Source organism: Pseudomonas sp. G(2018), from assembly GCF_005502415.1.
GTDB lineage: Bacteria > Pseudomonadota > Gammaproteobacteria > Pseudomonadales > Pseudomonadaceae > Aquipseudomonas.
Window position 1 is genome coordinate 1 of record NZ_SCOO01000005.1, and the last position, 230686, is coordinate 230686.

Here is a 230686-nt window from a genome sequence, read left to right on the forward strand (position 1 = left end):
CCCCAGCCCCGCGTAACAAACGAAACAGCAAGGTTTCCGCCTGGTCATCACGGTGCTGGGCTGTCAGCAGCACTTCATTGGCCAGAGTGACCACATCGAACGCCGCGTAACGCGCATCACGGGCCGCACGCTCGAGGCTGGCTCCGGGCTGCACCTGCACACGTACGATCTGTAATGGCACGTCCAGTGCCTCACATACGGCCCGACAATGATCCGGCCACGCGTCAGCCACCGTCTGAAGACCATGATGGACATGGATGGCGCTCAGCGTCGGCAGGGATCGGGTTTTAGCGAGGTGAGCGAGAAGGTGCAGCAGAACGGTGGAATCAAGGCCACCGGAGAAGGCGATGCGCCAGGTTGTGGCATTGCGCCACGGCTCCAGGCACGACAAGAGCTTGGCAGACAAAGTAATCGCGGACTGACTCATATTGATCACTTCCCACAAATCAAATGTGGGAGCGAGCCTGCTCCGGGCGGCGCTCCGACGAAGGCTGCTTAACATTCAACGAATTTGTTGGCTGTTATACCGCTTTCGTCGGAGCGCCGCCCGGAGCAGACTCGCTCCCACATGGGTACAGCGTGGTCAGATCAGAGACCGTAACTCATCAAACGCTCATAACGACGGTCCAGCAGTGCCTTGTGGTCCAGCTTCTTGAGCATCGCCAGTTGCGAGCTCAGCTCGGCACGGATCGAGGCAGCCGCAGCGGCCGGATCACGGTGCGCGCCGCCCAGCGGCTCGCTGATCACTTTGTCCACGATGCCCAAGCCTTTGAGGCGCTCGGCGGTGATACCCATGGCTTCAGCGGCGTCCGGTGCTTTCTCCGCGGTTTTCCACAGAATCGAAGCACAACCTTCCGGCGAGATCACCGCATAGGTCGAGTACTGCAGCATGTTCAGCTGATCGCAAACGCCGATCGCCAGCGCACCGCCGGAACCACCCTCACCGATCACGGTGGCGATGATCGGGGTTTTCAGGCGAGCCATGACGCGCAGGTTCCAGGCAATCGCTTCGCTCTGGTTACGCTCTTCAGCGTCGATGCCAGGGTAGGCCCCCGGGGTGTCGATGAAGGTCAGGATCGGCATTTTGAAGCGCTCGGCCATTTCCATCAGGCGGCAGGCCTTGCGGTAGCCTTCCGGACGCGGCATGCCGAAGTTACGGCGAACCTTCTCGCGAACTTCACGGCCTTTCTGGTGACCGATCACCATCACAGGCTGGTCATCCAGACGAGCAATACCGCCCACGATGGCAGCGTCGTCGGAGAAGTGACGGTCGCCGTGCAACTCATCGAACTCAGTGAAGATGTGTTCGATGTAGTCCAGGGTGTACGGACGTTTAGGGTGACGCGCCAGGCGCGCGATCTGCCAGCTGGTCAGCTTGCCGAAGATGTCTTCGGTCAGCGTGCTGCTTTTGTCCTGCAGGCGGGAGATCTCATCGCCGATATTCAGCGAATTGTCATTACCGACCAAGCGCAACTCTTCGATCTTGGCTTGCAGGTCGGCGATCGGCTGTTCGAAATCTAGAAAATTCGGGTTCATAGGCGTCCGTCTTGGGTCGACGTCCAAGAGAGCTTGGGCCGGCCGGTTGTCTATTCGCGCCCTACCTTAAGGGAGAGGCGCGTTGAGGTCGAGATTAAAAAAATTTGGTCACGATTAAGGAAGCGTAATGCCACCTCACCGTCAACGGTATTGGAGGAAGACGTTGTCTCGCCCGAACTGGTCACGCAGGGCTTGAATCAACGCATCCGCCGGATCGATTCGCCAGCCTTCGCCGAACTGTAGCAGGGCCTTCGCATCGGGACTGGTGTAGTCCATGGTGATCGGGCACGCACCGCGGTGACGCTTCAACAGCTCACCCAGCCAGCGTAGCTGATCGCCTTTGAGGTCCTTGGCATGCAACTTCAGGCGCAGGCTCTCGGCCAGGTTGGTGCGCGCATCTTCCATGCTCATCACCCGCTTGACCCGCAGCCGCAGGCCACCGGAGAAGTCGTCGTTGCTGACTTCACCTTCGACCACCACCATCGCATCGGTCTGCAACAGCGATTGCGCGGAATGGAACGCATCGGCAAACAGCGACGCTTCGATCCGTCCGGAGCGGTCGTCGAGGGTGATGAACCCCATCTTGTCGCCCTTTTTGTTCTTCATCACCCGCAGGGCGATGATCATGCCGGCAACGGTCTGGGTATCACGCGCCGGTTTCAGGTCGATGATACGTTGGCGGGCGAAACGACGGATTTCACCTTCGTATTCGTCGATCGGGTGCCCGGTCAGGTACAGGCCCAGGGTGTCTTTCTCGCCTTTGAGCCGCTCCTTGAGGGTCAGCTCCTTGGCTTTGCGGTGATTGGCGTAGACGTCGGCGTCTTCTTCAACGAACAGACCGCCAAACAGGTCCGCATGGCCACTGTCGTGGGTCCGGGCCGTTTGCTCGGCCGCCTTGATTGCCTCTTCCATCGCCGTCAGCAGCACCGCGCGGTTGCGGTCGATGTTGGCTTGATAAGCCTTCGGTTCGTCGTGGAAATACGGTCCCAGACGATCCAGCGCACCACTACGGATCAAGCCGTCGAGGGTCCGCTTGTTGATACGCTTAAGGTCGACCCGGGCGCAGAAATCGAACAAATCCTTGAAAGGACCGTCCAGACGCGCCTCGGTAATTGCCTCGACCGGCCCCTCGCCTACCCCCTTGATCGCACCCAGACCGTAGATGATCCGGCCCTCGTCGTTCACCGTGAACTTGAACTCCGAGGTATTCACGTCCGGCGCGTCGAGGCGCAGTTTCATGGTGCGCACTTCTTCGATCAAGGTCACGACCTTGTCGGTGTTGTGCATATCCGCCGAGAGTACTGCCGCCATGAACGGCGCCGGGTAGTGCGCTTTCAGCCACGCGGTCTGGTACGACACCAGGCCATACGCCGCGGAGTGGGATTTGTTGAAGCCGTAACCGGCGAATTTTTCTACCAGGTCGAAAATGTTACCGGCCAGGTCGGCATCGATGTTGTTGGTGGCGCAACCCTCAATGAAACCGCCGCGCTGTTTGGCCATTTCCTCGGGTTTTTTCTTACCCATGGCCCGACGCAGCATGTCCGCACCGCCGAGGGTATAACCCGCCATGACCTGGGCAATCTGCATCACCTGTTCCTGATACAGGATGATGCCGTAGGTCGGCGCCAATACGGGCTTGAGGCCTTCGTACTGGTAGTCCGAGTGCGGGTACGCCAGTTCGGCGCGACCGTGCTTACGGTTGATGAAGTCATCCACCATGCCCGATTGCAGCGGGCCGGGACGGAACAGTGCCACCAGTGCGATCAGGTCTTCCAGGCAGTCGGGCTTGAGCTTTTTGATCAGCTCTTTCATGCCGCGGGATTCGAGCTGGAACACCGCCGTGGTTTCGGCTTTCTGCAGCAGGGTATAAGTCGGTTTGTCATCCAGCGGGATGAACGCGATGTCGAGCGGAGGTTCGTTGACCTTGGCGCGGTCGCGGTTGATCGTTTTCAGCGCCCAGTCGATGATCGTCAGGGTCCGCAGACCGAGGAAGTCGAACTTCACCAGGCCGGCTGCTTCGACGTCGTCCTTGTCGAACTGGGTTACCAGGCCGTCACCGGCTTCGTCGCAATAGATCGGCGAGAAGTCGGTCAGCTTGGTCGGTGCGATCACCACACCACCGGCGTGCTTGCCGACGTTACGCACAACGCCTTCAAGTTTGCGGGCCATTTCCCAGATTTCCGCGGCTTCTTCATCGACCTTGATGAAGTCACGCAGGATCTCTTCCTGTTCGTAGGCCTTTTCCAGGGTCATGCCGACTTCGAACGGAATCATCTTCGACAGCCGGTCCGCCAGGCCATAGGACTTGCCCTGTACCCGCGCCACATCCCGCACCACAGCCTTGGCCGCCATGGAACCGAAGGTGATGATCTGGCTTACCGCGTTGCGGCCGTATTTCTCGGCCACGTAATCGATCACCCGATCGCGGCCGTCCATACAGAAGTCGACGTCGAAGTCGGGCATGGAGACCCGTTCCGGGTTAAGGAAACGTTCGAACAGCAGGTCGTATTCCAACGGATCGAGGTCGGTGATCTTCTGCACGTAGGCCACCAGCGACCCGGCACCCGACCCCCGCCCTGGTCCCACCGGCACACCGTTGTTCTTGGCCCACTGGATGAAGTCCATCACGATCAGGAAGTAACCGGGGAAGCCCATCTGGATGATGATATCCAGTTCGAAATTCAACCGGTCGACATAGACCTGACGCTTGGCTTCGTAGCCTTCAGTGGTGTCTTTGGGCAGCAGAACGGAAAGACGTTCTTCCAGGCCCTCGAACGAAACCTTGCGGAAATACTCATCGATGGTCATGCCATCGGGGATCGGGAAGTTGGGCAGGAAGTGCGTGCCCAGCTTCACTTCGATGTTGCAGCGCTTGGCGATCTCGACGGTGTTTTCCAGCGCTTCAGGAATGTCGCTGAACAGTTCCGCCATTTCCTCGGCGCTTTTGAGGTACTGCTGATCGCTGTAATTCTTCGAACGCCGCGGATCGTCGAGGGCGCGGCCCTCACCGATGCACACGCGGGTTTCGTGGGCGGCGAAGTCTTCCTGCTTGATGAAGCGAACATCGTTGGTCGCGACCAGCGGCGCACCGATCTTCTCGGCCAGGGCCACCGCGCCGTGCAGTTGTTCTTCATCATTGGGACGGTTGGTACGCTGGATTTCCAGGTAGAAGCGGTCCGGAAACACCGCCATCCACTCACGCGCCAGGGTTTCGGCTTCGTCGGGATTGCCGCTGATCATGGCCTGGCCGATTTCGCCTTCTTTCGCCGCCGACAGCATGATCAAGCCTTCGTTGGCTTCGGCCACCCATTCGCGCTCAATGATGATCGCGCCATTGCGCTGACCGTCGATGAAACCGCGGGAAATCAATTCGGTGAGATTGCGGTAACCCTCGGCATTCATCACCAGCAGGCTGATCCGGCTAAGCGGGTTATCCGGGTCCTTGTTCGACAGCCACAGGTCGGCGCCACAGATCGGCTTGATCCCGGCACCCATGGCGTTTTTATAGAATTTGACCAGGGAACACATGTTGTTCTGATCGGTGACCGCCACGGCAGGCATGTTCATGCCGACCAGGGTCTTGACCAGCGGTTTGATCCGCACCAGACCGTCGACCAGGGAGTATTCAGTGTGCAGGCGTAGGTGAACGAATGAAGCCGGCATAGTGATCCTGCGTTAAGTCATGAAAACAACAAGGCCCGGATTGTACCGGGCCTTGGTAAAAAAAATCAGCCTCGCGATTAACTCTCTATGAGGCTTTCCCGTGCTTCATAAGCGAGGCGTACCGGGGCAAACGAACGCCGGTGAATCGGCGTTGGCCCAAGGCGGGCGAGCGCTTCCAGATGAACAGGTGTCGGGTAGCCTTTGTGGCCGCCAATGCCGTAGCCCGGGTAGATCAATTCGAAAGCAGACATTTCACGATCACGGCTGACCTTTGCCAGAATCGACGCTGCCGCGATGGCCGGGACCTTGCTGTCGCCTTTAACCACGGCTTCAGCGCGCATCGGCAGTTTCGGGCAGCGGTTGCCGTCGATCATCGCCAGTTTTGGCTGAACGTGCAGCCCGGCTACGGCGCGCTGCATGGCCAGCATGGTGGCGTGCAGGATGTTCAGCTCGTCGATTTCTTCCACTTCCGCGCGGGCGATGCACCAGCTCAAGGCTTTTTCACGGATTTCGTCATAGAGCTTTTCACGGCGGGCTTCGGTGAGTTTCTTCGAGTCGTTCAGACCAAGAATCGGACGGTTTGGATCTAGGATCACCGCTGCGGTCACGACTGCGCCACAAAGCGGACCTCGACCGACTTCGTCGACACCGGCAACCAATTCTTCGACTTCAGCGACCAAGGTGAAATCCAGCCCCATTTGCATGCTTGTTTTACTCATTGTACTTGGCCGATCAGATTCAGCACGGCATCCGCCGCCTGGTTGGAGGCATCCAGGCGCAAGGTACGGTGGATTTCGTCGAAACCGCGGGTCTGCTCCTGGCCATTTTCGATCAGCGGCGACAAGGTCTGGGCCAACGCTTCGACCGTCGCGTCGTCCTGCAGCAGTTCGGGCACCAGCAAGCGCTGGGCCAGCAGGTTCGGCAAGGAGACATAGGGGCTTTTCACCATGTGCTTGAGAATCCAGAACGTCAGCGGCGCCAGGCGATAAGCGACCACCATGGGCCGCTTGTACAGCAGGGCTTCCAGCGTTGCGGTTCCGGATGCGATCAGCACCGCGTCGCATGCAGCCAGGGCCAGATGGGACTTGCCATCGAGCAAGGTCAGCGGCAGATCGCGCCCGGCCAGCATTTCTTCAAGCTGCGCCCGGCGCTCGGGGCTGGCGCAAGGCATGACGAAGCGCACCCCGGGGCGCATGGCCCGCAGGCGCTGCGCGGTATCGAGAAACAGCGCACCGAGGCGGCCGACTTCACCACCACGACTGCCCGGCATCAACGCCACAAGCGGTCCGTCGGGCAAGCCCAGTTCGGCCCGCGCGGCGGCGCGATCGGCCTCGAGGGGAATCGCATCGGCCAGGGAGTGTCCGACAAACCGCACCGGGACACCCTTCTCTTCATAAAATTTCGCTTCGAACGGGAACAGCGTCAGCATCAGGTCGCAACCTTCGCGAATCTTAAGCACCCGCTTCTGCCGCCAGGCCCAGACCGACGGGCTGACGTAATGCACGGTCTTGATCCCGGCCTGACGCAGCTTGAGTTCGATATTGAGGTTGAAGTCCGGGGCATCGATACCGATGAACACGTCCGGCTTCGCGGCGATCAGGTCCGCCACCAGCTTCTTGCGGCGCGCCAGCAGTTCACGCAACCGACCCAGCACTTCCACCAGACCCATGACCGACAGGCGTTCCATCGGGAAATAGGACTGCAGGCCTTCGGACTGCATCAGCGGACCACCGACACCGATGAACTCGACTGCCGGATGACGGGTCCTGAGTGCGCGCATGAGGCCCGCGCCGAGAATGTCGCCGGAAGCCTCCCCCGCCACCAGCGCAATACGCAGATTGGCCATGGTTAGCGGGTAATGCCGCGAGTCGAAGACTGGATGGAGTCACGGAACACTGCGACTTCCGGGAACTGGGCTGACGACTCAGCCAGTTCGGCGAGCGCCTGCTCGACCGTCAGGCCCTGACGATAAACGACCTTATAGGCACGCCGCAGGGCGTGGATGGCGTCTTCGCTGAAACCCCGACGACGCATGCCTTCGAAGTTCATGCTGCGGGCCTCGGCCGGATTGCCGAACACCGTGACGTACGCAGGAACATCCTTGCCGATGGCGGTTCCCATGCCGGAAAAGCTGTGGGCACCGATGTGGCAATACTGGTGAACCAGCGTAAAACCGGACAGGATGGCCCAGTCTTCAACATGCACATGGCCAGCCAGTGCGGTGTTGTTGACCAGAATGCAGTGGTTGCCAATAACGCTGTCGTGACCGATGTGGGCGTAGGCCATGATCAGGTTGTGATCACCCAGGGTCGTTTCCGAGCGGTCCTGAACGGTTCCACGGTGAATCGTCACGCCTTCGCGGATGACGTTGTGGTCACCAATCACCAGGCGCGTTTCTTCGCCCTTGTACTTCAGGTCCGGCGTGTCCTCGCCTACCGAAGAGAACTGGTAGATGCGGTTGTGCTTACCGATTCGGGTCGGGCCCTTGAGAATCACGTGCGGCCCGATGACTGTTCCCTCGCCGATTTCCACACCTGCGCCGATGATCGACCACGGGCCGACCTCGACACCGTCAGCCAGGACGGCCGCCGGATCGATGATTGCGCGAGGGTCAATCAAACTCATAGCTTGCGTTCCGCGCAAATGATTTCAGCAGAGCAGACCGGCTTGCCATCGACCGAAGCCTGGCACTCGAACTTCCAGATCTGGCGCTTGCAGCTGATGAACTTGGCTTCAAGGATCAACTGGTCACCCGGCAACACCGGCTGGCGGAAGCGCAGCTTGTCGGAGCCGACGAAGTAGTAAAGGGTGCCATCGGCCGGTTTCACGTCGAGCATTTTGAAACCAAGGATCCCGGCAGCCTGAGCCATCGCTTCGATGATCAGCACACCCGGCATGATTGGATGCGCGGGAAAGTGACCATTGAAGAATGGTTCGTTGATGCTGACATTCTTGTAGGCGCGAATGCGCTTGCCTTCCACATCCAGATCCACTACCCGGTCCACCAGCAGGAACGGGTAACGGTGAGGCAGGTATTCGCGAATCTCGTTGATGTCCATCATTTCGGGGGGAAGCCTATGTAAAGATTGGGAACGCGCGACTGACGCGCACTCCTCTAGCAAATCAAGGACGCAGTCTAGCGGCTGTGCACACTTGATATGGAAATGGTATCAGCCATCTGATGAAGCATTACCGCCAGGGGTCACTTCCCCTGCCTGCTTTTCCAGCTGTCGCAAACGTCGCGCGATGTCATCGAGCTGACGGATACGTGCCGCGCTTTTGCGCCACTCGGCTGCCGGCTGCATTGCCGTACCGGAAGAATAGGCACCCGGCTCTGTGATCGAGTGGGTCACCATGGTCATCCCGGTAATGAAAACGTTGTCGCAAATGTCGATATGACCCACCAGCCCTACGCCACCGGCGAGCATGCAGTGCTTGCCGATCCTGGTGCTGCCGGAGATTCCCACGCACGCGGCCATGGCGGTGTGATCACCGACTTGAACGTTGTGGGCGATCTGGATCTGGTTGTCGAGTTTCACGCCATTACCGATGATGGTATCGGCCAACGCGCCACGGTCGATGGCGGTATTCACGCCGATTTCCACGTCGTCGCCGACCAGAACACCACCGATCTGGGCAATTTTCTGCCAGATACCTTTCTCGTTGGCAAATCCGAAGCCTTCGCCACCGAGTACGGCACCGGATTGAATCACTACCCGCTTTCCGACGCGCACGTCGTGATACAGGGTGACCCGCGGTGCGAGCCAGCCACCTTCGCCGATCACACTGCGAGCACCGATGAAGCAATGCGCGCCGATGGTCGTACCCGCATCCACTCGTGCTCCGCTTTCGATGACCGCAAAGGCACCGATGCTCGCCGCTGGATCAACCACCGCGTCCGCCGCAATCACCGCTGTCGGATGAATGCCGGCAGCCGCCTTGGGCTTGGGATCGAACAGGTGGGAAACACGAGCGTAAGCGGCGTACGGATCAGGCACTACCAATGCATTCCCGGCAAAACCTTCAGCGTCAGCGGCTTTGAGCAACAAAGCTGCAGCCTGGCTGCCCGCCAGATACTTGCGGTATTGGGGGTTTGCGAGAAAGCTCAACTGAGCTGGGCCAGCCTCCTGCAAGGTGGCTAGCCCAGTAATTGCTGTTTCCGGGTCGCCACGCAGGGTGGCGCCGAGGAACTCGGCCAATTGGCCGAGCTTAATGGTCGCGGTCATGGATTACTTCAGCTGATTCATGCGCTCGATAACCTGGCGCGTGATGTCGTACTGAGGCTTGACATCAATCACTGCACCACGCTCGAAGACCAGGTCGTAAGCACCTTTCTTGATGACTTCTTCCACAGCGCTGTCCAGTTTCGGCTTGAGCTGCTTCAGCATTTCACGGTCGGCAACGGCTTTGGCTTCGTTCAGCTCCTTGGACTGGAACTGGAAGTCACGAGCTTTTTGCTTGAATTCAAGTTCCAGACGCTCACGCTCGCCTTGCTGCATTTTGTCGCCACCGGCCATCAGGCGATCCTGAATACCCTTGGCGCTGCTTTCCAGCGACTTGAGTTTGGTCAGTTGAGGACCGAACTTTTTCTCGGCATCCACAGCGTATTTCTTGGCTGCATCGGATTCCAGCAGGGCCATCTGATAGTTCAGAACGGCGATTTTCATGTCGGCAAATGCCGGACCTGCTACCAGTACGGAAGCCAGGAGAACCAATTGAGTCAACTTACGCACGATGCACTCCTACAAAATCCATTGTCGTTATCTTGGGTCAGACGCTTAGAACGTCTGGCCGAGGGAGAATTGGAACACTTGAGTTTCAGCGTCATCCGGTTTCTTGACTGGCATGGCCAACGCGAAACTCAGAGGACCCAGTGCGGTGACCCAGGTCACACCCACACCGACGGAACTTGCCAGGTTGCTCAGACTGATGTCGTTGCACTTGGTGTTGGACTTCGTACCATCGGCGTTGGTGACATCCGAGCATTTGGAGTCGAAAACGTTACCCACATCCCAGAATACCGAAGTACGCAGGGAGCGTTGGTCCTTGACGAACGGCAAAGGGAACAGAACCTCCACACCACCTTGAATCAAGACGTTACCACCAAACGGCAGTGGATCCTGGTCCGGGTCTGCCTGCGTTCCGGCATTGCCTGTAATAGCCTCACCGCGACTCGGCGTACTGCGAGGCCCCAAAGTGCTGTCCTTGAAGCCACGAACCGAGTTGAAACCACCAGCATAGTAGTTTTCATAGAATGGCAAGCCATCGGTCGAACCGTAACCATCGCCATAACCCAGTTCGGTATGCAGGCGCATGGTGTAGTTTTCGGACAATGGCTGGAACAGCTGGCCACGGTAATCAAGCTTGAAGAACGACAGGTCGCTGCCTGGCGTCGTGGTTTCCAGCACCAGGCTCTGGGAATGACCACGGGTCGCCAGCACGCCCTTGTTCAGGGTGGACTCGGACCAACCGGCCGAAGCCTTGAAGTTGAGGTACTTATCGCCTTCTTTTTCTACGAAGTCGAAGATCTCATCTACCGTATAAACACCCGTTTTGATTTCATCCTGTTGAGCCGTCAGACCGAAAGTCAGACGCGACGTCTCGCTGATCGGATAGCCCACGCTTACGCCGGCACCCAGGCTGTCCACGGAATAGCTGGCTACGTCGACATCGAGATCGTCATAGTCGGTGGTACGGTAGAACGCGTTGTAGCCCAGGCTCACGCCATCAGCAGTCCAGTAGGGGTCGACATAACCGAAGTTATAGCGGCTCTGGTATTCGCTGCGGGTCAAGCCGATGCTGACCTTGTTACCGGTACCGAGGAAGTTGTTCTGGGTGATCGAACCACCGAGGATCAGGCCCGCGCTCTGGGCGAAACCGACGCTCGCGGTAATCGAACCGGACGCTTGTTCTTCCACGCTGTAGTTGACATCAACCTGGTCGTCGACACCCGGTACAGCCGGGGTTTCAACGTTGACTTCCTTGAAGAAGCCCAGGCGCTCAAGACGGGTCTTGGACTGGTCGATCAGGTAGGTCGAAGCCCAGCCACCTTCCATCTGACGCATTTCACGACGCAGCACTTCGTCTTCCGACTTGGTGTTGCCACGGAAGTTGATGCGGTTGACGTAAGCACGCTTGCCCGGATCGACCGCGAAGGTGATGTCTACAGTGTGATCTTCATCGTGAGGCTGCGGCACGCCGTTGACGTTGGCGAAGGTGTAGCCCTCGTTACCCAGACGACGGGTGATCAACTCGGAAGTGGTGGTCATCAGCTTGCGCGAGAACACCTGGCCTTTCTGTACCAGCAGCAGCGACTTGACCTGGTCTTCAGGGACTTTCAGGTCACCGCTCAGCTTGACATCACGAACGGTGTACTTGTCGCCTTCGTTGATGTTGACGGTGATGTAGACGTGCTTCTTGTCCGGGGTGATGGACACCTGGGTCGAAGCGATATCCATGTTGATATAGCCACGGTCCAGGTAGTAGGAACGCAGGCGTTCCAGGTCACCGGAGAGTTTTTCACGCGCATACTTGTCGTCGTTCTTGAAGAACGACAACCAGTTGGTGGTCTTGAGTTCGAACAGGTCGATCAGGTCTTCATCAGGGAAAACCGTGTTACCCACCACGTTGATGTGCTGGATAGCCGCAACGGTGCCTTCGTTGATGTTGACCTTCAAGCCTACGCGGTTACGCGGCTGCGGCACGACTTCGGTGTCGACGGTAGCCGAGTAGCGGCCCTGCGCAACGTACTGGCGTTGCAGCTCGTTACGTACACCTTCGAGAGTCGCGCGCTGGAAGATCTCGCCTTCGGCCAGACCGGATTGTTTAAGGCCCTTCATCAGGTCTTCAGTGGAGATTGCCTTGTTACCTTCGATCTCGATACTTGCAACCGACGGACGCTCGACTACCGTGATGACAAGGACGTTGCCATCGCGGCCCAGTTGGATATCTTGAAAGAACCCGGTTTTGAACAGCGCACGAGTGGATTCCACCAGGCGACGATCATCCGCCTGTTCACCAACGTTCAACGGCAAAGCACCAAAGACGCTACCCGCGGAGACCCGCTGGAGGCCATTGACGCGAATATCAGAGATAGTGAAGGACTCGGCGTGAACTTCGGCGATCATCAATACGGTGAGAACCGCAGTTAGCAGCAGACGTTTCATGAAGTCCTTTCTTATTCCAACTGGCAATAAACAAACTGCCGCAAAATGCGGCAGATTCGCAATTCAGCGACGTTACAGACGGCCTAGATCATTGACCAGAGCGAGCAACATCACTCCGATCACCAAACTGATACCGATCTGTATCCCCCAACCTTGCACCCGATCCGACAAGGGACGACCACGCGCCCACTCAATCAGATAAAACAACAAATGCCCCCCATCCAGCACAGGAATGGGCAGCAAATTCAGAACCCCCAGGCTAATACTCAGATAAGCAAGGAAATTCAGGAAATCAGCGACGCCCGACTGGGCCGAAGCGCCCGCCACTTTAGCAATGGTTATCGGTCCACTCAAGTTTTTTACCGAGAGCTCGCCGAACAACATTTTCTTCAATGAATCGAGGGTCAGCAGGCTCATGGTCCAGGTGCGCTGAGCCCCCTCTCCAATCGCGGCCAAAGGACCGTAACTGACCTCGCGAATCATCTCCGGCGGCCAATCGACCGCTTTCACACCAGCCCCCAGATAGCCACTCGGTGCCTTTTTCTCGCCGCGTGCAGCCAGCGTGACAGGGACGTCGATTTGAGCACCATCGCGCTCGACCCGCAGCATGATTTTGGTATCAGGACGCATACGGACGGTATCGACCACCTGCTGCCAGTCATCCAGCGACTTGCCATCGAGGGCCAGCAACCGGTCACCCATTTTCAGGCCGGCGGCCTGCGCCGGGCCTTTCGGATCAAGTTCGGCCAGGACCGGCGGCAGCGCCGGACGCCAAGGACGAATCCCGAGCGATCGAATCGGATCAGGCTCGTCTGCGCCCTTGAGCCACTTATCCAGTGTCAGTTCACGGGGCGAATCAATCGAGGAGCCTTGTTCACGGACCAGCACCTGCAGGGAACCACTTTCCCCCAGGCGACGAATCAGCTGCAAATTCACCGCAGCCCAGCCGGAAGTCGGTTCGCCGTCAATCGAGATGATTTCCTGGCCGGCGCTCAAACCGGCCTTGGCAGCAATACTGCCGGACTCGACCGCTCCGATGACCGGGCGTACCTGCTCACTACCGAGCATGGCCAGCACCCAGAAGAAGGCAAACGCCAACAAAAAGTTGGCGATCGGCCCGGCCGCCACGATCGCAATGCGTTGACGAACGGTTTTACGATTGAAGGATTGATCGAGCTGATCGACCGGGACCTCGCCTTCACGCTCATCGAGCATTTTTACATAGCCGCCCAGCGGTATCGCAGCCACCACGAACTCGGTGCCCTGCTTGTCGTACCAGCGCAGCAGCGGCATGCCGAAGCCCACGGAGAAACGCAGTACCTTGACCCCGCAGCGACGCGCGACCCAGAAATGGCCGAACTCGTGGAAGGTGACCAGCACGCCCAAAGCCACCAGGGTGCCGACAATCATATAGAGCGCGCTCATCTACTTTCTCCGCATTCCTATCTGGCGCTGCAAGGGCCAACGCATTGCAACACTTACCGCCCGTGACGACTCAGCCATTGTTCGGCCAGCACACGCGCCTTCGCATCTGCCGCGAACACTGCTTCCAGATCCTTCACTGCTACCACCGGCTCGAGATTGAGTGTTTCCTCGATGATACTCGCGATTTCCGGGTAACGAACCCGTCCGTCGAGAAACGCCGCAACGGCTACCTCATTCGCCGCATTCAGCATTGCCGGCGCGCTGTTACCCGCGTCGGCGGCCTGACGGGCCAGATGCAGGCAAGGGAAACGCTCTTCATCCGGAGCCTGGAAGTCCAGACGGGCGACGGCAAACAGGTCCAGCGGCGGCACACCCGAATCGATTCGCTCAGGCCACGCCAGCGCGTTGGCGATCGGCGTGCGCATGTCCGGATTGCCCAACTGGGCCAATACCGAGCCATCGATATAATCGACCAGGGAATGAATCACGCTCTGCGGATGAATCACCACTTCAACCTGGGACGGCTTGGCATCAAATAGCCAGCAGGCTTCGATCAATTCAAGCCCTTTATTCATCATGCTGGCGGAATCGACCGAAATCTTGCGCCCCATGGACCAATTCGGGTGAGCACAGGCTTGCTCAGGTGAAACATGCGCCAGCTCCGCCAAGGGCGTCTGACGGAACGGACCGCCGGAAGCTGTCAGTAAAATCCGACGCACACCGACCGCACTAAGACCACGAGCAAAATCCTGTGGCATGCACTGGAAAATCGCGTTGTGCTCACTGTCGATCGGCAGCAACACCGAACCACTCTTGCGAACGGCCTGCATGAACAACGCACCGGACATGACCAGTGCTTCTTTGTTGGCCAGAAGAATCTTCTTGCCGGCTTCAACCGCTGCCAGCGTCGGACGCAACCCCGCCGCTCCGACAATGGCCGCCATGACCGCATCCACTTCAGGATCGGCAGCGACCTGACACAAACCTTCCTCGCCCACCAGCACACGGGTCGAAAGGCCTGCTGCACTCAAGTCGTCCTGCAACGCGCGAGCGGCACCGGCTTCAGGCACGACGGCGAATCGCGGGGTGTGACGCACACAAAGTGCCAGCAATTCGCTTAAACGGGTAAAACCGCTCAAGGCAAACACTTGATAACGCTCGGGATGACGAGCGATGACATCGAGGGTACTCAGACCGATCGAGCCGGTCGCCCCCAGAACGGTAATCTGCTGAGGGCGGCTCACGGTGCAGCCATCCACAACAGTACAGCGAACACGGGAATGGCCGCGGTCAGGCTGTCGATCCGGTCCAGTACCCCGCCGTGACCGGGCAGCAGATTGCTGCTGTCCTTGATCCCGGACTGGCGCTTGAACATGCTTTCGGTGAGATCACCCACGACCGAGATAAACACAATCACGGCCGCACCGATCAAACCCTTGAACAGCTCGGCAACGGTCCAGTCACGAACAAATCCGACAATGACGGTAATGACCAGACTCAGGACCAAACCGCCGTAGACGCCTTCCCAGCTCTTGCCAGGACTGACCTGCGGCGCCAGCTTGCGCTTGCCGAAGGCCCGGCCGGAAAAATACGCGCCGATATCGGCCCCCCAAACCAGCACCATCACCGCCATGATCAGCCAGTTGCCCAAGGGGTATTTCTTGATCTCTACCAGGCCTTGCCAGGCCGGCAACAGAATCAACAGGCCGATTACCAGCTTGCAGGCCGCGCTTGCCCATAGCTCGCTGGAGCGTGGATACGTCAGCACCAGATAGGTGGCGACCCCCCACCAGAGTACCGAGGCGCCCAACACCCAAGGCGCGAGGCCGGGCAGAAGATGCATGACAAACAGCATCAATGCGACAACCGTGGCGTAGGCCACGCGCATCGGCTGAGCATTGAAGCCCGCCAGACGCGCCCATTCCCATGCACCGAGGGTCACGACCAACCCGATGAACAGCGCAAAACCGGATCCCTCGAGCAGGAAAAACCCGCACAGGGCAATCGGCAGCAGGATCAGCGCAGTGATGATTCGTTGTTTAAGCATTAAATCCGGGCTCCAGCCTCGACCTGCTCGCTCGTTTTACCGAAGCGGCGCTGGCGAGATGCGAAATCGGCCAGCGCGTTACGCATGGCGTCGTGTTTGAAGTCCGGCCAGAAAAGGTCGGAGAAGTACAACTCGGCATAAGCCAGCTGCCACAACAGGAAGTTGCTGATGCGGTGCTCGCCCCCGGTTCGGATACACAAGTCCGGCAACGGCAGATCACCTGTAGCCAGACAGGTTTGCAGCAGATCCGGGGTGATGTCCTCCGGACGCAAATGTCCGGCCTGTACTTCCCGCGCCAGCCGCTGAGCGGCCTGCGCGATATCCCACTGACCGCCGTAATTGGCGGCGATCTGCAGGACGAAGCGATTAGCGCCGACAGTCATCGCCTCGGCCTCACGCATGGCTGCCTGAAGCTCCGGATGAAAACGCGATCGATCGCCAATAATGCGCAAACTGATGTTGTTATCGTTCAGGCGCTTGGCCTCGCGACGCAACGCCTTGAAGAACAGATCCATCAAGGCACTGACCTCATCGGCCGGCCGTTGCCAGTTTTCACTGGAGAACGCGAACAGGGTCAATACCTCGACCCCTTCTTCGGCACACACCTCGATCACCGCGCGAACGGCATCCACACCCGCTTTATGCCCGGCGACACCCGGCATAAAGCGTTTTTTCGCCCAGCGATTATTACCATCCATGATGATCGCGACATGGCGCGGCACCGCGGACGGTGCAGTCTGCTTAGTCTTATCCATTAAAAACGTGACCCTTATACGGCCATCAGGTCTTTTTCTTTCTGCGCCAGATCCGCGTCAATCTTGGCCACGAACTTTTTGGTCAAATCATCGATTTCGCCTGTGGCGCGACGCTCTTCGTCTTCGCTGATTTCTTTTTCCTTGACCAGATCCTTGAGCTGGCTGTTTGCATCACGACGGATGTTGCGCACGGCAACACGGGCGTCTTCGGCAACATCGCGAGCCTGCTTGGTGAAGCCCTTGCGGGTTTCTTCGGTCAGGGCAGGCATGGAGATCAGCAACAACTCACCCAGGTTGGTCGGGTTGAGGTTCAGACCGGCGCTACCGATGGCCTTGTCGACGGCACCCAGCATGTTGCGCTCAAAGGCAACGACTTGCAGGGTACGGGCGTCTTTAACAGTGATGTTCGCCACTTGCTTGATGGGGGTATCGGCACCGTAGTACGGCACCATCACACCTTCCAGAATGCTTGGGTGCGCCTGACCGGTACGAATACGGCCGAAGTTGTGCGCCAGCGACTCCACGGATTTCTGCATGCGCTCTTGAGCGTCTTTCTTGATTTCATTGATCATTGTTGGCCTTCCTCGATCAGGGTCCCTTCAGCGCCGCCATGCACGATGTTCAGCAGGGCGCCGGGCTTGTTCATGTTAAATACGCGCAACGGCATCTTATGGTCGCGGCACAGGCAAATAGCCGTCAGATCCATAACACCCAGCTTGCGATCCAGCACTTCATCGTAGGTCAGATGATCGAACTTCTCGGCATGCGGGTCTTTGAACGGGTCAGCGGTGTAGACGCCATCGACCTTGGTTGCCTTGAGTACGACATCGGCATCGATTTCGATCGCACGCAGGCAGGCCGCCGAGTCCGTGGTGAAGAACGGGTTGCCGGTACCGGCAGCGAAAATTACCACGTCCTTGGAGTTCAGGTGGCGCATGGCCTTGCGACGATCGTAATGATCGGTCACGCCTACCATGGAAATGGCCGACATCACGATGGCCGAGATATTGGCACGCTCCAGCGCATCGCGCATGGCCAGGGCGTTCATCACAGTGGCCAGCATGCCCATGTGGTCACCGGTGACCCGATCCATGCCGGCCTTGCTCAGGGCCTCCCCGCGGAACAGGTTGCCGCCGCCGATCACCAGACCGACCTGTACACCGATGCCGACCAGCTGGCCAACTTCCAGCGCCATGCGATCCAGAACCTTCGGATCGATCCCGAACTCTTCCGAGCCCATCAGGGCCTCGCCGCTAAGTTTGAGTAGAATGCGTTTATAGCGAGCCTGATAACCACTGCCCTGCTGAGCCATTGCGAATCTCTCCTGCGGCGTATTTTAAAAATTCTTTGCGAGCTGTTTTCAGCTGGCGTTCACTCTAGCGTGGCGCTGCTTCAGCGCCATCGGAACATGGCTTTGTAAGCCAGTTCCAATAGGAAACCAATAAAAATTGGCGACCCATCTGAAAAGAGGCTGCGCGCGTGAGCGGGCAGCCTCTTCAGGGCGACAGTTATAAAACCGTCTTATTGCTTGGCGGCAGCCAGCTGTGCGGCAACTTCTTCAGCGAAGTTGTCTACTGGCTTCTCGATGCCTTCGCCAACCTTGAAGTAGGTGAAGGAAACGATTTCAGCGCCGGCTTTCTTGGCCAGAGCACCAACGGTGACTTCCGGGTTCATGACGAAAGCTTGCTCGACCAGGCTGGCTTCGGCCAGGAACTTGGTGATACGGCCGGCGATCATCTTCTCGACGATTTCAGCTGGCTTGCCTTTCATCTTGTCTTCGTTCAAAGACATGAAGACGCCCTTTTCGCGCTCGATGGCTTCTGGCGAAACCTGCGATGGCAGCAGGAACTCAGGGTTGCTTGCCGCCACGTGCATGGCGATTTCCTTGGCCAGCTGGACGTCGCCGCCCTTCAGGACAACAGCAACACCGATCTTGTTACCGTGCAGGTAGGTGCCGACAACGTCGCCCTCTACGCGTACCAGGCGACGGATGTTGACGTTTTCGCCAACTTTGGCCACCAGGGCTTCACGAGCCGATTCCTGAGCGGCGATCAGCGGAGCTGCGTCGGTCAGTTTTTCGGCGAAGGCTTTTTCTACGCTGGCAGCAACGAAGTTCTTGAAGTCGTCTTGCAGGGCCAGGAAGTCGGTCTGCGAGTTCACTTCCAGCAGTACGGCGGACTTGTCGTCAGCCTTGATGGCGATGGCGCCTTCAGCGGCAACGTTGCCTGCTTTCTTGGCTGCCTTGATGGCGCCCGAAGCACGCATGTCATCAATGGCTTTCTCGATGTCGCCGCCAGCCTTGGTCAAGGCCTTTTTGCAATCCATCATGCCTTCGCCGGTACGCTCGCGCAGTTCTTTGACCAACGCTGCAGTAATCTCTGCCATTTCAAAATTCCTCTTGGATAGGTTATCAACCATTCCACCCGATCGAACGGGCGTTCAATTCTTCCCGAACCACCCTTGTTAGCTGCCGCACATTACAAATAAGGCAGTGGGCGCCGACAAATGGTTTTCGAGGTGGCAAAAAGGGGGCCAAGCCCCCTTTTTGCTTACTGAGTCAACGCCAGGGCGTCAATTACTCAGCTGCAGCTGCCGGAGCTTCTTCAACGAACACTTCGGTGCCGCCAGCAACGTTGTTGCGACCACGGATAACAGCGTCAGCCATCGAACCCATGTACAGCTGGATAGCGCGGATTGCGTCATCGTTGCCTGGGATGATGTAGTCAACGCCTTCCGGGCTGCTGTTGGTATCGACTACGCCGATAACCGGGATACCCAGCTTGTTGGCTTCGGTGATCGCGATGCGCTCGTGATCAACGTCGATAACGAACAGAGCGTCTGGCAGACCGCCCATGTCCTTGATACCACCCAGGGAACGATCCAGCTTTTCCAGGTCACGGGAGCGCATCAGCGCTTCTTTCTTGGTCAGCTTGGCGAAAGTACCGTCTTCGGCTTGTACTTCAAGGTCACGCAGACGCTTGATGGAAGCACGGATGGTTTTGAAGTTGGTCAGCATGCCGCCCAACCAGCGGTGATCGACGTACGGCGAACCGCAACGTGCTGCTTCTTCAGCAACGATCTTGCCAGCGGAACGCTTGGTGCCGACGAACAGAATCTTGTTTTTGCCCTGGGCCAGGCGCTCTACGAAAGTCAGAGCTTCGTTGAACATTGGCAGGGTTTTTTCAAGGTTGATGATGTGGATCTTGTTACGCGCGCCGAAAATGTATTTACCCATTTTCGGGTTCCAGTAACGGGTCTGGTGACCGAAGTGCACACCGGCCTTCAGCATATCGCGCATGTTGACTTGGGACATGATAGTTCCTTAATAAGTCGGGTTTGGCCTCCACGTATCCCAATGACCAACCAGCAGCATCAGCTGAAGGCACCCAGGTCATCGTGTCGACACGTGTGTGGATTTAGGCTTTTCGGGGCATCCCCGGAAAGCGGCGCATTTTATATCACAGGGAAGGGAAAAACGGAACCCGGATTCTGAAATCCGGGCGGGCGTGGCGCTCCGCCCCTTGGAATCGGCCCAGAATGCACCATTCTATAGAGAGAAGCGATGTACAGAGGCGCCGAATTGCGCCGAGCGTCTGTTAGAATCGCGTTTTTCAGGGCCGCGAAATTCGATCGCGCAACGCCCATTCCGTTTGTAAAGCGCCGTCGAGCGCAGAGAGAGCCTGTATGACCGTCACCCTCAAAACCCCCGAGGACATCGCAAAAATGCGCATCGCCGGCAAACTGGCCGCCGATGTGCTGGAAATGATCGCCGAACATGTCAAACCGGGCGTGACCACCGAAGAACTCGACCGCATCTGCCACGACTATATCGTCAACGAGCAGAAGGCCATCCCTGCCCCACTCAACTACAAGGGCTTCCCGAAGTCCATCTGCACTTCGATCAACCACGTGGTCTGCCACGGCATCCCGAACGAGAAACCGCTGAAGGATGGCGACACCCTGAACATCGACGTCACCGTCATCAAGGACGGTTACCACGGCGACACCAGCCGCATGTTCCACGTCGGTACCGTGCCGGTCTGGGCCGAACGCCTGTCGCAAGTGACCCAGGAATGCATGTACAAGGCCATTCAACTGGTCAAGCCGGGCTGCCGCCTGGGCGATATCGGCGAAGTGATCCAGAAACACGCCGAGAAGAACGGTTTCTCGGTGGTTCGCGAATTCTGTGGTCACGGCATCGGTAAAGTCTTCCACGAAGAACCGCAGATCCTGCACTACGGCCGCGCCGGCACCGGCATGGAACTGAAGGCCGGCATGACTTTCACCATCGAGCCGATGATCAACCAGGGCCGCGCCGACACCAAGGTGCTGGGTGACGGCTGGACTGCGATCACCAAGGACCGCAAGCTGTCGGCACAGTGGGAACACACCCTGCTGGTGACCGAGACCGGTTACGAAATCTTCACCTTGCGCAGCGATGACACCATCCCGCGCGCATCGGCCTGATCCAACCGCACAGTTCCCAGCCTATAGAGGAAAGCCAATCGATGCCGCAGGTGGATCCCGAACTCTTCGACCGTGGCCAGTTCCAGGCTGAACTGGCCCTGAAGGCAAGCCCGATCGCGGCCTTCAAGAAGGCGATCCGCCAGGCCCGCGAGGTGCTCGACGGACGCTTTCGCAGCGGTCGGGACATTCGCCGGTTGATCGAGGATCGCGCCTGGTTCGTCGATAACATCCTGCAAAAGGCCTGGGAGCAGTTCAACTGGAGTGAAGACGCCGATATCGCACTGGTCGCCGTTGGCGGCTACGGTCGCGGCGAGCTGCATCCCTACTCCGACATCGATTTGCTGATCCTGCTGGACAGCGCCGACCATGAAGTTTTCCGCGATTCCATCGAGCGTTTTCTGACGCTGCTGTGGGACATCGGCCTGGAAGTCGGTCAGAGCGTGCGTTCGGTCGAAGAGTGCGCCGTCGAGGCCCGCGCCGACCTGACGGTGGTGACCAACCTGATGGAAAGCCGCACCATCACCGGCCCGGAACACCTGCGCCAGCGCATGCTGGATGTCACCAGCACGGCGCACATGTGGCCGAGCAAGGACTTCTTCCTGGCCAAACGCGCCGAGCAGAAGGCCCGCCACCACAAGTACAACGACACCGAATACAACCTGGAACCCAACGTCAAAGGTTCGCCTGGCGGTCTGCGGGATATCCAGACGATTCTCTGGGTGGCCCGTCGCGAGTACGGCACCCTGAACCTGCGGGCACTGGCGGGCGAAGGCTTCCTCGTGGAGAGCGAAAACGCCCTGCTGGCCTCCTCCCAGGAGTTTCTGTGGAAAGTGCGTTACGCCCTGCACATGCTCGCCGGGCGCGCCGAAGACCGCCTGCTGTTCGATCACCAGCGCACCATTGCCAAGCTACTGGGATTCGAAGGCGACGACGCCAAGCAGGCCGTCGAAAACTTCATGCAGCAGTATTATCGGGTGGTGATGAGCATTGCCCAGCTCAGTGACCTGATCATCCAGCACTTCGAGGAAGTCATCCTCGCGCCGGAAGATGAGGCGCCGCCACAGCCGATCAACTCGCGATTCCAGCTGCACGATGGTTACATCGAGGCGCGCAACGACAACGTGTTCCGCCGCACCCCGTTCGCCATGCTGGAAATCTTTGTGCTGATGGCCCAGCAGCCGGAAATCAAAGGCGTGCGCGCCGACACCATTCGTCTGCTGCGGGAAAACCGCCACCTGATCGACGACGATTTCCGCAACGACATCCGCAACACCAGCCTGTTCATCGAACTGTTCAAGTGCAAGATCGGCATCCACCGCAACCTGCGGCGGATGAACCGTTACGGCATCCTCGGGCGTTATCTGCCGGAGTTCGGGTTCATTGTCGGACAGATGCAGCACGACCTGTTTCACATTTATACGGTCGATGCACACACCCTGAACCTGATCAAACACCTGCGTAAGTTGCAGTACACCCAGGTGTCGGAAAAATTCCCGCTGGCCAGCAAACTCATGGGCAAGCTACCCAAGCCCGAATTGATCTACCTGGCCGGCCTGTATCACGACATTGGCAAGGGCCGGCATGGCGACCACTCGGAAATCGGCGCCGTGGACGCCGAGGCGTTTTGCCAGCGTCACCAACTTCCCGTGTGGGACAGCCGCCTGATCGTCTGGCTGGTGCAGAACCATTTGCTGATGTCGACCACCGCCCAGCGCAAGGACTTGTCCGACCCGCAGGTAATCCACGATTTCGCGCAGATCATCGGTGACCAAACCCACCTCGACTATCTGTACGTGCTGACCGTCGCCGACATCAACGCCACCAACCCGACGCTCTGGAACTCCTGGCGCGCCAGCCTGTTGCGCCAGCTCTACACCGAGACCAAACGCGCGTTGCGCCGTGGCCTGGAAAACCCGGTGGACCGCGAAGAGCAGATCCGCCAGACCCAAAGCGCCGCTCTGGACATCCTGGTGCGAGGCGGAACCGATCCGGACGATGTCGAGCAATTGTGGGCGCAACTGGGCGATGACTACTTCCTGCGTCATACCGCCGGCGACGTCGCCTGGCACACCGAAGCTATCCTCCAGCAACCAGCCGACGGCGGGCCACTGGTGCTGATCAAGGAAACCACGCAACGGGAATTCGAGGGTGGCACGCAGATTTTCATCTACGCGCCGGACCAGCACGATTTCTTCGCCGTAACCGTGGCCGCGATGGACCAGCTCAACCTGAACATCCACGATGCCCGGGTGATCACCTCCAGCAGTCAGTTCACCCTCGACACCTACATCGTGCTCGACACCGACGGCGACTCGATCGGCGATAATCCAGCGCGGGTCAAGCAGATCCGCGACGGCCTGACCGAAGCCTTGCGCAACCCGGACGACTACCCGACGATCATCCAGCGACGGGTACCGCGCCAGCTCAAGCATTTCGCCTTCGCACCGCAGGTGACCATCCACAACGACGCGCAGCGCCCGGTGACAGTGCTGGAGCTGACAGCCCCCGACCGCCCTGGCCTGCTGGCGCGGATCGGCACGATCTTCCTGGAGTTCGACCTGTCGTTGCAGAACGCCAAGATCGCCACCCTCGGCGAACGCGTGGAAGACGTGTTCTTCATCACCGATGCCAACAATCAACCACTGTCCGATCCGCAGCTGTGCAGCCGCCTGCAGGATGCGATCGTTGAACAACTGAGCGTCAACCAGGAACCCGATATCAAACTGTCGCGCATCAGTATCTGACTTAACAACGGCCCGCCCTTTGTAGGAGCGAGCTTACTCGCGATGAACTCAAATACGCCATGTTGTCCTGGCAAACACGCGTTATCTTTGACGACCATCGCGAGCAAGCTCGCTCCTACAGGGGCCAGCGCCGCTCCTACACCGAACGAGATTTATCGATGAACAACGCTTTGTCCCAGCTCCAGCCCTACCCGTTCGAGAAACTCCGCGCCCTGCTCGGTAGCGTCACGCCCAACCCGGACAAACGCCCTATCGCGTTGTCCATTGGCGAGCCGAAGCACCGTTCGCCGAGCTTCGTCGCCGAAGCCCTGGCCAGTAATCTGGAAAAGATGGCGGTGTACCCGACCACCCTCGGTATCCCGGAGCTGCGCGAAGCCATCGCTGCCTGGTGTGAACGTCGTTTCAACGTCCCGAACGGCTGGATAGACCCGGCGCGCAACGTGCTGCCGGTCAATGGCACCCGTGAAGCCCTGTTCGCCTTCACCCAGACTGTGGTCAATCGTGGCGATGACGCGCTGGTGGTCAGCCCGAATCCGTTCTATCAGATCTACGAAGGGGCAGCCTTTCTCGCCGGGGCCAAGCCGCATTACCTGCCGTGCCTGGATGAAAACGGCTTCAACCCGGATTTCGATGCGGTGTCGCCGGACATCTGGAAGCGGTGCCAGATCCTGTTCCTGTGCTCGCCAGGCAACCCGACCGGCGCGTTGATCCCGGTCGAAACCCTGAAAAAACTGATCGCCCTGGCCGACGAACATGACTTCGTGATTGCCGCGGACGAGTGCTACAGCGAACTGTACTTCGACGAACAAACCCCGCCGCCGGGCCTGCTCAGCGCCTGCGCGGAACTGGGCCGCAAGGACTTCAAGCGCTGCGTGGTATTCCACAGCCTGTCCAAACGCTCCAACCTGCCGGGCCTGCGTTCCGGTTTCGTCGCCGGCGATGCGGACATCCTCAAAGGCTTCCTGCTCTATCGCACCTACCACGGCTGCGCGATGCCGGTTCAGACGCAACTGGCCAGCGTGGCGGCGTGGAACGACGAAGTGCACGTGCGCGCCAACCGGGCGCTGTATCGCGAGAAATTCGACGCCGTACTGGAAATCCTCAGCCCGGTCCTGGACGTACAACGCCCCGATGGCAGTTTCTACCTGTGGCCGAATGTGGCCGGTGACGATGCAACCTTCTGCCGCGACCTGTTCGAGCAAGAGCATGTGACGGTGGTGCCGGGGTCTTACCTGTCGCGGGATGTGGATGGCGTCAATCCGGGTGCCGGGCGTGTGCGCATGGCGCTGGTTGCGCCGTTGGCCGAATGCGTTGAAGCCGCCGAACGGATTCGCGATTTCATCCAGCGCCGCCGATAAACACGGACCTGTGTAGGAGCGAGGCTTGCCCGCGAAGGCGTCTTACCTGACACACCACCTTCGCGGGCAAGTCGGGTCGCCGCACCGCTCGCTCCTACAGATTCAGGGTTCGGGGATTATTTCACCTGGCCAAGCTTGGCCTCGCTCAAATCCAGCTCCCCCAACACCTCACGCAACACGTCATCGCCAACCTGGTGCTGGCGGCAGAGGCTGTACAACTCCAGGCGCTGCGCCCGCAGCGCCTTCAAGCGTAACCGCCGCTCCAGCAGATCCATCTGAAACGCCAGGGCCTGGGCTTCGGCAGAATCGTTAAACACTTCCAGTTGATGGCGATACTCGGACATGATCCGCGCCTTGAGTTCGGCCACCAGCGCCGCCTGAGTGGCGTCCTGCGGATTGACCTCCTCGGTTTCCAGCGCATGAATGGCGGCCTCGGCCGTCTTGCGCCAGGCGTCGCGCACTTCGTTGCGGCGTTTGTCGTCCGGGCTTTTCTCGATACCGCGCAGCAGCAACGGCAAGGCGATGCACGCGGCAATCAATGACAACAAAATCACCCCGGCGGCAATGAAGATCAGCAGGTCGCGCTCGGGAAACGCACTGGCGCCCATCAGCATCGGCACCGACATCACACCCGCCAGCGTCACCGCACCTCGCACGCCTCCAACGGTCAGCAACCAGCAGGAGCGCGCACTCGGCACCCGAGTGATTTCGTCCTTGCCGCGCAAGCGCCGAACAAAAATGGACAGGCGCCAGATGCTTTGCACCCAGACAAACCGCAACACCAGCAATACCAGGAAAATCGCCAGCACATCCAGGCAGCGATAAAGCAGTGTCGGCCACAAGGAAGGTTCGTGACTGGCCACAGCCTTGATAATGTCCGGCAACTGCAGGCCCAGAAGCAGGAAGATCAAACCGTTGAAGGCGAACTCCAGCAATGACCAAACGCTGCGATTGAGCAGGCGGGTGTTGGTCTGGCGCGGCAGCAGATCGAGCCAGCTCTGCATCATCCCCGCCGCCACCGCCGACAGAATGCCCGACGCGCCCACGCGTTCGGCCAGTACGTAAGCGGCAAACGGTAGCAACAACATGAACACGACGTGGGTGGCCGGGTCATCCCAGCCGCGGGCAATAATCCACGAGCGCAAGCGCCCGACCAGCCAGCTCAACGCCACACCGATGGCCAGGCCACCGACCGCTACCAGCACGAAGGTCATGCTGGCGTTGGCCAGCGAGAACACGCCGGTCACCGCCGCTGCCAGGGCAAACTTGAAGGTCACCAGGCCGGAGGCATCGTTCATCAACGCCTCGCCTTGCAGCATATGCATCAAGGGTGTCGGCAAACGGTTCTGGGAGATCGCCGAAACCGCCACGGCATCCGTGGGCGACAACACCGCCGCCAGGGCAAAGGCCACCGGCAGCGGGATGCTCGGCAGCAGCCAGTGGATGAAGTACCCGGCACCAACCACCGTGAACAGCACCAAACCCACCGCCAGCGTCAGGATCGGCCCGCGCAAACGCCAGAATTCGCGTTTGGGCATGCGCCAGCCGTCGGAAAACAACAGTGGCGGCAGAAACAGAAATAGAAACAACTCTGGATCAAGTGCCACATGCAAACCGAGCGTCGGCCAGGCGAGCAAGGCGCCAGCGACAATCTGCACCAAGGGCAACGGCAGCGGAATCACCCGTCCGATCAGGCGCGAAACGCCAACCAACATGAGCATGATCAGGACGGTATAAGCGGTTTGCATAAAGCGGGGTTCCCGGAGAATCGACAGCATTGAGGCGTCATATTAGTCGCTTAGACTGCGCTCTGACCCTTGCACCAATGTCGCACGTGGTCACGGTAATCCCTGTGGGGGCGAGCCGGCTCCGAGCGGCGTTCCGACGAATGCGAACTGAGCGCCACATTGAAGTTGGATGTGCCGCCGTCTTCGCGAGCAGCTCGCTCCCACAGGTTTTATGCCATGGCACAATGACAAACCCGACCACAGCCGCCGCGAAACCGTCCGGTCATGGCATAATCCGACACCTTTTTTCTCCAGCACCTGTAAAGGGGGCGATTCCTTGACCGTTTCAAGCAAAACGTTGCACCTTTTCGGCATCAAAGCCTGCGACACCATGAAAAAGGCGCGCACCTGGCTCGATGAACACGCTGTCAGCTATGACTTTCATGATTACAAGGCGGTCGGTATCGACCGTGAACACCTGACCCAATGGTGCAACGAGCACGGCTGGGAAGTGGTGTTGAACCGTGCAGGCACGACCTTTCGCAAGCTCGACGACGAACGCAAAGCCGATCTCGACCAGTCGAAAGCCATCGAACTGATGCTCGCACAACCTTCGATGATCAAGCGCCCGGTGCTCGATCTCGGTGAACGAACCCTGATTGGCTTCAAGCCAGATATCTACGCGGCAGCTCTAAAGTAAGCGGCCCGTTTCAATTTGTTAGAGGTATCAACATGTCCACTACCCTGTTCAGCCTGGCCTTTGGTGTCGGCACTCAAAACCGTCAAGGCGCATGGCTGGAAGTGTTTTACGCTCAGCCATTGCTCAACCCGTCGGCCGAACTGGTCGCTGCCATCGCGCCGATTCTGGGCTACAGCGAAGGCAATCAGGCCATCGCCTTCACCACCGCCCAGGCATCGCAACTGGCTGAAGCCGTCAAAGGTGTCGACGCGACCCAGGCTGCCCTGCTGACCCGTCTGGCCGAGAGCCACAAGCCGCTGGTTGCCACCCTGCTGGCCGAAGACGCCCAGCTGTCGTCCACTCCTGAGGCTTACCTCAAGCTGCACCTGCTGTCCCATCGCCTGGTCAAGCCACACGGCCTGAACCTGGCCGGCATCTTCCCGTTGCTGCCGAACGTGGCCTGGACCAGCCAGGGCGCCATCGATCTGGCCGAGCTGGCCGAGCATCAGCTCGAAGCACGCCTGCGCGGCGAGCTGCTGGAAGTGTTCTCGGTGGACAAGTTCCCGAAAATGACAGACTACGTGGTTCCGGCCGGCGTGCGTATCGCCGATGCGGCACGTCTGCGCCTGGGCGCCTACGTGGGCGAAGGCACCACTGTGATGCACGAAGGTTTCATCAACTTCAACGCCGGCACCGAAGGCCCGGGCATGATCGAAGGCCGCGTATCCGCTGGCGTATTCGTCGGCAAGGGTTCGGACCTGGGTGGCGGTTGCTCGACCATGGGTACCCTGTCGGGCGGCGGCAACATCGTGATCAAGGTCGGCGAAGGTTGCCTGATCGGCGCCAACGCCGGTATCGGTATCCCACTGGGCGACCGCAACACCGTCGAGTCGGGCCTGTACGTCACCGCCGGCACCAAAGTGGCGCTGCTGGACGAGAAAAACCAGTTGGTCAAAGTCGTGAAGGCTCGTGAACTGGCCGGTCAGACCGATCTGCTGTTCCGCCGCAATTCGGAAACCGGTGCCGTGGAATGCAAAACCCACAAATCGGCCATCGAACTGAACGAAGCGCTGCACGCTCACAACTAAGCGTTACACGACCAACTGTGGGAGCGAGCCTGCTCGCGAAGCTTTTCGGCGACCTCAAGGACGCCTTAGCGAGCAGGTTCGCTCCCACAGTGTCAGGCGTAAAGGCCGAACACCATGATGATTGCCTCCCCCTGGCGCGCCGATTTTCCGGCCATCGCCGCTCTGCAACGGCAAGACCAGACCTATCTGGACAACGCCGCCACCACGCAAAAACCTCAAGCCCTGCTGGATGCCCTGGCGCATTACTACGCCAACGGCGCGGCCAATGTGCATCGGGCGCAACACCTGCCAGGCGCCCACGCCACCCAGGCGTTCGAGGACAGCCGTCGCAAAGCCGCGCAATGGCTCAATGCCGGTGACAGCGGGCAGATTATCTTCACCCATGGCGCGACATCTGCGCTGAACCTCCTCGCTTATGGCCTGGAACCTCTATTCCATCCGGGCGATGAAATTGTCATCAGCGCCCTGGAACATCACGCCAACCTGCTGCCGTGGCAGCAACTGGCCCACCGTCGCGAGCTGAAACTGGTGATCCTGCCATTGAATGCCGACGGCGTGATCGACCTTCAAGCCGCCACGGGATTGATCGGCCCACGCACGCGACTGCTGGCGGTCAGCCAGTTGTCCAACGTGATCGGCGCCTGGCAACCCCTGCCCGCACTGCTGGCGATGGCCAAGGCGCATAACGCCTTGACCGTGATCGACGGCGCCCAGGGCGTGGTCCACGGCCGGCATGACGTGCAGGCCCTGGGGTGCGACTTCTACGTGTTTTCCAGTCACAAACTCTATGGCCCCGATGGCCTGGGCGTGTTGTTCGGACGCAACGAAGCGCTGCAACAACTACGCCCCTGGCAGTTCGGCGGCGAGATGGTGCTGGACGCCAACTACCACGACGCGCGCTTCCGTCCCGCGCCTCTGGGATTAGAGGCCGGTACCCCGCCGATCGCCGGTGTCATCGGCCTGGGCGCGACCCTGGATTACCTCGCCGGGCTCGATCAGGACGCCGTGTCTGCCCACGAAGCAGCATTGCATGACTATCTGCTCAAGGGTCTCGAAGCGCGCAATGGCATCCGCCTGCTGGGCAAGCCGCAAGTGGCGCTGGCCAGTTTTACCATTGACGGTGTGCATAACTCGGATCTGGCGCATTTGCTGACCGAACAAGGGATCGCGGTGCGCGCCGGCCATCATTGCGCCATGCCGCTGCTCAAAAGCCTGCACCTGGCCGGAGCGATTCGGGTGTCGTTGGCGTTGTACAACGACTCCGAGGATCTGGAACGGTTCTTTGAAGCGCTGGATCAAGCGCTGGAGTTGCTGCGATGAGCTTGCCTGCCGAGGCCGTGACCGCTCTGGAAGCGTTTCAGAACGCACCTGGCTGGGAACAACGGGCGCGTCTGTTGATGCAATGGGGCGAACGTCTGCCCGCGTTGAGCGATGTGGACATGTGCGAGGCCAATCGGGTGCACGGCTGTGAAAGCCAGGTGTGGCTGGTGGGCGAGTTGCAGGATGGCCGCTGGCTGTTCAGGGCCAACAGCGATGCACGTTTGATTCGCGGCTTGGTGGCGCTGCTGCTGGCGCGGGTCAACGGGTTGTCGGCGGCCGAGTTGCAGCAGGTGGACTTGGCGGACTGGTTCAATCAGTTGGGGCTGGGCCGGCAGTTGTCCCAGTCGCGCAGCAATGGCTTGAATGCCGTTTTACAACGGATGCGTGAGTTGGCTCAATAAAAGGCTGCTTTGCAGCCATCGCGGGCTTGCCCGCGAAGAGGCCATCAGCCACACCCATCAAGCCTGAGGTTTGACCCGATCCGCCGGCCGCCGCACCCCCGCCACAATCTTGTCCACGGCTTTGGTCGCCGCGACCATGCCGAACGTCGCCGTCACCATCATCACCGCGCCAAAGCCTCCGGCGCAGTCGAGCTTCACGCCGTCGCCGACAAAACTCTTCTGCAGGCAAATGCTGCCGTCCGGTTTCGGGTAACGCAGTTGCTCGGTGGAGAACACGCACGGCACGCTGTAATGGCGAGTTACGGTGCGAGAGAAACCATAGTCGCGGCGCAAGGTGGAGCGTACTTTCGAGGCCAATGGGTCGTTGAAGGTCCGGTTCAGGTCGCAGACCTGGATCAGCGTCGGGTCGATCTGCCCGCCCGCACCGCCAGTGGTGATGATCTGGATCTTGCGGCGTTTGCACCAGGCGATCAACGCCGCTTTGGCGTTGACGCTGTCGATGCAGTCGATCACGCAGTCGATATTCGGGGTGATGTACTCGGCCATGGTTTCGCGGGTGACGAAATCCGGCACCGCGTGCACCGTGCAATCCGGGTTGATCCCGCGCAGGCGCTCGGCCATTACCTCGACCTTGGGCTTGCCGACGGTGCTGTCCAGCGCATGCAACTGACGGTTGGCGTTGCTGACGCAGACATCGTCGAGGTCGAACAGCGAAATCTCGCCCACACCGCAACGGGCCATGGCTTCCGCCGCCCAGGAGCCGACGCCACCCACGCCAACGATCGCCACATGGGCCGCGCGCAGGCGCTCGAGCCCTTCGATGCCATACAAACGGGCGATGCCAGCAAACCGCGGATCTTCTGTACTCATGACCATTACCTAAAAAACCGGCGCGCATTATAGGGCCGTCGGACGTCAAGCACATCATTGCGCTATGACCGGACATCGTCCATGAAACTGCATCGAACGAAGATTTGCCTTACACGCTCTAACGAAAGAACTTAAATCGACTTGGATTGCCCAATGTCCGGCATTTCCCTGTCCGATGTACGTTCAGTGAATTACCGGTGTAGGATGCGCGCCCTCTTGGCGGCAGCCGATCGTTCCCTCGTTCCACAGCCTTTGGAACCCGAAATAGCTATGTCATCGCGTAAATTTGGACTCAATCTGGTGGTGGTGCTCGCCATCGCTGCCTTGTTTACCGGCTTCTGGGCGCTGATCAATCGCCCGGTCACCACGCCCAACTGGCCTGAGCAAATCTCCGGCTTCTCGTATTCGCCCTTCCAGCAAGGTCAATTCCCACAGAAAGAACAGTATCCGACCGACGATCAGATGCGTCGCGACCTGGAGATCATGAGCAAGCTGACGGACAACATCCGTACTTACTCGGTCGACGGCACGCTGGAGAACATCCCCAAACTGGCGGAAGAATTCGGCCTGCGGGTGACACTGGGGATCTGGATCAGCCCGGACCAGGAACGTAACGAACGGGAAATCACCCGCGCCATCGAAATCGCCAATTCTTCGCGCAGCGTCGTCCGCGTCGTTGTCGGTAACGAAGCCATTTTCCGTAAGGAAATCACCGCTGCCGAACTGAGCGTGATCCTTGATCGCGTGCGCGCCGCGGTGAAGGTGCCGGTGACCACCTCCGAGCAATGGCACGTCTGGGAAGAACACCCGGAACTGGCCAAGCACGTCGACCTGATCGCCGCGCACGTTCTGCCTTACTGGGAATTCATCCCGATGGACAAGGCCGGGCAGTTCGTCCTCGACCGCGCCCGCGACCTGAAAAAGATGTTCCCAAAAAAACCGCTGCTGCTGTCTGAGGTCGGCTGGCCGAGCAATGGTCGCATGCGCGGTGGCGCCGATGCGTCGCCGGCGGACCAGGCGATTTACCTGCGAACCCTGGTCAACAAGCTCAACCGCCAGGGTTCCAACTACTTCGTGATCGAAGCCTTCGACCAGCCTTGGAAGGTCAGTGACGAAGGTTCGGTAGGCGCTTACTGGGGTGTGTTCAACGCCGCGCGCCAGCAGAAATTCAACTTCGAAGGCCCGGTGGTCGCCATTCCGCAGTGGCGCGTGCTGGCCATCGGCTCGGTAGTGCTGGCTCTGCTGTCGCTGACCCTGCTGATGATCGACGGCTCGGCCTTGCGCCAACGTGGCCGCACCTTCCTGACCTTTATCGCGTTCCTTTGCGGTTCGGTGCTGGTGTGGATCGGCTACGACTACAGCCAGCAATACAGCACCTGGTTCAGCCTGACGGTGGGCTTCCTGCTTGCCCTCGGCGCACTTGGGGTGTTCATCGTGTTGCTGACCGAGGCCCATGAACTGGCCGAAGCGGTGTGGATTCACAAGCGGCGCCGGGAATTCCTGCCAGTGGTCGGCGATTCGAACTATCGACCGAAAGTCTCGATTCACGTGCCCTGCTATAACGAGCCGCCGGAGATGGTCAAACAGACCCTCAACGCCCTGGCGAACCTCGACTATCCGGACTTCGAAGTCCTGATCATCGACAACAACACCAAGGACCCGGCGGTCTGGGAGCCGGTGCGTGATTATTGCGAAACCTTGGGCCCGCGCTTCAAGTTCTTCCACGTCGCGCCATTGGCCGGTTTCAAGGGCGGTGCACTGAATTACCTGATCCCGCACACCGCCAAGGATGCCGAGGTAATCGCGGTAATCGACTCCGACTACTGCGTGCACCCGAACTGGCTCAAGCACATGGTGCCGCACTTCGCCGATCCGAAAATCGCCGTGGTGCAGTCGCCGCAGGACTACCGCGACCAGAACGAAAGCACCTTCAAGAAGCTCTGCTACGCGGAATACAAAGGCTTCTTCCATATCGGCATGGTGACGCGCAACGACCGTGACGCGATCATCCAGCACGGCACCATGACCATGACCCGTCGCTCGGTGCTCGAAGAACTGGGCTGGGCCGACTGGTGCATCTGCGAAGACGCCGAGCTGGGCCTGCGGGTCTTCGAAAAAGGCCTGTCGGCGGCGTATTACCACGACAGCTACGGCAAAGGCTTGATGCCCGATACCTTCATCGACTTCAAGAAACAGCGGTTCCGCTGGGCCTATGGCGCGATCCAGATCATCAAGCGTCACACCCGCAGCCTGCTGCGCGGCAAGGACACCGAGCTGACCCGCGGCCAGCGCTATCACTTCCTCGCGGGCTGGTTGCCGTGGGTGGCGGACGGCATGAACATTTTCTTCACCGTCGGTGCGCTGTTGTGGTCGGCGGCGATGATCATCGTGCCGCAGCGGGTCGATCCGCCGCTGTTGATTTTCGCGATCCCGCCGTTGGCGCTGTTCGTGTTCAAGGTCGGCAAGATCATCTTCCTCTACCGTCGCGCGGTGGGCGTGAACCTGAAGGATGCGTTCTGCGCAGCCTTGGCGGGACTTGCCTTGTCGCACACCATCGCCAAAGCGGTGCTGTACGGCTTCTTCACCAGCAGCATTCCGTTCTTCCGCACGCCTAAGAATGCCGATAATCACGGCTTCTGGGTGGCGATTTCGGAAGCACGGGAAGAGCTGTTCATCATGCTGTTGCTGTGGGGCGCAGCGCTGGGGATCTTCTTGGTCAATGGCATGCCGAGCAACGACATGCGCTTCTGGGTGGCCATGTTGCTGGTGCAGTCGCTGCCGTACCTGGCTGCGCTGATCATGGCGTTCCTGTCCTCGCTGCCGAAACCGACCGTCGAAACCGAAACGGCGCCAGCGGTCTAAATCTTCACTGATGCACTAAACGGCGGCCAATGGTCGCCGTTTTGCTTTAAGATAACCGCCATTTTGCGCGCCTCGCCCCATTGGCCTGCCCCAATACCTGTGGGAGCGAGCCTGCTCGCGATGAGGCCGTCACATTCAACATTTATGGTGACTGTGATTACGCCTTCGCGAGCAGGCTCGCTCCCACATATACAGCTTCCGGAGTTTTCCATGACGGCCCACGCCGACCTTTCGCCGACCCTTCAACTCGCCATCGATCTGATCCGCCGTCCGTCCGTGACGCCCGTCGACGCCGATTGCCAGAAGCAGATGATGCAGCGCCTGGGCGATGCCGGTTTTATGCTTGAGCCAATGCGCATCGAAGATGTGGATAACTTCTGGGCCACCCACGGCAAACACGACGGTCCGGTGCTGTGCTTCGCCGGTCACACCGACGTGGTGCCGACCGGTCCGGTGACGGCCTGGCAGATCGATCCGTTCAACGCCGTCATCGACGAGCACGGCATGCTCTGCGGCCGCGGCGCGGCCGACATGAAAGGCAGCCTGGCGTCCATGACCGTGGCGGCCGAGCGTTTCGTCGCCGACTACCCGGACCACAAGGGCAAGGTTGCTTTCCTGATCACCAGCGACGAAGAAGGTCCGGCACACCACGGCACCAAGGCGGTGGTTGAACGCCTGGCCGCGCGCAAGGAGCGCCTGGACTGGTGCATCGTCGGCGAACCGTCGAGCACCACCCTGGTGGGTGATGTGGTCAAGAATGGCCGTCGCGGCTCCCTTGGCGCCAAGCTGACCGTGCGCGGCGTGCAGGGCCACGTGGCCTACCCGCACCTGGCGAAAAACCCGATTCACCTCGCTGCCCCGGCTTTGGCGGAACTTGCCGCCGAGCATTGGGACCACGGCAACGATTTCTTCCCGCCGACCAGTTTCCAGATCTCCAACGTCAACTCCGGCACCGGCGCGACCAACGTCATTCCGGGTGACCTGGTGGCGGTGTTCAACTTCCGCTTCTCCACCGAGTCCACTGTCGAAGGCCTGCAAAAGCGCGTCGCCGACATCCTCGACAAGCATGGCCTGGACTGGCACATCGACTGGGCGTTGTCCGGCCTGCCGTTCCTCACTGAACCGGGCGCGCTGCTCGATGCGGTGTCGTCGAGCATCAAGGACATCACCGGCCGCGAAACCAAGGCGTCCACCAGTGGTGGCACCTCCGACGGGCGCTTCATTGCAACCATGGGCACGCAAGTGGTCGAACTGGGGCCGGTCAACGCGACCATTCACCAGGTCAACGAACGCGTACTGGCGGCCGATCTTGATGTGCTGACCGAAATCTACTACCAGACCCTGATCAAGTTGCTCGCCTGATGCTCGCTTGCCCGATCTGCAGCGAACCGCTCAATGCGGTGGACAACGGTGTGGTCTGCCCTGCCGGGCATCGTTTCGACCGTGCGCGCCAGGGTTACCTGAACCTGTTGCCGGTACAGCACAAGAACAGCCGTGACCCTGGGGATAACCAGGCAATGGTCGAAGCCCGCCGCGACTTCCTCAACGCCGGGCATTACGCGCCGGTGGCCAGGCGGCTGGCGGAGCTGGCGGCAGGTGTAGCGCCGCAGCGCTGGGTCGACATCGGTTGTGGCGAGGGTTACTACACCGCGCAAATCGCCGAGGCCTTGCCGGACGCCGATGGCTACGCCCTGGACATTTCCCGGGAGGCGGTCAAGCGCGCCTGCAAGCGCAACCCGAAGCTGACCTGGTTGATCGCCAGCATGGCCCGCGTGCCGTTGGCCTCTGGCAGCTGCCAGTTCCTGGCCAGCGTTTTCAGTCCACTGGACTGGAACGAAGCCAAACGCCTGCTCAGCCCCGGCGGCGGCCTGATGAAAGTCGGACCGACCAGCGGCCACCTGATGGAACTGCGCGAGCGGCTGTACGACGAAGTCCGGGAATACACCGACGACAAGCACCTGGCCCTGGTGCCTGAAGGCATGGCGTTGCAGCACAGTGAAACCCTGGAATTCAAACTGACGCTTACCAGCGGTCAGGACCGGGCGAACCTGCTGGCCATGACGCCCCACGGCTGGCGTGCCAGTGCCGAGCGCCGGGCAGCGGTCATCGAACAGGCGGAGCCATTCGAGGTCACCGTCTCGATGCGCTACGATTATTTCGTTCTTCAATAGTTACTAATTTTGGTCTTGAGCAACGGTTCAAGACCGGCTAAATCCGCGAATGGATTTTTCAGACACGCAGTGAGGACATCCATGCGCCAGCCCGATATCGAGATTTACCTGAAAGACGCCGACGTCGACCACAAGGCCGTCTCCGCCTGGCTTGGCGAGGCATTGGGCCCGTGCACCGACTGGGTGCAGAAAGGCCAGACTTACAAGTGCAAGGCCGGTAACGTGCCGGTGACCTGGTTGCCCAAGGCCGTAGGAAAATGGAACAGCCTGTACCTGGAAAGTGACCAGACCCCGTGGGAAGACGACATCGCCTGCGCCCGCGCCGCGTTTGCCGCGCTGAACGTCGAAGTGCGCTGCGCGCCGGGCAGCTGGGTCGAGGAAGAAGGTGAGGAGACGGCTGATCGCTGGATTCGCATCAGCGCCGATGGTGAAGAAGAAATCACCTGGAAAACGGCATAAAAGCAGCTACGAGCTGCAAGCTACAAGCCTCAAGTTAAAAAGCCCTGTAGCTTGTAGCTTGTAGCTTGTAGCTTGTAGCTTGTAGCTTGTAGCTTGTAGCTTGTAGCTTGTAGCTTGTAGCTTGTAGCTGGCTTTAAAGCCCCACCACATCCTCAGCCTGCAACCCCTTCTGCCCTTCCACCACCGCATATTCGACCTGCTGGCCTTCGGTCAGTGAACGGTGGCCTTCACCGCGAATCGCGCGGTAGTGCACGAACACATCCACCCCGTCCGCGCGCTGAATGAAGCCGTAGCCCTTGGCGTCGTTGAACCACTTCACGTTGCCGGTTTCACGTGTTGCCATCTGTTCATACTCCCTTTTTATTATTGATCGGGCTTTTCGCAGGAAAGCCTCGGAACGTCAGCCTGCACATGCCGTCCCCTGAAGGGCAGCGGCGACAGAGCGCCGAGTATATGTCAGACGTTTAATCTCTCAATAGCACTTTGATTGCCGCTTTTTTGCCGATTTTCGGCGAATCCGGCACACTATCGACCGCCCGAGCAAACGCTCGGTTTTTTTCATTCACTCATGCAGATGCCGTATGACCCGTTCCCCGCTTCGCCGTCTTGTGTTTGGTACCCTGCGCCGACTGTTGTACCTCTGGGTTCGCTCGGAGACGATCAACCAGTCGTCGTTCACCCTCAACCTCGACCGCAGTCGTCCGGTGTTCTACGTCCTGCAAAACCCTTCGCTGACCGACCTCGCCGTGGTCGACACCGAATGCAGCAAGGCCGGCCTGCCACGCCCGGTGTTGCCGGTATCGGTGGGCAACCTGCTGGAACCGGCGGCGTTCTTCTACCTGACGCCAGACCCGGACTGGCTCGGTCGCCAGGACAAGCGTGGCGCACCGCCGACCCTGACCCGCCTGGTCAGTGCCCTGAGCCAGAACGCCGCCGAAGACGCGCAGATCATTCCGGTCAGCGTGTTCTGGGGCCAGTCGCCGGATAGCGAAAACAGTCCGTGGAAACTGCTGTTCGCCGACAGTTGGGCGGTCACCGGGCGACTGCGCCGCTTGCTGAGCGTCATCGTACTGGGGCGCAAGACCCGCGTGCAGTTCTCCGCGCCTATCCACCTGCGCGAGCTGATCGAGCACAACAAGGGCCACGAGCGCACCGTGCGCATGGCCCAACGTATCCTTCGGGTGCACTTCCGCAATCTGAAAGCCGCCGTGATCGGGCCGGACATTTCCCACCGCCGCAATCTGGTCAAGGGCCTGGTCAACCAGCCACTGGTCAAGCAGGCGATCCTCGACGAAGCCGAGCGCGAAAACATCTCCCCGGAGAAAGCCAAGGCCCAGGCACTGCGCTACGGCAACGAAATCGCCTCGGACTACACCTACACCGCGATCCGCTTCATGGAAGTGGTGCTGAGCTGGTTCTGGAACAAGATCTACGACGGTATCAAGGTCAACAACATCGAAGGCGTGCAGAAGGTCGCCCCGGGTTATGAAGTGATCTATGTGCCCTGCCACCGCAGCCACATCGACTACCTGCTGCTGTCCTATCTACTGTTCCGCAACGGCCTGACCCCGCCGCACATCGCCGCCGGGATCAACCTGAACATGCCCGGGATCGGCGGCCTGCTGCGCCGTGGCGGCGCGTTCTTCATGCGCCGCACCTTCAAGGGCAACCCGCTGTACACCTCGGTGTTCAACGAATACCTGCACACCCTGTTCACCAAGGGCTTCCCGGTGGAGTACTTCGTCGAAGGCGGCCGCTCGCGCACCGGGCGCATGCTGCAACCGAAAACCGGGATGCTGGCGATCACCCTGCGCAGTTTCCTGCGTTCCTCGCGCATGCCGATCGTGTTCGTGCCGGTGTACATCGGCTATGAGCGCGTGCTGGAAGGTCGCACTTATCTGGGTGAATTGCGTGGGGCAAGCAAGAAGAAGGAATCGATCTTCGACATCTTCAAAGTCATCGGCGCACTCAAGCAGCGTTTCGGCCAGGTGGCGGTGAACTTCGGCGAACCGATCAAACTGGCGGAATTCCTCGACAGCGAACAGCCGGACTGGCGTAAACAGGAACTCGGTCCGCAGTTCAAACCGGCCTGGCTCAACGAAACCACCAACCGTCTGGGCGAGAAAGTCGCGCAACATCTGAACGAAGCAGCGGCGATCAACCCGGTCAACCTCGTAGCGCTGGCGCTATTGTCCACCAGCCGCCTGGCGCTGGACGATCGCGCCATGGCGCGGGTACTCGACCTCTATCTGGCGCTGTTGCGCAAGGTCCCGTACTCGCCGCACACCACGCTGCCGGAGGGCGACGGCCGGGCGCTGATCGAACACGTGAAGGATATGGATCTGCTGTCCGAGCAGAGCGATGCCCTGGGCAAGATTCTCTATCTGGACGAGCAGAACGCCGTCCTGATGACCTACTACCGTAACAACGTGCTGCACATCTTCGCGCTGCCGGCGCTACTGGCGAGTTTCTTCCAGAGTGCATCGCGCATGAGTCGCGAACAGATCCTGCGCTACACCCGCGCGCTGTACCCGTACCTGCAAGCGGAGCTGTTCATTCGCTGGTCGCTGGACGAACTGGACGGGGTGATCGATCAATGGCTGGAGGCGTTCGTCGAACAAGGCCTGCTGCGCTTCGAGAACGACGTTTACCTGCGTCCGGCACCGAGCTCGCGGCATTTCGTGCTGCTGACGCTGCTGTCGAAAAGCATCGCCCAGACCTTGCAGCGCTTCTACATGACCGTTTCCCTGCTGCTCAACAGCGGCCAGAACAGCATCAGCGCCGAAGAACTGGAGGACCTGTGCACGGTCATGGCCCAGCGCCTGTCGATCCTGCATGGCCTCAACGCCCCGGAGTTCTTCGATAAGAGCCTGTTCCGCCACTTCATCCAGACTATGCTCGATCTCGAGGTACTCAAGCGCGACGAGGCCGGCAAGCTGGGCTACCACGAGCTGCTCGGCGAACTGGCCGAGGGCGCGGCGAAACGGGTGTTGCCGGCGGAGATTCGCCTATCGATCCGCCAGGTGGCGTTGCATCGCAGTGAAGATGCAGCCGACCAACCCGCCACACATCCCGCGAACTGATGTAAACATGTGGGAGCGAGCCTGCTCGCTCCCACATGAGAAGGAGATCCACGATGAAAAAACTCTCTCTATTGGCCATGACCGCACTGCTGGGAGCCTGCCAGTCGATGCAGCCTTCAGCCAAGGCCAGCCTCGATGGCGAAGTCTTCTACCTGCAACGCATCGCACTGCCACCGACGGCGGTCCTCAGCGTCAGCCTGCAAGACATCACACTCGCTGATGCCCCGGCCAAGGTCATCGACGAACAGCGCGGCCCGGTCAAAGGCCAGGTACCGCTGCCGTTCCACCTGAGCTACGACCCTCAGAAGATAGAGCCCAATCACCGTTATTCGATCAACGCGCGCATTGAAGTCGATGGCAAATTGCTGTTCATCACCACCGAGAATCACGCCGTGCGCCTGGACGGCTCCGACCCACAGCCTGTGAAGGTCCGCGTCGACGCGGCCCGCTAAGTCTTTTTTGAAAAAGGAAGTTGCCATGCTCCGCCCTACCCTCCGCTTTGCCGGCCTGTGCGCAGGTTTGATGATCTGCGCCAGCGCGATGGCGTTGTCGCTCAGCGACCTGTCGCAAAAAGACGCTACCGGCGGGCTCAAGGACGCCCTGACCCAAGGCGCGCAACTGGCCGTGAAACAGCTTGGCACACCAGGCGGTTTCAGCAACAACCCGGACGTGAAAATCGAACTGCCTGGCAAGCTGGGAAAAGTCGCCAGCAAGATGAAACAGTTCGGCATGGGTGATCAGGTCGATCAACTGGAAACCAGCATGAACAAAGCGGCGGAAACCGCTGTCGTCCAGGCCCAGCCAATCCTCGTCGATGCCGTGAAAAAAATGACGGTAGATGATGCCAAGGGCATCCTCAGCGGCGGCAACGACTCGGCCACCCAATACTTGAACAAAACCAGCCGCGAACAGATCCGCGCCAAGTTCCTGCCGATCGTCAAGCAGGCCACCGACCAGGTCGGCCTGGCCAAGCAATACAACGCCTTCGCCGGCCAGGCCGCGACCATGGGCGTGATCGACACCAAGAACGCCAACATCGAAAGCTACGTGACCGAACAGGCATTGGACGGCTTGTTCGAAATGATCGGCAAACAGGAAGAAGCCATTCGCAAGGACCCGGCAGCGGCGGCGACCAGTTTGGCGAAGAAGGTCTTCGGCACGCTCTAAGCATCAACAAAAAACCTGTGGGAGCGGGCTTGCTCGCTCCCACAATGGTTCAGGCCGCCGATCCGGGTCGTAGAAAAAACACCCACTCGCGCCCCAGCTTGCGCTTCTCGAACAGCTCCAGATCCACCAACCCATTCAACGTGGACGACGCCGTGTTGTAGGAGCATCCCAGGTTCTCCTTCACATTGACCGCCGTAAACTCTTTGGCCATCCCACTCTTGGCCGCCTGATAAATCACCCGTTGTTTCTCGGTCAGTCGGTCGAAAAAACCAGACTCTGACAACCATCGTTCAAAGCACTCGGCATTAACCAGACTGTTCCTATACGCCTCGGTGAAGCTACTGACAGCACGCAGTACCACCGAACACTGGAAATCGATGAAGTACGTCAGGTCCAGGTCGTCCGCTTCGGTATTGAGATAAGAGCGCCCGTACTTCACCGGCGCATTACGCAGTAAAACGCTGATGGCGATGTAGCGAAACGCCGAGAAATCATTCTTGAACATGAACCAGTAGAACAACGCCCGAGCGACGCGACCGTTACCATCGCGAAAAGGGTGCTCGTAACCCAACGCAAAATGCAGCGCAATGCCCTTGATCAGCGGATGCAGATAGTCCGTCCGATGAGGATCGTTGTGGGATTGATTGATCCATGTCGACAGCACCTGCAAACGCCCGGCGAGCCCGGCAACAGGAGGCGGCACATGAACCGTATTGCCCTGTCCGTCCTGCACCACCACGTCATCGTTGACCCGCAAATCCCCCGGCGAATATTGCGCGTCATCGATACCTGATACGCCAACACGATGCAGTGCCGTGACCAGCTCGACACTCAGCGGTTCATAACGTTTTTCCCAAGCGAAGTTCATCATCTTGTAATTGCCGATCACCATTCGCTCATCCGGCGTACGCGGCAGGCGATGTCGCTTGAGCATGTCCTTGGCCACCCGGGTGGTAGTCGCCGCGCCCTCGAGCTGACTGCTGCTGATGGCTTCGTCTTCGATCAAATCATTAAGCAGATAACTGAAATGCGCGCGCTCGCCTATCTGGCTGGTCATGTATTCCAGCGCGGCGGTGGTGGCTTGCCGGTCCACGGCGGAAATCGCTTTTTGTGCCACGGGCGTCAGTATGAAGTTTCCCCACCGCATCGGCTCACCCAATGGCAACAGGCTGGAGTACTGCGCTGTTCGGGCCTTCTTGACCAAGGCCCAGCACAGATTCGAATCCAGCCCCGGCGCCCAGCGATAGCGCAAATCATCGAACGGCTGATAGCGCCCCTGGTCGTCCAGAGGCTTGAGTAGAGCGAGGTAGTCCGAGAGGCGTTCCTTGTGCGGCGATTTTATCAGTAGATCAAAAACCGGGGCTGATCTACCCCTGAACATGGGTGGTTTTTTCATTGGCACTGTCTCAAAAACTCGTGAAACCGAGTTTTGAGTACAACATCCGGACATCCGAGTCTCAATATCGGACGGTTCTGAGATAGTTGTAGGAGTAAAGCTTGCTCTAGATGGCCATGACTCGGTTTGATTGAGCGGTAAACATCCTCAGCCGCCAAGCCGTCTTCGCAAGCAGGCTCGCTCCCACCGTAGGACCGTGCACAACCAGGAGTTATCAGTCGGCTGTCAGGCCGCCTTTGCGGGCAAGCCTTGCACCTACAAAAGCAAGAGCAAATCGCTAACACCCGCTCCGCTCTTAACCACTCATCAGGCCGAGTGTCAGCTCGCCTGCAGCTTTTGATCTTGATCCACCCGCCCCATCGGAAGGCTGAGCAGAGGTGTTCATCCGGGGATTGGCGCGCAGTGCCGTTCGACGCAGTCGAACCCATTGCATGTAGGTTCAGCGAAGCCAACCGGAGGGCAATGCCCCCGGATGAATGCCGGAGCGAAGGAACCCCGAGCCCCAGCGAGGGGCCGGACGCTCGGGGCGAGCGTTTTTTTGGTTACTTTTTTTAGGCGCTTGTAAAAAAAGTGACTCGCCGTAAGGGCGAAACCATAAGTGGCCGTTACCGCAGAAACGGATATGTACTCGATCAATCAGGAGCTTGGTCGGCCCGAAGGCCGCCAAGTCCAGCCACTCAAGCCGATTCTTTCTTGACCCTGAACCAAGCCGCATACAACGCCGGCAAAAACAACAGCGTCAACGCCGTCGCCACAATCAAACCACCCATGATCGCCACCGCCATCGGCCCGAAAAACACACTGCGCGACAACGGAATCATCGCCAGAACCGCGGCCAGTGCCGTCAGCACAATCGGCCTGAACCGCCGCACCGTGGCCTCGATGATCGCCTGCCAAGGCTTGAGCCCGGCAGCGATGTCCTGCTCGATCTGATCCACCAGAATCACCGAGTTACGCATGATCATCCCCGACAAGGCGATGGTCCCGAGCATGGCGACAAAACCGAACGGCTGACGGAACACCATCAGGAACAACGTCACCCCGATCAACCCCAACGGCGCCGTCAGAAACACCATCACCGTGCGTGAGAAACTTCTCAGTTGCAGCATCAGCAATGTCAGCACCACCACGATGAACAGCGGCACACCGGCCTTTACCGAGTTCTGTCCACGTGCAGAATCTTCCACGGTGCCGCCGACATCCAGCAAATAGCCGCCTGGCAATTCGGCGCGGACCGGATCGAGGGTCGGCATGATTTGCTGCACCAGCGTCGCCGGTTGTTCCTTACCATAGATGTCGGCGCGCACGGTCACGTTGGGCAGGCGGTTACGGTGCCAGATCACACCTTCTTCAAAGCCGTATTCCAGGGTCGCGATCTGCGACAGGGCGACGCTGCGACCGTTGTCGGTCGGTACCGCCAGACTCGGCAGCAACGACAGCTCGGTGCGTTCATGCAAGGTGCCGCGCAACAGGATCTCGATCAATTCGTTGTCTTCGCGATACTGACTGACGCTGGAACCGGTGAGCGAGCTCTGCAAGAACCTCGACAGGTTCGCCGTACTCACACCCAGTGCCCGCGCGCGGTCCTGATCGACGTTCAGGTAAACGACCTTGCTCGGTTCTTCCCAGTCCAGGTGGACGTTGGCCACGTGCGGGTTCTCTCGAACCTTGGCCGCGACTTTGCGCGCCAGCGCGCGGACTTCCTCGATATGCTCACCGGTCACCCGGAACTGCACTGGATAACCAACCGGCGGACCGTTTTCCAGGCGCGTGACCCGCGAGCGCAGAGCCGGGAATTGTTCGTTGAGCGTGGTAATCAACCAGGTGCGCAGGGTTTCGCGCTCCTCGATGGTCTTCGCCAGCACCACGAATTGGGCGAAGCTCGCTGCCGGCAGTTGCTGATCCAACGGCAGGTAAAAACGCGGCGAACCGGTACCGACATAAGCCACATAGTTGTCGATCCCGGCCTTGTCCTTGAGCAACGCTTCGAGGCGCTTGACCTCCTCGGCGGTGTTGCTCAGAGAAGCGCCTTCGGCCAGCTTCAGATCGACCATCAACTCCAGTCGGCCCGACGCCGGGAAAAATTGCTGCGGCACAAAACGGAACAGGACCACAGAGGCGACGAACAAAATCACCGTCGCCGCGATCACGGTTTTGCGTCGACGCACGCACCACTCCACCAGTCGCCGGACCCGTTCATAAAACGGAGTGCCATAAGGGTCTGGCTGATCAGGACCGTGTTTGGCCGCGTGAATTTTCGCCAGATCCGGCAGGAGTTTTTCCCCGAGATACGGCACGAACACCACCGCCGCCACCCACGACGCCACCAGTGCGATGGTCACTACCTGAAAGATCGAGCGAGTGTATTCGCCAGTACCGGATTGCGCGGTGGCGATCGGCAGGAACCCGGCCGCGGTGATCAGCGTACCGGTGAGCATCGGGAACGCGGTGCTGGTCCAGGCATAGCTCGCCGCCTTGACCCGGTCGAAGCCCTGTTCCATTTTGATCGCCATCATTTCCACGGCGATGATCGCGTCGTCCACCAGCAAGCCCAGCGCCAGCACCAGCGCGCCGAGGGAAATTTTGTGCAGGCCTATCCCTAAGTAATACATGCAGGCGAAGGTCATCGCCAACACCAGCGGAATCGCCAGGGCGACCACCATGCCGGTGCGCACGCCAAGGGAGAAAAAGCTCACCAGCAGCACAATCGCCAGGGCCTCCACCAATACCCGGACGAACTCGCCGACACCGGTCTTCACCGCCGCTGGTTGATCGGAAACCTTACGCAGCTGCATGCCGGCCGGGAGGTTTTTCTGGATGCGGGCGAATTCGATTTCCAGGGCTTTGCCCAAGACGAGAATGTCGCCGCCGTCCTTCATGGCCACGGCCAGTCCGATAGCGTCCTCAGCCATGAAGCGCATGCGCGGCGCCGGTGGATCGTTGAAACCACGACGCACGTCGGCGACATCGGAGATACGGAAGGTGCGATCCCCGACTCGAATCGGAAAGTTCTTTATCTCGTCGACGGTCTGAAAATTCCCCGAGACCCGCAGCTGCAATCGCTCGCTGCTGGTTTCGAAGAAGCCGGCGGTGGACACCGCATTCTGTTCTTCAAGCGCCTGCTGCACCGCGGCCAGCGGCAAACCCAGGGTCGCCAGTTTGACGTTGGACAGCTCGATCCAGACTTTCTCGTCCTGCAAGCCGAGCAGGTCGACCTTGCCCACGTCCTTGACCCGTTGCAGCTGGATCTGGATGCGGTCGGCGTAATCCTTGAGCACGGCGTAGTCGAACCCGTCGCCGGTCAAGGCGTAGATATTGCCGAAGGTGGTGCCGAATTCATCGTTGAAGAACGGCCCCTGAATACCCGGCGGCAGGGTGTGACGGATGTCGCTAACCTTCTTGCGCACCTGATACCAGAGTTCCGGGATGTCCACCGAGTGCATGGAATCTCGAGCAATGAACGTCACTTGGGATTCACCCGGGCGCGAGAACGACACGATGCGTTCGTACTCGCCGGTTTCCATCAGCTTCTTTTCAATGCGCTCGGTGACCTGGCGCGAAACTTCCTGCGCCGTGGCGCCTGGCCAGTTGGTGCGGATCACCATAGCCTTGAAGGTAAACGGCGGGTCTTCGCTTTGGCCGAGCTTGGTGTAGGACAGTGCGCCAACGATTGCCAGCAACAGCATCAGGAACAGTACGATCTGGCGGTTACGCAACGCCCATTCGGAAAGATTGAAGCCCATCGGGGATTACTCCTTGTCCGCCAGATTGACCACGCGGTTGGAGCGATCCACCGGGCGCACCTGCTGCCCGTCGAGAAGCACATGGACACCAGCGGCCACCACCCAGTCGCTGGCGTTGAGGCCTTCAAGCACCGGAACGGTTTTCTCGCCAAAAGCGCCGACCCGCACCGGGGTCTTCTTCAGGGTGTTGTTGGCGCTGACGACCCAGACGTAGGTCACGCCGTTTTCCGCGGTCAGTGCCGAGAGCGGTACCGACAGCGCAATCACCTCGGCGGTCTGTACGAACACCCGGGCACTCTGGCCTAGCTCGGCGGGGACTTTGTCACTGGTAAACGCGATGCGGGCGGCGAAGGTGCGGGACTTCGGATCGGCAGAGGGAGACAGTTCGCGAATTTTCCCGGCGAAGCGCTGATCCGGCTGCGTCCACAACTCCACCGACACTGGCTGGCCGACCTTGAAGCGACCGAAGTTCTGCTCCGGCAGGCTGATCAACACTTCGCGCTCGCCATCAGTTGCCAGGGTGAACACCGTTTGCCCGGCAGCCACCACCTGCCCGACTTCCACCGCACGCTTGGCTACGACGCCGTCCTGCGGTGCACGCAATACGGCGTAACTGGCCTGGTTACTGGACACATTGAATTCGGCTTTGATCTGCTTGAGACGGGCTTCGCCGGAACGGTAAAGATTTTCATGATTGTCGTACTGCGAGCGGCTGACCAACTGACGCTCCATCAGCGTTTTGTAACGGTCACGCTCGGCGCGCACCATATTCAGATTGGCTTCGGCGGCCGCGACCTGGGCGCGGGTGGCTTCCAGTTGCAGGCGTACATCTTGCGGATCGAGCTCAGCCAAGGGCTGGTCGGCCTTGACCCGCTGCCCTTCCTCGACCAGTCGTCGGCTGACTTTGCCGCCGATGCGAAACGCCAGGTCTGGCTCATAGCGGGCGCGGACTTCGCCGGGATAGCTTTCCGTCGCCTGGGCCGAGGGCTCTGGCTGAACCACCATGGCCGGGCGAACGCTGGTTTGGGGCGCCTCTTCGTGACCACACGCCGTCAATAAAAACGCCAGGGTGACTGGCAACGCGAGGGGCAAGGCATAGCGGAACATGGTGAAGGACCTTTCGCTAATGGTGCTTGGAATAATTATACTGACCAGTATGTTATTAATAGCAAACTCACCAGTCCAGTAATAAAAGCGCATATGCCGAACAATCTTTCAGCACCCAGCGGACCCGGCCGCCCCAAGGATCTGGCCAAGCGCCAGGCGATCCTCGACGCGGCGAAGACGCTGTTTTTGACCAAGGGATATGCCAACACCAGCATGGATGCTGTCGCTACGCAGGCCAATGTGTCGAAACTCACGGTCTACAGCCATTTCAACGACAAGGAGACGCTGTTCTCCGCCGCCGTGGTGGCCAAGTGCGAAGAGCAACTGCCGACGCTGTTTTTCGAGTTGCCGGACGGCGTGGCGGTGGAAACCGTGCTGCTGAACATCGCACGCGGTTTTCACCTGCTGATCAACAGTGACGAGTCGGTGAACCTGCACCGCTTGATCATGACCCTGGGCAGCCAGGACCCGAAACTCTCGCTGATCTTCTTCGAAGCCGGCCCGGAGCGCATGCTGCACGGTATGGAGCGGTTGCTGAGCAAGGTCGATCAGAGTGGCGTGCTACGTATCGACAAACCGCGCAATGCGGCGGAACACTTCTTCTGCCTGCTCAAGGGGGCGGCGAATTTCCGATTGTTGTATGGCTGTGGCGAGCCATTGACGGGGGAAGCGGCGGAGAGCCATGTGCGGGAGGTTGTGGGGTTGTTTATGCGGGCTTACAGGCCGGATTAAACCTGACAGTTTTGTAGTGTCATCGCCGACGCCATCGCGGGCAAGCCGCGCTCCCACAGGGCTTGTATTGGGTTCGACATTTGTGAACAGCTCGGAACCTGTGGGAGCGGGCTTGCCCGCGATGAAGGCAACGCGGTCTCAGGGCTTGAGCGCTTTCTTCGGATAAATGTCATACCGACTGGACTTGCCATCCAGCGCATGACTCGGCTTGGGTCCTTCAATGCACGGCGCCTTGCGCGGGCGTTTGACCACGACCCGGTGCGTGGCCAAGGCCAGTGCAGCTTCAAGCAATGCCGGCGCATCCGGGTCATCGCCCACCAGCGGCCGGAACAGGCGCATTTCCTTTTTCACCAGCGCGGTTTTCTCACGGTGCGGGAACATCGGGTCGAGGTAGATCACCTGCGGCGGCTCACCCTCCCAGTTGCGCATCACCTCGATCGAATTGCCCTTGAGCAAGCGCATGCGCGCCACAATCGGCGCCACCTCGAAATCTTCCGCGCCACGGGCCAAACCATCTTCGAGCAACGCCCCGATCAACGGCTGACGCTCGATCAAGCTCATCTCGCAGCCCAGGCTGGCCAGCACGAACGCGTCCTTGCCCAGCCCCGCCGTGGCATCCAACACCCGCGGACGCACGCCCTGAGCGACGCCCACAGCCTTGGCGATCATCTGCCCGCTACCACCGCCGTACAACCGGCGATGGGCCGCGCCACCCTCGACGAAGTCCACACGCACCGGCCCCGGTGCATCCGGGCCGAGCTGTTGCAGCTGCAAGCCCTGGTCGCCCACCTGCAGCGCGAACTCACCGTCATCCACCTGCAGCGGCAGGCCCAGGCGCTCGGCCCAGTGCTCGGCCTGTGGCTGAAAGGTCGCGGCCAAGGCTTCGACATGGATGCGGCACGCCGCCGGTTGCTCAATCATGGGAAAACACGCTCAAAAAATTAATGATCGGCAAAAACTGCCGATAACAAAACTATCGAGCATTTTGCCAGAGCTGAGCGTCGACCGAGAGAAATGTCAGACATTCAACCCACATTCACAGGTTTTATCTCGCCCTACGGCGACTACAACCTGCGGAACACCCAGGCACTGAGCGGCGTCAGCCACATCTGGCAGGATTTCTTTGCCCGGGCGCTGGCCGAACAGTCGGGTGAAGTGCTGCCGCAATCGCTGAATTTTCCAGCGGTGGATCTCGAAAGTCCGGTCGAACCCACTGTCGGCAGCGATCTGCTGGCACACATCATTTCCCAGCGCGAATGCGACGTGAAAGACACTGAAATTCATCCGCCCGAGCCGCTGTTCCTGCCGATTGCCGAATTTGAAATGGACTTGGCCGACAAGCCGTTCCCACCGTTCCCGCCGGAAGAAATCGTCGCCCAGCAGAAACAGCAGGACTTCGAAAGCGGCTGGGTGCGTCCGATTGTACTGACCGCTGGCCAGCCTTTGCCGGAAGCTGGCCCGGCACCGCAACCGCGTCCGCTGCACTTGCCGATCGCCGAGTTCGAACTCGACCTGCTGGACAAGCCCTTCCCGCCGTTCTCGCCTGAAGAATTGGTGGAACAACAGAAACAACTCGATTTCGATAACGGCTGGGCACGCCCGATCATCCTGCAGAACCTGCGCCTGGCGGCCTGATCCTCAGCGACAACGCCACCACGGTCCGACGTCCAGATGAAAGTGATTGCGATGGGCGGCGTTGTAATCCGGGCTCAACACCACGCTGAACAAACCGCAGGTGCCATCGCGGACCCGCCTTAGAAACTGCGCGTCCTGATTTTCCTTGGGCCAATCCTTGAGTACGCTGATGGCTCGACCGTCGGCCAGACGAAAACCGGCGATGTCCAGCGCATTGGCCGACGCATGCTGGCTGAGCCGGCCATTCTCACGACCATAGACATTGCGACAGGCAAAGCGCCTTCACATCCAGCGGCGCCCAGGGATTCCACTGCGGCGGCGGCGACAGCCAACCCCGCCAGACGCTTCCACCCGCCGCAGCGATGATCGACAACATCAGCAACAGCCACCACCGCAACCGCAACCGCAACCGCATTGTCAGCCTTTGAACAATTGATTGGCCTGCGCATAGGGCATGGACCGCGACGTGAACCCGAACGTGCCCGATTTCTGGACCTCTTCGGCAGCGCGGTAGAACTCGCCCAGCGCCGCCAATACCAGCGCCGAGCCGACACTGATGCGCTTAACGCCCATTTCGCCAAGCTCCTGCACCGTCAGCTTCAAGCCGCCGGACATCAGCACATTGACCGGTTTCGGCGCCACGGCGCGGACCACGGTCAGTACCTCTTCAGCGCTGCGCAAACCCGGTGCATACAACACATCCGCACCGGCTTCAGCAAAGGCCTGCAAGCGGCGGATCGTGTCATCGAGATCCGGATTGCCATGCAGAAAATTCTCGGCCCGGGCCGTCAGTGTGAAAGGGAAAGGCAAGCTGCGGGTGGCAGCGACGGCGGCCTCGATGCGCGCCACGGCATGCTCGAAGCAATAGATCGGGGTGTCCTCACGGCCAGTGAAATCCTCGATGGAGCCGCCGACGGCACCCGCTTCGGCGGCCAGCAGAATGCTTTTGGCGCACTCGGCAGGATCATCGGCAAACCCGTTTTCCAGATCGACCGCGACCGGCAGGTCGCTGGCGGCGACAATCGCCCGGACGTTGGCCAAGGTGTCGTCCAGGGTCAACCCGCCATCGGGGCGGCCCTGGGAAAAAGCGTAACCGGCGCTGGTGGTCGCCAACGCCTCGAAACCCAGGCTGGCGAGCATTTTTGCCGAGCCGGCATCCCAGGGGTTGGGGATCACAAAAACACCATCACGTTCGTGCAACGCTTTGAACGCATGGGCTCGAAGGGTTTGCGCATCCATTGGCAGGCTCCTGAAAAAGACGAACGAATCCGCCTTCAGAGCAGGCCAAGTTGCTCGGCGGCGGGTTCTCTGTATAGCTCAGGCAGCCCCGGCAAGCCAGGCAAACGCAGCATCAACCGGGCGTGGAAACGTTGCGCCAGCTTCGCCGCCAGCACGTTGTCGGCGGTGTGCAGGAAGATATAGGGCGTTCGCCCCTCTTCAATCCACAGGGCGATTTTCTCCACCCACGGCAGCAGAAACGGATCGTTGGCTTCCAGCTGTGGGTGGCCGATGAAGCGCACTTGCGGGAACTGGGTAAACGCCGCCGGGCGTGGTGGGACCCTGGGCTTTTTCGATTGGGCGTGCAGTACCGAAGGATCGGTCGAGGTGCAGCTGAACAATGCGCGCGGATCGAGGCAAATACGCTCGACGCCGCGATCCAGCAGCAGGCGATTGAGCATCCGCTCGCTGTCGCCCTTGGCGAAGAAATCGTCATGCCGCACTTCCACCGCCAAGGGTCGCTGCAAGGCATCGATAAAACCGGCCAGTTCGGGCAAGCGTTGCGGGGTAAAACTTTTCGACAGCTGCAACCACAGCGGCGAGACCCGTTCACCCAACGGCCTGAGTAACTGGGTGAAGGTTTCGGCAGCCGTCAGCTGTTCACGCAGGTCACCGCCGTGGCTGATGTCGCCGGGAAATTTGGCGGTGAAGCGAAAGTACTCGGGCATGGTGTCGGCCCAGCGCTGCACGGTGCTGGCAGCCGGGCTCGCGTAGAAGGTTGTGTTGCCTTCCACGGCGTTGAATACTTGTGAATAGAGATCGAGAAACTCGGCGGGTTTGGCGTCTGGCGGATACAGGTAGTCGCGCCAGGCGTTTTCACTCCAGGACGGACAGCCGAGGTAGTAAGGCAGCATCAGATGTACAGGTCGAGACCCATGACTTCCGCATCCCAGTCAACGAAACCGGCGGTGCTGAGATAGCTGGCCAAGGCCATCGCCACGCTTTTGCTCATGGCTCGGTGGTAAAGCATGTCTTGCTGACGGGCGGGCAGATTGCTCAGGCGTTGCGCGGACGCTTTGGCGCGGGCGGCCAGTTGTTCTTCCGAGGGAAATTCCAGCTCGCCTTCAATATCGACGGACTCATCTTCCACCACGTGGCCTTTGCGCGGCTTGCGTTTGATGGGGTAGGACTGAGAGGAAATGCCGTCTATACGCATAATTGCATGCTCGGTATCAGTGATGGCAGTTTAGTGGCGCACAACCCACTTCGCAAACCGCCGAGTGATAACTAGAACACATAAAAGACAAAAGGTTTAAAACCCGAGGTTGGAAAACGACGATTGGTGTTTGCCTTTAAATAGCTATCGCGGGCAAGCCCGCTCCCACAGGATCACCGATAACCCTGTGGGAGCGGGCTTGCCCGCGATTGAACCAACTCAATTCTGAAAAACTAACGTGCTTTGGGCGTCGCCACTTTATCGCGCAGATAAACCGGCTGCGCCTCATCGGCGACGATCGCCTCACCGCGCTCCCAGGCAAACCGCGCCAGGGTCAGCAGGTCTTCGGCGTGGGGCAGCATGCCCGCGTCTTGACCGCTCAAGCTGACGGCGATGCGTTCGCCATAGCCCCAACCGGTGCCCGCGCCGAACCATTCGCCGCTGGCGTCGGCTGGTAATGCGGCCACTTCCGGCGGCAGCACCGCTTCGTGGCCGACCAGCCGCATCTCCCCCGCGGTCTCGCGGTAACACCCCCAATACACCTCGTCCATGCGCGCATCAATGGCGGCCGCCACCTGGCTGGCACCGTGTTCGCGATAAGCGCGCTGGGCCAAAACAGCGAGGTTCGACACCGGCAACACCGGACGATCCAGGGCAAACGCCAATCCCTGCACTACGCCGATGGCGATGCGCACACCAGTGAATGCACCCGGCCCGCGACCGAACGCAATGGCGTCGACTGCTTGCAGCGTGGTCCCGGCGTCGGCCAGCAATTGCTGGATCATCGGCAGCAACTTCTGCGCATGCAGGCGCGGGATCACCTCGTAATGGCTCGTCACTTTGCCGTCATGCAGCAAGGCAACGGAGCAAGCTTCAGTCGCGGTGTCCAGGGCCAGCAAGGTACTCATCGATGTTTCCGTAAGATGGGTGGGAAAAAGAGGGATCAGAAAAAAGTGCGTCAGTATAAACAACTACGGCCCGCAAGCGGGCCGTGGATGGTGCAGCGAATCAGGTTTTTCAGCTCAGGGCTGCAAGCACCTTGGCGGTGATCGCTTCAACCGAACCGACACCTTCGATGTGGCTGTACTTCGGTTTGCCGTTGGCAGCCGACAACTTCTGGTAGAAATCCACCAGCGGCTTGGTCTGCGAGTGGTAGACCGACAGGCGATGACGCACGGTTTCTTCGGTGTCGTCCTTGCGCTGCACCAGTTCTTCACCGGTGATGTCGTCTTTGCCAGCGATTTTCGGCGGGTTGTAGACGATGTGGTACACGCGGCCGCTGGCCTCGTGGACACGGCGACCGGCGATGCGTTGCACGATTTCTTCGTCTTCCACAGCGATCTCGACCACTGCATCCAGCTCCACGCCGGCCGTCACCAGGGCTTCAGCCTGAGGAATGGTGCGCGGGAAACCGTCGAACAGAAAACCGTTGGCGCAGTCGGACTGGGCGATGCGGTCCTTGACCAGGGCGATGATCAGGTCATCGGAGACCAGGCCGCCGGCATCCATGATGCTCTTGGCCTTGATGCCCAGCTCGGTGCCGGCCTTGACCGCCGCACGCAGCATGTCGCCAGTGGAGATTTGCGGAATGCCGAATTTTTCAGTGATGAACTTAGCCTGAGTACCTTTACCGGCCCCGGGAGCTCCCAGCAGAATGACGCGCATCGATGTGCTCCTCAATTTTTATATGGATAACGTCGGATTCGCCTCGTGGGGCCAATCTCAAAAAATAGGGTCGTGGCCGCCCAAACGGCCAAAGGCTGATCAAGATACACAGCAGGCTGCGCCCACACAAGCCGCCAAAAGTCGGAGAAACCGCCCCTTCCGGTGACCGTTCGGCGCGGTTCCCCAAGTCGCAACCCCATCATTAACTGTCGCCTGGCCGTACTTTTATAACGGCCGGTCATCGGCGTCCGAGGTACGCATCGCACGCCTGCCCCCACGGCAAAAACCTTAGCCGGTATTTCGCAAACCGGCGGCAATCCCCGCTACAGACACCAGCAGCGCCTGCTCCACCGGGCTGCCCTGCGCTTCATCCTGTTGCCGCGAACGGGCCAGCAACTCGGCCTGTAATAGATGAAGAGGGTCGAGGTAGGTGTTGCGCAAGCGGATGAATTCCAGGGTATCTGGGCTATGTGCCAGTAGCTGCGACTGACCGGTCATCCCCAGGACGATCGAGCACGCCTGCGACAATAGGTCGCGTAAGTGCGCACCCAAAGGCAGCAAGTCCGGCTCGACCAGACGCTCATCGTAGGACCGGGCGATATCCGCATCGGCCTTGGCCAGCACCATTTCCAGCATATCGATGCGCGTGCGGAAAAATGGCCATTGCTCGCGCATCTGCCCGAGCAACTCACCCTCGCCGCGTTCCAGCGCCTTGCTCAAGGCTGCTTCCCAGCCGAGCCAGGCCGGCAGCATCAAGCGGGTTTGGGTCCAGCCGAAGATCCACGGGATCGCCCGCAGGCTTTCGATGCCGCCGGCGCGACGCTTGGCCGGACGGCTGCCCAGCGGCAGGCGCCCGAGTTCCTGTTCCGGGGTCGACTGACGGAAGTACTCGACGAACTGCGGATTTTCCCGCACCACGGCGCGATAAGCACGGACACCATCGGCGGCCAATTCGTCCATCAGATGCCGCCACTCGGGCGTGGGCAGCGGCGGTGGCAGCAGGGTTGCTTCGAGTACGGCGGCCAAATACAGATTGAGGTTTTGCTCGGCGATGTCCGGCAGGCCGAATTTGAATCGAATCATTTCCCCCTGCTCGGTGGTACGGAAACGCCCCGCCACCGAACCGGGTGGCTGCGACAGAATCGCCGCGTGCGCCGGGCCGCCACCACGGCCCACGGTGCCGCCGCGACCGTGGAACAACAGCAGTTCCACCTGCTGCTCACGGCAGATGTCCACCAGACGCTCCTGCGCCCGATACTGCGCCCAGGCCGCCGCCGTGGTGCCGGCGTCCTTGGCCGAGTCGGAGTAACCGATCATCACTTCCTGTGGCCCTTGCAGGCGCGAGCGATAGCCCGGCAACAGCAACAGTTTTTCGATCACAGGTCCCGCGTTGTCGAGGTCGGCGAGGGTTTCGAACAACGGCACCACACGCATCGGCCGCAACACACCCGACTCTTTGAGCAGCAACTGCACCGCCAGCACATCGGAAGCAGCACCGGCCATGGAGATCACATACGAACCGAGGGACGCCCCCGGTGCGGCAGCGATTTCCCGGCAGGTGGCCAAGACTTCGGCAGTGTCGGCCGACGGCTTGTAGTGGGCCGGCAGCAGCGGCCGACGGTTGTTCAGTTCGCTCGTCAGGAAATCGATGCGTTCATCTTCACTCCAGTCTTCATAACGACCAAGGCCAAGGTAATCGGTGATTTCAGTCATCGCTGCGCTATGGCGCGACGAGTCCTGACGCACATCGAGACGCACCAGGAACAGGCCAAACGTCACTGCCCGGCGCAGGCAATCGAGCAACGGACCATCGGCAATCACGCCCATGCCGCACTCATGCAGCGAGTGGTAGCACAGTTCCAGCGGATCGAGCAGGTCACGGTTGTCCTGCAGTACGTCGGCGGTGGCTGGCGTCGGTGTCGTCAACGCGGTGTGCGCCCAGTTGCGCGTGGCGCGCAGGCGCTCGCGCAGTTGTTTGAGTACTGCACGATAGGGTTCCGCACTGTCGCCGGCCTTGGCCTTGAGCGCTTCACTGGCCTGCTGCATCGACAAATCAGCCGCGAGGTGATCGACATCGCGCAGGTACAAATCGGCAGCCATCCAGCGCGCCAACAACAGCACTTCACGGGTGACGGAAGCGGTGACGTTGGGATTGCCGTCGCGATCGCCGCCCATCCATGAGGCAAAGCGAATCGGCGCGGCTTCCAGCGGCAAGCGCAGGCCGGTGGCGGCGTGCAAGGCCTGGTCGGCCTTGCGCAGGTAATTGGGGATGGCTTGCCACAGCGAGTGTTCGATCACCGCAAAGCCCCATTTGGCTTCGTCGACGGGTGTCGGGCGGGTGCGGCGGATTTCTTCGGTGTGCCAGGCTTCGGCGATCAGGCGCTGAAGCGTCGATTTGATCTGCTCGCGCTCGGCAGTAGTCAGGTCGCGGTGGTCCTGAGCCGCCAGTTGCGCGGCGATGGCGTCGTATTTCTGGATCAGCGTGCGACGGGCAACTTCGGTCGGGTGAGCCGTGAGAACAAGCTCGATCTCCAGCCGCCCCAGTTGCCGCGCCAGGGACTCGGCGCCATGACCTTCGTTGCGCAGACGGGCGAGCAGTTCCGGCAGCACCCGCGCTTCGAACGGCGCGCCTTGGGACTCTTCCCGGCGGTGAATCAACTGGTACTGCTCGGCGATGTTGGCCAGGTTGAGAAACTGGTTGAACGCCCGGGCCACCGGCAGCAATTCGTCTTCAGTCAACTGGTTGAGGCTCGCGCTCAGTTCGGCGTCCATGGAGCCGCGCCGGTCAGCCTTGGCGCCCTTGCGGATCTGCTCGATCTTGTCGAGGAAATCGTCCCCGTACTGTTCACGAATGGTGTTGCCCAACAGCTCACCCAACAGGTGAACGTCCTCGCGCAAGCGTGCATCAATATCGGTCATCAGCAGTTCTCCAGCAAAAATCCGGGCGGCCAAGAAACTCATGCTCTTGAACTAGAGAGTGCCGCTCCAGGCCGCTTCTTACAACCCAGACGACGAAGGGTCTTTAAAGCGCCAAGGCAGAAGCTAGTCTGAACAGTAGGCCGCACAACGGCTTTCGCCGGCCAATGCCGGATATTTCCGGCCTGCCATGAGCAGGCGCGTCATGAGGTCATTATGAAAATTCGCGAGCTTGCCCATCATTGGGAAGAAAACGCCAAGGGTCGCCTGACCGACACCGGCTACTCGATTCACCTGGATGTTGAAGCGGCTGCCAGGCTGGCGGCGATCATTGAGATGTACCCTAAACGGCAACCCGAAGAACTGCTCGGCGAACTGATTGGCGCCGCCCTCGAAGAACTGGAAAAGAGCTTTCCGTATGTAAAGGGAACGACGGTGGTAGCCACTGACGAAGAAGGCGATCCACTGTACGAAGACATCGGCCCGACCCCGCGCTTTCTCGCCTTGTCCCGTCGTCATCTGCACGATTTGTCGGCCGGTCACGACAAGCGGAAACACTGATTTTCTCTCATGTAACCCCCTGTGATCCTCTGTGGGAGCGAGCCTGCTCGCGAACGCGATTGAACACTCAACATCAACGTTGACTGTTACACCGCTTTCGCGAGCAGGCTCGCTCCCACATTGGATCTATGGTGCCTGGCAACTGCAATTATGGCTGCAGTTTTTGCGGGGTTTCCTGCCCCATGCAACGCACAGCTTTTTTGCGGTCGTTGATCAGCACGCCAGTCAGTCCTTTCTGTTCGGTATCAAACAACACCAGCACGCCATCAATGCATTGCGCCACTTGCGCCGCCGGTTCCAGGGAGACTTTGTAGTCTTCGCCCGGTACGGTCTTGAGCATGGTGAATTCGTTGAGCAGCAACGCATCCTCGGGCTTGGCGAAGTGCAGGTAGCCGTACCACCACAGGGCACCGACGGTGCCGAGGATGCTGCAGATACCGGTGATGATCAGCGGGATGGCGTTACGTTCTTCACTCATTGCGGGCTCTCTGGTGGTTCGTCTTCAGAATTTTTGGATGCCGGATAATTGGGGATTTCACCCAGGCGGCGCAGGCCGTCGAAATGCTGCGGGTCTTCGAGATAGCGCAGCATGACTTTGCGCCAGACCGGGTCGGCAAACGTCTGCACATGACCGCCTCGGGTCAGTTGCAGCACGCGCGGCGGCGGCGCAGCTTGATACAGACGGATGCCGTTGGAAAGAGGCACGATCGGATCGTCGATGCTGTGGTAGATCAGTTTCGGCACGCCGTTGAGCCGGGCCATGGAGTTGATGGCGCTGTCGCCGTCCGGCACCAGCCATGACAGGGGCACCTGAAATGCCCAGAACACCCAGGAGTTGCTCAGCGCATAGCGACCGACGCTGCGGTAACTGGCGGGCACGCCGTCGAGTACAACCGCCTTGAGTTGTTTCTGCCGTTGCGGATGTTGGACCAGATAGTGAACGGCCATCGAACCGCCAAGGCTCTGGCCGAGCAGGATCAGCGGCCTGCCCTTGACCTCGGGCGCCTGGTCGAGCCATTTGAACGCGGCGTCGATGTCCTGATAAATCGCCGGCAGGCTCGGTTCGCCTTCGGACAAGCCGTAACCGCGATAATCCACCAGCAACACTTGATAGCCCTGCTTGGGCAGCCACCAGCTCCCGCCCAGATGCATCGGCAAGTTGCCACCGTTGCCGTGCAGGTGCAGCACCGTGCCCTTGACCTCGACGCCTTTTTTCGCAGGCAACCACCAGCCATGAAGCCTGACGCCGTCGGCGGTGGTCAAGGTGACGTCGCGGTATTCGAGTTTGGCTTTTTCCGGAGTGAACAGCTGGCCGGGTTCGGGGTAGAACAGCAGCGAGCTGCAACCGTTCAGGGTCAGGAGAATGCAGAGGATGCCGAGGATTCTCATCCGTTGAAACCTCGTAAAGTGTGGTTGGAATGCGACCCAATGTGGGAGCGGGCTTGCTCGCGATAGCGATGTCACAGGCAACATGGATGCTGAATGTTAAGCCGCCATCGCGGGCAAGCCCGCTCCCACAGGAGGATTTGTTGCTCACAAAATGTTGGAGTAATCCGCCTCGATCCGATCCAGGCTCAGGTGGTTGAGGAAGTTGGAGAAGCACATCCACGCCGACAGCGCGTTCATGTCGCGGAACTGTTCCGGCAAATACTTGGGTGGCACCACCAGGCCTTCGTCCACCAACTGGCGCAAGGTACGCATGTCTTCCAGGGTGGTCTTGCCGCAAAACAGCAGCGGTATCTGCTCCAGCTTGCCTTTGCGCACGGCCAACTGAATGTAGTTGTAAATCATGATAAAGCCCTTGAGGTAGGACAAGTCTTTGGTAAATGGCAGACCTGTCGGCACCGAACCGCGGAAGACGCGACTGGTGTTGCTGTAGCTCTCGGGCATTTCGAAACCCTGTTCGCGGAAGAACTCGAACACCTGCAGGAAGTCGGCCCCCTCCTCCACCATGTGGATGGCGCGGGTGCGGTTGGTCAGCTTGCGCAGGCGACTGGGGTAAGAGGCGAAGGTGATGATTTCCATCAGGATCGCCAGGCCTTCCTGGGTCACCGTCGACGAGGGCGGCCCCTTGGACAGGAAGGTGCAGATCGGCTGGTTCAGACCGTTAAGCGTAGTGCCGACGTGCACCAGCCCTTCATGGACTTCCAGGGCGCGCACGTCACGCTCGTTGAACATCGCATCGGTTCGGATCTTGATGTAGTCGGCACCGGCCGCCGCATCGGCAACGATCCCGTCGGACTCGAACACCCGAATGGTTTCCTCGGCCTCGCCGAACACCTTGCTCAACCGGTGTTGCAGCATGCTGACGGCATCCTTGGCGGTGAGGATTTTCGGTTCATCCTTGAGGTCGCCGCGACCGTCGATGTTGTTCAGGTAATCGGACAGCATCAGGCCCAGGTCGGACAGCGTCGGGTCACCGGCGTGGAACGCGTCGGAGGCGGCGCCATACAATTCCTGGGAAATCAGGCCGAAATCCTCGGTGCCGCGCGCTTCGAGCATGCGCACCACCATCCGGTATTCCTTGCACATGCGACGCATGATCTGGCCGACCGGGTTGAACTGGCCGAGCTGGCGGGTGATGTCGCGCTCGATGTTCTGGAATTCGAGCTTCACTTTGCTGGAGTCGAACGACAGTGGCCGGTGGAGGTAATAGTCGCGGTCCACCTTCGGCATTTCCTTGCCCTTGGCCTTGAGGAAGCCCTTGCGGATATTGTCGTCCCACTTGACCGCATCGAGGACGCGGATCGGCGTCTGCGCCAGCACAATGCGATCGGACAAAATGCGTATCGACTGCTGGTAATCGTCCACCCGAAACTCCTGTTGAAACCTTAATGTGCTGGATTATTTGGACTTGGCCTGGCGCTGATAGCGTACCGCTTCGACGAACACATCGGAATTGGCCGGATCGTCGAGGTAAGCGGAGACGTGATCCATGTGGCTGTCGATCAACACGCCGTCGCCGTCGTCGGTCTGAAATCCTTCGCCACTGAGCGCTTCTTGCCCGAGGGCCTGCTTGATCTGGTCGAGGTCGAGGTTGTACACCACCAGTTCATGCTTGTCGGTGAGTTCAAACCCGGCAATGGTGTAATGCCCGCCAAACTGCGCCGGCACCTTCGCCGACAGATACCAGCGGCTGCCATGGCGTGACACCGTGAAGGGATAGGCTTCGCGTTCCCTGGGTTTGGCCCGGAAGTAGCTGACCGCCTGATAGCGATTGACGCCGACGCGGGTCAGTTCCAGGTTGAGCGGTTCGCCCCAGGCGTTGGTGCTGGTCCATTTGCCGAGCAACCCTTTGGGCGCCGGCTCGCTCGTGGGCAGCGGATCCTTGAAAGTCACCAGGCAGCCACTGAGCAGCAGGCACGACAAGGCGATCACTACGACACGCCAGGCTTTCATTCAACACTCCCTTTTGAAACGCACGCCATCCCACAGGGGGCAAACGCCCAACCCTTGGGATTAAACCGAAGCCAGCACCAAATGCATATAACGCGTAAGTATGCCGAGCATTTCCTCTTCGGCGGCCGGCTCGGCGTCGTTGAGCAGGCCCTGATATTCCATCCGTCCGATTATAGCCGTCAACACTTTGGCATCCTGTTGTGGCTCGCGCGAGCCCAATACCTGGAAAAGCTGGCAGGAGCCCTGCAGGAGGATTTGCTGGTGCGAACGCACCAACTCAGCCAGGCGCGGGTTCAGCAGCGCTTCCTGGCGGAACGCCTGCTCGGCCATCAAGTGCTCGCGACGGGTGACCAGTTGTCGGTGAACATAGTCGGTCATCAGCCGCGCAATATCGTCGGCCAGCTTCGAACGTGCCTGCGCACTGCCATCGCCACTGGCGATCATGTCCCGCAGCAGGCCTTCGTTGTTCACCCACAACTTGGCCATATAGGCCGCGCTGCGTTCCACATACTGGGCGAAGGTATCGGTGAGCAGGTCATCGATGTCCTTGAAGTAGTAGGTGGTGGCCGACAGCGGGACACCGGCCTCGGCGGCCACCGCCCGGTGACGCACGGCGCGCACGCCGTCGCGCACGACAATGCGCATCGCGGCATCGAGAATCTCCTGTCGACGCTGCTCGCTGCCCTGCCGGCTGGCCTTGCGCCCCTGGTACTGAACACTTTCAGCGACCGCAGTGGCGATACCCGCTGCACCTTCTTGAGCCAATGCATGCTTCACGACGGGAATTCCTCTCTCTACTTCAAAATTAACCATTTGATACGTTTGTACCAGACAGGCAATAAAAAGCCGCCCATTTCAGGCGGCTTTTTAATTGAATCATTTACGCTTGCGGCCGCATGTGCGGGAACAGGATCACGTCGCGGATCGACGGTGAGTTAGTCAGCAACATCACCAGGCGGTCGATGCCGATACCTTCACCGGCCGTCGGCGGCATGCCGTACTCCAGCGCGCGAACGAAGTCGGCGTCGTAGTGCATGGCTTCATCGTCGCCGGCGTCCTTGTCAGCCACCTGTGCCATGAAGCGCTCGGCCTGGTCTTCCGCGTCGTTCAACTCGGAGTAGGCGTTGGCGATTTCACGACCACCGATGAACAGCTCGAAACGGTCGGTGACGTTCGGGTTCTCGTCGTTACGACGAGCCAGCGGCGACACTTCGAACGGGTACTGGGTGATGAAGTGCGGCTGCTCCAGCTTGTGCTCGACCAGCTCTTCGAAAATCATCACTTGCAGCTTGCCCAGGCCTTCGAAGCCCAGCACCTTGGCACCGGCCTTCTTGGCGATGTCACGGGCCTTGTCGATGTCGTTCAGGTCATCGGCGGTCAGCTCGGGGTTGTACTTGAGGATCGAGTCGAACACCGACAGGCGCACGAACGGCTCGCCGAAGTGGAACACCTTGTCGCCATAAGGGACGTCGGTGCTGCCCAGAACCAGCTGCGCCAGTTCACGGAACAGTTCTTCGGTCAGGTCCATGTTGTCTTCGTAGTCGGCGTAGGCCTGGTAGAACTCCAACATGGTGAATTCAGGGTTGTGACGGGTCGAAACGCCTTCGTTACGGAAGTTGCGGTTGATCTCGAACACTTTTTCGAAACCACCGACCACCAGACGCTTGAGGTACAGCTCAGGGGCGATACGCAGGAACATTTCCATGTCCAGTGCATTGTGGTGGGTTTCGAACGGCTTGGCTGCCGCGCCGCCCGGAATGGTTTGCAGCATCGGTGTTTCCACTTCCAGGAAGTCACGCTTCATCAGGAAGCTGCGGATGTGGGCGATGACTTGCGAGCGCACGCGGAACGTCTGGCGCACGTCTTCGTTGACGATCAGGTCAACGTAGCGCTGGCGGTAACGCTGTTCGGTATCGGTCAGGCCGTGGTGCTTGTCCGGCAGCGGACGCAGGGACTTGGTCAGCAGGCGCACGCTGGTCATTTCCACATACAGGTCGCCCTTGCCGGAACGGGCCAGGGTGCCTTCGGCGGCAATGATGTCACCCATGTCCCAGGTTTTCACCGTGGCCAGGGTTTCTTCGGACAGGGTCTTGCGGTTGACGTAGACCTGGATGCGCCCGGTCATGTCCTGGATCACCATGAACGAGCCACGATCGAGCATGATGCGACCTGCAACCTTGACCGGGATCGCCGCCTCTGCCAGCTCTTCCTTGGTCTTGTCCGCGTACTGTTTCTGCAATGCATCGCAGTAGTTTTCGCGGCGGAAGTCGTTGGGGAAGGCATTGCCCTTGGCGCGCTCGGCAGCAAGCTTTTCCTTGCGCAGGGCGATCAGGGAGTTTTCTTCCTGTTGCAGGGCTTGCGGGTCGAGTTGTAGGTCGCTCATGTCTTTAAATATTCCATCACAGGTTCGTTGCCCCCACCGATGGCGGGGGACTTGAGGTCGGACTGACGGCTTAGAGCCCTGATTTCAGGCTGGCCACCAGGTATTCGTCGATGTCGCCGTCGAGCACCTTGTCGCAGTCGCTGCGTTCGATGTTGGTGCGCAGATCCTTGATTCGCGACGCATCGAGTACGTACGAGCGGATCTGATGACCCCAGCCGATATCCGACTTGGTGTCTTCCAGCGCCTGGGAAGCGGCGTTGCGTTTCTGCATTTCCTGCTCGTACAACTTGGCCCGCAGCATTTTCATGGCGGTGTCCTTGTTGGCGTGCTGGGAACGTTCGTTCTGGCAGCTGACCACGGTGTTGGTCGGTACGTGGGTGATACGCACGGCCGAGTCGGTGGTGTTTACGTGCTGACCACCGGCACCGGAGGAACGATAGGTATCGATCCGCAGGTCCGCCGGGTTGATCTCGATTTCCACCTTGTCGTCGATCTCTGGCGAGACGAAAACAGCGGAGAACGAGGTGTGGCGGCGGTTGCCGGAGTCGAACGGACTCTTGCGCACCAGACGGTGCACGCCGATCTCGGTACGCAGCCAGCCAAAGGCGTACTCGCCCTTGATATGCACGGTGGCACCCTTGATCCCGGCGACTTCACCGGCCGACAGCTCCATGATGGTCGCGTCGAAACCGCGTTTGTCAGCCCAGCGCAGGTACATGCGCAGCAGGATGTTGGCCCAGTCCTGGGCCTCGGTACCGCCGGAGCCGGCCTGGATGTCCAGGTAGGCGTTGTTCGGATCCATCTCGCCGCTGAACATGCGACGGAATTCCAGCTTGGCCAGATTTTCTTCGAGGCGGGCCAGTTCGGCGACCACATCGCTCACCGCGCCTTCGTCGTTCTCTTCGACGGCCATGTCCAGCAGGTCGCGGCAATCGGCCAGGCCACCGGACAACTCGTCCAGGGTCTCGACGATCTGCGCCAGCGCAGCACGCTCGCGGCCCAGCTCCTGGGCGTATTCAGGCTTGTTCCAGACACCCGGATCTTCAAGCTCGCGATTGACTTCGATCAGACGCTCATGCTTTTGATCGTAGTCAAAGATACCCCCGAATAGTTTCGGAGCGCTCGGACAGGTCCTTGATGGTGTTCAGGATCGGGTTGATTTCCATGGCGGGCAGCACTCGTAGGCGAACTTTTGAAAGCCGGCGAGTATAACGGCAAACGGCCGCGAACGGCAGTCCGCTTGGCGGCCATGTGTCGAAATCTAGCGTTCAGAGCGGCCCTGAATGCCAGTCGCAGACTGAAATTTTCGAGACGAGCCCATACAGAAGCTTCCGCTTTGTTAGACCTACACTACTTCATAGCACTTATTCACGACTTGATGAATAACTCGATAGATTTGCAGGAAAAAACCTCAATAAAACCGGACCGTTCCTACTTAGTTAGGAATTGCACGACACTTCTGTTCCCCCTATAAATATACAGCGCAAAAAAATCACAGCAGAAAATAGCTTTCACCAACTCCCCACCCTCAGCCATAAATGCAGAACATTTAAAATCCCATACCTGCACATGGACAAATGTCATCGCCACCGACAGATTAAAGGACCTTTTTATGAGACATACCGACAGAATAATAATAGTAGGCTTTGGCAGTATCGCCCAAGCACTTCTACCGTTACTAACAACAAATTACAACGCAGAAATTATTATTTTCGACAAAGAAATCGACCAGATCAGAAAAGATATCGCGAAAGAATATTCTGTAATTTTATACAGAAAATTCATATCCGAAGAAAATTTTCGAGAGATCTTATCACCCCTCCTCACCAGCAGTAGTTTCCTTTTGAATCTGGCCGTATCAGTTTCAAGCACAGCTTTAATTGAACTGGCCCAACGACACAAAACAATATACTTAGATACCTGCATCGAGCCTTGGGAGTACTATAGCCAAGAGAGCAACCTCCTATTGAGCAACCACACCCTAAGAGAGCATTTAAAAAAACAGGAAAAAATTCATACGGGAACAACAGCACTAGTTGCTCACGGCGCAAACCCCGGATTTATTTCCATACTACTAAAAAAAGCAATGCTTGAAATGGCATACACAAACAATATAAATGACACCCCAACAGAACAGTCTGAGTGGGCAAAACTAGCAGCCAAGCTAGGCATACAAGTTATACAGATATCTGAGCGCGATACCCAAATTTGCTCAAGATCTCGCAAACCAGATAACTTTATGTGCACATGGTCAGTTGATGGATTTATTACGGAGTGTTTGCAGCCAGCGGAGATGGGATGGGGATCTCACGAACGAGAAATACCCTTCGGTGCCACAGTCAAAACCCACTCACTAGAGCTTTCCGATCCAGGCCGAGAAGTAAGTGTAAAAAGCTGGTCGCCTAACTACCTAGAGTTTACCGCATTTTTATTAACGCATAATGAGTCGCTATCAATTGCAGAGTACTTAACCCTAGGCGACCCATCAACACCAACATATCGCCCAACTGTCTATTACGCTTACCACCCCTGCGACCAAGCATTAGACTCAATGAAACTTCTCAGCAACGGAAATGAAGATCTAATTGCATCTAGGGAGGTATTAAAAGATGACATAGTTTCGGGCATCGACGAACTCGGTATTTTTTTAATCAGCACAAAATACAAATCATACTGGCTCGGTTCAAATCTTTCGATAGGTAAGGCAAGAAAAATGGCGAAGCACAATAGCGCAACAAGCTTGCAAGTCACCTCGAGCATAGTTGCTGGAATGAAGTGGGCTGAGCAGAATCCCGAATCCGGGGTTCTGGAATCCGAGAATCTCGACTGGCAGTTCATTTACAACTTCGCAGAACCATACTGGCAACCTATAGTTACCCAGGAAACAGACTGGCGACCTAATAACTCTTGCAAGGAGTTAACATTTAAAAATTTTCGAACACCCTCTCAAGACTAAAATAAAAAATCGATGGAGTTTAAAGAAATGGATTACATAAAAACAATTAGCAAAACCAATACCCGCTCTACCCCCGACGCTGCGGTAGTATTGGCAAACTTCAGATTCCCTCACACCCAGCTAAGTGACATCCAACGGCTTGAATGGAAGGAAGTATTGTTCGACTCAATAATCACAGAGTACGATGCCCGGCGCCTTTATTGGCACCTAAAAACGCAATATCCGATTTACTTCGCTTCATTGACAGACGTGCTAAATCCGTGGCTCAGGGATGAAATTGACCACGCTTATGGATTTTCCGTGATCTATTCATCTTACACCGGCATTCCGCTCGACCAAGTAGTAGTAGAAGCTGAAATCCGCCAACCGGATTTCAGCATAATTAATACAATTACTGACGATGCATTCAAGCTTCTTGTCATGTTGGCTTATGACGAAATCATTACTACTCACGTTTATCATCGCAGCATAATCAAATACGACCAATTCAACTGCGGACAGCTTTCGACCTGGATCAGAAAGACAAAAAAAGATGAAATTTCTCATTTTTTCTCTTTTGTGAAAAAAGCTAAAGAGCTATTCCCTGACAGAACAGATGAGACACACTCCATACTTGAGGAAATTTTCAACATAGACTTTGAAAAAAATACTTATTCCGGAACATTTGTCCTCGATCACAATACTCCTGACTTCCCCATCTCCAAACATGAAATCAGGAGCCTAATAATACCCGCCATCGTAAAAAAATTTAACGAATGAGACATCATCCTTCAGGAGTTAAATAAATGAATCGAGCTTTTCTCGCCAAAAGACATTGGAGTTCCAGGACTATTTTCAAGAACATTTCCGAAAGCGGTTGGAAAAACCCGGGAATCGAACTTAAGTACCAGAGCTTTTTCATGGCGGATCTATTCTCAGAATACGACTCCGTGAACCTCTACCACCACCTACACCCTCGGAGGGGAAAATTCTCGTCCTACTTTGTACAGTACTTGGATTTATGGTTCGCAGACGAAAGAAATCATGCCGACGGCTTCTTTGAACTCAACCGCCTATTATTTGGCTCAAGCGAAGAACAGCTTATTGACCAACTTAAGATCAGAACTGCAAACTTCGAAAACATGGAAAAAATACTTTCCAGCGAATTCAGTCTTTTACTCATGTTCGCATACGACGAATATGCTTCGGTTAAAACATACAGAAAAGACACATTCTATAGTGAGTTCGGACATCCTTTATTCAACACTTGGATAAAAAACCTAATAGCAGACGAAGCAATACATTTTGGAAACGCGATTAAAATCCTAAAAAACAATCATGCAGCACAGTTAGGCATGGCTGAAGACACACTTAGAAGCATAGTAAAATTTGAAAATATAGCTTACCAGAACACCTTCCTTTTTGATCACGACGGCCCTCACTTCCTCCTTGACGCCGCAGAACTTGGGAACACCATTATTGAGACTATATTATCAGCCTTGGCAAAAGGCCGAACATGAAAAACCACTCTTATATGGTAGCAGCCCTGACACTTATGGTTATAGGCGAAATCCTAACCATCTACAGTGAGGTATACGCGTCAAAACTCCCCGGACGCCCATCGGAGACTCCATTAATATTTCTGAAGCCCATAATACTTATCAGTATCGCTGGCATATGCCTGATTTTTGCGTACTGGCTTGGTTATCAAGCCACCGGAAATATCTGGATCGTGACAGTAGCTTCCCTAACGCTTCTGCTTATTCTTGAGCCTATTGTTATATACGCCATGCTGAAAGAGTTACCGGAAAGAGGCGCTCTGATTGGTTTCATTCTGGGCGCCACTGGGTTAATCGCTACCGTTGCACTCTGAATAAATCAAAGGAAAAAACATGTTGAACGAAAAACAGATAGCAAGCTGCACTGTGTGCGGATACGAGTATGATCCAATAATCGGTGATCCTGAAAACGGAATACCGCCAGGTACACTCTGGGAAGATGTTCATGATGATTGGCTGTGCCCGGATTGCCAGATGCCCAAAGCAGACTTTGAGCTTGTGTCGCTAAACAGCGCACCAGTAGACAGTTAAATCATTATCAAAAGCTGACAGAATTATTCCCAGCCCACCGGAAATAATTTGTCAGCTATTCCTAACTAACTATCGATGATTATATGCCCTGGCAATCCATACAAAAACTCGTCAGCCTATCCCCACCTGATTGCGCCCATTGTTCTTGGCCAGGTACAGCCCTTTGTCCGCCGCCGAGATCAACTCCCGGCAATTGCCGCCCGCTTTCGGGGTGATGGTCGCCAGGCCGATGCTGATGGTCAGGCTTGAACCTTCGGTCGGGGAGCTGTGCGGGATCTTCAGGGCCTCAACGGTCATGCGCAGCTTCTCCGCCACCAAACGCGCGCCGCCTTGAGAGGTGTTGGGCAGCACCAGGGCGAACTCTTCACCGCCGTAGCGGGCCGGCAGGTCGGACGGCCTGGCACTCGCGTCACGGATGGCCGTGGCGACCTTGCGCAGGGCTTCATCGCCTTCCAGGTGGCCGAAGGTGTCGTTATAAGCCTTGAAGTAGTCCACATCGATCATCAACAGCGACAATTGGCTTTGTTCTCGCAGCGAACGCCGCCACTCCAGTTCCATGTACTCGTCGAAATGCCGGCGATTGGACAACCCGGTCAGGCCATCGGAGTTCATCAGCCGTTGCAGCACCAGATTGGTATCGAGCAACTGCTGCTGGCTGACCCGCAGCGCGCGATAGGCCGCATCACGCTGCAGCAACGTCATGTAGGAGCGTGAGTGATAGCGAATGCGCGCCACCAGTTCGATGTTGTCCGGCAGTTTTACCAGGTAATCATTGGCGCCGGCGGCAAACGCCGCGCTCTTGACCAACGGGTCTTCCTTGGTCGACAGGACAATGATCGGGATGTCCTTGGTCGCCGGGTGATTGCGGTATTCGCGCACCAGGCTCAAACCGTCAAGACCGGGCATGACCAGATCTTGCAGGATCACCGTCGGCTTGATGCGCACCGCATGGGCAATGGCCTGGTGTGGATCAGCGCAGAAGTGGAAATCGATGTTTTCTTCGTTCGACAACCCGCGCCGTACTGCCTCGCCGATCATCGCCTGATCGTCCACCAACAACACCATGGCGGCATTTTCGTCAGTCTTGAAGTCGTCGAGCTGTAATTCATTCATGTGCGTTCACCTGAGAACTGCCTGTGTCAGGATTGCTGCCAAGAGTAGTCATTTTGGGAAGATCTCCAGCAATCGTGGCGCTATCTTTTCCAGCGGGCGTATTTCCACGGCGGCATCGATGGCCGCGGCCGCCTTCGGCATGCCATACACCGCACTGCTGTTTTGGTCTTGTGCGATGGTCAGGTAGCCCTGCTGGCGCATGAGTTTAAGCCCCTGCGCGCCATCACGCCCCATGCCGGTGAGCAAAACGCCGACCGCATCGCCGTTCCAGTAACTGGCCACGCTTTCGAAAAACACATCGATCGAGGGCCGATAGATTTCGTTGACCGGTTCGGCGGTGTAAGCCAGGGTGCCGTTTTTCAATAAACGAATGTGGTGATTGGTGCCGGCCAGCAACACTGTGCCGCTTTGCGGCGTTTCACCTTCTTTGGCCAGACGTACATTCAGGCCACTGGCGCTGCCGAGCCATTCGGCCATGCCGGCGGCAAACACCTGGTCAACATGCTGCACCAGCACAATGGCGGCGGAAAAATCCCGTGGCAGGCCCTTGAGCAGGACCTCCAGCGCCGCCGGCCCGCCCGCGGAGGAGCCAATGGCGATCAGCCGCTGGCGCGAAGCCGAGCTGCGCAGCGGGCTCGGTGCGCTGGGTGCCTGCTTGCCCTTATCGCCGATCAGCCAGCCGATATTCATGATCTTGCGCAACAACGGTGCCGCCGCTTCCTGGGCATTGCCGGCACCGAGGGCCGGGGTGTCGACCACATCCAGAGCGCCGTGGCCCATGGCTTCGAACACCCGATGCACGTTCTGCTGGCGATCAACCGTGACGATGACGATGGCGCAGGGCGTTTCGGCCATGATCCGCCGGGTCGCTTCCACCCCGTCCATCACCGGCATGATCAGGTCCATCAGGATCAGGTCCGGCGTCTGCTCGGCGCATTTTTGCACCGCCTCCTTGCCGTTGCCGGCGACCCAGATCACTTCATGCGCCGGCTCGAAGGCCAGTGCGCGACGCAAGGCTTCCACGGCCATGGGCATGTCATTGACGATTGCGATTTTCATGCCCGCGCTCCTCCTATGAGCTCAACCACTGCATCGAGCAGGGCGTCGTCATGAAAACTGGCTTTGGCTAGATAATAGTCGGCTCCGGCGTCCAGTCCACGACGGCGGTCCTCTTCACGATCCTTGTAGGACACCACCATCACCGGCAGCGATTGCAGGCGGTTGTCCCGGCGCAGCAATGACACCAGTTCGATGCCGTCCATGCGCGGCATATCAATGTCGGTGATCAGCAGATCGAAATCCTCCGAACGCAAGGCATTCCAGCCATCCATGCCATCGACCGCCACGGCCACGTCGTAGCCGCGGTTGAGCAACAACTTGCGCTGCAATTCGCGCACGGTCAGGGAATCGTCCACCACCAGAACCCGCTTGCGGGCCGCTTCAGCCACTTGGTTACTGTGCCGGGCAATGCGCTCCAGGCGCCCGGTGTTGAGCAGTTTGTCCACCGAGCGCAGCATGTCCTCGACATCGACGATCAACACCACCGATCCGTCGTCGAGCAGGGCCCCGGCAGATATGTCCTGGACCTTGCCCAGTCGCTCATCCAGCGGCAGCACCACCAGGGTCCGCTCACCGATAAAGCGCTCGACCGCCACGCCATAGATCGCATCGCGCTCGCGAATCACCACGACCTTCAGGGTCTGCTGGCTACCCTGGCTCGCCGGGCGTTGCAACAACTGGCTGGCGGCGACCAGCCCGACGTGCCGGCCTTCATGCCAGAAATGCTGGCGCCCCTCGACCTGCACGATGTCCGCCGGTTCCAGATCGCACATGCGTTCGATGTGGGCCAACGGGAAGGCATAGGCCTCGTCGCCGACCTCCACCACCAGGCTGCGCACCACCGACAAGGTCAGCGGCACCTCGAGATGGAAACGACTGCCCTCGCCCGCCGTCTGCTCCAGCACCACCGCACCGTGCAACTGACGGACCATGTGCTGCACCGCGTCCAGGCCGACACCGCGTCCGGAGACTTCGGTGACGGTTTCGCGCAGACTGAAACCCGGCAGGAACAGGAACGTCAGCAACTCTTCTTCACTCAACTGCGCGGCAGTCTCGGGCGGCGACAACTGGCGTTCAATGATGCTGCGGCGGACCTTTTCCAGATCGACGCCGTTGCCGTCATCGCTGAGTTCGAGTACCAACAACCCAGCCTGATGGGAAGCGCGCAAGCGGATCAGCCCTTCTTCCGGTTTGCCGGCCAACAGCCGCTGCTGCGGGCTTTCAATTCCGTGATCGACCGCATTGCGCAGCAAGTGTGTCAATGGAGCTTCGAGCTTCTCCAACACGTCGCGGTCAACCTGGGTTTTTTCGCCCTCAATCTCCAGCCGCACCTGTTTACCGAGGCTACGGCCCAGATCGCGGACCATCCGCACTTGCCCGGTCAATACGTCGGCGAACGGCCGCATGCGACAGGCCAGGGCCGTGTCATACAGCACTTGCGCGCGCTGGCTGGCCTGCCAGGCGAACTCGTCCAGTTCGGCGTTTTTCTCCACCAGCAATTGCTGGGATTCGGCCAGCAACCGGCGTGCGTCATCGAGGGCTTCCCGGGCTTCGAGGCTCAGCGCATGGTCCTTGAGATGGACGTTGAGGTTTTCCAGCGCCCGCAGCCCGTTGTTCTGCATGCGCTTGAGACGCTGCATGGTGGCCAGGTGCGGTTTGAGCCGCAGGGTTTCCACCAGGGATTTGCTCGACAGATCGAGCAGGCTGTTCAACCGTTCGGCCGTGACGCGCAGCACGCGTTCGCCGTTTTCGGCCGTGCGTCGGGTCTTTTTCGGCGCAACCACCGGCTCGGCAGGCAGCGGTTCCACGACCGTGGCGAGTTCCTCAACGTTGGGCGCGGGCGCTTCCAGTTGCAGCTCAGCCATCAGCGACGTGGCCGCTGCGATGGTGGCTATGGCAGCGGCTGCCGGATCGAGCAAGCGTGCCATCAGGGCGACATACGCTTCGATGACCGCAGGCTCCGGCGCGTTGTTCGGTGTCGCAATGCGCATCAGCAGATCGGTGCCTTGCAGCAACGCATCGATGTGTTCGGGGCGCAGGTACAGCCGCCCTTCCTGGGCGCTGACCAGGCAATCCTCCATGACATGGGCAACGCTGACCCCGGCATCGACACCGACAATCCGTGCCGCGCCCTTGAGCGAGTGCGCCGCACGCATGCACGATTCGAGCTGATCGGCCAGGGTCGGGTCACGTTCCAGCGCCAGCAGGCCCGCGCTCAGCACCTGGGTCTGGGCTTCGGCTTCCAGGCTGAACAGTTCCAGCAAAGAGGCGTCACGCATTTGCTCGGGGGTCATGACAGGCTCCGGGTCACGGCGGACAACAGCTGTTCTTCATCCAGCCAACGCAGGCTGCGACCTTTGATGGGCAGCACGCCACGGGTGTATTTGGCACTGGCCTGGGTGCCGGAACGTGACGCCGCTTCGAGGATGCGCTCATCGATAGCGTGAATCCCGTCCACTTCGTCCACCGGCACCACCACCGGCCCTCCATTGGCAGCGATGATCAACATGCGCGGCATAATCCGCGTGTCGGAAGGCACGCTGCCGGCACCGTCGAGCCCCAGCAACTCCACCAGCGACAGGCACGCCACCAACGCACCCCGTACGTTCGCTACCCCGAGCAAGGCCCGGGAGCGCTGGTGCGGCAGCGAGTGAATGGCCTGCTGCGGCGCCACTTCCACCAGCGTGCGTGTGGCCAGCCCCAGCCATTCTTCGCCAAGGCGGAACATCAGTAACGAGCGGGTTTTCACCTCGCTTTCGACCGATGCGGACAGGTGTGCGCGATCTTCCTGCTGCAACGCGTAACGATCCAGCAGGCGCGTCGCGGCGGCCGAGTACACCGCGCAATTGCGGCAATGAATGTGTTCGATCAACAGTGGGCAGGACTTGTCGCCATGGATACCCATGCGGTTCCAGCAATCGTCGATGGCCTGTGCATCTTCATGGGTGACGCTAAAGGTGTCGGAGGCGATCATCGTTTACGCTCACTGTCGGCGGCGCGCTCGCTGCGGGCGGCGCGGTCCTGCAATCGTCTGGCACCCACGGTGTCGCCCTGGGATTGCAGCAAGGCGGCCAAGTGCATCAACGCGTCGGGATGTTGCGGTTCGAGGTACAACGCCTTGCGATAAAAACCCTGGGCTTCAAGGACGCTGCCGGCGACATCGCTGAGCAACCCCAGCCAGTAAAACACCTGGGCCACGGGCTCATGGCTGCGCAGATAAATCTCGCAAGCGGCACGGGCCTCGGCACTTTTGCCTTCGTTGGCCAGCGCGGCGATATTCGCCAGCAGTGCGGCGGCATCGGAGCCACCCGGCTTCACCGCAGGCACCGACCGCGCAATGCTCGCAAACGGGCGCCGGGCGACCGGTGGCATCACCACATTGCGCACCGGTTGCGGCACCGGCAAAGGCACAGGTCTTGGTGTAGACATATGTGTAGCAACGAATGCCGGGCCAGGCTCTGGGTCCACAGCACTCTGGCGACTGAAGGCAAAAGACTGCGGGATGCCGATCGAGCGCATGCCCAGACGACCCAGCAGACTGCCTTCGGCCGGGCCGATAAATAGCACACCATCGAGATGGGTCAGGCGCTTGAGGACTTCGAACACCTGCTTTTGCGTCGGCAGATCGAAGTAGATCAGCAGGTTGCGGCAGAACACGAAGTCATAGGGCGATTCATTGGCGAGCAGGCCTGGGTCGAGCAGATTGCCGACTTGCAAACGTACTTGCTCCAACACCCGACCACTAAGGCGATAGCCGTCGTTTTCAGCAGTGAAATAGCGGTCGCGATAGGCGATGTCCTGCCCGCGAAACGAGTTCTTGCCGTAGAGCGCACGCTGGGCCTTTTCCACCGATATCGGGCTGACGTCCATGCCTTCGACCTTGAACTGGTGCGGCTTGAACCCGGCATCCAGCAGCGCCATGGCAATCGAGTACGGCTCTTCGCCGGTGGAGCAGGGCAAGCTGAGAATCCGCAGGGCGCGCATGTTGTTGATGTCGGCCAGGCGTCTGGTCGCCAGCTTCGCCAAGGTCGCGAAGGATTCCGGGTAACGGAAAAACCAGGTCTCCGGGACGATCACCGCCTCGATCAGCGCTTGTTGCTCGTCGTGGGAGCCCTGCAAGGTGCGCCAGTATTCGTCGGCCGTTTGCACCAGGGACGCGGTGCTGCGCTGGCGCACCGCGCGCTCGATGATCGCCGGGCCGACCGACGTCACGTCGAGGCCGATACGTTCCTTGAGAAAGTCGAAAAACCGCTGATCGCTGCTCATGACCGTTCCTCTATCAGCGCCGGATCAAACGGTGGTGACGGAAACAGCAATGCACGCACCTGATCGTCCAGAAGATCGGCGACCCGCACCCATTGCAGCAGCCCTTGCGCATCTTCACGAACAGGCCCGAGGTAGGGTGCCCGGGGATTGTCCAGCCCGTAAGGCTGAAATTCCGCAGGGTTGCAGCGCAAAGTGTCGGTGGCCTGTTCCAGAATCAGCCCAAGCAATTGCGCCTGCGCACGTTCATCCGCACGGTAATGCACCAGCACCAGTCGAGTGCTGGTGCGCGCCTGGGCCGGCGTGCCAAAGGTCAGCGCGCTGAGGTCGAGTACCGGCACCACCGCACCACGCCAGGCAAATACCCCGGCCACCCAGTGCGGCGCGTGGGCAATCGGCTTCAAGGGCAGACGTGGCAGTACTTCCGCCACCTCGATCGCTTGCAAGGCATAGCGCTCGCGACCGATGCGGAACACCAGAAACAACGCGTGCAACGCCTGCTTCACGGCAGTGCGTTTGGCCGTCAGTTCGCTCATCAGACTTTGAATCGCGAAACGCCGCTGCGCAGCCCGACGGCCACCTGGCTCAGTTCGTCGATGGCGAAACTGGCCTGGCGCAGGGATTCGACGGTCTGGCTGCTGGCATCACCCAATTGCACCAGCGCATGGTTGATCTGCTCGGCGCCGGTGGCCTGGGCTTGCATGCCCTCGTTGACCATCAACACCCGCGGCGCCAGTGCCTGCACCTGATGGATGATCTGCGACAACTGTTCACCGACCTGCTGCACTTCGGACATGCCGCGGCGCACTTCTTCGGAGAACTTGTCCATGCCCATCACCCCGGCCGACACCGCCGACTGGATCTCCCGCACCATCTGTTCGATGTCATAGGTGGCGACGGCGGTCTGGTCCGCCAGGCGCCGCACCTCGGTGGCGACCACGGCAAAACCGCGACCATATTCACCGGCCTTCTCGGCCTCGATGGCGGCGTTGAGCGAGAGCAGATTGGTCTGGTCGGCGACCTTGACGATGGTCACTACCACTTGGTTGATGTTGCCGGCCTTCTCGTTGAGGATCGCCAGTTTGGCGTTGACCAGGTCGGCTGCACCCATCACCGAATGCATGGTTTCTTCCATGCGGGCCAGGCCCTGTTGCCCGGTACCGGCAGCGACCGACGCCTGATCGGCAGCAGTGGAGACTTCGGTCATGGTGCGTACCAGGTCCCGGGAGGTGGCGGCGATTTCCCGGGAGGTTGCGCCGATCTCGGTGGTGGTGGCGGCGGTTTCGGTGGCGGTGGCCTGTTGTTGCTTGGAGGTGGCGGCGATCTCGGTAACCGACGTGGTGACCTGCACCGAGGAGCGCTGGGCCTGGGACACCAGCGAGGTCAGCTCGGTCATCATGTCGTTGAAGCCGGTTTCCACGGCGCCGAACTCATCCTTGCGCTCCAGGTTCAGGCGACGGCTGAGGTCGCCAGTGCGCATCACTTCGAGGATCTGCACGATGCGGTTCATCGGCGCCATGATCGCGCGCATCAGCAACAGGCCGCACAGGCCGGCGGCCAGTACCGCGATCAGCAAGGAAATGCCCATGATGACTTTGGCGGTGAGTACCGCGTCGTCGATGGCCGCAATATCCTTATCGGCCACGGCCTTATTGTGAAGCAGGATCTCATAGAGCTTCACTCGACCCGCCGTCCAGGCCGGTGTCAGCTCTTCTTTGAACATCTTGATGGCATCCGCGTCCTGATTGCGCTTATGCAAATCGATCACAGCATTCAGAATCCGGTGGTATTCCTCATGGGACTTCTGGAACGCAGCGTACTCGATCCTGTCTTCATCATCGGCGATTGTCTGGCGATAGAGTTCCATCTGCTCTTGCAGACGCGCGGCAAAACCCTTGAAGTCCGCGGCATCTTCATTGTTGAAGCCCTGCCCTTCTTCAAGACCCAGCATGGCTTGTATCCGCAGATAACTGTCGGACCAGGCGCCGCGAATCATCGAACTGTAGAACAACCCCGGCAGCGCATCCTCACGCACGCTCGCTTCGTTGGTTTCGATCTTCAACAGCCGCGAGTAAGAAACGACCACCATCAGCAACATGATGGCGATGATGACCGCAAAACTCGCCAAAATGCGTTGGCGCAACGTCCAGTTCTTCACAGGCTGTCCTCGGGGGGGATTCGAAATGCGGGGGAGTATAGCCGAGGGCGGTGTTTCATTTATAAGACGGGTGCGCACCACTTCTCATCCTGCCGGAAAAAAGCGGGATTGGCTCTGGAGGGGGACTGTCCGCTATCTCGCGGGAGGTGTGCCAGTGGTGATTTGGCAGAATGGGGCCGTGGTTCGGTCATGGAGTAGACGGCGTGGCGGAATACGCTTTCGCGAGCAGGCTCGCTCCCACAGTGGTTTTGTGTACATCAATCCATTGTAGGAGCAAGGCTTGCCCGCGAAGGCGGCTTTGAGACTTACACCGTAGCCAGCCTCACCTGCTTCTCCAGCTCAGCCTTCAACCCCGGCTCCAGCTTGAGTTGACGCGCCAGTTCGTCGAGGTAGGACTTCTCCATGAAACTCTCCTCATCCACCAGCATCACGCTGGCGATGTACATCTCGGCGGCCATTTCCGGGGTGCGGGCGGCGCGGGCGACATCACTGGGGTCCAGTGGCTTGTTGAGTTCGGCGTGCAGCCAGTGCTGTAGCTCCTGATCGTTGTCGAGCTTGGTGAACTCACCTTCGATCAGCTCGCGCTCTCGTTCGTCAATGTGACCGTCAGCCTTGGCCGCGGCCACCAGAGCTTTCAGAATCGCCTGGCTGTGCTGCTCGACTTGCGCAGCGGGCAAGCGGTCGAGCGTCTGCGGCCCTGCCTTCGATGTGCTGCCCTGCTGGGCTTGCCAGTTTCCATAGGCTTTGTAGGCCAGCACGCCCAATGCCGCGAGGCCGCCATAGACCGCGACTTTACCGCCAACTTTTCGGGCTTTCTTGCTGCCCAGCAGCAACCCCATGGCACCAGCCGCCAGTGCACCGCCGCCAGCGCCCGACAGTAAACTGCCAAGTCCACCCGAACCGCCGTTACCGCCAAGCAACCCGCCCAACCCACCAGACGCCTTGTTCTGCGCCCCACCGGCCTTGTTCTGCAACATGTCCTGGCCCGACTTGAGCAACTGATCGAGCAATCCACGGGTGTTCATTTTCTGCCTCCACGAAAAGGTTTTACCGAACCTTGAGGCCACCAGCCTAGTTCGAAAGTGCCCTAAGTCTGCCCGCGAGAGTGCTTCCAGATGTTGCTCCGCCCGTTTTTCAACTTGTCGCTTGAAACGTGCGGCTTGCAGCTGCTTTCAGAAATTTAGATATACACTCGAATAAATCGATAAAAACCGCCCACCGGGTACGCTCTCCATGATGACCTTGCGTCAGATCCGTCATTTCATTGCCGTGGCCGAGACCGGCTCGATCTCCGCCGCTGCGCAAACCGCGTTTATTTCCCAGTCCACCCTGACCCTGGCGATCCAGCAACTGGAGCAGGAAATCGGAGTCGGCCTGTTCAACCGCCATGCCAAGGGCATGACCCTGACACACCAGGGCCATCAGTTCCTGCGCCAGGCACACCTGATTCTCGCCACGGTCGACAACGCCAAACGCAGCCTGCAGCAGAGTACTGACCAGGTCGCCGGGCAGTTGATCGTCGGGGTGACCAGCCTGGTGGCCGGTTATTACCTGGCGGATTTGCTCACCCGTTTCCAGCGCGCCTACCCCAACGTCGAAATCCGCGTGATGGAGGACGAACGACCTTACATCGAGCATTTGCTGGTCAGCGGCGAAATCGATGTCGGTGTACTGATTCTTTCCAATCTCGAAGACCGCCATGCTTTGCAGACTGAGGTATTGACCCATTCACCCCACCGACTCTGGCTGCCGGCCCAACATCCATTGCTGGAACACGACAGCATCAACCTCGCCGACGTGGCCCGCGAGCCATTGATCCAGCTGAACGTCGATGAAATGGACCGCAACGCCCAGCGCATGTGGACGGCAGCCTCGCTGCAGCCTCGCATCACCTTGCGTACCGCCTCGACCGAGGCAGTGCGAAGCCTGGTGGCCGCCGGGCTGGGGGTGTCGATCCAGCCGGACATGACCTACCGCCCCTGGTCACTGGAGGGCGACATTATTGAAGCGCGGCCCATTGCCGACCTGAGCCAGACCCTCGACGTCGGCCTGGCCTGGCGTCGCGGCACTGCACGCCCTGCGTTGGTGGACCCCTTCCTGACGGTTGCCCGTGAGCAGCCCCACGGTGGACGCAAGCCATCTATTTAATCGAACGCCACCTTCAGTATTTAGAATTTGTCGACGGCAAGGCCGCGCACTAGTCTTGATGCATCTAATAAAGACAGCCGGCCCCAGTCACAGGGAGAGCCGCTATGTCTACACAAGAAGCCACACAAAAAAAGAGACCCCGAAAAATGGCTGGCGCGCAGACCCCGTTATTCACCGCGTTGTTGATCGATGGCGAATTGGTCGCGGGCCAGGGTTTTGTCGAACCGATCCTCAATCCGGCTACCGGCGAAGTCTTGACCCAGATCGCTGAAGCCAGCACCGAACAGGTCGAAGCCGCCATTCTGGCCGCCCACCGTGCCTTCGCCAGTTGGTCGCGCACCACACCGCAACAGCGCTCGAACCTGCTGCTGGACATCGCCAACACCATTGAAAAAAACGCCGACCTGCTCGCCCGCCTCGAAGCCCTGAACTGTGGCAAGCCGTTGCACCTGGCCCGTCAGGATGACCTGAGCGCCACGGTCGACGTATTCCGCTTCTTCGCCGGTGCCGTACGTTGCCAGACCGGCCAGCTCAGCGGTGAATACCTGCCCGGCTACACCAGCATGGTGCGCCGCGATCCGATTGGCGTGGTGGCATCGATTGCGCCATGGAACTATCCGATCATGATGGCCGCGTGGAAAATCGCCCCGGCCCTGGCCGCCGGCAACACTTTAGTGTTCAAGCCATCGGAACACACACCGCTGTCGATCCTGGCCCTCGCCCCGGCGCTGGCCGAGATCCTGCCGCGCGGCGTGATCAACATTATCTGTGGTGGCGGCGAAGGGGTCGGCAGCCACTTGGTCAGTCATCCCAAGGTGCGCATGGTGTCGCTGACCGGCGATATCGTCACCGGCCAGAAAATCCTTCAGGCCGCGGCCAAGACCCTCAAGCGCACTCACCTTGAACTGGGCGGCAAAGCCCCGGTGATCGTCTGCAACGATGCCGACATCCAGGCCGTGGTCGAAGGCGTGCGCACCTATGGCTACTACAACGCTGGCCAGGACTGCACGGCGGCGTGCCGGGTGTACGCACAGGCCGGGATTCACGACCGCCTGGTGGCCGAACTCGGCGCGGCGGTCAGCAGCCTGCGTTTCGCCGGCAAGCGCGATGCCGACAATGAAATCGGCCCGCTGATCAGCACCCGCCAACGCGACCGCGTGGCCAGTTTCGTCGAACGTGCCCTCGGCCAGCCGCACATCGAACGGGTGACCGGCGCAGCGGTGCATTCCGGCGCCGGCTTCTATTACCAGCCGACCTTACTGGCCGGCTGCAAGCAGAGCGACGAAATCGTCCAGCGCGAAGTGTTCGGGCCGGTGGTGACCGTGACCCGTTTCGATGAACTGGAACAAGCGGTGGACTGGGCCAACGATTCGGAATACGGCCTGGCGTCCTCGGTCTGGACCCAGAATCTCGACAAGGCGATGCAAGTCGCCGCGCGCTTGCAGTACGGCTGCACCTGGATCAACAGCCATTTCATGCTGGTCAGTGAAATGCCCCACGGCGGCCTCAAGCGTTCGGGCTACGGCAAAGACCTGTCCAGCGACTCACTCCAGGATTACAGCGTGGTGCGGCACATCATGGCGCGCCACGGACAACATCTCTGACTACGCTAATAACAAGCCGCCAACGGCAAGCTTCACCACGTTCACAACTGCCCCGACCATAACTAAAGAAGAGGGAAATTCCATGTTCGTGCACAAGACCGCACTGCTCAGTGCAATCACCACCGCGCTGCTGGCGAGCGCCACCCTCCAGGCCGCCGAGCCGCTCAAGGCTGTCGGCGCCGGCGAAGGTCAGCTGGATATCGTGGCATGGCCCGGTTACATCGAACGTGGCGAAAGCGACAAGGCCTACGACTGGGTGACCGGCTTCGAGAAGGAAACCGGCTGCAAGGTCAATGTGAAAACCGCTGCCACTTCCGATGAGATGGTCAGCCTGATGGCCAAGGGGGGCTACGACCTGGTGACGGCGTCCGGCGACGCGTCCCTGCGCCTGATCGTCGGCAAGCGTGTGCAACCGATCAACACCGCGTTGATCCCGAACTGGAAGAACCTCGACCCACGCCTCAAGGATGCGCCGTGGTACGTGGTCAACAAGCAGACCTATGGCACCCCGTATCAGTGGGGTCCGAACGTGTTGATGTACAACACCAACGTGTTCAAGACCGCGCCGGACAGCTGGGGCGTGTTGTTCAATGCCGAAAACCTGCCGGACGGCAAGCCGAACAAGGGCCGCGTGCAGGCTTATGACGGCCCGATCTACATCGCCGACGCGGCGCTGTACCTTAAATCCGCCAAGCCGGAACTGGGCATCCAGAACCCTTACGAACTGACCGAAGCCCAGTACAAGGCCGTGCTCGATCTGTTGCGTGCCCAGCAGCCGCTGATCCACCGCTACTGGCATGACACCACCGTGCAAATGAGTGACTTCAAGAACGAAGGCGTGGTCGCGTCCGGCGCCTGGCCGTATCAGGTCAATGGCCTGATGAACGAGAAACAGCCGATCGCCTCGACCATCCCGAAAGAAGGCGCCACCGGGTGGGCCGACACCACCATGCTGCACACCGATGCCAAACACCCGAACTGCGCCTACAAGTGGATGGACTGGTCGCTGCAACCGAAGGTCCAGGGCGATGTAGCGGCGTGGTTCGGTTCGTTGCCGGCAGTACCGGCGGCGTGCAAGGAAAGCGAATTGCTTGGCGCCGAGGGCTGCAAGACCAACGGTTTCGACAACTTCGACAAGATCGCCTTCTGGAAAACCCCACAAGCTGAAGGCGGAAAATTCGTGCCCTACAGCCGCTGGACCCAGGACTACATCGCGATCATGGGCGGTCGCTAGTCAAGGAGATCCCTGTGGGAGCCGGGCTTGCCCGCGATGGCGGCGTGTCAGCTGGTAGAGATGTTGGCTGACACTCCGCTATCGCTGGCAAGCCAGCTCCCACATTTGATCATCGCCGTTGCCACTACGGTGCCCGGCATTCAGATAGTTGATTCAGATTTTTCAGAAGTCCAGGCAGGGCCGCTGCGACGGCCCTCGCCTTTTTGGAGCACCGCACCATGACGCTTGCAGTCCAGTTCACCAACGTCTCCCGTCAGTTCGGCGAAGTGAAAGCCGTTGACCGGGTTTCCATCGACATTCAGGACGGCGAGTTTTTCTCCATGCTGGGGCCTTCCGGCTCGGGCAAAACCACCTGCCTGCGCCTTATCGCAGGTTTTGAACAGCCGAGCGCAGGCTCGATACGGATTCATGGCGAAGAAGCCGCCGGGCTGCCGCCGTATCAGCGTGACGTGAACACCGTGTTCCAGGATTACGCGCTGTTCCCGCACATGAACGTTCGCGACAACGTCGCCTACGGTTTGAAAGTCAAAGGCGTCGGCAAAGCCGAACGCTTGAAGCGCGCCGAGGAAGCCCTCGACATGGTCGCCCTCGGAGGCTACGGCGAGCGCAAACCGGTACAGCTCTCCGGTGGCCAGCGCCAGCGTGTAGCCCTGGCCCGAGCCTTGGTCAACCGGCCTCGCGTGCTGCTGCTCGACGAACCGCTTGGCGCGCTGGACCTGAAACTGCGCGAGCAGATGCAAGGCGAATTGAAGAAGCTGCAACGCCAGCTCGGCATCACCTTCATTTTCGTCACCCACGACCAGACCGAAGCGCTGTCGATGTCCGACCGCGTCGCTGTATTTAACAAGGGCCGCATTGAACAGGTCGATTCGCCGCGCAACCTGTACATGAAACCCTCGACCACCTTCGTCGCCGAATTCGTCGGCACGTCCAACGTAATACGCGGCGACCTGGCCAAACAGTTGAGCGGCAACCCACAGCCGTTCTCGATTCGCCCCGAACACGTGCGCTTCGCCGAAGGCCCGCTGGCCAGCCATGAAGTCGAAGTCAGCGGCTTGTTGCACGACATCCAGTACCAGGGCAGTGCCACCCGCTATGAACTGAAACTGGAAAACGGCCAGACCCTGAACATTAGCCAGGCCAACAATCAATGGCTCGATACCAGCGCCCAGCACCAGACCGGACAACGCATGACGGCGCGCTGGGCCCGCGAGGCCATGATCCCGCTGTTCGACACCGTTGCAGGCGGGGTGTGACATGAGCACCTTGGCCATCTCGCAAACCCCGTCCGGCGGCTCGCCGCTGCGCAGGTTTTCCAACCTGCTCTACCGCCGGCCGAACCTGTACCTGTCGATGCTGCTGGTGCCGCCGCTACTGTGGTTCGGCGCGATTTACCTGGGCTCGTTGCTGACGCTGCTGTGGCAAGGTTTCTACACCTTCGACGACTTCACCATGGCGGTCACGCCCGACCTGACCCTGGCGAACTTCGCCGCGCTGTTCCAGCCATCGAACTTCGACATCATCCTGCGCACCCTGAGCATGGCCATCGTCGTGTCCATCGCCAGCGCCATTGTCGCGTTCCCGATTGCCTATTACATGGCGCGCTACACCACCGGCAAGACCAAAGCGTTTTTCTACATCGCGGTGATGATGCCGATGTGGGCCAGTTACATCGTCAAGGCCTATGCCTGGACCCTGCTGCTGGCCAAGGGTGGCGTGGCCCAGTGGTTCGTCCAGAACCTGGGGCTGGAACCGTTGTTGCAGTTCGTGCTGGGCATTCCGGGTGTCGGTGGCAGTACCTTGTCGACCTCGCACCTGGGCCGTTTCATGGTGTTCGTCTACATCTGGCTGCCGTTCATGATCCTGCCGATCCAGGCCTCACTGGAGCGCCTGCCGCCGTCACTGCTGCAAGCGTCCGCCGACCTCGGCGCAAAGCCACGCCAGACCTTCATGCAGGTGATTCTGCCACTGTCGATTCCCGGCATTGCCGCAGGTTCCATCTTCACGTTTTCGCTGACCCTGGGTGACTTCATCGTGCCGCAACTGGTGGGCCCGCCGGGCTACTTCGTGGGCAGCATGGTGTATGCCCAGCAAGGTGCGATTGGCAACATGCCGATGGCCGCCGCCTTCACCCTGGTGCCGATCGTGCTGATCGCCATTTACCTGTCTATCGTCAAACGACTGGGGGCCTTCGATGCACTCTGAGAAAGCTTCACTCGGCCTGAAAATCGCAGCCTGGGGCGGGCTGGTGTTCCTGCACTTCCCGATCCTGATCATCTTCCTGTACGCCTTCAACACCGAAGACGCAGCGTTCAGCTTTCCGCCCAAGGGCTTCACCCTGAAGTGGATCAGCGTGGCGTTCTCACGGCCGGACGTGCTGGAAGCGATCAAGCTGTCGTTGCAGATTGCTGCCGTTGCCACGGCGATTGCCATGGTGCTTGGCACACTGGCGTCGGCGGCGCTGTACCGACGGGACTTCTTCGGCAAGCAAGGCATCTCGCTGATGCTGATACTGCCGATCGCCCTGCCGGGGATCATCACCGGGATCGCGCTGCTGGCAACCTTCAAGACGCTGGGCATCGAGCCTGGGATGTTCACCATCATCGTCGGCCACGCGACCTTCTGCGTGGTGATCGTCTACAACAACGTCATCGCCCGGTTGCGCCGCACCTCCCACAGCCTGATCGAAGCCTCGATGGACCTCGGCGCCGACGGTTGGCAGACCTTCCGCTACATCATCCTGCCCAACCTCGGCTCGGCGTTGCTGGCCGGCGGCATGCTCGCGTTTGCACTGTCATTCGACGAAATCATCGTCACCACCTTCACCGCCGGCCACGAGCGCACCCTGCCGCTGTGGCTGCTCAACCAACTGAGCCGTCCTCGGGACGTGCCGGTGACCAACGTCGTCGCGATGCTGGTGATGATCGTGACCATGCTGCCGATTCTCGGCGCCTATTACCTGACCCGTGGCGGTGAGAGCGTGGCCGGTAGCGGCGGGAAATAAATCAGAAACAGACAGCGAATATCCCCTGTGGGAGCGAGCCTGCTCGCGAAAGCGGTATGACATTCAACACCGATGTCGACTGCCAGGCCGCCTTCGCGAGCAGGCTCGCTCCCACAAAAACAAGAAATGCTTTGAAGAGGACATAGCCATGCAAACCCAACTCTTGATCAACGGCCAACTGCTCACCGGCGAAGGCCCCGCCCAACCGGTGTTCAACCCCGCACTGGGCCGCGTGCTGGTAGAAATCAACGAAGCCAGCGAATCCCAGGTCGATGCCGCCGTGCGCGCCGCCGATGCCGCGTTCGACAGCTGGTCGCACACGCCGCCGAAAGAACGCTCGCTGCTGCTGCTCAAACTCGCCGACGCCATTGAAGCCCACGGCGAAGAGCTGGCCAAACTGGAATCGGATAACTGCGGCAAGCCCTACAGTGCCGCGCTGAACGACGAGATCCCGGCGATTGCCGACGTGTTCCGCTTCTTCGCCGGCGCCAGCCGCTGCATGAGCGGTTCGGCCGGTGGTGAATACCTGCCAGGCCACACCTCGATGATCCGTCGCGACCCGGTGGGCGTGATCGCCTCCATCGCGCCATGGAACTACCCGCTGATGATGGTTGCCTGGAAAATCGCCCCGGCCCTGGCCGCCGGTAATACCGTGGTACTCAAACCGTCGGAACAGACCCCGTTGACGGCGTTGCGTCTGGCCGAACTGGCGTCGGACATTTTCCCTGCCGGCGTACTCAACCTAGTGTTCGGCCGTGGTCCTACCGTCGGCAGCCCGCTGGTCACTCACCCGAAAGTGCGCATGGTGTCGTTGACCGGTTCGATCGCCACCGGTTCGAACATCATTTCCAGCACCGCCGACAGCGTCAAACGCATGCACATGGAACTGGGTGGCAAGGCCCCGGTGATCATCTTCGACGACGCTGACATCGACGCCGCCGTGGAAGGCATCCGCACCTTCGGCTTCTACAACGCCGGCCAGGACTGCACCGCCGCCTGCCGTATCTACGCGCAAGAAGGCATCTACGAGAAGTTTGTCGAGAAGCTTGGTGCCGCCGTCAGCAGCATTAAATACGGGCTGCAGGATGACCCGGCCACCGAACTTGGGCCGCTGATCACCGCGCAACACCGTGACCGCGTCGCTGGTTTCGTCGAGCGTGCCATAGCCCAGCCGCACATCCGCCTGATCACTGGCGGCAAAACGGTGGATGGCAACGGCTTCTTCTTCGAGCCGACGGTGCTGGCCGACGCTCAGCAGGATGACGAAATCGTCCGCCGCGAAGTGTTCGGGCCGGTGGTGTCGGTGACCAAATTCACCGATGAAGCCCAGGTGCTGGGGTGGGCCAACGACTCCGACTACGGTCTGGCGTCCTCGGTGTGGACCGCCGACGTCGGCCGCGCCCATCGTCTGTCGGCGCGGTTGCAGTACGGCTGCACCTGGGTCAACACCCACTTCATGCTGGTCAGCGAAATGCCCCATGGCGGTCAGAAACTGTCCGGGTACGGGAAGGACATGTCGATGTACGGATTGGAGGATTACACCGTTGTGCGGCATGTGATGTTCAAGCACTAAAAAAAGCATCGCTGGCAAGCCAGCTCCCACAAGGGTCGCCACTGAACCTGTGGGAGCTGGCTTGCCAGCGATTGCGTCACCTCGGTTTCAAGGTCGACCGGGATTACGCACCACTAGGTTTCAAACACAACAATAACCACCGATCCGGGCGGCGCCCTTAAGGCCCCACCACGGCATCGGACATCCGAAATCTGCCGATTTTCCGGAGCAAACACATGAGTTCATCGTCCGATCTCTCTGCCGTCGTTGCCGACAGCGATGCCGAGCAACTACGCAAACTGGGTTACACCTCCAACTTCAATCGCAGCATGAGCCTGTGGGAAAACTTCGCCCTGGGCTTCACTTATCTCTCGCCGGTCGTAGGGGTTTATACCCTCTTCGGACTGTGCCTCGCCGCCGGCGGGCCACCGATGTTCTGGGCCTATCTGCTGGTCGGTTGCGGTCAGTTGCTGGTGTGCCTGATCTTCGGTGAAGTGGTCTCGCAGTTCCCGATTTCCGGTGGAGTGTACCCATGGGCCCGTCGCCTGGTGGGCAAGCGCTGGGCGTGGATGGTCGGCTGGATCTACTCCATTGCCCTGTGCGTGACCATCGCCGCCGTTGCCGTCGGCGCCGGTCCTTACCTCGCGGCGATGCTGGGTTTTGAACCGAGCAACAACACCAACATCGTCATCGCCCTGGTGCTGACGCTGTTCGCCACCCTGATCAACCTCAGCGGCACCAAGGTACTGGCGCGCATTGCCATGTTCGGTTTCCTCTGCGAACTGATCGGTGCGGTGATCGTTGGCGTGTACCTGCTGATTTTCGAGCGTCATCAGTCGATCAGCGTACTGTTCAACACCTTCGACATCAGCATCAACGGCTCGTACCTGCCGGCCTTCCTCACTGCCTCGCTGGCGGGGATGTTCCTGTACTACGGCTTCGAGGCCTGCGGCGATGTGGCCGAAGAAACCCCAAACCCGAGCAAGAAAATTCCGGTGGCCATGCGCATGACCATCTACATCGGCGGCGTGGCAGCGATGTTCGCCTGCCTGGCATTGATCCTCGCCGTGCCGGACATGCAAGCGGTGATCGACGGCACCGACAAGGACCCGGTCGGCACCATCCTCAACAACGCCTTCGGTCCGGTCGGTTCGAAAATGGTGATGGGTGTGGTGATGATTTCCTTCATCTCCTGCGTCATTAGCCTGCAAGCGGCGGCGAGTCGTCTGCTGTATTCCTACGCCCGGGACGAAATGGTGATCGGCAGTCGACTGCTGAAAAAGATCTCGCCTCACACCCAGGTACCGGTTGCCGCGCTGTTCGTGTCCGGCGTCCTGCCGGCGCTGATCATCGTCCTCGGCTTCTTCCTCCAGGACGCAGTCGCCACCATCGTCAGCTTCGCCGCCATCGGCATCTACCTGGCGTTCCAGATGATCGTACTCGCGGCACTGTACGCCCGCCTGAAAGGCTGGAAACCCAGCGGCAAATTCACCCTGGGTGCCTGGGGCTGGCCGGTGAACATCGGCGCGCTGGTCTACGGCGTCGGCGCCATCATCAACATGGCCTGGCCCCGCACCCCGGACGCCGCGTGGTACATCAACTACGCCATGGTCCTGAGTACCGCCATCGTCATCGGCCTGGGGCTGCTCTACATGTGGATCGCCAAGCCGTATAACCACGGGACTGCGCCTGCGGGGGATGCGTGGAAGGTTAGTCGGTAACCTGAGTTGCCCCGGTGCCACATAGGTGCCGGGGCAATCTGGCCATTCAAGCAGGTAAATACTTCGAGACAGTTCCCTCCCCCCTGCCGGTGTATCCCCAGCTAGAGTTTTCGCAACCGTGCACGAGGCATCGGTTGACGAGAATCACGGGACTGCCTAGGGTGTTTACGGCGTTTACAATGTATACATCTTAGGAGAGCCGCCATGGCCTCTCCCGTTTTGTCTTTTCGCGTCGAAGAACTGTTGGCCCAGCAACTGGATCAATTGGCAGCAGCCACCGACCGCGACCGTCAATATCACCTCAAACGTGCACTGGTCCGCTACGTGGAAGCCGAATTCTGGCATCTGCAAGCGATAAGTGACGGCATTGCCGATGCCGACGCAGGGAAACTTACTGATCTGGATGCCGTGAAGGCTAAGTGGGTAAAACGTGCCGAGCGTAGTACTGACTGAAAAAGCCGAGAGCGACCTCGACAACATTCATGAGCATTACCGGGTGGTCGTCGGCGCAAGTGCCGACATCGAAATCATTTCAACAATCCTGCAATCCTTCCAGTTGCTGGAACAGTTTCCGGGCTCTGGCAGACCATCAGTAATGCCCGACGTGCGAGAGCTAGTACCTGGCCGTTATCCGTTCATTGCTCCTTATCGATATGCTCAAGGCCAAATACAGGTGTTGAGGGTGCTGCATCAACGTTCTGAACGTTCACAGGATTGGCAAACGGAGAACATCCAGCCGCGACAGGATTGCCGCGACTGAATGCACCTTTTCTTCAAAACCTTGAAACACTCCTCATCGCATCCACCAGATACCGCATCGCAATCCGGTCGCTCTCCGACAGTTCGCGATAACGCTCCACCAGCTTCATTTCCTCGGAGTTCAATCGACGTCTTCGCCGGCCAGTGGACAGGCACGGAAAGATTCCCAATATTTCGGTGATGCCTTGTACTTTCGACATGGACGATGTCCTTCTCTACGTCAAAGAAAACTTCAGAAACCGCATCGCCCTATTCGTTTTTCAGCAGCTCCTTGTGCCAACTGAACCGCACCGGCCCGAAGGGCATAAACCGGTCATGAACACAGAATAGAAATATTCCGGGCGCTGAAAAGCGCTTTTTAGAGTAATTAATCGAAAAAAGCAGAAATGCCCTGTAAATCAGAAGTCGCTGTCGGAAATGTTTCCCGACATGTCTTGTTTCACTCGTACGCTAGCGCCGTGCCATCAATCAATTTTGATCTGCCATCGAACGGTTTAAGCTATCGGCATCTGTTTAAAGTCCGATGCGTTTGGCCGAAGGCATGTCCGAACCGTTATTTCTGATCCAGCACGTGCCAGGAACGGCGCGGGATTGTTCACGACAGGTTGAATTTATGCACCGCAGGAATTTGCTCAAAGCCTCCATGGCCATTGCGGCTTACACCGGTTTGTCCGCCACCGGCCTGCTCGCCGCCCGCGCTTGGGCCGCCACCGGGGCCGCCGATGGCGAAGCCCGGTCGTTCGACTTCGAAGCCTTGAAGATCCAGGCCAAGCAGCTTGCCAGCAATCGCTACCAGGACACCAAGCAGGTATTGCCACCGACTTTGGCGACCATGACCCCGCAGAACTTCAACGCGATCCGCTACGACGGCGCCCATTCGCTGTGGAAAGAAAACAAGGGTCAGCTGGATGTACAGTTTTTCCACGTCGGCATGGGCTTCAAGCAGCCGGTGCGCATGTACAGCGTCGATCCCAAGACTCGCATGGCCCGCGAGGTGCATTTCCGCCCGTCGCTGTTCAACTATGAAAACACCACGGTCGATACCAAGCAGCTCACCGGCGACCTGGGGTTTTCCGGTTTCAAACTGTTCAAGGCCCCGGAGCTGGACAAGCACGACGTGGTGTCCTTCCTCGGCGCCAGCTACTTCCGCGCGGTGGATGCCACCGGCCAGTACGGCTTGTCGGCCCGCGGCCTGGCGATCGACACCTACGCCAAGAAGCGCGAAGAATTCCCTGACTTCACCAAGTTCTGGTTCGAAACCCCGGACAAGGACAGCACCCGCTTCGTGGTCTACGCCCTGCTCGATTCGCCGAGCGCCACCGGTGCCTACCGTTTTGACATCGATTGCCAGGCCGAGCGCGTGGTGATGGAGGTGGACGCACACGTCAACGCCCGCACCGCCATCGATCAACTGGGCATCGCGCCGATGACCAGCATGTTCAGCTGCGGCACCCACGAACGCCGGATGTGCGACACCATTCACCCGCAGATCCACGACTCCGATCGCCTGGCGATGTGGCGCGGCAACGGCGAATGGATCTGCCGTCCGCTGAACAACCCGGCCAAACTGCAATTCAACGCCTTCGCCGACAAGGACCCGAAAGGTTTCGGCCTGGTGCAGACCGACCACGAGTTCGCCAGTTATCAGGACACCGTCGACTGGTACAGCCGGCGCCCAAGCCTGTGGGTCGAGCCTACGACGGCGTGGGGCGAGGGCTCGGTCGATCTGCTGGAAATTCCTACCACCGGCGAAACCATGGACAACATCGTCGCTTTCTGGACGCCGAAAAAACCGGTGGCGGCCGGCGATTCGCTGAACTACGGCTACAAACTGTACTGGAGCGCACTGCCACCGGTCGGCACGCCGCTGGCGCGAGTCCACGCGACCCGCTCCGGGATGGGCGGCTTCACCGAAGGTTGGGCGCCGGGCGAACATTACCCACCAGTCTGGGCTCGCCGATTTGCCGTGGACTTCTCAGGCGGCGGCCTGGACCGCTTGCCCGAGGGTGCCGGCATTGAACCGGTGGTCACCTGCTCGAACGGAGAGGTCAAGGATTTCAGCGTGCTGGTACTCGATGACATCAAGGGCTATCGCATCCTGTTCGACTGGTACCCGACCAACGACAGCGTGGACCCCGTCGAACTGCGCCTGTTCATCCGCACCAACGACCGCACGCTCAGTGAAACCTGGTTGTACCAGTATTTCCCGCCGGCCCCGGACAAGCGCAAATACCCTTGATCCGGGGTTGCGCCCATTCAGCATTCGGTTTTCCGAACGCGACCTGTCGGTCGGTTCGGTTAACCGGATCATTCAGCGTTAAAAATCCCGCCACAAATAATTAATTTCCTTATAAATCAACTACTTGACTCATTAAGCATGGCCTGGCACGGGTCATGCTCTACACTTCTTCGATGAATGCCTGTTGTGCCAACACGTCAGGAGCCATCAGGCATTCGCAGCACAAAAGGGCCGATGAACTGGCTCCATAAAAAAAACAATGTCGAGGAAAATTTGATGCGCATCGTTCCCCATATCCTGGGCGCAGCCATTGCTGCCGCTCTGATCAGCACGCCAGTTTTCGCCGCCGAACTCACCGGCACCCTGAAGAAAATCAAAGAGTCCGGTGTTATCACCCTCGGGCATCGTGACGCTTCCATTCCTTTCTCCTACATCGCGGACGCTTCCGGCAAGCCGGTCGGCTACTCCCACGACATCCAGCTGAAAGTCGTCGAAGCCCTGAAAAAAGACCTGGACATGCCGAACCTGCAGGTCAAGTACAACCTGGTCACCTCGCAAACCCGTATCCCGCTGGTGCAGAACGGCACCGTGGACCTGGAGTGCGGCTCCACCACCAACAACGTCGAGCGTCAGCAGCAAGTTGACTTCTCCGTCGGCATCTTCGAAATCGGTACCCGTCTTCTGTCCAAGAAAGACTCCAAGTACAAGGATTTCCCGGACCTGGCCGGCAAGAACGTCGTGACCACCGCCGGCACCACGTCCGAGCGCATCCTCAAGGCGATGAACGCCGACAAGCAGATGGGCATGAACGTCATTTCCGCCAAAGACCACGGCGAGTCCTTCCAGATGCTGGAAACCGGTCGTGCCGTTGCGTTCATGATGGATGACGCCCTGCTGGCCGGCGAAGCCGCCAAGGCCAAGAAGGCGAGCGACTGGGAAGTTACCGGTACTCCACAGTCCTACGAAATCTACGGCTGCATGGTGCGCAAGGGCGACGAGCCGTTCAAGAAGGCTGTAGACGACGCCATCAAGGCAACCTACGCATCGGGCGAGATCAACAAGATCTACGAAAAATGGTTCATGCAGCCAATTCCGCCGAAAAACCTGAACCTGAACTTCCCGATGAGCGACGAGCTCAAGGCCCTGATCGCCAATCCGACCGATAAAGCGGCTGACGACAAGAAATCCTGATTTCTGACTAACCTTATCTCCTGAGAGGGCCGCAGCCCTTTCAGGAGGTGTCACTTCCTGCTGGCATTTTTGGAAACACTCGGACCGGTGGCTGTCGAGCCGATCGCGTGTGCCTGATCGTCATGATCAGGCGGGAACGGAGTTTCCCCCAAGCGGGTACTTGCATCGATTGATCTCAAGGGGAGACCCTAATGAATTACAACTGGGACTGGGGCGTGTTCTTCAAGTCCACCGGCGTGGGCAGCGAGACCTATCTCGACTGGTTCATCTCCGGACTGGGCTGGACCATCGGCATCGCCATCGCGGCCTGGATCATCGCCCTGATACTGGGTTCGATCCTGGGTGTCATGCGCACCGTGCCGAACCGCATCGTATCGGGCATCGCCACCTGCTACGTAGAACTCTTCCGCAACGTGCCGCTGCTGGTTCAGCTGTTCATCTGGTACTTCCTGGTGCCCGACCTGCTGCCACCGGATTTGCAAGAGTGGTACAAGCAGGACCTGAACCCGACCACCTCGGCCTTCCTCAGCGTCGTCGTGTGCCTGGGCCTGTTCACCGCTGCCCGCGTTTGTGAACAGGTGCGCACCGGCATTCAGGCGCTGCCAAAAGGCCAGGAATCCGCTGCCCGCGCCATGGGCTTCAAGTTGCCGCAGATCTACTGGAACGTGCTGCTGCCCCAGGCTTACCGGATCATCATTCCGCCGCTTACCTCGGAGTTTCTCAACGTCTTCAAGAACTCGTCCGTGGCTTCGCTGATCGGCCTGATGGAGCTGCTCGCGCAGACCAAACAGACCGCAGAGTTCTCGGCCAACCTGTTCGAAGCGTTCACCCTGGCCACGCTGATCTACTTCACCCTGAACATGAGCCTGATGCTGCTGATGCGCATGGTCGAGAAGAAAGTCGCCGTACCGGGCCTGATTTCCGTAGGGGGTAAATGATGGAATTCGATTTCTCGGGCATCATCCCGTCCCTGCCGGGCTTGTGGAACGGCATGATCATGACCCTCAAGCTGATGGCCCTGGGCGTGGTCGGCGGGATCATTCTCGGCACCCTGCTGGCCCTGATGCGCCTGTCCCACAACAAACTGCTGTCGAACATCGCCGGCGCCTACGTTAACTATTTCCGTTCGATTCCGTTGCTGCTGGTCATCACCTGGTTCTACCTGGCGGTGCCGTTCGTGCTGCGCTGGATCACCGGCGAAGACACCCCGATCGGCGCATTTGCCTCCTGCATCGTGGCATTCATGATGTTCGAAGCGGCGTACTTCTGCGAAATCGTCCGCGCTGGCGTGCAGTCGATTCCCAAGGGGCAGATGGGTGCCGCCCAAGCGCTGGGTATGAACTATGGCCAGATGATGCGCCTGATCATCCTGCCGCAAGCGTTCCGCAAGATGACTCCGCTGTTGCTGCAACAGAGCATCATCCTGTTTCAGGACACCTCGCTGGTCTACGCCGTCGGCCTGGTGGACTTCCTCAATGCTTCGCGCGCCAGTGGCGACATCATTGGCCGCTCCAATGAGTTCCTGATCTTCGCAGGTCTCGTGTACTTCATCATCAGCTTTGCCGCCTCGCAGCTGGTCAAGCGTCTGCAAAAAAGGTTCGCCGTATGATCTCTATCAAAAACATCAACAAGTGGTATGGGGACTTCCAGGTGCTGACTGATTGCAGCACCGAGGTCAAAAAAGGCGAAGTGATCGTGGTGTGCGGTCCGTCCGGTTCCGGCAAATCGACCCTGATCAAGTGCGTCAACGCCCTGGAACCGTTCCAGAAAGGCGACATCGTGGTCGATGGCACGTCCATTGCCGACCCGAAGACCAACCTGCCGAAGCTGCGCTCGCGCGTGGGCATGGTGTTCCAGCATTTCGAGCTGTTCCCGCACCTGACCATCACCGAAAACCTGACCATCGCGCAGATCAAGGTGCTGGGCCGCAGCAAGGAAGAAGCCACCAAGAAAGGCCTGCAACTGCTGGAGCGTGTCGGCCTCTCGGCTCACGCCCACAAGCACCCCGGCCAACTGTCCGGTGGCCAGCAGCAGCGTGTGGCGATTGCCCGTGCGCTGGCGATGGACCCGATTGTCATGCTGTTCGATGAACCGACCTCGGCACTGGACCCGGAAATGGTCAACGAAGTGCTGGACGTGATGGTGCAACTGGCCCACGAAGGCATGACCATGATGTGCGTAACCCACGAAATGGGCTTCGCCCGTAAAGTGGCCGACCGCGTGATCTTCATGGACCAGGGCAAAATCATCGAGGACTGCAAGAAAGAGGAGTTCTTCGGCGACATCAGCCACCGCGCCGAGCGTACGCAGCACTTCCTCAACAAGATTCTGCAGCACTAACAGCAACACGACCGCCCCTCTGTAGGAGCGAGCTTGCTTGCGATGAACTCAAAGACACCGCGTACATCCAGGATGAACGCGTCATCGTTGACGACCATCGCGAGCAAGCTCGCTCCTGCAGGAGGCAGGCGGACGCTGGTTGACCCAAGGCATCTGTGATGAAATGCGACCCCACCCTCTATCGCGCCGCGTCGCCATCACTCGCCGTGAAACCCCGTCTGATTCGCCATCTGTTCCTGCCGCCGCTGATCATCGCGCTGATGATCGGACTGGGTTATGCCGGCTTCTGGGTCAGTGAACACTACGGCGTCCGCAGCCTGAGCGAAAGCGGCCAGCGCCAGCTGGAACTGCACGCCCGCGCCGTCGAAAGCGAAATCAGCAAATACACCTACCTGCCCAGCCTGCTGGAACTCGAAACCAGTGTGTCGAAGCTGCTGGCCGACCCGACCCCGGAATACCGGCAAACGGTCAACGATTACCTCGAAGGCCTGAACCGGCGCAGTCGTAGTCGGGCTATTTATGTGATGGACACCACCGGTCGCGTCATGGCCACCAGTAACTGGCGCGATGTCGACAGTTATCTGGGTGAAGACCTGTCCTTCCGCGCCTATTTCCAGAACGCCGTGCGCGGTCAGCCGGGGCGGTTCTACGGCATCGGCAGTACCAACGGCGAACCCGGTTACTACCTGGCTCATGGCCTGGAAGAACACGGCAAGATCATCGGCGTCGCGGTGGTCAAGGTGCGCCTGGAAGCCATGGAAGAACGCTGGCAGCGGGCACGCCTGGAAGCCTTCGTCAGTGACGAGAACGGCATCATCATTCTGTCCAGCGATCCGGCGCGGCGCTTGAAATCAGTGATCCCCCTGAGCGACGAGACCAAGGAAAAACTTGCCCGCAGCCTTCAGTATTACTGGTTCCCGCTCAACGAACTGCAACCGCTGGCTCGGGAAACCCTGTCCGAAGGCGTGGAAAAACTGACCTTTCCGGCCAACAGCGAACTGGTCTCCGACGAAGAAAACATCAGCTATCTGTCGCAAACCCGCAATTTGAGCGATACACCGTGGAATTTCACCCTGCTCACGCCATTGCAGGATTTGCGCCGAGAGGCGATCAATCAGGGGATTCTGGTGGCGGTGGCTTTCGCTCTCGTGGCGTTCCTGCTGATTGCCTGGAACGAACGACGCAAGGTGATCGCCACCCGCCTCGCCGCCCGGGAAGCCTTGCAGGAAGCCAACAATCAACTGGAGCGTCGGATTACCGAACGCACCGTCGACCTGCGCGCCAGCAACGAACGCCTTAAAGGCCAGATCCGCGAACGGCGTCACGCCGAAGAGACCTTGCGTCGTGCCCAGGATGAACTGGTGCAGGCCGGAAAACTCGCGGCGATCGGCCAGATGTCCACCAGCATTGCCCACGAATTGAACCAGCCGCTGGCGGCGCTGCGTACCCTGTCCGGCAATACCGTGCGCTTTCTCGAGCGCGGTCAACTGGACGTGGCCAGCACCAACCTCAAGACCATCAACGAATTGATCGACCGCATGGGCCGGATCACCGCCAGCCTGCGTTCCTTCGCCCGGCGCGGTGATGACAAGGGTCAGGCCTGCCTCGGCAAAGCCGTGGACGCGGCACTGCAACTGCTGGGCAGCCGCGTCGAAAACGCCCATCTGCAACTGCACCGGCATTTCGACGAGGTGCAGGTGCAGATCGACCAGACCCGACTGGAACAGATTCTCGTCAACCTTATCGGCAATGCCCTCGATGCCATGCAGGCGCAACCGCAGCCTGAGTTGTGGCTCGAAGGCGACACCGGCGATGGCAAGTATCGGCTGCGGGTTCGGGACAACGGCCACGGCATCGACGCCGAAGCACGCAAGCACCTGTTCGAACCCTTCTTCACCACCAAACCCGGCGAACAGGGTCTTGGCCTCGGCCTGACCCTGTCCGCGAGCCTGGCCGCCGCTACCGGCGGTCACCTGGGTGTCGAGCACCCGGCCAGCGGTGGCACCGCATTCGTCCTCAGTTTACCGTTGGTAAGCCCCATTCCCGCCGAGCCAATATGAACCACGACCTTAGTGTATTGATCGTCGAAGACGACCCCCATGTGCTGCTCGGCTGCCAGCAGGCCCTGACCCTGGAAGACATTCCGTGCATTGGCGTAGGCAGTGCCGAAGAGGCCCTGGAGCGCGTCGGTGACAACTTTGCCGGCATCGTCATCAGTGACATCCGCCTGCCGGGTATCGATGGCCTGGAACTGCTGACCCGGCTCAAGGCCCGCGACCGCAGCCTGCCGGTGGTGCTGATTACCGGGCACGGTGATATTTCCATGGCCGTGGGCGCGATGCAGAAAGGCGCCTACGACTTCATGGAAAAACCCTTCTCCCCGGAGCGTCTGGTGGATGTGGCACGCCGAGCGCTGGAGCAACGCAGCCTGGCGCGTGAAGTCTCGTCGTTGCGCCGGCAACTGGCGGAGCGGGATTCACTCGAAGGCCGGATCATCGGCCGTTCGCCGGCCATGCAGAACCTGCGCGAACTGATTGCCAACGTCGCCGACACCTCGGCCAACGTGCTGATCGAAGGCGAAACCGGCACCGGCAAGGAGTTGGTAGCGCGCTGCCTGCACGACTTCAGTCGCCGCCACACCCGGCAATTCGTCGCGTTGAACTGCGGCGGCCTGCCGGAGAACCTGTTCGAGAGCGAAATCTTCGGTCATGAGGCCAACGCTTTCACCGGTGCCGGCAAACGACGGATCGGCAAGATCGAGCATGCCGACGGCGGCACGCTGTTCCTCGATGAAGTGGAAAGCATGCCCCTGCCCCTGCAGATCAAACTGCTGCGGGTGTTGCAGGAACGCACCCTCGAACGCCTCGGCTCGAACCAGAGCGTGGCGGTGGATTGCCGGGTGATCGCCGCGACCAAGTCCGATCTGGACGAATCGAGCAAGGCCGGCGAGTTCCGCAGCGACCTGTATTACCGTCTCAACGTGGTGACCCTGGAACTGCCGCCGCTGCGCGAACGCCGCGAAGACATCCTGCAACTGTTCGAATACTTCTTGCAGCAATCGTCCTTGCGCTTCGACCGCATCGCGCCGGAACTGGATAACCAGACCCTGTCGAACCTGATGAGCCACGACTGGCCGGGCAACGTGCGCGAACTGCGCAACGTCGCCGAACGCTTTGCACTTGGTCTTCCTGCCTTCAAAAAAACCGGTGCGGGCAGTAGCGCCCAAGGCCTGGCTTTCGCCGAAGCGGTGGAAGCCTTCGAACGCAACCTGCTGAGCGATGCCTTGCAGCGCAGTGGCGGCAACCTGACCCAGGCCAGCCAGGAATTGGGCATGGCCAAGACCACGCTGTTCGACAAAGTGAAGAAGTACGGGCTGAGCCACTGATGGATCTGATTCTCAAAGCGACCCTGGGTGCAGCGGTGGTGGTGATCCTCGCCGCCCTATCCAAGACCAGAAACTATTACATCGCCGGGCTGGTGCCGCTGTTTCCGACCTTTGCGCTGATTGCACATTACATCGTCGGCAAGGGGCGCTCGATAGACGACCTGAAAACCACCATCGTGTTTGGCATGTGGTCGATCATTCCGTACTTCATCTACCTGGCGACCTTGTACCTGATGGTCGACCGGATGCGCCTGGAGGCGTCCTTGGCGGTGGCGGCAGTGGCGTGGTTGATGGCGGCGACGGTGTTGGTCTCAGTATGGGTTCGCTTCCAATCCTGAGTACAACCCTTTGTGGGAGCGGGCTTGCTCGCTCCCACAGGGTTGTGTCGTTTAGTGCGCGTAAACCTGCTGCAACTGCGCCTGGGTCAACGCATCCTCAAACGGCACCGGCACCGACTTCACCGCTCCATAGAGGTTGCGATAGCGCCAGTAATTGCCGTTGTTGGCCAATTGATATCCGCGCTCGACCACCCGCTGGCCATCAAGCACATAACGCAAGGTTTCCTGAGCCGCCGCAGGGGGCGTCGGTTGCATCAGATCTGTGGCCAACACCCGCATGGACTCATCGATGCACTCATCGAGTACGGCGGTGACTGTCGCCAAATCAAGCCTGCCGTCGTCGATGCACTGCTTGCCGCAGCGACGAACCGGCTGGCTGGCCACCTCGATGCGCATGCGGTACAGCGGTGAGCCGGCGATGTCCTGAACCTGGACCTGATTGACCAGGATAAAACTGCCGCGATCCGGGGTCAGCATCAGTTTGGGCTCTATCAGCAAACGCGCGGTAACCTGGCCCTCGCCCTGCTTGAGTCCGGCCGTTTTCGAAGCCTGCTGAAAGCGTTGTTGCAGACGTTCCTGCAGCGGCACCCCGGCGAGCAGATCAGCCATCGGTCGCGACTCTTTGAGCGCGGCTTTTTCCGCATCGCGCTGCAAAGTGCCGCTGCCCATCTGGGTGTTGATCAGACTGGCCAGCAAAATCCCGGCAAGCCCGGCGGTATTGCCCGAACTCGCTATCAGGTTGTGGCTGGACGATGCAGCCTTCAGGGCCTGCTCGGAATCGATCACCGTGCTGGCGCCGACAAACGCCTGCGGCACCTGCACGTCGACCTTGAGCCCGTGGGCCTGAACGTAAGGCAAGGCGCTCTGGTCTTTGAAACCGGCCTCGGGAGCCGGTTTCTGCGCGCAGCCCGCCAACATCAGCAGGACCAGCGCGCCGGCCACTGCGAATGGACGCTTCATTGGGTGAACGGGGTGATCATTTGCTGACGGCTGTTATCCACAGCCTGATAGAAGGCATTGGACAGGTTGGTGTAGGTCGGCTCGTCCCACTCGCCTTGAGCAGCTTGCGTCACGACAAAAGGCTTGAACCACAACAATTTGTTGTCCGCCAGATCGACCACCATGCCCTGCCCGCCCACTTGCGCCATCGGTACGCTGGTCGGTACAAACCCGTAGTAGCTGCGAGTAGCGCCGGTAGCGTACACATTCACCAACAGCAGACGGTCCACGCCATGGGTCGCCTTGACCGGCGTCAGGTCGCGGGTCATGTAGCCTTCGCGGAAGGAGACTTCCTTGTAAACCTTCAGATCTACCGGTTCGTCGATGCGTTTGACCTTGTAACCCTTGGCCTGCAACTTGGCGACGATCACGTCGGGCAAGGTGGTGAGGTCGCGCACTTGCCATTGTTCGACGTTACTGCTGAGTTTGCTGTTGACGCCCTTGTTGATGGCGTAATCGAGCAGCCCCTGGTTGCCGGTCAAGGCCAGCACCGGTGGTGGCACCACCGTGATCGCCACGCCGATGGTCGGCTCCTTGGCGTCCCAGAATTGATTGTCCAGTGGTACAGGAGGTTGAACGTGAGCACAGCCGGTGAGTGTCAGGCAGGCCAACAGAGTCAGCACCGCCCAGGTGCGTAGAGCGCGGAAAGTCATGGATCATGTCCCTATGGTTTGAAATCATCACCGCCCGTATCGGCAGCAACGGTCAAAACTATAGTGGCATATTGACACCTTTTTGACATCGGGAATTTTCAGCTCCCACATTGGATGGGATTTACAGGAGGTTCGGTGCCGGCACCGGCTCGATCTGCGCCCAATGCGAAGTGTCCTCCCGGTGTTCACGCAAATACGGCAATACTGCCGCCAGCAATGGCGCCTTGAACGCCTCCTGAAAACGATGAGCCAACCCCGGAATCAACTTCAACTGACTGCCACGCAGATGCGCCGCCAGGTGCACGCCGTGCATCACCGGTAACAGCGGATCGGCCGTGCCATGCACCACCAGCGCCGGCACCCGTAATTGATTGAGCAACGGCACCCGGCTCGGCTCGGCCAGAATGGCCATGATCTGCCGCTTCACACCTTCTGGATTGAACGCCCGGTCATAGGACAGCGCCGCCTGATGCAGCAGCGCCTGCCGATCATCGCTCACAGTCGGGCTGCCCAGTGCCGCCAGCAAATCGGCCTGTTGCTCCAGGGCGACTTCACGATTCGGCGCACCACGACGTGCGAGCAACTGAACCAATGCCGCACTAGGCGCGGGCAAGCCTTCGGCCCCGGAAGTGGTCATGATCAGCGTCAGGCTCTCGACCCGCTGTGGCGCCATGGCCGCCATGTGCTGGGCGATCATCCCGCCCATGCTCGCGCCCAGCACGTGGAATTGCTCGATGTGCAACGCATCCATCAGGCCCAGGCCATCATCGGCCATGTCCGTCAGCGAGTACGGCGCCGACACCGGCAAACCCAGCTTGTAGCGCAGTACCTCGAAGGCCAGGTTGGCCTCTACAGGTGCCTGCCGCCAGGTCGACAGGCCGACATCGCGATTGTCATAGCGAATCACCCGGAACCCTTGCTGACACAACGCGACAACCACTTCGTCGGGCCAGTGAATCAACTGCCCGCCCAACCCCATCACCAGCAGCAACGCCGGGTCCGAGGCACGGCCGATGCTCTGGTACGCCAGGTTCACCTGCGCCAGATCGACGTGTTCGGTCTGAACATTCACATCACAACGAGACGCCGCCACGGAAGGCAGGCTGAACAATGAGGCCAGAAAAATGGCCGTCGATAAAAACAAAGCACGCATGACAAAACACCAAAACGCAGAACCCCAGTAGAGCGCGAGTCTGATGAAGTTTGTTCAAGCGCGCTGCCACAGTTCAATGACAGTTTGATGAACATCGCCGAGTGGTCGTCGCGATAACTATGTAGTGCCAATGCCCGGCAGGCCTTCCCTTAAATGGCTCGTTCAAGGAGCGGACTCTCCGCTCCCTTTTACCGAGCCATGACCCATGACCGATAAACGTTTATTCGACCACCCACTCCCCGCCGTCATCGACCTGCCGGCCTCCTGGAATCTGCGAGAAAACAACGACGACAGCTTGATGCTCAGCGCTACCGCCCGTTGGCGCGAGAGCAGCGAGGGTTTGCGTGAACTGTTTGCCGGCGTACCGGCTACCCGCGATACGCTCGAGCGTCTGTTGAAACAGCAATTGGATCTGGACGGCCACGCGGTGGGTCTGCAATTTTTCGCCACCGACGAGCATGCCGAACGGTTCATTCTGCTCACCGATGCCCTGGCTTTTGTCTTCCAGCACCCTGAGCTGGAGAACACGCTGGACCAGCGCTGTCGCGTCACGGGCCTGACCTCGAGCCACGCCCTCTTCCCCCTCACACCGCTGCAACTGCTCACGCGCCTCAAGTCGCTAGGGGTGGAGCAAGCCATGACCGAACGATGGGATGCCTACTGGGATGCACGCGCACCCGGCACTGCGATGTCGCGCCGTGAACGGGCCGGCCAGTTGTACCTCGATCATCTGGAAGCAACGGCTCAAAGGGCCTTCGCCCAACGCACCCTGAGCGCCAGACAACTCAAACCGCTGCTGTTGCTGATGGATGCTCCCGCGACGGGCATACGCCTGGATAACCAGACTGTTCAATGCGAACAGCTTGAGCTGGAGCTGAGCAACAACGCTCGCGTGAAGCTTCCCGAGGCTTGGGTCATCAGCGTCGGCGATAAAGCACCGGTCGAACAACTGTTGTACCTGCCGTGCCGCCCGTTGGCGCTGCAAGCCTTCGCCCAGCGCAGTGACATGCAGACCTGGCTGACGCAACAGGCTCTCGTCCCCAGCGGACTGCCCGACGCTGACATCGCTTTTCAATACAGCCCCCGAACCCTGCCACTGTCGACGGGTATGACTGACCTGCTGGCCCATCAGCAAATGGCCCAGCTCGATACCTTGCGCAACGGTTCAGCGGCAAAACCTGAACTTGCCGAACAGGGTGCCAGGGCCCTCGTGGACTCGGACAGCTTTGACCGAAAGCGCAGCCAAAGCCCGGTGTTCGCCTCACCGCCAGCGATGGAACAGCCGCAAATCGACACCGCTTTGGATACCCACGACGAACAGTCCTTGTTCGGCAATCTGTATGCCGATATACCCTGGCCCCTACGTCAGACAGCCCTGCATGAGCAGTGCGAGGCACTCGAAACGCTACGGCGCGAGGCAGGCCAAAACGATCACCTGAAATCGCTCAAGGATCTGCAAGTAAACCTGGAAGACGCCGAGCAAGCCGCCGACAAGGCCGCTTCCACGATGCTCTATCGAGAGCGCTCGCTGGACCTCATCACCTTGAATCGGGAATTCACAGCGCTGCACCAGGCCCACAAGGATGGACTGCAGGCCGAAGCAGGGCTGCAACTGGCCCTCAAGCAACTCACCGATGAAGAATCCAACCTGCTCAAGGCACTGCTCGACACGCCCGACGATCCCGGTGCCGACAGGGTGGCGGCCAGCCTGACCCTGATGATGACCGAACAGGACGGTACACAACCCAAGGTCAACACCGAGGAACTCAACGGCTCGTTTTTGATGACCCACGCCGACGTGCTGCTGGATGCCTCATCCCCTCACAGCGTGTTGCTTTACTGGCCCGGGACCGGGGGCGGTTTGCAACGGTTCGCCAACCGACGAGAGCTTGAACGACAGTTTTTCAAGATCGGCGACAGCGACAGCCATCTGGCGCTGCAGCTCAAAAAAATCAGTGGCGACCCGCTGCAATACGCGCTAAATCAGATAAACAGTGCATTCGAACTCCAGGCCGCCGGGATTCGCCAGCTCAATGCCGGGGCGGACCAACAGCCACAGCCGGCCGAACTACTTGAAGCATTGCGCAAGCGAACACTGGCCGCCCTGCAGGTGCCGGTGCATGCCGCCCGAAGCCTGGCCTTGGCGCATGAACGGGAACAGGACCGTAGCGCCACCCTGGCCACCCGTCTTCCGGACATGCTCGCCAATCTGTCACCGACCGAACGCAGCGGACTCAAGGGCCTGATCCAGGCGTACATCGGGTCCATGCAACGCAGTCATGCGTTGCTGACGGTCAACCTTGAACCACGGGATGATTTCACTCGCAGGCACGTGCAAGCCCGGCTGCGCAAAGACTTCAACATCAAGGGCCCGTTCGATGTACAGCTGGAACTGCCCGATGCCGTGACGTGGGAAAAGCGCTACTCCCCAACGCTGACCGGGAAGGTAGAAACGACCATCATGGTGCCCAGTGCCATGACCAGCAAAATGTCGCTTGAGGAACTGGCCCAGCTCAACATCGACAATGTCCATTCAGTCCAGCAGGACGCCCTTTCTCAACGACTGGTCTTTATGCGCCTGGAGGTCACGGCAGCCGCCCCGCAGGAACGTATCAATCTGCTCAACGGCATCAATCTGATCTACTTGCGCAAGACCCTCCCGGAGTTGGATCTGCCCAAGGCGTACGAACAGCAGATCCACCGTGCGTTCCTGGGGTCGGCGGACGAATCGGTGTTCGTGAACGAGCATCGTCTCGAATGCCTGATCGAACCCTGGCAGCAGATGCTCAGGTTGCAGGGTGAGTTTGCACGCCTGCAACATCAGATCAGCCTCGCCGATTTGCAGATACTGACCATCGCCATCGACGCCAATACCCCTGAAGCCTGGCGCGCCGGCGGTAAACGCGTAGCCATACTGCCGGCTTGCCTCAGCGTCGGCGGCAAGGACACACCGAACGAAGGCGGTGTCACCCTGTCCGGGGTGACGTTCATCCAGGAACAAATCAGTGGCGTGACCCTGCTGTACACGCCGGACAGCCCTGACGACCGCTTCCTGCGCCGATACGACAGCCTGGAAGACGCACGCAAGGCGCTGTTCAATCTGTGCGCGCAAGATTCGATGATCCGCTACCTGGCCGGTCGTGCGTTGCAGGGCGACTTCCGGGCCCATATAGGCCGGATCAATGAGGCGCAACTCAAACACTTCGACGCCATGATCGGTGTCGGAGCGGCCTGGCCGGCCACGACTTCACTGGCAGCGCATTTGCTCAATGCGCACAGGGGTCGACTGATCGAAGCCCATCGCGGTACATCCCGTTCCAACGATGTGTTGTACCTGGAACGTTATGCACTCAAAGGCCCGCGTGCCTTCGCTTACATCAAAATGGCCCTCGGGGTGCTGCCCTTTATCGGCACGGCAGTGGCCCTCTACGATGCCTGGACCGCGGCCAACCAGGCGGTGGCGGCGTTCTTGCGCGGCGAAGTGGGCGATGGTGTGGACGAGCTTCGCTCAGTGCTGTTGTCCTTGATCGATGCGGCAATGGACCTGCTGCCGGGGGAGGCCATCACCACCTCACTGGCCTCGGGCGCCCGCACGTTGACGCGCACCCGCCAGCTTCGCGCGATTGCCGCCGGTGCAGCCGCGTTGCAGCCGCCGTCCATGCGCCAGGCCCGGCACGTCGCCGCGCGCTTCGCCGGCTACGAATACGAAAAGCCTCTTTCACTGGCCGGGCTGCAACCGGCGCCCCATGGCACTTACCGCAATGTCTACCGGCATGCCGACGGTGACTTCATTGTCCGTCAGGGTCGCGTGTTCCAGGTCGAACGGAGTACCGATTCACGCAACTGGCGCCTGACCGGCAACAGCCGCAAAACCTACAAGCAACCCATCGCCCTGGACGAAGCAGGCAAATGGGACACCTGGTTCGGTGTCTATGGCAGCACCTTCGAAGGCGGTGGCCTTGGTGGCGGGCAAGTACTCGGGCACCTGGCCGATGCAATGGATCCCCTGTGGCCCGCCGCCATTCGCGAATGGCTGCCGCGCTGGTGGGTGGATCGGGCGCTTCGCCGTCATCATGCGTTGACCGAGGCGATCGATGACTTTGGCAGCCAGCTTGATCAACAGGTCGCGCGTACAGACGCTGCTCTGAAGACCTATCAAGCCACGGCTGCGAATCAGCGTGCAGGCCTGATGCAGGCATCCGATTCCGCTTGCATCCGCGATATCGAGATGGCCAAGCAACACCTTCAGACAGCGTCTGAACTGTTGCCACTGACCCACGGTAACAAGAGGAATGAACTCAGGAAGATACAAAGCAATGGCGCTCTGATCGTGGCCGACCGGTGCAAGCATCGGGTATTCATCTCCAGTCATCGGACCCGGACCTTGTTGGACCGTATCGATGCACTGACGGACAGTCTCGATGAGTTACCTCAATCCCCCCTCGCCGAACGGCTACGTGTACTGGAGGACATCCGCAAACTGCGGCTGGAAGTGCTGAAGGAGTTCGACACAGTCGAATCCCTCATGCAGGACCTCAACCTCTGGTATCAGCGCATCAGCGAGCGTGCACAAAAAACGCAATTGACCGACGAAGTCGCCATGCTGAACAAGCGCTTCAGTGAGGTAAACCTGCTGAACTTGAGAACGGGCAACTTGATGGAAACGATGACACGCTTTGACGCCACCGAAGATGTCTCCTGGTTCTTTCTTCAAAGCCAGACGCGAGTCAAAAGAGTCCAGCTCGACCGAGCATTGTTCAATCAGTTCAGCCTGCCGGAAGTGACGATCACCAAGGCTCAACGCAACCGGATTCTTCAAGACTGCATCGAGCAGTACGATCAATTTCGTCGGGCAATGAATGCCTGGACCACCAGTTATCCGCAGCATTTCTACCTGGACAACGTGCCACTCCTGCTGGACGGCCTCGACAAAATGACCCAGCGAGCACGCAGGGCACTCGACATCCCGCCACCGCCTGCTACGGCGGGTACTGTCAATAAAAGAGTGTTTACCACCGAAAACGACGAACTGCTGATTGGGGTGGAGCACTGGGAGCCGGCGACTCAACTGCGCCAATACACACTAACCGGTCAAGATGGCTACATGGAGGTCTGGGAGCCCACGGCGAACAACAGGTTTCGATTGCAAAACCCCAAACCACAGCCGGTCGCTTCCCCTCGAAAGGACGTTGCGGCGTTGGTGACCGACGCCCATCAGAAGCTGGCGATGCAAGACACCTATAAAACCAGGGTTCAGTCCTACGCCAATCAGGGCATGCTCCCCGTCGACTTGGAAGACATGATGCTCAAAGAAGCAAACGAGCTCACCCATCGCGCTCGCGGCATCGAAGCACTTTCACCGCAAAACGCCGTGATTGCACTGCTGCGCAACAAGGCCAACGAACTGGTCGCCACCGGGCGCGCCATGCGAACACGTCAATCGCTGCTGAGCAAAAATCCCACCGACGGCATGCTGGACGACCTCGTCAGGCAAAGGGTTGTCGAGGTTCGTAAAACCAGTACGCTCAAAAAACTCGGCAGACGCCCGGATGGCCGGTTCGATCATATGCAGGAATACGAAGTGTGGGACCTGACTTCCAATCCAAAGGTGTTGTGGTACGCCCACTTCCACTACTCCAAGGCGGCGCCCCGTTTCAGCGAATTCGAGAAAGCCCACTTGAAATTGCCGGAACACCGCTACCTGACCCACGCTGACAACGCCGACCTGCCTTTTGCCGATATCGGTAAAAGGTCGACCGCGCTGCCGCATTTCGAAAACCTCTGATACGAGCAGCCAGCAATCCATGTGGGAGCGAGCCTGCTCGCGAAGGCGGTGTGTCAGTCACCAACCATATCAACTGACACGGTCTCATCGCGAGCAAGCTCGCTCTTGCAGAGGGGGCTTTACGCCAACTGGCTGCGCAGCTGGCGGGCTGCTGCGACCATGTTGACCAATGCTGCTTCGGTCTCCGGCCACGCCCGGGTCTTCAAGCCGCAATCGGGGTTGACCCACAGGCGTTCGGCCGGAATGCGCTGTACGGCCTTGCTCATCAACTTGACCATCTCGGCCGTGTCCGGCACCCGTGGCGAGTGGATGTCGTAGACGCCCGGGCCGATGTCGTTCGGGTAATCGAACGCCTTGAAGGCCTCCAGCAATTCCATATCCGAGCGTGAGGTTTCGATGGTAATCACGTCGGCGTCCATCGCCGCGATAGCCTCGATCACGTCGTTGAATTCGCTGTAGCACATGTGGGTGTGGATCTGGGTTTCGTCACGCACACCGCTGGCGCTCAAGCGGAAGGCTTGCACTGCCCAGTCCAGGTATTCCTGCCACTGCGCGCGACGCAGCGGCAGGCCTTCGCGGAACGCGGCTTCATCGATCTGCACGATCTTGATTCCCGCCGCTTCCAGGTCCACCACTTCATCACGCAAGGCCAACGCCAACTGCCGCGCCTGGACTTTGCGCGATACATCTTCGCGGGGGAACGACCACATCAGCATGGTCACGGGGCCGGTGAGCATGCCTTTCACGATTTTGTCGGTCTGGCTCTGGGCATAGGTGATCCAGTCCACCGTCATGGCTTTCGGGCGGCTCAGGTCGCCGTAGATCACCGCCGGTTTCACGCAGCGCGAGCCGTAGCTCTGCACCCAGCCGAAACGGGTGAACAAATAGCCGTCCAGTTGCTCGGCAAAGTACTCGACCATGTCGTTACGTTCGGCTTCACCGTGCACCAGCACGTCCAGCCCAAGGCGCTCCTGGACCTGCACGGCGTGGCGGATTTCGTGGTGCATGGCGTCGGTATAATCGTTGGCGGACAGCTTGCCCTGCTTGAACGCCTGACGCGCCAGACGGATCGAACCGGTCTGCGGGAACGAGCCGATGGTGGTGGTCGGAAACGCCGGCAGTTTCAGCCGTGTTCGCTGTTGCTCGATGCGTTTGGCGAACGGTGATTGGCGTTGGCTGTCGGTTTCTTCGATGGCATTGATGCGAGCCTGCACCTCGGCTTTATGAATGCGTGGCGATTGCGTACGACTGGCAGCGATGGCGCGACTTTCGGCCAAGGCAGCCTGTACTTTCGGTGCTTGCGGATCGTTGAGGGCATCGCGCAGCACAGCGATTTCGCCGCACTTCTGCACAGCGAACGCCAGCCAGCTTTTCAACTCGGGATCGAGTTTGTCTTCGCGCTCCAGGTCCACCGGGCTGTGCAGCAGCGAGCAGGAACTGCTGACCCACAGGTTGTCGCCAAAGCGCTCCTGGGCGAATCGCAGTTGTTCAAGCACGGGCTCCAGCTCGCAGCGCCAGACGTTGCGACCATTGACCAGACCGACCGAAAGAATCTTGTAGATCGGCAAGCGGTCCAGCACATGCAACAGTTGATCCGGCGCGCGCACGGCGTCGATGTGCAAACCTTGCACCGGCAGGCCGACGGCCAGGCCGAGGTTGTCTTGCAGGCCGCTGAAGTAAGTGGCCACCAGTTTTTTCAGCGGCGAGTACTGCAGGATGTGATACGCGCGTTCGAAGGCGTTTTTCCATTCCTGCGGCAGGTCGAGGGTCAGGATCGGCTCATCGATCTGCACCCATTCAACGCCCTGGGCGGCGAGGCGACCGAGGATTTCGCCGTAGATCGGCAACAGGCGCTCCAGCAGGTCGAGCTTGTCGAAATCGTTACCTTTAGCCTTGCCCAACCATAGGTAAGTCAGCGGGCCGATGATGACGGGTTTGATGCTGTGGCCGAGAGCCTTGGCTTCTTCAACTTCATCGAACAGCTGTTCCCAGCTCAGCTTGAACTGCTGGTCAGCGGTGAATTCCGGGACCAGGTAGTGGTAGTTAGTGTCGAACCACTTGGTCAGCTCCTGGGCATATTGCGCCTGGCCATGTTCGCCGCCGCAGCAGCTTGCCGTGGCGCCACGGGCCATGGCGAACAGGGTGTCGAGGGTCGGCAGGCCGCGCTCGTCACGGGTGCTGTCGAAACGCTCAGGGATCACACCGAAAGCCAGGGAATGAGTCAACACCTGGTCGTACCAGGCGAAGTCGCCGACCGGCAGCAAGTCGATGCCGGCGTCTTTCTGCAATTGCCAGTGGGTGGCGCGCAATTGGCGGCCGACGCTCTTCAGTGCGCTCTGGTCGAGGTCGCCCTTCCAATAGGATTCAAGGGCTTTTTTCAGTTCGCGGTCGGCGCCGATGCGCGGGAAACCCAGGGTGTGTGCCACGGCCATGTCGAATGTGCTCCTGTGTAAAAGATGACGCTATTGTCGACAGCCAGGGCAACATGAGACAAACTCAACCTTTTCGTGTTGATCACAAGTTTTTCTCATGGAGCCCCGCGGTGCTTGAAATCCGTCACCTGAAGACCCTGCACGCCTTGCGCGAAGCCGATAGCCTGGTGGATGCGGCCGACCGCCTGCACCTGACCCAGTCGGCGCTGTCCCACCAGTTCAAGGAACTGGAGGAGCGCATGGGGATGCCGCTGTTCGTGCGCAAGACCAAACCGGTGCGGTTCACCAGTGCCGGTTTGCGCCTGCTGCAACTGGCCGACGCCACCCTGCCGCTGCTGCGTGCCGCCGAACGCGACATCAGTCGTCTGGCCGGCGGTACTGCCGGGCGCTTGCACATGGCCATCGAATGCCACAGTTGCTTCCAGTGGCTAATGCCAACCATCGACCAGTTCCGCGACGCCTGGCCGGAGGTCGAACTGGACCTGGCCTCGGGTTTCTCCTTCGCGCCGCTGCCGGCCCTGGCCCGTGGCGATCTGGACCTGGTGGTGACGTCCGATCCGGTGGACCTGGTCGGGATCACTTATGTGCCGTTGTTCACCTACGAAGCGATGCTCGCCGTGGCCAATCAGCACCGATTGGCGAGCAAGGCGTACATCGTTCCGGAAGACTTGCTCACCGAGACCTTGATCACCTACCCGGTTGAGCGTGATCGACTGGACATCTTCACCCGCTTCCTGGAACCCGCCGACGTCGAACCGGCCCAGGTCCGCACCTCGGAACTGACGGTGATGATGATGCAGCTGGTGGCCAGCGGACGCGGCGTATGCGGCATGCCCCATTGGGCGCTGCATGAATACAGCTCACGGGGCTACGTGAAGGCCAAGCGATTGGGCGAGAAAGGATTGTTTGCGACGCTGTACGCGGCGATCCGGGCTGACATGCTCGATGCACCGTACATGCGCGATTTTCTGCTGACGGCCAAGGACACGTCGTTTTCGACGCTGGATGGGGTTAGCGCCGTTCGCTAGAACAACACATCTCCTGTGGGAGCGGGCTTGCCCGCTCCCACAGAGGTCCTGGTGATCCTTAAATCTCGCGCCACATGTGGATCTTGTCGAAATACTCCTCACCCACCCGCACTGCCATCGGTTCCAGGCCGAACTGGATAAACCCATTGCGTCGGTACAGGTTGAACGCCGCATCGTTGCCCGCGGTGACGGTCAACTTGATCAACCGCAATGCCGGGTGCCGGCGCGCTTCGGCCAAAACCGCCTGCACCAGTTGATGGCCTAGCCCCCGCTGGCGCACGTTGGCGGACACGTACATGCCAAACAGCGTTGCCTTGTGCCGGGCCTTTTCCCGGGGTTCGAAGGCCAGCCCGGCGATGCCCGCCAACCGGCCCTCCTCGAACGCGCCGAACACCACATCGAGCTTGCCGGTCAGGCGCGATTCCCACCAACCGAGCGGCATTGAGGCCCGCTCGCGCACGCTGGAGGTGAATGCCTGCGGATGCCGGTCATAGGCTTCAAGCATCAGCGCCCGGTAGTCCAGGGCATGGCTGGCGTCCAGTCGCTGAATCCACATGGTCAGGCCATCCGGCGTTGTTCAAACATCAGCCGCAGCGCCAACGCCGACAATACGAACCCCATGAAATAACGCTGCATCGCCAGCCAGGTCGGGTTGTTGACGAACCACGAAGCAATGCCCGCGGCAAACAGGGCGATCAGCAGATTGACACTGAAACTGACGCTGATCTGGGTCAGGCCCAGCACGATGCTTTGGGTGAACACCGAACCGTGTTCGGGGGTGATGAACTGCGGAAATACAGACAGGTAAAACACCGCGATCTTGGGGTTCAGGGCGCTGGTGAGGAAGCCCATGGTGATCAATTTGCGCGACGAATCCGGCGGCAACTGTTGCGCTTCGAACGGCGAACGCGCACCGGGTTTGACCGCCTGCCAGGCCAGCCATAGCAGGTACAACGCACCCGCCCACTTCAGCACTTCATAAGCCATCGGCACCGCCAGGAACACCGCGGTCAAACCGGCAGCGGCGGCGAACAGATGCACGAAAAACCCGGCGACCACACCCAGCAACGAAGTCACGCCGGCCTTGCGGCCCTGGCAGATCGAACGGGAGATCAGGTAGATCATGTTCGGCCCCGGCGTCAGTACCATCAGCAACGCGGCGGCGGCGAAAATCAGCAAGTCTTGAAGCGGGATCATGGCGGGTCCTTTGCTTAAATGATCAGGCAGTCGCGATCAGCGAAGCCCGATAAAACGGCAGGATCAGGTCCCTTGTCAATGGTGCCAGCGTGACGTCGCCGTCGGTGGCCGGATCGATCCAGATCACCTCTTCGATCTCGGCAGCCGGGGTGACGTCTGAGTCAATGCCCAGCAGAAAAATCTCGGCTTTCACCACATAACCCGGCTCATTGGCGGCGGGTGCCGAGAACTGGCCGAGGAAGGTGGCGTGCGCCGGATCGATGACCAGCCCCAGTTCTTCTTGCAGCTCACGGGCCAGTGCGTTGGCCGGTTGTTCATGGGCTTCGATCTTGCCGCCCGGTTGCATGAAGGCCTCGGTGCCGCGCTTGCGCACCAGCAGCGTTCGACCGTCCGGGCCGATCAACAGGGCGGCGGCGATGTGGATAAATCCGGTGGGTTGGGCAGCAAACATCGACATGAACAAAGGCCTTTGACTCAAAAGCGGCAAGGATCACATGTCCTCCGCTGGTGAGCAAAGGCCTCCTGCACCAGTACTTACGCGGCCTCCTGGAAATCCATCTCCGGTGGCTGACGACGGAAACCGCCGGTCAACACCGCCAGATACACCACGCCTATCGCCAGCCAGCTCAGGCCGAGGTAGATCGCCAGGTGGTCAAGGCTGACCATCAGCCACCGCCGGGAAAGCGGAGTTCAGGTAAGCGGCGCCGATCAGCCAGATTGCCATGGGCAAAAACAGGTAATCGAGCAGCACTGCCCAACCGGCGATGAAGCCGAGTTTCGGGCTGATGGCCTTGCGCACATAGCTGTAGGCGGAGCCGGAGACCGGGAAGGCCGAGGCCATGCGCCCATAGCTCACGGCGGTGAAGAACATCGCCACCAGCGCCGCCAGGTAAGCGGCGGGCACCATGCCGGCGGTGGATTGAGCGAGGATGCCAAAAGTGCCGAGCACAATGATCGGCGTCATGCAGGCGATGCCGAACAGATTCAAACAGGTGTGTTGTCTGCGAGGCTCGCTCCCACACTGGATTTGTGCGGTTCACAAGATCCCCTGCGGGAGCGAGCCTGCTCGCGAAGGCGTCAGCCCGGTCAACACACCATCAGGATCAGCGTGCGGGAATCATCAACTCCCGCAATCCACTGACATGCTCAATCAATTCACCGGGCAACTTCAGCCGCTGATCATCCAGGTACCGATAATCCTGGCGCGCCGCCGTCAACCGGCTCAGGTCCATTTCCACCGCAAACTGCCCCTCCTCGCGCCCGGCTTCGAACAACAGCGTGCCCAGCGGATCCACCAGCGCACTGCCGCCGGCGAACAGCAAACCGCCGTCCCCCTCTTCCACCCGGTTGACCATCAGCGCAAACGCCTGGTTTTCCTGGGCGCGGGCCATGATTGCGGTGCGGTGGGTCGGGCCGTAGGGGTCCATGTTGCCGTTGGTCACCAGCAGCAACTCGGCACCCAGCTGCGCCAGGGCGCGGGCGGTTTCCGGGAATTCGATGTCGTAGCAAATCAGCAGGCCGACACGCACGCCGTTCCACAGGCAAGTGGCGTAGCGATCGCCCGCTTCAAAGACGCCGCGATCCGACGCCCACAGGTGGGTCTTGCGATACTTCAGCGCGATGCCTTCGGGGGTGATCAGCAGCGTGGTGTTATAGAAACGGCCGCTGTCGTTCTCGGCAGTACCGATGACCACGGCGATGTTGCGTTCACGGGCGGCGCTGACAATCGCGCTGACGGTCGGGCCGCCCAGCGGTTCGGCGACCTCGGCCACGGACTCGGCCGACGGGAAACCCATCAAGTGGCTTTCCGGAAACATGATCAGTTGCGTATCGGCGGCGCAGGCATTGATGGCCCCCACGGCGCGTTCGAGGTTGTAGGCCGTGTCGTTGTCACGGCCCGCCAATTGGGCGAGTTCGACTTTCATGGGTAGTCCTTGTTCTGAACGCCGGAAAGATTGCCCGGTCGCTGTCTGTGCGCCAGTATGCGCAGCAAGCGGGCGGCCCGGAAATCACGCCGCTGGGGTAACACGATAGGGGTAGATACATGACACTCTCGTTGGACGACATCGCCTGGCACCGTTCGGTGGGGCAACTGATCGACGCCCTGGACAGGCCCAACTTCTGGACGCAACTCGTGCGTCTGCTGGATCAATACGTGCCCTGCGACAGCTGGGTCGCGCTGCTGTTCAGCGCCGATAAACACCCGCAAGTGTTCGCTGAATGCCCGGGCATCGACGGCAGCCCCGACCAGTTGTTCCAGGATTACCTGCGCGGGCTGTACCTGCTCGATCCGTTCTACATCGCCTGCCGCGAGCAGTCGCGCACGGGTTTGTATCGTTTATCGGAAGTGGCGCCGGAGCATTTCGAACTCACCGAGTACTATCAACGATACTTTCGTGTGAATGTCGTGGCCGACGAAATCCAGTTTAATTGTCAGCTCGAAGGCGACCGCACGCTGTGCCTGTCCCTGGGCAGCAAGCAGCGCTTCAGCGCCTCGCAGATTGCCTTGCTGTCGCTGATTGCGCCGTGGGTGCTGGGCCTGCTGCGCCAGCGCCTGCCCTACGAGATCAACGAAGTGGTGGCCTTGGCGCCTGCCCCGCTACAAGGCGATTGGCGGGTGCAGCTGGAAGCCTCGGTGCAGCAACTCAAGGGCGCGCAATTGACCGCCCGGGAGCTGGATGTCGGGCGCCTGATGCTCAGTGGCTGCTCCAGCAAGGAGATCGCGCGCAAACTGGAAATCTCGATAGAAACCGTGAAAGTCCATAAGAAACACATGTACAGCAAGCTGGGGATCAAGTCCCAGTCCGAGCTGTTTTCGATTTTTCTCCAGGCACAAAATGCCTGAAATCCTGGGGAATGATCTTTGCTTTTTACTGTGGGATCTCCATGTCCCCTGCAACCGAGTCCGAACCCAAGGAAACCGTATGAGCCTGTCACTCCTGAGCCGCTACGCCTTCTTTGCCGTCTGCGTGATATTCACCCTCGCCAGCCTGCCCTTTCTGGAACACGACTGGCTGTGGCCGATCACCGCCGTCACCGGCATCCTCAGCCTGATCGGCATTGGTGACTTGCTGCAAAGCCCCCACGCGGTGCGGCGCAATTACCCGATCCTGGGCAATATCCGCTATCTGGTCGAAGGCATTCGCCCGGAGATCCGCCAGTACCTGCTCGAGTCGGATAGCGATGCCTTGCCCTTTTCCCGGGCCCAGCGCTCGCTGGTCTATTCCCGGGCCAAGAACGAAAGCGCCGACAAGCCCTTCGGTACCTTGATCGACGTGTATCAGTCGGGCTTCGAATTCATCGGCCACTCCATGCGTCCGGCGCCCCTGAGTGACCCCAGCGGTTTCCGGGTCACGGTCGGCGGTCCGCAATGCACCCAGCCGTATTCCGCTTCGGTGTTCAACATCTCGGCCATGAGCTTCGGCTCGCTCAGCGCCAACGCCATCCGTGCGTTGAACCAGGGCGCCAAACTCGGCAACTTCGCCCACGACACCGGCGAAGGCAGCATCAGCCCCTATCACCGGGAACACGGTGGCGACCTGACCTGGGAACTGGGCAGCGGCTATTTCGGCTGCCGCACCGCCGACGGCCGCTTCGACCCGGAACGCTTCGCCGCGCAAGCACAAACCCCGCAAGTGCGGATGATTGAAATCAAGATGAGCCAGGGCGCCAAACCTGGCCATGGCGGGATCCTGCCCAAGCACAAGGTCACCCAGGAAATCGCCGACACCCGCGGCATCAACATGGGCGAAGACTGCATTTCGCCGTCGCGGCACAGCGCGTTTTCCACGCCGATCGAAATGATGTATTTCATCCAGCAGCTGCGTGAGCTGTCCGGCGGCAAACCGGTGGGTTTCAAGTTCTGCCTCGGTCATCCGTGGGAATTCATGGGTATCGCCAAGGCCATGCTGGAAACCGGCATCCTCCCGGACTTCATCGTGATCGACGGCAAGGAAGGCGGCACCGGTGCCGCGCCCGTTGAGTTCACCGACCACATCGGCGTGCCGATGCGCGAAGGGTTGCTGTTCGTGCACAACACCCTGGTGGGCCTGAATCTGCGGGACAAGATCAAACTCGGCGCCAGCGGCAAGATCGTCAGCGCCTTCGACATCGCCAGCGTCCTGGCCATCGGTGCCGACTGGGCCAACTCGGCGCGGGGCTTCATGTTCGCCATCGGCTGCATTCAGTCGCAGAGCTGCCACACCAACAAATGCCCGACCGGCGTCGCCACCCAGGACACCCTGCGCCAACGCGCGCTGGTGGTGCCGGACAAGGCCCAGCGCGTGTACAACTTCCACCGCAACACCCTCAAGGGCCTGGCTGAGATGCTGGCGGCCGCCGGCCTTGAACACCCGTCACAATTATCGGCCAAGCACCTGGTGCGGCGCATGTCGGCGACCGAGATCAAACTGTTCTCGCAGCTGCATGTGTTCCTCAAACCTGGGGAGTTGCTGACCGGGGAAGTGAATGGCGAGTTCTACTCGCGGATGTGGCAGATGGCGCGGGCGGACAGTTTTGAGCCCAACGAAGTGGCAGCGGCATAACCTTAATACTTCGGCGTTGAAGGTCAGGGATGACTTCAGCGCTCGCCATCCAGAATAAACAGGCGTGCCTCCATTTGCCCTGACGTCAGCACCTGCGCGAGTCTCCACTGCCGGGGAAAAGTATGGATGTCTTCAGCCAAGGACTTGGGAGCGACCCACCAGACTCTTTGAGAGTTTAATTTTACCGTGGATATATCCTTGATGAACGCACGCAGAGGAACAAGTAGCTCACCACCGTAAGCCGGGCCATTCCCTGTGCCGCCAGGCAAAGTGGCGTTATAGAGCCGGGGCTGGATACCAGTGGTGTTGTAGTAACTGTACGGCAAATACCAGTACAAATAATTAACGACGATTTCGTCGCCCGCCTCTGCCAGACGATTCACACCTTCCGCCAGACTGTCCAGCCTCGTTGCTCGACCGAATGTTCCATTCAATCCATCCTCCTGCGCATACACCCTCAACAATCCGTGCGTCTCTCCCGCGATGCAAACGCACAGGCAGACAAACGCAAAGACCCCGTGCTTCAGGGCCAATCGATCCAGCACGAGCGCGACAACCATGGGCAAACCTACCGCGGCAAACACCAGATATCTGTAAAGAAAGACGGGGACCGCCCATGACAAGAAAAACACCGTTATAACGGGCAAGTAGAAGTAACAGACCAGCAGGGTGCGGGAGCGCCGATCATTGCCGCCCTGCCGCAACGCCATCACGCCACAGACAATCATCAACACCGAGATACTCAGTGCCCACCCTAAACCGCCATCCGACGCCGATATCATCACCGTGAATTGCGAGAAGAGCCCCGGCAACATGTCCCACGTAGTAGGCGTTATCCATTCGAGCCCTCTCCTGTTCCATGCCTGATGAATGAAATGTGGCAGCCATGGCGAATACAGCACAACAATCGCAGCATTGGCCATCAGCCATTTCCGGAGGGGCAACAACGCGGATTCGCCACACCCCAGTCCCGACCAATACAGCCAATGCACCAACACACATAGCGCCGCTAAATAGTGGGTATAAAAAGCGGCGGTCATCAGCAATGCATAGATCACCGGGTAACGCTTGCGCTTCGGTTGCCGGCTCCAGCACACCAGCGCAACCGTGGCCGCCATCAACCAGAAACCGAGCATGGCGTACATGCGCGCTTCCTGACTGTAGCGTACCGAAATCGGCAGTAACACCAACAAAACGCCAGCGATGCAGGCCGCCCTGCGAGTGGCGATCAGGCTCATCAATTTGATGCAGAGCAACAACGTTCCGACATCCGCCAGCGCACTCAGGCTCCGTGCAGACAGCGCACTGTTGCCGAACATCATCGTCCAGTAATGAAGAACCACGTAATAAAGTGGGGGATGAATATCATCTGCCGTAATGGACCAGATCAGGGTTGGAGAACGTTCGCTCAGCAACAGGCTATAAGCTTCGTCATACCAGACCACCGGTATGGAAATGCCGTGGAATCGTACGAGCAGGGCCAGCGTGATCAGGGCGAGGACATCCAGTCGATAAAAGGACAGGTACCGCAGTCTCACTTGTACATCGGTCAGGCGTTCCGTCGCATTCATACGATCCTCTTCAGCGAAAGTCACTCGTCAGCGCTATTGACGATGTCCTTGAACACGACAAACAACGAGAAAAAAAAGCCGCAAAACAGGCTGAGCAATGAAAATGATGCAACGGTCACCCACCCGTGCAATCGCCAGACATCAGCAGCATGCCCCGCGGCAAAACTCAATAAAGCCATGAAGCTTAAAAACAGCAGATAGCGGAACAATGAAGTCCGTCTATCAAACGTAAAGAGTGCATTCATGTAGAAAGAAAAAGAGGCGGCAACGCAAAATGCTGCCAAGTTGATGACAGCTTGGCTGAGCTGCGCAGCAGTGAAGAGCACAAAAAAAATCTGCCAATGAACTAGCGTATTGATGACTCCGACGGCCGCGTAACTACCGAATTTTTTCCATCGTGCATTCATGCCGGCTCCTTAAAACGCTCCTGTTTCAGGCGCCTTCAAACTAGAACCACGTATCAGCTTGCGTCTACTGTCACAAATACCAGGCTATTCATCATTCTGACGAATGACCTTTCTATCAATGCGCAGTCGTTAGGGTCGAAATGCTGCGCTTCACCAACGAAGCGATTTGATCGGGGCCGGTTCTTTCATGACGATGAAACCGTAATCACCCAAGAGGTAAATCCGGTAGTAGGGGCTCTCCACCAGCGGCGAAAAGTTCTGATACCCCACCCGCGTCGCATTGCGCCGCTCCCGCTCCGCGACCACGTTGGTGATGCCCACCTTGGGCAGGTTTTCCGCCAGCATGTAGAAGTCGATGTTCAGCAGGTAGTGCAGTACCGGCAGCTGCTTGAACGAACCGGCGGCCCCCAGCAACCAGTGATCGGAATAGGTCACTGACATGTAAATACGCTTGGCTTCGCGCAAGGCCCGATGGCTGCTGATGTCGCGTTCAAGACTGAAGAGCGCGCTGGTGGCGAAGGTCTTCTGCACGGTCAGCACCCGGCCGTAGGCAAACGACAGCGACAACATCGCCAACAGCGGCACCAGCAACAGCAGCGGCAATCGTTCATGCACCGACGCCAGCGCCAGATGGCTCAAATAGAACAGCAGCACCAGCAGCACCGCAAATCCCATCAGGGTCCGGGCGCCTTCGTTGAAGTCGCGAAAGATCAACGCCACACCCGACACCAACAGCAACACCAGCGGTACTGTCAGCAGACACAGCAGGCCGATCGACAACCGCTTCGGCACGCTCTCCTTGCGCTCGACGATGTTCTTTCCCAACAGAGCCGCCCCGGCAATGGCGCAAAACAGCAACACGGCGAACACCCAGATCAATCCGCCATGAAACAGCAGCATGACTTTTTCCAGCACCCGGGTGATATTGACGTCGATTTGCAGCAGGGGCTGCGCCGACCAATTGAGCAGCAACGTACGATTCTGACCCAGGAACGGATAGGCCGTCGCGCAGTAAATCAGCCACCCCAGCAGCACCTGGGCAAGCTTCCAGCCGATCAAGGCGCCCCACTGAGACCAGGGCATTTTTTCCTCGGCAGCCCTGAGCAACTCCAGACAGCACAGCCCGAGAAACACATTCAGACTGATCTGATACAGCCCCAGTGCCAGCGCAATCAGAAACGAAGGCACCAGCCATTGCACGTTGCGCGAAGGATGCCGAAACGTAATGGCGTAGATCACCGCCACCAGGCTCAAAGCCATGGGCGCGCCATCGTATTGGTAGGACAGGTTTTGCAGGAAGAACGGGTTGTACCAGAGCGGCAACAGCACCAGGGCGCAAGCGATGGTCGGCTGACGAAAGTAATGAAACGTCAGGCTGGTCAATGCCGAGGACATGGCCACGATGGCGATCAACAACGGCAACGGAAAGATATTCGGCGCTGCATCGGTAAAGGTCAGCGCGTTGTAGAACAACTGGGTGAACAACCGCCCCTGCTCCGCCCAGGCCATGCCGGCCGAGAGCGAGCGCCAGTTGTCGTCGATGTAGAAGTAGTCCGCGAGGATCAGCGGCACGACATACACAAAGGTCGCGAGCAGAAAAAACAGCCAGACCTGGCGACGTCCCATCTCCTTGACGAAAAAATCGCTGAACCTGCCCATGCTAAGACTCACGCCGCGGTTTGCCACCGACAATGTCTTTGACCACATAGCGCGGCCGGTGCTTGGCCTCTATGTAAATCCGGCCGATGTACTCCCCCAGAATGCCGATCCCGATCAGTTGCACGCCGCCGAGAAACAGAATGGCGGTCATCAGCGAGGGGTAACCGGGAACGCTGTTGCCGTTGAGAATCTTGTCCAGCACCATGTACACCGCATACAGCACGGCGAAGATCGAGATCCCGCCACCGACATAGGTCCACAAGCGCAACGGCACGGTGCTGAATGACGTCACGCCTTCCAGCGCCAGGTTCCACAGTTTCCAGACGTTGAATTTGCTTTTCCCCGCAACGCGCCGGGCTCGTTCGTACTCCACCACGACAGTGTTGAACCCGGCCCAGGACAACACGCCTTTCATGAACAATTGATGCTCGGGCAGGGTTCGGATCACATCGACCACCTTGCGATCCATCAGGCGGAAGTCCCCGACGTTTTCTTCGATCCGGGTATAGGAAATGCGATTCAACAGGTGGTAGAACAACGAGGCGCTGTGGCGTTTCAGATAGCTGTCGGCATGACGGTCCTTGCGTTTCGCCAGCACCACATCCGCACCGTTGCGCCATTGCTCGATCAGCCGCGGGATCACGCTGATCGGGTCCTGCAGGTCGACATCCATCGGAATCACCGCGTCGCCGGTGGCGTACTCCAGACCGGCAAACAGCGCCGGCTCCTTGCCGAAGTTGCGGGAAAAATTGATCAGCATGACCTGATCGTCCGCTTGCGCCAGGGCCGTGGCGCGCTCTGCCGTAAGGTCTGTGCTGCCGTCGTTGATGAAGACGATTTCCACGTCGCCATCGTCGAGTTTCAGCTCACGCCGCACGGCCTGATAAAACACATCGATTGCCTGTTCTTCGTTGAACACCGGAACGATGAGCGAGATTTTCATGAATTACGCTCGCGAAAGACCACGTACTTGGAAAACAGGAAACCCAATACCAGGCTCAACGCCGAAAACAACGCCACGGTCAGCAAACCGTGCAACCGCCACAAGTCACCGGCATGGCCGACGCCATAGCTCAACGCCCCCATCGCCGCCATGAACAACAGATAGCCTCCGACCGACGCCTTGCTGTCAAAGGTGTAGAGCGCATTCATGTAGAAGGAAAACGAGGCGGCAACGCAAAACGCCGCCAGATTGCTGACAGCCTGTCGCAGGCCTGCTGCGACGCTCAGCAGGAAAAAGATCTGCCAGTGAATAAGGGTGTTGGCAACCCCGATCACCGTGTAACTGGAAAAGCCCCTCCACAACCGTCTCATACTGACAATCCTGTGCTGGACGACGTTGTACTTCCCCATAAATATTTGAGCTCGTCTACTGTCAGAAATCGCAGGTAGGAGCACCTTTCAGACCAGCGGTTAAACGCCCCATCAACATCCCGTAATACCCCGCCTTTGCAATTGCCGGCGAATCGGGCCACCCTGCGCGCCGCCGATGTGCGGGCGGGCAACCTTGTACGCCATCGGCTACTCCTTTGTTCAACACCTGTTTACGAGCATGCCGTCATGACGATAGCGCGCGATCACCGGATCGATTTTTTTCGCGGCCTGGCACTGATCTTCATTTTCTGGGATCACGTGCCCCACAACCCTTTGGGCCAGATCACCCTGCGCAACTTCGGCTTCAGCGATGCCGCCGAAGTCTTCGTGTTTCTGGCCGGCTATGCGGCCGTGCTGGCCTACGGCAAAGTGCTGGCCCGCGAAGGCTTTCTGATCGCCTGCGTGAAAATCCTGCGGCGTGCCTGGGTACTCTATGTGGTGCACATTTTCCTGCTGGCGATGCTGATGGGCATCGTGTTCTTCGCCAACAGCCATGTGGAAACCCGCGACCTGGTAGAGGAAATGGGCATGCACCACTTCATCAGCGACCCTCAGCAGGCGTTGATCGATGAATTGCTCCTGCGCTTCAAGCCGAACCTGATGGACCCGCTGCCGCTGTACATCGTGCTACTGGCCGGATTGCCGCTGGTGTTGCCGATGCTGGTGCGCAAGGCCTGGATGGTGGTCGCGATGTCGCTGGCGGTGTACCTGATGGTGCCGTTGTTTGGCTGGAACCTGGCCGCGATCAAGGATGGCGTGTGGTACTTCAACCCGGTCGCCTGGCAACTGTTGTTTGTGTTGGGCGGTGCCGCCGCGATTCATGCCCAGCGCCCACGCCTGCCTGACACCCGACCGTTGCGGCGCCAGCCGCTGTTCATGACCGCGGCGGTATACGTGGTCGTTGCCGGGGTGTTGACCGTTGCGTGGCGATGGCCGCACATACACGACGCGCTGATGCCGGCCAGCCTGAGCAATCTGCTGTACCCGATCAGCAAGACCAACCTTTCGCCCGTGCGCCTGCTGCACTTCCTGGCGCTGGCCTACGTCACGGCGAAACTGCTGCCCGATACCGGCTGGACGCAAAACTGGCTGGCACAGCAAAGCTGTCGCATGGGTCGCTTCTCATTGGAGATTTTCTGCCTGGGCGTGCTGCTGGCGCCGCTGGCGGACATGCTCAATGCTCTGACCGACGACGCTTTTTCCATGCAGATCTTTACTGCGTTGGCAGGCGCCGGATTGATGGCGTTGCTGGGGGGGTGGCTGGAGTTCAACAAACGGTTGAATCGATCACCGCAAACCGCACCCGCTTGATCCAAAAAGCCCCAGCCAACAATTGACTGGGGCTTTTGCATTCTGTGGCCACAGATGAACCCACATATATAGGTAGCCCACCTCCCCCCTCCATCCTGCCAGCCCGGAACAAAGTGGATCCACGATGATCGGGCCTTCACATTTTTTTCACCATCGCCAACCACCGACTAAGCTTCAGACAAGTCCGATCAATCTGCGTGAATGGATCAGTCGACTATGGGCGCTTTATGGCAAACCGATTCGAGTAAAACCGTGGTTCCGACTGAACGAGTGGATGAAGAAGCGCCTTTACCTGAAAAACCCCGCCGTAACCGACACGGCTGGAAGGCTTTCTGGTTGTTGCTGCTGATTATTGCGGTCGTCGTGGGTCTGGCGGCGTCCAAGGAGATGCGCACCTCCCGATTTCAGGCCCAGGAGGTCAGCAAGTTTGCCAAGACCCTGAGTTATGAACTCAAGCCCGGTCCCAGCGATGCGATTCACTACCCGGGCGCCGGGCCGTTCGATCTGCGCCTGGGCTACAGCTCCCTGGGCGAGTTCCTGCCGCGCTTGCTCAAGCGTGATTACGTGATTTCCGCCCAGACCCGCTTTTCCCCGGCGCTGATGAACTACACCGACAAGGGCTTGTTCGTGCCCTATGCGGAAAAGATCCAGGCCGGGTTGTCGATCACCGATTGCAAGGCAGCACCGCTGTACCAGTTCAATTACCCGCAACAGCTCTATTCCAGTTTCGAGGCGATTCCGCCGGTGGTGGTCAACAGCTTGCTGTTCATCGAAAACCGCTTCCTGCTCGACCCTCGCCAGCCCCTGGCCAACCCGGCCGTGGACTGGCCGCGGTTCGGCATGGCGGCCTATACCCAGGTTGCCAAGATGTTGCACCTGCCCGGCCAGTCTGCGGGTGGCAGCACCCTGGCGACGCAGCTTGAGAAGTACCGGCACTCGCCCGATGGCTTGACAGCGTCGGGTGGGGAGAAAATCCGCCAGATGATTTCCGCCAGCGTGCGCGCCTATCAGGATGGCCCGGAGACGCTCAAGGCCCGGCAGAATGTGGTGCGCGATTACCTCAACAGCGTGCCGCTGTCGGCAGTGCCGGGCCACGGCGAAGTGCACGGCATGGCCGAAGGCTTGCGCGTCTGGTACGGCGCCGACTTCAACCAGGCCAATGAACGTTTGGCCAGCAACGCGACGGATCCAGAGAGCCTCGCGGAAAAAGGCCTGGCCTTGCGCGAAATGTTGTCGTTGATGATTGCCCAGCGCCGCCCTTCTCATTACCTGACCAAGGGTCGTGAAGAACTGGCCAGTCTTACCGACAGCCATATCCGCCTGCTGGCGCAGAACGGTGTGATCGATAAGCCTTTCGCCGATGCGGCACTGGCCAGCAAGGTCACGTATCGAGACTGGTTGACCCAGCCGACCATTCAACCGATCGAAACCAACAAGGGCATCAGCGTGGCACGCAGTCGCCTGGCCGGGTTGCTCAACCGTCCGCTATACGACCTCGACCGCCTCGACCTCTCGGCCACCAGCACCCTGCAAGGTGACCTGCAAACCCAGGCCACCGCCTACCTCAAACGTCTGGCCGATCCGGCTTATGCGACTGAGATCGGCCTGATGGGCGAGCGCTTGCTGACCCCCACCAGCACCGCCCAGGTGCGTTACAGCTTCACGCTCTTCGAGTTGACCCCGGACGGTTCGCGGGTGCGGGTACAGACCGACAGCACCGATCAGCCGTTCGACATCAACGAAGGCAGCAAGCTGGAACTGGGCTCCACGGCGAAAATGCGCGTACTCACCACCTACCTGCAAATCATCGCCGAAATCCACGACAAATATGCTGCCATGACCGTCCCGGAATTGAAGAAAGTCGAGGTACCGGAGCAGGATCGCCTGAGCCGCTGGGTCGTCGACTACCTGATCCAGAACAAGGACCGCAGTTTGCCGCCCCTGCTCAGCGCCGCGCTGGATCGCAAGTACTCCGCCAGCCCCGGCGAAGCGTTTTTCACTGGCGGTGGTCTGCACACGTTCAATAACTTCCGCAAGGAAGACAACGGCCGCCTGCCGACCCTGCGCGATGCCATTCGGGAGTCGATCAACCTGCCGTTCATTCGCCTGATGCGTGACCTGGTACGCTACACCACCTATTCCGGTCCCAACAGCAGTGCCGAACTGCTCAAGGACGACCGCGATCCCCGGCGTCAGGAATACCTGGCCTCGTTCGCCGACCGCGAGGGCACTTCGTTCCTGCTGAAGTTCTGGAAGAAGTACAAAAACAAGGACACCCAGGCGCGGCTCGAAACCTTCCTCGACGCCATGCGCCCGACCCCGATCCGCATGGCCGCGGTGCACCGTTACTTGCTGCCGCAAGCCAGTCAGCAAAGCTTCAATACCTTCGTACGCTCGCACCTCACGGGGGCCAAGCTCACCGAAAAACTCACCGACGAACGCCTTGAACGGCTCTATCTGGCCTATGGCCCCGGCACCTACGACCTGCCGGACCAGGGCTTCATCGCCAAGGTACACCCGCTGGACCTGTGGATGATGGGCTACTTGCTCAACCACCCGGATGCCACGTTCAAGGACATCGTCAAGGCCAGCCGGTTTGAGCGCCAGGAAGTCTACAGCTGGCTTTTCAAGAGCCGGCACAAGGGCGCCCGCGACAACCGCATCCGCACCATGCTGGAGATCGAGGCGTTCCTTGACATTCATCAGCGCTGGCAGAAAGTCGGCTATCCGTTCGACCATCTGGTGCCATCGCTGGCCACCGCCATCGGCAGTTCCGGCGACCGCCCCGCCGCCCTCGCCGAGCTCATCGGCACCATTCTCAACGACGGCGTGCGCATGCCTACGTTGCGTATCGACAGCCTGCACTTCGCGGCCAACACGCCGTATGAAACCAAACTGATCAATGACCCGGATGTCGGCAAACGGGTCATGCCGTCCGAGGTCGCCACAGCCCTGCGCGAGGCCCTTTCCCAGGTGGTGGATGCCGGTACCGCCAGGCGGGTGGCCGGGACTTTCATTACGCCAGATGGCAAAACCCTGGCCATGGGCGGCAAGACCGGTACCGGCGATAACCGTATCGAAGCGATCGGCTCCGGTGGACGGATCCTGAGTTCGAAGTCGATCAACCGCACCGCGACCTTCGTGTTCTATATCGGCGATACCCACTTCGGCACGCTCACCGCCTTTGTACCGGGGCGCAGCGCCGAGAGCTTCACCTTCACCTCGGCACTGCCCGTGCAAGTACTCAAGGGCATGGCGCCGATTCTCAATCCCTATCTGCAACCGGGCACCCATACGCAATGCCTGCCGGTTGAAATGGTGCGCCGGTAAGGGCGCTGTCCGAAGAGACAGCGCCATAGGGTTATTCAGGTCGTCCGTGGGTATATATAGTTATAACTTTCATTCAAAATTAAAACTATCGCACCCTCCAATCACTTAATCATCGATCAGGAATTCAGACTTTCATTTAAAGTTCGACGAGATAGGCTTTTATCTTCTTAACACGAAAGATAACTTCCAATGTCGAATTTCAATCCACACACCCCCAAACTTCCTGCCACCCACGCCCCATTCAAAGGCCGTCATTACGACCACATAAAAACAACCGTCAGCAAAGACCTGACAACAACATCACTGCATCGAGCCTACGCGCTCGGCGCCACTGCGTTAAAAACAGAAAGCTGGTACAAAGACAGTGATCAAGACGCACTGAAGGCCACCAACCTGCGAGCCTGGAAAGCACAGAACGAAGCGGACACGTTATTCGCAAAAGTTAAAGATGTTTACGCTTTCGCCGAACCCTTGCTCAAAGCCAAACTGCAAGAAGCCTACGGTGTGGAAGTGGATGTAAAGTCTACCTATCTGCGCCTTTACTTCCCCAAGCAAACACCGTGGCATGTGATTGATACACAATTGGGCTACGCCATTCGAACCGTGTCGTTGCTCGATGCAGCGCTGCATAACTTCGCCACTTCGGAAACATTTACCACGGACTCCGAGTTCATTAGTAAACCCGATGCCAATGGCCACTTCGATATCGTTCCCGTCAAAACAAAGATGTCCATCGAACAGTTCAAGCATCTGTGCCGGGAACTGGACATCGGTGGCCAATACAACCGATACCTCACAGCCTTTCTACTGACCAAGGAGCCTGTCGCCCAAGCGCTGCTCGAGTTCAGGGCGACCACCGCCCAGAAAGCGGCACTTGAAGTGGCTGCACATCTGGCCCTGAAGAAAAAAGATATCACCGCCGATGCATTCGACGTCGTACTCGGGATGATCGAAGGGCGAACGGGCCTCACGCTGGACGGCAAAGTGATGCAGTACTCCGAGCTTTCGATACTGGATGCGTCCTTGACCGGTGTCGTGTTGTTCACGGCCGTAAAAGAAAGCCGTGGCACTGACAAGTTGATCGCCTACGTTCCCCATGACCCCGAACACCCGCTGAAAGAATATGCCTCGGGGCTTGCGTTCCTGCAGGAATTGACTCGCCAACTGCGTGATAACAAAACCATCCCCTCGTCCGGGGGCAATTATTGGCAGTTCTTCAGCCAGTTCATCGATCAGCAACAACGCGGGCATTTTTTTGCTGATCTGGACCAGCGCCTGAGTGTGGTCAAGTGGCATGAAAAAGATCACCTCGATCCCGGCCCCACATGGCGAGAGACGCCCGTGGACAAACCCAGACTGGAGTTCCGGGTGACGCCCATCGGAGAAAACCTGTGGCAGCACCTCTACCAAAGCAAGGTCAACAAGATCATCAATGACGCCCAGGACCTCGCCGTGTCGACCGCCAGGACCGACCAGGCAGCACGCTGGGCCTGGTGGGACAACTTCAAGAAGATGCTCTCGGACATTTTCAACGCAGCCTTGTTGATCGCAACCCCATTCGTACCGGGGTTGGGCGAACTCATGCTGGCCTATACCGCCTATCAATTGGCCACTGAAGTCGTCGAAGGCGTCGTGGATCTGGCCGAAGGGCAATTCGTCGAACTGGCCGAGCATGTGGTGGGCGTGGTGACCGATGTCATTCAACTGGCGGCGTTCGGTGCCGGTGCGGCCATTGGCAGTGAGTTTCGCCTGAAGCTTTCACCCCTCGTCGAAGGGATGAAACCGGTGACCTTGCCCGATGGCAGGACGACGTTGTGGCACCCCGACCTCAAGCCTTACGAACAAACCGGTGTGACGCTGCCCGACACGTCGCAACCTGACACCCTCGGCCTGCATCGGCACCTTGATCAGTACATGCTCACGCTTGACGGCAAGGCGTACGCCATCGAGAAACCCGCCGCGACTGATGTGGCCGCAGTGCATCGGATCAGACACCCCAAGCGCCCGAATGCCTACTCACCGAAGCTCGAACATAATGGTCTCGGCGCCTGGGTTCATGAGGGTGAGAACCCGGGTGACTGGCAAGGTGAAACCCTGATGCGTCGCCTGGGCCACAGTGTCGAGCGATTCACCCCGGTCGAACGCGAGCAGATCCGCATCAGCAGCGGCACCGACGATAATCAATTGCGGCGGATGCATGTCGATCATGCGCCACCGCCGCCCTTGCTGGCCGACACCATCAAGCGTTTCAGCGCGCTGGACGAGGCGCGCATCGCCAGTGCCAACCTGCGTGGCGGGCGACCGCTGGCCCCCGGGTCCGTGTGGTTCGAACCGCTGCTGACCGAGCTGCCGGGCTGGCCGGCAGCAAGGGCGTTGAAGGTATATGAAGGGGCTGACTTGAGCGGTCAGTCACGCGCCTACGGCAACGCCCAAGCGACCGCGGCCAATACCCTGAACCTGGGCCTGCCTGAATTGATGTCCGGCCGGTTTGCCGAGCGCGTCATGGCTTTTTTGAGCGAGACCGAAATCAGCACCCTGCTCGATCGAGACGTACCGCCTGCCGAACGCGCCCAAGCCTTGCGCAATCAACTGGCCGATGCCGTTGACCGGCGCCGCAGCGAAATATCCCGCTTCATCTACCTGGCGGGACAACGGTCGGACAAAGCGGATGTGCAGGTGCTGAGACAGACGTTTACCGACCTGCCGCTCACGCTCGCGGAAAAAGTGTTGGCTGAGGCTACGCCGAGCGAACTGCAGCGGATAGTCGATGAAAAACGCTTGCCCCTGCGACTGAAAGCCCTGGCCCGCGAAGTGGATTTCGAAGCGCTCACCACACACGCCTATGACGGCTTTTATCACGATGCACTGCTGAGCCCCGACACCGAGAGACTGGCGCTCAATACCCTGAAATTCTTCAGCGACAGCTTCGGCGACTTGCGCATGGAAGTGCGCAGTGGCAGTCACTACGGCCCGTTGCGCTGCAGCGTCGGACCGGATGATGCCTCGACGGTGAGGCAATTGATCCGTGATGAGCGCGGCCGTTACGAAGTCCTTGATGACAACAGCCGCCCGCTACAACCTGCCGGCGACTTCTACGAAGCGATCCTGAAGGCCCTGCCGGTAGAAAAGCGCGCGCAACTGGGCTATCAAACCGGTCAGGGTCGCCTGCTTAAACTGTGGATCATGGAACAGTCCGCGCCACCGGCCGAGCGCCGCGTTGTGTTGGCGCAACCGCCGATTCGTTCGGTGGCCAGTGTTGAAACCGCCGACCTGGTGCGCACCCCGTGGTGGTTCTTTGGCACCAGGACTCCCGAGCAAAGGATCAAGGAGCTCTATCCAAAACTGAACGATCGACAAGTGACATCCTTTGTCGAGTACTTGCGCACAAAAGGTGATCCTGTCGAGGCTATCGAGCGGTTCAAGAGTGACTTCGAGCAACTGCGCAGTACCCTCCAGGCGTGGCGGAACAATCAGCCTGTCCAGTTTGATGAAAACGGGGAGCAAATCTTTGGCGTAAATGGGGTGTTCCTGCGAACCGGTGGCAGCCATATCGAGCGCCGGCTGCTCGAATGCTTCGAACGCAAGAGCAAAGTCTTCGGTGAGCGCAGCGTGCATCCGGCCGGTGGTTATGCGCTGGATCTGTCTTCCGAAACCCTGGGACCGGATCTGGAGCGTTGGTGGAAAGAGTTGCGTGAGCTGCCCGACATCAGGAAATTCCTCAACCAGATCACCACCCTGAATCTGAACAATGCGCGTTATTCCGCCCACGCCGGCGGTCTGTTGAGCGACCTGCCCAACCTTCGTCAGCTCAGCGCCCGCGACGGCAGTTTGACCCGGATTCCCCAAGTGATTGGCGAACTGCATCAGCTCAGGGTCCTCGACCTCGCCGATAACAGAATCGTCCTGGCGCCCGACTCCCGTGAACTCTTGGGTCGCCTCACCCGCCTGGAAGTACTGAGGCTGGACGGCAATCCACTGCGCCATCCTCCGGATGTCAGCGGCATGCCCGGGTTGAAAGTGCTTCGTCTGGCCAATACCGGCATCGAGGACTGGCCACCTGGCCTGTTCACGGATGGGGCTGACGTACAGAGCCGCCCGCGCCACTTCTTGCTCGACATGCGCCGATGCCCGATCAATAGTTTGCCGCAGGTTGCATCAGGCTCGGATCAGGCGTTCGTGCTGGCGCGCTCGCGTTTCAGTACAACGCGCCTGTCCGACACCGATCGAACACGTTTTGGTGACTATCGCGAGTCCGTGGGTTTTGCCCGCCAGCAGGCGTACGTCGGGGCGGTTGAAGATGAATTGACCCATTGGAAAATATCCCCGTCCGATACTTCACTTTTCAGTCCCTCGGGAAGTTACCAGCCCCACAGGGAGGAGTCCTGGCACGATGTGTCGGCGGAACCCGGCTCCAGCGATTTTTTCAAAGTCATTCGCCGGCAGCGGGACAGCCAGGACTACCAGAACCATCGGTCGCGCAGACAACTCACCCAGCGGGTCTGGCAAATGGTAGAGGCCATGGCGGTGGACAGCGATTTGCGCGAGGAATTGTTCAAGCAGGCCGGCGAGCCCCAGACCTGTGCCGATGCCGGGTCGCAACTGTTCAACCACATGGGAATGAAAGTACTGGTGTCTCAGGCCTACATAGAGTCGACGTCCGCCCTCCAGCTTGAAAACAACCTGGTCAAACTGGCCCGCAGCGCCGCTCGTCTGGACAGGGTGGGTGACATCGCCAGAGCCGAGATCAGCCACCAGCAACAGCAGCATCTGATCAATCCGGCAGGCAACAACGCACCGGATGATGTGGAAGTGCACATGGCCTACGAAACCGGCCTGGCAAAAAGGCTGGACCTGCCCTGGAGGTCCGAGGACATGCTGTCTGAAACCCGTTCCGGCGTCGATCAGGCCAAAATCGAAACGGCGTGCAAAACCATTCTCGAACGCGAGCGCGGCGACGGACTGGTCAACGGGATGATCGATTTGTTCGAGCATCCGTTCTGGGAGGAATACCTGCGCAAGACTTACCCGGAACAGTTCGAGACGAACGATCGTCTTTATGCAACCAAACACGCGCAGCTCGAAACGCTGCGTGAGACTCAAAAGGAATGGGCTGTGCACCAGGATCGGGAACAGACGAACCTGATATTCAAGAGACTGGAAGATCTGGCCAAGGCGCTGAACATTCCGGAGGAAGACGTGTTCACCGGCGAAGAAATGACCCCGTGGTTTTACAAACGGCAGATAACCGACATGGCCTATGCGCGCAACTGGCTGGCCAGGGAACTGACCCACGCGGCGCTGACAAGGGCCGGGCTTTGAATCCTGGTTCGCTGACCTGACACTGGGTGCAGGTTGCCTGCGCCCTGATGATGAAAGGTGACATCACATCGTCGCAGCCATCGACCGGCCGGTACCCCCTGGCCGGTTTCACAATGCCCCCTCAGACGTCCGAATCCCAGATCACCGTGATATCCCCTTTGAGCGTGTCGTTGATACCGGGGCGTAATACGTAGGCGATAGCGTCCGCCGGCATCTCGAATCGCAGGTTGCCCCCTTTGCGGTCCACAAAATGACCCGGCTGGAATGGGCCGACCCATTCGTTGTTTTTCAGCACCAGATCCTTGACCGGTGCGCCATCGGGGCCGGTGATGCCGCCGGGCAAGCTGAGTTTGGTGTACACCCAGGTCACGTTACGGAACGGCAAGGTGTCCTTGTCCCCCAGTAGCCTGCATTCGGTGCCGTGGAAACTGAATGAATCGCACTGCATCATGACCTTGAAGCGCGATGAAGCGAAAAGGTGAAACAGTTGGTCGCGGTAGATCCGGGGCGGCGGCCTGCCGCTGGCGATCCGGCCGCTGTTCGGCGTTTTGTTGACAAACACATTCTTGCTCGGCTGGGCGGGGTCCGCCTGGAACCGCGCCCGAATCTCCTGATTCGCCGCCTCGGCCAAAGGCAGGCATAGCGCCGCCAGCAAGCCCAGCCGGCCTGTCATCCTTTTCATGTTTCATCCATTTTTTCGGTGAAGTCGACGGGTATGACTTACGCGCCCGGTGCCCTGGCGTTGAACAGCAACAGGACGTTGCCGTCGTAGTCCCCGGCCTTGTACCCGCCCGACGGTTTCACCGGCTGTATCTCCAGCAATACACGGGCGCCAACGGCTGCCTCGGCCTGGGTCACCACTTCCCGTGGCCGGATATCCGGGCTCAATTCCACACCGTTGAAATTCACCCGCAGCGCGATTTCCTCGCCCGGCCGGCCGTTCGACAGGTAAGGCGCGCTGTCCAGGCGCGCTTCAATGGCACTGGTGTCATGCCGTACATCAAAGTACTTGCGCAAACCGCCCATGGTCGATGTGGGGTAGTCCCAGTTAAGTCGTTGCGGCCGGTGAATCCAGTCCGGCTCCGCGGGGATGATGTAAAACGGTCGACTGGGGATGGTCAGCGTGACCTCGAAATTCAGTTCTTCCCGGGCCGCCCAGCTCGGGACGCTCATCAGTGCGGTGAAAGCCATCAGTGTGGCCACGGCGCATTGCTTGTTCATGTTCGTTACCTACCGCGTCTATGGAGGCGACCGTTAGCGGCTCGCCACCTTCAGGTCTTTTTTGCTGTCGCCTTCGATCAGCTTGAAACGGTACTCACGGCCCTGCTCCTTGTCGAAAGCGAAGGTCTTGCCGGCCAAGACATGGTGTTTGGTGGTCGCGCCACAGTCGGTTTCCTTGGTCAATGAACAGCTTTTGAACTCATCGACCACCAGTACCGTGTTGCCGTTGTTGCGCAATTCATAGCGGCCGGCGGTTTCATTGATCACCGTGTCGTAGCGAGCGTCCTTGGGTCGCACGAAAAACACGATGCCAAAACCGGTCATCACGTTGACCCCGGCGGACAGCGTCTTTTTGTAGTCTTCGCGCTCTTCGCTGCTGACCAGAAACTCATCTTCCTTTTCCGGCACCACCGGCACGAAACGCACCCGGAAGTACCGTTCGCGGTCACGCTCGCCCATGTACAGCAAGCGAGTGCCCTGCATTCCCTTGGCCGGCACTATCAGTCGCGCCGGGCTGGCCATGACGCCATTGCGCGACGCACCATCGGCAGCGTTGGCAACCGGGATTTCCTGCGGTTTGCCATCGGCGTCATAGACGATTTCCAGCACGTTGACCTTGACGAATGCGGTGCTGTCACCGCTGTTGAATATGCGTTTAAGGTAGGTGCTTTTGTCGCCATCCAGATAGTCGTACACCGTGCCGACATTGATCTGCGGCCCGGCATGGGCCGTTACGCAAAACAAGCCGAAAACCAATACCAAAGACAGTCGTTTCATTGACTTCAACCCCATGAAAAAGAAATGGTCAGCTCCGGACGTTCAAACTTCCGAGTCCCAGATAACAGTGACGTAGCCGCTGTACGTGTCGCTCACACCCGGCTTGAGCAGAGCATCGATTCGATGTTTGGCCATCTCGAAACGCAGATTTCCCTGTTTTCGGTCCACGTAATGCCCTGGCTGGAAGGGGCCAACCCATTGTTTGTGCCGCAATTTGACATCCTTGACCCCGGCACCGCCGGGTCCCGTGATTCCAGGCGGCAAGCTCATATTCACTTCGACAGCGGTGCGTAATGCCGACGCATTTCTCAAGTTGCATTCGGTCGAGGTAAATGATTCGGCGCATTCCATCATCACTTTGAAACGCGACGAGGCGGAGATGTAGAACGGTTGATCGCGATAAATTCTGGTGGGCTTGCGACCGCTGTCGATCCACTGCCGCCAGCCGCCTTCGGGTTCAAGGAACACTTTATTCCCACCTGGCGGCAGGTCGACTTTAAGGGTGTGCTGCACATCGAGGACGAAGTCCAGGGTCAGGTTGTTGTCATCCGGCACCATCATGGTCCCCATTTGAAAATCACCGCCGGGGCCGAGATGGTAAGACAACGATCCGCCATAGAGCCCGGAGGACATGCCCAACGGATTGGGGGTGCGCAATTCATAAGCGAAATCGATGCCGTTGAAGTACATCGACGGGATCCGGTAAGCGGCCACCTTGATGCAGGGTGCCTCGACCGGCGCCTTCCAGAAGAATTTGTAGGTCGCGGGGGTGTAGGCCCCGACGCCGCTGTACTGGCAGGGGGACGGGGCATACACCCAACTGCTGCTGGTCCAGAGTTTTTGATGACCCTCGAGGATATTCGATACCCCTACCAGGTTGGCCGCCGTATCGCTGAGGAAGAAGTTGGAACCGATGCCGATGATGCGCACCTCGACGGTTTCGGTTTCCTGAGTATCCCGGTTGGTAACGGTCAGTTGCCGCCAGTTGGCCGGCACCTTCAATCCCAGGCCGTCGCCGGGCATGAGGGCGCGCGTGGAGTCGAACCGTACCGGAACGTGAATGCTGAACATGTTGTTGTCCGCGCACTCACTGGGATAATTGGCGCAATAACCACTGTTGGGCGTCTTGTTGATAAATACATTCCTGTTCGGCTGCGACGGATCCGGCTGGAACAACGCCCTGATTTCCTGATTCACCGCCTCTGCCGCCGGCATGCTCAGCGCCGCGAGCAAACCCACCCCATACGCAAATCCTTTCATGACTCAACCCGCCTTCTGATCGGTAATGGTTGCATCGGCCAGGGTGTCCGGCGTGCAACGCAGGTCCCCGATCATCAACACGTTGTTTTCGCTGCGATGCTCACTGGCGTTGAGGCGGAACTGGCACAGCAGGCGGTTATCCTGGCGCACCTCCAGGGTCGGCGAGCCGGCGTTCATTTCCATCGAGAAGAACCCGTCGACCTCCGTCACCCCGCGGCTGGCGTGGTTGATCACGTGGTGGCCCTTGAGCGGCTGCCCCTGTTCATTGACCAGGCGACCCAACACCGTCAGGGTTTTCATCACGCGGATCTTGCGGTAGTCCACCCCGCCCTTGTTCAGGTGATAGCGGGTGCGCGCCGGCTCGATGGTGGCTGCCGGCACATGATTGCCCTCGAAATCGAAACTCACCGAGCTGTTCTGGTAGGCGGTGATCGGGATGAAGTTGCGCCCCGGCTTCAACGCCGCGCTGCCGCCGCTGTAATCGTCGGCGCGCAGGGCAATGCCGTCGATGTCCGACTCGACATCGACGATCATGCCGGCGCCGCGCATCTCGTACTGGCTGGTCATGAGCATTTGCTGACCGCCCAGCACCAGAGTGCTGTCCAGGTTCAAGCCACCGGTGAAGTTGTTGTTGTAGGACGAACGCTGGATGAAACCGTCGCCATTGATCGCGTCGGTGCGAAAGTTCGCCAGGCTGGACACGCCCACGCCATAGGTGTCGGTGAGGGCGGTGACGGAGACGTTTTGCAGCACGTGATCCTTGAGGTCCTTGCGCCAACCAATGGACGCATTGTTGTCGCGGCCACCTTCACGCGCAGTACGCGAACCGATGCTGCCGGTAATCTGCTGACCTGGCGCGCCCAGGGCCACATTGATACTCAAGTCGACCCCACGGTTGCGGTCATTGCCGCTGCTGAAACTGCCCGGCCGGTCGAACAGCGACAGGCGCCAGTTGGCGTCACTGCCAAACAGCTCGGTGCGCCGGGTCCAGCCCAGGTCCACGCCGACACCTTCGACGTTGCCCTCGCTGTGGGACACCCGCGCATTGATCGAATTCTTGTTGCTCAGCCGATGGTTGACCGCCAGTGACGAGTTGCTGGTCTGGCCGATAAACACATTGCGTTGCCGCACCCGGGTGCCATCCGGCAGGGTTTCGTACAGGTCGGTGGTGTCCAGCCAGCTACGGTTGTGGCTGATCACCAGGCTGCCAGCGCCATAGTTGTAAAGGCTTTGCAGGTCCAGACCGGTGCCGTGGTCCTCGGTTTTGTAAACGTTGGCGTACAGGCTGAGGTGATTGGCCAGGGTCCAGTCGATGGACGTGCCGTATTGCAGTTTTTCGCGAATCTGCCGCGCCGACAGGCCGAGAATCACCCGCGGGTGCATCAGGTAGTTGACCGAGGCCCCGGCCGTGGGACTGCCGCTGGCCTGTTGATCCCAGTTGCTGAACAGTTTGCTTTCTTCCCCGGCGAACAGGTTGTAGCGCCAGCGTTCGTCGAGGTTGCGCCAGTTGCCGGGCTTGTACACCAGCTCCTGGGTGCTGGAGGTGATCTGCCCGTCTTCGATCAGGCGCACTTCCACTTCATAAATGCCGCCTGGCAGCGGGCGGGTGTCGAGGGTTTGCAAGCCGGCCGGTACCGACTGGGTGTTGAGCAACAGACCGTCGCGGTAAATCTCCACCGAGCCCTGGCGATTGGCCGTGACATAGATCGGATAAACGCTGGGCATCGGGCTGTTGATCGCCAGACTGTCGGAGCTGCCATACATGACGCCGACAGCAGTGTCGGGGCTGGTACCGAACGTGCGCGGTTGGCGGGTCAGCCCTTCGGAATTGGGGGTGAAATAGCCCAGGCGGAAGAAATTGCCTTGCAACTCGCGCTGGGTATAAAGCTCGTGTACCGCGTGATAAAGCTTGTCATCCGGACCGCCAAGACGGGCCATCTGCATGTTAAAGGTCTGGCTCCAGTTGCCCAGGCTGCCGCTGGCTTCAAGGCCGAAGCGCCCGCCCAGGTCCTGTTCCTGGCCGCCATTGAGATTGAGCTGGTTACGCACCATCAGGCCGCTGCTGCCGCCGACGGGTTGCTCGTAATAGCGCTTGGCCTCGAGGTCGCGCTCAGCGTTTTCGGTGAGGATCGATACCAGCGAGTTTTCCAGGTTGTAATGCACCGCCAACACCTGGTCCGGGCAGGAGCCAGTGCAAGCGCCCAGTGGCACACCGGGCTTGAGGTAACTGGCCCACTTTTCCCGTTCGGCGGGACCGTAGCGGTTTTCGCTGGTGTCGGTGAATTCCAGAAGCGTGATGCGATCGTCGCGAGACAGCACCACCATGGCTTCCCCCAGCGGCTGCTGATCCAGCTCCACCCGCACAGCCAGGGGCACATCAAAAAAATGCTCCTCGAAATCCGCCGGCAAACCTTTGGCCTGGGCCAACAGACTTCGCGGTGTCGTACCGGCGGATTCGGAAGCCGCCACGGCACTGGCACAAAACAACAGCGCAAGCGCTGCCGCGATGGGTGTCATCGGGAACATGAACTCGTACTCTGATTTCGAACAAGTTGAAGTCCGGCGGACAAGCCATGGGGATTGCCCGCCGGATAGCGCCGCTTCAATAACTAGCGTTTATTGCTGATCGTTCGATCAAGGCGCAGGGGCAACAGGAGGCACAGCGTCGAAGGTCATGGCGACCACACCGGTGTAATCACCCGGTTGGAAAGTTGTCCCTTTGGCGCTGATTTTTAGCGGAGCACGATAGTTCACATCAGACTCGGCTTCACCCACCACCAGTTGTGGCGTCAGGGTCAGTTCCTTATTGTTGAACTCGACTTTCAAATCAATAGCTTGGGAACCAGAGATCAGTTTCGGTGCACTTTCCAGACTGGCGTGAACCGAACCGTTGTTGTTGCGCACGTCGAAGAAGCCGTTGACTTCACGCATCTTGCCGGTACTCGGCTGAAAGCTCATGTCCTGGTCCTTGTTGACCAGGTCGGCGTCAGTCGGCACCACGTAGAAACCATTGGTCGGCACGTGTGCGACGAGGCTGATGGAGTGAGCCGCTTCACCGGCGGCGAAGGCCATGGAGGAGTTGAGTGCCAGAACAGCCAATGGAGCAGCGATTGCAAATTTCTTGAACATCATTCAGTACCTGTTTTCTTGAAAGGATCAGTTCATTGAAAGTGCAAACAACGCCTACCTGTTAAAGGTTTTGTTGGTTTGGACTTTCAACGCCGGGGCATGATCGACTGTTCGTTCTGGAAAGTAAGCAGGCAACTTCCGATGATCGCGTAGCTCAACTACTTCATACACGGAATGAAAAAAACACAAAAAATGAAAAAACAAAACAACACCTGTAAGTTTCACCTTACATACAGTTTTTCGATAAAAACCATACAGCGATATTAACTAGAAAATATCGGAACATGAGGTTCATTTAGTATATAAGCTCCAATTAACTAGAGTGATAGCTTTAACTTTCAGGTATTGCTGGCCGGGCATAAAAATCGGCAAGGGTTGACTCAGGATTTCGCCGTCCCGGTGACCGCCACTTGTCGCCTGATGAAACTCATTCTCAACAAAAGCCTTGCTCATCGCGTAAGATATATCTTAAGTTGTATCTAAACACGACGAGAGAACGCATCAATGAGAGACCATCATTCCCCCCACCGCGAACACGGCGACAGCCGTGACGGCTTCGAGAAACGCCACGGCCGTGAACGTGGTGGTCGAGGCCCACGAGTATTTGCTCCCGGCGATCTGAAATTACTGCTGCTGGCACTGATCGCCGAGCAGCCCTGCCATGGCTATGACCTGATCCGCCAGATCGAAGGCATGTTCGATGGCGCTTACAGTCCCAGCCCCGGCGTGATCTATCCGACCCTGACATTCCTGGAAGAAAGCGAAATGATTCTGGGTGACGCCGAAGGCGGGAAAAAACGCTACAGCGTGACTGACGCCGGTCGCCATTCGCTAAGCGAGCAGGCGATTGCTCTGGATGGCGTGCGCATGCGCATCGAGGTCAGCAAGCGCTCGTTGCGCGGTCATGACCGGCCACCCGAGATCCATGAAGCGGTGCACAACCTGCGCCATGCCTTGCAAATGCACCACGGTCGCTGGAGCCCGGAAGAAATCCGGCGGGTACGCGACCTGCTCAACAACACTGCCAAAGCCATTGTCGACGGCCCCGCCGTTGCACCTGCCCAGGAGACCGCCGAATGACCGACGTGATCGATCCATCCCAAACCATTCACCGCGTCATGCATGAAATCAAACGTCGTCGCCTGGAAGTACTGCGGGTGGTTGATCTGACGCCACGCATGCGCCGCATTACCCTGGGCGGGCCGGAACTGGCAGGCTTCGTCAGTCTCGGTACGGATGATCACGTCAAGCTGCTGTTCCCGCAAAACGCGGCGGAGCAAGCGGCGCTGGAAACCCTGGTACTCGGAGCCGGCAAGGACAACGGGCCGATGCCCGCCATGCGCGACTACACGCCTCGCCGTTACGATCTGAACACACTGCAACTGGACATCGACTTCGTGCTGCACGGTGACGGCCCTGCCTCGACTTGGGCCGAACAGGCCAAACCGGGACAGTTCCTGCACATCGGCGGCCCACGGGGTTCGATGATCGTGCCGGATATCTTCGACAGCTACCTGCTGATCGGCGACGAAACCGCCCTGCCCGCCATCGCCCGGCGTCTGGAAGGCCTGGCGGCCAATCGGCGTGCATTGGTGATCATCGAAGTGGAAAACGGCAAGGAACAGCAAGTGCTGGAGAGCGCTGCTGAGGTCAATGTGATCTGGGTACTGCGCGAAGGCGGCAAGGATCATTTGCTGACCACCGTGCGCCAGGTCAAGGTCCCGACCGGCAGTCTGTATGCCTGGGTTGCGACCGAGAGCAAAGTGTCGCGGCAGATTCGTCGGGTGTTGCTCGATGTGCATGGCCTTGACAATCAATTCGTCAAAGCGGTTGGGTATTGGCGGTTGGGTGACAGCGACGAGGAGTGACTTCCTCACTGGCCCCTTCGCGAGCAAGCCCGCTCCCACATTGGATTGGTGTACACCTTTCCCCTGTGGGAGCGGGCTTGCGCGAAGGCGATCCTGCAAGCACTACAAATCCATGCCTCTACCACCACGCCATCGATCCAATCCGATCACCACCAACGCAATCACCACAAACCCCACCAGCAACCCACCCGCATTGATAAACACCTGTGGATAACCCAGCTTATCCACATCAATGAACGGGTACGGGTAAGTCGCCAGCAAATGCCCGCGCAGCAACGCATAGCCGAAGTACACCAGCGGATAACTCAGCCACAGCGCGATATGCCGCAGCCGTAACGTCCCCTTGGGCACCCAGCACCACCAATAGACCAGAAACAGCAGCGGCATGACGTCGTGCATCAGCTCATCGGCCAGCCATTGCCAGCCTTCGGGATGCCATAGATGACGCAGCAACAGGCTGTAGGCAATGCCGACCACGGCGATGCTCACGGCAATGCCACTGCTGACCCACGGCTGTAAAAGCCAGCGCCGTGCGGCCGATTCGCGGGACGTCAGTTCACAGGTCAGAACGGTCGCCACCAGCGTATTGGTCAGGACGGTGAAGTAGCTGAAAAAGCTCACCAGCCCGCCAATCAGACTGGCCGCCAGAGTCCAGCGCGAGTAGAAAATCAGGTACAGCTGAATGCTCAATCCGGCCCAGCCAAGGGTGGCGGCCACGGCAACAAATCGACGCCGCGTGACTGACTGTTTGACCATATTCAGAGCGGGCGCTTGGTGCGCATCAACTTCACGTACAAGCGCTCGACCTTCTCCCGCGCCCACGGAGTTTTGCGCAGAAAGGTCAGGCTTGACTTGATGCTCGGGTCACTCTTGAAGCAGCGGATGTCGATGCGCTCGGCCAGCCCCGACCATTTGTAGTGTTCAACCAGGGCGTTGAGGATTTGCTCCAGGGTGACGCCGTGCAGCGGATCGTGGGTCTGTTCGGTCATGCCGGGCCTTCAGCGATGTAGGAATGGGAAGCCGCGCACCTTAGCCGAGGGCTTCGTTGGGGGGAAGCGGTCTGTTAAATGTAGGTGAACCGCGACAACTCTGTGGCAGCGAGCCTGCTCGCGAAGAAATCAATGATGCCGCTGGGCATCTGGATTCACGCGTTACCGTTCACCACCTTCGCGAGCAGGCTCGCTCCCAGAGTGGACAGCAATCACCCGCCTCACTGTTACCAAATCCGAAACGATGCATGTCATGAAAAGGCCTTTCTCTATTTGTAACAGAACATTATCCTTGCGCACGCTTTAGCTGAAACGCTTCCGCAAACGCCTTCAGTTCTGCTGTTTCCGTTCATTCCCCAGAAAAAGATCAAGAATGCCCGATTTACAAATCTCGAAAGACAGCGCTGTCTTTACGCCTGTCATTCGCCAAAAATTCCTGAGCCTCATCGGCGGATTCACCGCATTGAGCCTCGCCACTTGCGTTCAGGCCACCCCGGCTTTCGATAGCCACTCCCCCTGGATGCTCGGCGACTGGAACGGCACGCGCAACGAACTGGCGGAAAAAGGCTACGACTTCAAGGTCGATTACACCGGCGAAATGGGCAGCAATCTGCACGGTGGTTACGACCATGACCGGACGGCGCGCTACAGCGACCAGTTCGGTTTCGGCACACATCTGGATCTGCAGAAGATCCTGGGCTGGAACAACGCGGAATTTCAGCTGACCATTACCGAGCGCAGTGGCAACAACATCAGCAACGATCGCATCAACGATCCGCGGGTTGGCGGTTTCACCTCGGCCCAGGAAGTCTGGGGTCGCGGCCAGACCTGGCGGCTGACGCAGATGTGGTACCAGCAGAAGTTTTTCGACCAGAAGCTGGACATCAAGGTCGGCCGTTTCGGCGAGGGCGAAGACTTCAACAGCTTCCCCTGCGATTTCCAGAACCTGGCGTTCTGCGGCTCCCAGGTGGGTAACTGGGTCGGTGACATCTGGTACAACTGGCCGGTCAGCCAGTGGGCGATGCGGGTCAAATATCACCTGACGCCTGAGCTGTACGCGCAAATCGGCGCCTATGAGCAAAACCCATCGAACCTCGATCGCGACAACGGCTTCAAGCTCAGCGGCAGCGGCACTCAAGGTGCGATCCTGCCGGTGGAATTGGTGTGGACGCCGAAGCTCAATGGCCTGCCGGGCGAATACCGCGCCGGTTACTACTACAGCAACGCCGATGCCACCGACGTCTACAAGGATAGCAATGGCCAGCCCGCCGCCCTGAGTGGCGAGGCTTACCGCAGCGCGTCGAGCAAGCACGGTGTGTGGCTCGGCATCCAGCAGCAAATCACCAGCGTCGCCAGCGATCACAGTCGGGGTTTGAGCGTGTTCGCCAACGGCACGATGCACGACAAGAAGACCAACGCCATCGATAACTATGTCCAGGCCGGTGTCGTCTACAAAGGTCTGTTCGATGCACGCGCCAATGACGACATCGGCTTCGCTCTGGCCCGCGTCCACGTCAACCCGGCCTATCGCAAGAACGCCGAGGCGACCAATCAGGCCCACGCGGTCTTCGACTACGACGATCCGTCGTTCCTGCCGCCCCAGGACACCGAATACAGCGCCGAACTCTATTACGGCGTGCACGTCACGAACTGGCTGACCGTGCGCCCGAACCTGCAATACATCCGCCACCCCGGTGGCGTGGACCAGGTCGACGACGCGCTGATTGGCGGGATCAAGATCCAGTCGTCGTTCTAAAAATTACGCAAAAACCCCTGTAGGAGCGAGCTCGCTCGCGATGGTCGTCAACGATGACGCTGGAAACCTGATACCCCACAGTGTTCTCAGGTTTTTCGCGAGCAGAGCTCGCTCCTACACAGAGGGATGCGGCGCCCCAACAGTTTTACCTGAACCATGCCCACACAGGATCATTATCTACAGTGAACCTGCGCGGGACTCACCAAAACATCACGGAGAACCACACTATGAGCACTGAGGGTGCTTTGAGTCGAAGCCGTCTGCTGCCGAGCTTGCTCGGTGTCCTGCTTCTGCTAATGGGCCTGGCCATGCTGGCCGGCGGTATCAAGCTGAGCCTGCTCGGCGGCTCGCTGTATTACCTGCTGGCCGGTATTGGCCTGACGCTGACCGGCCTCTTGCTGATCGCCGCCCGCCGCGCTGCGCTGGGCCTGTACGCACTGGTGCTGTTCGCCAGCACCGTCTGGGCACTGTGGGAAGTCGGCCTCGACTGGTGGCAACTGGTGCCGCGTCTGGCCATGTTGTTTGCCCTCGGCATCGTCATGTTGCTGCCATGGTTCCGTCGTCCGCTGTTGCGCGCAGGCGCAGCACCGATGGGCACAGGCGCGCTGAGCGTGGCCGTGGTCATCGCCGGCGCCACAGCGCTGGCCAGCCAGTTCACCAACCCCGGTGAAATCAAGGGACAACTGGACCGCGACAGCGTCCCGGGCATGACCAACACCGCACCGGCCATGCCGGACGGCGACTGGAACTCCTACGGCCGCAGTGCTCACGGCGATCGTTACTCGCCATTGGCACAGATCACCCCGCAGAACGTGCACAAACTGGTGCCGGCCTGGACCTACCGCACGGGTGATCTGCCAGGGCCGAACGACCCGGGCGAAACCACCTCCGAAAACACCCCGCTGAAAGTCAACGGCATGCTCTACGTGTGCACGCCGCACAGCCAGGTGATTGCGCTGGACCCGGACACCGGCAAGGAAATCTGGCGTTTCGATCCGAAGCTCTCCACGCAGAACGCGGCGAACTTCAAGGGTTGGGCGCACATGACCTGCCGTGGCGTGACCTATCACGATGACGCGGTGTATGCCTCCGAACAGAGCCCGACCGGCAGCGCCAGCGCACCGGTGGCCAGCATCTGCCCGCGCCGCATCTTCCTGCCGACCGCCGACACCCGTCTGATTGCCCTCAACGCCGACACCGGCAAGATGTGCGAAGACTTCGGCGACAAGGGCCAGGTCGACCTGCGCGCCAACATCGGCGGCTTCACCGCCGGCGGCTACTACTCCACCTCGCCACCAGCGGTCACCAAGGACCTGGTGGTGATTGGCGGGCACGTTACCGATAACGTCTCCACCGACGAACCGAGCGGTGTGATCCGCGCCTTCGACGTGCACACCGGTAAACTGGTATGGAACTGGGACAGCGGCAACCCGGACGACACCACGCCGATTGCCGAAGGCAAGGTCTACACCCGCAATTCTCCGAACATGTGGTCCATGTTCGCGGTCGATGAAAAACTCGGCATGCTCTACCTACCGATGGGCAACCAGACCCCGGACCAGTTCGGTGGCGCGCGCACCCCTGAATCGGAACTGCACGCCGCCGGCCTGACCGCCCTGGACATCGCCACCGGTAAAGTGCGCTGGCACTTCCAGTTCACTCACCATGACCTGTGGGACATGGACGTCGGTGGCCAGCCAACCCTGATGGACCTGAAAACCGTCGATGGCGTGAAGCCGGCGGTACTGGCCTCCACCAAGCAAGGCAGCATCTACGTACTGGACCGCAGCACCGGCCAGGCCATCGTGCCGATCAACGAAGTGCCGGTGCCGCAAGGCGCGGTGGAAGGCGACCACACGTCGCCGACCCAGCCGAAATCCGATCTCAACCTGATGCCGCCACCGTTGCAGGAACGCGACATGTGGGGCGTGACCCCGTTCGACCAGTTGATCTGCCGGATCGACTTCAAATCCATGCGCTACGACGGTCCGTTCACCCCGCCGTCGCTGCAGGGTTCGATCGTGTACCCGGGCAACTTCGGTGTGTTCGACTGGGGCGGTATCTCGGTCGATCCGGTGCGCCAGATCGCCTTCGTGAACCCGAGCTACATGGCGTTCAAGTCGAAGATGATCCCGGCCGCCGACATCGCCGCCCAAGGCCCGCGCAAAAGCGAAACCGAAGGAGTGCAGCCGAACAAAGGCGCGCCGTACGGCGTGATCCTCGAAGCACTGCTGTCGCCAATGGGCCTGCCGTGCCAGGCGCCGGCCTGGGGCTACGTGGCCGCCATCGACCTGACCACCCAGGAAAAAATCTGGATGCACAAGAACGGCACCGTGCGCGACAGCTCGCCGGTTCCGATCCCCCTGAGCATGGGCGTGCCAAGCCTGGGCGGCACCTTCACCACCGCCGGTGGCGTCGGCTTCCTCAGCGGCACCCTCGACCAGTACCTGCGTGCCTACGACGTGAAAAACGGCAAGCAACTGTGGGAAGGCCGCCTGCCGGCCGGCGCACAAACCACACCAATGACCTACACCGGCAAGGACGGCAAGCAGTACGTGCTGGTCGTGGCTGGCGGTCACGGTTCGCTGGGCACCAAACAGGGTGACTATGTGATTGCGTACAAACTATCCGAGTAATATTTAGCGGCGGTAGAACAAAGGGCGACGCTCCGTGAGGGGTGTCGCCTTTTTTTGAATGCCTTCATCGATAAAGGCTCAATCGCCAATCGATCTAAAGAACTGTCAACTCTGACAGTAGTTGCCTGTTTCATTTCTGCGCATCCTCAGCTGCACGTACGCAAAATCGTGGCTGTATAACCGAGGCGCAAATGACATCCCCTACCCGAAATACCACTGGCTGGATCGAGGCACTGGCCGAAGGTGAAATCAAGCTGCACCAGTTGCCCAAGGCTTTTTCCCGCGACGAAGCGGCCTACATTCGTCGCGAGGCTTTGCAACGTATCAGCGGAATGTCGCTGCACGCGATCGGCAGTTACACCTTCGATGCGAAATCGGCCAAATGCGAGAACTTCATCGGTGCCATTCAGGTTCCGGTGGGTGTGGTCGGGCCAGTGCTGATCAATGGTCAAGCGCTCACCGCCAGTGAACAGGTATTCGCACCGTTGGCCACCACGGAAGGCGCATTGATCGCCAGTGTCTCCCGCGGTTGCAGCGCACTGCTTGCTGCGGGCGGTGCGGTGGTTCGCGTCGAAGATATCGGCATCACCCGGGCACCGGTGTTCTGCTCCAGCGGCATCGTGCAAACCCAGGAATTCCTGGCCTGGATCGGCAGCCACTACCAAGACATCAAACAACTGTGCGACCAGGACAGCGCTCATCTGCGCTTGCAAGCCATCGAGCCCGCCGTGGTTGGCAGTTCAATCTACCTGCGTTTTCGATTTCACAGCGCCGATGCCATGGGCATGAACATGGCGAGCATCGCCTGCGATCGTGCGGTCACTCAACTGATCAGCCCTGCGACGGGCGTGCGATGCATCAGTGTTTCCGGCAACTACTGCATCGATAAAAAGCCGGCAGCCGTCAATTTCCTCAACGGTCGCGGCAAGCGCATTTATGCCGAAGCACACCTGAGCGCCGATATCCTGCGCGACATTCTGAAAACCGACGCACCTGCACTGTGTGAGCTTCAATACCGAAAAAACCTGCTGGGCTCGGCCATGGCCGGCGCGATCGGTTGCAATGCCCACCACGCCAACATACTTGCCGCGTTTTTCATGGCTACCGGCCAAGATGTAGCCCAGGTCGCCGAAAGCGCCATCGGTATCACCTGTATCGAACCCCGCGAGCATGGCGCCGTCTACGCCTCGATCCTGTTGCCCGACACACCGTTGGGCACCGTCGGCGGCGGTACCGGCCTTGGCACGCAATCGGAAGCCCTGGCGTTGATGGGCATTGTGCCCGGCGAGCAAAAGCCCGGGGCGGATGTACAGCGCCTGGCGGAAATACTCGGTGCCCTGGTACTGGCGGGTGAGCTGTCGATCATGGCCGCGCAGGCGTCTCATCATCTGGTCGATGCCCATGTGAAACTGGGACGTTGAAGGATGATTGCCATTCAAGCCAGCGCCCCGGGCAAAATCATTCTGATGGGTGAGCACGCCGCACTGCATGGCTGCCCGGTGATCGCCAGCGCCGTGGGGCTGTATTGTAATGTCAGGGTACATCCGCGTCGCGACGGACAGATCGAAGTGAAATTACCCGACCTGTCGATCCAGCGGATTTACGACCCTCTGCAACTGGCCGATTACACCCTGCAAGTGCGCCAGGCGTGGAAACACTATATGAGCGATCCGACATCCCGGACCTTTGCTCAGGTCAAAGGCCTTGACCCTGATCACCTGGTCAAATGCTCCATTGGAGAAATCCTGCTCAGGTTGGCACCGCAGGACTGGCGCGGCTTTTCCCTGCGGGTTCGATCACAGATTCCTGCCGATGCCGGGTTCGGCAGCTCCGGCGCTTTGGCGGTTACGCTGGTAGCGGCACTGCTGCGGCTCTTCAGGCTGCCAGCGATGGACAACCCAGTGCAATTCCTGGCGCAGACCATTGAGCGCTTTGTCCACGGCCAGCCTTCCGGCATCGACCACAACACCAGCCTGCATGGCTCGGTGGTCGAGCGGCGATCAGACGGGGAAGGTGGTTTCAGCCTGACTCCACGGTCCGTCGAAAGCCTGAGCGTACTGCGCGGATTGCAGATCTATCACACCGGCGCCGCCCGCGAGAGTACCGGGCAAGTGATCGCCGCCACCCGACACAGGCTGGCAGGCAAGGGCAATCCACTGCTGGCCAGCATGTGTCGCAACACTGAACGCTTTTGCTCACTGTTGCAGCAAACGCGTCCGATGCCTGAAGCACTCAAGGCCGTGTTGCGCGACTATGAGGCCGATCTGGAAAAGCTCGGTGTCGTGCCAGCCGCCGTCGCCGAGGTGATTCGCGCCATCGAAAGGGCCGGCGGCGCGGCAAAGATCTGTGGCGCCGGCGCGCTTTGCGGGGAGAGCGCCGGTGCGCTGCTGGTGGTGGGTGCCCCGGCGCTGCCGGAACTGGCGCGCTACCGCAGGATTGATGCAGCACTGGGGGTGAGCGGCCTGGAGATCACTGAGCAATGAACCGAATCACCGTCTCATCCCCCAGTAATATTGCATTGATCAAGTATTGGGGCATGCGCGATGAACAACTGACGCTCCCCAACAACATTTCGCTGTCCATGACCCTGAGTCAGTGCGTCAGCCTTTGCACGCTGGCGCCGCTGCACAGCGGCACACCCGATGAGATCCTGTGGAGGACCCGCGAGGGTACGCTGGTGCCCGCCAACGCCTCGTTGCGCTTCGGTATCGAGTATCACCTCGGGCAATTGCGCCAGCACTTCGATCACTGGCAACCCCTGCGGATCGCTACCAGCAACAGCTTCCCCACCGGCGCCGGCATCGCTTCGTCGGCGTCAGGCTTCAGTGCCCTGGCCATGGCCTTTGCCTTGCAATGCGATCAGGACTGCGACGCCGCTCGCATCAGTGAACTGGCACGCTTGTCCGGCTCAGGCTCGGCGACACGGTCGGCGTTCGGCGGATTTGTCCAGTGGCCCGGCGATGCCCGCCAGCTGGCAGGGCCGGCACAACCATTCGCCCCGGCGCAGCACTGGCCGCTGTGTGACCTGATTGCCGTGGTCGACGCCAGGCACAAGAAAGTCAGCTCCCGCCAGGGTCACCATTTGGCCGCCAGCAGCCCTTTTTACCGAACCCGTCTTGATCTGTTGCCAGACCGCCTGAACACCGTGCGCCAAGCCATCCTCAACCGTGACTTCACTGCATTGGCCAACGCCGTGGAGTGCGAAGCCGTTGAAATGCACATGATCGCCATGACCTCCCAACCGCCGGTTTTCTATTGGCAACCGACAACGCTGGCGCTGCTTGAGCGGGTTCGTCAACTGCGCGGCGAAGGGCTGCAGGTGTGTACCACGATGGATGCAGGCCCCAATGTGCATGTGATCTGCACCGCACAGCACCGGTCGCAGGTTTTTGCCGCATTGCGATCGCTCCCCGGCGTCGTTCGATGGATTTTCGATCAGGCGGGCGACGGGCCCCGGCGGCTGGAACATCATCTGTTTTAAGTGACCACCGGGACTGCCCCAACCAAAGTACCCAGCTAACCTGTCTATCTACTGAACATACCCCCGAATGATTCAGTAACCCCCCAAGCATCATTGAAACCACCGCCAACCTGCCCCATCTAAGACCCATACCCATTGCGCAGGTGCCCCCATGAGCGACCAGCAAGAATTCCCCGAAGACTCCAGCGAGTACGCCGATCCGGAAAACGCCCCGCATCACTCCACCGGCAAAGGCCTGGCCCTGCCCGGCCAGAACCTGCCGGACAAGGTCTACATCATCCCGATCCACAATCGACCGTTCTTCCCGGCCCAGGTGCTTCCGGTCATCGTCAATGAAGAACCCTGGGCGGAAACCCTCGACCTGGTCAGCAAATCCGAGCACCACTCCCTGGCTCTGTTCTATATGGACACGCCCCAGGACAATCCGCGCCACTTCGACACCTCGGCCCTGCCGCTGTACGGCACCCTGGTCAAGGTGCACCACGCCAGCCGTGAAAACGGCAAACTGCAATTCGTCGCCCAGGGCCTGACCCGCGTCCGGCTCAAGACCTGGCTCAAGCACCATCGCCCGCCGTATCTGGTGGAAGTCGAATACCCGCACCAGCCCACCGAGCCGACCGATGAGGTCAAGGCTTATGGCATGGCACTGATCAATGCGATCAAGGAACTGCTGCCGCTCAACCCGCTGTACAGCGAAGAGCTGAAGAATTACCTCAACCGCTTCAGCCCCAACGATCCGTCGCCGCTGACCGACTTCGCCGCCGCGCTGACCTCGGCCACCGGCAGCGAACTGCAGGAAATACTCGACTGCGTGCCGATGCTCAAGCGCATGGAAAAAGTCCTGCCGATGCTGCGCAAGGAAGTCGAAGTCGCGCGCCTGCAGAAGGAAATCTCCGCCGAAGTGAACCGCAAGATCGGCGAGCACCAGCGCGAGTTTTTCCTCAAGGAACAACTCAAGGTCATCCAGCAGGAGCTGGGGCTGACCAAGGACGACCGCAGTGCCGATCTGGAACAATTTGAGCAGCGGCTGGCCGGCAAGGTATTGTCGTCTCAGGCGCAGAAGCGCATCGAGGAAGAGATGAACAAGCTGTCAATCCTCGAGACCGGCTCGCCGGAGTATGCGGTGACCCGCAACTACCTCGACTGGGCAACCTCGGTGCCGTGGGGCGTGTACGGCGAGGACAAACTCGACCTCAAACACGCGCGCAAGGTGCTGGATAAACACCACGCAGGCCTCGACGACATCAAGGATCGCATCCTCGAATTCCTCGCGGTCGGTGCCTATAAAGGCGAGATCAGCGGTTCCATCGTGTTGCTGGTCGGCCCGCCGGGCGTGGGCAAGACCAGCGTCGGCAAATCCATCGCCGAATCCCTGGGCCGGCCGTTCTACCGCTTCAGCCTCGGCGGCATGCGCGACGAAGCCGAGATCAAGGGCCACCGCCGCACCTACATCGGCGCGCAGCCGGGCAAACTCGTTCAAGCGTTGAAAGACGTCGAAGTAATGAACCCGGTGATCATGCTCGACGAAATCGACAAGATGGGTCAGAGCTACCAGGGCGACCCGGCCTCGGCGCTGCTGGAAACCCTGGACCCGGAGCAGAACGTCGAATTCCTCGACCACTACCTCGATCTGCGCATGGACCTGTCGAAAGTGCTGTTCGTCTGCACCGCCAACACCCTGGACTCCATTCCCGGCCCACTGCTTGACCGCATGGAAGTGATTCGGCTGTCGGGTTACATCACCGAAGAAAAAGTCGCTATCGCCAAGCGTCACCTGTGGCCCAAGCTGCTGGAAAAGGCCGGTGTGTCCAAGGGCAGCCTGAGCATCAGCGACAACGCGTTGAAGGCCTTGATCGACGGTTACGCCCGTGAGGCCGGCGTGCGGCAGCTGGAAAAACAGCTGGGCAAACTGGTGCGCAAAGCCGTGATGAAACTGATCGATGAGCCGAACGCGGTGATCAAACTCGGTCCGAAAGACCTGGAAGCCTCCCTCGGCCATCCGGTATTTCGCAACGAACAGGTCCTGTCGGGCACTGGCGTCATCACCGGGCTGGCCTGGACCAGCATGGGTGGCGCGACCTTGCCGATCGAAGCGACGCGGATTCATACCCTCAACCGAGGCTTCAAACTCACCGGGCAATTGGGTGATGTGATGAAAGAGTCTGCGGAAATCGCCTACAGCTACGTCAGCTCCAATCTGAAGTCGTTCGGCGGCGATCCAAAGTTCTTCGACGAAGCCTTCGTGCACTTGCACGTACCGGAAGGCGCGACACCAAAAGACGGCCCAAGCGCCGGCGTGACCATGGCCAGCGCCCTGCTCTCGCTCGCCCGCAACCAGCTACCGAAAAAAGGCGTGGCCATGACCGGCGAACTGACCTTGACCGGACATGTACTGCCGATCGGCGGCGTGCGCGAAAAGGTCATCGCGGCGCGGCGGCAGAAGATTTTCGAACTGATCTTGCCGGAGGCGAATCGCGGTAACTTTGAAGAACTGCCGGATTACTTGAAGGAAGGCATAACCGTGCATTTCGCCAAGCGGTTTGCGGATGTGGCGAAGGTGTTGTTTTGACAGGTTTGTAGTGCCTGCACTGCCGCCATCGCGGGCAAGCCAGCTCCCACAGGAATTGAGTCGACCACAAAATTTGTGTGCAACATCGATCCCTGTGGGAGCGGGCTTGCCCGCGAAAGCGTCAGCCCTTTTAACGCAATCCTGATAGCTGTCACATTTTGTCTCATCTCGGTTATGCTCGCCGTTCGTCGTGAACGCCGGAGCCACAGACCCTATGTCCCCCACCCGCCTGTTTGTCCCTATCGCCCTCGTGCTGCTGGCCGCCTGCGCCACGCAACCGAAGCACAACGTGACCGTGGAAAAACAAAGCGAATGCCCGGTGAAGCTCACCAGCGGGCAAAACCTGATCCTGACCCTGCCGAGCAACCCGAGTACGGGCTACCGCTGGGCCATTCAGGATTCGGCGGGGGGTGTATTACGCGCATTGGGGCCTGAGGTTTATCGAAATCCGGAAGATGCCGGTGTTGTCGGCGCTGCCGGCGTCTCGACCTGGCGCTTTCAAGCCTTTGCACCCGGCACCGCACGCTTGCGCCTGACCTCGCAACAGCCCTGGGCACCGGAAGTGCTGCCGGTGGAATCCTTCGACTGCGCGATTTCGGTTAACTGACCATGGGTTGGCTGATTCTGGCGCTGATGGGCGCGGTGACGTTTCTCTACGGCCTGAGCGTACACGCCTCGCTGCTGTGTCTGTTGGTGAAACCGTTGCCGGTGCTGGCCTTGCTCGGCTGGCTGCACGACGCGCCGCCCAGCGACTATCGGCGCTGGATCAGTCTCGGTTTGATCTTCTCCCTGATCGGCGATGTGTTGCTGGCGTGGCCGGGGGATTTGTTTGTGTTTGGCCTGGGTGCGTTCCTGGTCGCCCACCTCGCCTATTTGAAGGCGTACTTGAGCGACTGCCGCCGGTTGGCGCTGTTGCCGCTGATCATCGCCCTGGGAGTCGGTGCCGTTCTGCTGGGGATTCTGATTGCCCACGGATTGGGGCCGTTGCTCATCCCGGTGATCGTCTACGGCGTGGCCATCAGCGCCATGCTGTGGCGCGCTTTGGCCCGCCTCGGCAGCGACGTGCCCAAACGTTCGGCGCTGCTCGCAGCGGCAGGTGCCGTGGCGTTTGTGTTCTCGGACAGCGTGATTGGCATCAGTCGTTTTGTGATGCCATTCGATGCGGCGTCCTATGTGATCATCCTCAGTTACTGGTTGGGGCAATGGGGCATCACCGCCTCTGCCTTTGAATCAAAACCGCGCTGAACTCTTCGCGAGCAGGCTCGCTCCCACAGCTACAGCGCAGTCCATGTGGGAGCGAGCCTGCTCGCGAAAGCGGTTTATCAGACAACCCGCGCATCCCCCCGCCAACTTGGCTAAAATGCCGGCCTTTTCATCGACACCGCCGGAACCGCCGTGAGCAAAGAATCCGATCGCCTTTTCGCCCAGCCTTTGGCCCAGGTGCCTGACTTCGCCTTCAACGAGGACGTGGTGCGGGTGTTCCCGGACATGATCAAGCGCTCGGTGCCAGGTTATCCGACCATAGTGGAAAACCTCGGCGTGCTCGCCGCGCAGTTCGCCCAGCCCAACAGTGTGCTCTACGACCTCGGCGCGTCCCTGGGCGCGGTGACCCAGGCCCTGCGTCGACATGTGCGCACCGACGGTTGCCGGGTGATCGCGGTGGATAACTCCGCAGCCATGGTCGAACGCTGCCGCGAGTACCTCAACGGCCAGGATTCGATGTTCCAGGAGTTGCTGCCGGTCGAGGTGATCGAAGGTGACATCCTCGCCCTGCAATTCCAGCCTGCCTCCGTGGTGGCGCTGAACTTCACCCTGCAGTTCATTGCCCCGGATCAGCGCACCGGGTTGCTATCGCGCATCCGTCAGTCGTTGTTGCCCGGCGGCGCGTTGATTCTCTCGGAAAAACTGCGTTTTGAAGACGAACAGGAACACGCGCTGCTGACCGACCTGCACATCGCCTTCAAACGCGCCAACGGCTACAGCGAACTGGAAATCGCCCAGAAGCGCAGCGCCATCGAAAACGTCATGAAGCCCGACAGCCTCGAAGAACACCGCGAACGCCTGCTGGCCGCCGGGTTCTCGAAAGTCGTGCCGTGGTTCCAGTGTCTTAACTTTGCCTCGTTGATTGCCTTGCCATGATTGATCTGTCCCCCCTCGCCCGCCGTCTGGCCGGCACACCGCTGGCCGAATGGGCCAACACCCTGCAAGCGCAACTCGACAAGAAAATGGAAAAGGGTCACGGCGACCTGGAGCGCTGGCAAAGCGCGCTGGATGCCTTGCCGAAGATCCAGCCCAGCGAAGTCGACCTGCTCAACGGCCTGAAGCTGGATACCGATTGCGACGATGAGACCCGCGCACAAATGCGCACCGCGCTGATGGGCCTGTCGCCCTGGCGCAAGGGGCCGTTCGACCTGTTCGGCGTGCACGTCGACACCGAATGGCGCTCGGACTGGAAATGGTCGCGGGTCGCGCCGCACCTGGATCTGAAAGGCAAACGCATTCTCGATGTCGGCTGCGGCAACGGCTACTACATGTGGCGCATGCTCGGCGCCGGCGCGGACAGCGTGATCGGCGTCGATCCGAACTGGCTGTTCTTCTGCCAGTTCCAGGCGGTACAGCGTTACTTGTCCGAGCCGAATGCCTGGCACTTGCCGTTCCCCTTTGAAGACCTGCCGCCGAATCTCGAAGGCTTCGACACGGTGTTCTCGATGGGTGTGTTCTACCACCGTCGCTCGCCGATCGAACACTTGCTGGCGCTGAAGGATTGTCTGGTCAAGGGCGGCGAACTGGTACTCGAAACCCTGGTGGTCGAAGGCGACAAACATCAGGTGCTGGTGCCGGAAGATCGTTATGCACAGATGCGTAACGTATGGTTCCTGCCCTCGGTGCCGGCACTGGAATTGTGGCTGCGCCGTGCCGGGTTCACCGATGTGAAATGCGTGGATGTGAGCGTGACCACGGTCGAGGAACAGCGCGGGACGGAGTGGATGAAGTATCAGTCGTTGAGTGATTTCCTCGATCCGGAAGATCACAGCAAGACCATCGAAGGGCTGCCGGCGCCGATGCGGGCGGTCATCGTCGCTCGCAAGTAACCACCTTTCATTCAGACACTAGATAAACCTGCGGGAGCGGGCTTGCCCGCGATGGCGTCGGCAAATCAAACATTGATGTTGATTGATCCACCGCTATCGCGGGCAAGCCCGCTCCCACAGGTACTGGTGTTTATTCTGAAGTTTTGGTCCGTCGGGCCTTGAAGAACTCGCTCAAGACAGCACCGCACTCCTCCGCCAATACCCCGCCCTCATACAACACCCGGTGATTCAAGAAGCCCTGGGTAAAAAACTGTCCCTGGCTCTGCACAATCCCGGCCTTGGGTTCCAGCGCGCCATACACCACCCGCGCAATCCGCGAATGCACGATCAGCCCGGCGCACATGCTGCAGGGTTCCAGCGTCACGTACAGCGTGCTGCCCGTCAGACGGTAATTGCTCACGGCCTGGGCGGCGGCGCGGATCGCGACCATCTCGGCGTGGGCGCTGGGATCGTTGCCGCTGATTGGGCAATTGAAGCCGCGACCGATGATTTCGCCGTCCTGCACCAGCACCGCACCCACCGGCACTTCGCCAAGGGCGGCACCTTGCGCGGCCAGGGCCAGGGCTTCGCGCATGAAGTCGCGGTCACGGCTGCGGTCGATGATTGCTGCGGGTCGAATCTGACGCATCAGGCCACCTCGATCGCGGCCATCAGGCCGGTTTCCATATGGTCGATCACATGGCAGTGGAACATCCACACACCGGGGTTATCCGCCACCAGCGCTACTTGCGCGCGCTCGTTCTTGCCCAGCAGATAGGTGTCGGTGAAATACGGAATGACCTTGTGCCGGTTCGAAGCGATGACCTTGAAGCTCATGCCGTGCAAGTGAATCGGGTGTTGATACTGAGTCATGTTTTTCAATTCGAAAATGTAGCTTTTGCCCTTCTCAAGCTTGGCAATCGGGCGGTCGGCGCAGGTCTTGTCGGTGATGTCCCAGGCCTGGCCGTTGATCTGCCACAAGCTCGGCGGCCTGCCATTGTCGACGTTGACCGACACCGAGCCCACCCACTCGAAATTGAAGTTGAGTTTCTCGGCATTGGCCAGGTCCGGCTCGGCCACCGGATTGGCCGGCATTGCGGGTGGCCACTCGGTTGGCGTGTCGGCATTGGCCACTGAACGCAACGTGCCCAGGCGCACCGGGCCGTTGCGCAGGGACAATTCTTCACCGGCTGGCGGTGCCTTGATCGCCAGGCAGATACGCATGCCAGGGCCCAGCCAGTATTCCTTGCCCAGTGGCCGAGGCTCGATGGGATTGCCATCCAGCGCATAGATCTGCGCTTCAACGCCAGGAATGTTGAGGCGGTAGGTCAGTGTGTTGTCGAGATTGAGCAGGCGCACCCGGGTGATTTGCCCGGCAGGCAATTCGATCACCGGTTGCGGGATGCCATTGATGGTCGATAGGCGTCCCGCCGTGCCGCCACGGGCCGCTTCGCGAGGAATGCTGAAATCGACGAAAGCCCCCTGCTCATCGACATGCCAGTTCTTCAGGCTCAGGGTTTTTTCGTACAGGAAACCGGTCGGCTCGCGTTCTTCGACGATCAATGGCCCCACCAGCCCACGGCCGAGTTCTTCACTGCTGCTCACGTGGGGGTGATACCAGTAGCTGCCGGCATCCGGCACACGGAACTTGTAGTCGAAATATTCACCGGGCAGCACCGGTAACTGCGACACGTAAGGCACGCCGTCCATTTCCAGCGGCAGGCGAATGCCGTGCCAGTGGATGGTAGTCGCCACCGGCAGGTGGTTGATGAAGCGCACCCGCAACCATTCACCCTGGCGCACCCGCAACTCGGTCCCCGGTGCCGACGGGCCGAACGCCCAGGCAGGGGTCTTGTGCCCGGCCACCAGTTCGACGTCCAACGGCGCGGCAATCAGTTCATAGTCGTGGCCCGCCTCGGCATCGGCCCTCTTGCCCAGCCAGTAACGCGACGCGCCTCCCGCTCCGATACCAACGACAACTAGACCGGCCAGGCCACCGAGGATTTGGCGACGGGTAAAGGACATGAACTCAACTACCTCACGTTTCAGCGACAGGCCGGGGCCTGGAAAAGGCGAATACGATACACCTGCGATTGCGAAACAGTAAGGGCGGCGCGGCGGATGGACGCAGGCTGGAGCGAAGTGGTGCGGTACATATGTAGCGCACCGACCTTGGGCAATCGGGCCATCCTCGTCGTCCCTCACTCAAGGAACAGAGCGAATGACCCCGACACAGACCCGCCCACTGCCCAACGCAGCCGACAAGGCTGCCCTCAAAAACATCGCCGCGCAGGTGATCACGGCTTGTCCGAGCCTGCAGGACTGCGCACATGAGGTCGCCGCGCAATTACTTGAAAAATACGGAGTCGCCGGCCTCGACCCCGATAAAGTCTATTTTCACCGTTTCAAGACCGCTCAGAATCTGGGGCCGTCGTTCACCGGTTGGCAGCATTATGACGAGACGCCCTATGAATCCCTGACCCTGACGCAGCTAGTCATTCACCGCTTTCGCGCGACCGATCAGGACAATGCCGATCTTCTGGACTTGTACGGCGGCTTCTATACCGCAAGGCCGGACGAAAGAAACTTCGATGCAACCAATGAAGTACGCTTGCATGGCAACGACGTCTTGAAGGACTTCTGGACCATTAACTTCAGTGACTTTTACCGCAACAAACTCCATGGGTTCTGGAATGACTACTCCGGTGAATTCCGCACCTTGGCCAAATGCAACTTTCTCGGCAAAGCCATTGAAGCGCGAGAAAATGGCCATCTGACCGACGAGGATTTTCAAACCGCCCTCAATGCCGTCATCGGCCCGCTGACCTGGCCGGTCAGCCTGGCCATGCTGCAATCCGAGTCGCCCGCAGGCCAGGGGTTGCAGGTGCAGACCCTGGATATGGACGGCCATGTAGCAACGAACATCCTGCGTATCGTTGACGCCAAAAGCCGTCAGATCCTGTACGTACCGGGTGATAACGAAGCGTTCCATGTGCTGGAAACCGCCACCGACATGCACTGGTGGATCTTGCAAAAGATGAACGAAAAAGCGCCACGCACGCAGTTCCTGGAGCATTTCCCGCTAGCTGATCGACAGCAGATCACCGAGAACATCACCGACCTGATGAATCGGCTGGTCAGCACCTGGGGCCATTGCGATCATCACCTGATCAACCAGAAAAATCAGGCGGTGACCGGGGATGCGTTCAGCTGGTTGCGGGACTCGACCCGCACAGCGATGTTCGCCGAGGCCGATCTGTCCTTGACCTCCAACGCTGATCTGCGAAAAAAACTGTGGATCGGCTACCTGAGTGCCGGCTTGAAGGTGTTCGGCCCGATGGCGGCCGTAGGCTGGCCGGTGGCGTTGCCGGTGATTGGTGCCAGCCTCGCCAACATGGGACTGAACATCGACCAGGCGGTTAACGCCAAGACCGCCGCCGAGCGCAAGGCGGGGGTTACCGGGGCAATCCTCAGCGGCATTGATGCGCTCTTCAACCTGCCGTTTTTGAAAGGCACCGGGGCACTGGCGGAAATCGGCGCGCCGTCGGAGGCCGCCGAGGCGGGTGAATTGGCCGAGTCGGGCACAGTACCGGAACTGGAGGTCGAAGAACCCAGTGAGATACTGCCGCCCTTGGAAGAACTGCCCCCTCTAACGTCAGAAACGGGACAGCTACCCGAGATCCCGCAAACCTATCAATCCAATGAACTACTGGACGGGCTGACACCGGAAACGGAAACAGGGAAATACCAAGGGATCTACAGACTGGATTCCGACCCGCCCTATGCCATTCTGATGAACGACACGGCTTATTACGTGCGTTACTTCACGGATTCCCAAGGCGGCGGTTTCTGGGCGATCGTCGATCCGGCGAAGCCCAACCAACTTATTCACTCATTGCCGGTGCGCCTGAATGACGAAGGCATCTGGGAACGGATGACCCGGTTGGGTCTCAAGGGTGGCGGCCAGTGTGTGGGCAAATCATGCACTGTGGAGCTGGAGCTTGACGTGCGCGAACCGGCGCCGATCGAACCGGAGCAACCTGCAGTTGAACCCGGCTCACCGTCCACCCCGCCGGTTACCGAACCTCAGCCCTCGACTTCGACCGATATCGGCCTTGTAAAGACGTCATACGATGTTGAAGCAGCGCGTCGGCTTGAACTGAAAAGGTGGGCCATGGGGTTACGCGAGACTCACATTCAAGTACAGATCGGTCCGAACGGTGGGCTTATCGCTCCCGATCGATATGCCCTGCACTTCGCCGAAAAGGCCAGGACGCTTTTGATTTCCGCCAGACGTTTCTACGAAAACCTCCCGTGGGCCAATCTGCCACCGCGCCCGGCAATTCCAGCCGTCGACGGATCAACGACCTTCCCGGATCTCATCGCACAGGCATTCGAATCCGCACCTGGACTGGTCATCAGTGAAACACCCGGGCGCATTACCAGCATGCGATTGATGATCGAAAATATGGCTGCCCTGGCACGACAAGGCGTCAAGACCCTCTATGTGCGCCGACTGCTCAGCGACTTTGCCCAGACCGACCTGAACGCCTACTTCAAGAACGGTGTCATGTCCGATGACCTGCAAAAGTATCTGACTCGCCTCGGCACCGATCCGTCAGGGCAGTTTAATGAACTGGAATTGGTGAAGACCGCTCGGCAAAACGGCATTCGTGTCCAGGCTACCGACTGCGCAGCGACCTATAGAAAACCCGTTTCATTGACACGGATTGAAGAGCAAATCAGTACCAATCACCTGACAGCCGACATCATGTTCCTTGATAAAACCATCAACGACACTGGCAAGTGGGTCGTGCTGACGGGCGTGGAAAACACAAATACCTTCAGGGGGTTAGCCGGCATCAGCGAATTGGAAGGCGGCGTCAGTTTACGCATCGAGGAAGTCAATCCCGGACAAGGCGAGCCTATTGCCGTAGATCCGGGCGTTGAGATCGAAAGGGGGCCTTCCATACAGGGCGATACAATGCGCGGGACCGTCGACACTCAATACGCCGATCTGCTTCTGCGCATGGAAGCTGCGCCCGTCAGCCGCACCGAGACGCAAATCCACAGACTGCTTTATCGCGCGGGCATGTATGTGTTCGAACGCTCCCAGGGAGCCTTCACCTTGTTTCACCGCAGTCAGAATGGTGAGCTGGTGCAAACAGCAGTACAGAGCTTCGCCGATGGACGCTACTACATCGATCGTCCATCGTGGGGGCCCGTCAATCGGGTTCCCTACGACAGCCTGCAAGAATTATCCAGCGCGCTGACTCAGATGGGCCTGAATCTTCAAAGCCGCCTTCCCGTCTGATCCGGCCTTACAAACCACGCAAAAAAAACCCTGGCCGAGGCCAGGGTTTTCTTATTGCTTCACTGCAACCTGTGTCGCGGGATCATTCCCACTCAATGGTCGCCGGCGGCTTGCTCGACACGTCGTAGGTGACGCGGGAGATGCCTTCGATTTCATTGATGATGCGGCCGCTGACGGTTTCCAGCAGCTCGTAAGGCAGGTGTGCCCAACGCGCGGTCATGAAGTCGATGGTTTCCACGGCACGCAGGGCCACGACCCAGGCGTAACGACGGCCATCGCCGACCACGCCCACCGATTTCACCGGCTGGAACACCACGAATGCCTGGCTGACCTTGTGGTACCAGTCGGCCTTGCGCAGTTCTTCGATGAAGATGTGGTCGGCGCGACGCAGCAGGTCGGCGTATTCCTTCTTCACTTCACCGAGGATGCGCACGCCCAGACCCGGGCCCGGGAACGGGTGGCGGTAGACCATGTCGTACGGCAGGCCCAGTTCCAGGCCCAGACGACGGACTTCGTCCTTGAACAGCTCGCGCAGCGGTTCAACCAGCTTGAGGTTCATTTCCTCAGGCAGGCCGCCCACGTTGTGGTGCGACTTGATCACGTGGGCCTTGCCGCTTTTCGCGCCAGCCGACTCGATCACGTCCGGGTAGATGGTGCCTTGGGCCAGGTACTTGATGTTGTCCAGCTTGCAGGATTCGGCATCGAACACGTCGATGAAGGTACGGCCGATGATCTTGCGCTTTTTCTCCGGGTCGGCTTCGCCGGCCAGGTTGTTGAGGAACTGGTCCTCGGCGTTGGCGCGGATCACCTTGACACCCATGTTCTCGGCGAACATGGCCATCACTTGCTCGCCTTCGTGCAGACGCAGCAGGCCGTTATCGACGAACACACACGTCAGCTGATCGCCGATGGCTTTGTGCAGCAGTGCGGCAACAACCGAGGAGTCGACACCGCCGGACAGGCCGAGCAGCACGTTGTCGGTGCCGACCTGGGCACGGACCTGGGCGATGGCGTCTTCGGCAATTTTCGACGGGGTCCACAACGCTTCGCAACCGCAGATGTCGAGGATAAAGCGCGACAGGATGCGACCACCCTGCTTGGTGTGGGTCACTTCCGGGTGGAACTGCACGCCGTAGTAGGCGCGCTCGTCGCTGAACATGCCGGCGATCGGGCAGCTCGGGGTGCTGGCCAGGATGTGGAAGTCTTCCGGCATCTTGGTGACCTTGTCACCGTGGCTCATCCACACATCAAGGCCGAACAGACCGTCAGCATCGATGTGGTCTTCGATGCCTTCGAGCAGACGGCTCTTGCCGACCACATCGACACGGGCATAACCGAACTCACGCAGTTCGGACCCTTCAACCTTGCCGCCCAATTGTTCGGCCATGGTCTGCATGCCGTAGCAGATACCGAAGACCGGTACGCCCAGGTCCCATACCGCTTGTGGCGCGCGCGGGCTGTCAGCCACGTGCACGGACTCGGGGCCGCCGGCGAGGATGATCCCCTTCGGTGCGAATTCGCGAATCGCTTCGTCATCCATGTCGAACGGGTGCAGTTCGCAGTACACACCGATTTCACGCACGCGGCGGGCAATCAGCTGGGTGTACTGGGAACCGAAGTCGAGGATCAGGATGCGGTGAGCGTGAATATCGAGGGCCATGATTCAGTCTCGTCTAAGTCATTCAGTAACAGTCGTGATTCAGAAACAACTCGGGGCTGAATAAAACAGCCCCGGTTGCTTAACGATTTGCTTGAAGGCTCAACCTACGCGGTAGTTTGGCGCTTCCTTGGTGATCTGCACGTCGTGGACGTGGGACTCGGCCATGCCGGCGCCGGTGATCCGCACGAACTCAGGCTTGGTGCGCATTTCTTCGATGTTGGCGCTACCGGTGTAGCCCATGGAAGAACGCAGGCCGCCCATCAGTTGATGGATGATGGCGCTCAGGGTGCCCTTGTACGGAACACGCCCTTCGATGCCTTCCGGAACCAGCTTCTCGGCGCCTGCAGAGGAGTCCTGGAAGTAACGGTCGGAGGAACCTTGAGCCTGGGACATGGCGCCCAGCGAACCCATGCCGCGGTAAGCCTTGTACGAACGGCCCTGGAACAGTTCGATCTCGCCAGGGGCCTCTTCGGTACCGGCGAACATCGAGCCCATCATCACACAGGAAGCACCGGCAACGATGGCCTTGGACAGGTCACCGGAGAAGCGGATGCCGCCGTCGGCGATCAACGGAACGCCGGTGCCTTCAAGGGCAGCGGCGACGTTGGCGATGGCACTGATTTGCGGGACGCCGACACCGGCGACGATACGGGTGGTGCAGATCGAGCCGGGGCCGATACCGACCTTGACGGCGTCAGCGCCGGCTTCGGCCAGGGCCTTGGCGGCGGCGCCGGTGGCGATGTTGCCGCCGATGACCTGCACTTCAGGGAAATTCTGTTTGACCCAGCGAACGCGGTCGATCACGCCTTTGGAGTGACCGTGGGCGGTGTCGACCACCACCACGTCAACGCCGGCATTGACCAGGGCGGCAACGCGGTCACCGGTGTCTTTACCGGTACCGACGGCAGCGCCAACGCGCAGACGACCTTGATCGTCCTTGCTGGCCAGTGGGTAGGCCTTGGCTTTTTCGATGTCGTTGACGGTCATCATGCCCTTGAGGGCGAACTTGTCGTCGACGATCAGGACGCGTTCGATGCGGTGCTTGTGCAGCAATTCGCGAACGTCGTTCTTGTCGGCGCCTTCCTTGACCGTGACCAGGCGCTCTTTAGGCGTCATCACTTCACGGACACTGGCGTCCAGACGGTTTTCGAAACGCACGTCACGGGAAGTGACGATGCCGACCAGGTCGCCATCGTGCAATACCGGAACGCCGGAAATGTTGTGCAGGCGGGTCAGTTCGAACAAGTCACGAACCGTGGCATCAGCCTCGATGGTGATCGGGTCCTTGACGACACCGGCTTCGAACTTCTTGACCTTGCGGACTTCGGCAGCTTGCTGCTCGATGGTCATGTTCTTGTGGATGATGCCGATGCCACCTTCCTGAGCCATGGCGATTGCCAGACGGGCTTCAGTGACGGTGTCCATTGCGGCGGAAACCAGTGGAATATTCAGCTCGATGCCACGGGTAAGGCGGGTTTTGAGACTGACTTCGTTAGGAAGCACCTCGGAATAACCGGGCACTAGGAGAATGTCGTCGAATGTCAGAGCTTCTTGGCTGATACGCAGCATCGCGGGGGCTCCCGAGCGGGAAAATGGAAGCGCGCCATTATAGTCAGACACCCCCTCGGGTTCAATGTAAAACTCTGTCTATTATCGACGCAGTGATCGACGGGTGTTTTTCTCCTACAGTTCGACTTTCACCCAACTGACAGGCTGATCCAGCCAATCGGCAAATTCGTCGAGAAATGCCTGCTTGAACCCCGCTTCGGCCCAATTGTTGAAGATGAAGCCCAAATTGGAGAAGCCGCATTCCTGCAGGAACAGAAAGCCGTTGATGTCATCTTCATGCCCGCATTCGGGACAGGTGAAGTTGTCGGTGCGCCCCGGCATCCAGTCTTCCAGGCTTTCAAACAGCGCTTCGCCGATTTCCTTGCGACACTCGGCACAACCCGCTTCGCCCAAAAAACCCTTGGCCGGCGTATAGATGCAGCGCTTGGTGATGATCTCCAGCCCATTGATCGGCTCGCCGAACGGCAGGGCTTCCGGGTGCAGGACCACATCGCGTGCGCCTTCACCGATGGCGTGGGCCATGCGATTGCCTGTGCGACCGCACGTTGTGAGCTCTTCCTTGATGATGTTTTTGCGGACCAGCCAACGCACGATCGCCCGCGCCCGGGGCTCATGCACCGGCAGCGTGGAGATTTTCGGGACGATGATGCTTTGCGAGTTCATGGGGTACAGGCCTGGAACATTGATGAGGGGACTTGAGCATCCACGAATTATAGGTCGCCCCGTAAACCCGAGGCGGATCGCTAAACCTGTGGGAGCGGGCTTGCCCGCGAAGAGGCCGGCAAATCCGGCATCTATTTCGGCTGACACACCGCCATCGCGGGCAAGCCCGCTCCCACAGGGAAACAGGCCGGCCCATGAAGGTTTTTACAGCTCGACAACCACCGCCTGCGACGCGCGGGTGGCCTTGGCGCGAGCAGTTTCGATCGACTCGTCGCGTGCCAGTGCCACCCCCATCCGGCGCTGGCCATTGACTTCAGGCTTGCCGAACAGACGCAGCGCGGTATCCGGCTCGCTCAATGCGGCGCCGAGATTGGCGAAAGCGGTCTGGGTCGACTGACCTTCCACCAGGATCACCGCCGAAGCCGAAGGCCCGAACTGGCGCACCACCGGGATCGGCAAGCCGAGGATCGCCCGTGCATGCAGGGCGAACTGTGACAAATCCTGGGAAATCATTGTGACCATGCCGGTGTCGTGCGGGCGCGGCGAGACTTCGCTGAACCACACCTGATCACCTTTGATGAACAGCTCGACGCCAAACAGACCGCGACCGCCCAGGGCCTCGGTCACGGCTTTAGCGACGCGCTCGGACTCAGCCAGGGCGATCGGGCTCATGGCTTGCGGCTGCCAGGATTCCTGGTAGTCGCCCTTCTCCTGACGGTGGCCGACCGGCGCGAGGAATGTGGTGCCGCCGACATGACGCACGGTCAACAGGGTGATTTCGTAGTCGAAATCGATGAAGCCTTCGATGATCACCCGACCTTTACCGGCACGGCCGCCTTCTTGCGCGTAATCCCAGGCCTTCTGCACGTCATCGACGCTGCGCAACAGGCTCTGGCCTTTGCCCGACGAACTCATGACCGGCTTGACCACGCATGGGAAACCGAGGTCTTCGACCGCTTTGCTGTAGTCCTCGAAGGTGTCGGCGAAGTGGTACGGCGAGGTCGGCAGGTCCAGCTCTTCGGCGGCCAGGCGACGGATGCCTTCGCGGTTCATGGTCAGTTGGGCGGCACGTGCGGTCGGGATCACGGTGAAGCCTTCGGCTTCCAGCTCCACCAGGGTCGAAGTGGCGATGGCTTCGATTTCCGGCACGATGAAGTGCGGCTTCTCGGCTTCGATCACCGCACGCAGGGCTGCACCATCGAGCATGTTGATCACGTGACTGCGGTGGGCAACCTGCATGGCCGGCGCATTGGCGTAACGGTCCACGGCAATCACTTCAACGCCCAGGCGTTGCAGCTCGATCACCACTTCCTTGCCCAACTCGCCACAACCACACATCAATACGCGGGTCGCTGTGGGCGACAATGGAGTTCCGATACGGGTCATCTGAAGGTCCTCAAGGAAGCGGATCATCGAGGAATGCAACGCCGGGCGCGCATCCCATGGGAGAAAACGCGGCATTTTACATGAACCGCGGGGTTTGGCTTCAGCCGACGACAACCTGTTTGCGCAGGCGCCAGGCCATGATCAGCCACACGGCGGTCACACCGGCGAACTTCGAGCCCAGTGCGGTGAGGATCACGCCAGGGGTCAGCGCATCGATCATGCCGAAGAAGATAAAAGTATCCAGAGGAATGCTCAGGGCCGAACTTATCCACAGGCGGTCGTGCAGCGGGCGTTTGGTGATGCTGAACACCAGCCAGTCAATGCACTCGGACACCGCGAACGCCGTAGCGCTGGCCAGGGCGATGGACGGATCGGACGTCACATAGGACAACACCAGCGCCGCCAGCATCGCCGCGATCGCGCCGTGGCCGAAGCGGGTTTGCACCATGTCGCGCAGCACGAACACCAGGCCGCCCCAGGCTGACCAGATGATGTCCAGGTCCGGGGCGGTGGAAAAGGCGTAGTTGATCAGCACGACGCTGCTGATGTAGGCGATGAGGAAGAGCATGAAGTGTGGGAGTACCTGTGAATTTGGCGTGCAGGGTACTGTAGGAGCGAGCTTGCTCGCGATAGTCGTTAACGATTACGCGGGTAATCTGGTTCCCCGAGGTGTTTTTGAGTCCATCGCGAGCGAGCTCGCTCCTACAGAAAAAAGCGCCTCAATTCTGCGATTTGGTCCCGATCATCCACACCAATCCACTGGATTTTGCCCGTTCATGACACAACTCCAGCACCTTGCGCCGCTCGGCATTGTCCATCCGGCTCCAGCGGGTGATTTCTTCCACTGTGCGCTGGCACCCGGTGCAGATGTCATCGTCGTCCAGCGCACAAATATTCACGCAGGGTGATAACACCGGACGTTCTGGCGTAGTCATTGTTCCTGCTCAGCCAAGTCGCGGGCATAACGCCGCGAGTTATGCACATAGTGGGCGGCGCTGGCTTCGAGCATTTTCTTCTGCGGCTCGGTCAGTTCGCGCACCACTTTGCCCGGCGAGCCCATGACCAGCGAACCGTCCGGAATCTCCTTGCCTTCGCCGATCAGCGAATTGGCGCCGATGATGCAGTTCTTGCCGATCTTCGCGCCGTTGAGAATCACTGCGTTGATACCGATCAGGCTGTAGTCGCCCACGGTGCAGCCATGCAGCATGGCGTTGTGGCCGATGGTCACGCCGGTGCCGATGGTCAGCGGGTAGCCCATGTCGGTGTGCATCACGGTGCCGTCCTGGACATTGCTGTTCTTGCCGATCAGGATCAACTCGTTATCGCCGCGCAGCACGGCGTTGAACCAGACGTTGGCGCCCTCTTCCAGCTTGACCTTGCCCACCAGCACGGCGTTGGGTGCGACCCAGCTGTCCGGGTGGGTCTCGACACGGGCGTCGCCCAAGCGGTATTTCATTGTGTTGTCCTCAAGGCGTCACGTGTTCAGGCCATTCGAATGATGGCTTCAGGTATTGATAAAGCTTTTTGGCGGTTGATGCAGGCTGATCTTGGCGTCATAGAGCAGGTTGATCAACTCGACGACCATGATCGCGGTCAGTCCCCAGATCTTGTACTCGCCATAGCGATAGCTCGGCACGTACCAACTGCGGCCCTGGTAATCGATGCGATGGGTGTGCTCGCGCGGGTCCTTGCGGAAGAACTCCAGCGGGACGCTGAACACCGCGGCGATTTCGGCATCGTTGGCCTGGTACTCGACGAAATCCGGAATTACGCCAACATAGGGCGTGACTTTGATGCCGTGCAGGGAGATCAGCGGACTCAGCGGACCGATCACTTCGACCAGTCCCGGCGGCAGGCCGATCTCTTCTTCGGCTTCGCGCAGGGCGGTGAAAATCAGGTCCGGGTCTTCGGGGTCACGCCGGCCACCGGGGAAGGCGACTTCGCCGCCATGGGTCGAGAGCCCGCTGGCACGCAACGTCAGCACCAGTTCCGGCTCGTCACTGCGGGTAATGGGCACCAATACGGCAGCCTCGGGGAAACGTCGGTCAGTCTCCAGCGCGCGCGGTGTATGGTTACTTACCCGATGCAGTAGCTCGTCCAGCATGAGTGTTCTCGATTTGTGCCTTACCTTGCATCATGCACCAATCGCTTCGGTCGCCCAACCCCCCGGATGGCGGCGTGTCGCGAAACGACAACTTGCCGACAGACACCGCCGCACGCCAAGATAGGCGCAGCATTCAGGAACCCAAGCATGAAATTTTGCAGTCAGTGCGGCAACCCGGTGACCCAACGCATTCCCGAAGGCGATTCACGCCTGCGTTTTGTCTGCGACAGTTGCCACACCATTCATTACCAGAACCCCAATATCGTCGCCGGCTGCCTGGCAACCTGGGGCACCAGGGTCCTGCTGTGCCGACGCGCCATCGAGCCTCGGCTGGGTTACTGGACCCTGCCCGCCGGTTTCATGGAAAACGGCGAAACCATCGAACAGGCGGCCATTCGTGAAACCGCCGAGGAAGCCTGCGCCCGGGTGCGCAACCTGAGTATCTATACGCTGATCGATGTGCCGCATATCAGCCAGGTGCACGTGTTCTTCCGCGCCGAACTGGCGGACCTGGACTTTGCCGCCGGTCCCGAGAGCCTCGAAGTGCAATTATTCGACGAAGCGGACATCCCTTGGGACGAGCTGGCTTTCCGCACAGTGGGCCGTACCTTAGAATGCTTCTTCGCTGACCGGCGGACCGAGGTCTACCCCGTACGGTCTGAATCGATCCCGCCGCTTGCTCAGCCTGCCAACTAAAAAACATCTATAAATAAATAGTCGCGACACCTCCTGGGGAATCGTTTCAATGCGCTGGTTGCTTGCCCTGTTCTGCTTGTCGTTCGTTTCGGTGTCCCAGGCGTCTGCCGTGGGATCCCTGGACGGCAAGGTCATTGAGAAAGTCCTGGTTCTCAAGTCTGCCCACCAATTGCAATTGATCAATGACGGCAAGCCGCTCAAGACCTATCGCATTTCCCTGGGCAAGCGCCCCATAGGGCCGAAACTGATGGAGGGCGATAAACGCACGCCGGAAGGTTTCTACTGGCTCGACTGGCGCAAGGTCAGCGACCGCTTCAACCTGGCCATGCACATCTCCTACCCGAACATCAGCGACTCCGCTCGCTCACGACGTGAAGGCGTCGATCCCGGCGGCATGATCATGATCCATGGCACCCCCGACACCGAAGACAACCCTGAAGACCTGTTCCACACGCTGGACTGGACCGACGGCTGCATCGCCATGCGCAACATGGACATGCGCGAAATCTGGAACCTGGTGCCGGACGGCACGATGATCGAAATCCGTCCGTAATCCCCCGAGCCTGCGAAGGCCACTGTGGAGAGGGGATTTATCCACTCTCCACAATTCATCGCGCCAGCTGTGATTTCTTCTGTTGACCGCTACCTTCGGTCGCCCTCCAAAAAAAAATTCAAAAAATCGCAGCCTTCGGCAGCGCCTACAGGGCAGATACCACTTCCATCCGTGGGCGCTGCCGAAGGCTGCGATCTTTGCGTTCAAAATCCTCACCTCTAATACCACTTAAAACCAACCCCTTCCCAAAACACCTGAACAGGCCGGTTTCTCTCTGTCTTAAGCCAGGACACTGCGTTGACATGGTATTCAAGTGGTATTAGTTTTCACCCAGCACCGAGCGACAACACTCCAATATCCGCATCGGAAACCGCACATGAACGACCTCCACGCCCTGCGCCCCGACGATACCCAGCCCACACCGTTGTACCTGCAACTGGCGCGCAACCTGGAAGCGGCGATCCATGCCGGCCAGTGGAAAGCCGAACAGGCAATGCCATCGGAACGCAACCTCAGCGAAATGCTGGGCATTTCCCGCGTCACCGCACGCAAGGCACTGGAAGTGTTGTTCGAACAGGGCTTGATCCGTCGCAACCAGGGTTCCGGCACGTTCATCACCCCACGCCTGGAACAACCGCTGTCGCGCCTGTCGGGCTTCAGCGAAATGTTGCGCCTCAAGGGTTTTGTTCCCGGTTCGCAATGGCTGGAGCGGGAAATCACCCTGCCGACCCACGAAGAGCTGATCCGTCTCGGCCTGTCGCCCAACGACAAGGTGGCACGCATGAAACGCCTGCGTAAGGCCGACGACACGGTGATGGCCATCGAGATGAGTACCCTGCCCGCCTCGATCATTCCCAAACCGCAGGCAGTGGGCGATTCCCTTTACGAATACCTCGACGGCATCGGCAAACCTGTCGTGCGCGCCTTGCAGCACATACAGGCCATCAACGCCTCGGACGAGTTCGCCGCGCTGGTAGGCATCGCCCCCGGCACCGCCATGTTGCTGATGACCCGGGTCGGCTACCTCGAAGACAACACGCCCATCGAAGTCACCGACACCTATTGCCGCAATGATTACTACGACTTTGTCGCAGAGCTCCGTCGATGATGAGCTTCGTCGATAGAAAGCCACGCCGCTGATCGATCAACCGAGAACCGATTCATGTCCGAAGACAACATCCTCACCGCCGACGGCTGGGTTCGCGGCCGGCTGGTCCACGAACACGGCAAGGTCGTGTCCATCTTAGGCGTGCCCTGCGATCCGGCGGACAACGACCTGCCCTATCTGCTGCCGGGTTTCATCGACCTGCACGTTCACGGCGGTGGCGGCAAAGACATCATGGAAGGCGCGTCCGCCTTCGAAACCATCACCCGGACCCATGTTCGTTTCGGCACCACCTCGCTGCTGGCCACTACCATGACCGCGCCGAGCGAAGAAATCACCAGGGTGCTCAAAGCCGTCGGCGAGTTCTGTCTGGATCGACCCAAGGGTAGCGCCCGGGTGCTGGGCGTGCACCTCGAAGGCCCCTACATCAATCCCGGCAAACTCGGCGCGCAACCGAACTTCGCCCACACCGCGATGATGGCCGAAGTCGAGCAATACCTGGCCCTGGCGCCGATTCGCGTCATCACCATCGCCCCGGAAATCGCCGGCCACGATGCGCTGATCCGCGCCCTTAGCGCCCGCGGTGTACGCATGCAGATCGGCCATACCCTCGGCAGTTACGAAGAAGGCGTCGCCGCGCTGGAAGCCGGTGCCACCAGTTTCACTCACCTCTACAACGCCATGAGTCCGTTGCATCACCGCGAGCCGGGCATTGTCGGGGCGGCGCTGGCCCACGCCAAATATGCCGAACTGATCCCGGACTTGCTGCACGTGCACCCCGGCGCGATGCGCGTTGCCCTGCGCTCGATCCCGTGCCTGTATTGCGTGACCGACTCGACCGCCGCAGCGGGTATGCCCGACGGCGAATACAAGCTCGGCAGCCACACCGTGACCAAATGCCTGGGCGGCGTACGCCTGCCCGACGGCACCCTGGCCGGCAGCACCCTGACCATGGATCAGGCCCTGCGCAATCTGGTGAAGATCGGTTTGCCGATCGCCGAGGCCTCGCAACGCCTGTCGCAATTTCCCGCCGATTACCTCGGCCTCACCGAGCGCGGGCGCCTGCAAACGGGTGCCTGGGCCGACTGCGTGCGGCTGGATCGCACACTGAAACTGACCGCCGTCATGGTCGAAGGAGAAGACATTGACTTCAAAAATGCTTGAAGAGGCGCTGTCCTCGTTCGAGGCCGTGCAAGCCCAATTGCAGCAACTCGATCCACCGATGATCGAGATCGCCGGACGCTTGCGCCGTCAGCCACCGCAAGTGGCCATGACCGTGGCCCGCGGCAGTTCCGACCACGCCGCCAATTATTTCGCCTACCTGACCATGCAGTTGCTGGGCATCCCGGTGGCATCGCTGCCGATGTCGGTGGTGACCATGCAGCAGGCGCCGTTGAAAGTCAGCGGTCAGGTGGCGTTCGCCTTTTCGCAATCGGGGCAGAGCCCGGACCTGGTCAACAGCCTGCGCCTGTTGCGCAAACGCGGCGCGCTGAGCATCTCGATGGTCAACGCCGTCGACTCGCCACTGGAGGCCGCCTGTGAATTCAGCCTGCCACTGCTGGCCGGCATTGAAAGTAGCGTCGCCGCGACCAAGAGTTTTATCGCAACCCTCAGTGCCAGCGCCCGGTTGATCGGCCACTGGAAAGAAGATGCCGAACTGCTCGAAGCCGGCCTCGCCTTGCCCGAAGGCTTGCGCGATGCCGCGCGGCAGGACTGGAGCCTGGCTATCGAGGCCCTGCGCGATTGCCAGCGCTTGATGGTGATCGGCCGTGGCGCCGGTTTCGCCATCGCTCAGGAAGCGGCGCTCAAATTCAAGGAAACCTCGGCGATTCAGGCCGAAGCCTTCAGCAGCGCCGAAGTCCGCCACGGCCCCATGGCGCTGATCGACGAGCACTACCCATTGCTGATTTTCGCCCCACGCGGTGCCGAACAAGCCGGCCTGTTGAGCCTGGCGGCGGACATGCGTCAGCGCGGTGCACGGGTATTGCTGGCGGCGCCGGATGACGTGAGCGAGCGCGACCTGACCCTGACCCGCGCCGAACACCCGGCCCTCGATCCGATCCTTGCGATCCAGAGTTTCTATGTGATGGCCGCCGGGCTGGCGGTTGCACGCGGCATGGACCCGGACCAGCCGCGACACCTGAGCAAAGTGACGCGTACCCATTAAAGGCAACGCCCCCCGGGTTGATCCGAACCGTCGTTTTTCCTGATGAGACCGAGCCATGCACAACAACAATAAAGAGCTGACCCTCAGCGCCCCGCTCAGCGGCCCGGTGCTCACGCTCGCCAAAGTCCCGGATGCGGTGTTTGCCAGCGGCGCCATGGGCGACGGGATCGCCATCGACCCGTTGAACGACACCCTGCACGCGCCATGCGCCGGTGTCGTGGTACACGTCGCGCGCACGGGCCACGCCGTGACCCTGCGGGCCGACAACGGCGCCGAACTGCTGCTGCACCTGGGCCTCGACACGGTCGAACTGCAAGGCCGGGGCTTTTCGATGCTGGTTCAGGAAGGCGCACGGGTTGCCAACGGCCAGCCGCTGCTGCGCTACGACCAGGACCAGGTCGCGCAACAGTGCAAAAGCCTGGTCAGCCTGCTGATCCTCACCAACAGCCAGGACTTTCAGGCCCGCCCCATCACCCTCAAATCGGTGAAAGTCGGCGAGCCGTTGCTACACATCATCCGCCGCCATGGCGCGGGCGCGCAGGCGGACATGGAGATGGCCGGCGAAGAAATGGTCGGCCACATCCGCATTGCCCACCGTGGCGGTTTGCATGCGCGGCCAGCCGCGTTGATTCGACAGACCGCCCAGGGTTTCAAGAGCAAATCGCAGTTGCACTTCGCCGGTAAATCGGCGAAATGCGACAGTCTGATCGGCCTGATGGGCTTGGCCATCGGCGAGCAGGACGAAGTGCAGGTCAGTTGCCAGGGTCCGGACGCCGAAGCGGCACTGCAAGCCTTGTTGACCGCGCTGTCCACGGCACTGCCCGAAGAACATCACGCCGCGGCCCCGCCACCGATGATCCAACGCAACCGAGTGGCTGAAGCCGGCGTGTTGCATGGCGTTTGCGCCTCTGCGGGGCTGGTCGGCGGGCCACTGTTGCGCTTGAACGCCATCAGCCTGCCTGCGGATGCCGGGCACAACGATCCGGCGCAACAACGGCAAACCCTCGATTGCGCACTGAGCCAGGTCCGCAGTGAAATCGCCGGCACCTTGGCCCAGGCCAGAAAACACAAGAATACTGACGAAGAAGCCATCTTCGCCGCCCATCTCGCGCTGCTGGAAGACCCGGCATTGCTGGACGCGGCCCATCTGTCCATCGACCACGGCACGGCGGCGACCCACGCCTGGAGCCGATCGATCGACGTGCAGTGCGACGTACTCCAGCAACTGGGCAGTTCGCTGTTGGCTGAACGCGCCAACGACCTGCGTGACCTCAAGCAACGGGTGCTGCGCGCCCTGCTCGGTGAGGCTTGGCATTACGACGTACCGCCCGGCGCCATCGTCGCCGCTCACGAGCTGACTCCGTCCGATCTGCTGCAACTGAGCCAGCAAGGTGTCGCCGGGTTGTGCATGGCCGAGGGTGGCGCGACGTCCCATGTGGCGATTCTCGCGCGGGGCAAAGGCTTGCCCTGCCTGGTCGCGCTGGGCTCATCGCTGCTGGATCAGGAACAGGGCCAGGCGGTCGTGCTGGACGCGGACGGTGGTCGTCTCGAACTGATGCCAAGCGCCGGACGCCTGGCTGAGGTGCATCAGGCGCAGCTTGACCATCAGAAACGCCGCGCCGAGCAACAGACCCAGGCGCATAGCCCGGCGCAAACCCAGGATGGCCAGCGCATCGAGGTCGCCGCCAATGTCGCCTCCAGCGCCGAAGCCGCGGATGCCTTGGCCAACGGAGCGGATGGCGTCGGCCTGTTGCGTACCGAGTTTCTGTTTGTCGACCGCAATACCGCGCCGGACGAACAGGAGCAGCATCGCGCCTATCAAGCGGTCCTCGATGCCATGGGCGACAAGTCGGTGATCATCCGCACCATCGACGTCGGCGGCGACAAGCAACTCGACTATCTGCCCTTGCCCGCCGAAGCGAACCCGGTACTGGGCCTGCGCGGCATTCGTCTGGCCCAGGCCCGCCCGGAACTGCTCGACCAGCAACTGCGTGCGCTGCTGCACGTCACGCCGTTGTCCCGTTGTCGAATCCTGTTGCCGATGGTCACCGAAGTCGACGAGCTACTGCACATCCGCCAGCGCCTCGACGCCTTGTGCATCGAACTGGGCTTGAGCGAGCGCCCGAAGCTGGGGGTGATGATCGAAGTCCCGGCCGCCGCACTGCTGGCCGAACAACTGGCCGAACACGCGGACTTCCTGTCCATCGGCACCAACGATTTGTCGCAATACACCCTGGCCATGGACCGCGACCATGCCGGCCTCGCCTCAAGGGTCGACGCCCTGCACCCGGCGCTGCTGCGCTTGATCGCGCAGACCTGTGCCGGTGCTGCGCAGCACAAGCGCTGGGTCGGGGTTTGTGGCGCGCTGGCCTCCGATCCGCTGGCCACGCCGGTGCTGATCGGGCTGGGCGTGAGCGAACTGTCGGTGAGCCCGGTGCAGATCGGTGAAATCAAGGACCGCGTACGCCACCTCGACGCCAGCGAATGCCGTCGCATCAGCCAGGACCTGCTCAAGCTGAGCAGCGCCTCGGCAGTACGTCATGCCTGTCACCAGCATTGGCCTCTGAGCTAAAGAACAACAAAAAATCCAGGGAGAACCGCCATGTACCAATACTTCATCGAAGGCCTGCAGCGCCTCGGCCGCGCGCTGATGCTGCCGATCGCAATCCTGCCGATTGCCGGCCTGCTGCTGCGCCTGGGCGACACGGACCTGTTGAACATCGCGATCATCCACGACGCCGGCCAGGTAATTTTCGCCAACCTGGCACTGATCTTCGCCATCGGCATCGCCGTCGGGTTCGCCAAGGACAACAACGGCACGGCCGGCCTGGCCGGGGCCATCGGTTATCTGGTGATGGTGTCCACGCTCAAGGTGCTGGATGCGAGCATCAACATGGGCATGCTCGCCGGGATCATCAGCGGTTTGATGGCCGGTGCGCTGTACAACCGGTTCAAGGACATCAAGTTGCCGGAGTACCTGGCGTTCTTCGGCGGCCGGCGTTTCGTGCCGATTGTCACCGGTTTCAGCGCAGTCGGGCTGGGCGTGGTGTTCGGCCTGATCTGGCCACCGGTCCAGCACGGCATCAACGGCTTCGGCGCATTACTGCTGGAAAGTGGCAGCATCGGTGCGTTCATTTTCGGTGTGCTCAACCGCCTGCTGATCGTCACCGGCCTGCACCACATCATCAACAACATGGCTTGGTTCGTATTCGGCAACTTCACCGACCCGACCACGGGCGCCCTGGTGACCGGCGATATATCGCGCTACTTTGCCGGCGACCCGAAAGGCGGCCAGTTCATGACCGGCATGTTCCCTGTGATGCTCTTCGGCCTGCCCGCCGCCTGCCTGGCGATGTACCGCAACGCCCTGCCGGAGCGACGCAAAATCATGGGCGGGATTTTCCTGTCGATGGCCCTGACCTCATTCCTGACCGGCGTCACCGAACCCATCGAATTCGCCTTCATGTTCCTCGCACCGCTGTTGTTCTTGCTACACGCGCTGCTGACCGGCCTGTCCATGGCCGTCACCAACCTGCTGAACATCCACCTCGGCTTCACCTTTTCCGGCGGCTTCATCGACATGATCCTCGGCTGGGGCAAATCCACCAATGGCTGGCGGGTGGTGCCGGTAGGCCTGGTCTATGCACTGATCTACTACCTGGTGTTCGATTTCTGCATTCGCCGTTTCAACCTCAAGACACCGGGCCGGGAAGACACCGCCGCGACCGAAAAGGCTGCCGTGGCTGAAAGCGACCGTGCCGGGGCCTACATCAAGGCCTTGGGTGGTGCCGAAAACCTCATCACCGTCGGCGCCTGCACCACGCGCCTGCGACTGGACATGGTGGATCGCAACAAAGCGTCGGATGCGGACTTGAAAGCGCTGGGTGCCATGGCCGTGGTACGGCCGGGCAAGGGCGGCAGTTTGCAGGTGGTGGTCGGGCCGATGGCCGACAGCATTGCCGATGAGATTCGCCTGGCGATGCCGGCATTGGGTCGCGCATTGATCTCCACACCGGCCGCTACAGTAGGCGCACCGCCCCCTGTCGCCATGGCGGCGCCCGAAGCCCGACAATGGCTAAATGCCCTGGGCGGTGGCGACAACGTGCTGCAACTGAACTGCGTGGCCATGACCCGGATTCGCCTGCAACTGGCCGATGGCAAGGCATTGTCGGAGTGCGATTTGAAGGCGCTGGGTTGTCAGGGGGTGAGTCAGCTTGAGGGCGGCATCTGGCATCTGTTGGTGGGCGACAAGGCCGCAAGTTTGAGTGAGGCGCTGGAAGCGTTGGTCAATCGCAGTGAGGTGAGTGCCAAGGTGTAGTTGTGAGTTGTCTGGCAGGCCGCCATCGCTGGCTTGCCAGCGATGAGACCCCGATTGTCACCACAAAACCTGGGGCATTAAAAAACCCGCTGAAATCACTCTCAGCGGGTTTTTCATTACAGCAGCCTGGAAGATCAGAAATCCTCCAACCGCCACACCTCATACGCCGGTGTCTCGTAGGGATGGCTCTGTTTCAGAGCCGCCACCACCGATCGAATCAACTCATCGGCCACCACCAGCTCAACCTTCCATTCCTCGACCTGCTCGACTTGCCCCGCTTCACCAATGAACGGCTGACTGCCGTCTAATGGTCGAAACTGGCCAAGCCCCAACACTTGCCACGCACAGTGGTCGTAAGCACCGATCCGCCCGCCACCGGCGGCGAATACGGCACTTTTGACCACGTCGACATGACTGTCGGGAACAAAAAAGGAAAGCTTATGCATAGCCTTCAGTTCACCTGCTCTTAATTTACCCAGACTCGGGCATTACGGAACATACGCATCCAAGGTGCGTCTTCGTTCCAGTCGTCCGAACGCCACGAGTTCTGCACGGCACGGAACACGCGCTCCGGGTGCGGCATCATGATGGTCACGCGACCGTCGCGGCTGGTCAAACCGGTGATCCCGCGCGGCGAGCCGTTCGGGTTGGCCGGGTAGTTTTCGGTGACCTTGCCGTGGTTGTCGACGAAACGCATCGCCACGCAACCGGACAGATCGGCTTCCAGCAGTGCTTCTTCGCTGGCGAACTCGGCATGGCCTTCACCGTGGGCGATGGCGATCGGCATACGCGAACCGGCCATGCCTTGCAGGAAGATCGAGTTCGATTCCTGGATCTGCACCATCGCCACACGGGCTTCGAACTGCTCGGAACGGTTACGCACGAAGTGCGGCCAGAACTCGCTGCCCGGGATCAGCTCGTGCAGGTTGGACATCATCTGGCAACCGTTGCACACGCCGAGGGTGAAGCTGTCGTTACGTTCGAAGAAGCCCTGGAACGCATCGCGGGCACGGCTGTTGAACAGCGCCGACTTGGCCCAGCCTTCACCGGCACCCAGTACGTCGCCGTAGGAGAAACCGCCGCAGGCCACCAGGCCCTTGAACTCGTTCAGGTCGACACGGCCGGCCAGAATGTCGCTCATGTGCACGTCGATCGCGTTGAAACCGGCACGGTCGAACGCCGCCGCCATTTCCACCTGACCGTTGACGCCCTGCTCACGCAGCACGGCAACCTGTGGACGAATGCCTTTCTTGATGTAAGGCGCGGCGACATCCTGGTTGACGTCGTAGCTGAGCTTGACGCTCAGGCCCGGGTTGTCCTCTTCCAGCAGCACGTCGAATTCCTGATCGGCGCAGTCGGCGTTGTCACGCAGACGCTGGATCTGGTAGCTGGTTTCGGCCCACTGGCGTTGCAGCAGACGACGCTGGCCTTCGAATACGGTGTCGCCATTGAAAGTGATGCTGATTTCGCCGTTGTTGATCGGCTGACCGATCACCGACACGCACTCGCCCAGACCGGCAGCGCTGAACTGCGCGAGGATGTCCGGGGTAGCGTCCTGGCGAACCTGGATCACGGCGCCCAGTTCTTCGTTGAACAGGATCGCGGCGATGTCCGCCGAGGTTTCCGCCACGCCGTCGAGGTTCAGGCTCAGGCCGCAGTGACCGGCGAAGGCCATTTCCACGGCGCTGGTCAGCAAACCACCGTCGGAACGGTCGTGGTAAGCCAGCAGGTGGCCGTCGGCGTTGAGGCCCTGGATCACGGCGAAAAAGGCTTTCAGGTCTTCGGCGTCATCGACATCTGGAGCTTGCTTGCCGAGCTTGCCGTGAACCTGGGCAAGGATCGAGGCACCCATGCGGTTCTGGCCGCGACCCAGGTCGATCAGGATCAGGTCGGTGGTGCCCTTGTCCATGCGCAGTTGCGGGGTCAGGGTCTGACGGATGTCAGTCACTGGCGCGAAACCGGTCACGATCAGCGACATTGGCGAAGTCACCGCCTTGTCCACGCCGTCATCGTTCCAGCGGGTGGCCATGGACATCGAGTCCTTGCCCACCGGAATGGTGATACCCAGCTCAGGGCACAGCTCCATGCCGACTGCTTTGACGGTGTCGTACAGACGCGCGTCTTCACCCGGGTGACCGGCGGCGGACATCCAGTTCGCCGACAGCTTGATGTCGGAGATCTTGCCGATGCGCGAAGCCGCGATGTTGGTCAGGGTTTCGCCGATGGCCATGCGACCCGACGCCGGAGCATCCAGCAGCGCCAGCGGAGTCCGCTCGCCCATGGCCATGGCTTCACCGGTGTAGACGTCGAAGCTGGTGGCGGTGACGGCAACGTCGGCCACCGGAACCTGCCACGGGCCGACCATCTGATCACGGGCAACAAGGCCGGTGATGGTGCGGTCGCCGATGGTGATCAGGAAGCTTTTGCTCGCCACGGCCGGGTGATGCAGAACACGCTCGACGCAGTCGGCGATGTTCAGGGTCGACGGATCGAAATCGTCACCCAGCTCGTTTTCACGAACCACCGAACGGTGCATGCGCGGAGCCTTGCCCAGCAGCACTTCCAGCGGCATGTCCACCGGGCTGTTGCCGAAGTGGCTATCCGTTACAGTAAGCTGCGGCTCGGCGGTGGCTTCGCCGACTACGGCGAACGGGCAACGCTCGCGTTCGCAGATCGCCTTGAAGCGCTCGAAGTCAGCCGGGCCGACAGCCAGCACGTAACGTTCCTGGGATTCGTTGCTCCAGATTTCGTGCGGGGCCATGCCCGGCTCGTCGTTTGGAATGTTGCGCAGTTCGAAACGGCCACCACGGTCGCCGTCGTTGACCAGTTCCGGGAAGGCGTTGGACAGGCCGCCCGCGCCCACGTCGTGGATGAAGCTGATCGGGTTCTTGTCACCCAGTTGCCAGCAACGGTCGATGACTTCCTGGCAGCGACGCTCCATTTCCGGGTTTTCGCGTTGTACCGAAGCGAAGTCCAGGTCCGCCGAGCTGGTGCCGGTGGCCATGGAGGAAGCCGCGCCGCCGCCCAGGCCGATCAGCATCGCCGGGCCGCCGAGTACGATCAGCTTGGAGCCGACGACGATCTCGCCTTTCTGGACGTGTTCTTCACGGATGTTGCCCATGCCGCCGGCCAGCATGATCGGCTTGTGGTAACCGCGAACTTCATCACCATGAGGCGTGGTGATGGACTGTTCGAAAGTACGGAAGTAACCGGTCAGCGCCGGACGGCCGAATTCGTTGTTGAACGCAGCGCCGCCCAGCGGGCCTTCGATCATGATGTCCAGTGCGGTGACGATGCGCTCGGGCTTGCCGTACGGCACTTCCCACGGCTGTTCGAAACCCGGGATCTGCAGGTTGGACACGGTGAAACCGGTCAGGCCGGCTTTCGGCTTGGCGCCACGACCGGTCGCGCCTTCGTCACGGATCTCGCCACCGGAACCGGTGGATGCGCCCGGGAACGGGGCAATCGCGGTCGGGTGGTTGTGGGTCTCGACTTTCATCAGGATGTGCACCGGTTCCTGCACCGCGCCGTACTGGCGGGTTTCAGGGTCCGGGAAGAAACGCCCGGCCACGGAACCGACGATCACCGAAGCGTTGTCCTTGTAAGCCGACAGCACGCCTTCGTTGTGCATCTGGTAGGTGTTTTTGATCATGCCGAACAGGCTTTTTTCCTGGCTCTGGCCGTCGATGTCCCAACTGGCGTTGAAGATCTTGTGACGGCAGTGCTCGGAGTTCGCCTGGGCGAACATCATCAGTTCGATGTCGTGCGGGTTGCGCTTCAAGCCGACGAAGGCGTTGACCAGGTAATCAATCTCGTCTTCGGCCAGGGCCAGGCCCAGCTCGGTGTTGGCTTTTTCCAGCGCGGCGCGGCCGCCACCCAACACGTCGATTGCGGTCAGTGGCTTGGGTTCGGCGTGGCTGAACAGGCCAGCGGCTTGTTCCAGGTTGCCCAGGACGATCTGGGTCATGCGGTCGTGCAGCCCTTCAGCAATAAGCTGGGCGTCAGCGTCGCTGAACTGGCCGGCTACATAAAAGGCGATGCCGCGCTCCAGACGCTGGATCTTGGTCAGGCCGCAGTTGCGAGCGATGTCGCTGGCCTTGCTCGACCACGGCGAGATGGTGCCGAAACGCGGCAGCACCAGGAACAGACGACCGGTCGGCTCCTGGACCGGAACGCTTGGACCGTACTTCAGAAGGCGCGCGAGCACCTGCTGTTCGTCGCCGGTCAGGACGCCGGTGACTTCGGCGAAGTGAGCGAATTCAGCATACAAGCCACTGACAGCCGGGACCTTCTGGCTCAGTTGCTCAAGGAGTTTGCTGTGGCGAAAGGCAGAAAGGGCAGGAGCGCCGCGCAGGATCAACATCTTCGGGACAGCCTCGGGAAGGGGTGTGCTTTGAGGCCGTGCATTCTAGCCTAAACAGCCCGCGACATCACCCGAAACGCTACACGCGGTTGCACCCGGGCGTCGGCCCGGCTTTCCGGACCGTTCGCCAGCGTTGATCGGGGCGATTGTGACGGGATATTTTTACCGTCACAAAATGTCGCCAGAGCCCATTCCTGCGGGCTCCACAGCGGTTTCCCCTGCCCTAGCAGACTAGCCCTTTGCTGTCGAGATATGGCGCTCGTGGTCCTTTGCGTATACTGCGCAAATGTTTTCCCCAACGGCTTTGCGTCCGCGGTACGCCAAATGGCTGATCGCAACCGGACTCTTCCTGATGCTCAGTGGCTGTGTTGATAAACCCAACACGCTGGAGCGCGTAAAGGAGGATGGTGTGCTGCGGGTGGTTACCCGTAACAGTCCCGCCACCTACTTTCAGGATCGCAACGGTGAAACCGGCTTCGAATACGAGCTGGTGAAGCGCTTCGCCGACGATCTGGGGGTCGAGCTGAAAATCGAGACCGCCGACAACCTCGACGACCTGTTCAATCAGGTGGGCAAGCCCAACGGACCGGTTCTGGCGGCTGCCGGCCTGGTCAGCAGCGAAGAACGCAAGAAGCAGGTGCGGTTTTCCCACTCTTATCTGGAAGTCACCCCGCAGATCATCTATCGCAACGGCCAGTCGCGCCCTACCGACGCGAAGGATCTGGTGGGCAAGAAGATCATGGTACTCAAGGGCAGCACGCACGCCGAGCAACTGGCGCAGCTGAAAAAGAAATTTCCCGGCATCGAATACGAAGAGTCCGACGCGGTCGAGGTCGTTGATCTCCTGCGCATGGTGGACGAAGGTCAGGTCGACCTGACGCTGGTCGACTCCAATGAAGTCGCGATGAACCAGGTGTATTTCACCAATATCCGGGTCGCCTTTGACCTGGGTGATGCCAACAACCAGAGCTGGGCGGTGGCCGCCGGCGACGACAACAGCCTGCTGAACGAAATCAACGACTACCTCGACAAGGTCAAGAAAAACGGCACGTTGCAACGCCTCAAGGACCGCTACTACGGGCATGTCGACGTCCTTGGCTACATGGGCGCCACCACGTTTGCCCAACACTTGCAGCAGCGCCTGCCCAAATACGAACAGCACTTCAAGGCGTACGCCAAGAAAGAGAAAGTCGACTGGCGCCTGTTGGCGGCGGTCGGGTATCAGGAATCCCTGTGGCAACCGACCGTCACCTCCAAGACCGGGGTGCGCGGCCTGATGATGTTGACCCAGAACACCGCACAGGCCATGGGTGTGTCCAACCGCCTCGACCCCAAGCAAAGCATCATGGGCGGCGCCAAGTACCTGGCCTACGTGAAAGATCAGCTGGACGACTCGATCAAGGAACCGGATCGCACCTGGTTCGCCCTGGCGGCCTACAATGTTGGCGGCGGTCATCTGGATGACGCGCGCAAACTGGCGGCCAAGGAAGGTCTGAACCCGGACAAGTGGCTGGACGTGAAGAAAATCCTGCCGCGCCTGTCCGAGAAGAAGTGGTACAGCAAAACCCGATACGGCTACGCCCGAGGCGGTGAGCCGGTGCACTTCGTGGCGAACATCCGTCGTTACTACGACATCCTGACCTGGGTCACGCAGCCGCAGCTTGAAGGCGACCAGGTGGCCGAGGGCAAATTGCATGTGCCGGGAATCGACAAGACCAAGCCGGCCCAGGAGCCCGCCCCCCTCTGATCCCGACACTTTCAATCAAATGTGGGAGCCAGCCTGCTGGCTCCCACATTGGTTTTGCGTTCACCTTCAGCCTTTCAGTGCAGCCGCCAGAATCAGCGCCTTCATCTCCGAAACAGCCGACTTGAACCCGACAAACAACGCATGAGCCACCAGTGCATGGCCGATGTTCAGTTCGTTGATGCCCTTGATCGCGGCGACGGCTTCGACGTTGTGATAATGCAGACCGTGGCCGGCATTGACGATCAGCCCCTGGGCCAGGCCAAACGCCACACCGTCCGCGACACGCTTGAGTTCTTCAGCCACTTCGGTGGGCGTCTCGGCGTCGGCATAACGCCCGGTGTGCAGCTCGATGGCCGGGGCACCGACACGGCGAGAAGCTTCGATCTGCCGTTCATCGGCATCAATAAACAGTGACACTTCAGAACCGATCTTCGACAGGCGCTCCACAGCGGCCTTGATCCGCGCCTCTTGACCCGCCACATCCAGACCACCTTCGGTCGTCAGCTCCTGACGGGTTTCCGGTACCAGGCAAATGTGCGCCGGACGGATACGCTCGGCAAACGCCATCATTTCTTCGGTGACGCCCATTTCGAAGTTCATGCGTGTTTGCAGCACATCCTTGAGCAGCAGCACGTCGCGCTCCTGAATGTGCCGGCGGTCTTCACGCAGGTGAACGGTAATACCGTCAGCGCCCGCCTCTTCCGCATCCAGTGCTGCCTTGACCGGGTCCGGGTAGCGTGTTCCCCGGGCCTGACGCAGGGTGGCAACGTGGTCGATGTTCACGCCAAGTAAAATGCGGGTGCTGGTGGTCACGGAAGCGCTCCAGAAGTAGAGAAAGTTCGGTGCACAGCATACGGGGTGATCAGGGCTTGCGAAACAGCTCGCGACTGACAAGTGGCCGGCCACCAAGGTGCACCGCCAACGCCTGACGCATCAAACGCTTGGCTGCGGACAGCGCACCAGGAGCGGACCAGTCGGCTTCGGCCATGGCCAGCAACTCGACGCCATTGAACAGACCCGGTTGCAGCAGATAAACCCGTTCCAGCCCGGCATCCACTTGCAAGCGATAAAGACCGTCCGGGGTGATGGGCTCGCCATGAATGTCGGCATTGAGAGCAAAGCCGTAGCCGAGGTCGTCGAGCAGTCGCCACTCGAACGAACGCAACAACGGCTCCAGTGGTCGCCCTTCGGCCAGGGCCAACAAGGTCGCGGCGTAATGATCGAATACGCCGGGATGAGGGTCTTCGGCGGGCAGCAGGCGGATCAGCAGTTCGTTGAGATACAGACCACTGAACAGCGCCTCGCCATTGAACCAGGTGGATACGCCGGCACTTTCCATGCGCCCGACGTTCTTCAGCTCGCCACGCCCCCGAAACTCGACTTCCAGCGGTACGAACGGCCGGGCAAGCGTCCCCGCCTTGCCCCGCGCACTGCGTAACACTGCCCGCAGCCGACCTTGCGGCGTCAGGAAGTCCACTAGGGCACTGCTTTCGCGGTAGGCGCGGCTGTGGAGGACGTAGGCGGGTTGGCCGATTGGCTGAGATTGGGACATGGGAGTCTCGCTGGAGGAGTGCTGCCTTGAAATCAACACAGACCTAATGTGGGAGCGGGCTTGCCCGCGATGGCGGAGTAACATTCAACCTTTGTGCTGAATGTTACATCCTCATCGCGGGCAAGCCCGCTCCCACAGGGTTCTACGGTGCAGCACGGCAGGGTTTACAAGTCGCCGTAGCCCAGCGAACGCAGCGCACGCTCGTCGTCGGACCAGCCACCCTTAACCTTCACCCAAAGGTTAAGCATGATCTTGGAGTCGAACAGCAGCTCCATGTCCTTGCGCGCTTCAGTACCGATGCGCTTGATGCGCTCGCCCTTGTCGCCAATGATGATTTTCTTCTGGCCATCACGCTCGACGAGGATCAAGGCATGAATGTGCAGGGTTTTGCCCTGTTGCTTGAACTCTTCGATTTCAACGGTGATCTGGTATGGCAGCTCGGCGCCCATCTGACGCATGATTTTTTCACGCACCAGCTCGGCAGCAAGGAAGCGGCTGCTGCGGTCGGTGATCTGGTCTTCCGGGAAGAAGTGATCGTTTTCCGGCAGGTGCTCGGCAATCACACGCTCCAGCGCATCGAGGTTGTGCCCGTGCTGAGCCGAGATCGGGATGATCTGTGCGTTCGGCAGCTGTTCCTGCAACCAGGACAGGTGCGGCATCAGCTCGGCCTTGTCCTCGATGCGGTCGGTCTTGTTCAGGGCGACGATCAGCGGGCCGGTCACGTATTGCACGCGCTCGAGGACCATCTGGTCTTCTTCGGTCCACTTGGTGCGATCAACCACGAAGATCACCACGTCGACGTCTTTCAACGCTGCCGAAGCGGTCTTGTTCATGTAGCGGTTCAGGGCTTTCTCGCCACCCTTGTGCATGCCGGGCGTGTCGACGTAGATCGCCTGCACGTCGCCTTCGGTCTTGATGCCGAGCATGTTGTGACGGGTGGTTTGCGGTTTGCGCGAGGTGATCGCCAGCTTCTGACCCAGGATGTGGTTCAGCAACGTGGACTTGCCCACGTTCGGACGGCCGACGATGGCAACATAGCCACAGCGAGTTGCGTTTGTATCAGTCATTGCCATTCTCCACACCCAGGGCAATCAGTGCTGCGGCGGCCGCTACCTGTTCGGCAATACGGCGGCTCACACCCTGACCTCGGCTTTTTTCATTCAATAGGATGATCTCGCATTCGACGAAGAACGTCCGGCAATGCGGTTCACCCTGGATATCCACCACTTCGTAACGCGGCAGCTCACAACCACGGGACTGCAGAAATTCCTGCAGGCGGGTTTTCGGATCCTTGTTGGTGTCGACCAGCGTCAGGCCTTCGAACTCACCAGCCAGCCAGGCCAGTACACGCTCGCGTGCCACTTCAATGCCGGCGTCCAGGTAGATCGCTCCGATCAGCGCTTCAAGCGCATCGGCCAGGATCGACTCGCGACGGAAACCGCCGCTTTTCAGCTCGCCCGAACCCAGGCGCAGGTATTCGCCCAGATCGAAACCACGGGCCAGCACGGCCAGGGTCTCACCTTTCACCAGACGCGCGCGCAAACGCGACAACTGGCCTTCGCGGGCCAACGGGAAGCGATCGAACAGCGCCTCGCCGGCGACGAAGTTGAGAATGGCGTCACCGAGGAATTCCAGGCGCTCGTTGTTACGCCCGGCAAAGCTGCGGTGAGTCAGGGCCAGGACCATCAGTTCCTGATCCTTGAAGGTGTAACCGAGCTGACGCTCGAGACGGCTTAAAGAGACGCTCACGGTTTACCCACGCTGAGTTCGTGGTTGGATTCCACCGCCATCGCCGAGAGTCGGCGCAGGCTTGGGACAATTAACGCTGTGTTCAAAAATAACGTCCTGAATATCATTGGCTTCATGCTTCCGGCGCCGAATCTGTCGACTCCAGAAATGCATTCGGCGCTGTGTTCAACAGCGCCGTGTTTGATTACTGGATCAGGCCAACCCGCGAGAAATTCGGCAGGTGACTGAGTTTGGGTTCCGGCCAGCTCATCCAGACTGCAAAGGCCTTGCCGACGATATTCTTGTCGGGAACCATGCCCAGCAGATCCTTGGGAATGCTCGGATCATCCCAGTAGCGACTGTCGTTCGAGTTGTCGCGGTTGTCGCCCATCATGAAGTAGTGCCCGGCAGGCACGGTCCACGAACGGTCCGGCGTTGCGCGGTAGCGGCTCATTTCCTTGCGGATCATGTGCTCGGCGACACCGAGTTTTTCCTTGTAGAGCTCGGCGCTGCCCAGCGTGCCCGGCTCGGAGCCGACCAGTTGCTCGGCAATCGACTCACCGTTGACGAACAGACGCTTGTCGGCGGTGTAACGAACCTGATCACCCGGCAAGCCAACGACACGCTTGATGTAGTTGACGTTCGGATCGCTCGGATAGCGAAACACCATCACATCACCGCGTTGTGGCTCACCGACATCGATGACTTTCTTGTCGATCACCGGCAGGCGGATCCCGTAGGAAAACTTGCTCACCAGGATGAAATCGCCGACGTCCAGGGTCGGCTTCATCGAGCCGGACGGAATCTGGAAGGGCTCCACCAGGAACGAACGCAGCACCAGAACGATGAACAACACCGGGAAGAACGATTTGCCGTACTCGACCAGCAACGGCTCCTTGTTCAGTTTCTCGACCACCACCATGTCAGGCTGGCTGACGCTGCCCTCATAGGAGGCAATGGCGGCCCGCCGACGCGGCGCCAGGAACAGCACATCGAGCAACGCCAACAGGCCGCAGACGAACACGGCGATGACCAGCAACAGCGGGAAATTTAGTGACATAGGACCTAGCTATCCAACCTGAGCACCGCAAGGAAGGCTTCTTGTGGAATTTCCACGTTGCCGACCTGCTTCATGCGTTTTTTACCGGCCTTTTGCTTTTCCAGCAGCTTTTTCTTACGGCTGACGTCACCACCGTAGCATTTGGCCAATACGTTCTTTCTGAGTGCCTTGACGGTTGTACGCGCCACAATCTGACCGCCAATGGCGGCCTGGATTGCCACGTCGAACATCTGCCGCGGAATCAGGTCTTTCATCTTCTCGGTCAACTGGCGACCTTTGTAGTGCGAGTTGTCACGGTGCACGATCAGCGCCAGAGCGTCGACCTTGTCGCCGTTGATCAGCACGTCCAGCTTCACCAGGCTAGCCGATTGATAACGATCGAAATGGTAGTCCAGAGAAGCATAGCCGCGACTGGTGGATTTCAGACGGTCAAAGAAGTCCAGCACCACTTCGTTCATCGGCAGGTCGTAGGTCACTTGCACCTGTGAGCCGAGGAACAGCATATCGACCTGTACGCCACGCTTCTCGATGCACAGGGTAATGACGTTGCCCAAGTGCTCTTGCGGCACAAGGATATTGGCGCGCACGATCGGCTCGCGCATGTCTTCGATGGCAGACAGGTCCGGCAGCTTGGACGGGTTATCGACGTAGATCGTCTCGCCGGTCTTGAGCAGCAGCTCAAAGATTACCGTCGGCGCCGTGGTGATCAGGTCCAGGTTGTATTCGCGCTCGAGGCGCTCCTGGATGATTTCCATGTGCAACATGCCGAGGAAGCCGCAACGGAAGCCGAAACCCAGTGCATCCGAGCTTTCCGGTGTGTACTGCAGCGACGAATCGTTGAGGGTGAGCTTTTGCAGGGCCTCGCGGAAGTCTTCGAAATCGTCGGAGCTGACCGGGAACAAGCCGGCGTAAACCTGCGGCTGGATGCGTTTGAACCCCGGCAGCACATCGACGTCCGGCGTCGAGCTCAAGGTCAGGGTATCGCCCACTGGCGCACCGTGAATGTCCTTGATGCTGGCGATGATGAAGCCCACTTCACCGGCCTTCAGGTCGGCGGTAGGGGTATGTTTCGGGTTGAATACACCGACGCTGTCCACCAGGTGGATCTTGCCGGTGGATTTGACCAGGATCTTGTCGCCCTTCTTCACGCGGCCGTGGCGAACGCGAACGAGCGAGACAACGCCCAGGTAGTTGTCGAACCAGGAGTCGATGATCAACGCTTGCAGCGGATCTTCGATGTTGCCGGTCGGCGCCGGAATGGTGGTCACCAGGCGCTCGAGTACTTCATCGACGCCCAGACCGGTCTTGGCAGAGCAGGTGACCGCGTCGGTGGCATCGATGCCGATGATTTTTTCGATTTCTTCCTTGACGCGCTCTGGATCGGCCTGTGGCAGGTCGATCTTGTTCAGCACCGGCATCACTTCCAGGCCCTGCTCGATCGCCGTGTAGCAGTTGGCTACCGATTGTGCTTCCACACCCTGACCGGCATCGACCACCAGCAGCGCACCTTCGCAGGCCGCCAGCGAGCGGCTGACTTCGTAGGTGAAGTCAACGTGACCGGGAGTGTCAATGAAGTTCAGCTGGTAGTTGATACCATCTTTGGCCTTGTAATACAGAGTGACGCTGTGAGCCTTGATGGTGATCCCGCGCTCGCGTTCAAGGTCCATGGAGTCCAGCACCTGGGCTTCCATTTCACGCTCGGCCAGGCCGCCGCACATCTGGATGAAGCGATCGGCCAGCGTCGACTTGCCATGGTCAATGTGGGCGATGATGGAGAAATTGCGGATATGACTCAAATCACTCACGGATCAACACTCAAAAAGGCTGCAGGCATAGCCCGCCGAAAAATAGCCGGGAATTGTACCTGATCCACGACGCAAGCGTCACGTTCGCAGGTCAGACGGCGCGTACAAAAACGCCCCGATCTTGCGACAGGGGCGTTTTTCATGACGCGTGAAGCGGGAAATACCCCGCCATCAACCGGCGCGACGCAAAAGCCAGAGTCCCGCCAGGGCGCAGACACTCGCTGGCACCAGCACCGCAAACAGCGGCGAGAAACCGAACACCAGGCTCGAAGGCCCCAGCAAATCCTGGGCAATGCGGAAGGTGAACCCCACCAGCACACCGGTAAACACCCGCTGACCGAGGGTCACTGAGCGCAACGGGCCGAAGATGAAGGAAATCGCCATCAGCACCAGGGCGGCAGTGACCAGCGGCTGCAACACCTTGACCCAAAATGCCAGCCAGTAACGGCCGTTGCTCAATCCCTGGTCCGCCAGGTAGTGGATGTAACCCCACAGGCCGGTGATCGATAGCGAATCGGGCGCCATGACCACCGTGCTCAGCAGTTGCGGACTCAATGCCACGTCCCAGCGTTCGACCGGAACGCTGACCACTTCAGTGCTCTTTTCATGGAACAGCGTGGTGGTGACGTCGCTCAACTGCCAGTGGTCCGTGTCGAACGCTGCCCGCTTGGCGAAGCTGGACGACAGGATGCGACGCTGATCATCGAAGCGGTAGCGGGTCACGCCATACAGCAGGCCATTGGGTTGCACGGAGTTGACGTGGATGAACTCGTCGCCCTGGCGGTGCCACAGACCGTGCTTGGCACTTTGAGAATCGCCGCTGCCCTGGGCCAGCGAACGGTTGGCCTGTGCGGTGCTTTCGGTTGCCGGCGCGACATACTCGCCAATCAACACGCCCACCACCATCAGCACCAGCATCGGCTTCATCACCGCCCAGACGATCCGCCCGACCGATACACCGGCCGCGCGCATGATGGTCAGTTCGCTGTTGCTGGCCAGGCTGCCGAGACCGATCAGGCAACCGATCAGCGCGGCCATCGGCAGCATGTCGTACAGACGACGCGGCGCGGTCAGCAACACGTAACTCAGGATATCGACCAGGGTATAGGTATCGCTGGCATCGCCCATCTCATCGATGAACGCGAACAACGTCGCCAGACCGAGAATGATCCCCAAAACCGCCAGGATCGCCATGAACACACTGCTACCGATGTAGCGGTCGAGCTTAACCACGGGCCACCTCCAGTGCGGCGCGGCGGCTCGCCATCTTCAAGCGCAAGGGCTCCCAATAGAGCAAACCCAGGCCAATGGCCAGGAAGATCCCGTGCACCCACCACAAGCCCAGCGCCGGTGGAATCTTGCCCTTTTCGAGGGCACCGCGAGCGGCAATCAGGATGGTCAGGTAAGCCATATAAAGAAGAATCGCCGGCAGCAGCTTGAGGAAACGGCCCTGGCGCGGATTGACCCGCGACAGCGGCACCGCCATCAAGGTCACGATGAACACCAGCAATGGCAAGGACAACCGCCATTGCAGCTCGGTACGGGAGCGGATGTCGTCGCTGCCCAGCAAGGATGCGGTGGTCATGGCATCGCGATCGGTCACTTCATCGCTGACATCCGGCTTGGGCAACAGTACGCCGTACTCTTCGTACTTGATCGCCCGGTAATCGGCTTGCCCCGGGTTACCGTCATAGCGGTAGCCGTTGTCGAGGATCAGGTAGCGATTGCCGTCGGGGCGGATTTCCTGGCGACCTTTTTCCGCCACCAGCACGGAGATTCCGCGATCTTTTTTGTCGGAACTGATGTTCTTTTGCGAAATGAACACACTACCCAGATTGATGCGGTCATCCGACAACTGCTCGGTGTACGTCACCCGGGTGCCGTCGCGCAGGGCCTGGAAACGGCCTGGTTCCAGGGTGTCGAACTCGGTCAGGGCATCCTGCTTGTTCAGCAGCAACTGGAACTGATTGGCGCCTTGTGGTGCCAGGCTCAGGCTCAACCAGGCAACCACCAGCGCCACAATCGTGGCCGGGAACAGGGTCATGCGAAACAGGCGTTGCTGGCTCATGCCTGTGGCCGAGAGTACGGTCATTTCGCTTTCGAGGTACAAGCGACCGTAGGACAGCAGGATCCCGAGAAACAGGCCCAGCGGCAGGATCAGTTGCAGGAACCCCGGCAGGCGAAAGCCCATGATCAGGAACAGCGAACCCGGATCCAGCTGACCCGAGGCCGCCTGGGCGAGGTATTTGATGAAGCGTCCGCTCATGATGATGACCAGCAATACGCCGCTGACGGCGCTCAAGGTCAACAGGACTTCGCGGGATAGATAACGGAAGACGATCAAACCAGACACTCCAGGGTTGTCAGGCTAAGGCGGCCAAACAAGCAAACATATCAGACAGCCCGCAAGGCAGAGCCGCCGAAAAAAGATGGCGCATTATCCTGTGATTGGGTGCGCCTGTCACTGCGCAATGCAGGGAAACGCCTGTAGGAGCGAGCTCGCTCGCGATGCTGGGCAACGATAACTCGGGATCTCTGACAGCCCGCGCCGCAGTCGGGTTCACCGCGAGCGAACTCGCTCCTACATTCGTGCAACCGAGGGTTGTCAGGCGCTGGCAGCGAGGTTCAAACTGCGGCCTTCGTCGCCGGCCACTCCCGGCGCCTTTCTATATTTATAAGCAAGCGACGCACACCCGCTGTCGAGCGCTTGCGAGTTGACCATCAATTCAGGGACCCGGACATGGAACTGGTTGTAAAAAGCGTTAACCCGGAAACGTTGAAGACCGCCACGCTGGTCGTCGCCGTCGGTGAAGGCCGCAAGCTCGGTGCTGCAGCCAGACAACTCGACGAACTCAGCGGCGGCGCAATCAGCGCTGTGCTCAAGCGCGGCGACCTGGCCGGCAAGGTCGGCCAGAGCCTGCTGCTGCACAGCCTGCCGAACCTGAAAGCCGAGCGTGTGCTGCTGGTGGGCGTTGGCAAGGATGAAGAACTGGGCGACCGCCCGTTCCGCAAAATCGTCGCCGGCGTACTCAACACCCTTAAAGGCCTGGGTGGCAGTGACGCCGTACTGGCTCTGGACGAAATCGTGGTCAAGGGCCGCGACAGCTACGGCAAGACCCGCCTGCTGGCCGAAACCCTGGTGGACGGCGAATACCAGTTCGACCAGTTCAAAAGCCAGAAAGCCGAACCGCGCGCCCTGAAGAAAATCACCCTGCTGACCATCAAGGCCGCCCAGGCTGAAGTGCAACGCGCCGTGACCCACGCCACCGCCATCGCCAACGGCATGGCTTTCACCCGCAACCTGGGCAACCTGCCGCCGAACATCTGCCACCCGACCTTCCTCGGTGAGCAGGCGAAAAACCTCGGCAAAGAGTTCAAGGATCTGAAAGTCGAAGTCCTCGACGAGAAGAAGATCAAGGCACTGGGCATGGGCTCGTTCTACGCCGTCGGCCAGGGCAGCGCCCAGCCGCCGCGCCTGATAGTCATGCAGTACAACGGTGGCAAGAAATCCGAGAAGCCGTACGCACTGGTCGGCAAGGGCATCACCTTCGACACCGGCGGCATCAGCCTCAAGCCGGGCGCCGGCATGGATGAAATGAAATACGACATGGGCGGCGCCGCCAGCGTGTTCGGTACGTTGCGTGCCGTACTCGAACTGAAGCTGCCGATCAACCTGGTGTGCATCCTGGCCTGCGCCGAGAACATGCCGAGTGGCAACGCTTCGCGTCCTGGCGACATCGTCACCACCATGAGCGGCCAGACCGTGGAAATCCTCAACACTGACGCCGAAGGCCGTCTGGTGCTGTGCGATGCCCTAACCTACTCCGAGCGCTTCAAGCCGCAAGCGGTGATCGACATCGCCACCCTGACCGGCGCCTGCGTCGTCGCTCTGGGCTCCCACACGTCGGGCCTGCTGGGCAACAACGACGAACTGATCGGTCAACTGTTGAGCGCTGGCCAGGCTGCCGACGACCGCGCCTGGCAACTGCCGCTGTTCGATGAGTACCAGGAGCAACTGGACAGCCCGTTCGCCGACATCGCCAACATCGGCGGCCCGAAAGCCGGCACCATTACCGCTGCGTGCTTCCTGTCGCGCTTCACCAAGAACCTGAATTGGGCTCACCTGGATATCGCCGGTACCGCATGGACCAGCGGCGGCAAGGACAAGGGCGCCACTGGCCGTCCGGTTCCGCTGCTGACCCAATACCTGCTGGACCGCGCCAAAGCCTGAAACCAATGATCCAGGGGGCGTTACTTTCGGGTAACGCCGTCCTGGCTCAGGAACCGCAATGACCAAAGTCGACTTCTATATCCTGCCCAGCGCCGATCCCTCGGCTCGCCTGGATTTCGCCTGCAAGCTCACCGAAAAAGCCTGGCGCATGGGCCACCGTGTCTACCTGCATTGCAGTGACGCCGCCCAGCGCGACGACCTCGATGCCCGCCTGTGGGCGTTCAAGGGCGAAAGCTTCGTGCCCCACGGCCCCGCTGAAAGCGAACCGGACAGCTTGATCGTGCTGGGTTTTGGCGATGACTGCGGTCAGCACCAGGATTTGCTGGTCAACCTCGACCTAAAGGTCCCGGCCTTTGCCCAACGCTTCGCCCGCGTGGCGGAAGTGGTGGTCGAAGATCCGGTGATCCGCCAGGCCGCGCGGGAGAGTTTCCGTTTCTACCGCGAACAGGGCTATCCTCTGCAAGATCACCGTTTACAGCGACTCTGAGCATTCCGATGGACACTCCAAAACCGCTGCAAAAGTCCGCGCACCTGTTGGACGACCTTGAGTCGATCCGCCAGTTACTCGGCGATGACAACCTGCAACCACCGCTGCTGACCGACACGGTCGAAGAAGGTGACCAGGAACAGATTCCCATGCTATTCGACACCGTCAGCGAACCCGCGCCGATCGTCGAGCCGGCACCTCCCAAACCCGCTGCCGAAGCGGCGCCGAGTACCAGCAAAAACACCGACGCCTTGCTGTACCTCGACACCGAACTGCGTGCCGCCGCGCAATTGATCATGCAAGACGTGATCGACGACTTCGCGCCGCACATCGAAACCGAAATCAAACGCCGCCTCAGCGCGCGGCTTGAGCGGTTGTTGAGTCAGTACAACGATTGATACGGCGTACCGATCTTCTGTAGGAGCGAGCTTGCTCGCTCCTACAAAGAGTTCATGTGCCGAGATAACGCCCGATCAACGCAATCCCGCTCGCCAGCACCAGCCACGTCACCAGCCGCACAAAGGCCTCGCGCGACAGGCGCATGGTCAACCGCCGACCGACCCACAGCCCCAACGCCATCGCCGGCAGCAGGCACAGCGCCAATACCAGCAACGGTAATTCGGCATACACCCCCGCGACCGCAAACAGACTCAAACGCACCACCGTGCTGCAACTGATCAGTGCACTCTGAGTCGCCCGCGCTTCGTCCTTTAGCAGCCGACTGTTCAGATAGATCGCATACAAAAAACCGCCACTGCCAAACAACGCGCCGAACATCCCGCCCACGGTGCCCATCGGCAACGCCCAAACAGCGGACAATTGCGCCGGACGGACTTTTATCCACAGGCTGTAGATCGCATACGCGCTGATAAACAGCCCCATCAACAGCAGCAACAGGTCGGATTTCAGGTTCAGCAGAAAAATCACGCCAAGGGTGCAACCCACCGCCATACAGGGCAGCAATCGCAGGAGTTCTGGTTTGGCCACGTCCCGTCGTGAAGGCAACAGATTGCCGAACGCCGCGACGAAATCCAGCAGCACCAGCAGCGGCACGATTTTCGATAAGGGCATGAACAAAATCAAAATCGGCCCGGCCACCAATGCCGTGCCGAACCCGGCGATACCGAACACGATGTAAGCCAGGGCGATGCCCGCCCCGATCACCAGCCAGTCCACTGCGCCGAATGGCCATTGGTTCAACAACTCAGCCACACTCAATCCTCCTTGAATACCGCCGACGACTTTACCCCTGTGGGAGCGAGCCTGCTCGCGAATACGGAATAACATTCAACGCTGCCGCGACTGACATGCATGACGCCTTCGCGAGCAGGCTCGCTCCCACAAGGGATTTGCGCGGACTCATGGAGATTGTTCACCGAATGCCTTTAAACTGCGCCCCATGATTAAAGATCCCTTTGCAAGACTCGGCCTGGACCGCGAAGTCCTGACCGTCAGCCAGCTCAACGGCCGTGCGCGGGTGTTGCTTGAAGACGTGTTCAGCAACATCTGGGTCGAGGGCGAAATCTCCAACCTCGCCCGCCCGGCGTCAGGGCACGTTTACTTCACCCTCAAGGACAGCGGCGCCCAAGTGCGCTGCGCCCTCTTCCGGCAGAACGCCGCCCGGGTGCGCCAGGCGTTGAAGGACGGCCTGGCGGTCAAGGTGCGGGGCAAGGTTTCGCTGTTCGAGGGGCGCGGCGATTATCAGCTGATCCTCGACACCGTGGAGCCGGCCGGCGATGGTGCGCTGCGCCTGGCCTTCGATGCCTTGAAGGAAAAACTCAGCGCCGAAGGCCTGTTCAGCGCCGAACGCAAAGTGCCGCTACCGGCGCATCCGCAACGTATCGGCATCATCAGCTCGCCCACCGGCGCGGTGATTCGCGACATCATCAGCGTATTCCGCCGCCGTGCGCCGCAAGTGCAGCTGACGCTGATCCCTACTGCGGTACAGGGCCGCGAAGCCACTGCGCAGATTGTTCGCGCGCTGAAACTGGCGGACGCCCGCGGCTTCGATGCATTGATCCTGGCCCGTGGCGGCGGCTCTCTGGAAGACCTCTGGTGCTTCAACGAGGAAGCCGTGGCCCGCGCCGTGGACGCCTGCGTGACGCCGATCGTCAGCGCCGTCGGCCATGAAACCGATGTATCGATCAGCGATTTCGTCGCCGACGTTCGCGCTCCCACGCCTTCTGCCGCCGCCGAACTGCTGGCACCGGACTCCAGTGATCTGGTGCGTCGGGTCGAGAGCTTGCATCGTCGGCTGGTGATGCGCATGCGCGACCGCCTGATGCGTGATCGGCTGCGCCTGGAAGGTATCTCTCGCCGCTTGCGTCATCCGGGTGAGCGCCTGCGTCAGCAAGCGCAGCGTCTGGACGACCTGGACATGCGCCTGCGCCGCGCCTTCGAGCGCAGCCTCAACACCCGGCGCGAACGACTGATCCGTCTGGAAACCCGCCTCGCCGGACAGCATCCAGGCCGACAACTGGCGATGCTGCGGCAGCGCCTCGACAGCCTCGCCGAACGCTTGCCCCGCGCCATGCGCGAAGGTTTGAAAAGCCGTCGCCTGCAACTGCAAAGCCAGATGCAGACGCTGCATGTGGTCAGCCCCCTGGCGACCCTCGGCCGTGGCTACAGCATTCTGTTGGACGAGCGCGGCAACGCGATCCGCAGCGCCGGGCAAACCCACACCGGCCAGCGCCTGAAAGCCAAACTGGGTGAAGGCGAACTGCAAGTGCGGGTCGAAGACAATCACCTGACGCCCGTCACCCTTTCTTTACTGGATTGATCCATGCCGCGTTTTTTTACTTCGTTTCTGTTGTTGTGCCTGACGTTCAACGCCCATGCCGATAGTTACATCACGCGCCTGTTGAACAAACCGGTGCCCGGCGGCGTGGCCGTGGTGGACCTGGGCGCCGCCACGCAAGCGCCAAAAGCCAGTTATCAGGGCAAACCGGTGCTGGTGGTCAAGGAACAGAACAACTGGCTGGCCATCGTCGGCATACCGCTGACGGTCAAACCGGGGGCCCAATCCGTCAGCAGCGGCGGTCGTAGCCTGGGGTTCACCGTTGGTAACAAGAAATACCCGGAACAGCGCATCACCCTGAAAAACACGCAACAGGTCAATCCGGACCCGGATAATCTCAAGCGCATCGAGCGCGAACTGGCCGAGCAGATCGCTGCCTACCGCACGTTCAGTCCGAATACGCCAAGTAACGTGCTGCTGGATAAACCGGTGAACGGCCCGCTGTCGAGCAAGTTCGGCGTGCGCCGTTTCTTCAATGGTGAAGAGCGCAATCCTCACTCAGGCCTGGATTTCGCCGTGCCTGCCGGTACGCCGATCAAGACCCCGGCCGCCGGGAAGGTGATTCTGATCGGTAATTACTTCTTCAATGGCAATACGGTGTTTGTCGACCATGGCCAGGGCTTTATCAGCATGTTCTGCCACATGTCGAAGATTGATGTGAAGGTTGGCCAGCAAATGGCACGCGGCGGTGTGGTCGGCAAGGTGGGTGCTACCGGCCGGGCGACGGGACCGCATATGCATTGGAACGTCAGCCTTAATGATGCGCGGGTGGATCCGGCCATATTTATTGGCGCGTTTCAGCCTTGATTCTCAGAAGAGGCTGATGGCCTGCTCGCGAGAGCGGCATCACGGACACCGCCTATTCCGCCTCCAGGTCCTCAATCCCATGGACTTCCCGGTCCGCCAGACAATGCCGGACCCACTCCTGGGTTTCCGCTGAAAACCAGGTCAGTTCCTCCGCCGTGATCAACTCCCGCGCGCACAACCCGAGCAGGTGCGAGCGCGCTTCATGGCGTGAAAACCTGAAGACGCCAAACGCCCAATACAGCTCTTTTTGCGCGGCTTTCAGCAATTCCTCGCTGGCTTCGATGCGTTCGTAAGGCGCGATACTCTTGTCCAGCACGATTTTTTCGACGTCGGTCATGATCCGGGTGCACATCCGTTCATGGGCTACCGGACGCAATGCGCAATACTGTTTCCAATCGGATTCGTTCATCGCCGTCTCCCGCTCGCCAGTCGAGGCTTTAAAGAAGAATAGCCCGGCCGCAAGCACTCTGCGCTCAAAACACTGATTGCGCATCGCTCAAACCTTGCGCAAACAACCTGAAGATCAGGCTCGTACAGAGCAATAAAATCTCGCCAAACAGACGCCAACGAGTATTCCTCTCAATTTTTTTCGACTGCTTGCCATCCTTTCCCCCCGCGGTTAGGGTTGAAGGCATGAAAACCTCTCACACCCTCATTCAGCTCCGTCAGCATCGCAGCTTGTGCCTTGTCAGTGCACGACTGCCGGGCTGAATCGCGGTGCCTCGTCTTACGCTTTATCCCCAGAACATTTGATCCACCGGCAGGCCGCCTTTTTTCGGCCCACACAATAAGGATTTCCCGATGAGCATGCTCAAAGACCCGTCTTCGAAATACCGCGCATTCCCGACCATCGACATCCCGGACCGCACCTGGCCGTCGAAAACCATCACCGCCGCCCCAATCTGGTGCAGCTCCGACCTGCGTGACGGCAACCAGTCGCTGATCGAACCGATGGACGCCGTCAAGAAGCTGCGTTTCTGGAAAACCCTGGTACAGGTCGGCGTGAAGGAAATCGAAGCCTCGTTCCCGGCCGCTTCGCAAACCGACTTCGACTTCGTGCGCACCTTGATCGAAGGCGGCCACATCCCGGACGACACCACCATCCAGGTGCTGACCCAGGGCCGTGAAGACCTGATCGCCCGCACTTTCGAATCCCTGCGTGGGGCGAAGAAGGCCATCGTTCACCTGTACAACGCGACCTCCCCTTCCTTCCGCCGCATTGTCTTCAACCAGGACAAGGACGGAATCAAGGAAATCGCCGTGAGCGCGGCCAAGCTGTTCGTCAAGTACGCCGCCCAGCAACCGGAAACCGAGTGGACCTTCGAGTACTCCCCGGAAACCTTCAGCGCCACCGAGCTTGAGTTCGCCAAGGAAGTCTGCGACGCGGTGATCGAAGTCTGGAACCCGACGCCCGAGCACAAGATGATCCTCAACCTGCCGGCCACTGTCGAATGCGCGACCCCGAACATCTATGCCGACCAGATCGAATGGTTCGGCCGTCACATCAACCGTCGTGACAGCGTGATCATCAGCCTGCACACCCACAACGACCGTGGTACTGGCGTTGCCGCCACCGAGCTGGGCCTGATGGCCGGCGCCGACCGCGTCGAAGGCTGCCTGTTCGGCAACGGCGAGCGCACCGGTAACGTCGACCTGGTGACCGTGGCCCTGAACATGTACACCCAGGGTCTTGACCCGCAACTGGACTTCTCCGACATCGACGGCGTGCGCAAGGTCGTCGAAGAGTGCAACCAGATCCAGGTTCACCCGCGTCACCCGTACGTCGGCGACCTGGTGCACACCGCATTCTCCGGCTCCCACCAGGACGCGATCCGCAAGGGCTTCGCCCAGCAGAAATCCGATGCCTTGTGGGAAGTGCCTTACCTGCCGATCGACCCGGCCGACATCGGCCGCAGCTACGAGGCGGTCATCCGCGTCAACAGCCAGTCGGGCAAAGGCGGTATCGCCTACCTGCTGGAACAGGAATACGGCATCAGCCTGCCGCGTCGCATGCAGATCGAGTTCAGCCAGGTCGTGCAGCGTGAAACCGATCGCCTGGGCCTGGAAATGACCGCCCAGCAAATTCATGCCCTGCTGCACAGTGAATACTTGCAGGCCAACACCCCGTACGCGCTGGTCAGCCATCGCCTGCAGGAAGAAAACGGCCACAGCGCCGTCGAAGTGGAAGTCGCCAGCAAAGGCCAGGGCGAAACCAACCTGCACTGGCGCGGCAAGGGCAACGGTGCCCTGGAAGCGCTGGTGGCCGGTCTGCCGATTCCGGTGGAAATCATGGACTACAACGAACACGCGATCGGCGCGGGCACCAATGCCAAGGCCGCGGCCTACATTGAACTGCGTGTGAACGGTGAACGTGCGGTGCATGGCGTGGGTATCGATGAAAACATCACCACCGCCAGCTTCAAGGCCCTGTTCAGCGCGCTGAACCGCTCCCTGAGCCAGCCGGAAGCGAAAGCCGCGTAAGCCCTTCGCCGCAATGCAAAAGGCCCCAAGGTGCGAACCTTGGGGCCTTTTTGTTTGCCTGTCATTTTTGTAGTGCCTATCAGGCTCGCTCCCACAGGGGAATGCATTCCAATGTGGGAGCGAGCCTGCTCGCGAAGAGGCCAGCTCAGGCAGCAGAAGTCTCAGGTAAATTCAAAAGTATCCGCATCCAGATTCGCCGGAAACCGCTGCCGGTAAGCCGCCAGTTCCGCCGCATCCAGTACCACCTTGAACACCCCATCAGCCTCCCCTGCGCTGAGCAATGTCTCGCCCTGAAAATCCAGCACCTGACTGTCACCGGTATAGGCAAAGCCTTTGCCGTCGGTGCCGACGCGGTTCACCGCCGCCACGTAGCACAGGTTCTCGATCGCCCTTGCCGGCAGCAAGCGGTTCCAGTGCTGGCGTCGAGCGCCCGGCCAATTGGCGGTATACAACAGCAGGTCTGTGTCCTGGGCATCGCGGCTCCACACCGGGAAGCGCAGGTCGTAGCAAATCAGCGGCCGCACCCGCCAGCCCTTGAGTTCGAACTGCACCTGACGCTCGCCGGGGGTGTAGTGATTGTGCTCGCCGGCCATGCGGAACAGGTGCCGCTTGTCGTAGTGCAGTACCTCGCCGTCCGGCCGCGCCCACAACAGGCGATTGCGATGACTGCCATCGGCGACCTGAATGATGACGCTACCGGTAATCACTGCATCGAGCTTCGCCGCCTGAGTCCGCAACCATTTGCTGGTGGGGCCGTTTTCCGCCTCGGCCAGCGTCTCGGACTCCATGGAGAAACCGGTGGTGAACATCTCCGGCAGGATGATCAGGTCAGCGCCACGAGCCTGTTCGAGCAGCGGCTCGAAATGCTCCAGGTTGGCCTGGCGATCGTGCCAGGCCAGGGTCGTCTGGATCAGCGCAACGGTCAGCTTCGGCAATGCACTCAGATCACGCATAGTTTTTCCGCCGCTTCACGCAGGGTCTCCTCGCGCTTGGCAAAACACAGCCGCACAAGGCGCTGGCCTTCGGGCGGCGTTTGGTAGAACACCGAGATCGGAATGCTGGCGACACCGTGTTCGCGGGTCATCCACAGCGCCATTTCGACGTCATTGAGGTCCGGGCGGATCTGCGAGTAGTCGACCAACTGGAAATACGTACCCGCCACCCGCGTGAAACTGAAACGCGACGGTGCCAGCAGATCGCAGAACAAGTCGCGCTTGGCCTGATAAAAACCTGGCAATTCTTCGACGTGCTCCGGGTGCTCGGCCATGTAATCGGCCAAGGCATATTGCAGCGGGGTCACGCCGCAGAAACTGACGTACTGGTGCACCTTGCGCAGCTCGGCCGTCAGGGCTGGCGGCGCGACCACGTAGCCGGTTTTCCAGCCGGTGACGTGGTAGGTCTTGCCGAAGGAACTGACCACGAAAGCGCGCTGATACAGTTCTTCATGGGCCAGCACGCTGACGTGAGGCACGCCGTCGTACACCAGGTGTTCGTAGACTTCGTCGCTGATCACATAGATGTCGCGATCGCGGATCAACGCCGCCAACTGATCCAGGTCGGCACGACTGATCAGCGCACCGCTGGGGTTGTGCGGGGTATTGAGAATAATCATCCGCGTGCGCGGGCTCAGGGCTTCGGCGAGCTTCTCGAAGTCGATACTGAAATCCTTTACGCCCAATTGCACATGCACGCAGCGCCCACCGGCCAGCTCCACCGAGGGTTCGTAGCTGTCATAAGCCGGGTCGAACACGATGACCTCATCACCGCTGTGGATAACCGCCTGGATGGCGCAGAAGATCGCCTGGGTCGCGCCGGGAGTGACCGTCACCTCGTGATCGGCATCCACACTGACGCGATAGCTGCGGGCGATCTTCGCCGCAATCTGTTGACGCAATGCCGGCAGGCCGGTCATGGGCGAGTACTGGTTGTGGCCGCTGGCGATGTGTCGACCGACCGCGTCACGCAGGGCTTGCGGGCCGTCGAAATCGGGAAAACCCTGGGACAGATTAAGCGCCCCGGTCTGCGCCGCGAGCTGAGACATCTGAGTGAAGATAGTGATGCCGACATTCGGCAGCTTACTGGTGATCATCGGTAGCCCCTTGCAGGTGAGCTGCAAGTTTCAAGCTGCAAGCTGCAAGTGGTCAAGCTTCAATCCACCGGACACGAAAAAGGTCCCGAAAGGGACCTTTTTGCTTGTACTTGAAGCTTGCAGCTTGAGGCTCGAAGCTGCCCTTAACGCTTATCGCGGCGCTTCTTGTCGGCCTTCTTGTGGTGCGACATCAAGCGACGCTTCTTGTTGACCTGGCGGTCGGTCAGCGAGTTCTTGTTGCCTTCGTACGGGTTCTCGCCGCCTTTGAACTCGATGCGGATCGGCGTACCGACCAGCTTCAAGACACGGCGATAAGTGTTTTCCAGGTAACGCACGTAAGACTTCGGCACCTTCTCGATCTGGTTACCGTGAATCACGATGATCGGCGGGTTCGCACCACCCAGGTGGGCGTAACGCAGCTTGATCCGGCGGTTGTTGACCATCGGCGGTGCGTGCTCGCCAACCGCGTCTTCCAGGATCTGGGTCAGGCGGTTGGTCGGCCAGCGGGTGACCGCGGACTTGAACGAGTTCTGCACCGAGGCGTAGAGGTTGCCAACGCCGGTGCCGTGCAGTGCCGAGATGAAGTGGATGTCGGCGTAGTCAACGAAGAACAGTCGACGTTGCAGCTCGACCTTCACGAAGTCACGCTCGCTCGGCGTCATGCCGTCCCACTTGTTGATCGCGATGACCAGCGCACGACCCGACTCAATGGCAAAGCCCAGCAGGTTGAGGTCGTGATCCACCACGCCTTCGCGGGCGTCCATCACAAAGATCACCACGTTGGCGTCTTTGATGGCTTGCAGGGTTTTGACCACGGAGAACTTTTCAACTTCTTCGTGGATCTTGCCGCGCTTGCGCACACCGGCGGTGTCGATCAGCGTGTACTTCTCGTCGTTACGCTCGAACGGGATGTAGATACTGTCGCGGGTGGTGCCGGGCTGGTCATACACGATCACCCGGTCTTCACCGAGCATGCGGTTGACCAGGGTCGACTTGCCGACGTTCGGCCGGCCGATGATGGCGATCTTGATCCCGTCTTTTTCGCTCGGGCCAGGAATGCGCTTGGCTTCCTCGCCTTCTGCAACGTCCTCTTCCTCGCCTTCTTCCAGCTCGTCTTCGTCTTTCGGGAATTCACTCAGTGCCGCTTCCAGCAACTGGGTGATGCCGCGACCGTGGGCGCCGGCGATCGGGATCGCGTGGCCCATGCCCAACGGGGCGAATTCGGCGCGGGCCATTTCCGGGTCGATGTTGTCGACCTTGTTGGCAACCACGTGAGAACGCTTGTTACGTTTGCGCAAATGCTCGGCGATCATCTGGTCGGCGGCGGTGAAACCGGCCTTGGCATCTACCAGGAACAGCACTACATCCGCTTCTTCAATGGCCAGCAGCGACTGCTCGGCCATTTTTTCGTCCATACCATGCTCGTCACCGGAGATACCGCCGGTGTCGATCAGAATGTAGGAACGCCCTTGCCACTTGGCCTCACCGTACTGGCGATCACGGGTCAGACCGGACAAGTCGCCGACGATGGCGTCGCGAGTCCTGGTCAGGCGGTTGAACAAGGTGGACTTGCCGACGTTCGGTCGGCCCACCAGGGCGATTACGGGAACCATGCGGCTCTCCACTTCGTTATTTCAGAAAATACAAAAGCCGCTGCGAGGCAGCGGCTGGTGCTCGGGGCAGCGTATGCAAACGCTGCAAACCCCGAAAATCGGGGCCGCCTGGGGGGTTAACCCCAAGCATAGTCAAACCTTTACTTAATGGTCAGGGCTTCCAGTTTGCCGCTGTTGCCATAGACATAAATCGTGTCACCCATCACCAGCGGACGGGCACGCAGGCCGTCGCTGTCGATGCGTTCGCGGCCGACGAAACGGCCGTCCACCTGACTCAGCAGGTGCAGGTAACCTTCCAGGTCACCGACTGCAACGTAGCTGGAGAACACTTCCGGAGCCGACAGTTGACGGCGGGCCAGCGAATCGTTGCTCCACAAGGCAGTGGTGGAACGTTCGTCGACACCTTCAACAGTGCCCGAAGACAGGCTCACGTAGACGCTGCCGAAACCCTGGGCGACACCCGCGTAGCTGGAAGCATCACGCTGCCACAGTTGCCGACCGCTTTGCAGGTCCAGTGCCGCAACGCGACCCTGGTAGCTCGCGACATAAATCGTTTCACCGGACAACAGCAGGCCGCCGTCGATGTCGACAACGCGCTCCAGTTCCGAACGGCCTTGCGGGATCGCTACACGCTGCTCCCATACCGGCACGCCGTTGGAAATGTCGAGAGCGACCACTTTACCGGTCGACAGGCCAGCCACCGCGAGGCGGTTGGTGACGATCGGCGCGCTGGTACCGCGCAGGGTCAATACGGCAGGCGTGCTGTCATACAACCAGCGCTGGTTGCCGGTCGCGGCGTCCAGGCCGATCAGACGGTCGTCCTGGGTCTGAACCACAACCACATCACCGTTGTTGGCCGGTGGTGCGAGGACTTCGCTGGACACGCGGGAGCGCCATTTCTCTTCGCCGCTGATGGCATCCAGGGCAACGATCTCACCCTTGGTCGTACCGACCGTCAGCAGACCGTAAGCGACGCCAACGGCGCCGGAAACAGGCAGTTCGAGATCTTTCTTCCACTTGACGTCGCCGTTGCTGCGATCCATCGCCATCACCACACCGGTGACATCGGCGGCATAGATGGTACTGCCATCGATCGCCGGTACCAGCATGTTGTAGGTTTCGCCCTGACCGTCACCGATCGAACGACTCCACTGCTTTTGCAGAACCACTTCTTCCTTGAAATCGGTCAACTCGGCCGGTGGCAGTTCTTTCTTGCTGTTGCTGCTGCAACCCGCGGCCAAAATGGCCAAGGTCAGCAATGCTGCATGCTTCCAACGGATCACGTCACGCATCCCCTTTGGCCAGGTCGTCCAGCTTGATTTGTAGGCCACCGACCGCCGCTTCATCCGACAGTGCCGCCTTGGCTTTTTGATACGCCGCGTGCGCTTCATCGGTACGACCCAGCTGCACCAGCAGGTCGCCCTTGAGTTCTTCGCGAGTGGCCAGGAAGGCCTTGTCGGCATCGCCTTCGAGCAGTTTCAGGGCTTCATCGGCCTTGTTCTGCGCGCCCAGCACCTGCGCCAGGCGCTGACGGGCGATTTCGCCCAGTGCCGGGTTGGCCGGTTTGTCGGCAATGGCTTTCAGTTCGCTGGCTGCGTCATCCAGCTTGCCGCTGTCAACGGCGACTTTCGCCACGAACAGGCTGCCGTATTGCGCATAGGCGCTGCCGCCGAATTCGCTGTTGAGCTTGGCTGCGAGGTCCGAAACACGGGCCGCGTCAGGCTTGCCATCAGGCGTCAGCGTGGTCTCCAGCAATTGCTGATAGAGCACCGAGGCGCCTTGCGACTGGTTGTTCTGATACTTCTGGAACGCCTGCCAGCCGAACACGATAACCAGCGCCAACAGGCCGCCAGTGACCAGGGGCTTACCGTTGCGTGACCACCATTCCTTCAAATCCGCCAGCTGTTCGTCTTCGGTACTCGACACCCCAATACTCCTTAATCGCTAAATCGGCTGTTAAGACAGCTTCAACCCTGCACGACGCAGGTGGCCAGGTGTGCAGCAAGCGCATCCCAGGCAATGCTTTGTTGTTCGCCCTGGCCACGCAGGGGTTTGAAACCTACCACTTGCTGGGCCATCTCGTCGTCACCGAGGATCAATGCATACAACGCACCGCTCTTGTCGGCTTTCTTGAACTGGCTTTTGAAGCTGCCGGCGCCGGCATTCACTTGCAGGCGCAGGTTGGGCAATTGATCACGCACACGCTCGGCCAGGGCCAGGCCGGCCAGCTCGGCTTCTTCACCGAAGGCGCAGAGGTAGACGTCGACCTGACGGGAGATCTCTTCCGGGATCTGCTCGAGGGTTTCGAGCAGCAGGACCAGGCGTTCGATGCCCATGGCGAAACCGACACCCGCAGTCGGCTTGCCACCCATCTGCTCGACCAGGCCGTCATAACGACCACCGGCACACACGGTGCCCTGGGCGCCCAGTTTGTCGGTGACCCACTCGAAAACGGTCTTGCTGTAGTAATCCAGCCCGCGAACCAGCTTCGGGTTGATCACGTAAGGGATGCCGGCAGCGTCCAGACGAGCCTTGAGGCCCTCGAAGTGCACGCGGGACTCTTCGTCGAGGTAATCGGCCATTTTCGGCGCATCGACCAGAATCGCCTGCGTCTCGGCGTTCTTGGTGTCCAGTACCCGCAACGGGTTGGTCTTCAGGCGACGCTGGCTGTCTTCGTCCAACTTGTCCAGGTGCCCGGACAGGAACTCGACCAGCGCTTCGCGGTAACGAACACGGGACTCGCTGGTGCCCAGGCTGTTGAGCTCGAGCTTGACCGCATCGCGGATACCCAGCTCACCCCACAGGCGCCAGGTCAGCACGATCAGTTCGGCGTCGATGTCCGGACCGTCGAGGTTGAACACCTCGACACCGATCTGGTGGAACTGGCGATAACGACCTTTCTGCGGGCGCTCGTGGCGGAACATCGGGCCGATGTACCAGAGCTTCTGCACCTGGCCACCGCCAGTGATGCCGTGTTCGAGCACTGCACGCACGCACGCCGCGGTGCCCTCAGGACGCAGGGTCAGGGAATCGCCGTTGCGGTCGTCGAAGGTGTACATCTCTTTTTCGACGATATCGGTCACTTCACCGATGGAGCGCTTGAACAGCTCGGTGAACTCGACGATCGGCATGCGGATCTGCTTGTAACCGTAGTTATCCAGCAGACGCGAAACTTTGCCTTCGAAATGACGCCACAGCGGGGTCTGTTCGGGCAGGATGTCGTTCATGCCACGAATGGCTTGCAGAGACTTGCTCACAAAAATTCCTTAATTCGTTCGATCAGCCGCGCGCGATAACGGCAGCGTCAGCTTCGACCTTTTCGGCTGCTTTCTGGCGGATCAAGCGTTCAAGCTCATCCACCAGATTGTCATTCGTCAGTTTCTGCGACGGCTTGCCGTCGATGTAAATCAGGTTTGGCGTGCCGCCGGTCAAGCCGATATGGGCTTCCTTGGCTTCACCCGGTCCATTGACCACGCAACCAATGACTGCGACATCCAGCGGCACTAGCAGGTCTTCGAGGCGCCCTTCCAGCTCGTTCATGGTCTTGACCACATCGAAGTTCTGCCGCGAGCAGCTCGGGCAGGCGATGAAGTTGATGCCTCGGGAACGCAGGTGCAGGGATTTGAGAATGTCGTAGCCGACTTTCACTTCCTCGACCGGGTCGGCCGCCAACGAGATGCGAATAGTATCGCCAATCCCTTCGGCGAGCAGCATACCGAGGCCCACGGCGGATTTCACTGTGCCTGAACGCAAACCACCGGCTTCGGTGATGCCCAGGTGCAGCGGCTGGACGATTTCCTTGGCCAGCAGGCGGTAGGCTTCGACGGCCATGAACACGTCGGAGGCTTTCACGCTGACCTTGAAATCCTGGAAATTCAGGCGCTCAAGGTGTTCGACATGGCGCAGAGCCGACTCGACCAGCGCGGCCGGGGTCGGCTCGCCGTATTTCTTTTGCAGGTCCTTTTCCAGGGAGCCGGCGTTGACGCCGATGCGAATCGGAATCCCGCGATCACGGGCGGCATCAACCACGGCGCGTACGCGATCTTCGCGACCGATGTTGCCCGGGTTGATTCGCAGGCAGTCGACACCCAGCTCGGCGACGCGCAACGCAATGCGGTAGTCGAAATGGATATCGGCCACCAATGGCACCTTGACCAGTTGCTTGATCTTGCCGAAGGCCTCGGCGGCGTCCATGTCCGGTACGGATACCCGCACGATATCGACGCCAGCCGCTTCCAGACGATTGATCTGCGCCACGGTGGCCGCGACATCGTTAGTGTCGCTGTTGGTCATGCTCTGCACAGCGATAGGCGCATCGCCGCCAACAGGCACGTTACCGACCCAGATCTTGCGCGATTCGCGACGTTTGATTGGAGATTCGCCGTGCATGACTTATTGACCCAACTTCAGGCGAGCAGTCTCGCCACTGGTGAACGGAGCAACATCGACCGCCTGGCCGTTGTAGCTGACCTGCGCGCCACGGGCGAAGCCCAGGCGGACGGCAAACGGTGGCTTGCCGCTGACGGAAAGGCTATCGCCTTTACGCTTGAGACCACTGAACAACACCTTACCGCTGCCATCGGTCACTTGCGTCCAGCAATCGGCGGTGAATTGCAGTTGAACCTGCCCCTGGCCGGCCACCGGAGCCGCTGCCGGAGCTGGCGTCGCAGCGGCTTGCGCTGGAACACTCGGGGCAATAGGTGCAGTGACTGTCGGGGCCGGTACGGCGGGAACAGCCGGGGCCGGAGTCGCAGGCGTCGCGACAACCGGAGCCGTACTGTGCGCCGGTGCAGCTGGCGCTGGTGCTGCCGGCGCTGCTGGTTCAGTCGCTTGAGCATCAGCCGGCGCTTCAGCCGCGGTCTCGGCTTGCGGCAATGCCAGAGCGGTGGTGTTTTCAGCCTGACCTTCCGCGACAGCCTGGTCTTCCGGCTCGTCCAGCGGATGAATCTGGGTGGTGCCGTCGGCGCCTTCGACTTCCACGTGTTCAGGGCTCAGGCTGATCAGGTCCTTGGTGCGCAGCGAGGTTTGATCCTGCCACCAGACAAAACCACCACCAATCACCGCCACCAGAAGCAACAGGCTGACAACACGCAAGATGGTGTGGGAAACCCGAACCGGTTCTTCGATACGACCCAGGCTATGCACGCTGCTGCCCTGGGAGTCTGTACCGGTGGATTGATCGAACTGCTGGACCAGAACGGCCTGGTCCATGCCGAGCAATTTGGCATAGGCGCGAATATAACCGCGAGCGAAGGTGTGCCCAGGCAGCTTGTCGAATTCGCCGGCTTCCAGATTGCTCAGGGAGTTGACGGTGAGGTTGAGCTTGAGAGCCACTTCGGCCAGCGACCAGCCATTGCTTTCGCGGGCCTGGCGCAGGGTCTCACCGGGGTTAACGCGATTCGCTGCTACAACTTCGGGATGCGCCGCTTTCATCATTGCTCCGACAGGTATTGCTGATATTCCGGTGTACCGGGATAGAGTCGTTTTAATTGCAGGCCTGCACTTGCGGCCTTGTCGCGATCTTCAAACACTTTTGCCAGCCGAACGCCGAGCAATAGACTACGTGCATTTTGCTCGGCGAGCAGACTAAAACGATCGTAGTAGTCACGCGCGGGCACATAATGCCTGTCTTCGTAAGACAACTCAGCCATTTCCAGCAATGCGCGTGGTTGTTGGCGATTCAAACGCAGGGCTTTTTCCAGTTGCTGCTGGGCCAACTCCCGCTGGCCAAGCATCGAAGCGGTCATGCCCAGGTTCTCGAACACTCGCGAACGCTCAGGATACAGGGTATCGGCGGCGGCCTGTTCAAAGCGCTCGTAAGCATCCTTGTAACGTTTTTGCTCGAAAAGAAAACTGCCGTAGTTATTGAGGATTCGCGCATCGGCGGGACGTGAAGACAGCGCCTTGCGAAAATGCTGGTCGGCCAGTTCCGGCTCCATCTCGGCCTGGAACACCAGCCCCAGCGCCGCGTTGGCGTCCGGATCCGCATCATTCAGTTCCAGGGCTTTCTTCAATGGTACTTTGGCCCGCTCAGTCATGCCCTGTTGCAGATAACCGATGCCCAGTTGCACATACGCCTCTCGCGCTTCGTCGCGGCCCTTGCTGGTCTTCATCGGGTTGTAATCGCCCGAAAGCACACAGCCAGCGCAGAGGCTGGCCAATAGCAAAAGCAGCGCAAAGCGCAGGGACATAGAGATCCTCTCTTGGTTACTTATTCGCGGCGCTCGAAGCAATATCGCTCTCGGCGCTCAGTTCACGCACCGCGATATAACGTTCGCTGCGACGGGTGCGATCCAGCACCTGCCCTACCAGTTGACCACAAGCGGCGTCGATGTCTTCACCACGGGTGGTGCGGACAGTGACGTTGAAACCGGCATGATGAAGCTGATCCTGGAACCGACGAATGGCGTTGTTGCTCGGCCGCTCGTACCCGGAGTGCGGGAACGGGTTGAAAGGAATCAGGTTGATCTTGCATGGGATGTTCTTGAGCAACTCGATCATCTCGACCGCGTGTTCGACCTTGTCGTTCACGTCCTTGAGCAAGGTGTACTCGATGGTCAGCACGCGCTTTTCGCCCAGGGACGACATGTAGCGCTGGCACGACTCGAGGAGCATCTTAAGCGGATACTTCTTGTTGATCGGCACCAATTGGTTACGCAATGCGTCATTCGGTGCGTGCAGGGACAACGCCAGGGAGACGTCGATGTGCTTGGACAGCTCATCGATCATCGGCACCACACCCGAGGTGGACAGGGTCACGCGGCGCTTGGAAATGCCGTAGCCCAGGTCATCCATCATCAGATGCATGGCGGCAATGACGTTGTCGAAGTTCAGCAGCGGCTCGCCCATGCCCATCATCACCACGTTGGTGATGGCACGGTCGACGGTCGCCGGGACGCTGCCAAAGGATTTGTTGGCAATCCACACCTGGCCAATGACTTCGGCGGCGGTGAGGTTGCTGTTGAAGCCTTGCTTGCCGGTGGAGCAGAAACTGCAATCCAGGGCACAGCCTGCCTGGGACGAAACGCACAAGGTGCCGCGTTTTCCCTGGGGAATGTACACGGTCTCGACGCAGCTGCCGGACGCCACGCGCACCACCCACTTGCGGGTGCCGTCGCTGGAGATGTCCTCGCTGACCACTTCCGGACCGCGAACTTCAGCAACAGCCTTGAGCTTCTCGCGCAAGGCCTTGCTGACGTTCGTCATGGCGTCGAAATCATCGACGCCAAAGTGGTGAATCCATTTCATTACCTGACCGGCACGGAAACGCTTCTCCCCGATTGAGTCGAAGAATTTTTCCATTTCCGACTGGGTGAGACCCAGCAGGTTGGTTTTAACAGTCGATGTAGTCATGGATTCACCTTCACTCTTAAGCCAATGCTTAGCGAGTGGTTACTTCAGTAGCTGCGAAGAAGTACGAGATTTCGCGAGCGGCAGCGGCTTCGGAGTCCGAGCCGTGTACAGCGTTGGCGTCGATGGAGTCAGCGAAGTCAGCACGGATGGTGCCGGCAGCAGCTTCTTTAGGGTTGGTAGCGCCCATCAGCTCACGGTTCAGAGCGATGGCGTTTTCGCCTTCCAGAACCTGAACGACAACCGGACCGGAGATCATGAAAGCAACCAGGTCGTTGAAGAAACCACGAGCGCTGTGCTCAGCGTAGAAGCCTTCGGCTTCGGCTTTGGACAGTTGCTTCAGTTTCGAAGCTACAACACGCAGGCCAGCTTTTTCGAAACGGGTGGTGATCTCGCCGATCACGTTTTTTGCAACGGCGTCAGGCTTGATGATGGAGAAAGTACGTTGAACAGCCATAGTGTAACTCCAGAAACGGTAATTTGCGAAAAATTAAACCCGCGAATTATACGCGGGTTCTTGGGTATTGCCTAACCTGCAGCGTGGCTCAGTCGCGTTCTTCGATCCAGTGGGCCTGAATGGCCTCCAGGATCTTTTCGCCACAATGATCAGGGTGATCGTCGAACTCGGGCAATTCCATCACCCACTTGCGCAGATCGACGAAGTTGACCGACATAGGATCTACATCGGGCTTGGTTTCAGCCAGCTGGATCGCGATTTCCAGCACATCAGTCCACTTGAGACTCATGACAATTCCTTGAATCAGTGCGGCGCTTCGGCTGCGTGGTTGAGCGAGTATTTCGGAATTTCGACGGTCAGGTCTTCAGTCCCGACCTTGGCCTGACAGCCCAGGCGCGACTGAGCTTCCAGCCCCCAAGCCTTGTCAAGATAGTCCTCTTCCAGCTCATCAGCCTCTTCCAGCGAGTCAAAACCCTCGCGGATGATGCAGTGACAGGTGGTGCAGGCGCAGACGCCGCCACAGGCACTTTCCATCTCGATATGGTGTTCATGGGCCAGTTCGAGGATCGAGATGCCGGGCTCAGCCTCCACGACCATGCCGTCCGGGCAAAACTTTTCGTGTGGCAGAAAAATGACCTGCGGCATCGCTATTCCTCAATCTCATTCAGGTTGCGCCCCGCCAGCGCGGCTTTCACCGTCGAGTCCAGGCGGCGGGCAGCAAAGGCATCGGTCACTTGCGACAGACGCTTGGTCTGCTGCTCGATGGCGTAACCATCGGTACCTTTCATCAGTTCGGTCAGTTCCTGCACCTGCAGCTCGATGACCATGCGTTCATCGGCGTCGAGCAGGCGCTCGCCGTCGGCTTCCAGGGCCGCCTGCACCGCTTCGATCAGACGCTGGGCATCGACCTGCTGCTCACGCAGCACGCGGGCCACCTTGTCGTCGTTGGCGTGCTGGAACGAATCCTTGAGCATCTTGGCGATTTCGCCGTCGGTCAGACCGTAGGACGGCTTGACCTGGATGCTGGCTTCGACACCCGAGCCCAGCTCGCGAGCGGAGACGCTCAGCAGACCGTCGGCATCGACCTGGAAGGTCACGCGAATCTTCGCCGCACCGGCAACCATCGCCGGAATGCCACGCAATTCGAAGCGCGCCAGGGAGCGACAGTCGCTGATCAGCTCGCGCTCACCCTGCAATACGTGGATCGCCATGGCCGACTGGCCATCTTTATAGGTGGTGAAGTCCTGGGCGCGGGCGACGGGAATGGTGGTGTTGCGCGGAATCACCTTCTCCATTAGCCCGCCCATGGTTTCCAGCCCCAGGGACAACGGAATCACGTCAAGCAGCAGCAATTCGCTGCCATCGCGCTTGTTGCCGGCCAGGGTATCGGCCTGGATCGCGGCACCGATGGCCACCACTTGATCCGGATCGATTTCAGTCAGCGGCTGGCGACCAAAAGCTTCGGCAACGGCGTCACGAACACGCGGGACACGGGTCGAACCACCCACCATGACCACCGCGTGCACTTCTTCCAGCTCGACACCAGAGTCACGAACGGCGCGGCGACAGGCTTTCAAGCTGCGAGCAACCATCGGCTCGATCAGCGCATTGAAGGCCTCACGGGTCAGCTCGGCTTTCCAGTCGCCATACGCGACTTCAACCGACTCCGCGTTAGTTAGCGCCTCTTTGGCCGCGCAAGCGGTTTGTAGCAGATTGCGTTGCACACCCGGATCCAGGTCGGCAGACAAACCGGCGCTCTCGATGATCCAGCCAGCGATGGCGTGGTCGAAGTCATCGCCGCCCAAGGCGCTGTCGCCGCCGGTGGCCAGCACTTCGAAGACACCGCCAGTCAGGCGCAGAATCGAAATATCGAAAGTACCGCCGCCCAGGTCATAAATCGCTACCAGGCCTTCGGCGTGCTGATCCAGCCCATAAGCCACCGCCGCTGCCGTCGGCTCGTTGAGCAAACGCAGCACGTTAAGACCGGCCAGTTTGGCCGCGTCCTTGGTGGCTTGACGCTGAGCGTCGTCGAAATAGGCCGGAACGGTGATGACCGCACCCACCAGCTCACCACCGAGGGTGGCTTCGGCACGCTGGCGCAAGACCTTGAGGATGTCGGCCGAGACTTCGACCGGGCTTTTCGGGCCCTGAATCGTGTCGATGAACGGCATGTGCGATTCGCCACCGACAAAGCGGTACGGCAGTTGCTCGCCCAATTGCTTGACGTCGGACAGACCACGACCCATCAAGCGCTTGACCGACAGCACGGTGTTCAAGGGATCGGTGGCGGCAGCCAGCTTGGCCGACTCGCCGACTTCGACGCGATCGGCGTGATAGCGCACGGCAGACGGCAGGATAACCCGCCCTTCTACGTCGGCCAGAGGCTCGGAAAGTCCACTGCGCAATGCAGCGACCAGCGAATTGGTAGTGCCCAAGTCTATCCCCACAGCCAGACGACGCTGGTGCGGTTGAGGACTTTGGCCGGGTTCGGCGATCTGCAGTAGGGCCATCGTTATCAGGACTTATCTGTATATCAGGCGTGCGACCGGAGCGGCACTGGGTTAATCGTCGAGGCGCTCTTCTAACTGGCGCACTTCGTAGGTGAGCTTGTCGAGGAACTGCATGCGCCGCATCAGGCGTTCGGCCCGTTCACGTTGCGCGGCATCGTTCCAGCAAGCTGCGAAGCTTTGGTTCAGTTCATCCTGGGCAGTCTTCAACCGGCGCTTGAACGCGGCAACGCCCGACAAGTCGGCGCTGTCCTGCAGGTCCTCGAGCTCTTCGCGCAATTCCATCTGTTGCAAAAGAAACTCCGGGTCATGCACCGTGACCTCCAGCGGCAGCTCGCCACCATTCAAGGCGAGCAGGTATCGCGCACGCTTGGGGGGACTCTTGAGCGTCTGGTAGGCCTCGTTGAGGCTCGCGGATTGCTCTAGCGCCAGCCGCTGCTCACGCTCGGAGGCGTCAGCAAAGCGGTCCGGATGAACGCTGCGCGCCAGTTCGCGGTAACGCGAAGCCAGCTGATCGAGATCCAGATTGAAACTCGGCTGCAGCTCAAATAAAGCGAAATGACAAGGAGTACCCACGAGCAGCCTCAGATGTTGAAGCTTTCGCCGCAGCCACATTCACCGCGCACGTTGGGGTTGTTGAACTTGAAGCCTTCGTTCAACCCTTCCTTGACGAAATCGAGCTCGGTGCCGTCCAGGTAGGCCAGGCTTTTCGGGTCGATGATCACTTTTTCGCCGTGACTTTCGAACACCTGATCCTCTGCAACCACCTCGTCGACAAACTCCAGCACGTAGGCAAGGCCGGAACAGCCTGTGGTGCGAACACCCAGGCGAATCCCCTCACCTTTGCCGCGCCCGTCGAGGGAGCGTCGCACGTGTCGAGCAGCCGCTTCTGTCATGCTGATAGCCATCGGTGACTCCTTACTCGTCGCCAAATCCTGAAAGTCAGATCAAGCCTTTCTTCTGCTTGTAATCGCGAACGGCCGCCTTGATGGCGTCCTCAGCGAGCACGGAGCAGTGAATTTTCACTGGCGGCAGGGCCAGTTCTTCAGCCAGCTGAGTGTTCTTGATGGTTTCTGCCTCGTCCAGCGTCTTGCCCTTCATCCACTCAGTGGCCAGGGAGCTGGAAGCGATGGCCGAACCGCAGCCATAGGTCTTGAACTTGGCATCTTCGATGATGCCGGCGTCGTTGACCTTGATCTGCAGGCGCATCACGTCGCCGCAAGCCGGCGCGCCGACCATGCCGGTGCCGACATCAGGATCTTCCGCGTCCATCTTGCCGACGTTGCGCGGGTTTTCGTAGTGGTCGATGACCTTTTCGCTGTAAGCCATGGTTCTTAATCCTCACTCATCAGAGAGTCGCTCTTTGAGCCCTGCAACCCGGAGGTTCACAGGGCCGGTTCGCGGCGACTTGAAATCAGTGTGCCGCCCACTCGATTTTCGAAATGTCGACACCGTCTTTGTACATGTCCCACAGCGGCGACAGAGCGCGCAGCTTGGTAACGGCCTCGCAGACTTTCTGCGCGGCATAGTCGATTTCTTCTTCGGTGGTGAAGCGGCCGAAGGTGAAACGGATCGAGCTGTGTGCCAGTTCATCGTTGCGGCCCAGGGCACGCAGCACGTAGGAAGGCTCAAGCGATGCCGAGGTGCAAGCCGAACCGGACGAAACCGCCAGATCCTTGAGTGCCATGATCAGCGACTCGCCTTCAACGTAGTTGAAGCTCAGGTTCAGGTTGTGCGGAACGCGGGCAGTCATGCTGCCGTTGACGTACAGCTCTTCCAGGTGCTCGACCTGCTTGTAGAAGCGGTCGCTCAGGGCCTTGATGCGTGCGTTCTCGGCAGCCATGTCTTCCTTGGCCACGCGGAAGGCTTCGCCCATGCCGACGATCTGGTGGGTCGCCAGGGTACCGGAGCGCATGCCGCGCTCGTGACCGCCGCCGTGCATGGTCGCTTCGATGCGCACACGCGGCTTGCGGCTCACGTACAGGGCGCCGATGCCTTTTGGGCCATAAGTCTTGTGAGCGGAGAACGACATCAGGTCGACTTTCAGCTTCTGCAGGTCGATCTCGACCTTGCCGGTGGACTGAGCGGCGTCGACGTGGAACAGGATGCCTTTGGAACGGGTCAACTCGCCGATGGCGGCGATGTCGTTGACGGTGCCGATTTCGTTGTTCACGTGCATGACCGAAACCAGGATGGTGTCGTCGCGCAGCTCGGCTTCGACCATCTCCGGAGTCACCAGGCCGTCAGTACGAGGCTCAATGTAGGTGACTTCGAAACCTTCACGCTCCAGTTGGCGCATGGTGTCCAGGACAGCCTTGTGCTCAATCTTGGTGGTGATCAGGTGCTTGCCTTTGGTGGCGTAGAAATGTGCCGCACCCTTGATTGCCAGGTTGTCGGATTCGGTGGCACCGGAGGTCCAGACGATTTCGCGCGGGTCGGCATTGACCAGGTCGGCCACCTGACGACGGGCGTTTTCGACGGACTCTTCAGCTTTCCAGCCGAACACGTGGGAACGGGACGCCGGGTTACCGAAGTTTCCGTCGACCAGCAGGCATTCACTCATTTTTTGCGCGACACGCGGATCAACCGGGGTAGTCGCAGAGTAATCAAGGTAAATCGGCAATTTCATGGACTATCTCCTAAATCAGGCTGGCTGGCACGCCGCTAGCTCTCTGGCTGTCATTCGACGGCGGACGCTTCAATCTTGTCCAGGCGTGGCGCCTTGCTGTTGCAACGGCGTTGATCCTGACGCTGGGCTACTTCTTGCACCTCACGGCGAGTCACAAGGTCAGCCAAGCTGATACCGCTCAGAAATTCGTGAATCTGCAGGCTCAGATCGCACCACAAGTGGTGGGTCAGGCAGGTGTCGCCTTGATGGCAATCACCCTGGCCCTGGCATTTGGTGGCATCGACCGATTCGTTCACAGCATCGATCACCTGGGCGACCTGGATACCTTGCATGTCGCGTGACAGCTGGTAACCGCCGCCTGGACCACGAACGCTGGACACCAGGTTGCTGCGGCGCAGCTTGGCGAACAGCTGCTCGAGGTAGGACAGGGAGATGCCTTGGCGCTCGGAGATATCGGCCAGGGACACGGGCCCGTGCTGCGCGTGCAACGCCAGATCGAGCATGGCGGTCACGGCGTATCGGCCTTTTGTAGTCAGTCGCATGGACAATTACCACGGAGTTCGGAATGAGGCGAGTATGCAATTCCCGAGTATTTAAGTCAACTATAAGACCTAGTACTTTAGTCAGGTTTACCCGCAAAGAGCGGGCGCATGATATCAGGGTCTGCGGCTTAATGGCACACCGCTTAGCGCTGTGCCATTGCCTGAATACGACCTACAAAGGCATCAACTGGCTTGACTCTGATCCTTGTCCTTCACACAGGCGAAATCTTCTTCGCGCAGTTCAGGCAGATCCTTGGCACAGTAATTACTGCCCAGATCCTTCAACGCCCCGCACATCCCCTCCAGACGACCATCCACGGCCTGCAGGTGATCAAGCAGTTGATTGATGGCGCGAGCCACCGGGTCCGGCATGTCTTCGCTGACACCATAGGCATCAAAACCGATTTTCTCGGCCATGGCCTTGCGCTTGGCATCTTGCTCTTCATCGGACTTGACGATAATCCGTCCCGGAATCCCGACAACGGTCGCACCCGCCGGCACCGCCTTGGTAACCACCGCATTGGAGCCGACCTTGGCCCCGGCACCGACCGTGAACGGGCCAAGCACCTTGGCGCCTGCGCCGACCACCACACCATCTTCAAGGGTCGGGTGACGCTTACCCTTGTTCCAGCTGGTGCCGCCCAGGGTCACGCCCTGATACAGGGTCACGTCATTGCCGATCTCGGCGGTTTCACCGATGACAATGCCCATGCCGTGGTCAATAAAGAAACGACGACCGACCTTGGCACCCGGATGGATCTCGATCCCGGTCAGCCAGCGACCGAAGTTCGACACCAGCCGTGCCAGCCATTTCAGGTCGGCACGCCACAACATCGATGACAGCCGATGGATCCAGATGGCATGCATGCCCGGGTAGCAGGTCAGGACTTCAAAAGCATTACGCGCTGCTGGATCACGATGGAAAACACTCTGGATATCTTCACGCAAACGCTCGAACATCATTAATCCTTCCGCTTCAGAAGCTCGCCACGGGCCGCTTTTTGGGTTTCCGTGAGGATGCCACGCAATATATTCATTTCCGCCCGGCTGACCGAGCTGCGTCCGTACAACCGGCGCAGGCGCGCCATCAAGTGCCGTGGCTTTTCCGGATCGAGAAACTCAATGGCCACCAGGGTCTGTTCCAGGTGCTCATAGAATCGTTCCAGCTCATCCATGGTCGCCAACTCAGCGCTTTTGACCGATGCCACTTCTTCCTTCTCGACCTTGCTTGGCTGACCTTCGGCCGCCAGCCAGGACATGCGCACTTCATAACTCAACACCTGCACCGCCGCCCCAAGGTTCAGCGAGCTGAACTCAGGGTCGGATGGGATGTGCACGTGATAATGACATCGCTGCAGCTCTTCATTGGTGAGGCCGGAATCTTCACGACCGAACACCAGGGCGATCTCGGCGCCCTGCCCGGCTTCCTCGACCACTTTCGCACCGCATTCGCGGGGATCGAGCAGCGGCCAGGGAATCCGACGGTCACGGGCGCTGGTGCCCAGCACCAGATTGCAGCCGACCAAGGCATCCTCCAAGGTGGCGACGACTTGCGCTTTTTCAAGGATGTCTCCGGCACCGGAGGCACGGGCATCGGCCTCGTGATGCGGGAACAAGCGTGGTTCGACCAGCACCAGCCGCGACAGCCCCATGTTTTTCATGGCGCGCGCGGTCCCGCCGATATTGCCTGGATGGCTGGTATTGACCAGGACGACACGAATGTTTTGCAGCAAGGGAGGCGCTCTCGAACACATTATCGGGAGCAGAATCTTACAGCGCTCACTACCGTTAAGCCATGAAAGCGAACGTCGTCCTTCACCTGTAGAAACTTTCTGATAGAATGCCCGGCTTTCTTTAACAACCTTAGGTGACACATCCATGCAGCCCATGCTGAATATCGCGCTGCGCGCCGCCCGCAGCGCCAGTGAATTGATCTTCCGCTCCATCGAGCGCCTGGATACCATCAAGGTCGACGAAAAAGACGCCAAGGATTACGTATCCGAGGTGGACCGCGCCGCTGAACAGAAAATCATCGACGCGCTGCGCAAGGCTTACCCGAATCATTCGATCATGGGTGAAGAGACCGGCCTGCACGCCGGTACCGGGATCGAAGGCGAAGAGTACCTGTGGATCATCGACCCACTGGACGGCACCACCAACTTCCTGCGCGGCATTCCTCACTTCGCTGTCAGCATCGCCTGCAAATACCGCGGTCGCCTGGAACACGCCGTTGTTCTGGACCCGGTTCGCCAGGAAGAATTCACCGCCAGCCGTGGTCGCGGCGCCCAACTGAACGGTCGTCGCCTGCGCGTCAGCGGCCGGACCAGCCTGGACGGCGCCCTGCTGGGTACCGGCTTCCCGTTCCGCGACGACCAGATGGACAACCTCGACAACTACCTGGGCATGTTCCGCGCCCTGGTTGGCCAGACCGCCGGCATCCGCCGTGCCGGCTCGGCAAGCCTGGACCTGGCCTACGTGGCCGCCGGTCGTTTCGACGCCTTCTGGGAATCGGGACTGTCCGAGTGGGACATGGCCGCAGGCGCCCTGCTGATTCAGGAAGCAGGCGGCCTGGTGAGCGACTTCACCGGTGGTCACGACTTCCTTGAAAAAGGCCACGTCGTTGCCGGTAACACCAAATGCTTCAAGGCAGTCCTGACGGCGATCCAGCCGCACCTGCCAGCCTCGCTGAAGCGCTAAGCGCCCAAGCGACAGAAAAGCACCCTTCGGGGTGCTTTTTTTATGCCTGGAATCCACCCCCGATAACACCACTGCCCCCCCCTGTGGGAGCGAGCCCGCTCGCGAAAGCGGCCTCACATCCAGCAATGATGGCGACTGATACACCGCCTTCGCGAGCAGGCTCGCTCCCACAGGGGCATTAACGGTTGTGCATAAATTCCCGGGCACAAAAAAAGCACCCCGCAGGGTGCTTCTTTTTGAATCTTTGATTTCAGCAGATCAATGAGCCTGCTGATTCTCCGACAAGATCAACTTGCCCTCTTTATCCACTGGAATCTGATTACCAGGATCGCGATCCATTCGCACTTTCCCCTCTTTACCGTCCAGCGAGTAGCGCACGTCGTAACCCACGACCTTGTCACTGATGTCATTCACCGTATTACAACGGGTTTGCGTCGTGGTGTAGGTGTCACGCTCCTGCATGCCCTCCTGAACCTTGTTGCCGGCGTAACCGCCACCGACCGCGCCTGCCACCGTGGCAATTTTCTTGCCGGTGCCGCCGCCGATCTGACTACCCAGCAAACCACCCGCCAGCGCACCTACCACGGTACCGGCGATCTGGTGTTGATCTTTCACCGGCGCTTGCCGGGTAACAGCTACATCCTTGCACACTTCACGTGGAGTCTTGATTTGCGTCTTGACCGGCTCAACGGCGAGTACTTGCGCATACTCAGGACCGTTATCTTTAACCAGGCTGTAGGTGGCCACAGCACCCCCGGCAGTCACACCGACAGCACCCAGTACAGCACCAACCAGCATCGACTTGTTCACATGAACCTCCTGACCATCAAATGCGGGATAAACCCGCGCTTCTCCCAGCCTTGGAGCATAAAAAAAGGCGCGAGTTCAACTCGCGCCTTTTTGGACTACATCGCTGGAGGAAGCTTCCTTCAAGGACGGTCGTCGACTTCCTTCTCGGTATTCACCGTCGGAATCAGGTCTTCGGAACTCAGGTTCAGCCAGATTAGCACCACGTTGGCGATGTAGATCGACGAGTAAGTACCCGCCAGAACACCCACCAGCAGGGCCAGGGAGAAGCCGTACAGGTTGTCGCCACCGAAGAACAGCAGTGCCGCGATCGCCAGCAAGGTGGAAACCGAAGTGGCGATGGTCCGCAGCAGGGTCTGGGTGGTCGAGATGTTGATGTTCTCGATCAGGCTGGCCTTGCGCAGAACGCGGAAGTTCTCACGAACCCGGTCGAATACCACGATGGTGTCGTTGAGCGAGTAACCGATGATCGCCAGCACCGCCGCCAGCACCGTCAGGTCGAAGGTGATCTGGAAGAACGACAGGATACCGATGGTCACGATCACGTCGTGGATCAGGGACACGATCGCACCAACGGCGAATTTCCACTGAAAGCGGAACGCCAGGTAGATCAGGATGCCGCCCAGCGCCATCAGCATGCCGAGGCCGCCCTGGTCGCGCAGTTCCTCACCCACCTGCGGGCCGACGAACTCGACGCGCTTGACCGTTGCAGGGTTGTCGCCGCCTACCTTCTGCAGCGCTTCCGCCACCTGGTGACCCAGTTGCGGATCTTCACCCGGCATGCGCACCAGCAAATCGGTGGTGGCGCCGAAGTTCTGCACCACGGCTTCGTGGTAGCCCGAGGAAACAAGCTGCTCACGCACCTTGGTCACATCGGCCGGACGCTCATAGGTCAGCTCGATGAGCGTACCGCCGGTGAAGTCCAGGCCCCAGTTCATGCCCTTGGTGGCGCAGCTGAACAAGGCCAGAAGCGTGAGAAACAATGTGACGCCGAACGCGAAGTTGCGAACGCCCATGAAGTTGATTGTACGTAACATGGCAGCCCCTTAAATCCACAACTTCTTGAAGTCACGACCGCCGAAGATCAGGTTGACCATCGCGCGGGTGACCATGATGGCCGTGAACATCGAGGTCAGAACCCCGAGGGACATGGTCACGGCGAAGCCCTTGACCGGACCTGTACCCATGGCAAACAGGATCCCGCCCACCAGCAAGGTGGTCAGGTTGGCGTCGAGAATCGCGGTGAATGCGCGACCGAAGCCTTCGTTGATTGCCCGCTGTACGCTCATGCCCGCCGCGATCTCTTCACGAATCCGCGAGAAGATCAGTACGTTGGCGTCGACCGCCATACCCATGGTCAACACGATACCGGCGATACCCGGCAGGGTCAGCGTGGCGCCCAGCAGCGACATCAGTGCCAGCAGCAGCACCATGTTCACACCCAGCGCAACCGTGGCGATGATGCCGAAGAAGCGATAGATGGCGATGATGAACAGCGAGACGAACAGCATGCCCCACAGCGACGCATCTACACCCTTGACGATGTTGTCGGCACCCAGGCTTGGACCAATGGTGCGCTCTTCAGCGAAGTACATCGGTGCCGCCAGACCACCGGCACGCAACAGCAGCGCCAGTTCGGACGATTCGCCCTGGCCGGTCAGGCCGGTAATGCGGAATTGCGCACCCAGCGGCGACTGAATGGTCGCCAGGCTGATGATCTTCTTCTCTTCTTTAAACGACTGAACCGGCACTTCTTTTTCGACGCCGTTGACCACTTGCTTGGTGTAAGTGGTGACCGGGCGCTGTTCGATGAAGATCACTGCCATGCTACGACCGACGTTGGTGCGGGTCGCACGACTCATCAGCTCGCCGCCGTGGCCGTCCAGACGAATGTTCACTTCAGGGGAGCCTTGCTCGCCGAAACCAGCCTTGGCGTCAGTCACCTGGTCGCCAGTGATGATCAGGCCACGCTCGATCTGCGCCGGAGGACGGTTGCCCTCACGGAACTCGAAGGTCTCGGAAGTGGCTTTCGAAGCACCTGGCTCGGCGGCCAGACGGAACTCGAGGTTGGCCGTCTTGCCGAGGATACGCTTGGCTTCTGCGGTGTCCTGTACGCCCGGCAGCTCAACCACGATACGGTTGGCGCCCTGACGCTGGACGATAGGTTCGGCAACACCCAGCTCGTTGACGCGGTTACGTACCGTGGTCAAGTTCTGCTTGATGGAGTATTCGCGGATTTCCGCCAGCTTCGCCGGGGTCATCGCCAGACGCAGTACCGGTTGGCCATTGAGGTCGGCCGGAACAATGTCGAAATCGTTGAAGTTCTTGCGGATGATGGTACGGGCCTGCTCGCGGGTCGCTTCATCGGAGAAGCCCAGCTGAATGGCACCGCCCAGTTGCGGCAGGCTGCGATAGCGCAGTTTCTCTTTACGCAACAGGCTCTTGACGTCGCCTTCGTAGACTTTCAGGCGTGCATCCAGGGCTTTGTCCATGTCCACTTCGAGCAGGAAGTGCACACCACCGGACAAGTCCAGACCCAGCTTCATCGGGTGCGCGGCCAGGCTGCGCAGCCATTGCGGGGTGGTTTGTGCCAGGTTCAGAGCAACGACGTAGTCATCACCCAGCGCCTTGCGCACGACGTCCTTGGCAGGCAACTGGTCTTCAGCCTTGACCAGGCGAATCAGACCGCCCTTGCCGCCGGCAGCCAGGGTGGCGGCCTTGACGTTGATCCCGGCTTCCTTGAGAGCAGCGCTCACACGGTCCAGATCTGCCTGATTGACCTGCAGCGCAGTGCTTGCACCGCTGACCTGAATGGCCGGGTCATCAGGATAAAGATTGGGAGCGGAATAAATCAGACCGATCGCCAGCACCGCCAGGATCAGAATGTATTTCCACAGAGGGTATTTGTTCAGCATCACGCCGCCCGCTTATGACGCGGGGCGCCTTGCGCGCCCCGTCGATTGAGTAGAAGTTGAAACTTAGATCGCTTTCAGCGTGCCTTTTGGCAGCGTGGCGGCGATGGCGCCTTTCTGGAATTTCATTTCGACGGTGTCGGAAACTTCCAGAACGACGAAATCGTCGGCCACTTTAGTGATCTTGCCGGCGATGCCGCCGGTGGTCACGACTTCGTCGCCTTTCTGCAGGCTGCTCAGCAGGTTTTTCTGCTCTTTGGCGCGCTTGGCCTGTGGACGCCAGATCATCAGGTAGAAGATGACCAGGAAGCCGACCAGGAAAATCCACTCAAAGCCGCCGCCCATTGGGGATGCAGCTGCCGGTGCAGCAGCGTCAGCCATGGCATTAGAGATAAAAAAGCTCATTTAGCACTCCAGTTGCAAATGTTGAATCTTGGGGTCAGGAAACTCAGTCCAAAGGCGGAACAGGTAACCCGCGTTTGGCGTAGAAGGCATCGACAAAGGCGGCCAATGTACCCTGTTGAATAGCCTCGCGCAAACCAGCCATAAGCACTTGATAATGACGCAAGTTATGGATGGTATTGAGCATGCTTCCCAGCATTTCGCCGCACTTGTCCAGGTGATGCAGATAAGCGCGGGAGAAGTTCTGGCAGGTATAGCAATCGCAGGTCGGATCCAGCGGCGAATCATCATGGCGATGGAACGCGTTACGGATCTTGATCACGCCAGTATCAATGAACAGATGCCCATTGCGGGCATTACGGGTTGGCATCACGCAATCGAACATGTCCACACCGCGGCGCACACCCTCAACCAGATCTTCCGGCTTGCCAACACCCATAAGGTAACGAGGTTTGTCAGCGGGCATCTGGGCCGGCAGATAATCCAGCACCTTGATCATCTCATGCTTGGGCTCGCCTACCGACAGACCGCCGATCGCCAGACCGTCGAAGCCGATCTTGTCGAGGCCTTCCAGGGAGCGCATGCGCAAATCCTGGTGCATGCCGCCCTGAACGATGCCGAACAGCGCCGCCGTGTTGTCGGCATGGGCGTTTTTCGAGCGCTGAGCCCAACGCAGCGACAACTCCATGGACACGCGGGCGACGTCTTCGTCGGCCGGATACGGCGTGCATTCGTCGAAAATCATCACGATGTCAGAGCCCAGGTCGCGCTGGACCTGCATCGACTCTTCCGGGCCCATGAACACTTTCGCGCCATCGACCGGCGAGGCGAAGGTCACGCCCTCCTCCTTGATCTTGCGCATGGCGCCCAGGCTGAACACCTGGAAACCGCCGGAGTCAGTCAGGATCGGGCCTTTCCACTGCATGAAATCGTGCAGGTCGCCGTGCTTCTTGATCACTTCCATGCCCGGGCGCAGCCACAGGTGGAAGGTGTTGCCCAGGATAATTTCAGCGCCAATCGCCTCGATATCCCGTGGCAGCATGCCCTTGACCGTGCCATAGGTGCCGACCGGCATGAAGGCCGGGGTCTCGACGGTGCCACGGGGGAAGGTCAGGCGACCACGACGAGCCTTGCCATCGGTGGCAAGCAGCTCAAACGACATGCGACATTGGCGACTCATTCTGTTTCCTCTGGGCTCGACTCTTTTGGAGCAGCAGGAGCGGGGTTACGGGTGATGAACATCGCATCACCGTAGCTGAAAAAGCGGTATCCGTTGTCGACCGCGGCTTTATAGGCGGCCATGGTTTCCGGATAACCGGCAAACGCCGAAACCAGCATCAACAGCGTGGATTCGGGCAAATGGAAGTTGGTGACCAGGGCATCGACCACATGAAACGGCCGGCCCGGGTAGATAAAGATGTCCGTATCGCCACTGAACGGCTTGAGTACGCCATCACGGGCAGCGCTTTCCAGGGAACGCACACTGGTGGTCCCCACCGCCACCACCCGACCGCCGCGCGCGCGACAGGCGGCAACGGCATCGACCACGTCCTGGCCGACTTCCAGCCATTCGCTGTGCATGTGATGGTCTTCAATCTTCTCAACCCGCACCGGCTGGAAGGTGCCCGCGCCAACGTGCAAGGTCACGAACGCCGTCTCGACGCCTTTGGCCGCGATGGCCTCCATCAGCACCTGATCGAAATGCAGCCCCGCCGTCGGCGCCGCCACCGCGCCCAAACGCTCGGCGTAGACGGTCTGGTAACGCTCGCGGTCCGCGCCCTCATCCGGGCGGTCTATATAAGGAGGCAACGGCATGTGCCCGACGCGGTCGAGCAGCGGCAACACCTCTTCGGCAAACCCCAGCTCGAACAACGCATCGTGACGCGCCAGCATCTCCGCCTCGCCACCGCCATCGATCAGGATCTTCGACCCCGGCTTGGGCGACTTGCTGGAGCGCACATGGGCCAGCACGCGATGACTGTCGAGCACCCGCTCCACCAGGATTTCCAGCTTGCCGCCGGAAGCCTTCTGGCCAAACAGCCGCGCCGGAATCACCCGGGTATTGTTGAACACCATCAAATCGCCCGGGCGCAAATGCTCAAGCAAATCAGTGAATTGACGGTGTGCCAGGGCGCCGCTGACCCCATCCAGGGTCAACAGGCGACTACCGCGACGCTCGGCCAACGGATGGCGGGCGATCAGCGAATCAGGGAGCTCGAAAGTAAAGTCAGCAACGCGCATGATGGGGTTCGTCTAGCAGGGCCGGGAAGTCTAGCGGAAATATCAAAAATTCTCCATGTACCTGATTGACCGACGGTTATCACCTCTCTATACTTCGCCGCCATTGAGCCCTGATGGCGGAATTGGTAGACGCGGCGGATTCAAAATCCGTTTTCGAAAGGAGTGGGAGTTCGAGTCTCCCTCGGGGCACCAAAATTAAGAAAGGTCTTGCTTAGCAAGGCCTTTTTTTTCGCCTGCGATAAAGTGGCAGACACCCCACCGACCTGTAGGAGCCAGCTTGCTGGCGATGCTTTTTTGATTTTTCGCACCCTCGGTCAGTACGACACTCATCAAGGACTTCACCCATGGAATCGCAACTGGAAACCGTCGCCCTCTTCTCCCTGAAACTGGCTTATGAAACGGAAGGTTCAAGCCCGATTTTGCGGGATGATTTGGTGATGGGCGATTACCAGCGGGATGTGTTTGAGTTGCTGGTGCGCAGAGGTGATGTCGCAACCATCAAGGGCAAAATGGATGAATGCGTGGAGCTGGCGCTTGAGGCGATAGGTGGGGCGGGCACGCCACTGGGTCGAGAGCTGAATAGATTGTCAGTTGAAGTCAACGCAGCGCAGACGCTTGAGCAGCTTGATACTCCGCTCAACACGCTTAAGGATTACTTGAAAGATATTCTGTGAGTTTTTGAGTTGAGCGCAAGGTGAGTGCCTCGTTACTCTGACTGATGCTTCAGCTGGGTTAAGGCGATGGACCGTCCACTTTTCCATCGCGCCAGCAGACAACAACGAAAAACTTTTTTGGCATCACAAGGACGTATCAATGCGGCAAATCGCCCTCAGCAACAAGCCACTCAGAGGCATTCACCGTCGCCTTCGCGCTCTGGAACACTGGGCTTCCACTTTTCGCGACGAATTTCACCCGCGATCCGAGCGCATGGAGCGCTACACACATTGGAAGATCCCGGTGCACGAGGCCCTGGTCGAAGGCCCTCACGCCAGGATCGAAGATCAGGCCTTCTGCATTCAGCAACTGCTCGAAGCTGCCAGCCACCTGTCCAACGCCGCCGACCGCTCACAGGGTTACTACCGGGTCGCTTGCCTGCTGACGTGGCCATGGGTTCATCAGAGCGAGATCACCATATTCTATGATCGGGACTACTACCTGCGCTTTCTCGGTGAGACCAACATGCTCATGCCAGAGCGGATCAGTCATGCTCTTGCGTTGCACACGCCAGCGAATTTCATCGAGCATGGGCATGATGTCACTCAACCTGATGATGAGGTCGCAGTGCAGTGGTGGTGTATTGGGGAACCGGCCTGACACAGAGAAAAGGAAAGACAGACTTTTCCACACTAGGACGGACAGTATGGAAAATAAATCCGCCCCCTTTTTTCATGGAGAGATCAAATCCTATACCCACAAGATTGTGGACTGGGAAGCCAGCCAACTCTACAGGAACGTTCGTCGTCAACATGGCGTAGAAGGCTGGGAAGCTCCGTTTAGAAAAAAGCTGGAAGTCGAACTCCCCAGTAAAGATCTTATGCTGCTGATGGGAACCATCTACCGATTCCCAGGGCAATGGCTGATTGTCAGCCTCGTCTACCCACCTAAGCTACAGCATCAAACAGATCCGCAAATTTCTCTATTTTGATTGGAAGGTGTTTGGCTTGCAGAGAACTCTCCAGCTCTTGAGCGGCTTCTGCAATCAGGCTTCGATGGCAGAAGCTTGAATCCGCCTCATAACAGACCATGCAAATGCGCTGTTCTGCGACGCTGGAGACGAGGTTACTTAACACTGCGTCCTGGGTTCGGATGTAGGCTCGAAAGTCGCGGGAGTACACAGACCAATCGCCATCTAGTTTGTAACGATTTCGTATGGGTTTCGGGCATCCGAGCGGTGGACTGTGTTCATACGAAATGCCTGCTGCAGCCAGGCATTCAGCAAATGCCTTCTTGGAAAAACCCTTTTTTCGAGAGATCGGATATTCCCGGACATCAAGCACCTTGTCGATCTGGGCTTGTTTGAGCCTCGCGATGAACGCGTCGATGGTGAGCCCTTCGTAGCCCGCGGTGTAGATGGTCATGAGTAGTCTCCCTTTGCTTCCGTGCGCATTCGAAGCTAAAAAACGCGGCGGACTATAGCATTCGACGTAGGTTGCCGCCCGATACTGTGATGGGCGGAGCGGTTCTACGATGCCAGAACATGGAGGCGAGGGAGCCGGTGCTTCATGTCTAAAAACTACATCTACATGTAACAGCCGACCTTCAATCCTCATTCACTGCACCACTCCTCGGCGGCGGCCAATGGCCGAAACCCTGAATACAACCGATCCTGCATTTGTGCTGGATGGGCTGGCGCTTTCGCGGGCAAGCCCGCTCCCACAGGATGTTGTGTGTTGTTTGGTATTTGGATTAGCCCCGGGGTTTCGGGGCTTTTTATTGTGGGGCGTTTGGTTGCGCGGTGATGCGGTAGCCAGTCAGGTCAAAGTAGATGCTGGGAAATCAGCTTCGAAATTTCCACCATCGATGTCTTGCCGGTGAATTCGAATTTCACCTTCCCCAGCGATGAGAAGTAGATCTCCAGCTCGGAATCCAAGTCGAACGTGCCTGAGGTTTCTACCGAGTAGGCCACGATGTTTTTGTACGGCAATGAGGTGAAGTCTTTTTTGCTGCCGGTGATGCCCTGGACGTTGACCGATATGATGCGTTTGTTGGTAAAGACCACGCCATCACGCATGGATTTGTAGGCGTCGATGACGAGTTCGCCGTCGATCAACAGGGCGGAGACGCGTTCGGCGTATTCGTCGTTTTGCTTGAGTTTGAAGAATCCTTTGTTGTTGAAATCAATCATCGGTCTTTCCCTGTTTTTCAAATGAACGGCTTGAGCCTGACTTCATACCGTATTTTGATCGAGACTGCAGAGTCAGCCCCCTGCATCTGCTCCGTAGAATCGCCCTCGGTTCTGATGCTTCTTCTCACCCGTAATGCTTGCTATACATCACCCACGACAAGCCCATAGCGGCATTAAGCCACTGACCGAGGCTCCCGTGCCCCGCTCAACTAGACTTAATGGAGAGTCGTAGGCAGAACCGAACACGTCGCTTTGGTGCAGTTCGATCAATAGCCGCGTGGCAAGCTGCCCTTTATGCCCGGTAGAGGTGCGGCGGAGACCGCATCGGGCACAACAAGATGCCCGCCAAGGGTGCCCTGGCCAACGGCCTGAAAATGCCACGATACCGTGACGTGGTGTGAATGCCGCAGCCGACACTTTCGGACGACCGACAACCTTCTGGTTTGTCCGTGACCGTGAGGATTGCTGAATGCCTGATGAGAGTTTGCACCTGTCTGTGGTCAACACCCTGCTGGAGCGCCACAAGGGCACTCCGGGTGCGCTGTTGCCCATTCTTCATGATATTCAGGAACGCATTGGCTACATCCCCGATGCGGCCGTCCCCGAGATTGCCCATGCCCTGAACCTGAGTCAGGCCGAGGTTCGCGGGGTGATCACTTTTTACCATGACTTCCGTACCTCGCCGCCGGCTCGCCATATTCTGCGTTTGTGCCGCGCCGAGTCGTGCCAGAGCCGTGGTGCCGAGCAGTTGGCCGCGCAGTTGCGCGATCGTCTGCAACTGGATGACCACGGCAGCAGCGCCGATGGCAGCATCAGTTTGCGCCCGGTGTATTGCCTGGGTGCCTGCGCCTGCTCGCCGGCGCTGGAGCTGGATGGTCGGGTGCATGCGCGGCTCAGTGCCGAGCGTTTGGATGCCCTGCTTGATGCTTGCCGGGAGGACGCGTGATGCCGACTCTTTATCTGCCCTGTGATTCGCTGGCCCGTGCCGTGGGTGCCGATGAGGTGTCCACGGCGCTGATCACTCAGGCCAGGGAACGCAATCTGCCGCTGGAGCTGCAGCGCACCAGTTCGCGGGGGTTGTATTGGCTGGAACCGCTGCTGGAAGTGGACACTGCGCAAGGCCGGATTGGCTTCGGTCCGCTGACCGCTGCCGATGTGCCGTCCGTGCTCGAGGCGCTGCAAGGTGAGCCGTCCGCTCATCCACTGGCCCTGGGCCGGGTGGAAGAGTTGCCTTATCTCAAGTCTCAGCAACGCCTGCTGTTCGCCCGCGCCGGCATTACCCGGCCATTGTCGCTGGAGGATTATCAGGCCCACGGCGGTTTCGAGGGTTTGAAAAGGGCCATCGCGGTGGGCGGCGAGCAGACCGCGACTGAAGTATTCGATTCAGGCCTGCGTGGCCGTGGCGGCGCGGCCTTCCCCGCCGGGATCAAATGGCGCACGGTGCGCGGCACTCAGGCGGCGCAGAAATACATCGTGTGCAACGCCGACGAAGGCGATTCCGGCACCTTTGCCGACCGTATGTTGATGGAAGGGGACCCCTTTCTGCTGATCGAAGGCATGGCGATTGCCGGCCTCTGCACCGGCGCCACCTTCGGCTACATCTATGTGCGCTCGGAATATCCGGATGCCGTGGCCACTCTGCGTCAGGCACTGAACATCGCCCGTGACGCTGGTTATCTGGGCGCCGATGTCGGCGGCAGCGGTCAGGCCTTCGATATGGAGGTGCGGGTCGGTGCCGGCGCGTATATCTGCGGTGAAGAAACCGCGCTGCTGGATTCGCTGGAAGGCAAGCGCGGGATCGTCCGTGCCAAGCCACCGATTCCTGCGTTGCAGGGCCTGTTCGGTCAACCGACGTTGGTACACAACGTGCTGACCCTGGCTTCGGTGCCGCTGATTCTGGCCAAGGGCGCGCAGTTCTATCGCGATTACGGCATGGGCCGTTCCCTGGGCACCATGCCTTTCCAACTGGCCGGCAATATTCGACACGGCGGCTTGGTGGAACGGGCCTTTGGCCTGACCTTGCGCGAGCTGGTGGAAGACTACGGTGGCGGTACTGCCAGTGGCCGGCCGCTGAAGGCCGCTCAAGTTGGCGGTCCGCTGGGCGCCTGGGTGCCGCCGTCGCAATTCGATACGCCGCTGGATTACGAGGCCTTCGCCGCCATCGGCGCGATGCTCGGTCACGGCGGTGTGGTGGTGGCTGATGACACATTGGACATGGCCCACATGGCCCGTTTTGCCATGCAGTTCTGCGCTGAGGAATCCTGCGGTAAATGCACGCCGTGCCGCATCGGCTCGACCCGTGGCGTGGAGGTGATCGACCGCTTGCTGGCCGCACCGGATCAGGCCGGTCGTGATGAGCAGGTGATTATCCTCAAGGACCTGTGCGACACGCTGCAATACGGTTCGCTGTGCGCGCTGGGCGGCATGACTTCCTATCCGGTTGCCAGCGCCCTCAAGTACTTCCCCGCCGACTTCGGTCTGCAAGCCTCGGAGGCCGAGCAATGATTACTCTCTTCGACCCGAAAACCGATATCGATTTAGGCACGCCGGCCCGCGAAAGCGATGTGCAGATCACCCTGAACATCGACGGCCGCAGCATCTCCGTGCCCGAAGGCACCTCAGTGATGCGCGCCGCCGCGCTGCTGGGCACCACCATTCCGAAACTCTGTGCCACCGACAGCCTGGAAGCCTTCGGCTCCTGCCGCATGTGCCTGGTGGAGATCGACGGCATGCGCGGCTACCCCGCGTCCTGCACAACGCCGGTCACCGAAGGCATGACCGTACACACCCAGACGCCGAAGCTCGCGACCCTGCGGCGCAACGTCATGGAGTTGTACATCTCCGATCACCCGCTGGACTGCCTGACCTGCTCGGCCAACGGCAACTGCGAGCTGCAAACCGTCGCCGGTCAGGTTGGCCTGCGCGAGGTGCGTTACGGCTATGAAGGCGAGAACCATCTGGAGGACGTGAAAGACACCTCCAACCCTTATTTCGACTACGACCCGAGCAAGTGCATCGTCTGCAACCGCTGCGTGCGTGCCTGTGAAGAAACCCAGGGTACTTTCGCCCTGACCATCACCGGGCGCGGTTTTGAATCCCGCGTGGCCGCTGCCGGCGGTGACAACTTCCTCGACTCCGAATGCGTGTCCTGCGGCGCCTGTGTGCAGGCCTGCCCTACCGCGACGCTGATGGAAAAAAGCGTGGTCGAACTGGGCCAGCCGGAACGCAGCGTAATCACCACCTGTGCCTATTGCGGCGTGGGCTGCTCGTTCCGCGCCGAGATGAAAGGTGACCAACTGGTGCGCATGGTTCCGGACAAGAACGGCCAGGCCAACCATGGCCACTCCTGCGTCAAGGGGCGCTTTGCCTGGGGCTACGCCACCCACCCGGA

At 59.7% G+C, this 230686-nt stretch carries 202 protein-coding genes, 1 tRNA gene and 2 pseudogenes (1 of these 205 cut by a window edge); 82 read left to right on the plus strand and 123 right to left on the minus strand.

The genetic code is table 11. The features are described from left to right. The 18 genes from tilS to rpsB all read right to left on the minus strand — a co-directional run. Positions 1-427, minus strand: a 427-nt coding sequence (gene tilS / locus FFS64_RS06485) for a tRNA lysidine(34) synthetase TilS (protein WP_137804676.1), incomplete at its 3' end; no start/stop codon positions are given. 161 nt (positions 428-588) lie between these two features. Next, positions 589-1536, minus strand: coding sequence for an acetyl-CoA carboxylase carboxyltransferase subunit alpha (locus tag FFS64_RS06490; RefSeq protein WP_095197080.1), 948 nt, complete (start codon positions 1534-1536; stop codon positions 589-591). A 141-nt stretch (positions 1537-1677) separates the two neighbouring features. Beyond that, positions 1678-5199, minus strand: coding sequence for a DNA polymerase III subunit alpha (gene dnaE, locus FFS64_RS06495; RefSeq protein ID WP_137804677.1), 3522 nt, complete (start codon positions 5197-5199; stop codon positions 1678-1680). Between the two features lie 77 nt (positions 5200-5276). Continuing rightward, positions 5277-5903 carry a ribonuclease HII gene (gene rnhB / locus FFS64_RS06500; protein ID WP_137804879.1) on the minus strand — a complete coding sequence of 209 codons (627 nt, stop codon included), beginning with the start codon at positions 5901-5903 and terminating at the stop codon, positions 5277-5279. 11 nt (positions 5904-5914) lie between these two features. Further along, entirely contained in the window at positions 5915-7045 is a 1131-nt protein-coding gene (lpxB, locus tag FFS64_RS06505; RefSeq protein ID WP_137804678.1) for a lipid-A-disaccharide synthase, read from the minus strand. Positions 7046-7047: 2 nt separating this feature from the next. Next, positions 7048-7824: an acyl-ACP--UDP-N-acetylglucosamine O-acyltransferase gene (gene lpxA / locus FFS64_RS06510; RefSeq protein ID WP_137804679.1), complete on the minus strand. Its 777-nt coding sequence runs from the start codon at positions 7822-7824 to the stop codon at positions 7048-7050. Beyond that, positions 7821-8261, minus strand: a complete 441-nt coding sequence (fabZ, locus tag FFS64_RS06515; RefSeq protein WP_007940511.1) for a 3-hydroxyacyl-ACP dehydratase FabZ — start codon at positions 8259-8261, stop codon at positions 7821-7823. Before fabZ ends, lpxA begins: the two co-directional genes overlap by 4 nt. A 108-nt stretch (positions 8262-8369) precedes the next feature. Next, entirely contained in the window at positions 8370-9425 is a 1056-nt protein-coding gene (gene lpxD, locus FFS64_RS06520) for a UDP-3-O-(3-hydroxymyristoyl)glucosamine N-acyltransferase (protein WP_137804680.1), read from the minus strand. 3 nt (positions 9426-9428) lie between these two features. Beyond that, positions 9429-9932, minus strand: a complete 504-nt coding sequence (locus FFS64_RS06525; RefSeq protein WP_110966657.1) for an OmpH family outer membrane protein — start codon at positions 9930-9932, stop codon at positions 9429-9431. 45 nt (positions 9933-9977) lie between these two features. Next, entirely contained in the window at positions 9978-12365 is a 2388-nt protein-coding gene (gene bamA / locus FFS64_RS06530) for an outer membrane protein assembly factor BamA (protein WP_137804681.1), read from the minus strand. Between the two features lie 72 nt (positions 12366-12437). Next, a complete protein-coding gene (rseP, locus tag FFS64_RS06535; protein ID WP_137804682.1) occupies positions 12438-13790 on the minus strand; it encodes a sigma E protease regulator RseP in 1353 nt (450 codons plus the stop codon). A gap of 53 nt (positions 13791-13843) precedes the next feature. Then, positions 13844-15034, minus strand: coding sequence for a 1-deoxy-D-xylulose-5-phosphate reductoisomerase (ispC, locus tag FFS64_RS06540; protein WP_137804683.1), 1191 nt, complete (start codon positions 15032-15034; stop codon positions 13844-13846). Beyond that, complete coding sequence (locus FFS64_RS06545; RefSeq protein ID WP_137804684.1) at positions 15031-15837, minus strand: phosphatidate cytidylyltransferase; 807 nt, start codon at positions 15835-15837, stop codon at positions 15031-15033. Before FFS64_RS06545 ends, ispC begins: the two co-directional genes overlap by 4 nt. Beyond that, on the minus strand, positions 15837-16592 hold the full coding sequence (gene uppS / locus FFS64_RS06550; protein ID WP_095197091.1) for a polyprenyl diphosphate synthase: 756 nt from the start codon (positions 16590-16592) through the stop codon (positions 15837-15839). Before uppS ends, FFS64_RS06545 begins: the two co-directional genes overlap by 1 nt. A gap of 14 nt (positions 16593-16606) precedes the next feature. Beyond that, positions 16607-17164, minus strand: a complete 558-nt coding sequence (frr, locus tag FFS64_RS06555; RefSeq protein WP_095197092.1) for a ribosome recycling factor — start codon at positions 17162-17164, stop codon at positions 16607-16609. Next, positions 17161-17904, minus strand: a complete 744-nt coding sequence (gene pyrH / locus FFS64_RS06560; protein ID WP_003222124.1) for a UMP kinase — start codon at positions 17902-17904, stop codon at positions 17161-17163. The genes frr and pyrH overlap by 4 nt, the downstream gene beginning before the upstream one ends. A gap of 209 nt (positions 17905-18113) precedes the next feature. Beyond that, the gene (gene tsf, locus FFS64_RS06565) at positions 18114-18977 is read right to left on the minus strand and encodes a translation elongation factor Ts (protein WP_075946741.1); all 864 of its coding nucleotides are present in this window, start codon (positions 18975-18977) and stop codon (positions 18114-18116) included. Between the two features lie 190 nt (positions 18978-19167). Then, the gene (rpsB, locus tag FFS64_RS06570; RefSeq protein ID WP_008057307.1) at positions 19168-19905 is read right to left on the minus strand and encodes a 30S ribosomal protein S2; all 738 of its coding nucleotides are present in this window, start codon (positions 19903-19905) and stop codon (positions 19168-19170) included. Between the two features lie 371 nt (positions 19906-20276). Here rpsB and map point away from each other — a divergent pair, with 371 nt between their 5' ends. The 3 genes from map (at position 20277) to dapC (ending at position 25161) form a co-directional block, all read left to right on the plus strand. Then, positions 20277-21059 (plus strand): type I methionyl aminopeptidase, encoded by a 783-nt coding sequence (gene map, locus FFS64_RS06575; RefSeq protein ID WP_095197093.1) that lies wholly within the window; start codon positions 20277-20279, stop codon positions 21057-21059. Between the two features lie 41 nt (positions 21060-21100). Next, on the plus strand, positions 21101-23803 hold the full coding sequence (locus tag FFS64_RS06580; RefSeq protein WP_137804685.1) for a [protein-PII] uridylyltransferase: 2703 nt from the start codon (positions 21101-21103) through the stop codon (positions 23801-23803). Positions 23804-23961: 158 nt separating this feature from the next. Then, on the plus strand, positions 23962-25161 hold the full coding sequence (dapC, locus tag FFS64_RS06585) for a succinyldiaminopimelate transaminase (RefSeq protein ID WP_137804686.1): 1200 nt from the start codon (positions 23962-23964) through the stop codon (positions 25159-25161). A gap of 116 nt (positions 25162-25277) precedes the next feature. On the opposite strand, the gene FFS64_RS06590 is transcribed toward dapC, so the two are convergent. After that, complete coding sequence (locus tag FFS64_RS06590) at positions 25278-26909, minus strand: Na+/H+ antiporter (RefSeq protein ID WP_137804687.1); 1632 nt, start codon at positions 26907-26909, stop codon at positions 25278-25280. Between the two features lie 316 nt (positions 26910-27225). Between FFS64_RS06590 and FFS64_RS06595 the strand changes: the two genes are divergently transcribed. The 4 genes from FFS64_RS06595 to FFS64_RS06610 all read left to right on the plus strand — a co-directional run bounded on the left by FFS64_RS06595 (position 27226) and on the right by FFS64_RS06610 (position 30376). Continuing rightward, positions 27226-27588, plus strand: a complete 363-nt coding sequence (locus tag FFS64_RS06595; RefSeq protein ID WP_137804880.1) for an ArsC family reductase — start codon at positions 27226-27228, stop codon at positions 27586-27588. A gap of 32 nt (positions 27589-27620) precedes the next feature. Beyond that, positions 27621-28655 (plus strand): 2,3,4,5-tetrahydropyridine-2,6-dicarboxylate N-succinyltransferase, encoded by a 1035-nt coding sequence (dapD, locus tag FFS64_RS06600; protein ID WP_095197098.1) that lies wholly within the window; start codon positions 27621-27623, stop codon positions 28653-28655. Positions 28656-28769: 114 nt separating this feature from the next. Then, entirely contained in the window at positions 28770-29975 is a 1206-nt protein-coding gene (locus FFS64_RS06605; RefSeq protein WP_137804688.1) for an aminotransferase class V-fold PLP-dependent enzyme, read from the plus strand. Continuing rightward, positions 29972-30376, plus strand: a complete 405-nt coding sequence (locus FFS64_RS06610; protein WP_137804689.1) for a SufE family protein — start codon at positions 29972-29974, stop codon at positions 30374-30376. The genes FFS64_RS06605 and FFS64_RS06610 overlap by 4 nt, the downstream gene beginning before the upstream one ends. A gap of 57 nt (positions 30377-30433) precedes the next feature. Here FFS64_RS06610 and tcdA read toward each other — a convergent pair whose 3' ends face one another. Then, positions 30434-31252 carry a tRNA cyclic N6-threonylcarbamoyladenosine(37) synthase TcdA gene (tcdA, locus tag FFS64_RS06615; RefSeq protein ID WP_137804690.1) on the minus strand — a complete coding sequence of 273 codons (819 nt, stop codon included), beginning with the start codon at positions 31250-31252 and terminating at the stop codon, positions 30434-30436. A 264-nt stretch (positions 31253-31516) separates the two neighbouring features. Between tcdA and FFS64_RS06620 the strand changes: the two genes are divergently transcribed. The 4 genes from FFS64_RS06620 (at position 31517) to FFS64_RS06635 (ending at position 36738) form a co-directional block, all read left to right on the plus strand. Beyond that, on the plus strand, positions 31517-34108 hold the full coding sequence (locus FFS64_RS06620; RefSeq protein WP_137804691.1) for a glycosyltransferase: 2592 nt from the start codon (positions 31517-31519) through the stop codon (positions 34106-34108). A gap of 210 nt (positions 34109-34318) precedes the next feature. Then, positions 34319-35470, plus strand: a complete 1152-nt coding sequence (gene dapE, locus FFS64_RS06625) for a succinyl-diaminopimelate desuccinylase (protein ID WP_095197103.1) — start codon at positions 34319-34321, stop codon at positions 35468-35470. Further along, the gene (locus FFS64_RS06630) at positions 35470-36279 is read left to right on the plus strand and encodes a putative RNA methyltransferase (protein WP_137804692.1); all 810 of its coding nucleotides are present in this window, start codon (positions 35470-35472) and stop codon (positions 36277-36279) included. Before dapE ends, FFS64_RS06630 begins: the two co-directional genes overlap by 1 nt. Before the next feature lie 81 nt (positions 36280-36360). Further along, positions 36361-36738, plus strand: a complete 378-nt coding sequence (locus FFS64_RS06635) for a hypothetical protein (protein ID WP_137804693.1) — start codon at positions 36361-36363, stop codon at positions 36736-36738. A 133-nt stretch (positions 36739-36871) separates the two neighbouring features. Here the strand turns inward: FFS64_RS06635 and FFS64_RS06640 are convergent, their stop codons facing one another. Further along, on the minus strand, positions 36872-37081 hold the full coding sequence (locus FFS64_RS06640) for a cold shock domain-containing protein (RefSeq protein ID WP_019647794.1): 210 nt from the start codon (positions 37079-37081) through the stop codon (positions 36872-36874). Between the two features lie 238 nt (positions 37082-37319). Here FFS64_RS06640 and plsB point away from each other — a divergent pair, with 238 nt between their 5' ends. Genes plsB through FFS64_RS06655 form a run of 3 tightly spaced genes read left to right on the plus strand, consistent with a single transcriptional unit; the run spans position 37320 to position 40988 of the window. Continuing rightward, on the plus strand, positions 37320-39821 hold the full coding sequence (plsB, locus tag FFS64_RS06645; protein ID WP_137804694.1) for a glycerol-3-phosphate 1-O-acyltransferase PlsB: 2502 nt from the start codon (positions 37320-37322) through the stop codon (positions 39819-39821). A gap of 53 nt (positions 39822-39874) precedes the next feature. Then, positions 39875-40273, plus strand: coding sequence for a YbaY family lipoprotein (locus FFS64_RS06650; RefSeq protein WP_137804695.1), 399 nt, complete (start codon positions 39875-39877; stop codon positions 40271-40273). Positions 40274-40298: 25 nt separating this feature from the next. Then, a complete protein-coding gene (locus FFS64_RS06655) occupies positions 40299-40988 on the plus strand; it encodes a DUF4197 domain-containing protein (RefSeq protein ID WP_137804696.1) in 690 nt (229 codons plus the stop codon). Between the two features lie 49 nt (positions 40989-41037). On the opposite strand, the gene FFS64_RS06660 is transcribed toward FFS64_RS06655, so the two are convergent. From FFS64_RS06660 to FFS64_RS06670, 3 genes are all read right to left on the minus strand, one after another. Continuing rightward, positions 41038-42384, minus strand: a complete 1347-nt coding sequence (locus FFS64_RS06660; RefSeq protein ID WP_137804697.1) for a Fic family protein — start codon at positions 42382-42384, stop codon at positions 41038-41040. A 677-nt stretch (positions 42385-43061) separates the two neighbouring features. Then, a complete protein-coding gene (locus tag FFS64_RS06665) occupies positions 43062-46127 on the minus strand; it encodes an efflux RND transporter permease subunit (RefSeq protein WP_137804698.1) in 3066 nt (1021 codons plus the stop codon). Positions 46128-46133: 6 nt separating this feature from the next. Beyond that, positions 46134-47234, minus strand: coding sequence for an efflux RND transporter periplasmic adaptor subunit (locus tag FFS64_RS06670; RefSeq protein ID WP_137804699.1), 1101 nt, complete (start codon positions 47232-47234; stop codon positions 46134-46136). A 93-nt stretch (positions 47235-47327) separates the two neighbouring features. Here FFS64_RS06670 and FFS64_RS06675 point away from each other — a divergent pair, with 93 nt between their 5' ends. Further along, on the plus strand, positions 47328-47966 hold the full coding sequence (locus FFS64_RS06675) for a TetR/AcrR family transcriptional regulator (RefSeq protein WP_137804700.1): 639 nt from the start codon (positions 47328-47330) through the stop codon (positions 47964-47966). 138 nt (positions 47967-48104) lie between these two features. Here the strand turns inward: FFS64_RS06675 and FFS64_RS06680 are convergent, their stop codons facing one another. Next, a complete protein-coding gene (locus FFS64_RS06680) occupies positions 48105-48887 on the minus strand; it encodes a class I SAM-dependent methyltransferase (protein WP_137804701.1) in 783 nt (260 codons plus the stop codon). 93 nt (positions 48888-48980) lie between these two features. On the opposite strand from FFS64_RS06680, the gene FFS64_RS06685 reads away from it, so the two are divergent. Continuing rightward, positions 48981-49601 carry an energy transducer TonB gene (locus tag FFS64_RS06685; protein ID WP_137804702.1) on the plus strand — a complete coding sequence of 207 codons (621 nt, stop codon included), beginning with the start codon at positions 48981-48983 and terminating at the stop codon, positions 49599-49601. A 3-nt stretch (positions 49602-49604) separates the two neighbouring features. On the opposite strand, the pseudogene FFS64_RS06690 reads toward FFS64_RS06685, so the two are convergent. The 7 genes and pseudogenes from FFS64_RS06690 to ppc form a co-directional block, all read right to left on the minus strand. Next, positions 49605-50004 (minus strand): annotated as a pseudogene (locus tag FFS64_RS06690) (extensin family protein). A 14-nt stretch (positions 50005-50018) separates the two neighbouring features. Continuing rightward, positions 50019-50840, minus strand: coding sequence for an oxaloacetate decarboxylase (locus tag FFS64_RS06695; protein ID WP_137804703.1), 822 nt, complete (start codon positions 50838-50840; stop codon positions 50019-50021). 35 nt (positions 50841-50875) lie between these two features. After that, entirely contained in the window at positions 50876-51736 is an 861-nt protein-coding gene (locus FFS64_RS06700) for a DUF72 domain-containing protein (protein ID WP_137804704.1), read from the minus strand. Further along, positions 51733-52035 (minus strand): hypothetical protein, encoded by a 303-nt coding sequence (locus FFS64_RS06705; protein WP_137804705.1) that lies wholly within the window; start codon positions 52033-52035, stop codon positions 51733-51735. Before FFS64_RS06705 ends, FFS64_RS06700 begins: the two co-directional genes overlap by 4 nt. A 233-nt stretch (positions 52036-52268) precedes the next feature. Continuing rightward, on the minus strand, positions 52269-52943 hold the full coding sequence (gene tsaB, locus FFS64_RS06710) for a tRNA (adenosine(37)-N6)-threonylcarbamoyltransferase complex dimerization subunit type 1 TsaB (protein WP_137804706.1): 675 nt from the start codon (positions 52941-52943) through the stop codon (positions 52269-52271). A gap of 109 nt (positions 52944-53052) precedes the next feature. Then, on the minus strand, positions 53053-53700 hold the full coding sequence (gene adk / locus FFS64_RS06715) for an adenylate kinase (RefSeq protein ID WP_093214773.1): 648 nt from the start codon (positions 53698-53700) through the stop codon (positions 53053-53055). A gap of 288 nt (positions 53701-53988) precedes the next feature. Then, complete coding sequence (gene ppc, locus FFS64_RS06720; RefSeq protein WP_137804707.1) at positions 53989-56619, minus strand: phosphoenolpyruvate carboxylase; 2631 nt, start codon at positions 56617-56619, stop codon at positions 53989-53991. Between the two features lie 213 nt (positions 56620-56832). Between ppc and FFS64_RS06725 the strand changes: the two genes are divergently transcribed. Beyond that, complete coding sequence (locus FFS64_RS06725; protein ID WP_137804708.1) at positions 56833-57177, plus strand: pilin assembly protein; 345 nt, start codon at positions 56833-56835, stop codon at positions 57175-57177. A gap of 148 nt (positions 57178-57325) precedes the next feature. Here FFS64_RS06725 and FFS64_RS06735 read toward each other — a convergent pair whose 3' ends face one another. The 7 genes from FFS64_RS06735 to prfB all read right to left on the minus strand — a co-directional run bounded on the left by FFS64_RS06735 (position 57326) and on the right by prfB (position 64125). Continuing rightward, a complete protein-coding gene (locus FFS64_RS06735) occupies positions 57326-57655 on the minus strand; it encodes a hypothetical protein (protein ID WP_137804709.1) in 330 nt (109 codons plus the stop codon). Beyond that, a complete protein-coding gene (locus FFS64_RS06740) occupies positions 57652-58566 on the minus strand; it encodes an alpha/beta hydrolase (RefSeq protein ID WP_137804710.1) in 915 nt (304 codons plus the stop codon). Before FFS64_RS06740 ends, FFS64_RS06735 begins: the two co-directional genes overlap by 4 nt. A gap of 144 nt (positions 58567-58710) precedes the next feature. After that, positions 58711-59988: a flavohemoglobin expression-modulating QEGLA motif protein gene (locus FFS64_RS06745; protein ID WP_137804711.1), complete on the minus strand. Its 1278-nt coding sequence runs from the start codon at positions 59986-59988 to the stop codon at positions 58711-58713. A 33-nt stretch (positions 59989-60021) separates the two neighbouring features. After that, positions 60022-60576: a hypothetical protein gene (locus tag FFS64_RS06750; protein ID WP_137804712.1), complete on the minus strand. Its 555-nt coding sequence runs from the start codon at positions 60574-60576 to the stop codon at positions 60022-60024. A gap of 60 nt (positions 60577-60636) precedes the next feature. After that, on the minus strand, positions 60637-61341 hold the full coding sequence (locus FFS64_RS06755) for a TetR/AcrR family transcriptional regulator (RefSeq protein WP_256590339.1): 705 nt from the start codon (positions 61339-61341) through the stop codon (positions 60637-60639). A gap of 115 nt (positions 61342-61456) precedes the next feature. Continuing rightward, positions 61457-62959, minus strand: coding sequence for a lysine--tRNA ligase (gene lysS, locus FFS64_RS06760; protein WP_137804714.1), 1503 nt, complete (start codon positions 62957-62959; stop codon positions 61457-61459). A 70-nt stretch (positions 62960-63029) separates the two neighbouring features. Next, a protein-coding gene (prfB, locus tag FFS64_RS06765; protein WP_137804715.1) for a peptide chain release factor 2 occupies positions 63030-64125 on the minus strand; the annotation gives its coding sequence in 2 pieces (ribosomal slippage) (positions 63030-64052 and positions 64054-64125; 1095 coding nt in all). A 446-nt stretch (positions 64126-64571) separates the two neighbouring features. Between prfB and FFS64_RS06770 the strand changes: the two genes are divergently transcribed. From FFS64_RS06770 to FFS64_RS06790, 5 genes are read left to right on the plus strand one after another with little or no spacing between them, the layout of a single operon-like run. Further along, positions 64572-65915 carry a saccharopine dehydrogenase C-terminal domain-containing protein gene (locus FFS64_RS06770; RefSeq protein WP_137804716.1) on the plus strand — a complete coding sequence of 448 codons (1344 nt, stop codon included), beginning with the start codon at positions 64572-64574 and terminating at the stop codon, positions 65913-65915. Positions 65916-65942: 27 nt separating this feature from the next. Next, positions 65943-66674: a ferritin-like domain-containing protein gene (locus FFS64_RS06775; protein ID WP_137804717.1), complete on the plus strand. Its 732-nt coding sequence runs from the start codon at positions 65943-65945 to the stop codon at positions 66672-66674. Between the two features lie 26 nt (positions 66675-66700). Continuing rightward, on the plus strand, positions 66701-67414 hold the full coding sequence (locus FFS64_RS31235; RefSeq protein ID WP_256660413.1) for a hypothetical protein: 714 nt from the start codon (positions 66701-66703) through the stop codon (positions 67412-67414). 14 nt (positions 67415-67428) lie between these two features. Continuing rightward, positions 67429-67767, plus strand: a complete 339-nt coding sequence (locus FFS64_RS31620; protein ID WP_137804882.1) for a hypothetical protein — start codon at positions 67429-67431, stop codon at positions 67765-67767. Between the two features lie 19 nt (positions 67768-67786). After that, positions 67787-67984, plus strand: a complete 198-nt coding sequence (locus tag FFS64_RS06790) for a rubredoxin (protein ID WP_137804718.1) — start codon at positions 67787-67789, stop codon at positions 67982-67984. 111 nt (positions 67985-68095) lie between these two features. Here FFS64_RS06790 and FFS64_RS06795 read toward each other — a convergent pair whose 3' ends face one another. The 8 genes from FFS64_RS06795 to FFS64_RS06830 all read right to left on the minus strand — a co-directional run bounded on the left by FFS64_RS06795 (position 68096) and on the right by FFS64_RS06830 (position 77602). Next, positions 68096-69097, minus strand: a complete 1002-nt coding sequence (locus FFS64_RS06795; protein WP_137804719.1) for a PleD family two-component system response regulator — start codon at positions 69095-69097, stop codon at positions 68096-68098. A gap of 48 nt (positions 69098-69145) precedes the next feature. Then, on the minus strand, positions 69146-70156 hold the full coding sequence (locus FFS64_RS06800; protein ID WP_137804720.1) for a chemotaxis response regulator protein-glutamate methylesterase: 1011 nt from the start codon (positions 70154-70156) through the stop codon (positions 69146-69148). Then, complete coding sequence (locus FFS64_RS06805; RefSeq protein ID WP_137804721.1) at positions 70153-72450, minus strand: hybrid sensor histidine kinase/response regulator; 2298 nt, start codon at positions 72448-72450, stop codon at positions 70153-70155. Before FFS64_RS06805 ends, FFS64_RS06800 begins: the two co-directional genes overlap by 4 nt. Next, positions 72447-73130 (minus strand): chemotaxis protein CheW, encoded by a 684-nt coding sequence (locus FFS64_RS06810; RefSeq protein ID WP_137804722.1) that lies wholly within the window; start codon positions 73128-73130, stop codon positions 72447-72449. The genes FFS64_RS06805 and FFS64_RS06810 overlap by 4 nt, the downstream gene beginning before the upstream one ends. After that, entirely contained in the window at positions 73127-74422 is a 1296-nt protein-coding gene (locus FFS64_RS06815) for a CheR family methyltransferase (RefSeq protein WP_137804723.1), read from the minus strand. Before FFS64_RS06815 ends, FFS64_RS06810 begins: the two co-directional genes overlap by 4 nt. Beyond that, positions 74419-74955: a chemotaxis protein CheW gene (locus FFS64_RS06820; protein ID WP_137804724.1), complete on the minus strand. Its 537-nt coding sequence runs from the start codon at positions 74953-74955 to the stop codon at positions 74419-74421. The genes FFS64_RS06815 and FFS64_RS06820 overlap by 4 nt, the downstream gene beginning before the upstream one ends. Then, entirely contained in the window at positions 74955-76577 is a 1623-nt protein-coding gene (locus FFS64_RS06825; protein WP_137804725.1) for a methyl-accepting chemotaxis protein, read from the minus strand. The genes FFS64_RS06820 and FFS64_RS06825 overlap by 1 nt, the downstream gene beginning before the upstream one ends. Positions 76578-76882: 305 nt before the next feature. Then, entirely contained in the window at positions 76883-77602 is a 720-nt protein-coding gene (locus tag FFS64_RS06830) for a tellurite resistance TerB family protein (RefSeq protein ID WP_137804726.1), read from the minus strand. 208 nt (positions 77603-77810) lie between these two features. Between FFS64_RS06830 and FFS64_RS06835 the strand changes: the two genes are divergently transcribed. From FFS64_RS06835 to FFS64_RS06880, 10 genes are all read left to right on the plus strand, one after another. After that, positions 77811-78725 (plus strand): LysR family transcriptional regulator, encoded by a 915-nt coding sequence (locus FFS64_RS06835; RefSeq protein WP_020799666.1) that lies wholly within the window; start codon positions 77811-77813, stop codon positions 78723-78725. Positions 78726-78871: 146 nt separating this feature from the next. Further along, on the plus strand, positions 78872-80329 hold the full coding sequence (locus FFS64_RS06840; protein ID WP_137804727.1) for a gamma-aminobutyraldehyde dehydrogenase: 1458 nt from the start codon (positions 78872-78874) through the stop codon (positions 80327-80329). Positions 80330-80411: 82 nt separating this feature from the next. Continuing rightward, a complete protein-coding gene (gene ydcS / locus FFS64_RS06845) occupies positions 80412-81563 on the plus strand; it encodes a putative ABC transporter substrate-binding protein YdcS (RefSeq protein ID WP_137804728.1) in 1152 nt (383 codons plus the stop codon). A 218-nt stretch (positions 81564-81781) separates the two neighbouring features. After that, on the plus strand, positions 81782-82819 hold the full coding sequence (locus FFS64_RS06850; RefSeq protein ID WP_137804729.1) for an ABC transporter ATP-binding protein: 1038 nt from the start codon (positions 81782-81784) through the stop codon (positions 82817-82819). Between the two features lies 1 nt (position 82820). Next, a complete protein-coding gene (locus FFS64_RS06855) occupies positions 82821-83768 on the plus strand; it encodes an ABC transporter permease (protein ID WP_095197140.1) in 948 nt (315 codons plus the stop codon). Continuing rightward, on the plus strand, positions 83758-84567 hold the full coding sequence (locus FFS64_RS06860) for an ABC transporter permease (RefSeq protein WP_137804730.1): 810 nt from the start codon (positions 83758-83760) through the stop codon (positions 84565-84567). The genes FFS64_RS06855 and FFS64_RS06860 overlap by 11 nt, the downstream gene beginning before the upstream one ends. Before the next feature lie 148 nt (positions 84568-84715). After that, the gene (locus FFS64_RS06865) at positions 84716-86140 is read left to right on the plus strand and encodes a gamma-aminobutyraldehyde dehydrogenase (protein ID WP_137804731.1); all 1425 of its coding nucleotides are present in this window, start codon (positions 84716-84718) and stop codon (positions 86138-86140) included. Positions 86141-86355: 215 nt separating this feature from the next. Then, positions 86356-87840 carry an APC family permease gene (locus tag FFS64_RS06870; protein WP_137804732.1) on the plus strand — a complete coding sequence of 495 codons (1485 nt, stop codon included), beginning with the start codon at positions 86356-86358 and terminating at the stop codon, positions 87838-87840. A gap of 204 nt (positions 87841-88044) precedes the next feature. Continuing rightward, entirely contained in the window at positions 88045-88293 is a 249-nt protein-coding gene (locus FFS64_RS06875; RefSeq protein WP_137804733.1) for a CopG family ribbon-helix-helix protein, read from the plus strand. Next, positions 88271-88600 (plus strand): type II toxin-antitoxin system RelE/ParE family toxin, encoded by a 330-nt coding sequence (locus tag FFS64_RS06880; RefSeq protein ID WP_137804734.1) that lies wholly within the window; start codon positions 88271-88273, stop codon positions 88598-88600. The genes FFS64_RS06875 and FFS64_RS06880 overlap by 23 nt, the downstream gene beginning before the upstream one ends. A 13-nt stretch (positions 88601-88613) precedes the next feature. Here the strand turns inward: FFS64_RS06880 and FFS64_RS06885 are convergent, their stop codons facing one another. Continuing rightward, complete coding sequence (locus FFS64_RS06885) at positions 88614-88799, minus strand: hypothetical protein (RefSeq protein ID WP_090453315.1); 186 nt, start codon at positions 88797-88799, stop codon at positions 88614-88616. 413 nt (positions 88800-89212) lie between these two features. Here FFS64_RS06885 and FFS64_RS06890 point away from each other — a divergent pair, with 413 nt between their 5' ends. The 8 genes from FFS64_RS06890 to FFS64_RS06925 all read left to right on the plus strand — a co-directional run bounded on the left by FFS64_RS06890 (position 89213) and on the right by FFS64_RS06925 (position 98092). Continuing rightward, entirely contained in the window at positions 89213-90838 is a 1626-nt protein-coding gene (locus FFS64_RS06890; RefSeq protein WP_137804735.1) for a glucan biosynthesis protein D, read from the plus strand. Positions 90839-91114: 276 nt separating this feature from the next. Further along, on the plus strand, positions 91115-92029 hold the full coding sequence (locus FFS64_RS06895) for a glutamate/aspartate ABC transporter substrate-binding protein (protein ID WP_137804736.1): 915 nt from the start codon (positions 91115-91117) through the stop codon (positions 92027-92029). Between the two features lie 191 nt (positions 92030-92220). Then, positions 92221-92967 carry an amino acid ABC transporter permease gene (locus FFS64_RS06900; protein ID WP_137804737.1) on the plus strand — a complete coding sequence of 249 codons (747 nt, stop codon included), beginning with the start codon at positions 92221-92223 and terminating at the stop codon, positions 92965-92967. Then, positions 92967-93638, plus strand: a complete 672-nt coding sequence (locus FFS64_RS06905) for an amino acid ABC transporter permease (protein WP_095197145.1) — start codon at positions 92967-92969, stop codon at positions 93636-93638. Before FFS64_RS06900 ends, FFS64_RS06905 begins: the two co-directional genes overlap by 1 nt. Next, positions 93635-94369, plus strand: coding sequence for an amino acid ABC transporter ATP-binding protein (locus FFS64_RS06910; protein ID WP_095197146.1), 735 nt, complete (start codon positions 93635-93637; stop codon positions 94367-94369). Before FFS64_RS06905 ends, FFS64_RS06910 begins: the two co-directional genes overlap by 4 nt. A 158-nt stretch (positions 94370-94527) precedes the next feature. Next, positions 94528-96429, plus strand: coding sequence for a sensor histidine kinase (locus FFS64_RS06915; protein ID WP_137804738.1), 1902 nt, complete (start codon positions 94528-94530; stop codon positions 96427-96429). After that, positions 96426-97754 (plus strand): sigma-54 dependent transcriptional regulator, encoded by a 1329-nt coding sequence (locus FFS64_RS06920; protein WP_137804739.1) that lies wholly within the window; start codon positions 96426-96428, stop codon positions 97752-97754. The genes FFS64_RS06915 and FFS64_RS06920 overlap by 4 nt, the downstream gene beginning before the upstream one ends. A gap of 8 nt (positions 97755-97762) precedes the next feature. After that, the gene (locus FFS64_RS06925; RefSeq protein ID WP_171017067.1) at positions 97763-98092 is read left to right on the plus strand and encodes a GlpM family protein; all 330 of its coding nucleotides are present in this window, start codon (positions 97763-97765) and stop codon (positions 98090-98092) included. Positions 98093-98143: 51 nt separating this feature from the next. Here FFS64_RS06925 and FFS64_RS06930 read toward each other — a convergent pair whose 3' ends face one another. The 3 genes from FFS64_RS06930 to FFS64_RS06940 all read right to left on the minus strand — a co-directional run bounded on the left by FFS64_RS06930 (position 98144) and on the right by FFS64_RS06940 (position 100897). Further along, positions 98144-99052, minus strand: coding sequence for a hypothetical protein (locus tag FFS64_RS06930; RefSeq protein ID WP_137804741.1), 909 nt, complete (start codon positions 99050-99052; stop codon positions 98144-98146). Further along, entirely contained in the window at positions 99049-99744 is a 696-nt protein-coding gene (locus FFS64_RS06935) for a hypothetical protein (RefSeq protein ID WP_137804742.1), read from the minus strand. Before FFS64_RS06935 ends, FFS64_RS06930 begins: the two co-directional genes overlap by 4 nt. Positions 99745-99865: 121 nt before the next feature. Beyond that, on the minus strand, positions 99866-100897 hold the full coding sequence (locus FFS64_RS06940; RefSeq protein ID WP_137804743.1) for an alpha/beta fold hydrolase: 1032 nt from the start codon (positions 100895-100897) through the stop codon (positions 99866-99868). 205 nt (positions 100898-101102) lie between these two features. On the opposite strand from FFS64_RS06940, the gene FFS64_RS06945 reads away from it, so the two are divergent. Continuing rightward, the gene (locus FFS64_RS06945; RefSeq protein WP_137804744.1) at positions 101103-106682 is read left to right on the plus strand and encodes a dermonecrotic toxin domain-containing protein; all 5580 of its coding nucleotides are present in this window, start codon (positions 101103-101105) and stop codon (positions 106680-106682) included. A gap of 119 nt (positions 106683-106801) precedes the next feature. On the opposite strand, the gene metE is transcribed toward FFS64_RS06945, so the two are convergent. Then, on the minus strand, positions 106802-109114 hold the full coding sequence (metE, locus tag FFS64_RS06950) for a 5-methyltetrahydropteroyltriglutamate--homocysteine S-methyltransferase (RefSeq protein ID WP_137804745.1): 2313 nt from the start codon (positions 109112-109114) through the stop codon (positions 106802-106804). Between the two features lie 110 nt (positions 109115-109224). Between metE and metR the strand changes: the two genes are divergently transcribed. Further along, complete coding sequence (metR, locus tag FFS64_RS06955; RefSeq protein WP_095197155.1) at positions 109225-110142, plus strand: transcriptional regulator MetR; 918 nt, start codon at positions 109225-109227, stop codon at positions 110140-110142. Between the two features lie 58 nt (positions 110143-110200). Here the strand turns inward: metR and FFS64_RS06960 are convergent, their stop codons facing one another. From FFS64_RS06960 to FFS64_RS06980, 6 genes and pseudogenes are all read right to left on the minus strand, one after another. Beyond that, entirely contained in the window at positions 110201-110698 is a 498-nt protein-coding gene (locus FFS64_RS06960) for a GNAT family N-acetyltransferase (protein ID WP_137804746.1), read from the minus strand. A 2-nt stretch (positions 110699-110700) separates the two neighbouring features. Next, complete coding sequence (locus FFS64_RS06965; RefSeq protein ID WP_137804747.1) at positions 110701-111339, minus strand: LysE family translocator; 639 nt, start codon at positions 111337-111339, stop codon at positions 110701-110703. A 22-nt stretch (positions 111340-111361) separates the two neighbouring features. Continuing rightward, positions 111362-111796, minus strand: coding sequence for an NUDIX domain-containing protein (locus FFS64_RS06970; RefSeq protein WP_137804748.1), 435 nt, complete (start codon positions 111794-111796; stop codon positions 111362-111364). A 77-nt stretch (positions 111797-111873) separates the two neighbouring features. Further along, positions 111874-112005, minus strand: a complete 132-nt coding sequence (locus tag FFS64_RS31625; protein WP_256660415.1) for a hypothetical protein — start codon at positions 112003-112005, stop codon at positions 111874-111876. Positions 112006-112009: 4 nt separating this feature from the next. Beyond that, a pseudogene (locus tag FFS64_RS06975) lies at positions 112010-112327 on the minus strand (amino acid permease); the annotation flags it as partial. A gap of 115 nt (positions 112328-112442) precedes the next feature. Next, positions 112443-113264 (minus strand): carbon-nitrogen hydrolase family protein, encoded by an 822-nt coding sequence (locus FFS64_RS06980; RefSeq protein WP_137804749.1) that lies wholly within the window; start codon positions 113262-113264, stop codon positions 112443-112445. Between the two features lie 119 nt (positions 113265-113383). Between FFS64_RS06980 and FFS64_RS06985 the strand changes: the two genes are divergently transcribed. Together FFS64_RS06985 and FFS64_RS06990 are read left to right on the plus strand one after the other, a co-directional pair. Further along, positions 113384-114184, plus strand: coding sequence for a LuxR C-terminal-related transcriptional regulator (locus tag FFS64_RS06985; RefSeq protein WP_137804750.1), 801 nt, complete (start codon positions 113384-113386; stop codon positions 114182-114184). Between the two features lie 79 nt (positions 114185-114263). Next, the gene (locus FFS64_RS06990) at positions 114264-115883 is read left to right on the plus strand and encodes an FMN-binding glutamate synthase family protein (protein ID WP_137804751.1); all 1620 of its coding nucleotides are present in this window, start codon (positions 114264-114266) and stop codon (positions 115881-115883) included. Positions 115884-115918: 35 nt separating this feature from the next. Here the strand turns inward: FFS64_RS06990 and FFS64_RS06995 are convergent, their stop codons facing one another. From FFS64_RS06995 to FFS64_RS07015, 5 genes are all read right to left on the minus strand, one after another. After that, a complete protein-coding gene (locus tag FFS64_RS06995; protein WP_137804752.1) occupies positions 115919-117454 on the minus strand; it encodes a glycosyltransferase family 39 protein in 1536 nt (511 codons plus the stop codon). A gap of 20 nt (positions 117455-117474) precedes the next feature. Further along, the gene (locus FFS64_RS07000; RefSeq protein ID WP_137804753.1) at positions 117475-117861 is read right to left on the minus strand and encodes a GtrA family protein; all 387 of its coding nucleotides are present in this window, start codon (positions 117859-117861) and stop codon (positions 117475-117477) included. A gap of 150 nt (positions 117862-118011) precedes the next feature. After that, entirely contained in the window at positions 118012-119520 is a 1509-nt protein-coding gene (locus FFS64_RS07005) for a glucosyltransferase domain-containing protein (RefSeq protein WP_137804754.1), read from the minus strand. 1 nt (position 119521) lies between these two features. Then, positions 119522-120463, minus strand: a complete 942-nt coding sequence (locus FFS64_RS07010; protein WP_137804755.1) for a glycosyltransferase family 2 protein — start codon at positions 120461-120463, stop codon at positions 119522-119524. Beyond that, positions 120460-120834: a GtrA family protein gene (locus FFS64_RS07015; RefSeq protein WP_137804756.1), complete on the minus strand. Its 375-nt coding sequence runs from the start codon at positions 120832-120834 to the stop codon at positions 120460-120462. Before FFS64_RS07015 ends, FFS64_RS07010 begins: the two co-directional genes overlap by 4 nt. Positions 120835-121080: 246 nt before the next feature. Here FFS64_RS07015 and FFS64_RS07020 point away from each other — a divergent pair, with 246 nt between their 5' ends. The 3 genes from FFS64_RS07020 to FFS64_RS07030 all read left to right on the plus strand — a co-directional run bounded on the left by FFS64_RS07020 (position 121081) and on the right by FFS64_RS07030 (position 130854). Then, positions 121081-122205, plus strand: coding sequence for an OpgC family protein (locus FFS64_RS07020; protein ID WP_137804757.1), 1125 nt, complete (start codon positions 121081-121083; stop codon positions 122203-122205). 216 nt (positions 122206-122421) lie between these two features. Continuing rightward, a complete protein-coding gene (locus tag FFS64_RS07025; RefSeq protein WP_137804758.1) occupies positions 122422-125535 on the plus strand; it encodes a transglycosylase domain-containing protein in 3114 nt (1037 codons plus the stop codon). A 189-nt stretch (positions 125536-125724) separates the two neighbouring features. Continuing rightward, on the plus strand, positions 125725-130854 hold the full coding sequence (locus FFS64_RS07030) for an NEL-type E3 ubiquitin ligase domain-containing protein (protein ID WP_137804759.1): 5130 nt from the start codon (positions 125725-125727) through the stop codon (positions 130852-130854). Between the two features lie 121 nt (positions 130855-130975). Here the strand turns inward: FFS64_RS07030 and FFS64_RS07035 are convergent, their stop codons facing one another. The 6 genes from FFS64_RS07035 to FFS64_RS07060 form a co-directional block, all read right to left on the minus strand. After that, positions 130976-131536, minus strand: coding sequence for a hypothetical protein (locus tag FFS64_RS07035; protein WP_137804760.1), 561 nt, complete (start codon positions 131534-131536; stop codon positions 130976-130978). 38 nt (positions 131537-131574) lie between these two features. Continuing rightward, a complete protein-coding gene (locus tag FFS64_RS07040; protein WP_137804761.1) occupies positions 131575-132075 on the minus strand; it encodes a CS1 type fimbrial major subunit in 501 nt (166 codons plus the stop codon). A 33-nt stretch (positions 132076-132108) separates the two neighbouring features. After that, complete coding sequence (locus tag FFS64_RS07045) at positions 132109-132852, minus strand: molecular chaperone (RefSeq protein WP_137804762.1); 744 nt, start codon at positions 132850-132852, stop codon at positions 132109-132111. A gap of 42 nt (positions 132853-132894) precedes the next feature. Continuing rightward, entirely contained in the window at positions 132895-134112 is a 1218-nt protein-coding gene (locus FFS64_RS07050; RefSeq protein ID WP_137804763.1) for a hypothetical protein, read from the minus strand. A gap of 3 nt (positions 134113-134115) precedes the next feature. Next, positions 134116-136638 (minus strand): CS1-pili formation C-terminal domain-containing protein, encoded by a 2523-nt coding sequence (locus tag FFS64_RS07055; protein ID WP_137804764.1) that lies wholly within the window; start codon positions 136636-136638, stop codon positions 134116-134118. A 108-nt stretch (positions 136639-136746) separates the two neighbouring features. Beyond that, the gene (locus tag FFS64_RS07060) at positions 136747-137244 is read right to left on the minus strand and encodes a CS1 type fimbrial major subunit (protein ID WP_256660416.1); all 498 of its coding nucleotides are present in this window, start codon (positions 137242-137244) and stop codon (positions 136747-136749) included. 501 nt (positions 137245-137745) lie between these two features. On the opposite strand from FFS64_RS07060, the gene FFS64_RS07065 reads away from it, so the two are divergent. Further along, on the plus strand, positions 137746-138321 hold the full coding sequence (locus FFS64_RS07065; RefSeq protein WP_137804766.1) for a PadR family transcriptional regulator: 576 nt from the start codon (positions 137746-137748) through the stop codon (positions 138319-138321). Beyond that, positions 138318-139109 (plus strand): siderophore-interacting protein, encoded by a 792-nt coding sequence (locus FFS64_RS07070; RefSeq protein WP_137804767.1) that lies wholly within the window; start codon positions 138318-138320, stop codon positions 139107-139109. Before FFS64_RS07065 ends, FFS64_RS07070 begins: the two co-directional genes overlap by 4 nt. A 102-nt stretch (positions 139110-139211) precedes the next feature. Here the strand turns inward: FFS64_RS07070 and FFS64_RS07080 are convergent, their stop codons facing one another. Together FFS64_RS07080 and FFS64_RS07085 are read right to left on the minus strand one after the other, a co-directional pair. Beyond that, positions 139212-139865: a Pr6Pr family membrane protein gene (locus FFS64_RS07080; protein ID WP_137804769.1), complete on the minus strand. Its 654-nt coding sequence runs from the start codon at positions 139863-139865 to the stop codon at positions 139212-139214. 2 nt (positions 139866-139867) lie between these two features. Beyond that, the gene (locus FFS64_RS07085) at positions 139868-140098 is read right to left on the minus strand and encodes a VF530 family DNA-binding protein (RefSeq protein WP_137804770.1); all 231 of its coding nucleotides are present in this window, start codon (positions 140096-140098) and stop codon (positions 139868-139870) included. Between the two features lie 373 nt (positions 140099-140471). On the opposite strand from FFS64_RS07085, the gene FFS64_RS07090 reads away from it, so the two are divergent. From FFS64_RS07090 to cmoB, 10 genes are all read left to right on the plus strand, one after another. Then, positions 140472-141854, plus strand: coding sequence for a carbohydrate porin (locus FFS64_RS07090; protein WP_137804771.1), 1383 nt, complete (start codon positions 140472-140474; stop codon positions 141852-141854). Between the two features lie 227 nt (positions 141855-142081). Beyond that, a complete protein-coding gene (locus tag FFS64_RS07100) occupies positions 142082-144490 on the plus strand; it encodes a glucose/quinate/shikimate family membrane-bound PQQ-dependent dehydrogenase (protein WP_137804773.1) in 2409 nt (802 codons plus the stop codon). Positions 144491-144681: 191 nt separating this feature from the next. Beyond that, complete coding sequence (locus FFS64_RS07105; RefSeq protein WP_137804774.1) at positions 144682-145911, plus strand: hydroxymethylglutaryl-CoA reductase; 1230 nt, start codon at positions 144682-144684, stop codon at positions 145909-145911. Positions 145912-145914: 3 nt separating this feature from the next. Further along, positions 145915-146973: a mevalonate kinase gene (locus FFS64_RS07110; RefSeq protein ID WP_137804775.1), complete on the plus strand. Its 1059-nt coding sequence runs from the start codon at positions 145915-145917 to the stop codon at positions 146971-146973. Continuing rightward, the gene (gene mvaD / locus FFS64_RS07115; protein WP_137804776.1) at positions 146970-147971 is read left to right on the plus strand and encodes a diphosphomevalonate decarboxylase; all 1002 of its coding nucleotides are present in this window, start codon (positions 146970-146972) and stop codon (positions 147969-147971) included. The genes FFS64_RS07110 and mvaD overlap by 4 nt, the downstream gene beginning before the upstream one ends. A gap of 151 nt (positions 147972-148122) precedes the next feature. Beyond that, positions 148123-150540: an endopeptidase La gene (gene lon / locus FFS64_RS07120; RefSeq protein ID WP_137804777.1), complete on the plus strand. Its 2418-nt coding sequence runs from the start codon at positions 148123-148125 to the stop codon at positions 150538-150540. Positions 150541-150754: 214 nt separating this feature from the next. Continuing rightward, positions 150755-151147 (plus strand): protease inhibitor I42 family protein, encoded by a 393-nt coding sequence (locus tag FFS64_RS07125; RefSeq protein WP_137804778.1) that lies wholly within the window; start codon positions 150755-150757, stop codon positions 151145-151147. Between the two features lie 2 nt (positions 151148-151149). After that, positions 151150-151785, plus strand: coding sequence for a lysoplasmalogenase (locus FFS64_RS07130; RefSeq protein ID WP_137804779.1), 636 nt, complete (start codon positions 151150-151152; stop codon positions 151783-151785). A gap of 150 nt (positions 151786-151935) precedes the next feature. After that, positions 151936-152679 (plus strand): carboxy-S-adenosyl-L-methionine synthase CmoA, encoded by a 744-nt coding sequence (gene cmoA, locus FFS64_RS07135; RefSeq protein ID WP_137804780.1) that lies wholly within the window; start codon positions 151936-151938, stop codon positions 152677-152679. Beyond that, positions 152676-153632, plus strand: coding sequence for a tRNA 5-methoxyuridine(34)/uridine 5-oxyacetic acid(34) synthase CmoB (gene cmoB / locus FFS64_RS07140; protein WP_137804781.1), 957 nt, complete (start codon positions 152676-152678; stop codon positions 153630-153632). Before cmoA ends, cmoB begins: the two co-directional genes overlap by 4 nt. Before the next feature lie 130 nt (positions 153633-153762). On the opposite strand, the gene tadA is transcribed toward cmoB, so the two are convergent. Further along, complete coding sequence (gene tadA, locus FFS64_RS07150; protein WP_137804782.1) at positions 153763-154260, minus strand: tRNA adenosine(34) deaminase TadA; 498 nt, start codon at positions 154258-154260, stop codon at positions 153763-153765. Next, complete coding sequence (locus FFS64_RS07155) at positions 154260-155636, minus strand: multicopper oxidase family protein (protein ID WP_137804783.1); 1377 nt, start codon at positions 155634-155636, stop codon at positions 154260-154262. The genes tadA and FFS64_RS07155 overlap by 1 nt, the downstream gene beginning before the upstream one ends. Positions 155637-155832: 196 nt before the next feature. Here FFS64_RS07155 and FFS64_RS07160 point away from each other — a divergent pair, with 196 nt between their 5' ends. After that, positions 155833-158925, plus strand: a complete 3093-nt coding sequence (locus tag FFS64_RS07160; RefSeq protein ID WP_137804784.1) for a membrane-targeted effector domain-containing toxin — start codon at positions 155833-155835, stop codon at positions 158923-158925. Positions 158926-159007: 82 nt separating this feature from the next. On the opposite strand, the gene guaA is transcribed toward FFS64_RS07160, so the two are convergent. The 8 genes from guaA to FFS64_RS07200 form a co-directional block, all read right to left on the minus strand. Then, positions 159008-160585 carry a glutamine-hydrolyzing GMP synthase gene (gene guaA, locus FFS64_RS07165; protein ID WP_137804785.1) on the minus strand — a complete coding sequence of 526 codons (1578 nt, stop codon included), beginning with the start codon at positions 160583-160585 and terminating at the stop codon, positions 159008-159010. Between the two features lie 99 nt (positions 160586-160684). Then, positions 160685-162154: an IMP dehydrogenase gene (gene guaB / locus FFS64_RS07170; RefSeq protein ID WP_077047833.1), complete on the minus strand. Its 1470-nt coding sequence runs from the start codon at positions 162152-162154 to the stop codon at positions 160685-160687. Positions 162155-162268: 114 nt separating this feature from the next. Next, positions 162269-162817, minus strand: coding sequence for a sugar ABC transporter ATPase (locus FFS64_RS07175; protein ID WP_095193737.1), 549 nt, complete (start codon positions 162815-162817; stop codon positions 162269-162271). A gap of 204 nt (positions 162818-163021) precedes the next feature. Next, positions 163022-164203: a formate-dependent phosphoribosylglycinamide formyltransferase gene (purT, locus tag FFS64_RS07180; protein WP_137804883.1), complete on the minus strand. Its 1182-nt coding sequence runs from the start codon at positions 164201-164203 to the stop codon at positions 163022-163024. A 100-nt stretch (positions 164204-164303) separates the two neighbouring features. Further along, positions 164304-164771 (minus strand): VUT family protein, encoded by a 468-nt coding sequence (locus tag FFS64_RS07185; RefSeq protein ID WP_137804786.1) that lies wholly within the window; start codon positions 164769-164771, stop codon positions 164304-164306. Positions 164772-164922: 151 nt separating this feature from the next. Beyond that, positions 164923-165138, minus strand: coding sequence for a DUF1289 domain-containing protein (locus FFS64_RS07190; RefSeq protein WP_137804787.1), 216 nt, complete (start codon positions 165136-165138; stop codon positions 164923-164925). After that, positions 165135-165659: a gamma carbonic anhydrase family protein gene (locus FFS64_RS07195; RefSeq protein WP_095193742.1), complete on the minus strand. Its 525-nt coding sequence runs from the start codon at positions 165657-165659 to the stop codon at positions 165135-165137. The genes FFS64_RS07190 and FFS64_RS07195 overlap by 4 nt, the downstream gene beginning before the upstream one ends. A 48-nt stretch (positions 165660-165707) precedes the next feature. Then, a complete protein-coding gene (locus FFS64_RS07200) occupies positions 165708-166307 on the minus strand; it encodes a CoA pyrophosphatase (RefSeq protein ID WP_137804788.1) in 600 nt (199 codons plus the stop codon). 147 nt (positions 166308-166454) lie between these two features. Here FFS64_RS07200 and FFS64_RS07205 point away from each other — a divergent pair, with 147 nt between their 5' ends. The 7 genes from FFS64_RS07205 (at position 166455) to nagE (ending at position 175146) form a co-directional block, all read left to right on the plus strand. After that, positions 166455-167003, plus strand: a complete 549-nt coding sequence (locus FFS64_RS07205) for an NUDIX hydrolase (protein WP_137804789.1) — start codon at positions 166455-166457, stop codon at positions 167001-167003. A gap of 49 nt (positions 167004-167052) precedes the next feature. After that, positions 167053-167556, plus strand: a complete 504-nt coding sequence (locus tag FFS64_RS07210) for a murein L,D-transpeptidase family protein (RefSeq protein WP_137804790.1) — start codon at positions 167053-167055, stop codon at positions 167554-167556. Positions 167557-167932: 376 nt separating this feature from the next. Further along, the gene (locus FFS64_RS07215) at positions 167933-168664 is read left to right on the plus strand and encodes a GntR family transcriptional regulator (protein WP_137804791.1); all 732 of its coding nucleotides are present in this window, start codon (positions 167933-167935) and stop codon (positions 168662-168664) included. Between the two features lie 54 nt (positions 168665-168718). Continuing rightward, on the plus strand, positions 168719-169825 hold the full coding sequence (gene nagA, locus FFS64_RS07220; protein WP_137804792.1) for an N-acetylglucosamine-6-phosphate deacetylase: 1107 nt from the start codon (positions 168719-168721) through the stop codon (positions 169823-169825). Further along, a complete protein-coding gene (locus tag FFS64_RS07225; RefSeq protein WP_137804793.1) occupies positions 169806-170828 on the plus strand; it encodes an SIS domain-containing protein in 1023 nt (340 codons plus the stop codon). Before nagA ends, FFS64_RS07225 begins: the two co-directional genes overlap by 20 nt. A gap of 55 nt (positions 170829-170883) precedes the next feature. After that, the gene (gene ptsP, locus FFS64_RS07230; RefSeq protein ID WP_137804794.1) at positions 170884-173400 is read left to right on the plus strand and encodes a phosphoenolpyruvate--protein phosphotransferase; all 2517 of its coding nucleotides are present in this window, start codon (positions 170884-170886) and stop codon (positions 173398-173400) included. 30 nt (positions 173401-173430) lie between these two features. After that, positions 173431-175146 carry an N-acetylglucosamine-specific PTS transporter subunit IIBC gene (gene nagE, locus FFS64_RS07235; RefSeq protein WP_137804795.1) on the plus strand — a complete coding sequence of 572 codons (1716 nt, stop codon included), beginning with the start codon at positions 173431-173433 and terminating at the stop codon, positions 175144-175146. Between the two features lie 134 nt (positions 175147-175280). Here the strand turns inward: nagE and FFS64_RS07240 are convergent, their stop codons facing one another. Continuing rightward, complete coding sequence (locus FFS64_RS07240; RefSeq protein WP_137804796.1) at positions 175281-175592, minus strand: YqfO family protein; 312 nt, start codon at positions 175590-175592, stop codon at positions 175281-175283. Positions 175593-175612: 20 nt separating this feature from the next. Beyond that, positions 175613-179509, minus strand: coding sequence for a phosphoribosylformylglycinamidine synthase (gene purL / locus FFS64_RS07245; protein ID WP_137804797.1), 3897 nt, complete (start codon positions 179507-179509; stop codon positions 175613-175615). A gap of 286 nt (positions 179510-179795) precedes the next feature. On the opposite strand from purL, the gene mltF reads away from it, so the two are divergent. Continuing rightward, positions 179796-181256 carry a membrane-bound lytic murein transglycosylase MltF gene (gene mltF / locus FFS64_RS07250; RefSeq protein ID WP_137804798.1) on the plus strand — a complete coding sequence of 487 codons (1461 nt, stop codon included), beginning with the start codon at positions 179796-179798 and terminating at the stop codon, positions 181254-181256. 66 nt (positions 181257-181322) lie between these two features. On the opposite strand, the gene pdxJ is transcribed toward mltF, so the two are convergent. The 8 genes from pdxJ to lptF form a co-directional block, all read right to left on the minus strand. Next, positions 181323-182069: a pyridoxine 5'-phosphate synthase gene (pdxJ, locus tag FFS64_RS07255; RefSeq protein ID WP_137804799.1), complete on the minus strand. Its 747-nt coding sequence runs from the start codon at positions 182067-182069 to the stop codon at positions 181323-181325. Positions 182070-182118: 49 nt separating this feature from the next. Next, complete coding sequence (recO, locus tag FFS64_RS07260) at positions 182119-182808, minus strand: DNA repair protein RecO (protein ID WP_137804800.1); 690 nt, start codon at positions 182806-182808, stop codon at positions 182119-182121. A 164-nt stretch (positions 182809-182972) separates the two neighbouring features. After that, positions 182973-183875, minus strand: a complete 903-nt coding sequence (gene era, locus FFS64_RS07265) for a GTPase Era (protein ID WP_007973959.1) — start codon at positions 183873-183875, stop codon at positions 182973-182975. Then, positions 183868-184557 (minus strand): ribonuclease III, encoded by a 690-nt coding sequence (rnc, locus tag FFS64_RS07270; protein ID WP_095193756.1) that lies wholly within the window; start codon positions 184555-184557, stop codon positions 183868-183870. The genes era and rnc overlap by 8 nt, the downstream gene beginning before the upstream one ends. A gap of 184 nt (positions 184558-184741) precedes the next feature. After that, complete coding sequence (gene lepB, locus FFS64_RS07275; protein WP_137804801.1) at positions 184742-185596, minus strand: signal peptidase I; 855 nt, start codon at positions 185594-185596, stop codon at positions 184742-184744. A gap of 5 nt (positions 185597-185601) precedes the next feature. Continuing rightward, the gene (gene lepA / locus FFS64_RS07280) at positions 185602-187401 is read right to left on the minus strand and encodes a translation elongation factor 4 (protein WP_008020289.1); all 1800 of its coding nucleotides are present in this window, start codon (positions 187399-187401) and stop codon (positions 185602-185604) included. A 171-nt stretch (positions 187402-187572) separates the two neighbouring features. Beyond that, the gene (gene lptG, locus FFS64_RS07285; RefSeq protein ID WP_137804802.1) at positions 187573-188634 is read right to left on the minus strand and encodes an LPS export ABC transporter permease LptG; all 1062 of its coding nucleotides are present in this window, start codon (positions 188632-188634) and stop codon (positions 187573-187575) included. Beyond that, entirely contained in the window at positions 188627-189745 is a 1119-nt protein-coding gene (gene lptF, locus FFS64_RS07290; protein WP_137804803.1) for an LPS export ABC transporter permease LptF, read from the minus strand. Before lptF ends, lptG begins: the two co-directional genes overlap by 8 nt. A 396-nt stretch (positions 189746-190141) precedes the next feature. Here lptF and FFS64_RS07300 point away from each other — a divergent pair, with 396 nt between their 5' ends. Genes FFS64_RS07300 through FFS64_RS07310 form a run of 3 tightly spaced genes read left to right on the plus strand, consistent with a single transcriptional unit; the run spans position 190142 to position 192517 of the window. Further along, a complete protein-coding gene (locus tag FFS64_RS07300; RefSeq protein ID WP_137804804.1) occupies positions 190142-191632 on the plus strand; it encodes a leucyl aminopeptidase in 1491 nt (496 codons plus the stop codon). Positions 191633-191690: 58 nt separating this feature from the next. After that, on the plus strand, positions 191691-192119 hold the full coding sequence (locus tag FFS64_RS07305) for a DNA polymerase III subunit chi (protein ID WP_095193761.1): 429 nt from the start codon (positions 191691-191693) through the stop codon (positions 192117-192119). A gap of 8 nt (positions 192120-192127) precedes the next feature. Then, complete coding sequence (locus FFS64_RS07310) at positions 192128-192517, plus strand: DNA polymerase III subunit chi (RefSeq protein ID WP_137804805.1); 390 nt, start codon at positions 192128-192130, stop codon at positions 192515-192517. 52 nt (positions 192518-192569) lie between these two features. Here FFS64_RS07310 and FFS64_RS07315 read toward each other — a convergent pair whose 3' ends face one another. Then, positions 192570-193337: a sulfite exporter TauE/SafE family protein gene (locus FFS64_RS07315; RefSeq protein ID WP_137804884.1), complete on the minus strand. Its 768-nt coding sequence runs from the start codon at positions 193335-193337 to the stop codon at positions 192570-192572. A gap of 181 nt (positions 193338-193518) precedes the next feature. On the opposite strand from FFS64_RS07315, the gene xseA reads away from it, so the two are divergent. After that, entirely contained in the window at positions 193519-194898 is a 1380-nt protein-coding gene (gene xseA, locus FFS64_RS07320; protein WP_095193764.1) for an exodeoxyribonuclease VII large subunit, read from the plus strand. Positions 194899-194901: 3 nt separating this feature from the next. After that, complete coding sequence (locus tag FFS64_RS07325) at positions 194902-195723, plus strand: M23 family metallopeptidase (protein ID WP_137804806.1); 822 nt, start codon at positions 194902-194904, stop codon at positions 195721-195723. Between the two features lie 52 nt (positions 195724-195775). Here FFS64_RS07325 and FFS64_RS07330 read toward each other — a convergent pair whose 3' ends face one another. Next, positions 195776-196132, minus strand: a complete 357-nt coding sequence (locus FFS64_RS07330; protein WP_137804807.1) for a hypothetical protein — start codon at positions 196130-196132, stop codon at positions 195776-195778. A gap of 392 nt (positions 196133-196524) precedes the next feature. Here FFS64_RS07330 and leuA point away from each other — a divergent pair, with 392 nt between their 5' ends. Beyond that, positions 196525-198204 carry a 2-isopropylmalate synthase gene (gene leuA, locus FFS64_RS07340; RefSeq protein ID WP_137804808.1) on the plus strand — a complete coding sequence of 560 codons (1680 nt, stop codon included), beginning with the start codon at positions 196525-196527 and terminating at the stop codon, positions 198202-198204. 161 nt (positions 198205-198365) lie between these two features. On the opposite strand, the gene FFS64_RS07345 is transcribed toward leuA, so the two are convergent. The 21 genes from FFS64_RS07345 to trmJ form a co-directional block, all read right to left on the minus strand. Continuing rightward, a complete protein-coding gene (locus FFS64_RS07345) occupies positions 198366-199157 on the minus strand; it encodes an amidohydrolase (protein WP_137804809.1) in 792 nt (263 codons plus the stop codon). Next, positions 199145-200293, minus strand: coding sequence for a pyridoxal phosphate-dependent aminotransferase (locus tag FFS64_RS07350; RefSeq protein WP_137804810.1), 1149 nt, complete (start codon positions 200291-200293; stop codon positions 199145-199147). The genes FFS64_RS07345 and FFS64_RS07350 overlap by 13 nt, the downstream gene beginning before the upstream one ends. Positions 200294-200436: 143 nt before the next feature. Continuing rightward, the gene (gene der / locus FFS64_RS07355; RefSeq protein WP_095193769.1) at positions 200437-201906 is read right to left on the minus strand and encodes a ribosome biogenesis GTPase Der; all 1470 of its coding nucleotides are present in this window, start codon (positions 201904-201906) and stop codon (positions 200437-200439) included. Positions 201907-202046: 140 nt separating this feature from the next. After that, on the minus strand, positions 202047-203198 hold the full coding sequence (gene bamB / locus FFS64_RS07360; RefSeq protein WP_137804811.1) for an outer membrane protein assembly factor BamB: 1152 nt from the start codon (positions 203196-203198) through the stop codon (positions 202047-202049). Beyond that, on the minus strand, positions 203191-203832 hold the full coding sequence (locus tag FFS64_RS07365; protein WP_137804812.1) for a tetratricopeptide repeat protein: 642 nt from the start codon (positions 203830-203832) through the stop codon (positions 203191-203193). The genes bamB and FFS64_RS07365 overlap by 8 nt, the downstream gene beginning before the upstream one ends. Positions 203833-203873: 41 nt before the next feature. After that, positions 203874-205163 (minus strand): histidine--tRNA ligase, encoded by a 1290-nt coding sequence (gene hisS, locus FFS64_RS07370; protein ID WP_137804813.1) that lies wholly within the window; start codon positions 205161-205163, stop codon positions 203874-203876. Between the two features lie 22 nt (positions 205164-205185). Then, positions 205186-206295, minus strand: coding sequence for a flavodoxin-dependent (E)-4-hydroxy-3-methylbut-2-enyl-diphosphate synthase (ispG, locus tag FFS64_RS07375; protein ID WP_003185136.1), 1110 nt, complete (start codon positions 206293-206295; stop codon positions 205186-205188). Between the two features lie 3 nt (positions 206296-206298). After that, the gene (locus FFS64_RS07380) at positions 206299-207339 is read right to left on the minus strand and encodes a RodZ domain-containing protein (RefSeq protein ID WP_137804814.1); all 1041 of its coding nucleotides are present in this window, start codon (positions 207337-207339) and stop codon (positions 206299-206301) included. Continuing rightward, a complete protein-coding gene (gene pilW, locus FFS64_RS07385; RefSeq protein WP_137804815.1) occupies positions 207339-208097 on the minus strand; it encodes a type IV pilus biogenesis/stability protein PilW in 759 nt (252 codons plus the stop codon). Before pilW ends, FFS64_RS07380 begins: the two co-directional genes overlap by 1 nt. 16 nt (positions 208098-208113) lie before the next feature. Then, a complete protein-coding gene (gene rlmN / locus FFS64_RS07390) occupies positions 208114-209259 on the minus strand; it encodes a 23S rRNA (adenine(2503)-C(2))-methyltransferase RlmN (protein ID WP_137804816.1) in 1146 nt (381 codons plus the stop codon). Positions 209260-209287: 28 nt separating this feature from the next. Continuing rightward, the gene (gene ndk, locus FFS64_RS07395) at positions 209288-209713 is read right to left on the minus strand and encodes a nucleoside-diphosphate kinase (protein WP_007903599.1); all 426 of its coding nucleotides are present in this window, start codon (positions 209711-209713) and stop codon (positions 209288-209290) included. A gap of 88 nt (positions 209714-209801) precedes the next feature. Then, positions 209802-210002, minus strand: a complete 201-nt coding sequence (gene iscX / locus FFS64_RS07400) for a Fe-S cluster assembly protein IscX (protein ID WP_095193776.1) — start codon at positions 210000-210002, stop codon at positions 209802-209804. A gap of 14 nt (positions 210003-210016) precedes the next feature. Beyond that, positions 210017-210358 (minus strand): ISC system 2Fe-2S type ferredoxin, encoded by a 342-nt coding sequence (fdx, locus tag FFS64_RS07405; protein WP_137804817.1) that lies wholly within the window; start codon positions 210356-210358, stop codon positions 210017-210019. Between the two features lie 2 nt (positions 210359-210360). Beyond that, a complete protein-coding gene (hscA, locus tag FFS64_RS07410) occupies positions 210361-212223 on the minus strand; it encodes a Fe-S protein assembly chaperone HscA (protein ID WP_137804818.1) in 1863 nt (620 codons plus the stop codon). 51 nt (positions 212224-212274) lie between these two features. Beyond that, positions 212275-212796 (minus strand): co-chaperone HscB, encoded by a 522-nt coding sequence (hscB, locus tag FFS64_RS07415; RefSeq protein WP_095193778.1) that lies wholly within the window; start codon positions 212794-212796, stop codon positions 212275-212277. Between the two features lie 8 nt (positions 212797-212804). Beyond that, the gene (iscA, locus tag FFS64_RS07420) at positions 212805-213128 is read right to left on the minus strand and encodes an iron-sulfur cluster assembly protein IscA (RefSeq protein WP_003227904.1); all 324 of its coding nucleotides are present in this window, start codon (positions 213126-213128) and stop codon (positions 212805-212807) included. Between the two features lie 34 nt (positions 213129-213162). Next, complete coding sequence (gene iscU / locus FFS64_RS07425) at positions 213163-213549, minus strand: Fe-S cluster assembly scaffold IscU (RefSeq protein ID WP_007974006.1); 387 nt, start codon at positions 213547-213549, stop codon at positions 213163-213165. A gap of 85 nt (positions 213550-213634) precedes the next feature. Further along, a complete protein-coding gene (locus tag FFS64_RS07430; protein WP_137804819.1) occupies positions 213635-214849 on the minus strand; it encodes an IscS subfamily cysteine desulfurase in 1215 nt (404 codons plus the stop codon). A gap of 50 nt (positions 214850-214899) precedes the next feature. Continuing rightward, positions 214900-215391, minus strand: coding sequence for a Fe-S cluster assembly transcriptional regulator IscR (gene iscR, locus FFS64_RS07435; protein WP_007903581.1), 492 nt, complete (start codon positions 215389-215391; stop codon positions 214900-214902). A 183-nt stretch (positions 215392-215574) separates the two neighbouring features. Next, complete coding sequence (cysE, locus tag FFS64_RS07440; RefSeq protein ID WP_137804885.1) at positions 215575-216351, minus strand: serine O-acetyltransferase; 777 nt, start codon at positions 216349-216351, stop codon at positions 215575-215577. A 2-nt stretch (positions 216352-216353) separates the two neighbouring features. Further along, complete coding sequence (gene trmJ, locus FFS64_RS07445) at positions 216354-217124, minus strand: tRNA (cytosine(32)/uridine(32)-2'-O)-methyltransferase TrmJ (protein WP_095193781.1); 771 nt, start codon at positions 217122-217124, stop codon at positions 216354-216356. 145 nt (positions 217125-217269) lie between these two features. Between trmJ and suhB the strand changes: the two genes are divergently transcribed. Further along, positions 217270-218088: an inositol-phosphate phosphatase gene (suhB, locus tag FFS64_RS07450; RefSeq protein WP_007941397.1), complete on the plus strand. Its 819-nt coding sequence runs from the start codon at positions 217270-217272 to the stop codon at positions 218086-218088. 258 nt (positions 218089-218346) lie between these two features. Here suhB and FFS64_RS07455 read toward each other — a convergent pair whose 3' ends face one another. From FFS64_RS07455 to queA, 6 genes are all read right to left on the minus strand, one after another. Then, entirely contained in the window at positions 218347-218898 is a 552-nt protein-coding gene (locus FFS64_RS07455) for a glycine zipper 2TM domain-containing protein (protein WP_137804820.1), read from the minus strand. A 119-nt stretch (positions 218899-219017) separates the two neighbouring features. After that, positions 219018-219932, minus strand: coding sequence for a protein translocase subunit SecF (gene secF, locus FFS64_RS07460; RefSeq protein WP_137804821.1), 915 nt, complete (start codon positions 219930-219932; stop codon positions 219018-219020). Between the two features lie 9 nt (positions 219933-219941). Then, positions 219942-221810, minus strand: coding sequence for a protein translocase subunit SecD (gene secD, locus FFS64_RS07465; protein ID WP_137804822.1), 1869 nt, complete (start codon positions 221808-221810; stop codon positions 219942-219944). 63 nt (positions 221811-221873) lie between these two features. Further along, positions 221874-222212 (minus strand): preprotein translocase subunit YajC, encoded by a 339-nt coding sequence (yajC, locus tag FFS64_RS07470; RefSeq protein ID WP_016773317.1) that lies wholly within the window; start codon positions 222210-222212, stop codon positions 221874-221876. A gap of 43 nt (positions 222213-222255) precedes the next feature. After that, the gene (gene tgt / locus FFS64_RS07475) at positions 222256-223371 is read right to left on the minus strand and encodes a tRNA guanosine(34) transglycosylase Tgt (RefSeq protein ID WP_162634923.1); all 1116 of its coding nucleotides are present in this window, start codon (positions 223369-223371) and stop codon (positions 222256-222258) included. A 14-nt stretch (positions 223372-223385) separates the two neighbouring features. Then, entirely contained in the window at positions 223386-224450 is a 1065-nt protein-coding gene (gene queA, locus FFS64_RS07480; protein ID WP_137804823.1) for a tRNA preQ1(34) S-adenosylmethionine ribosyltransferase-isomerase QueA, read from the minus strand. A 107-nt stretch (positions 224451-224557) separates the two neighbouring features. Between queA and FFS64_RS07485 the strand changes: the two genes are divergently transcribed. Beyond that, positions 224558-224642, plus strand: a tRNA-Leu gene (locus FFS64_RS07485). A gap of 3 nt (positions 224643-224645) precedes the next feature. Here the strand turns inward: FFS64_RS07485 and FFS64_RS31630 are convergent. Continuing rightward, positions 224646-224780: a hypothetical protein gene (locus tag FFS64_RS31630; RefSeq protein WP_256660418.1), complete on the minus strand. Its 135-nt coding sequence runs from the start codon at positions 224778-224780 to the stop codon at positions 224646-224648. Between the two features lie 14 nt (positions 224781-224794). Here FFS64_RS31630 and FFS64_RS07490 point away from each other — a divergent pair, with 14 nt between their 5' ends. From FFS64_RS07490 to FFS64_RS07500, 3 genes are all read left to right on the plus strand, one after another. After that, on the plus strand, positions 224795-225124 hold the full coding sequence (locus FFS64_RS07490; protein WP_137804824.1) for a hypothetical protein: 330 nt from the start codon (positions 224795-224797) through the stop codon (positions 225122-225124). Positions 225125-225263: 139 nt separating this feature from the next. Then, a complete protein-coding gene (locus FFS64_RS07495) occupies positions 225264-225764 on the plus strand; it encodes a DUF3916 domain-containing protein (protein ID WP_137804825.1) in 501 nt (166 codons plus the stop codon). A gap of 46 nt (positions 225765-225810) precedes the next feature. Continuing rightward, entirely contained in the window at positions 225811-226095 is a 285-nt protein-coding gene (locus FFS64_RS07500; RefSeq protein ID WP_177498733.1) for a hypothetical protein, read from the plus strand. Here FFS64_RS07500 and FFS64_RS07505 read toward each other — a convergent pair. Next, positions 226052-226528, minus strand: a complete 477-nt coding sequence (locus FFS64_RS07505) for a DUF488 family protein (protein ID WP_137804826.1) — start codon at positions 226526-226528, stop codon at positions 226052-226054. The genes FFS64_RS07500 and FFS64_RS07505 overlap by 44 nt on opposite strands. 398 nt (positions 226529-226926) lie before the next feature. After that, positions 226927-227295, minus strand: a complete 369-nt coding sequence (locus FFS64_RS07510) for a PH domain-containing protein (protein WP_137804827.1) — start codon at positions 227293-227295, stop codon at positions 226927-226929. A 469-nt stretch (positions 227296-227764) separates the two neighbouring features. Here FFS64_RS07510 and FFS64_RS07515 point away from each other — a divergent pair, with 469 nt between their 5' ends. The 3 genes in view from FFS64_RS07515 to fdhF are tightly spaced (each overlapping or abutting the next) and all read left to right on the plus strand, a layout consistent with a single transcriptional unit that may run on beyond the window. Further along, positions 227765-228241 (plus strand): formate dehydrogenase subunit gamma, encoded by a 477-nt coding sequence (locus FFS64_RS07515; protein WP_137804828.1) that lies wholly within the window; start codon positions 227765-227767, stop codon positions 228239-228241. Then, entirely contained in the window at positions 228241-229800 is a 1560-nt protein-coding gene (locus FFS64_RS07520; RefSeq protein ID WP_137804829.1) for an NADH-quinone oxidoreductase subunit NuoF, read from the plus strand. Before FFS64_RS07515 ends, FFS64_RS07520 begins: the two co-directional genes overlap by 1 nt. Further along, positions 229797-230686, plus strand: partial view of a formate dehydrogenase subunit alpha gene (gene fdhF, locus FFS64_RS07525; RefSeq protein WP_137804830.1) — the 5' end (the start) only. Its footprint extends 1987 nt past the window's final position; the window shows 890 of its 2877 coding nt (coding positions 1-890); the start codon lies at positions 229797-229799; its stop codon lies off the right edge, out of view. The genes FFS64_RS07520 and fdhF overlap by 4 nt, the downstream gene beginning before the upstream one ends.

Coding starts and splice junctions, on each gene's coding strand:
- FFS64_RS06490 (WP_095197080.1), bottom strand. CDS start 1,536: ATGAACCCGAATTTTCTAGATTTCGAACAGCCGATCGCCGACCTGCAA.
- dnaE (WP_137804677.1), bottom strand. CDS start 5,199: ATGCCGGCTTCATTCGTTCACCTACGCCTGCACACTGAATACTCCCTG.
- rnhB (WP_137804879.1), bottom strand. CDS start 5,903: ATGCAAATGGGGCTGGATTTCACCTTGGTCGCTGAAGTCGAAGAATTG.
- lpxB (WP_137804678.1), bottom strand. CDS start 7,045: ATGGCCAATCTGCGTATTGCGCTGGTGGCGGGGGAGGCTTCCGGCGAC.
- lpxA (WP_137804679.1), bottom strand. CDS start 7,824: ATGAGTTTGATTGACCCTCGCGCAATCATCGATCCGGCGGCCGTCCTG.
- fabZ (WP_007940511.1), bottom strand. CDS start 8,261: ATGATGGACATCAACGAGATTCGCGAATACCTGCCTCACCGTTACCCG.
- lpxD (WP_137804680.1), bottom strand. CDS start 9,425: ATGACCGCGACCATTAAGCTCGGCCAATTGGCCGAGTTCCTCGGCGCC.
- bamA (WP_137804681.1), bottom strand. CDS start 12,365: ATGAAACGTCTGCTGCTAACTGCGGTTCTCACCGTATTGATGATCGCC.
- rseP (WP_137804682.1), bottom strand. CDS start 13,790: ATGAGCGCGCTCTATATGATTGTCGGCACCCTGGTGGCTTTGGGCGTG.
- FFS64_RS06545 (WP_137804684.1), bottom strand. CDS start 15,837: ATGCTTAAACAACGAATCATCACTGCGCTGATCCTGCTGCCGATTGCC.
- uppS (WP_095197091.1), bottom strand. CDS start 16,592: ATGGATAAGACTAAGCAGACTGCACCGTCCGCGGTGCCGCGCCATGTC.
- frr (WP_095197092.1), bottom strand. CDS start 17,164: ATGATCAATGAAATCAAGAAAGACGCTCAAGAGCGCATGCAGAAATCC.
- pyrH (WP_003222124.1), bottom strand. CDS start 17,904: ATGGCTCAGCAGGGCAGTGGTTATCAGGCTCGCTATAAACGCATTCTA.
- tsf (WP_075946741.1), bottom strand. CDS start 18,977: ATGGCAGAGATTACTGCAGCGTTGGTCAAAGAACTGCGCGAGCGTACC.
- rpsB (WP_008057307.1), bottom strand. CDS start 19,905: ATGTCCCAAGTCAACATGCGCGATATGCTGAAGGCCGGTGTGCACTTC.
- map (WP_095197093.1), top strand. CDS start 20,277: ATGACCGTCACCCTCAAAACCCCCGAGGACATCGCAAAAATGCGCATC.
- FFS64_RS06580 (WP_137804685.1), top strand. CDS start 21,101: ATGCCGCAGGTGGATCCCGAACTCTTCGACCGTGGCCAGTTCCAGGCT.
- dapC (WP_137804686.1), top strand. CDS start 23,962: ATGAACAACGCTTTGTCCCAGCTCCAGCCCTACCCGTTCGAGAAACTC.
- FFS64_RS06590 (WP_137804687.1), bottom strand. CDS start 26,909: ATGCAAACCGCTTATACCGTCCTGATCATGCTCATGTTGGTTGGCGTT.
- dapD (WP_095197098.1), top strand. CDS start 27,621: ATGTCCACTACCCTGTTCAGCCTGGCCTTTGGTGTCGGCACTCAAAAC.
- FFS64_RS06605 (WP_137804688.1), top strand. CDS start 28,770: ATGATGATTGCCTCCCCCTGGCGCGCCGATTTTCCGGCCATCGCCGCT.
- FFS64_RS06610 (WP_137804689.1), top strand. CDS start 29,972: ATGAGCTTGCCTGCCGAGGCCGTGACCGCTCTGGAAGCGTTTCAGAAC.
- tcdA (WP_137804690.1), bottom strand. CDS start 31,252: ATGGTCATGAGTACAGAAGATCCGCGGTTTGCTGGCATCGCCCGTTTG.
- FFS64_RS06620 (WP_137804691.1), top strand. CDS start 31,517: ATGTCATCGCGTAAATTTGGACTCAATCTGGTGGTGGTGCTCGCCATC.
- dapE (WP_095197103.1), top strand. CDS start 34,319: ATGACGGCCCACGCCGACCTTTCGCCGACCCTTCAACTCGCCATCGAT.
- FFS64_RS06630 (WP_137804692.1), top strand. CDS start 35,470: ATGCTCGCTTGCCCGATCTGCAGCGAACCGCTCAATGCGGTGGACAAC.
- FFS64_RS06635 (WP_137804693.1), top strand. CDS start 36,361: ATGCGCCAGCCCGATATCGAGATTTACCTGAAAGACGCCGACGTCGAC.
- FFS64_RS06640 (WP_019647794.1), bottom strand. CDS start 37,081: ATGGCAACACGTGAAACCGGCAACGTGAAGTGGTTCAACGACGCCAAG.
- plsB (WP_137804694.1), top strand. CDS start 37,320: ATGACCCGTTCCCCGCTTCGCCGTCTTGTGTTTGGTACCCTGCGCCGA.
- FFS64_RS06650 (WP_137804695.1), top strand. CDS start 39,875: ATGAAAAAACTCTCTCTATTGGCCATGACCGCACTGCTGGGAGCCTGC.
- FFS64_RS06655 (WP_137804696.1), top strand. CDS start 40,299: ATGCTCCGCCCTACCCTCCGCTTTGCCGGCCTGTGCGCAGGTTTGATG.
- FFS64_RS06660 (WP_137804697.1), bottom strand. CDS start 42,384: ATGAAAAAACCACCCATGTTCAGGGGTAGATCAGCCCCGGTTTTTGAT.
- FFS64_RS06665 (WP_137804698.1), bottom strand. CDS start 46,127: ATGGGCTTCAATCTTTCCGAATGGGCGTTGCGTAACCGCCAGATCGTA.
- FFS64_RS06670 (WP_137804699.1), bottom strand. CDS start 47,234: ATGTTCCGCTATGCCTTGCCCCTCGCGTTGCCAGTCACCCTGGCGTTT.
- FFS64_RS06675 (WP_137804700.1), top strand. CDS start 47,328: ATGCCGAACAATCTTTCAGCACCCAGCGGACCCGGCCGCCCCAAGGAT.
- FFS64_RS06680 (WP_137804701.1), bottom strand. CDS start 48,887: ATGATTGAGCAACCGGCGGCGTGCCGCATCCATGTCGAAGCCTTGGCC.
- FFS64_RS06685 (WP_137804702.1), top strand. CDS start 48,981: ATGTCAGACATTCAACCCACATTCACAGGTTTTATCTCGCCCTACGGC.
- FFS64_RS06695 (WP_137804703.1), bottom strand. CDS start 50,840: ATGGATGCGCAAACCCTTCGAGCCCATGCGTTCAAAGCGTTGCACGAA.
- FFS64_RS06705 (WP_137804705.1), bottom strand. CDS start 52,035: ATGCGTATAGACGGCATTTCCTCTCAGTCCTACCCCATCAAACGCAAG.
- tsaB (WP_137804706.1), bottom strand. CDS start 52,943: ATGAGTACCTTGCTGGCCCTGGACACCGCGACTGAAGCTTGCTCCGTT.
- adk (WP_093214773.1), bottom strand. CDS start 53,700: ATGCGCGTCATTCTGCTGGGAGCTCCCGGGGCCGGTAAAGGTACTCAG.
- ppc (WP_137804707.1), bottom strand. CDS start 56,619: ATGACCGATATTGATGCACGCTTGCGCGAGGACGTTCACCTGTTGGGT.
- FFS64_RS06725 (WP_137804708.1), top strand. CDS start 56,833: ATGAAAATTCGCGAGCTTGCCCATCATTGGGAAGAAAACGCCAAGGGT.
- FFS64_RS06735 (WP_137804709.1), bottom strand. CDS start 57,655: ATGAGTGAAGAACGTAACGCCATCCCGCTGATCATCACCGGTATCTGC.
- FFS64_RS06740 (WP_137804710.1), bottom strand. CDS start 58,566: ATGAGAATCCTCGGCATCCTCTGCATTCTCCTGACCCTGAACGGTTGC.
- FFS64_RS06750 (WP_137804712.1), bottom strand. CDS start 60,576: ATGAAAGCCTGGCGTGTCGTAGTGATCGCCTTGTCGTGCCTGCTGCTC.
- lysS (WP_137804714.1), bottom strand. CDS start 62,959: ATGAGCGACCTACAACTCGACCCGCAAGCCCTGCAACAGGAAGAAAAC.
- FFS64_RS06770 (WP_137804716.1), top strand. CDS start 64,572: ATGAGACATACCGACAGAATAATAATAGTAGGCTTTGGCAGTATCGCC.
- FFS64_RS06775 (WP_137804717.1), top strand. CDS start 65,943: ATGGATTACATAAAAACAATTAGCAAAACCAATACCCGCTCTACCCCC.
- FFS64_RS31235 (WP_256660413.1), top strand. CDS start 66,701: ATGAATCGAGCTTTTCTCGCCAAAAGACATTGGAGTTCCAGGACTATT.
- FFS64_RS31620 (WP_137804882.1), top strand. CDS start 67,429: ATGGTAGCAGCCCTGACACTTATGGTTATAGGCGAAATCCTAACCATC.
- FFS64_RS06790 (WP_137804718.1), top strand. CDS start 67,787: ATGTTGAACGAAAAACAGATAGCAAGCTGCACTGTGTGCGGATACGAG.
- FFS64_RS06795 (WP_137804719.1), bottom strand. CDS start 69,097: ATGAATGAATTACAGCTCGACGACTTCAAGACTGACGAAAATGCCGCC.
- FFS64_RS06800 (WP_137804720.1), bottom strand. CDS start 70,156: ATGAAAATCGCAATCGTCAATGACATGCCCATGGCCGTGGAAGCCTTG.
- FFS64_RS06805 (WP_137804721.1), bottom strand. CDS start 72,450: ATGACCCCCGAGCAAATGCGTGACGCCTCTTTGCTGGAACTGTTCAGC.
- FFS64_RS06810 (WP_137804722.1), bottom strand. CDS start 73,130: ATGATCGCCTCCGACACCTTTAGCGTCACCCATGAAGATGCACAGGCC.
- FFS64_RS06815 (WP_137804723.1), bottom strand. CDS start 74,422: ATGAGCAGCGATCAGCGGTTTTTCGACTTTCTCAAGGAACGTATCGGC.
- FFS64_RS06820 (WP_137804724.1), bottom strand. CDS start 74,955: ATGAGCGAACTGACGGCCAAACGCACTGCCGTGAAGCAGGCGTTGCAC.
- FFS64_RS06830 (WP_137804726.1), bottom strand. CDS start 77,602: ATGAACACCCGTGGATTGCTCGATCAGTTGCTCAAGTCGGGCCAGGAC.
- FFS64_RS06835 (WP_020799666.1), top strand. CDS start 77,811: ATGATGACCTTGCGTCAGATCCGTCATTTCATTGCCGTGGCCGAGACC.
- FFS64_RS06840 (WP_137804727.1), top strand. CDS start 78,872: ATGGCTGGCGCGCAGACCCCGTTATTCACCGCGTTGTTGATCGATGGC.
- ydcS (WP_137804728.1), top strand. CDS start 80,412: ATGTTCGTGCACAAGACCGCACTGCTCAGTGCAATCACCACCGCGCTG.
- FFS64_RS06850 (WP_137804729.1), top strand. CDS start 81,782: ATGACGCTTGCAGTCCAGTTCACCAACGTCTCCCGTCAGTTCGGCGAA.
- FFS64_RS06855 (WP_095197140.1), top strand. CDS start 82,821: ATGAGCACCTTGGCCATCTCGCAAACCCCGTCCGGCGGCTCGCCGCTG.
- FFS64_RS06860 (WP_137804730.1), top strand. CDS start 83,758: ATGCACTCTGAGAAAGCTTCACTCGGCCTGAAAATCGCAGCCTGGGGC.
- FFS64_RS06865 (WP_137804731.1), top strand. CDS start 84,716: ATGCAAACCCAACTCTTGATCAACGGCCAACTGCTCACCGGCGAAGGC.
- FFS64_RS06870 (WP_137804732.1), top strand. CDS start 86,356: ATGAGTTCATCGTCCGATCTCTCTGCCGTCGTTGCCGACAGCGATGCC.
- FFS64_RS06875 (WP_137804733.1), top strand. CDS start 88,045: ATGGCCTCTCCCGTTTTGTCTTTTCGCGTCGAAGAACTGTTGGCCCAG.
- FFS64_RS06885 (WP_090453315.1), bottom strand. CDS start 88,799: ATGTCGAAAGTACAAGGCATCACCGAAATATTGGGAATCTTTCCGTGC.
- FFS64_RS06890 (WP_137804735.1), top strand. CDS start 89,213: ATGCACCGCAGGAATTTGCTCAAAGCCTCCATGGCCATTGCGGCTTAC.
- FFS64_RS06895 (WP_137804736.1), top strand. CDS start 91,115: ATGCGCATCGTTCCCCATATCCTGGGCGCAGCCATTGCTGCCGCTCTG.
- FFS64_RS06900 (WP_137804737.1), top strand. CDS start 92,221: ATGAATTACAACTGGGACTGGGGCGTGTTCTTCAAGTCCACCGGCGTG.
- FFS64_RS06905 (WP_095197145.1), top strand. CDS start 92,967: ATGGAATTCGATTTCTCGGGCATCATCCCGTCCCTGCCGGGCTTGTGG.
- FFS64_RS06910 (WP_095197146.1), top strand. CDS start 93,635: ATGATCTCTATCAAAAACATCAACAAGTGGTATGGGGACTTCCAGGTG.
- FFS64_RS06915 (WP_137804738.1), top strand. CDS start 94,528: ATGAAATGCGACCCCACCCTCTATCGCGCCGCGTCGCCATCACTCGCC.
- FFS64_RS06920 (WP_137804739.1), top strand. CDS start 96,426: ATGAACCACGACCTTAGTGTATTGATCGTCGAAGACGACCCCCATGTG.
- FFS64_RS06930 (WP_137804741.1), bottom strand. CDS start 99,052: ATGAAGCGTCCATTCGCAGTGGCCGGCGCGCTGGTCCTGCTGATGTTG.
- FFS64_RS06935 (WP_137804742.1), bottom strand. CDS start 99,744: ATGACTTTCCGCGCTCTACGCACCTGGGCGGTGCTGACTCTGTTGGCC.
- FFS64_RS06940 (WP_137804743.1), bottom strand. CDS start 100,897: ATGCGTGCTTTGTTTTTATCGACGGCCATTTTTCTGGCCTCATTGTTC.
- FFS64_RS06945 (WP_137804744.1), top strand. CDS start 101,103: ATGACCGATAAACGTTTATTCGACCACCCACTCCCCGCCGTCATCGAC.
- metE (WP_137804745.1), bottom strand. CDS start 109,114: ATGGCCGTGGCACACACCCTGGGTTTCCCGCGCATCGGCGCCGACCGC.
- FFS64_RS06960 (WP_137804746.1), bottom strand. CDS start 110,698: ATGTGGATTCAGCGACTGGACGCCAGCCATGCCCTGGACTACCGGGCG.
- FFS64_RS06965 (WP_137804747.1), bottom strand. CDS start 111,339: ATGATCCCGCTTCAAGACTTGCTGATTTTCGCCGCCGCCGCGTTGCTG.
- FFS64_RS06970 (WP_137804748.1), bottom strand. CDS start 111,796: ATGTCGATGTTTGCTGCCCAACCCACCGGATTTATCCACATCGCCGCC.
- FFS64_RS31625 (WP_256660415.1), bottom strand. CDS start 112,005: ATGGTCAGCCTTGACCACCTGGCGATCTACCTCGGCCTGAGCTGGCTG.
- FFS64_RS06980 (WP_137804749.1), bottom strand. CDS start 113,264: ATGAAAGTCGAACTCGCCCAATTGGCGGGCCGTGACAACGACACGGCC.
- FFS64_RS06985 (WP_137804750.1), top strand. CDS start 113,384: ATGACACTCTCGTTGGACGACATCGCCTGGCACCGTTCGGTGGGGCAA.
- FFS64_RS06990 (WP_137804751.1), top strand. CDS start 114,264: ATGAGCCTGTCACTCCTGAGCCGCTACGCCTTCTTTGCCGTCTGCGTG.
- FFS64_RS06995 (WP_137804752.1), bottom strand. CDS start 117,454: ATGAATGCGACGGAACGCCTGACCGATGTACAAGTGAGACTGCGGTAC.
- FFS64_RS07000 (WP_137804753.1), bottom strand. CDS start 117,861: ATGAATGCACGATGGAAAAAATTCGGTAGTTACGCGGCCGTCGGAGTC.
- FFS64_RS07005 (WP_137804754.1), bottom strand. CDS start 119,520: ATGGGCAGGTTCAGCGATTTTTTCGTCAAGGAGATGGGACGTCGCCAG.
- FFS64_RS07010 (WP_137804755.1), bottom strand. CDS start 120,463: ATGAAAATCTCGCTCATCGTTCCGGTGTTCAACGAAGAACAGGCAATC.
- FFS64_RS07015 (WP_137804756.1), bottom strand. CDS start 120,834: ATGAGACGGTTGTGGAGGGGCTTTTCCAGTTACACGGTGATCGGGGTT.
- FFS64_RS07020 (WP_137804757.1), top strand. CDS start 121,081: ATGACGATAGCGCGCGATCACCGGATCGATTTTTTTCGCGGCCTGGCA.
- FFS64_RS07025 (WP_137804758.1), top strand. CDS start 122,422: ATGGGCGCTTTATGGCAAACCGATTCGAGTAAAACCGTGGTTCCGACT.
- FFS64_RS07030 (WP_137804759.1), top strand. CDS start 125,725: ATGTCGAATTTCAATCCACACACCCCCAAACTTCCTGCCACCCACGCC.
- FFS64_RS07035 (WP_137804760.1), bottom strand. CDS start 131,536: ATGAAAAGGATGACAGGCCGGCTGGGCTTGCTGGCGGCGCTATGCCTG.
- FFS64_RS07040 (WP_137804761.1), bottom strand. CDS start 132,075: ATGAACAAGCAATGCGCCGTGGCCACACTGATGGCTTTCACCGCACTG.
- FFS64_RS07045 (WP_137804762.1), bottom strand. CDS start 132,852: ATGAAACGACTGTCTTTGGTATTGGTTTTCGGCTTGTTTTGCGTAACG.
- FFS64_RS07050 (WP_137804763.1), bottom strand. CDS start 134,112: ATGAAAGGATTTGCGTATGGGGTGGGTTTGCTCGCGGCGCTGAGCATG.
- FFS64_RS07055 (WP_137804764.1), bottom strand. CDS start 136,638: ATGTTCCCGATGACACCCATCGCGGCAGCGCTTGCGCTGTTGTTTTGT.
- FFS64_RS07060 (WP_256660416.1), bottom strand. CDS start 137,244: ATGATGTTCAAGAAATTTGCAATCGCTGCTCCATTGGCTGTTCTGGCA.
- FFS64_RS07065 (WP_137804766.1), top strand. CDS start 137,746: ATGAGAGACCATCATTCCCCCCACCGCGAACACGGCGACAGCCGTGAC.
- FFS64_RS07070 (WP_137804767.1), top strand. CDS start 138,318: ATGACCGACGTGATCGATCCATCCCAAACCATTCACCGCGTCATGCAT.
- FFS64_RS07080 (WP_137804769.1), bottom strand. CDS start 139,865: ATGGTCAAACAGTCAGTCACGCGGCGTCGATTTGTTGCCGTGGCCGCC.
- FFS64_RS07085 (WP_137804770.1), bottom strand. CDS start 140,098: ATGACCGAACAGACCCACGATCCGCTGCACGGCGTCACCCTGGAGCAA.
- FFS64_RS07090 (WP_137804771.1), top strand. CDS start 140,472: ATGCCCGATTTACAAATCTCGAAAGACAGCGCTGTCTTTACGCCTGTC.
- FFS64_RS07100 (WP_137804773.1), top strand. CDS start 142,082: ATGAGCACTGAGGGTGCTTTGAGTCGAAGCCGTCTGCTGCCGAGCTTG.
- FFS64_RS07105 (WP_137804774.1), top strand. CDS start 144,682: ATGACATCCCCTACCCGAAATACCACTGGCTGGATCGAGGCACTGGCC.
- FFS64_RS07110 (WP_137804775.1), top strand. CDS start 145,915: ATGATTGCCATTCAAGCCAGCGCCCCGGGCAAAATCATTCTGATGGGT.
- mvaD (WP_137804776.1), top strand. CDS start 146,970: ATGAACCGAATCACCGTCTCATCCCCCAGTAATATTGCATTGATCAAG.
- lon (WP_137804777.1), top strand. CDS start 148,123: ATGAGCGACCAGCAAGAATTCCCCGAAGACTCCAGCGAGTACGCCGAT.
- FFS64_RS07125 (WP_137804778.1), top strand. CDS start 150,755: ATGTCCCCCACCCGCCTGTTTGTCCCTATCGCCCTCGTGCTGCTGGCC.
- FFS64_RS07130 (WP_137804779.1), top strand. CDS start 151,150: ATGGGTTGGCTGATTCTGGCGCTGATGGGCGCGGTGACGTTTCTCTAC.
- cmoB (WP_137804781.1), top strand. CDS start 152,676: ATGATTGATCTGTCCCCCCTCGCCCGCCGTCTGGCCGGCACACCGCTG.
- tadA (WP_137804782.1), bottom strand. CDS start 154,260: ATGCGTCAGATTCGACCCGCAGCAATCATCGACCGCAGCCGTGACCGC.
- FFS64_RS07155 (WP_137804783.1), bottom strand. CDS start 155,636: ATGTCCTTTACCCGTCGCCAAATCCTCGGTGGCCTGGCCGGTCTAGTT.
- FFS64_RS07160 (WP_137804784.1), top strand. CDS start 155,833: ATGACCCCGACACAGACCCGCCCACTGCCCAACGCAGCCGACAAGGCT.
- guaA (WP_137804785.1), bottom strand. CDS start 160,585: ATGGCCCTCGATATTCACGCTCACCGCATCCTGATCCTCGACTTCGGT.
- guaB (WP_077047833.1), bottom strand. CDS start 162,154: ATGCTGCGTATCAGCCAAGAAGCTCTGACATTCGACGACATTCTCCTA.
- FFS64_RS07175 (WP_095193737.1), bottom strand. CDS start 162,817: ATGAACTCGCAAAGCATCATCGTCCCGAAAATCTCCACGCTGCCGGTG.
- purT (WP_137804883.1), bottom strand. CDS start 164,203: ATGACCCGTATCGGAACTCCATTGTCGCCCACAGCGACCCGCGTATTG.
- FFS64_RS07185 (WP_137804786.1), bottom strand. CDS start 164,771: ATGCTCTTCCTCATCGCCTACATCAGCAGCGTCGTGCTGATCAACTAC.
- FFS64_RS07190 (WP_137804787.1), bottom strand. CDS start 165,138: ATGACTACGCCAGAACGTCCGGTGTTATCACCCTGCGTGAATATTTGT.
- FFS64_RS07195 (WP_095193742.1), bottom strand. CDS start 165,659: ATGAAATACCGCTTGGGCGACGCCCGTGTCGAGACCCACCCGGACAGC.
- FFS64_RS07200 (WP_137804788.1), bottom strand. CDS start 166,307: ATGCTGGACGAGCTACTGCATCGGGTAAGTAACCATACACCGCGCGCG.
- FFS64_RS07205 (WP_137804789.1), top strand. CDS start 166,455: ATGAAATTTTGCAGTCAGTGCGGCAACCCGGTGACCCAACGCATTCCC.
- FFS64_RS07210 (WP_137804790.1), top strand. CDS start 167,053: ATGCGCTGGTTGCTTGCCCTGTTCTGCTTGTCGTTCGTTTCGGTGTCC.
- FFS64_RS07215 (WP_137804791.1), top strand. CDS start 167,933: ATGAACGACCTCCACGCCCTGCGCCCCGACGATACCCAGCCCACACCG.
- nagA (WP_137804792.1), top strand. CDS start 168,719: ATGTCCGAAGACAACATCCTCACCGCCGACGGCTGGGTTCGCGGCCGG.
- ptsP (WP_137804794.1), top strand. CDS start 170,884: ATGCACAACAACAATAAAGAGCTGACCCTCAGCGCCCCGCTCAGCGGC.
- nagE (WP_137804795.1), top strand. CDS start 173,431: ATGTACCAATACTTCATCGAAGGCCTGCAGCGCCTCGGCCGCGCGCTG.
- FFS64_RS07240 (WP_137804796.1), bottom strand. CDS start 175,592: ATGCATAAGCTTTCCTTTTTTGTTCCCGACAGTCATGTCGACGTGGTC.
- purL (WP_137804797.1), bottom strand. CDS start 179,509: ATGTTGATCCTGCGCGGCGCTCCTGCCCTTTCTGCCTTTCGCCACAGC.
- mltF (WP_137804798.1), top strand. CDS start 179,796: ATGTTTTCCCCAACGGCTTTGCGTCCGCGGTACGCCAAATGGCTGATC.
- recO (WP_137804800.1), bottom strand. CDS start 182,808: ATGTCCCAATCTCAGCCAATCGGCCAACCCGCCTACGTCCTCCACAGC.
- era (WP_007973959.1), bottom strand. CDS start 183,875: ATGACTGATACAAACGCAACTCGCTGTGGCTATGTTGCCATCGTCGGC.
- lepB (WP_137804801.1), bottom strand. CDS start 185,596: ATGTCACTAAATTTCCCGCTGTTGCTGGTCATCGCCGTGTTCGTCTGC.
- FFS64_RS07300 (WP_137804804.1), top strand. CDS start 190,142: ATGGAACTGGTTGTAAAAAGCGTTAACCCGGAAACGTTGAAGACCGCC.
- FFS64_RS07305 (WP_095193761.1), top strand. CDS start 191,691: ATGACCAAAGTCGACTTCTATATCCTGCCCAGCGCCGATCCCTCGGCT.
- FFS64_RS07310 (WP_137804805.1), top strand. CDS start 192,128: ATGGACACTCCAAAACCGCTGCAAAAGTCCGCGCACCTGTTGGACGAC.
- xseA (WP_095193764.1), top strand. CDS start 193,519: ATGATTAAAGATCCCTTTGCAAGACTCGGCCTGGACCGCGAAGTCCTG.
- FFS64_RS07325 (WP_137804806.1), top strand. CDS start 194,902: ATGCCGCGTTTTTTTACTTCGTTTCTGTTGTTGTGCCTGACGTTCAAC.
- FFS64_RS07330 (WP_137804807.1), bottom strand. CDS start 196,132: ATGAACGAATCCGATTGGAAACAGTATTGCGCATTGCGTCCGGTAGCC.
- leuA (WP_137804808.1), top strand. CDS start 196,525: ATGAGCATGCTCAAAGACCCGTCTTCGAAATACCGCGCATTCCCGACC.
- FFS64_RS07345 (WP_137804809.1), bottom strand. CDS start 199,157: ATGCGTGATCTGAGTGCATTGCCGAAGCTGACCGTTGCGCTGATCCAG.
- FFS64_RS07350 (WP_137804810.1), bottom strand. CDS start 200,293: ATGATCACCAGTAAGCTGCCGAATGTCGGCATCACTATCTTCACTCAG.
- der (WP_095193769.1), bottom strand. CDS start 201,906: ATGGTTCCCGTAATCGCCCTGGTGGGCCGACCGAACGTCGGCAAGTCC.
- bamB (WP_137804811.1), bottom strand. CDS start 203,198: ATGCGTGACGTGATCCGTTGGAAGCATGCAGCATTGCTGACCTTGGCC.
- ispG (WP_003185136.1), bottom strand. CDS start 206,295: ATGCACGGCGAATCTCCAATCAAACGTCGCGAATCGCGCAAGATCTGG.
- FFS64_RS07380 (WP_137804814.1), bottom strand. CDS start 207,339: ATGAAAGCGGCGCATCCCGAAGTTGTAGCAGCGAATCGCGTTAACCCC.
- pilW (WP_137804815.1), bottom strand. CDS start 208,097: ATGTCCCTGCGCTTTGCGCTGCTTTTGCTATTGGCCAGCCTCTGCGCT.
- rlmN (WP_137804816.1), bottom strand. CDS start 209,259: ATGACTACATCGACTGTTAAAACCAACCTGCTGGGTCTCACCCAGTCG.
- ndk (WP_007903599.1), bottom strand. CDS start 209,713: ATGGCTGTTCAACGTACTTTCTCCATCATCAAGCCTGACGCCGTTGCA.
- iscX (WP_095193776.1), bottom strand. CDS start 210,002: ATGAGTCTCAAGTGGACTGATGTGCTGGAAATCGCGATCCAGCTGGCT.
- fdx (WP_137804817.1), bottom strand. CDS start 210,358: ATGCCGCAGGTCATTTTTCTGCCACACGAAAAGTTTTGCCCGGACGGC.
- hscA (WP_137804818.1), bottom strand. CDS start 212,223: ATGGCCCTACTGCAGATCGCCGAACCCGGCCAAAGTCCTCAACCGCAC.
- iscA (WP_003227904.1), bottom strand. CDS start 213,128: ATGGCTATCAGCATGACAGAAGCGGCTGCTCGACACGTGCGACGCTCC.
- iscU (WP_007974006.1), bottom strand. CDS start 213,549: ATGGCTTACAGCGAAAAGGTCATCGACCACTACGAAAACCCGCGCAAC.
- FFS64_RS07430 (WP_137804819.1), bottom strand. CDS start 214,849: ATGAAATTGCCGATTTACCTTGATTACTCTGCGACTACCCCGGTTGAT.
- iscR (WP_007903581.1), bottom strand. CDS start 215,391: ATGCGACTGACTACAAAAGGCCGATACGCCGTGACCGCCATGCTCGAT.
- cysE (WP_137804885.1), bottom strand. CDS start 216,351: ATGTTCGAGCGTTTGCGTGAAGATATCCAGAGTGTTTTCCATCGTGAT.
- suhB (WP_007941397.1), top strand. CDS start 217,270: ATGCAGCCCATGCTGAATATCGCGCTGCGCGCCGCCCGCAGCGCCAGT.
- secF (WP_137804821.1), bottom strand. CDS start 219,932: ATGTTACGTACAATCAACTTCATGGGCGTTCGCAACTTCGCGTTCGGC.
- secD (WP_137804822.1), bottom strand. CDS start 221,810: ATGCTGAACAAATACCCTCTGTGGAAATACATTCTGATCCTGGCGGTG.
- yajC (WP_016773317.1), bottom strand. CDS start 222,212: ATGAGCTTTTTTATCTCTAATGCCATGGCTGACGCTGCTGCACCGGCA.
- tgt (WP_162634923.1), bottom strand. CDS start 223,371: ATGTCGTTTGAGCTGCTTGCCACCGATGGCAAGGCTCGTCGTGGTCGC.
- queA (WP_137804823.1), bottom strand. CDS start 224,450: ATGCGCGTTGCTGACTTTACTTTCGAGCTCCCTGATTCGCTGATCGCC.
- FFS64_RS31630 (WP_256660418.1), bottom strand. CDS start 224,780: ATGAGTGTCGTACTGACCGAGGGTGCGAAAAATCAAAAAAGCATCGCC.
- FFS64_RS07490 (WP_137804824.1), top strand. CDS start 224,795: ATGGAATCGCAACTGGAAACCGTCGCCCTCTTCTCCCTGAAACTGGCT.
- FFS64_RS07495 (WP_137804825.1), top strand. CDS start 225,264: ATGCGGCAAATCGCCCTCAGCAACAAGCCACTCAGAGGCATTCACCGT.
- FFS64_RS07500 (WP_177498733.1), top strand. CDS start 225,811: ATGGAAAATAAATCCGCCCCCTTTTTTCATGGAGAGATCAAATCCTAT.
- FFS64_RS07505 (WP_137804826.1), bottom strand. CDS start 226,528: ATGACCATCTACACCGCGGGCTACGAAGGGCTCACCATCGACGCGTTC.
- FFS64_RS07510 (WP_137804827.1), bottom strand. CDS start 227,295: ATGATTGATTTCAACAACAAAGGATTCTTCAAACTCAAGCAAAACGAC.
- FFS64_RS07515 (WP_137804828.1), top strand. CDS start 227,765: ATGCCTGATGAGAGTTTGCACCTGTCTGTGGTCAACACCCTGCTGGAG.
- FFS64_RS07520 (WP_137804829.1), top strand. CDS start 228,241: ATGCCGACTCTTTATCTGCCCTGTGATTCGCTGGCCCGTGCCGTGGGT.